201 protein-coding genes and 1 tRNA gene (2 of these 202 running past the window's edge) are annotated in these 225,928 nt (G+C 67.8%); 101 read left to right on the top strand and 101 right to left on the bottom strand.

From position 1 onward, the window contains the following. The 4 genes in view from ACN5KJ_RS04640 to ACN5KJ_RS04655 are tightly spaced (each overlapping or abutting the next) and all read right to left on the bottom strand, a layout consistent with a single transcriptional unit that may run on beyond the window. On the bottom strand, positions 1–365 hold the start of the coding sequence (locus ACN5KJ_RS04640; protein WP_418592275.1) for a glutamine amidotransferase. The gene continues 1,675 nt to the left of window position 1, outside the view; the window shows 365 of its 2,040 coding nt (coding positions 1–365); its start codon is at positions 363–365; its stop codon lies off the left edge, out of view. Then, a complete protein-coding gene (locus ACN5KJ_RS04645; RefSeq protein WP_418592277.1) occupies positions 362–3,172 on the bottom strand; it encodes a DUF4159 domain-containing protein in 2,811 nt (936 codons plus the stop codon). Before ACN5KJ_RS04645 ends, ACN5KJ_RS04640 begins: the two co-directional genes overlap by 4 nt. Then, positions 3,169–4,047 (bottom strand): DUF58 domain-containing protein, encoded by an 879-nt coding sequence (locus ACN5KJ_RS04650; protein WP_418592279.1) that lies wholly within the window; start codon positions 4,045–4,047, stop codon positions 3,169–3,171. The genes ACN5KJ_RS04645 and ACN5KJ_RS04650 overlap by 4 nt, the downstream gene beginning before the upstream one ends. Next, positions 4,044–5,051, bottom strand: a complete 1,008-nt coding sequence (locus tag ACN5KJ_RS04655) for an AAA family ATPase (RefSeq protein ID WP_418592281.1) — start codon at positions 5,049–5,051, stop codon at positions 4,044–4,046. The genes ACN5KJ_RS04650 and ACN5KJ_RS04655 overlap by 4 nt, the downstream gene beginning before the upstream one ends. 72 nt (positions 5,052–5,123) lie before the next feature. On the opposite strand from ACN5KJ_RS04655, the gene ACN5KJ_RS04660 reads away from it, so the two are divergent. Further along, on the top strand, positions 5,124–5,702 hold the full coding sequence (locus ACN5KJ_RS04660) for a DUF1285 domain-containing protein (protein WP_418592283.1): 579 nt from the start codon (positions 5,124–5,126) through the stop codon (positions 5,700–5,702). Positions 5,703–5,832: 130 nt separating this feature from the next. Here the strand turns inward: ACN5KJ_RS04660 and ACN5KJ_RS04665 are convergent, their stop codons facing one another. Continuing rightward, positions 5,833–7,992: an esterase-like activity of phytase family protein gene (locus ACN5KJ_RS04665; protein WP_418592922.1), complete on the bottom strand. Its 2,160-nt coding sequence runs from the start codon at positions 7,990–7,992 to the stop codon at positions 5,833–5,835. A gap of 145 nt (positions 7,993–8,137) precedes the next feature. Here ACN5KJ_RS04665 and ACN5KJ_RS04670 point away from each other — a divergent pair, with 145 nt between their 5' ends. Then, positions 8,138–8,362 carry a DUF2798 domain-containing protein gene (locus tag ACN5KJ_RS04670; protein ID WP_418592285.1) on the top strand — a complete coding sequence of 75 codons (225 nt, stop codon included), beginning with the start codon at positions 8,138–8,140 and terminating at the stop codon, positions 8,360–8,362. A gap of 53 nt (positions 8,363–8,415) precedes the next feature. Here ACN5KJ_RS04670 and ACN5KJ_RS04675 read toward each other — a convergent pair whose 3' ends face one another. Continuing rightward, on the bottom strand, positions 8,416–9,234 hold the full coding sequence (locus ACN5KJ_RS04675; protein ID WP_347167969.1) for a sulfotransferase family protein: 819 nt from the start codon (positions 9,232–9,234) through the stop codon (positions 8,416–8,418). Positions 9,235–9,396: 162 nt separating this feature from the next. Here ACN5KJ_RS04675 and ACN5KJ_RS04680 point away from each other — a divergent pair, with 162 nt between their 5' ends. After that, positions 9,397–10,974, top strand: a complete 1,578-nt coding sequence (locus ACN5KJ_RS04680) for a DUF5928 domain-containing protein (protein WP_418592286.1) — start codon at positions 9,397–9,399, stop codon at positions 10,972–10,974. A gap of 72 nt (positions 10,975–11,046) precedes the next feature. Continuing rightward, a complete protein-coding gene (locus ACN5KJ_RS04685; RefSeq protein WP_418592924.1) occupies positions 11,047–11,418 on the top strand; it encodes a histidine triad nucleotide-binding protein in 372 nt (123 codons plus the stop codon). Between the two features lie 216 nt (positions 11,419–11,634). Here ACN5KJ_RS04685 and ACN5KJ_RS04690 read toward each other — a convergent pair whose 3' ends face one another. After that, on the bottom strand, positions 11,635–12,555 hold the full coding sequence (locus tag ACN5KJ_RS04690) for an ATP-binding cassette domain-containing protein (protein ID WP_418592287.1): 921 nt from the start codon (positions 12,553–12,555) through the stop codon (positions 11,635–11,637). 151 nt (positions 12,556–12,706) lie between these two features. Between ACN5KJ_RS04690 and ACN5KJ_RS04695 the strand changes: the two genes are divergently transcribed. From ACN5KJ_RS04695 to ACN5KJ_RS04715, 5 genes are all read left to right on the top strand, one after another. Then, positions 12,707–12,886: a zinc-finger domain-containing protein gene (locus tag ACN5KJ_RS04695; RefSeq protein ID WP_206563726.1), complete on the top strand. Its 180-nt coding sequence runs from the start codon at positions 12,707–12,709 to the stop codon at positions 12,884–12,886. Between the two features lie 83 nt (positions 12,887–12,969). Beyond that, positions 12,970–13,671 carry a PAQR family membrane homeostasis protein TrhA gene (gene trhA / locus ACN5KJ_RS04700; protein WP_418592289.1) on the top strand — a complete coding sequence of 234 codons (702 nt, stop codon included), beginning with the start codon at positions 12,970–12,972 and terminating at the stop codon, positions 13,669–13,671. 119 nt (positions 13,672–13,790) lie between these two features. After that, positions 13,791–16,598: a DNA polymerase I gene (polA, locus tag ACN5KJ_RS04705; RefSeq protein ID WP_418592291.1), complete on the top strand. Its 2,808-nt coding sequence runs from the start codon at positions 13,791–13,793 to the stop codon at positions 16,596–16,598. Positions 16,599–16,797: 199 nt separating this feature from the next. After that, positions 16,798–17,328 carry an RNA polymerase sigma factor gene (locus tag ACN5KJ_RS04710; RefSeq protein ID WP_418592292.1) on the top strand — a complete coding sequence of 177 codons (531 nt, stop codon included), beginning with the start codon at positions 16,798–16,800 and terminating at the stop codon, positions 17,326–17,328. Beyond that, the gene (locus tag ACN5KJ_RS04715) at positions 17,325–19,280 is read left to right on the top strand and encodes a YfbK domain-containing protein (protein ID WP_418592294.1); all 1,956 of its coding nucleotides are present in this window, start codon (positions 17,325–17,327) and stop codon (positions 19,278–19,280) included. The genes ACN5KJ_RS04710 and ACN5KJ_RS04715 overlap by 4 nt, the downstream gene beginning before the upstream one ends. Before the next feature lie 310 nt (positions 19,281–19,590). Here ACN5KJ_RS04715 and ACN5KJ_RS04720 read toward each other — a convergent pair whose 3' ends face one another. Beyond that, positions 19,591–20,313, bottom strand: coding sequence for a DUF599 domain-containing protein (locus tag ACN5KJ_RS04720; RefSeq protein WP_347167970.1), 723 nt, complete (start codon positions 20,311–20,313; stop codon positions 19,591–19,593). Beyond that, positions 20,313–20,723 carry a CopD family protein gene (locus tag ACN5KJ_RS04725; protein WP_418592926.1) on the bottom strand — a complete coding sequence of 137 codons (411 nt, stop codon included), beginning with the start codon at positions 20,721–20,723 and terminating at the stop codon, positions 20,313–20,315. Before ACN5KJ_RS04725 ends, ACN5KJ_RS04720 begins: the two co-directional genes overlap by 1 nt. Positions 20,724–20,849: 126 nt before the next feature. Here ACN5KJ_RS04725 and ACN5KJ_RS04730 point away from each other — a divergent pair, with 126 nt between their 5' ends. From ACN5KJ_RS04730 to ACN5KJ_RS04755, 6 genes are all read left to right on the top strand, one after another. After that, the gene (locus tag ACN5KJ_RS04730; RefSeq protein ID WP_418592295.1) at positions 20,850–22,286 is read left to right on the top strand and encodes an FAD-linked oxidase C-terminal domain-containing protein; all 1,437 of its coding nucleotides are present in this window, start codon (positions 20,850–20,852) and stop codon (positions 22,284–22,286) included. A 67-nt stretch (positions 22,287–22,353) separates the two neighbouring features. After that, a complete protein-coding gene (locus ACN5KJ_RS04735) occupies positions 22,354–23,547 on the top strand; it encodes an FAD-binding protein (RefSeq protein ID WP_418592297.1) in 1,194 nt (397 codons plus the stop codon). A 7-nt stretch (positions 23,548–23,554) separates the two neighbouring features. Continuing rightward, a complete protein-coding gene (locus tag ACN5KJ_RS04740) occupies positions 23,555–23,887 on the top strand; it encodes a hypothetical protein (RefSeq protein WP_418592299.1) in 333 nt (110 codons plus the stop codon). 1 nt (position 23,888) lies between these two features. Continuing rightward, entirely contained in the window at positions 23,889–25,247 is a 1,359-nt protein-coding gene (gene glcF, locus ACN5KJ_RS04745) for a glycolate oxidase subunit GlcF (RefSeq protein ID WP_418592300.1), read from the top strand. A 156-nt stretch (positions 25,248–25,403) separates the two neighbouring features. Next, positions 25,404–26,198: a trypsin-like serine peptidase gene (locus ACN5KJ_RS04750; protein WP_418592302.1), complete on the top strand. Its 795-nt coding sequence runs from the start codon at positions 25,404–25,406 to the stop codon at positions 26,196–26,198. A gap of 194 nt (positions 26,199–26,392) precedes the next feature. After that, positions 26,393–26,866: an Hsp20 family protein gene (locus ACN5KJ_RS04755; protein ID WP_347166138.1), complete on the top strand. Its 474-nt coding sequence runs from the start codon at positions 26,393–26,395 to the stop codon at positions 26,864–26,866. A 54-nt stretch (positions 26,867–26,920) separates the two neighbouring features. Here ACN5KJ_RS04755 and ACN5KJ_RS04760 read toward each other — a convergent pair whose 3' ends face one another. The 3 genes from ACN5KJ_RS04760 to nth form a co-directional block, all read right to left on the bottom strand. Next, a complete protein-coding gene (locus ACN5KJ_RS04760; RefSeq protein WP_418592304.1) occupies positions 26,921–28,096 on the bottom strand; it encodes a S8 family serine peptidase in 1,176 nt (391 codons plus the stop codon). Positions 28,097–28,243: 147 nt separating this feature from the next. Beyond that, entirely contained in the window at positions 28,244–29,233 is a 990-nt protein-coding gene (locus ACN5KJ_RS04765) for an adenosine kinase (protein WP_347166140.1), read from the bottom strand. Then, a complete protein-coding gene (gene nth, locus ACN5KJ_RS04770; protein ID WP_418592306.1) occupies positions 29,230–29,874 on the bottom strand; it encodes an endonuclease III in 645 nt (214 codons plus the stop codon). Before nth ends, ACN5KJ_RS04765 begins: the two co-directional genes overlap by 4 nt. A 261-nt stretch (positions 29,875–30,135) precedes the next feature. Between nth and ACN5KJ_RS04775 the strand changes: the two genes are divergently transcribed. Continuing rightward, positions 30,136–30,978, top strand: a complete 843-nt coding sequence (locus ACN5KJ_RS04775) for a methylated-DNA--[protein]-cysteine S-methyltransferase (RefSeq protein WP_418592308.1) — start codon at positions 30,136–30,138, stop codon at positions 30,976–30,978. A 155-nt stretch (positions 30,979–31,133) separates the two neighbouring features. Continuing rightward, positions 31,134–31,802: an OmpA family protein gene (locus ACN5KJ_RS04780; RefSeq protein ID WP_418592309.1), complete on the top strand. Its 669-nt coding sequence runs from the start codon at positions 31,134–31,136 to the stop codon at positions 31,800–31,802. 132 nt (positions 31,803–31,934) lie between these two features. Here the strand turns inward: ACN5KJ_RS04780 and ACN5KJ_RS04785 are convergent, their stop codons facing one another. Next, the gene (locus ACN5KJ_RS04785; RefSeq protein WP_418592311.1) at positions 31,935–32,627 is read right to left on the bottom strand and encodes a sugar transferase; all 693 of its coding nucleotides are present in this window, start codon (positions 32,625–32,627) and stop codon (positions 31,935–31,937) included. Positions 32,628–33,517: 890 nt separating this feature from the next. Between ACN5KJ_RS04785 and ACN5KJ_RS04790 the strand changes: the two genes are divergently transcribed. From ACN5KJ_RS04790 to ACN5KJ_RS04815, 6 genes are all read left to right on the top strand, one after another. After that, on the top strand, positions 33,518–34,132 hold the full coding sequence (locus tag ACN5KJ_RS04790) for a ribonuclease D (RefSeq protein WP_347167972.1): 615 nt from the start codon (positions 33,518–33,520) through the stop codon (positions 34,130–34,132). 13 nt (positions 34,133–34,145) lie between these two features. After that, positions 34,146–34,763 carry an LPS export ABC transporter periplasmic protein LptC gene (lptC, locus tag ACN5KJ_RS04795; RefSeq protein ID WP_418592313.1) on the top strand — a complete coding sequence of 206 codons (618 nt, stop codon included), beginning with the start codon at positions 34,146–34,148 and terminating at the stop codon, positions 34,761–34,763. Further along, positions 34,760–35,266 carry a lipopolysaccharide transport periplasmic protein LptA gene (gene lptA / locus ACN5KJ_RS04800; RefSeq protein WP_418592315.1) on the top strand — a complete coding sequence of 169 codons (507 nt, stop codon included), beginning with the start codon at positions 34,760–34,762 and terminating at the stop codon, positions 35,264–35,266. Before lptC ends, lptA begins: the two co-directional genes overlap by 4 nt. Then, entirely contained in the window at positions 35,267–36,025 is a 759-nt protein-coding gene (gene lptB, locus ACN5KJ_RS04805) for an LPS export ABC transporter ATP-binding protein (RefSeq protein WP_023848514.1), read from the top strand. A gap of 258 nt (positions 36,026–36,283) precedes the next feature. Continuing rightward, positions 36,284–36,847, top strand: coding sequence for a ribosome hibernation-promoting factor, HPF/YfiA family (gene hpf / locus ACN5KJ_RS04810; RefSeq protein ID WP_418592316.1), 564 nt, complete (start codon positions 36,284–36,286; stop codon positions 36,845–36,847). 54 nt (positions 36,848–36,901) lie between these two features. Then, positions 36,902–37,366 (top strand): PTS sugar transporter subunit IIA, encoded by a 465-nt coding sequence (locus ACN5KJ_RS04815; RefSeq protein ID WP_023848516.1) that lies wholly within the window; start codon positions 36,902–36,904, stop codon positions 37,364–37,366. 196 nt (positions 37,367–37,562) lie between these two features. Here ACN5KJ_RS04815 and ACN5KJ_RS04820 read toward each other — a convergent pair whose 3' ends face one another. From ACN5KJ_RS04820 to cysQ, 7 genes are all read right to left on the bottom strand, one after another. Further along, the gene (locus ACN5KJ_RS04820) at positions 37,563–38,984 is read right to left on the bottom strand and encodes a sulfotransferase family 2 domain-containing protein (RefSeq protein ID WP_418592318.1); all 1,422 of its coding nucleotides are present in this window, start codon (positions 38,982–38,984) and stop codon (positions 37,563–37,565) included. Between the two features lie 4 nt (positions 38,985–38,988). After that, on the bottom strand, positions 38,989–40,689 hold the full coding sequence (locus ACN5KJ_RS04825) for a beta-1,6-N-acetylglucosaminyltransferase (RefSeq protein WP_418592320.1): 1,701 nt from the start codon (positions 40,687–40,689) through the stop codon (positions 38,989–38,991). Further along, a complete protein-coding gene (locus ACN5KJ_RS04830) occupies positions 40,686–41,696 on the bottom strand; it encodes a glycosyltransferase family 2 protein (protein ID WP_418592322.1) in 1,011 nt (336 codons plus the stop codon). Before ACN5KJ_RS04830 ends, ACN5KJ_RS04825 begins: the two co-directional genes overlap by 4 nt. Positions 41,697–41,747: 51 nt before the next feature. Further along, entirely contained in the window at positions 41,748–42,941 is a 1,194-nt protein-coding gene (locus ACN5KJ_RS04835) for a glycosyltransferase family 4 protein (RefSeq protein WP_418592323.1), read from the bottom strand. 336 nt (positions 42,942–43,277) lie between these two features. Then, positions 43,278–44,168: a UTP--glucose-1-phosphate uridylyltransferase GalU gene (gene galU, locus ACN5KJ_RS04840; RefSeq protein ID WP_347166149.1), complete on the bottom strand. Its 891-nt coding sequence runs from the start codon at positions 44,166–44,168 to the stop codon at positions 43,278–43,280. 159 nt (positions 44,169–44,327) lie between these two features. Beyond that, the gene (locus ACN5KJ_RS04845; protein WP_418592325.1) at positions 44,328–45,554 is read right to left on the bottom strand and encodes a glycosyltransferase family 2 protein; all 1,227 of its coding nucleotides are present in this window, start codon (positions 45,552–45,554) and stop codon (positions 44,328–44,330) included. 4 nt (positions 45,555–45,558) lie between these two features. Then, positions 45,559–46,356 (bottom strand): 3'(2'),5'-bisphosphate nucleotidase CysQ, encoded by a 798-nt coding sequence (gene cysQ, locus ACN5KJ_RS04850; protein WP_347166151.1) that lies wholly within the window; start codon positions 46,354–46,356, stop codon positions 45,559–45,561. Positions 46,357–46,511: 155 nt separating this feature from the next. Between cysQ and ACN5KJ_RS04855 the strand changes: the two genes are divergently transcribed. After that, positions 46,512–47,342 (top strand): ABC transporter permease, encoded by an 831-nt coding sequence (locus ACN5KJ_RS04855; protein ID WP_347166152.1) that lies wholly within the window; start codon positions 46,512–46,514, stop codon positions 47,340–47,342. A 45-nt stretch (positions 47,343–47,387) separates the two neighbouring features. Further along, positions 47,388–47,981 carry a COG3650 family protein gene (locus ACN5KJ_RS04860; protein ID WP_418592327.1) on the top strand — a complete coding sequence of 198 codons (594 nt, stop codon included), beginning with the start codon at positions 47,388–47,390 and terminating at the stop codon, positions 47,979–47,981. A 480-nt stretch (positions 47,982–48,461) separates the two neighbouring features. On the opposite strand, the gene ACN5KJ_RS04865 is transcribed toward ACN5KJ_RS04860, so the two are convergent. Then, positions 48,462–49,076, bottom strand: coding sequence for an alpha-ketoglutarate-dependent dioxygenase AlkB family protein (locus tag ACN5KJ_RS04865; protein ID WP_418592328.1), 615 nt, complete (start codon positions 49,074–49,076; stop codon positions 48,462–48,464). Between the two features lie 208 nt (positions 49,077–49,284). Here ACN5KJ_RS04865 and dnaK point away from each other — a divergent pair, with 208 nt between their 5' ends. From dnaK to radC, 3 genes are all read left to right on the top strand, one after another. Then, positions 49,285–51,210 (top strand): molecular chaperone DnaK, encoded by a 1,926-nt coding sequence (dnaK, locus tag ACN5KJ_RS04870; RefSeq protein ID WP_418592330.1) that lies wholly within the window; start codon positions 49,285–49,287, stop codon positions 51,208–51,210. Between the two features lie 81 nt (positions 51,211–51,291). Next, a complete protein-coding gene (gene dnaJ, locus ACN5KJ_RS04875; RefSeq protein ID WP_418592331.1) occupies positions 51,292–52,437 on the top strand; it encodes a molecular chaperone DnaJ in 1,146 nt (381 codons plus the stop codon). 214 nt (positions 52,438–52,651) lie between these two features. After that, complete coding sequence (gene radC / locus ACN5KJ_RS04880) at positions 52,652–53,422, top strand: RadC family protein (protein WP_418592332.1); 771 nt, start codon at positions 52,652–52,654, stop codon at positions 53,420–53,422. A gap of 57 nt (positions 53,423–53,479) precedes the next feature. Here the strand turns inward: radC and ACN5KJ_RS04885 are convergent, their stop codons facing one another. The 3 genes from ACN5KJ_RS04885 to secA all read right to left on the bottom strand — a co-directional run bounded on the left by ACN5KJ_RS04885 (position 53,480) and on the right by secA (position 58,937). Beyond that, positions 53,480–55,039, bottom strand: coding sequence for a phosphate ABC transporter substrate-binding/OmpA family protein (locus ACN5KJ_RS04885; protein WP_418592334.1), 1,560 nt, complete (start codon positions 55,037–55,039; stop codon positions 53,480–53,482). A 21-nt stretch (positions 55,040–55,060) separates the two neighbouring features. Beyond that, the gene (locus ACN5KJ_RS04890; protein WP_418592336.1) at positions 55,061–56,053 is read right to left on the bottom strand and encodes a translocase; all 993 of its coding nucleotides are present in this window, start codon (positions 56,051–56,053) and stop codon (positions 55,061–55,063) included. Between the two features lie 139 nt (positions 56,054–56,192). Continuing rightward, a complete protein-coding gene (gene secA / locus ACN5KJ_RS04895) occupies positions 56,193–58,937 on the bottom strand; it encodes a preprotein translocase subunit SecA (RefSeq protein WP_418592338.1) in 2,745 nt (914 codons plus the stop codon). Between the two features lie 172 nt (positions 58,938–59,109). On the opposite strand from secA, the gene ACN5KJ_RS04900 reads away from it, so the two are divergent. From ACN5KJ_RS04900 to ACN5KJ_RS04915, 4 genes are all read left to right on the top strand, one after another. Further along, entirely contained in the window at positions 59,110–59,961 is an 852-nt protein-coding gene (locus ACN5KJ_RS04900) for a peptidylprolyl isomerase (protein WP_418592340.1), read from the top strand. Between the two features lie 2 nt (positions 59,962–59,963). Further along, the gene (gene argJ, locus ACN5KJ_RS04905; RefSeq protein WP_418592342.1) at positions 59,964–61,181 is read left to right on the top strand and encodes a bifunctional glutamate N-acetyltransferase/amino-acid acetyltransferase ArgJ; all 1,218 of its coding nucleotides are present in this window, start codon (positions 59,964–59,966) and stop codon (positions 61,179–61,181) included. Between the two features lie 88 nt (positions 61,182–61,269). Continuing rightward, a complete protein-coding gene (mutT, locus tag ACN5KJ_RS04910) occupies positions 61,270–61,668 on the top strand; it encodes an 8-oxo-dGTP diphosphatase MutT (protein WP_347166165.1) in 399 nt (132 codons plus the stop codon). Positions 61,669–61,845: 177 nt separating this feature from the next. After that, a complete protein-coding gene (locus tag ACN5KJ_RS04915) occupies positions 61,846–61,986 on the top strand; it encodes a hypothetical protein (protein ID WP_347166166.1) in 141 nt (46 codons plus the stop codon). Positions 61,987–62,085: 99 nt separating this feature from the next. Here ACN5KJ_RS04915 and infB read toward each other — a convergent pair whose 3' ends face one another. The 14 genes from infB to ACN5KJ_RS04985 form a co-directional block, all read right to left on the bottom strand. After that, a complete protein-coding gene (gene infB / locus ACN5KJ_RS04920) occupies positions 62,086–64,575 on the bottom strand; it encodes a translation initiation factor IF-2 (RefSeq protein WP_347166167.1) in 2,490 nt (829 codons plus the stop codon). Positions 64,576–64,584: 9 nt separating this feature from the next. Further along, entirely contained in the window at positions 64,585–65,220 is a 636-nt protein-coding gene (locus ACN5KJ_RS04925) for an RNA-binding protein (RefSeq protein ID WP_418592345.1), read from the bottom strand. Positions 65,221–65,228: 8 nt separating this feature from the next. Then, positions 65,229–66,860: a transcription termination factor NusA gene (nusA, locus tag ACN5KJ_RS04930; protein ID WP_418592347.1), complete on the bottom strand. Its 1,632-nt coding sequence runs from the start codon at positions 66,858–66,860 to the stop codon at positions 65,229–65,231. Then, complete coding sequence (gene rimP / locus ACN5KJ_RS04935; RefSeq protein ID WP_206563800.1) at positions 66,860–67,450, bottom strand: ribosome maturation factor RimP; 591 nt, start codon at positions 67,448–67,450, stop codon at positions 66,860–66,862. The genes nusA and rimP overlap by 1 nt, the downstream gene beginning before the upstream one ends. A gap of 213 nt (positions 67,451–67,663) precedes the next feature. Continuing rightward, a complete protein-coding gene (locus ACN5KJ_RS04940; RefSeq protein WP_418592348.1) occupies positions 67,664–69,298 on the bottom strand; it encodes an alpha-D-glucose phosphate-specific phosphoglucomutase in 1,635 nt (544 codons plus the stop codon). 64 nt (positions 69,299–69,362) lie between these two features. Next, the gene (malQ, locus tag ACN5KJ_RS04945) at positions 69,363–71,273 is read right to left on the bottom strand and encodes a 4-alpha-glucanotransferase (protein ID WP_418592350.1); all 1,911 of its coding nucleotides are present in this window, start codon (positions 71,271–71,273) and stop codon (positions 69,363–69,365) included. Further along, positions 71,270–73,369, bottom strand: coding sequence for a glycogen debranching protein GlgX (gene glgX / locus ACN5KJ_RS04950; protein WP_418592352.1), 2,100 nt, complete (start codon positions 73,367–73,369; stop codon positions 71,270–71,272). The genes malQ and glgX overlap by 4 nt, the downstream gene beginning before the upstream one ends. 2 nt (positions 73,370–73,371) lie before the next feature. Further along, on the bottom strand, positions 73,372–74,805 hold the full coding sequence (glgA, locus tag ACN5KJ_RS04955; protein WP_418592354.1) for a glycogen synthase GlgA: 1,434 nt from the start codon (positions 74,803–74,805) through the stop codon (positions 73,372–73,374). Positions 74,806–74,811: 6 nt separating this feature from the next. Continuing rightward, a complete protein-coding gene (gene glgC, locus ACN5KJ_RS04960) occupies positions 74,812–76,068 on the bottom strand; it encodes a glucose-1-phosphate adenylyltransferase (protein WP_418592355.1) in 1,257 nt (418 codons plus the stop codon). A gap of 29 nt (positions 76,069–76,097) precedes the next feature. Beyond that, positions 76,098–78,293: a 1,4-alpha-glucan branching protein GlgB gene (gene glgB / locus ACN5KJ_RS04965; protein WP_418592357.1), complete on the bottom strand. Its 2,196-nt coding sequence runs from the start codon at positions 78,291–78,293 to the stop codon at positions 76,098–76,100. Continuing rightward, entirely contained in the window at positions 78,290–80,668 is a 2,379-nt protein-coding gene (locus tag ACN5KJ_RS04970; protein WP_418592358.1) for a glycogen/starch/alpha-glucan phosphorylase, read from the bottom strand. The genes glgB and ACN5KJ_RS04970 overlap by 4 nt, the downstream gene beginning before the upstream one ends. A 213-nt stretch (positions 80,669–80,881) precedes the next feature. Then, complete coding sequence (locus tag ACN5KJ_RS04975; RefSeq protein WP_418592360.1) at positions 80,882–81,682, bottom strand: ATP-binding cassette domain-containing protein; 801 nt, start codon at positions 81,680–81,682, stop codon at positions 80,882–80,884. Positions 81,683–81,770: 88 nt separating this feature from the next. Beyond that, positions 81,771–82,841 carry an ABC transporter permease gene (locus ACN5KJ_RS04980; protein ID WP_347166172.1) on the bottom strand — a complete coding sequence of 357 codons (1,071 nt, stop codon included), beginning with the start codon at positions 82,839–82,841 and terminating at the stop codon, positions 81,771–81,773. A 127-nt stretch (positions 82,842–82,968) separates the two neighbouring features. Beyond that, entirely contained in the window at positions 82,969–83,994 is a 1,026-nt protein-coding gene (locus ACN5KJ_RS04985; RefSeq protein WP_418592362.1) for a sugar ABC transporter substrate-binding protein, read from the bottom strand. A 275-nt stretch (positions 83,995–84,269) separates the two neighbouring features. On the opposite strand from ACN5KJ_RS04985, the gene ACN5KJ_RS04990 reads away from it, so the two are divergent. Then, positions 84,270–85,415, top strand: a complete 1,146-nt coding sequence (locus ACN5KJ_RS04990) for an ROK family transcriptional regulator (protein WP_418592364.1) — start codon at positions 84,270–84,272, stop codon at positions 85,413–85,415. A 203-nt stretch (positions 85,416–85,618) separates the two neighbouring features. On the opposite strand, the gene oiaX is transcribed toward ACN5KJ_RS04990, so the two are convergent. Further along, positions 85,619–86,863 carry a 3-oxo-isoapionate-4-phosphate decarboxylase OiaX gene (oiaX, locus tag ACN5KJ_RS04995; protein ID WP_418592366.1) on the bottom strand — a complete coding sequence of 415 codons (1,245 nt, stop codon included), beginning with the start codon at positions 86,861–86,863 and terminating at the stop codon, positions 85,619–85,621. Positions 86,864–86,971: 108 nt separating this feature from the next. Here oiaX and ACN5KJ_RS05000 point away from each other — a divergent pair, with 108 nt between their 5' ends. Then, positions 86,972–87,991 carry a Gfo/Idh/MocA family protein gene (locus ACN5KJ_RS05000; protein WP_418592368.1) on the top strand — a complete coding sequence of 340 codons (1,020 nt, stop codon included), beginning with the start codon at positions 86,972–86,974 and terminating at the stop codon, positions 87,989–87,991. Between the two features lie 54 nt (positions 87,992–88,045). After that, positions 88,046–88,780, top strand: a complete 735-nt coding sequence (nanR, locus tag ACN5KJ_RS05005; protein ID WP_347166178.1) for a transcriptional regulator NanR — start codon at positions 88,046–88,048, stop codon at positions 88,778–88,780. Between the two features lie 155 nt (positions 88,781–88,935). Here nanR and ACN5KJ_RS05010 read toward each other — a convergent pair whose 3' ends face one another. After that, positions 88,936–90,285 (bottom strand): four-carbon acid sugar kinase family protein, encoded by a 1,350-nt coding sequence (locus ACN5KJ_RS05010; protein ID WP_418592370.1) that lies wholly within the window; start codon positions 90,283–90,285, stop codon positions 88,936–88,938. Between the two features lie 115 nt (positions 90,286–90,400). On the opposite strand from ACN5KJ_RS05010, the gene ACN5KJ_RS05015 reads away from it, so the two are divergent. After that, positions 90,401–91,228 (top strand): phosphogluconate dehydrogenase C-terminal domain-containing protein, encoded by an 828-nt coding sequence (locus ACN5KJ_RS05015; protein ID WP_418592372.1) that lies wholly within the window; start codon positions 90,401–90,403, stop codon positions 91,226–91,228. Positions 91,229–91,606: 378 nt separating this feature from the next. On the opposite strand, the gene ACN5KJ_RS05020 is transcribed toward ACN5KJ_RS05015, so the two are convergent. The 5 genes from ACN5KJ_RS05020 to ACN5KJ_RS05040 form a co-directional block, all read right to left on the bottom strand. Further along, the gene (locus tag ACN5KJ_RS05020) at positions 91,607–93,253 is read right to left on the bottom strand and encodes a glycerol-3-phosphate dehydrogenase/oxidase (RefSeq protein WP_418592373.1); all 1,647 of its coding nucleotides are present in this window, start codon (positions 93,251–93,253) and stop codon (positions 91,607–91,609) included. After that, the gene (locus tag ACN5KJ_RS05025) at positions 93,250–94,767 is read right to left on the bottom strand and encodes an FGGY-family carbohydrate kinase (RefSeq protein ID WP_418592374.1); all 1,518 of its coding nucleotides are present in this window, start codon (positions 94,765–94,767) and stop codon (positions 93,250–93,252) included. Before ACN5KJ_RS05025 ends, ACN5KJ_RS05020 begins: the two co-directional genes overlap by 4 nt. Before the next feature lie 166 nt (positions 94,768–94,933). Beyond that, the gene (locus tag ACN5KJ_RS05030) at positions 94,934–95,389 is read right to left on the bottom strand and encodes an RpiB/LacA/LacB family sugar-phosphate isomerase (protein WP_023848565.1); all 456 of its coding nucleotides are present in this window, start codon (positions 95,387–95,389) and stop codon (positions 94,934–94,936) included. A gap of 4 nt (positions 95,390–95,393) precedes the next feature. Continuing rightward, the gene (locus ACN5KJ_RS05035) at positions 95,394–96,161 is read right to left on the bottom strand and encodes a triose-phosphate isomerase (protein ID WP_347166183.1); all 768 of its coding nucleotides are present in this window, start codon (positions 96,159–96,161) and stop codon (positions 95,394–95,396) included. Beyond that, positions 96,158–96,934, bottom strand: a complete 777-nt coding sequence (locus ACN5KJ_RS05040; RefSeq protein ID WP_418592375.1) for a DeoR/GlpR family DNA-binding transcription regulator — start codon at positions 96,932–96,934, stop codon at positions 96,158–96,160. Before ACN5KJ_RS05040 ends, ACN5KJ_RS05035 begins: the two co-directional genes overlap by 4 nt. 125 nt (positions 96,935–97,059) lie before the next feature. Between ACN5KJ_RS05040 and ACN5KJ_RS05045 the strand changes: the two genes are divergently transcribed. Together ACN5KJ_RS05045 and fba are read left to right on the top strand one after the other, a co-directional pair. Continuing rightward, positions 97,060–98,046: a class 1 fructose-bisphosphatase gene (locus ACN5KJ_RS05045; RefSeq protein WP_347166186.1), complete on the top strand. Its 987-nt coding sequence runs from the start codon at positions 97,060–97,062 to the stop codon at positions 98,044–98,046. Positions 98,047–98,054: 8 nt separating this feature from the next. Then, positions 98,055–99,089, top strand: a complete 1,035-nt coding sequence (gene fba, locus ACN5KJ_RS05050) for a class II fructose-bisphosphate aldolase (protein ID WP_347166187.1) — start codon at positions 98,055–98,057, stop codon at positions 99,087–99,089. Between the two features lie 335 nt (positions 99,090–99,424). Here fba and ACN5KJ_RS05055 read toward each other — a convergent pair whose 3' ends face one another. The 4 genes from ACN5KJ_RS05055 to ACN5KJ_RS05070 form a co-directional block, all read right to left on the bottom strand. Further along, the gene (locus ACN5KJ_RS05055; RefSeq protein WP_418592377.1) at positions 99,425–100,378 is read right to left on the bottom strand and encodes a sugar-binding transcriptional regulator; all 954 of its coding nucleotides are present in this window, start codon (positions 100,376–100,378) and stop codon (positions 99,425–99,427) included. 82 nt (positions 100,379–100,460) lie between these two features. Beyond that, entirely contained in the window at positions 100,461–101,393 is a 933-nt protein-coding gene (locus tag ACN5KJ_RS05060) for a sugar phosphate isomerase/epimerase family protein (RefSeq protein ID WP_418592379.1), read from the bottom strand. After that, complete coding sequence (locus tag ACN5KJ_RS05065) at positions 101,393–102,901, bottom strand: glycerol-3-phosphate dehydrogenase (protein ID WP_418592381.1); 1,509 nt, start codon at positions 102,899–102,901, stop codon at positions 101,393–101,395. The genes ACN5KJ_RS05060 and ACN5KJ_RS05065 overlap by 1 nt, the downstream gene beginning before the upstream one ends. Then, positions 102,898–104,472: an FGGY-family carbohydrate kinase gene (locus ACN5KJ_RS05070; protein ID WP_418592383.1), complete on the bottom strand. Its 1,575-nt coding sequence runs from the start codon at positions 104,470–104,472 to the stop codon at positions 102,898–102,900. Before ACN5KJ_RS05070 ends, ACN5KJ_RS05065 begins: the two co-directional genes overlap by 4 nt. A gap of 399 nt (positions 104,473–104,871) precedes the next feature. On the opposite strand from ACN5KJ_RS05070, the gene ACN5KJ_RS05075 reads away from it, so the two are divergent. The 8 genes from ACN5KJ_RS05075 to ACN5KJ_RS05110 all read left to right on the top strand — a co-directional run bounded on the left by ACN5KJ_RS05075 (position 104,872) and on the right by ACN5KJ_RS05110 (position 112,622). Continuing rightward, positions 104,872–105,525 (top strand): DUF2291 family protein, encoded by a 654-nt coding sequence (locus tag ACN5KJ_RS05075; protein ID WP_418592385.1) that lies wholly within the window; start codon positions 104,872–104,874, stop codon positions 105,523–105,525. Further along, positions 105,522–107,072 carry a sugar ABC transporter ATP-binding protein gene (locus ACN5KJ_RS05080; RefSeq protein WP_347166191.1) on the top strand — a complete coding sequence of 517 codons (1,551 nt, stop codon included), beginning with the start codon at positions 105,522–105,524 and terminating at the stop codon, positions 107,070–107,072. Before ACN5KJ_RS05075 ends, ACN5KJ_RS05080 begins: the two co-directional genes overlap by 4 nt. Positions 107,073–107,088: 16 nt before the next feature. Next, a complete protein-coding gene (locus tag ACN5KJ_RS05085; RefSeq protein ID WP_347166192.1) occupies positions 107,089–108,135 on the top strand; it encodes an ABC transporter permease in 1,047 nt (348 codons plus the stop codon). Positions 108,136–108,235: 100 nt separating this feature from the next. Beyond that, on the top strand, positions 108,236–109,189 hold the full coding sequence (locus tag ACN5KJ_RS05090; protein WP_418592387.1) for a D-ribose ABC transporter substrate-binding protein: 954 nt from the start codon (positions 108,236–108,238) through the stop codon (positions 109,187–109,189). A 235-nt stretch (positions 109,190–109,424) separates the two neighbouring features. Next, on the top strand, positions 109,425–110,135 hold the full coding sequence (locus ACN5KJ_RS05095; RefSeq protein ID WP_206563830.1) for an ABC transporter permease: 711 nt from the start codon (positions 109,425–109,427) through the stop codon (positions 110,133–110,135). Next, positions 110,128–110,868, top strand: coding sequence for an ATP-binding cassette domain-containing protein (locus ACN5KJ_RS05100; RefSeq protein WP_418592390.1), 741 nt, complete (start codon positions 110,128–110,130; stop codon positions 110,866–110,868). The genes ACN5KJ_RS05095 and ACN5KJ_RS05100 overlap by 8 nt, the downstream gene beginning before the upstream one ends. A gap of 35 nt (positions 110,869–110,903) precedes the next feature. Then, positions 110,904–111,725 carry a substrate-binding domain-containing protein gene (locus ACN5KJ_RS05105; RefSeq protein WP_418592392.1) on the top strand — a complete coding sequence of 274 codons (822 nt, stop codon included), beginning with the start codon at positions 110,904–110,906 and terminating at the stop codon, positions 111,723–111,725. Between the two features lie 27 nt (positions 111,726–111,752). Beyond that, on the top strand, positions 111,753–112,622 hold the full coding sequence (locus tag ACN5KJ_RS05110) for a substrate-binding domain-containing protein (RefSeq protein ID WP_418592393.1): 870 nt from the start codon (positions 111,753–111,755) through the stop codon (positions 112,620–112,622). Between the two features lie 117 nt (positions 112,623–112,739). Here ACN5KJ_RS05110 and ACN5KJ_RS05115 read toward each other — a convergent pair whose 3' ends face one another. The 10 genes from ACN5KJ_RS05115 to ACN5KJ_RS05160 form a co-directional block, all read right to left on the bottom strand. After that, positions 112,740–114,071, bottom strand: coding sequence for a sigma-54 dependent transcriptional regulator (locus ACN5KJ_RS05115; protein WP_347166198.1), 1,332 nt, complete (start codon positions 114,069–114,071; stop codon positions 112,740–112,742). Further along, positions 114,071–114,199 carry a hypothetical protein gene (locus ACN5KJ_RS05120; protein WP_285803642.1) on the bottom strand — a complete coding sequence of 43 codons (129 nt, stop codon included), beginning with the start codon at positions 114,197–114,199 and terminating at the stop codon, positions 114,071–114,073. Before ACN5KJ_RS05120 ends, ACN5KJ_RS05115 begins: the two co-directional genes overlap by 1 nt. Then, positions 114,196–115,455, bottom strand: coding sequence for a c-type cytochrome (locus ACN5KJ_RS05125; protein ID WP_418592396.1), 1,260 nt, complete (start codon positions 115,453–115,455; stop codon positions 114,196–114,198). Before ACN5KJ_RS05125 ends, ACN5KJ_RS05120 begins: the two co-directional genes overlap by 4 nt. Then, the gene (locus tag ACN5KJ_RS05130; RefSeq protein ID WP_418592398.1) at positions 115,455–116,696 is read right to left on the bottom strand and encodes a formate dehydrogenase subunit gamma; all 1,242 of its coding nucleotides are present in this window, start codon (positions 116,694–116,696) and stop codon (positions 115,455–115,457) included. Before ACN5KJ_RS05130 ends, ACN5KJ_RS05125 begins: the two co-directional genes overlap by 1 nt. Positions 116,697–116,823: 127 nt before the next feature. Beyond that, positions 116,824–117,417: a formate dehydrogenase FDH3 subunit beta gene (gene fdh3B / locus ACN5KJ_RS05135; protein WP_023848587.1), complete on the bottom strand. Its 594-nt coding sequence runs from the start codon at positions 117,415–117,417 to the stop codon at positions 116,824–116,826. Positions 117,418–117,429: 12 nt separating this feature from the next. Then, entirely contained in the window at positions 117,430–120,417 is a 2,988-nt protein-coding gene (locus ACN5KJ_RS05140) for a formate dehydrogenase subunit alpha (protein ID WP_418592400.1), read from the bottom strand. A gap of 271 nt (positions 120,418–120,688) precedes the next feature. After that, positions 120,689–120,874, bottom strand: coding sequence for a twin-arginine translocation signal domain-containing protein (locus tag ACN5KJ_RS05145; RefSeq protein ID WP_206563838.1), 186 nt, complete (start codon positions 120,872–120,874; stop codon positions 120,689–120,691). Positions 120,875–120,978: 104 nt separating this feature from the next. Beyond that, positions 120,979–121,581, bottom strand: coding sequence for a TorD/DmsD family molecular chaperone (locus tag ACN5KJ_RS05150; protein WP_418592402.1), 603 nt, complete (start codon positions 121,579–121,581; stop codon positions 120,979–120,981). After that, positions 121,578–122,165, bottom strand: a complete 588-nt coding sequence (locus ACN5KJ_RS05155) for a DUF3306 domain-containing protein (protein WP_418592404.1) — start codon at positions 122,163–122,165, stop codon at positions 121,578–121,580. The genes ACN5KJ_RS05150 and ACN5KJ_RS05155 overlap by 4 nt, the downstream gene beginning before the upstream one ends. Continuing rightward, positions 122,162–122,698 carry a DUF3305 domain-containing protein gene (locus ACN5KJ_RS05160; RefSeq protein ID WP_418592927.1) on the bottom strand — a complete coding sequence of 179 codons (537 nt, stop codon included), beginning with the start codon at positions 122,696–122,698 and terminating at the stop codon, positions 122,162–122,164. The genes ACN5KJ_RS05155 and ACN5KJ_RS05160 overlap by 4 nt, the downstream gene beginning before the upstream one ends. A gap of 372 nt (positions 122,699–123,070) precedes the next feature. On the opposite strand from ACN5KJ_RS05160, the gene ACN5KJ_RS05165 reads away from it, so the two are divergent. Then, positions 123,071–125,017 (top strand): 4Fe-4S binding protein, encoded by a 1,947-nt coding sequence (locus ACN5KJ_RS05165; protein ID WP_418592405.1) that lies wholly within the window; start codon positions 123,071–123,073, stop codon positions 125,015–125,017. Here the strand turns inward: ACN5KJ_RS05165 and ACN5KJ_RS05170 are convergent. After that, complete coding sequence (locus ACN5KJ_RS05170; RefSeq protein WP_418592407.1) at positions 125,011–125,736, bottom strand: hypothetical protein; 726 nt, start codon at positions 125,734–125,736, stop codon at positions 125,011–125,013. The two genes, ACN5KJ_RS05165 and ACN5KJ_RS05170, sit on opposite strands and share 7 nt — an antisense overlap. Before the next feature lie 66 nt (positions 125,737–125,802). Between ACN5KJ_RS05170 and ACN5KJ_RS05175 the strand changes: the two genes are divergently transcribed. The 10 genes from ACN5KJ_RS05175 (at position 125,803) to ACN5KJ_RS05220 (ending at position 135,680) form a co-directional block, all read left to right on the top strand. Then, positions 125,803–125,994 (top strand): DUF6494 family protein, encoded by a 192-nt coding sequence (locus ACN5KJ_RS05175; protein ID WP_418592409.1) that lies wholly within the window; start codon positions 125,803–125,805, stop codon positions 125,992–125,994. Continuing rightward, the gene (locus ACN5KJ_RS05180) at positions 125,995–127,056 is read left to right on the top strand and encodes an Mrp/NBP35 family ATP-binding protein (protein ID WP_347166204.1); all 1,062 of its coding nucleotides are present in this window, start codon (positions 125,995–125,997) and stop codon (positions 127,054–127,056) included. After that, positions 127,053–127,757: a DUF4444 domain-containing protein gene (locus ACN5KJ_RS05185; protein ID WP_418592410.1), complete on the top strand. Its 705-nt coding sequence runs from the start codon at positions 127,053–127,055 to the stop codon at positions 127,755–127,757. Before ACN5KJ_RS05180 ends, ACN5KJ_RS05185 begins: the two co-directional genes overlap by 4 nt. Then, on the top strand, positions 127,754–128,335 hold the full coding sequence (locus tag ACN5KJ_RS05190; protein ID WP_347166206.1) for a DUF6505 family protein: 582 nt from the start codon (positions 127,754–127,756) through the stop codon (positions 128,333–128,335). The genes ACN5KJ_RS05185 and ACN5KJ_RS05190 overlap by 4 nt, the downstream gene beginning before the upstream one ends. Positions 128,336–128,429: 94 nt before the next feature. Then, positions 128,430–130,307 carry a sensor histidine kinase gene (locus tag ACN5KJ_RS05195; RefSeq protein ID WP_418592928.1) on the top strand — a complete coding sequence of 626 codons (1,878 nt, stop codon included), beginning with the start codon at positions 128,430–128,432 and terminating at the stop codon, positions 130,305–130,307. Between the two features lie 292 nt (positions 130,308–130,599). Continuing rightward, complete coding sequence (gene modA, locus ACN5KJ_RS05200) at positions 130,600–131,349, top strand: molybdate ABC transporter substrate-binding protein (RefSeq protein WP_418592412.1); 750 nt, start codon at positions 130,600–130,602, stop codon at positions 131,347–131,349. Next, complete coding sequence (modB, locus tag ACN5KJ_RS05205; RefSeq protein WP_418592414.1) at positions 131,349–132,041, top strand: molybdate ABC transporter permease subunit; 693 nt, start codon at positions 131,349–131,351, stop codon at positions 132,039–132,041. Before modA ends, modB begins: the two co-directional genes overlap by 1 nt. Continuing rightward, a complete protein-coding gene (modC, locus tag ACN5KJ_RS05210; RefSeq protein ID WP_418592416.1) occupies positions 132,038–133,111 on the top strand; it encodes a molybdenum ABC transporter ATP-binding protein in 1,074 nt (357 codons plus the stop codon). Before modB ends, modC begins: the two co-directional genes overlap by 4 nt. Before the next feature lie 333 nt (positions 133,112–133,444). After that, the gene (locus tag ACN5KJ_RS05215) at positions 133,445–134,110 is read left to right on the top strand and encodes an SDR family NAD(P)-dependent oxidoreductase (protein ID WP_418592417.1); all 666 of its coding nucleotides are present in this window, start codon (positions 133,445–133,447) and stop codon (positions 134,108–134,110) included. Between the two features lie 43 nt (positions 134,111–134,153). Continuing rightward, positions 134,154–135,680, top strand: coding sequence for a cryptochrome/photolyase family protein (locus ACN5KJ_RS05220; RefSeq protein WP_418592419.1), 1,527 nt, complete (start codon positions 134,154–134,156; stop codon positions 135,678–135,680). 186 nt (positions 135,681–135,866) lie between these two features. On the opposite strand, the gene ACN5KJ_RS05225 is transcribed toward ACN5KJ_RS05220, so the two are convergent. From ACN5KJ_RS05225 to ACN5KJ_RS05235, 3 genes are all read right to left on the bottom strand, one after another. Then, complete coding sequence (locus ACN5KJ_RS05225; protein ID WP_418592421.1) at positions 135,867–136,454, bottom strand: hypothetical protein; 588 nt, start codon at positions 136,452–136,454, stop codon at positions 135,867–135,869. A 192-nt stretch (positions 136,455–136,646) separates the two neighbouring features. Continuing rightward, the gene (locus ACN5KJ_RS05230; RefSeq protein ID WP_418592423.1) at positions 136,647–138,116 is read right to left on the bottom strand and encodes an MORN repeat-containing protein; all 1,470 of its coding nucleotides are present in this window, start codon (positions 138,114–138,116) and stop codon (positions 136,647–136,649) included. A 110-nt stretch (positions 138,117–138,226) separates the two neighbouring features. Further along, positions 138,227–138,901, bottom strand: a complete 675-nt coding sequence (locus ACN5KJ_RS05235) for a hypothetical protein (RefSeq protein ID WP_347166219.1) — start codon at positions 138,899–138,901, stop codon at positions 138,227–138,229. Positions 138,902–139,031: 130 nt separating this feature from the next. Here ACN5KJ_RS05235 and ACN5KJ_RS05240 point away from each other — a divergent pair, with 130 nt between their 5' ends. Then, the gene (locus tag ACN5KJ_RS05240; protein ID WP_418592425.1) at positions 139,032–140,690 is read left to right on the top strand and encodes an NAD+ synthase; all 1,659 of its coding nucleotides are present in this window, start codon (positions 139,032–139,034) and stop codon (positions 140,688–140,690) included. 166 nt (positions 140,691–140,856) lie between these two features. On the opposite strand, the gene ACN5KJ_RS05245 is transcribed toward ACN5KJ_RS05240, so the two are convergent. Then, positions 140,857–141,294 carry a metallopeptidase family protein gene (locus tag ACN5KJ_RS05245; protein ID WP_418592427.1) on the bottom strand — a complete coding sequence of 146 codons (438 nt, stop codon included), beginning with the start codon at positions 141,292–141,294 and terminating at the stop codon, positions 140,857–140,859. A 131-nt stretch (positions 141,295–141,425) separates the two neighbouring features. Here ACN5KJ_RS05245 and wrbA point away from each other — a divergent pair, with 131 nt between their 5' ends. Further along, positions 141,426–142,010, top strand: coding sequence for an NAD(P)H:quinone oxidoreductase (wrbA, locus tag ACN5KJ_RS05250; protein WP_418592428.1), 585 nt, complete (start codon positions 141,426–141,428; stop codon positions 142,008–142,010). Positions 142,011–142,195: 185 nt separating this feature from the next. Here wrbA and ACN5KJ_RS05255 read toward each other — a convergent pair whose 3' ends face one another. The 3 genes from ACN5KJ_RS05255 to ACN5KJ_RS05265 are packed head-to-tail and all read right to left on the bottom strand — an operon-like array spanning position 142,196 to position 143,964. Then, a complete protein-coding gene (locus tag ACN5KJ_RS05255) occupies positions 142,196–142,666 on the bottom strand; it encodes an N-acetyltransferase family protein (RefSeq protein ID WP_418592430.1) in 471 nt (156 codons plus the stop codon). Continuing rightward, the gene (locus ACN5KJ_RS05260; RefSeq protein WP_418592431.1) at positions 142,660–143,253 is read right to left on the bottom strand and encodes a hypothetical protein; all 594 of its coding nucleotides are present in this window, start codon (positions 143,251–143,253) and stop codon (positions 142,660–142,662) included. Before ACN5KJ_RS05260 ends, ACN5KJ_RS05255 begins: the two co-directional genes overlap by 7 nt. A 12-nt stretch (positions 143,254–143,265) precedes the next feature. Next, a complete protein-coding gene (locus ACN5KJ_RS05265; protein ID WP_347166224.1) occupies positions 143,266–143,964 on the bottom strand; it encodes an FkbM family methyltransferase in 699 nt (232 codons plus the stop codon). Between the two features lie 208 nt (positions 143,965–144,172). On the opposite strand from ACN5KJ_RS05265, the gene ahcY reads away from it, so the two are divergent. The 3 genes from ahcY to ACN5KJ_RS05280 all read left to right on the top strand — a co-directional run bounded on the left by ahcY (position 144,173) and on the right by ACN5KJ_RS05280 (position 147,138). Further along, the gene (ahcY, locus tag ACN5KJ_RS05270; protein WP_418592433.1) at positions 144,173–145,561 is read left to right on the top strand and encodes an adenosylhomocysteinase; all 1,389 of its coding nucleotides are present in this window, start codon (positions 144,173–144,175) and stop codon (positions 145,559–145,561) included. Between the two features lie 139 nt (positions 145,562–145,700). Continuing rightward, a complete protein-coding gene (locus ACN5KJ_RS05275; RefSeq protein ID WP_418592435.1) occupies positions 145,701–146,666 on the top strand; it encodes a ketopantoate reductase family protein in 966 nt (321 codons plus the stop codon). Positions 146,667–146,796: 130 nt separating this feature from the next. Beyond that, on the top strand, positions 146,797–147,138 hold the full coding sequence (locus ACN5KJ_RS05280) for a DUF2853 family protein (protein ID WP_347166226.1): 342 nt from the start codon (positions 146,797–146,799) through the stop codon (positions 147,136–147,138). 116 nt (positions 147,139–147,254) lie between these two features. Here the strand turns inward: ACN5KJ_RS05280 and ACN5KJ_RS05285 are convergent, their stop codons facing one another. The 6 genes from ACN5KJ_RS05285 to tsaD form a co-directional block, all read right to left on the bottom strand. Continuing rightward, positions 147,255–147,905, bottom strand: a complete 651-nt coding sequence (locus ACN5KJ_RS05285; protein ID WP_418592437.1) for a glutathione S-transferase family protein — start codon at positions 147,903–147,905, stop codon at positions 147,255–147,257. Between the two features lie 310 nt (positions 147,906–148,215). Continuing rightward, entirely contained in the window at positions 148,216–148,611 is a 396-nt protein-coding gene (locus tag ACN5KJ_RS05290; protein WP_418592930.1) for a DUF1761 domain-containing protein, read from the bottom strand. Between the two features lie 244 nt (positions 148,612–148,855). Next, positions 148,856–149,275 carry an EVE domain-containing protein gene (locus ACN5KJ_RS05295; RefSeq protein WP_418592438.1) on the bottom strand — a complete coding sequence of 140 codons (420 nt, stop codon included), beginning with the start codon at positions 149,273–149,275 and terminating at the stop codon, positions 148,856–148,858. Next, positions 149,272–149,544, bottom strand: coding sequence for a YciI family protein (locus tag ACN5KJ_RS05300; RefSeq protein ID WP_418592439.1), 273 nt, complete (start codon positions 149,542–149,544; stop codon positions 149,272–149,274). Before ACN5KJ_RS05300 ends, ACN5KJ_RS05295 begins: the two co-directional genes overlap by 4 nt. Positions 149,545–149,547: 3 nt before the next feature. Next, complete coding sequence (locus tag ACN5KJ_RS05305; RefSeq protein ID WP_418592440.1) at positions 149,548–150,495, bottom strand: NAD(P)H-dependent glycerol-3-phosphate dehydrogenase; 948 nt, start codon at positions 150,493–150,495, stop codon at positions 149,548–149,550. Continuing rightward, a complete protein-coding gene (tsaD, locus tag ACN5KJ_RS05310) occupies positions 150,492–151,571 on the bottom strand; it encodes a tRNA (adenosine(37)-N6)-threonylcarbamoyltransferase complex transferase subunit TsaD (protein ID WP_418592441.1) in 1,080 nt (359 codons plus the stop codon). The genes ACN5KJ_RS05305 and tsaD overlap by 4 nt, the downstream gene beginning before the upstream one ends. Positions 151,572–151,646: 75 nt before the next feature. Between tsaD and ACN5KJ_RS05315 the strand changes: the two genes are divergently transcribed. The 4 genes from ACN5KJ_RS05315 (at position 151,647) to ACN5KJ_RS05330 (ending at position 155,796) form a co-directional block, all read left to right on the top strand. Continuing rightward, on the top strand, positions 151,647–152,354 hold the full coding sequence (locus ACN5KJ_RS05315) for a uroporphyrinogen-III synthase (protein WP_347166231.1): 708 nt from the start codon (positions 151,647–151,649) through the stop codon (positions 152,352–152,354). 38 nt (positions 152,355–152,392) lie between these two features. Further along, a complete protein-coding gene (locus tag ACN5KJ_RS05320) occupies positions 152,393–154,129 on the top strand; it encodes a COG4223 family protein (RefSeq protein WP_418592443.1) in 1,737 nt (578 codons plus the stop codon). A 1-nt stretch (position 154,130) separates the two neighbouring features. Then, on the top strand, positions 154,131–155,675 hold the full coding sequence (locus ACN5KJ_RS05325) for a heme biosynthesis protein HemY (RefSeq protein WP_418592445.1): 1,545 nt from the start codon (positions 154,131–154,133) through the stop codon (positions 155,673–155,675). 45 nt (positions 155,676–155,720) lie between these two features. Next, positions 155,721–155,796, top strand: a tRNA-Thr gene (locus ACN5KJ_RS05330). A 577-nt stretch (positions 155,797–156,373) separates the two neighbouring features. On the opposite strand, the gene ACN5KJ_RS05335 is transcribed toward ACN5KJ_RS05330, so the two are convergent. The 11 genes from ACN5KJ_RS05335 to pncA form a co-directional block, all read right to left on the bottom strand. After that, on the bottom strand, positions 156,374–156,775 hold the full coding sequence (locus ACN5KJ_RS05335) for a cytochrome c family protein (RefSeq protein ID WP_347166234.1): 402 nt from the start codon (positions 156,773–156,775) through the stop codon (positions 156,374–156,376). 27 nt (positions 156,776–156,802) lie between these two features. Next, positions 156,803–157,627 carry an S-formylglutathione hydrolase gene (fghA, locus tag ACN5KJ_RS05340; protein WP_347166235.1) on the bottom strand — a complete coding sequence of 275 codons (825 nt, stop codon included), beginning with the start codon at positions 157,625–157,627 and terminating at the stop codon, positions 156,803–156,805. A gap of 7 nt (positions 157,628–157,634) precedes the next feature. After that, the gene (locus ACN5KJ_RS05345) at positions 157,635–158,762 is read right to left on the bottom strand and encodes an S-(hydroxymethyl)glutathione dehydrogenase/class III alcohol dehydrogenase (protein WP_418592446.1); all 1,128 of its coding nucleotides are present in this window, start codon (positions 158,760–158,762) and stop codon (positions 157,635–157,637) included. A gap of 460 nt (positions 158,763–159,222) precedes the next feature. Further along, positions 159,223–161,493: a PAS-domain containing protein gene (locus ACN5KJ_RS05350; RefSeq protein WP_418592448.1), complete on the bottom strand. Its 2,271-nt coding sequence runs from the start codon at positions 161,491–161,493 to the stop codon at positions 159,223–159,225. Beyond that, complete coding sequence (locus tag ACN5KJ_RS05355) at positions 161,493–162,659, bottom strand: FIST N-terminal domain-containing protein (protein ID WP_418592450.1); 1,167 nt, start codon at positions 162,657–162,659, stop codon at positions 161,493–161,495. The genes ACN5KJ_RS05350 and ACN5KJ_RS05355 overlap by 1 nt, the downstream gene beginning before the upstream one ends. A gap of 15 nt (positions 162,660–162,674) precedes the next feature. Next, entirely contained in the window at positions 162,675–163,394 is a 720-nt protein-coding gene (locus ACN5KJ_RS05360; protein ID WP_347166239.1) for a response regulator transcription factor, read from the bottom strand. A 260-nt stretch (positions 163,395–163,654) separates the two neighbouring features. Further along, the gene (locus ACN5KJ_RS05365; protein ID WP_347166240.1) at positions 163,655–164,248 is read right to left on the bottom strand and encodes an ABC transporter ATP-binding protein; all 594 of its coding nucleotides are present in this window, start codon (positions 164,246–164,248) and stop codon (positions 163,655–163,657) included. Then, positions 164,245–164,997 carry an ABC transporter permease gene (locus ACN5KJ_RS05370; RefSeq protein WP_418592451.1) on the bottom strand — a complete coding sequence of 251 codons (753 nt, stop codon included), beginning with the start codon at positions 164,995–164,997 and terminating at the stop codon, positions 164,245–164,247. Before ACN5KJ_RS05370 ends, ACN5KJ_RS05365 begins: the two co-directional genes overlap by 4 nt. An 18-nt stretch (positions 164,998–165,015) precedes the next feature. Next, positions 165,016–165,990, bottom strand: a complete 975-nt coding sequence (locus ACN5KJ_RS05375; protein ID WP_418592453.1) for an ABC transporter substrate-binding protein — start codon at positions 165,988–165,990, stop codon at positions 165,016–165,018. Positions 165,991–166,366: 376 nt separating this feature from the next. Next, positions 166,367–167,656 (bottom strand): nicotinate phosphoribosyltransferase, encoded by a 1,290-nt coding sequence (gene pncB / locus ACN5KJ_RS05380; RefSeq protein WP_418592454.1) that lies wholly within the window; start codon positions 167,654–167,656, stop codon positions 166,367–166,369. 261 nt (positions 167,657–167,917) lie between these two features. Next, the gene (pncA, locus tag ACN5KJ_RS05385; protein ID WP_347166244.1) at positions 167,918–168,511 is read right to left on the bottom strand and encodes a bifunctional nicotinamidase/pyrazinamidase; all 594 of its coding nucleotides are present in this window, start codon (positions 168,509–168,511) and stop codon (positions 167,918–167,920) included. 105 nt (positions 168,512–168,616) lie between these two features. On the opposite strand from pncA, the gene ACN5KJ_RS05390 reads away from it, so the two are divergent. Next, the gene (locus ACN5KJ_RS05390; protein WP_418592456.1) at positions 168,617–169,858 is read left to right on the top strand and encodes an Hsp70 family protein; all 1,242 of its coding nucleotides are present in this window, start codon (positions 168,617–168,619) and stop codon (positions 169,856–169,858) included. 15 nt (positions 169,859–169,873) lie between these two features. Then, the gene (locus tag ACN5KJ_RS05395; RefSeq protein WP_418592458.1) at positions 169,874–170,791 is read left to right on the top strand and encodes a rhodanese-related sulfurtransferase; all 918 of its coding nucleotides are present in this window, start codon (positions 169,874–169,876) and stop codon (positions 170,789–170,791) included. A 132-nt stretch (positions 170,792–170,923) separates the two neighbouring features. Here the strand turns inward: ACN5KJ_RS05395 and ACN5KJ_RS05400 are convergent, their stop codons facing one another. After that, on the bottom strand, positions 170,924–172,141 hold the full coding sequence (locus tag ACN5KJ_RS05400; protein ID WP_418592460.1) for an MFS transporter: 1,218 nt from the start codon (positions 172,139–172,141) through the stop codon (positions 170,924–170,926). A 64-nt stretch (positions 172,142–172,205) separates the two neighbouring features. Here ACN5KJ_RS05400 and ACN5KJ_RS05405 point away from each other — a divergent pair, with 64 nt between their 5' ends. Then, positions 172,206–173,159, top strand: a complete 954-nt coding sequence (locus ACN5KJ_RS05405) for an aldose epimerase family protein (protein ID WP_418592462.1) — start codon at positions 172,206–172,208, stop codon at positions 173,157–173,159. A 39-nt stretch (positions 173,160–173,198) separates the two neighbouring features. Here ACN5KJ_RS05405 and fliP read toward each other — a convergent pair whose 3' ends face one another. From fliP to fliF, 4 genes are read right to left on the bottom strand one after another with little or no spacing between them, the layout of a single operon-like run. Continuing rightward, positions 173,199–173,933: a flagellar type III secretion system pore protein FliP gene (fliP, locus tag ACN5KJ_RS05410; RefSeq protein WP_418592463.1), complete on the bottom strand. Its 735-nt coding sequence runs from the start codon at positions 173,931–173,933 to the stop codon at positions 173,199–173,201. 3 nt (positions 173,934–173,936) lie between these two features. Continuing rightward, on the bottom strand, positions 173,937–174,221 hold the full coding sequence (locus ACN5KJ_RS05415; RefSeq protein WP_418592464.1) for a FliM/FliN family flagellar motor switch protein: 285 nt from the start codon (positions 174,219–174,221) through the stop codon (positions 173,937–173,939). After that, complete coding sequence (locus ACN5KJ_RS05420) at positions 174,214–174,825, bottom strand: ABC transporter ATP-binding protein (protein WP_418592466.1); 612 nt, start codon at positions 174,823–174,825, stop codon at positions 174,214–174,216. The genes ACN5KJ_RS05415 and ACN5KJ_RS05420 overlap by 8 nt, the downstream gene beginning before the upstream one ends. Continuing rightward, complete coding sequence (gene fliF / locus ACN5KJ_RS05425) at positions 174,822–176,426, bottom strand: flagellar basal-body MS-ring/collar protein FliF (RefSeq protein ID WP_418592468.1); 1,605 nt, start codon at positions 176,424–176,426, stop codon at positions 174,822–174,824. Before fliF ends, ACN5KJ_RS05420 begins: the two co-directional genes overlap by 4 nt. 116 nt (positions 176,427–176,542) lie before the next feature. Between fliF and ACN5KJ_RS05430 the strand changes: the two genes are divergently transcribed. From ACN5KJ_RS05430 to ACN5KJ_RS05455, 6 genes are all read left to right on the top strand, one after another. Then, entirely contained in the window at positions 176,543–177,046 is a 504-nt protein-coding gene (locus ACN5KJ_RS05430; protein ID WP_418592470.1) for a flagellar basal body-associated FliL family protein, read from the top strand. Between the two features lie 11 nt (positions 177,047–177,057). Beyond that, a complete protein-coding gene (locus tag ACN5KJ_RS05435; RefSeq protein WP_418592472.1) occupies positions 177,058–177,405 on the top strand; it encodes a hypothetical protein in 348 nt (115 codons plus the stop codon). 10 nt (positions 177,406–177,415) lie between these two features. Beyond that, positions 177,416–178,093 carry a MotE family protein gene (locus tag ACN5KJ_RS05440; RefSeq protein WP_418592474.1) on the top strand — a complete coding sequence of 226 codons (678 nt, stop codon included), beginning with the start codon at positions 177,416–177,418 and terminating at the stop codon, positions 178,091–178,093. Positions 178,094–178,360: 267 nt separating this feature from the next. Continuing rightward, positions 178,361–178,909, top strand: a complete 549-nt coding sequence (locus ACN5KJ_RS05445) for a L,D-transpeptidase (protein ID WP_347166254.1) — start codon at positions 178,361–178,363, stop codon at positions 178,907–178,909. Beyond that, positions 178,906–180,075, top strand: coding sequence for a geranylgeranyl reductase family protein (locus tag ACN5KJ_RS05450; RefSeq protein WP_418592476.1), 1,170 nt, complete (start codon positions 178,906–178,908; stop codon positions 180,073–180,075). The genes ACN5KJ_RS05445 and ACN5KJ_RS05450 overlap by 4 nt, the downstream gene beginning before the upstream one ends. Positions 180,076–180,155: 80 nt before the next feature. Beyond that, entirely contained in the window at positions 180,156–180,362 is a 207-nt protein-coding gene (locus tag ACN5KJ_RS05455) for a hypothetical protein (protein WP_347166256.1), read from the top strand. On the opposite strand, the gene ACN5KJ_RS05460 is transcribed toward ACN5KJ_RS05455, so the two are convergent. Then, positions 180,354–181,025: an arylesterase gene (locus ACN5KJ_RS05460; protein ID WP_418592477.1), complete on the bottom strand. Its 672-nt coding sequence runs from the start codon at positions 181,023–181,025 to the stop codon at positions 180,354–180,356. The two genes, ACN5KJ_RS05455 and ACN5KJ_RS05460, sit on opposite strands and share 9 nt — an antisense overlap. 15 nt (positions 181,026–181,040) lie before the next feature. Between ACN5KJ_RS05460 and ACN5KJ_RS05465 the strand changes: the two genes are divergently transcribed. From ACN5KJ_RS05465 to ACN5KJ_RS05475, 3 genes are read left to right on the top strand one after another with little or no spacing between them, the layout of a single operon-like run. Continuing rightward, positions 181,041–181,736, top strand: a complete 696-nt coding sequence (locus ACN5KJ_RS05465) for an ABC transporter ATP-binding protein (RefSeq protein ID WP_347166258.1) — start codon at positions 181,041–181,043, stop codon at positions 181,734–181,736. Beyond that, the gene (locus tag ACN5KJ_RS05470; RefSeq protein ID WP_418592479.1) at positions 181,733–184,249 is read left to right on the top strand and encodes an ABC transporter permease; all 2,517 of its coding nucleotides are present in this window, start codon (positions 181,733–181,735) and stop codon (positions 184,247–184,249) included. Before ACN5KJ_RS05465 ends, ACN5KJ_RS05470 begins: the two co-directional genes overlap by 4 nt. 60 nt (positions 184,250–184,309) lie before the next feature. After that, positions 184,310–185,245 carry an inositol monophosphatase family protein gene (locus ACN5KJ_RS05475; RefSeq protein ID WP_418592480.1) on the top strand — a complete coding sequence of 312 codons (936 nt, stop codon included), beginning with the start codon at positions 184,310–184,312 and terminating at the stop codon, positions 185,243–185,245. Between the two features lie 9 nt (positions 185,246–185,254). Here the strand turns inward: ACN5KJ_RS05475 and ACN5KJ_RS05480 are convergent, their stop codons facing one another. Further along, positions 185,255–186,187: a LysR family transcriptional regulator gene (locus ACN5KJ_RS05480; protein ID WP_347166261.1), complete on the bottom strand. Its 933-nt coding sequence runs from the start codon at positions 186,185–186,187 to the stop codon at positions 185,255–185,257. A gap of 160 nt (positions 186,188–186,347) precedes the next feature. On the opposite strand from ACN5KJ_RS05480, the gene xdhA reads away from it, so the two are divergent. The 7 genes from xdhA to ACN5KJ_RS05515 all read left to right on the top strand — a co-directional run bounded on the left by xdhA (position 186,348) and on the right by ACN5KJ_RS05515 (position 197,503). Beyond that, positions 186,348–187,808 carry a xanthine dehydrogenase small subunit gene (gene xdhA / locus ACN5KJ_RS05485; RefSeq protein WP_418592482.1) on the top strand — a complete coding sequence of 487 codons (1,461 nt, stop codon included), beginning with the start codon at positions 186,348–186,350 and terminating at the stop codon, positions 187,806–187,808. A gap of 13 nt (positions 187,809–187,821) precedes the next feature. Next, positions 187,822–190,143, top strand: coding sequence for a xanthine dehydrogenase molybdopterin binding subunit (gene xdhB, locus ACN5KJ_RS05490; RefSeq protein WP_418592483.1), 2,322 nt, complete (start codon positions 187,822–187,824; stop codon positions 190,141–190,143). After that, positions 190,140–191,000, top strand: a complete 861-nt coding sequence (gene xdhC, locus ACN5KJ_RS05495) for a xanthine dehydrogenase accessory protein XdhC (RefSeq protein WP_418592485.1) — start codon at positions 190,140–190,142, stop codon at positions 190,998–191,000. Before xdhB ends, xdhC begins: the two co-directional genes overlap by 4 nt. A 40-nt stretch (positions 191,001–191,040) precedes the next feature. Continuing rightward, positions 191,041–192,639, top strand: coding sequence for a xanthine/uracil/vitamin C permease (locus ACN5KJ_RS05500; protein ID WP_418592487.1), 1,599 nt, complete (start codon positions 191,041–191,043; stop codon positions 192,637–192,639). 51 nt (positions 192,640–192,690) lie between these two features. Then, entirely contained in the window at positions 192,691–194,025 is a 1,335-nt protein-coding gene (gene guaD / locus ACN5KJ_RS05505; RefSeq protein ID WP_418592488.1) for a guanine deaminase, read from the top strand. A gap of 150 nt (positions 194,026–194,175) precedes the next feature. Continuing rightward, entirely contained in the window at positions 194,176–196,326 is a 2,151-nt protein-coding gene (locus ACN5KJ_RS05510) for a malate synthase G (RefSeq protein WP_418592490.1), read from the top strand. Positions 196,327–196,636: 310 nt separating this feature from the next. Continuing rightward, entirely contained in the window at positions 196,637–197,503 is an 867-nt protein-coding gene (locus tag ACN5KJ_RS05515) for a bifunctional allantoicase/(S)-ureidoglycine aminohydrolase (RefSeq protein ID WP_418592492.1), read from the top strand. Here ACN5KJ_RS05515 and bhcR read toward each other — a convergent pair. After that, positions 197,487–198,329: an HTH-type transcriptional regulator BhcR gene (gene bhcR / locus ACN5KJ_RS05520; protein ID WP_418592493.1), complete on the bottom strand. Its 843-nt coding sequence runs from the start codon at positions 198,327–198,329 to the stop codon at positions 197,487–197,489. The two genes, ACN5KJ_RS05515 and bhcR, sit on opposite strands and share 17 nt — an antisense overlap. Before the next feature lie 169 nt (positions 198,330–198,498). Here bhcR and bhcA point away from each other — a divergent pair, with 169 nt between their 5' ends. From bhcA to ACN5KJ_RS05545, 5 genes are all read left to right on the top strand, one after another. Continuing rightward, the gene (gene bhcA, locus ACN5KJ_RS05525) at positions 198,499–199,686 is read left to right on the top strand and encodes an L-aspartate--glyoxylate aminotransferase BhcA (RefSeq protein ID WP_418592495.1); all 1,188 of its coding nucleotides are present in this window, start codon (positions 198,499–198,501) and stop codon (positions 199,684–199,686) included. Further along, positions 199,683–200,648, top strand: coding sequence for a beta-hydroxyaspartate dehydratase BhcB (gene bhcB, locus ACN5KJ_RS05530; RefSeq protein ID WP_418592497.1), 966 nt, complete (start codon positions 199,683–199,685; stop codon positions 200,646–200,648). The genes bhcA and bhcB overlap by 4 nt, the downstream gene beginning before the upstream one ends. Before the next feature lie 60 nt (positions 200,649–200,708). Then, positions 200,709–201,872, top strand: coding sequence for a 3-hydroxy-D-aspartate aldolase BhcC (gene bhcC / locus ACN5KJ_RS05535; protein WP_418592499.1), 1,164 nt, complete (start codon positions 200,709–200,711; stop codon positions 201,870–201,872). A gap of 484 nt (positions 201,873–202,356) precedes the next feature. After that, positions 202,357–203,322 (top strand): iminosuccinate reductase BhcD, encoded by a 966-nt coding sequence (gene bhcD / locus ACN5KJ_RS05540; protein ID WP_418592501.1) that lies wholly within the window; start codon positions 202,357–202,359, stop codon positions 203,320–203,322. Between the two features lie 116 nt (positions 203,323–203,438). Continuing rightward, positions 203,439–204,443, top strand: coding sequence for a type I glyceraldehyde-3-phosphate dehydrogenase (locus ACN5KJ_RS05545; protein ID WP_418592502.1), 1,005 nt, complete (start codon positions 203,439–203,441; stop codon positions 204,441–204,443). A 247-nt stretch (positions 204,444–204,690) separates the two neighbouring features. Here the strand turns inward: ACN5KJ_RS05545 and ACN5KJ_RS05550 are convergent, their stop codons facing one another. From ACN5KJ_RS05550 to ACN5KJ_RS05565, 4 genes are all read right to left on the bottom strand, one after another. Then, positions 204,691–205,437 (bottom strand): ParA family protein, encoded by a 747-nt coding sequence (locus tag ACN5KJ_RS05550; RefSeq protein WP_418592504.1) that lies wholly within the window; start codon positions 205,435–205,437, stop codon positions 204,691–204,693. After that, the gene (locus ACN5KJ_RS05555; RefSeq protein ID WP_418592506.1) at positions 205,431–206,951 is read right to left on the bottom strand and encodes a CHAD domain-containing protein; all 1,521 of its coding nucleotides are present in this window, start codon (positions 206,949–206,951) and stop codon (positions 205,431–205,433) included. The genes ACN5KJ_RS05550 and ACN5KJ_RS05555 overlap by 7 nt, the downstream gene beginning before the upstream one ends. A 35-nt stretch (positions 206,952–206,986) precedes the next feature. Next, complete coding sequence (locus ACN5KJ_RS05560; RefSeq protein ID WP_023848834.1) at positions 206,987–207,154, bottom strand: ribbon-helix-helix protein, CopG family; 168 nt, start codon at positions 207,152–207,154, stop codon at positions 206,987–206,989. 91 nt (positions 207,155–207,245) lie between these two features. Beyond that, complete coding sequence (locus ACN5KJ_RS05565; protein ID WP_418592508.1) at positions 207,246–208,433, bottom strand: GAK system CofD-like protein; 1,188 nt, start codon at positions 208,431–208,433, stop codon at positions 207,246–207,248. 122 nt (positions 208,434–208,555) lie between these two features. Between ACN5KJ_RS05565 and ACN5KJ_RS05570 the strand changes: the two genes are divergently transcribed. Genes ACN5KJ_RS05570 through ACN5KJ_RS05595 form a run of 6 tightly spaced genes read left to right on the top strand, consistent with a single transcriptional unit; the run spans position 208,556 to position 214,471 of the window. Then, entirely contained in the window at positions 208,556–210,199 is a 1,644-nt protein-coding gene (locus ACN5KJ_RS05570; protein ID WP_418592509.1) for an aminoglycoside phosphotransferase family protein, read from the top strand. After that, positions 210,192–211,073, top strand: a complete 882-nt coding sequence (locus ACN5KJ_RS05575; protein WP_418592510.1) for a GAK system ATP-grasp enzyme — start codon at positions 210,192–210,194, stop codon at positions 211,071–211,073. Before ACN5KJ_RS05570 ends, ACN5KJ_RS05575 begins: the two co-directional genes overlap by 8 nt. Further along, positions 211,070–212,155 carry an HprK-related kinase B gene (locus ACN5KJ_RS05580; protein WP_418592512.1) on the top strand — a complete coding sequence of 362 codons (1,086 nt, stop codon included), beginning with the start codon at positions 211,070–211,072 and terminating at the stop codon, positions 212,153–212,155. Before ACN5KJ_RS05575 ends, ACN5KJ_RS05580 begins: the two co-directional genes overlap by 4 nt. Further along, positions 212,148–212,831: a histidine phosphatase family protein gene (locus tag ACN5KJ_RS05585; protein WP_418592513.1), complete on the top strand. Its 684-nt coding sequence runs from the start codon at positions 212,148–212,150 to the stop codon at positions 212,829–212,831. Before ACN5KJ_RS05580 ends, ACN5KJ_RS05585 begins: the two co-directional genes overlap by 8 nt. A gap of 26 nt (positions 212,832–212,857) precedes the next feature. After that, complete coding sequence (locus ACN5KJ_RS05590; protein ID WP_418592515.1) at positions 212,858–214,162, top strand: metallophosphoesterase family protein; 1,305 nt, start codon at positions 212,858–212,860, stop codon at positions 214,160–214,162. Positions 214,163–214,192: 30 nt separating this feature from the next. Then, a complete protein-coding gene (locus tag ACN5KJ_RS05595) occupies positions 214,193–214,471 on the top strand; it encodes an amphi-Trp domain-containing protein (RefSeq protein WP_347166280.1) in 279 nt (92 codons plus the stop codon). A 301-nt stretch (positions 214,472–214,772) separates the two neighbouring features. On the opposite strand, the gene ACN5KJ_RS05600 is transcribed toward ACN5KJ_RS05595, so the two are convergent. Together ACN5KJ_RS05600 and ACN5KJ_RS05605 are read right to left on the bottom strand one after the other, a co-directional pair. Continuing rightward, positions 214,773–216,125 (bottom strand): ATP-binding protein, encoded by a 1,353-nt coding sequence (locus tag ACN5KJ_RS05600; protein ID WP_418592516.1) that lies wholly within the window; start codon positions 216,123–216,125, stop codon positions 214,773–214,775. Continuing rightward, positions 216,122–216,787 carry a response regulator transcription factor gene (locus ACN5KJ_RS05605; RefSeq protein WP_418592518.1) on the bottom strand — a complete coding sequence of 222 codons (666 nt, stop codon included), beginning with the start codon at positions 216,785–216,787 and terminating at the stop codon, positions 216,122–216,124. The genes ACN5KJ_RS05600 and ACN5KJ_RS05605 overlap by 4 nt, the downstream gene beginning before the upstream one ends. A 79-nt stretch (positions 216,788–216,866) precedes the next feature. Here ACN5KJ_RS05605 and dsbD point away from each other — a divergent pair, with 79 nt between their 5' ends. Genes dsbD through ACN5KJ_RS05630 form a run of 5 tightly spaced genes read left to right on the top strand, consistent with a single transcriptional unit; the run spans position 216,867 to position 221,433 of the window. Further along, entirely contained in the window at positions 216,867–218,690 is a 1,824-nt protein-coding gene (gene dsbD / locus ACN5KJ_RS05610) for a protein-disulfide reductase DsbD (protein WP_418592520.1), read from the top strand. Further along, positions 218,687–219,505, top strand: coding sequence for a prolipoprotein diacylglyceryl transferase family protein (locus ACN5KJ_RS05615; protein ID WP_418592521.1), 819 nt, complete (start codon positions 218,687–218,689; stop codon positions 219,503–219,505). Before dsbD ends, ACN5KJ_RS05615 begins: the two co-directional genes overlap by 4 nt. Then, complete coding sequence (locus ACN5KJ_RS05620; RefSeq protein ID WP_418592523.1) at positions 219,502–220,194, top strand: L,D-transpeptidase; 693 nt, start codon at positions 219,502–219,504, stop codon at positions 220,192–220,194. Before ACN5KJ_RS05615 ends, ACN5KJ_RS05620 begins: the two co-directional genes overlap by 4 nt. Positions 220,195–220,214: 20 nt before the next feature. Next, positions 220,215–220,841: a DsbA family protein gene (locus ACN5KJ_RS05625; RefSeq protein WP_347166284.1), complete on the top strand. Its 627-nt coding sequence runs from the start codon at positions 220,215–220,217 to the stop codon at positions 220,839–220,841. A 46-nt stretch (positions 220,842–220,887) separates the two neighbouring features. Next, positions 220,888–221,433, top strand: a complete 546-nt coding sequence (locus ACN5KJ_RS05630) for a L,D-transpeptidase (protein WP_418592524.1) — start codon at positions 220,888–220,890, stop codon at positions 221,431–221,433. 259 nt (positions 221,434–221,692) lie between these two features. Here ACN5KJ_RS05630 and gyrB read toward each other — a convergent pair whose 3' ends face one another. The 3 genes from gyrB to dnaN all read right to left on the bottom strand — a co-directional run. Continuing rightward, positions 221,693–224,110: a DNA topoisomerase (ATP-hydrolyzing) subunit B gene (gene gyrB, locus ACN5KJ_RS05635; RefSeq protein ID WP_418592525.1), complete on the bottom strand. Its 2,418-nt coding sequence runs from the start codon at positions 224,108–224,110 to the stop codon at positions 221,693–221,695. A 107-nt stretch (positions 224,111–224,217) separates the two neighbouring features. Next, the gene (recF, locus tag ACN5KJ_RS05640; protein ID WP_418592527.1) at positions 224,218–225,312 is read right to left on the bottom strand and encodes a DNA replication/repair protein RecF; all 1,095 of its coding nucleotides are present in this window, start codon (positions 225,310–225,312) and stop codon (positions 224,218–224,220) included. A 64-nt stretch (positions 225,313–225,376) separates the two neighbouring features. Next, a protein-coding gene (gene dnaN / locus ACN5KJ_RS05645) for a DNA polymerase III subunit beta (RefSeq protein WP_347166287.1) crosses the window boundary here: on the bottom strand, positions 225,377–225,928 show its 3' portion. It continues 567 nt past the right edge of the window; 552 of the gene's 1,119 nt are visible here — the last part of the coding sequence; the start codon falls outside the window, past its right edge; the stop codon is at positions 225,377–225,379.

The raw sequence follows: 225,928 nt of genomic DNA on the forward strand, positions 1-225,928 counted from the left end.
TGCGTGCCGGCGTCGCCCTCGCCATCCGGCACGGGGATGCGCCGCACCTCTGTGTTGTCGCGCGCCAGCAACGTCGCCTCCAGCCGGTCGGCGGCCTCGGCGGTCACCCCGGCCCGTTCGGCAAGGTTCTGCGAGGCGGTTTCGTCCACCAGCATCAGCACGATATTGGTCAGCGGCGCGCGGTCCTCGATCTGATACGAAGGCTGCGCCAGCGCGCCCACCAGCACCAGCGCCGCCAGCGCGCGGAAGGCCCAGCCCGACAGCCCGCGCCACAGTGCCAGTGCGGCGCCGCCGAGGGCCAGCGCGCCCAGCACGGCGATCACCGCCCAGGGCAGAAGCGGGTCGAAAACGAAGGATCCGGTCATTGGCCAAGCCTGTCCAGCAATGCAGGCACATGGACCTGATCGCTTTTGTAATTGCCCGTCAGGACGTGCATCACGAGGTTCACGCCAAAGCGGTAGGCAATCTCGCGCTGCCGCTCGCCGGTGAAGCCGGACCCCAAACGCACCATCGGGTTGCCACTGGCGTCCATGGCCCAGGCGGCGGCCCAGTCATTGCCGCCGATCACCACGGGCGTGACGTTGTCGTTGAGGTCGCGGAAGGGCATCCCCTCGATCAGTTCCGCGTCGGGCGGCGCCGCCTCGACCCAGACATCGCGGCCCGTCCAGCGCCCGGGGAAGTCCTGCAACAGGTAGAAGGTCCGCGTCAGCACGTGATCGGCGGGCAGGGGTTCCAGCGGCGGGATGTCCAGCGGGCGGGCGAGCTGTTGCAGCTTGCGGCCCTCAGGGGTGCCGCTGCCGAAGCCCGCCACATCCGCGTCGCGGGTGTCGAACAGGATCATCCCGCCCGAGCGCAGGTAGGTGTTCAGCTTGGCATAGGCCGCCGCCGAGGGCGTCGGCTGGTCCGGCGTGATGGGCCAGTAGAGCAGCGGGTAGAAGGCCAGCTCGTCGCGCTCCAGATCGACGCCCATGGGTTCCGCCGGTTCGACCGAGGTGCGGAAGTACAGCGTGTCCGACAGGCCCTGAAGCCCCGCATGCGCAACCTCGTCGATGCGGTCGTCGCCGGTCAGGACATGCGCCAGCACCACCTCCGAGGTCGCCCGTATGGCGCGCTCGATGTCGGTGTCCGGTTCGGCGGTCTCGGGTTGCGCGGGGTCTTCGACCGGCACCGCGTTCTGCGCCATGCCCTCGCGCGGGACCAGAGCCAGCGCGGCCAGCAGGACAGAGGCCGAAACCGCCCCGCGCAGCCGCCCCGACAGCGCCAGAGAGGCCACGACATCCACCACCAGCAGCGCAATCGCCAGCCCCAGCAGCAGGCCCGCCAGCGGGCGCTCGCGCGGCTGGCTGAGACCCTCGACGGCGATCCGGTCGGGCCAGACCATCGGCTTCAGCGCGGTATCGGCGGTGACGACATTGCGGGCAAGGCTGCGGTCCTCGCCCTGATAGAGACCGGGGCGCAGTTCCGGGCCAAGCGCGGCCTCGACCAGCGCGGGGCCTTCGACCCCGGGCAGGGTCTCGCCGTCGCGGGCATTGCCGAAGGCGTCCAGCACCATGACCGGCTGCCAGACGGTGCCTTCCATGTCCTCGACCTCGGGCTGGGCGGTGGCGGAAGAAACCGCCAGCCGTTCCAGCATCTGCACGAAGAGACCCGACAGCGGCAGGGTCGACCATTCGGCGTTGGCGGTGACGTGGAACAGCACGACCTGCCCCTGCCCGATCTCCTTGCGCGTCACCAGCGGCGTGCCGTCGGTCAGTTGCGCCACCACGCGGTCGGCCAGCGTCGGGTCGGGCTGGGCCATGACCTGGCTGTTGATGGTCACGTCCTCCGGCACCGGCAGGCCGAAGAAGGGGCTGTCCTCGGTGAAGGGCGCCAGCGCCTTGGGTTCGCCCCAGGACATGGCGCCGCCCACGGTGCGGCCCCCGGCGCGCAGGCGCACGGGCATCAGCGGATCCTCGGCGTCGCGGCTGACATCGGACGCGGCAAGGCGCGGCCCGGCGAAGCGCAGCAGCATGCCGCCCTTCTCGACCCACTCCAGCACCGCCTCTTCCTCTGCCGCCGACAGGGTCGCCACGTCCGCCAGCACGATCACGTCGGGGTTGGCGGGCAGCAGGTCGGTCAGCGCACCGTCCAGCAGGTCGGCGGTGGGTTGCAGCGCCTTTTCGAGGTAATGCAGTGGCGAGAGCAGCTCCAGCCCCTCGCGGTCCTCGCGGCCCGCGATCAGCGCGACCTCGCGGCGGCGCAGGCTGTCGTCGGGCAGGGTCACGGCACCCGCGCTGCGGATGCCCTCGATCTCGAAGCGGTCGACCCGGGCGCGCAGTTCGGCAGGCAGCGAAAGCTCCACCTCTGCCGTCAGGGCACCGGCCTCGAAGCTGACGGGCTGGCGCAGCAGCACCGCCTGATTGCCCGCCGGGTCGCGGCCGCGCCCGGCCAGCGTGACCTCTGCCGCGCCCTCGGCGCGCAGGCGGCGCAGGGTGAAGTGCAGGTTGCCATCCTCGACCCGCGCCGGTTCCAAAGCGTACAGCGTGCGCGGCGCCTCGAAGACGGTGACGGTGCCCCGGCCTTCCAGAGAGGCAAGGAAACCCGCGCGGCTGTCGCGGATCAGGGCGTCGGACATCCAGTAGCTGTCGAAGGGGCCGTCGGGCAGCATCTCGGTGGCGCGGCTCAGGCTGTCGTTGCCCGGCTCCCACGGCTCCGGCGACACGCCGGTCAGGCGGCTGCGCACCACGTCGGCGGCAAGAAACTGCACCGGCTCGGGGTTGGTCAGACGCATCAGGGCCACCGGGCGCCCGTCGCGCCCGGCCTCGGCCAGAAGCCCGTCCAGCGCCACCATGCGCGCGCGCCAGTCGGCGGCAGAGGCCCAGCTTGCGTCCATGACAACCAAAAGCGGGCCGTCGCCCTCGGCTCCCTCGCCCCGGTCGGGGTTCAGCACCGGACCGGCCATGCCGATGATGACAGCCGCCACCGCCAGCATGCGCAGCAGCAGCAGCCACCAGGGCGTGCGGTCGGTGACCTGTTCCTGATCCTTCAGGCCCAGCAGAAGCACGACGCCCGGAAACAGGCGGCGGATCGGCGCGGGCGGCACGGCGCGCAGGATCACCCAGAGGATGGGCAGCGCCAGAAGCCCCAGCAGAAGCCAGGGCGTGGTAAAGCCGAGAAGGCCGAAGAGTGTCATCCGTTGCTCCCGTCCAGGGCGCGATAGACCCAGAGCAGCGCGGATTGCGCCGTCTGGTCAGTGTGATGCGTAAAATGTTGCCAGCCGGTCAACCGACATATGGCGTCCAGCCGCGCCTTCCGCTCGGCCAGCCTGTGCAGGTAGGTCCTGCGCAGGTCGCCCGCCTTCAAGGTCTCGTGCCGCAGGCTCTTGTTCACGCTTTCGAAAATGGTGCGCCCGTCGAAGGGGAAGGCCTCTTCACTGGGGTCGAGCACCTGCAACAGCACACCGCGCACGCCGCGGTCGGCGGCCTTGGTCAGCGCCGCCTCGACCGGCGCGGGGTCCGAGAGGAAGTCCGAAACGAAGAGCGCCTTGGCATGGGGCAGCATGCCGCGCGCCTCGGGTTCGGCATAGTCGTCCTCGCCGTCCTCGGACAGCAGTTCCGCCAGCCGCAGGGTCTGCTGGTCGCCACGCCGGGGCGGCAGTTTCCACCCGGTCAGGCCGACGCGCTCGCCGCCCCGCACCAGCAGGATCGAGGCCGCCAGCGCCACCAGCCGCGCCCGGTCGGCCTTGGTCGGCAGCTTCTTCGACGACGAAAACCGCATCGACGCGCCGGGATCGACCCAGACCTGCACCGACTGGGCGATCTGCCATTCGCGCTCGCGCACGAACTGCTCGTCGCCGCGGGCCGAGCGGCGCCAGTCGATCTGCCGGTAGCTGTCGCCCACGGTCAGCGGGCGGTACTGCCAGAAGTCGTCACCCAGACCGGCGCGACGGCGTCCGTGTTCGCCCAGAAGGACGGTCCCGGCCAGTTGCTCGGCCCGCGCCAGAAGGGCGGGAAAGCGCCCGGCCTCTTCCTGCGCGCGGGTGCGCAGATGGGCGACGGTGCCTGTCACGCGGCGGCCTCGGCGGGGGCCATCTGCGCGGCGGTCTCGTCGATCAGGCGGCCAAGGTCCTCACCCCGGGCGCGCGCCGAAAAGGTCAGCGCCATACGGTGCACCAGCACCGGCTTGGCCATGTCCAGAACGTCGGCGGGCGAAGGCGCAAGACGGCCCTCCAGCAGCGCCTTGGCGCGCACGGTCAGCATCAAGGCCTGCGCGGCGCGCGGGCCGGGGCCCCAGGCCACCAGGTCCTTGACCCGCTCGGTCGCCGAGGGATCGTCGGGCCGGAAGGCGCGCACCAGATCGAGGATCATCTCGACCACCGCCTCGCCCACCGGCATCCGCCGCAAGAGGCGCTGCGCGGCGATCAGCTCTTCGCCGGTGAAGACCTGATGCGACTGCGCCTCTTCGGTGCCGGTGGTGGCCATCAGGATATCGCGTTCGGTCTTGCGGTCGGGATAGGCCACGTCGATCTGCACGAGGAACCGGTCAAGCTGCGCCTCGGGCAGCGGGTAGGTGCCTTCCTGCTCGATGGGGTTCTGCGTGGCCAGCACGTGGAAAGGCGCGTCCAGCGCGCGGGTCTCGCCCGCGACGGTGACAACCTTCTCCTGCATCGCCTGAAGCAAAGCCGACTGCGTCCGGGGCGAGGCGCGGTTGATCTCGTCCGCCATCAGCAGCTGACAGAAGATCGGGCCTTCGATGAACTTGAAGGCGCGGGCGCCGTCCACGCCGGTTTCCAGCACCTCGGAGCCGAGGATATCGGCGGGCATCAGGTCGGGCGTGAACTGGATGCGGTTGCCGTTCAGCCCCATGACGGTGGACAGGGTTTCCACCAGGCGGGTCTTGCCCAGACCCGGCAGGCCGATCAGCAGCGCATGGCCGCCGCAGAGCATCGCCGCCAGCGTCAGGTCGACGACACGCTCCTGCCCGATGAAGCGCGCCTGGATCGACTGTCTGGCCAGCGCCAGCTTGTCTTCCAGCGCTTCGATCTCTGCGACCAGATTTTCGGCCTCGGCCATGTTAAATCTCCACTTCCGGGCTAGTATGCTGTTGGTGCGAGTGTATCGCGCGGTTCGGAAATGGCAAAAGCAATGCGTTCACAAAATGGCGTGCCGCCCTCGGCGGAGGGCATCGCAGAGGCAGCCCGCAAGGCCGGTGGCAAAGGTCCGCCGCCGGTCCACAAATGGAACCCGCCCTTCTGCGGAGACCTCGATATGCGCATCGCGCGCGACGGGACCTGGTTCTACCTTGGCACGCCGATCGGGCGCATGGGGCTGGTCAAGCTGTTCTCGTCGATCCTGCGCAAGGACGGCGAGGACTACTTTCTGGTCACGCCTGTCGAAAAAGTGGGCATCACGGTGGAAGACGCCCCCTTCGTGGCGGTCGATTTCGAGGCAGAAGGCGCGGGGCCGGACCAGGTGCTGACCTTCCGCACCCATGTGGACGACCACGCCGTGGCCGGGCCCGATCACCCCATTCGTGTGGAGCGTGACCCCGAGACGGGCGAGCCCGCGCCCTACGTGCTGGTGCGCGCCAACCTCGAGGCGCTGATCGACCGCAAGAGCTTTTACCGGCTGGTGGATCTGGGCACGCACCATGACGGCTGGTTCGGGCTGTGGTCCTCGGGCCGCTTCTTTCCGCTCATCCCCTCGGAGGACCTGCCGGACTGACGGCGCCGGGGGCGCCGTTTTCTTGCAAAGAAAACGGATCGAATTCTTTGCAAGAATTCGCCACCGCATAAATAGACGCCGCTCCCGAGGGAACGGCGCCTGGCCTGCTGAAAAGGGACTTGGGTGAAATTCAGAGCGTGAAGGACCAGAAGAAGGTCTCGCCCGAGCTGTCGTCGACGCCGTCGTTGTCGGTCGAGACCCAGACGGTGCCCTCCTCGAAGATCGCCAGACCCTCGACCTTGTCGACCACGTAGCCGCCCTGCGCCTTGAGGTCGGGGATCAGGTCGCGGACCTCTTCCTTCGACACCACCGGCAGGTCGCCGCCCAGCGGCGCCGGCACCATCTCGGCGGCCGGGATGCGGTAGACCTTCTTCGTCACCGCCGCGGCACCGATCTGGTTGTCGCGCTCGACCACGTAGAACCAGTCGCCATGCGCCACGATCTCGGACAGTCCGACCCAGCCGGTTTCCGGCTCGGCCTTCTTGTAGTGGACCGCGCCCCATTCGCCGCTTTCGAGGTCATAGGAGACCAGCTTCACGCGGCCCTTCGGATCGTCGCCCCACTCGCGCTGCACGGCCATCCAGAGGGTGCCGTCCTTCAGGGTGATGCCTTCGAAGCCAAAGCGCGTCTCGACCGCCATCAGCTCGGCGGGCAGGCCGATTTCCGCGTCGATCACCCCTTCGGCGGTGACGTGGTAGATCGCGTGCGGGATCACCCGGTCGGTGCGGCCTTCGGAAGCGACCCAGAAGCCGCCCTCGCCGTCCAGCGTGATGCCTTCAAGGTCCAGCTTCTGCGCCGCGTCGCCATTGGCGCGGGTGATCCGCAGGGCCTTGGTGATGCGTGCCGGGCTCTGCGTGGTGTCGATGGTGAAGATCGTCGGCTGGTAGCCGTAGAAGCTGTCGTTCACCGCGTAGACAAGGCCATTCTCGCCCGCCACCATGCCGGAAATCGCGCCCCAGCCGATCAGTTCATCCGCGCCTTCCGAGGTCAGCTGCGGATATTGCGCCGCGCCTTCCGCGTAGTCGAACAGCATGACATGCGCACGCACGCCGCCCTCGGGGCCGAGGTCGGTTTCATTGGCCGAGACCAGCAGGTTGCGCGCGGGGATGGCGACATAGCCCTCCGGCCCGATGCCCGAGGGCAGGATCTGCTTCAGCACCGGCGCCGACAGGTCCGTGACGTCGTAGACGCCAACCGCCGACCCGCGCTCGGACCCGACGAAGACATAGGGCGTGCCGTCGAATTCCGCGAACTCGATCGATTCGGGCTCCACCCCCTTGGCGTCGGACCGCTTGTCCGGGTAGTGGCCGATCTGCACCAGCGCATGCTCGAAGGACGCGCCGCTTTCATAGACGACCGAGCCGTCCTTGTTGAAGATTGTCCAGCCGCGAGAGCCGCCGTCCATGTCGCCCTCGTTCGCCGTGGCGAAATGGTCGGCGTCGATCCATTTGACCGCGTCGGGCTCGCGCTTGCGGGCGGGCTGGCTGTCGGTGAAGATCAGCGCGCCGCGCTCGTCCCTGGTGTCGATGCCTTCGAGGTCCACCGCCCCGGCGGAGAAGTGGTTCAGCACCGTACCGTCAGAGGCGATCACCGCGAGGTGGTTGTTCTCCTGAAGCGTCACGACGATCTCGCCCGCCGCGTTGACGTCCACGAACTCGGGCTCGGGGTCCTCGGGGGAAACCTCGGCCAGACCGGTCAGGTCGACCTTGATCAGCCCGTCGCAATCGGGCGTGCCGCCCTCGACGGGGACGATCACCACGTAACCGGCGGGCATCTGACCGGTGCGGCCGTCGCCCAGATCCTCGTCGCGCTCGTTCTCGATGGCGACGGTGACAAAGCTGCCGTCCCTGGCCATGGCCACGCTGTCGGGCTGGCCGCCAAGGTCGCAGGAATAGGCCTCGACGCCCGCCTGCAGGTCGAAGACCGCAAGGCGGCCCGAGGGATCGGTGTAGCTTTCCGAGGTGTTCACACCCACGAAGGCCGCGGTGCCCTTGACGGCGACCGAGGTCGGCTCTCCGTCCAGCGCGAGGTTGCCCAGCGGCTGCGGGTTCGCCGGGTCGGTGATGTCGATGCGGCCCAGCACGCCCAGCGGGCTGTCGGTGTAGACCAGCGTCATGCCGTCTTCGGTCGCGGCGATGATCTCTGCCGAGGTTTCGCGCGCGGTATCCTCGCCCTCCGCCATGTTCATGGGCGTCGCAAAAGAGGCGATGCGATTGAAGGTCATGTCCGCCGAAGCGGCCCCGGCGGCAAGCGCCAGCGCACTGGTCAGACAAAGCGTGCGGATCGGCATGGGAATCCCCTGTTCTTCTGGTTCCATGCCTCTTTCCGGCGCCAGGGTAACGGGGCGATGACGGTTTGGTGACGCTCCGGCGAAGACGCGCGCCCCTTGTGGCGGCAGGGGAAAGCCCTAAGCAGGGTGGGAAAGGAGCCCCGTCATGATCCCGCCCCGCCTTGCCCCCGTCGTCTTCGGCCTGCTGCTGTCGGGCTTCATGTCGCTGATCGTGTCGGGCGTCGCCACGCTGCGGGCCCTGGGTGTGGTCCCGGACGTCTTCGGCCTGTGGATGAGCGCATGGGTCTCGAGCTGGCTGATCGCCTTCCCCTCGGTGCTGGTCATTGCCCCCGTCGTCCGGCGGCTGGTGGCGCGTTACACGCGCCGCTGACCGGCCCGATGACGGTCAACGCCCCGCTTCGCGGCGGGGACGGCCCGGACGGATCAATCGCCCAGCTTGGCGTGAACCTCGGCGAGGTCGATCTCGCCCACCGGCATCTTGTTGGCGGGGTTCTCGAAATCGTAGCGGAACAGCTCGAAGTCGCGTTTGAAGATCTCGTAGACCAGATGCATCGAGAGGTCGTCGAAGTAATCCTCGACCGGGTGAAGGCGCTTGGGCCCGTGGCCTTCGGACTCGTTGAAGCGCGGGATCTGCGTCAGGTCGACCGGGTGGCGGGTCTGGACCTTGTCCAGCACCCCCTGCATCCCGGCGTTGAAATCCTCGGTCCAGAAGATCTGGTCGTAGCGCCCGCCGTTCACGATGAAGGTCGAGACATGGCCCGACATGGCGGACCAGTGAATGTCCGGCTCCATCGGGCGGCGCCAGCGGATGGTGTCGCGCACGAACAGCAGGAAACGCCGGAAGGACCGGATCTGGTCGAATTCCTGCTGGCCGTCGTCGCCGCCGACCTCGATCCCGTATTTCTGGATCAGCAGGGGCACGAGGTTGCCGCGATAGCGTTTGCCGTTGCGCTGGATGCCGCAGATCTTGTCGAAGAAGCTGGACAGGATGCGCGTGTAGGGGTTGCGCACGCAGGTGAAGGCATAGGACGAGCGCGTCTTGACGTTGGCCTTGATGGCGGGCTGGCTGTCCTCGCGCGCCCATTTGTGCAGGCCCTCGGTGGCGTCGTGGATGTCGCCGTCGTAGAACCGCCCGTGGTCGGAATAGAACATGATCTGGCCAATGGTCGAACAGGCGCATTTCGGGACGACCCGATACACCATGCTCTCGCTTTCGGTCATCCATGTGCCGGGAAAGCCCATGCCTGCTGCCTCCGCTGACATCCGTTATGGTCTTCTTGACGCCTGACCTGCTACTTGACGTCTGACCTGCTACAAAAAAACCAAACAAAGCCGGTTTATTCAACGCCCCGCAGGCTTTATCAACAGAAACAATCGGGCAACTCCAGGGCAACCGTTCGCTGCATGGCAAAAATCGCCTTCATCCTTCTGTGTCACAAGGACCCGGATGCGATCATCCGTCAGGCCAACAGCCTGACGGCGGCGGGGGACTACATGGCGATCCATTTCGACGCCCGGTCCCCGGCGGCGCATTACACGCGCCTGCGCGCCGCCCTGAAGGACAACCCGAACGTCACCTTCGCGAAGAAACGGATCAGGTGCGGCTGGGGGGAATGGAGCCTTGTGCGCGCCACGCTGGGCACGGTGGAGGCCGCGGCAGAGGCCTTTCCGCGCGCGACGCATTTCTACATGCTGTCCGGCGATTGCATGGCGATCAAATCGGCGGAATACGCGCATGAATTCCTCGACCGGCGCGACTGCGACTATATCGAAAGCTGCGACTACTTCGAAAGCGACTGGATCAAGACCGGCTGGAAGGAAGAGCGGCTGATCTACCGCCACTGGTTCAACGAACGCACGCAAAAGCGGCGCTTCTACGCGCTGTACCGGATGCAGAAGCGGCTGGGCCTGACGCGGGCGATCCCCGAAGACATCGAGGTGATGATCGGCAGCCAGTGGTGGTGCCTGCGTCGCCGCACCATCGAGGCGATCCTCGCCTTCGCGAGAAAGCGGCGCGACGTGATGCGCTTCTTCGCGACCACGTGGATCCCGGACGAGACCTTCTTTCAGACGCTGGTCCGCCACCTGATCCCCGAGCACGAGATCGAAAGCCGCACACTGACCTTCCTGATGTTCACCGACTACGGCATGCCGGTGACCCTCTACAACGACCACTACGACCTGCTCCTGTCGCAGGACGCGCTCTTCGCGCGGAAGATCTCTCCCGAGGCGACGGAACTGCGGCGGCGCCTTGGCGTGCTCTATGCCTCGGAAGGGGCACGGTTCCAGATTTCCAACGAAGGGCGATCGCTGTTCAGGTTCCTGACCGAGAAGGGCCGGGGCGGTCGCCGCTTCGCGCCGCGGTTCTGGGAAACCGAAAGCTCTCTGGGCCGCGAACGCGAGTTGCTGATCATCGTCTGCAAGAAGTGGCATGTGGCCAAGCGGCTGGTGGAGCGCATCCGCCAGGTGACGAACATTCCCTGCATCGAATACCTCTTCAACGAGGAAAGCTGCGCGCTGCCGGACCTTGGCGGCATCCAGTCGACCATGGGCAAGCGCCACCGCCACCGGCGGGCGCTGATGCGGATGCTCTATGACTACTACGAGACCGAGCGCCTGATCGTCTGCATGGACCCCGCCAACCTCGACCTGATCGAGGACTTCGGACGGGATCGCGCGCTGACGCGCATCCTCGAGGTCGAATGCCAGTTCTCGGACGCCTACCTGATCGGCCATGCCAAGCGGGTGGGCCTGGCTGGCGACCGGACGCCCTTCGAGACCATCGAACGCCTGCTGCCGACGGTGCGCAACGACATGACGCATGAAAGCGACCGCATCCGGGATGCCCAGTTCGAGAACTACCAGCGCCTGCGCGAGATCGATCCGGCCGAGGTCAACGCCCGCACGCTGGAGCGTTTCCTGTCGGTGCCGGGCGCGACAGCGCAGGAGATCGCCGGGGCGGAGCACCTCTTCGCGGATTGAGGCCGGTTGCATGTGGCGGGGATTTCGGCCTTGATGCGGCCCGAACGGCGCCCTGACATTCCCGAGGACCCCATGGCCTACAGCTACGACGACCAGAACATATTCGCGAAGATCCTTCGCGGGGAGATCCCGAACCAGACGGTGAAGGAGACCGACCACAGCCTCGCGTTCCGCGACATCTACCCGCAGGCGCCGCTGCACGTCCTGGTGATCCCGAAGGGCGCCTACGTCAGCTTCGACCATTTCGCGCAGGACGCCTCGGACGCCGAGATCCTCGACTACGTCCGCCTTGTCGGCGAGGTCTGCCGCATGGAAGGCGTCGAGGAAGACGGCTGGCGGCTGATCTCCAACGCGGGCCGCAACGGCGTGCAGGAGGTTCCGCACCTGCATGTCCACATCCTCGGCGGTCGCGTCCTCGGCCGGATGCTCCAGAAACAGGACTGATCCAAAGGGGCGCGCTGCCGCGCGCGCATGCTGTCTCGGCTTCGGCCTGCGGCCTGCGCCTCGGGCCGGCGCCTGTGGAACCCACGCCCGCCACTTGCACGATGCACGCGCGGAACCCTTGCTTTCAGGTATTTGGGCCAAGAAGAAAAACCAGGGCTTCTTCTTGGTCCAAATACCCTCCGCCGGAGGCATCCGACGGAAAAGCCTGGCGAGAGGTCAGCCGGTGGAGCGCGTCAGTTCCAGGAAGACATCTTCGAGATCGGCCTGTTCTGTCCGCACGTCGCGGATGCGGATGCCCGCGCGATGCACGGCGTTCAGCACGTCCTCGGCGCTGGTCCGTTCGGCGTGGTAGCTGAGCGCGAGGCTGCCGTCGTCCCGGCGGCGGGTTTCGACACCGGGCGTTTCGGGCAGGGTTTCGGGCTGCGTTTCCGGCACGATGACCATGGTCCGGCGGTCGATCTGCCCCAGCAGGTTCACGGTCGAATCGCGCGCCACCAGAGCGCCGTGGTTGATGATGGCGATCTCGTCGCACATCTCTTCGGCCTCTTCGAGGTAGTGTGTCGTCAGGATGATCGTCATGCCGCGTTCGCGGTTCAGCCGTCGGACGTTGCGCCAGAGCATCTGCCGCAGCTCGATGTCCACACCCGCCGTGGGCTCGTCCAGCACCAGCACCTGCGGCGAATGGACCAGCGCCTTGGCCAGCAAAAGGCGGCGGCGCATCCCGCCCGACAGCGTGCGTGCATAGGCTTCGGCCTTGTCGGTCAGGCCGACCATCTCGAGGATTTCGTCCGAGCGGCGTTCGGATTTCGGAACCCCGTAGAGACCCGCCTGCACTTCCAGCGCGCCGCGGGGCGTAAAGAAGGGGTCGAGGTTCAGTTCCTGCGGCATCACGCCGATGGCGGCGCGGCTCTGGCGCGGGTTCACGTCCTGATCCCAGCCCCAGATCGTCACCCTGCCGGAGGTCTTGGTCACCAGCCCGGCGAGAATGTTGATCATCGTGGATTTCCCCGCGCCGTTCGGCCCCAGCAGACCAAAGACGGACCCCGCCGGGACCGAGAGGTCCACCCCCCGCAGCGCCTGTTTTCCACCCTCGTAGGTCTTGGCCAGCCCTTCGATCCGGATTGCGTCCTGTGTCAACGCTTGCTCCACCCTGTTGCATCGGTCATACCCGCATCTAGAGCGGCAGGGCCCGGACGGGAACCCGAAACCTTGTAAACCTCCGGGAAAGGGCTTGCCGGTAGACTGGAATCGCGGGGCCTTCGCCGCTTCGCAGGGAAGGGGAAGGCCCATGACAACGCAAGCGCCGGAAACCGTGGTGGTCAAGGCCCATCGCATTGCCTGCGACGGCGGCGGAGCCGCCCTGGGGCATCCGCGGGTCTGGCTGCAGATCCCGCTGGAGACCGGCTTTGTCGAATGTCCCTATTGCGATGCCAGATACGTTCACGCCGATTTCGCGGACAAGGCCTAGGCCGTGATCCCCGCCCCGGCATATCCCCCGCAGACCGGCCCCGCCCCGGCGGTGACGCAGACGGGGGTCCCCGGGGCGCGGCAATGATCCCCCTCCCCTGGCGCGGGCTGCCGCCGGTGGCCTGCGACCGGCGTGTCTACAGCCGGGCCGAACGGGCCAGCGACATGATCGTGCATCTTGCCGCCATCGTGCTGGCCCTGGCCGCCGTGCCGGTGCTGATCACGCTGACGGTGATCTGGCGCGGCGATGCCGCCGGGATCGTCGGCGTGTCCGTCTACGGCGGCACGCTTCTGCTGATGCTGACCGCCTCGCTGCTCTACAACCACCTGCCCGCGCCGCAGTGGACCGGCTTCCTGCGGCGGCTGGACATGTCGGCGATCCATCTCAAGATCGCGGGCACCTACACACCCTTCGCGCTGCTTTCCGGCTCTGGCCTTGGCCTGCTGACCGCAATCTGGAGCGCGGCGGCCGGGGCCACGCTTGTCACCATGATCCGCAGGCATCTGCCCGCCGGTGCCGCCGTTCTGATGTGCCTGTGTTCCGGCTGGGTTGTCGTGGTCGGCGGGCGCGACCTGCTGGGCAGCCTGCCGCTTTCGGCCACGGTTCTGATGCTGCTGGGCGGCCTGCTCTATTCCGTCGGAACGCCCTTCCTGCTGGCCTCGCGCCTGCGGTTTCACAACACCATCTGGCACGTGATGGTGGTCGCGGCCTCGATCGTCTTCTTCGTCGCCGTCTTCCTTGTGGCCGCCGCGCCGCCCGAGCTGATCGACCTCGACCGGGGCTGACAAAAGCAGCCGCCTGACCACCGCCCGCCGGTTGCCGGGGCGGCAGGCAAAAGGACAACTGGCAGGCAGGCCCGGATCGTGGCAAACCCCATGCGGAACAGGACGCGGAGGCGAAGACCATGGCAGGAAATTTCGGCAAGGGGTGCCATCTGCACCTGATCGACGGGTCGGCCTATATTTTCCGGGCCTTCCACGCGCTGCCGCCGCTGACGCGCAAGTCCGACGGGCTGCCCATCGGCGCCGTGTCAGGCTTTTGCAACATGCTGCACCGCTACGTCGAGGGCAACACCGGCCCCGACGCGCCGACTCATGTCGCCGTGGTCTTCGACAAGGGCAGCCACACCTTCCGCAACGATCTCTATGACCAGTACAAGGCCAACCGCGAGGCCATGCCCGAGGATCTGCGCCCGCAGATCCCGCTGACCCGCGAGGCGACCGAAGCCTTCAACATCGCCTGCAAGGAGATCGAGGGGTTCGAGGCCGACGACATCATGGCGACGCTGGCCTGCCGGGCGCGCGAGGCCGGGGGACGGGTGACGATCCTGTCGTCCGACAAGGACCTGATGCAGCTTGTGGGCGAGGGGGTCGAGATGCTCGACCCGATGAAGAACAAGGTCATCGACCGCGACGGCGTGCTGGAGAAGTTCGGCGTCGGGCCGGAACGCGTGGTGGACGTGCAGGCGCTGGCGGGCGACAGCGTCGACAACGTGCCCGGCGCGCCGGGGATCGGGATCAAGACGGCGGCGCTGCTAATCAACGAATTCGGCTCGCTCGAGGATCTGCTGGACCGCGCCGAAGAGATCAAGCAGCCCAAGCGCCGCCAGACCCTGATCGAGAAGCGCGACCAGATCGAGCTGTCGAAACGCCTCGTGCAGCTGGATTGCGACATGGAGCTGCCCTTCACGCTGGACGATCTGGAGGTGAAAGAGCCGGACCCCGAGGTGCTGCTGGGCTTTCTGACCAAGATGGAATTCCGCAGCCTGACCAAGCGGATCGCCGACAATGCCGGGGTCGAGGTGCCTGCGATTCCCGAACCCGCCACCGCCGCCGATGCGCCCGAGGCCGCGCCGGACTGGCCCGCCATCGACGCCGCCTCCTATGAATGCGTGTCGGACATGGAGGCGCTTCACCGCTGGATCGCACGGGCCACCGACCTTGGCACCGTGGCCGTCGACACCGAGACGACCGGCCTGAACGAGATGCTCTGCGACCTCGTCGGCGTCAGCCTTGCGGTCGCACCCGGAGAGGCGTGCTATATCCCCCTCGCCCATCTGGCCGAGGACAGCGGAGAGGGGCTCTTTGCCTCGGACGCCAGGGCCGAGGGGCAGCTTCCGATGGATCAGGCGCTGGCCGCGCTGAAGCCGCTGCTGGAAGACGCGGCGGTGATGAAGATCGGCCAGAACATGAAATACGACGCCAAGGTGCTGTCGCGCTACGGCATCGAGATCGCGCCCATCGACGACACCATGCTGATGTCCTACGCGCTGCACGGCGGCGAGCATCAGCACGGCATGGACACGCTGGCGGAACGCTATCTTTCGCACACGCCGATCCCGATCAAGGAGCTGCTGGGCACCGGCAAGAGCCAGATCACCTTCGACCGGGTGCCACTGGACAAGGCCACCGGCTATGCCGCCGAGGATGCGGACGTCACCCTGCGCCTTGCGCTGACCTTCAAGCCGCAGCTGCACCGGGCGCGTGTGACGCGGGTCTACGAGACGCTCGAACGCCCTCTGGTGCCGGTGCTGAAGACGATGGAGATGGCGGGCATCGCGGTCGACCGGGGCACGCTGTCGCGCATGTCCGGCAAGTTCGCGCAGAAGATGGCCGAACTGGAAGCCGAGATCCACGAGCTGGCGGGCGAGAAGTTCAACGTCGGTTCCCCGGCGCAGCTGGGCGACATCCTGTTCGAGAAGATGAGCCTGCCGGGCGGCAAGCGCGGCAAGACCGGCAAGTATTCCACCCCCGCCGACGTGCTCGAAGACCTCGCGACGGAACACGACTTGCCGGGCCGCGTGCTGGACTGGCGGCAGCTGTCCAAGCTGAAATCGACCTACACGGATGCCCTGCAAGAGCACATCAACCCCGACACCGGGCGGGTGCATACCTCTTATTCCATCGCCGGGGCGAACACCGGGCGGCTGGCCTCCAACGATCCGAACCTGCAGAACATCCCGGTCCGGTCCGAGGAAGGCCGCCGCATCCGCGAGGCCTTTGTCGCGCCCGAGGGCAAGGTGCTGGTCAGCCTCGACTATAGCCAGATCGAGCTGCGCATCCTCGCCCATATGGCCGGGATCGACGCGCTGAAAGAGGCCTTCCGGCAAGGGCAGGACATCCATGCCATGACCGCGTCCGAGATGTTCAACGTGCCGATGGATCAAATGACGCCGGAGGTGCGGCGGCAGGCCAAGGCGATCAACTTCGGCGTGATCTACGGCATCTCGGGCTTCGGCCTTGCCCGCAACCTGCGCATCCCGCGGGCCGAGGCGCAGGGCTTCATCGACCGCTACTTCGAGCGCTTCCCCGGCATCAAGCAGTACATGGACGACACCGTGGCCTTCGCGCAGGAACACAAGCGCGTCGAGACGCTGTTCGGCCGCGTCATCCACACGCCCGAGATCGGCGCCAAGGGGCCGCGCGCCGGGTTCGCCAAGCGCGCCGCGATCAACGCGCCTATTCAGGGCACGGCGGCGGATATCATCCGCCGCGCCATGGTGCGGATGCCCGAGGCGATCGAGGGCCTGCCCGCGAAGATGCTGTTGCAGGTCCACGACGAACTGCTGTTCGAGGTCGAGGCGGGCGCGGTGGACGACCTGATTGGCGCGGCCCGGTCGGTCATGGAGGGCGCGGCGGAACCGTTGGTGAAGCTGGACGTGCCGCTGGTTGTGGATGCCGGACAGGGTGCGAACTGGGCCGAGGCGCATTGAGCTTTGACCATGGCCGGGCTGAAGCCCGGCCTACGGGATGCCTGCGGTGCCAGCCTCACCCGCTCTGAAACCCGCGCGCGGCGGGGGGAGGGCGGCCTGTCGGCCTGCCCCGCCCTTCTGAAATCCGGGCGCCTGTGAAAAAACTTGGTCGGGTATACAAGGATTGCACCCCGGTGCGCGTCCAAGTGACAAGATGCGGATGGATGTCAGTGACGAAACCCTTGCCCGCGCGGCGGCGGACGGCGACCGGCAGGCCTTTGCCCTGCTGGTCGAGCGGCTCTATGACCGTGTCTATGCCTATGCGGTGAAGCTGACCGGCAGCCGGACAGAGGCCGAGGATCTGGCGCAGGACATCTGCGCCGCCCTGCCCGCCAAGCTGCGCGGCTTCCGGGGCGAGGCGACGCTGACCACATGGCTTTACCGGATCACGGTGAACGCGGCGCGGGACCGCTTTCGCCGCCGCGCCAGCCATGCCAGGGCCGCCGAGGGCTGGGGCGACCACGAGCTGGCCCGCCGCGCCGCAGAGGCCGAGACGGCAGAGCGGCTGGACTGGCTGACAGAGGCGATGCGCGGCCTCTCGGTCGAGATGCGCGAGACGCTGGCGCTGGTGCTGGACGGCGTGACCCACGCCGAGGCCGCGCAGGTGCTGGAGGTCTCGGAAGGCACGGTCAGCTGGCGCGTCTCGGAATGCCGCAAGCGGCTGAAGGCGATGAAGGAGGCAGAAGCATGAGCGGTGACGAGTTCGACGACCTGAAGCGTGCCTTCGACGCGGCCCTGCCGCCGCCGGACCCCGAGGCGCGCAAGCGCGCCCTGACGCTGGCGATGAAAAATTTCGACGATGTCCAAGGATCGACCGATCCGGCGCGTCTGACCTCTGAGCCTGCCCGGAGGGGCGGCCTTTCCAGAGGAGTACGCAAGATGATCGCAGGGATTTCAAGCAAGGGTTTTCTGACCGCCACGACCGCGCTGGCCGCCGTGGCCATGGTCGCCGTCATTCCCGTGCTGCGCGAGCAGGCGCCCGGCCTGCCCGGCCGCGAGGCCGCGCCCGGGCCGGTGGTGCTGACCGAAGAGGCCGAGGCGCCGCTGGCCGATCTGGCGCCCGCCGAACAGGTCGAAGCCGCGCCGCCGATGGTCGCCGCCGACATGGCCTCCGAGCCGATGCCCCAGACCTTCGCCGCCCCCGGCGCCGCCGTGCAGAACCGCGCCATGGGCGGCGCCGCCAAGATGGCGCCCGGCGTCGTCAGCCCCGACCCCATGCCCGCGCCGCCCTTCGACGCGCCGGTCGCCGGTCTGCCCGACACCGAGGCCTTCCCCGAAGCCGAGGAGAACAGCGTCAAGGTCACGGCGGAAGAGCCGGTCTCAACCTTCTCGGTCGACGTGGACACGGCCTCTTGGTCGATCGTGCGCAACTCTCTGACGAACGGGATGCTGCCGCCAAAGGACGCGGTGCGGATCGAGGAGATGGTGAACTACTTCCCCTACGATTACCCCGCGCCCGGGGGCGATGCACCCTTCGCCGCCGCCATCGGTGTCTCGGACACGCCATGGCGCGCGGGCACGCAGGTCGTGCATATCGGCCTGCAAGGCGCGCTGCCCGCAGAACGCCCCGCGATGAACCTTGTCTTCCTGATCGACACCTCCGGGTCGATGGACCAGCCCGACAAGCTGCCGCTGCTGAAACAGAGCTTTCGCCTGATGCTGGGCCAGCTTGGCCCCGAGGACAGCGTTTCCATCGTGACCTATGCGGGCAGTGCGGGCCGCGTGCTGGACCCGACCCCGGCGACAGAGCGCGGGACCATCCTCGCCGCGCTCGACCGTCTTCAGGCCGGGGGCGGCACCGCCGGTCAGGCGGGTCTGCAGCAGGCCTATGCCACCGCCGCCGAGATGACCGAGGACGGAGAGGTCAGCCGCGTGATCCTTGCCACCGACGGCGACTTCAACATCGGCATCAGCGATCCCGAGGCCCTGAAAGACTACATCGCCGCCCGGCGCGACAGCGGCACCTACCTGTCGGTGCTGGGCTTCGGGCGCGGCAATCTGGACGATGCGACCATGCAGGCACTGGCGCAGACCGGGAACGGCATGGCGTCCTACATCGACACGCTGGCCGAGGCGCAGAAGGTGTTGGTGGACCAGTTGACCGGCGCGCTGGTGCCCATCGCCGACGACGTGAAGATCCAGGTGGAATGGAACCCCGCCGCCGTGTCCGAATACCGGCTGATCGGCTATGAAACGCGCGCCCTGCGGCGCGAGGATTTCAACAACGACAAGGTCGATGCCGGAGAGATCGGCGCGGGCCATCAGATCACCGCGATCTACGAGATCACGCCCGCCGGATCCGACGCGCGGATGACCGACCCGCTGCGCTACGGCACGGCGCAGCCTGTGGCGGGCGACGCCTCCGAACTGGGCTTCCTGAAGCTGCGCTACAAGGCGCCGGGCGAAGAGGTGAGCCAGTTGATCGAGGTGCCGGTCATGGCCGATGCCGCCCCCCTGCCGGACGCGCAATGGGCCACGGCCATCGCGGGCTTCGGCCAGATCCTGCGCGGCTCGGACATGGTCGGTGACTGGAGCATCGGCGACGCCATGGCGCTGGCCCAAGGCGCCCGGGGCGAAGACCCCTACGGCTACCGGCAGGAGGCGATCACCCTGATGCGGCTGGCCGAGAGCCTGAGCCAGTAAGGCGCCGCCCTGCCCCGTCCCGGGGCTTATGTGTTCGGGACGGGCACGATCAACCACCCTGCGCGGAACCAAGGCGAAGCCGCCGCGCCATCATGCCAGAGGCATGTATCCGACATGACGGGCCGTCCCCTTGGCCCGGCGATTTGGCTGATGAAGGCGCAACCTGACTTTGGCCGTACGGACTTTGCCGGGATAAACTGCCTTCCTGAAAGGTAGGATCGCCGCGCCAAGGCCCGTCGATGGCGCGGCTCATCGCTTGGGGTGACAGTTTTTTTGATCCGAGTACCCCGATGTAGGCCCCGATCGCGGTTCACTTCTTCGGCGGAAACACCGGCATGCCGTCCGTCGTCTCCAGCAGGATCGCGCGCGATTCGGCGGTGAACTCGCGGCGCAGCACCACGCCCAGCGTGAACAGGGTCGCCACGAACAGCGGCACCGCCCCCGCCAGCCAGGCGGCACTCGCGATGCCGAAATAGACCGACCGCAGGCCGCGATTGTAGCCGCGCCCCGCCGTGACGTTGATCTCTCCGGCCTTTTGGGCGCGCGGCAGGGCCACCGGGTCCTCGGGGTCGTTGGGCACCGCCGCCATCAGGATCGAGCAATAGCCGAACAGCCGGTGCGACCAGACGAACTTCAGGAAGGCGTTCACGGCGAAGCCCAGCATGACGAAGATCTTGATCTCCCAGACGATCACCGGGTCCGTCGCCTGCGTCAGATCCTGTGCCACGCCGCGCAACCGCTCGGCATTGCCCAGCAGGGCAAAGCCCCCGCCGATGGCGATCATGCTGCCCGAGGCGAAGAAGGCCGTGCTTTGCCGCAGGCTGTTGACGATCTGGCTGTCGAAGATGCGCGGGTCGCGGTGCAGGAAGGCCACCATCCAGACCCGTCGATACTGCGCCATGATCTTCGAGGTCGAGGGGCGCGCGGCGGGCGGATGCTCGATGATCCAGCTCGACCCGAGCCACGCCAGCAGCAGCAGCGCAAGCGCCGCGTAATCCAGGACGGTGAAGGCGTTGAGATAGCGCGCGTCCATCAGAACGGCTGGGCGACAACGGCCCAGAGCACGGCGATGACGATGAAGACCGAGACCTCGTTGAAGATGCGCAGGAACATGTCGCTTTCGCGGAACTCTCCGGCCTGCGCGCGGCGCACCAGCTTGCCGGTCCAGAGGTAATGTGCCGCCAGCACCAGCACCAGCGTCGCCTTCAGGTGCAGCCACGCGGGCCAGCCCAGCCATGTGCCGTACCAGAGGCCGGTGACGATGGCGATCACCCCCAGCCCGAAGGAAAAGCGGTAAAGCCGGAAAGTCAGGTCGCCCAGCGGGCCGTTCTCGCCCAGCCGCGCGTGTTCGCGCTTCCAGTAGATCAGCGCGCGCGGCACCGCGAAGATGGAGGTCATCCACCCCATGACGCAGAGAATATGTATGATCTTGACCCAGGCCATGGGCGCAGATGACCCACCAAGGCGGCAAAGCGCAAGATGCCGCAGCATTGGCTCTCGTCAAAAGGCTATTTTGGTTATATGAGTTTACCAATTGCCCGGATTTCCGGCAGAGAGGGAGGCCCGACCATGCAGATGCCCGAACCGAATGCCCGCGTCCTGGATGCCAAGGCGCGCATTGCCGAGCGCCTTTCTGCGGTACTGCCCGCCGATGCGCTGATCACCGACGAGGCCGAGACCCGTGCCTATGAATGCGACGCGCTGACCGCCTATCGCTGCCCGCCGCTGGCCGTGGTGCTGCCCGCCACCACCGAAGAGGTCGCGGCGGTGCTGAAGGTCTGCTTCGAGGAGGGCGTGCCGGTGGTGCCGCGCGGCGCCGGGACCTCGCTTGCGGGCGGGTCGCTGCCCACGGCGGACAGCGTCATCCTCGGCGTGGCGCGCATGAACGCGGTGCTGGAAACCGACTACGACAGCCGCTTCATCCGCGTCCAGACCGGGCGCACGAACCTGTCGGTCACCGGCGCGGTGGAAGAGAACGATTTCTTCTACGCCCCCGACCCCTCGTCGCAGCTGGCCTGTGCCATCGCGGGCAATATCGCGATGAACTCGGGCGGGGCGCATTGCCTGAAGTACGGCGTGACCACCAACAACCTGCTGGGCGTGACCATGGTGTTGATGGACGGCACCGTGGTCGAACTGGGCGGCGCGCATCTGGACGCGGGCGGGCTGGACCTGCTGGGTGTCGTCTGCGGCAGCGAGGGCCAGCTGGGCGTGGTGACGGAGGCGACCCTGCGCATCCTGCCCAAGCCCGAGGGCGCGCGGCCCGTGCTGATCGGCTATGCCTCGAACGAGGTGGCCGGCGCCTGCGTGTCGGACATCATCAAGGCCGGCGTGCTGCCGGTGGCGATCGAGTTCATGGACGCCCCCTGCATCCGCGCCACCGAGGATTTCGCCAAGGCGGGCTATCCCGATTGCGAGGCGCTACTGATCGTCGAGGTCGAGGGCTCGGAGGCCGAGATCGCCGAGCAGCTGGAAAAGATCACAGAGATCGCCCGCCGCCACGACCCTGTCGAACTGCGCGAGGCGAAATCGGCGGACGAGTCGGCGCGGATCTGGCTGGGCCGCAAGTCGGCCTTCGGCGCCATGGGCAACATCAACGACTACATGTGCCTCGACGGCACGATCCCGGTCAACGAACTGCCCTACGTGCTGCGCCGCATCGGCGAGATGTCGAAGGACTTCGGCCTCGACGTCGCCAATGTCTTTCACGCGGGCGACGGCAACATGCACCCGCTGATCCTGTTCAACGCCAACCAGCCCGGCCAGCTGGAACTGTGCGAGCAATTCGGCGCCGAGATCCTGAAGCTCTGCGTCGAGGTCGGCGGCTGCCTGACCGGAGAGCATGGCGTGGGCATCGAGAAGCGCGACCTGATGAGCCACCAATACGCGCCCGAGGATCTGGAAGCGCAGATGGCGGTGAAGGACGTCTTCGACCCCGCGTGGCTGCTGAACCCGGCGAAGGTCTTTCCGCTGGAGGCCAGCGCGTCGCGCCGGGCGACGGGATGAGGGGGCCCTGCCCCCGCCCTTCGGGCCCCCCGAGGGTATTTGGACCAAGAAGAAACACGAGGGCAGCATGAGACCGGAAAGCGAGGCGGATCTGGCCGAGGCGGTGGCGGGCGCGCAGGGGCCGCTGGCCATTCGCGGCGGCGGCACGCGCGGCGGCGCGGTGCCGGGCGAGGTACTGGAGACCGGTGGCCTGTCGGGCATCACGCTTTACGAGCCGGGCGCCCTGACGCTGGTGGCGCGGGCGGGCACGCCGCTGGCCGAGATCGAGGCGGCGCTGGAGCGTGAGGGGCAGCGGCTGGCCTTCGAGCCGATGGATCACCGCGTGCTGCTGGGCGGCACCGGCGCGCCGACGGTCGGCGGGGTGGTGGCGGCGAATGTCAGCGGACCGCGCCGGATACAGGCGGGCGCGGCGCGGGATTTCTGCCTTGGAGTGCGCTTCGTCGACGGGCGCGGCACCCTGGTCAAGAACGGCGGGCGGGTGATGAAGAACGTCACCGGCTACGACCTGGTCAAGCTGATGGCCGGATCCCGGGGCACGCTGGGCGTGCTGTCCGAGGTCAGCCTGAAGGTGCTGCCCGCGCCCGAGGCCGCGGCCTCGCTGGCGGTTCCGGTGGCGACACCGGCGGAGGCGGTGGCGGTGATGTCGGCGGCGCTTGGCTCTCCTTTCGACGTGAACGGGGCGGCCTACCGGCCCGAGGCCGGGTGCGTGGTGCTGCGGATCGAGGGATTTGACGGCTCTGTCGGCTACCGCGCCGAGCGGCTGGCGGCGCTTTTCGCCGGGCGCGGCGCAGAGATCGACCGCGCAGATGTGGGTGAGACATGGCGCGCGTTGCGCGACGTGGCGGCGCTGAAGGACCATCCGCTGGTCTGGAAGCTGTCCATGGCGCCCCGCGACATGGTGCCGGCCCTGCTGGAGCCCGCCGCGCGGGAGATGGGCTTCGACTACCAGCTCGACTGGGGCGGCGGGCTGTGCTGGCTGGGCATGACGGTGGCGCAGCTGGATGCTTGCGCCGCGCACTTCGGCACCGGCGATCCCTGGGCGACCGCCGTGGCGGTGCATCGCGGCCTTCAGGAGAGGATGATCGCCCCGGATGCCGCGACCCGCCTGCGCGGGCATGTGACGCTGGTGAAGGCGCCCGAGCCGGTTGCCACGCAGGTCCCCCGCTTCCAGCCGGAGCCCGCGGCCCTTGCCGCCCTGACGGCGGCGCTGCGGCAGCGGTTCGACCCGCGCGGCATCCTCAACCCCGGCCTGATGGCATGAGCCCGGCATGAGCGCGCCGCTTCTGATCTCCTTCCTGGTCAGCTTCGTCGGTGGCCCGCTGCTGTGCTCGGCCCTGCTGGCCCTGCCCCGCAGCCTGTTTGTGCTGCTTGTGCTGGCCGGGGCGGTCGTGGTCTCGATGACGCTGGCGCTGCGGTTCCAGGGCGGGCGCCCGGTGCTGTCGCTGGGCCTGATCTGGCTGGGCTGGGTGCTGGCGGTGGCCATGGTCGCCCTGGCCGTGATGCGCCGCGCGCCGCAGGCCCGCCGCTGGGTGACGGTGATCGCCCTCCTTGCAACGACCCTGCCGTGGTTCGGACTCGCCACGGCGCGACTGATGGTGTGACATGCAGACGACGTTTACTCCCGAGCAGCTGACCGACCCCGGCACCGCGCGCGCCAACCAGATCCTGCGGACCTGCGTGCATTGCGGGTTCTGCACCGCCACCTGCCCGACCTACCAGGTGCTGGGCGACGAGCTGGACAGCCCGCGCGGCCGCATCTACCTGATCAAGGACATGCTGGAAAACGAGCGTGTGCCGGACGAAAAGACGGTCAAGCACATCGACCGCTGCCTGTCCTGCCTTGCCTGCATGACGACCTGCCCCTCGGGCGTGCATTATATGCATCTGGTCGACCACGCCCGCGAGTATATCGAGACGCATTATGACCGGCCATGGAGCGACCGCGCCCTGCGCTGGCTGCTGGCGCGCATCCTGCCCTATCCGGGGCGCTTCCGGCTGGCCCTGCTGGGCGCCAGGATCGGGCGGCCCTTCGCCCGCTTCCTGCCCGACCCGCGCCTGCGCGCCATGCTGGCCATGGCGCCGAAGCGGATCCCGCCTGTGTCGCGCAACGACGACCCGCAGAGCTTTGCCCCCAAGGGCGCGCGCCGGATGCGCGTCGCGCTGATGACCGGCTGCGCGCAGAAGGCGCTGAACACCGACATCAACGACGCCACCATCCGCCTGCTGACCCGGCTGGGCTGCGAGGTGGTCGTGGCCCGGGGCGCGGGCTGCTGCGGGGCGCTGACGCATCACATGGGCAAGACAGCCGAAAGCCACGGCACGGCGGCGCAGAACATCCGCGCCTGGGTGGCTGAGATGGACGGCGCGGGCCTTGATGCCATCGTCATCAACACCTCGGGCTGCGGCACCACCGTGAAGGACTACGGCCATATGTTCCGCAACTCGGACATGGCCGGGGACGCGGCGCGGGTCGCGGGCATCGCGCGGGACGTCAGCGAGGTTCTGGCGCAGCTGATGCCAGAGGCGCCGCTGCGCGCGGCCACCCCTGCCCGGACCGAGATCGCGGGCACCGAGGCGGCGCCGGGCGGGCGCCCCGACGGCGGGCCGATCCGGGTGGCCTATCACGCCGCCTGTTCGCTGCAGCACGGGCAGAAGATCAAGGACCACCCCAAGGCGCTGCTGAAGGCCGCCGGGTTCGAGGTGGTGGAACCGGCGGATTCGCATCTGTGCTGCGGCTCCGCGGGCACCTACAACCTGATGCAGCCGGAGATTTCCGGCCAGCTGAAGGACCGCAAGGTCCGGACGCTGGAGGCCAAGGCGCCCGATGTCATCGCGGCGGGCAATATCGGCTGCATGATGCAGATCGGCTCTGGCACCGGAATCCCCGTCGTTCACAGCGTCGAGTTGCTGGACTGGGCAAGTGGCGGGCCGAAGCCGCGCGCGCTGGGGGGCCCAGGGTGACAGTACGGCGCCGGCCTGCGGTTTCGGGATGAGGGGACGCGTTCTTGGCCCAAGGGGGCCGCGCGCGATCCCGCTGACGTGGCGTCCCCGGGCGGCGTTTGCCGCATTTTCGCCCAAGACTGCGCCTAGAGCCCTTGGCAGATGCGCGGGATGCCAATGAACCGATTACTCCTTTCCGTCCTTTTGCTGCTCTGGGGTGGCATGGCCCCGGCAGAGGGCCTGTTGTCGATGGGCTCGCGGCAGGACGGACGGCAATGGGAAGCCGTCGGACGGCTGGAACTCGCGGGCAAGGCCTTCTGCACCGGCGCCCTGATCGCGCCGGATATCGTCGTGACCGCCGCGCATTGCCTCTTTGACGCCGAAACCGGCGCGCGGGTGCCGGAGGACCAGATCCAGTTCCTGGCGGGATGGCGCAACGGACGGGCCGCCGCCTACCGTCGCGTGCGCCGCGCGGTCGCCCACCCGGACTATGCCTACGACGCCCCCTCGGACGCGCGGCGCGTCAGCCGCGACCTTGCCCTGATCCGCCTGCAACACCCGATCCGCAACACCACCGTCACCCCCTTCGACACCGGCCCCCGGCCCGGCACCGGCGACCGCGTCGGCGTCGTCTCCTACGCCCATGACCGCTCTGAGGCGCCCTCCCTGCAAGAGCTGTGCGACGTGATCTCGCTGCAGGATGCGATCCTGATCCTGTCCTGCACCGTGGACTTCGGCGCCTCCGGCTCTCCGGTGTTCCGCTTCGGAGAGGACGGGCTGGCGCGCATCGTCTCGGTCGTCTCGGCCAAGGCCGAGGCCAACGGCGCGCCGGTCTCGCTGGCGCTGGACCTTGCCGAACCGCTGGCCAGGCTGCGCGCCGAACTGGAGGCGCAGGCGGACAGCGGGGCGGGGCTGGAACCGATGCAGGCGGGCACCCGCCGCGACACGGGCGCCCGCTTCATCCGGCCCTGACGCGCCGAAATCTTGCAAAGATTTCGGACCGTTTTCTTTGCAAGAAAACGCGCGGCCGGCGCACTTGAAACCGCCGGAACACTTCCCAAATCAAGGAGACCGGGATGCCTGCGACAGGGTCCCGCACACCCCAAGACGCCTGTCCCCCATGGGAAGGCGCCGCACTTGAACAGGATCGCTCAACGGAGGATTCCATGCGACATTTCGATTTTGCACCGCTCTACCGCTCGACCGTCGGGTTCGACCAGATCGCCCAGATGATGGACCGCGTTCTGGCCAGCGACACCACGCAGGCGGGCTACCCCCCCTACAACATCGAGAAGACGGCGGATGACGCCTACCGCATCTCGATCGCCGTGGCCGGCTTCGCCGAAAGCGACCTGTCGGTCGAGGTGAAGGAGCAGGCGCTGGTCGTCTCGGCCCGCAAGGCCGAAGAGGACGAAGGCCGCAGCTTCCTGCACCGCGGCATTGCCACCCGCGCCTTCGAGCGCCGCTTCCATCTGGCCGACCATGTCCGCGTCTCGGGCGCCCTGCATGAAAACGGCATGCTGCACATCGACCTGCAACGCGAGATCCCCGAGGCGCTGAAGCCGCGCCGGATCGAGATCGCTCGCCCGCAGTCGGTGGCCGTCCAGAAAGACGTGGTGGACGCCGAAACGGTCAACTGACCCGTCGCGCCGCGCACAGACCGGGCCCCGGCAACCGCCGGGGCCTTATTGCTGTCAGCGCGGCGCCTGCACCCGCCCGTGGCCGATGTCCACACGGGAGGCCGCCGGGCCCAGCCCGCTGCGGGTGGCGCCGCCGATCAGCCGGGCCGCAAGACTGAGGGCGGTCACGGCCTCTTTGCCCTCGTGCAGCCGCTGCACCCAAAGCGCCGCGATCCCCGCCACATGCGCCATCGCCATCGAGGTACCGTTCAGCACCCGCGTTCCGCCCCCCATCGCCGCAGAGACCACCCCCTCTCCGGGGGCGCAGAGCGCCGCCCCGAGGTTCGAGAAGGGCGCCGGGGTCAGGGCGCCCTCGTCCCGTCCCAGCGCCGCAACCGACAGCACCCCGCGCGCCGCCGCCGGGGCCGCCGGGCCGGTCTCGAAGCCCTCCGAGATCACCCGAAGGCTGTCGTTGCCCACGGCGCCAAGGATCAGCGTGCCCGAGCCGCCGCCGAGCATGTCGAGGATCATCTCGAAGACCCGCAGGTTGCCGCGATAGGCATGCACCGCAGAGGCGGTGGCAAGGCTTTGCGGATAGCCCTCCTCGATCAGGGCCATGACATGGGCGACGGTGTCGAAACACAGCGAGAACCCCAGCACATCGGCCTTTTCCTGCAGGGCCCAGAGCACCGCGTTCAGGAAATCGTCGGAGCGCCCCAGACCGTTGTCCGAAAGGGCCTTGCCGACCAGCAGTTCCGTGACCCCCCGGGCCACGCCGATGCGGACCCCGCCAAGGTCGCGACCCAGGATCGTGGCCGCCACATGGGTGCCATGGCCATTGGCATCCTCCAGCCCCGTCCCGGCGAAGTCCCGGCCCGTCACCGTGACCCCGTGAAAGGCCGGGTGCGCGGCATCCAGCCCGGTATCCAGCAGCGCCACCCGCGCACCCTGCCCGCAGAGCGGCGTGCAATCGGCCCCGATGGCGCGCAGGCCCCAGCCGGCCTCGGCGGAATCGTCGCGCAGCCCGTCCAGCGGCGCCGGGCTGATCAACCGGGTCGGCATGGCGGGGCTGGCGGTCAGCACGGCCCCGTCGCGCATGGCCGCGCGCAGATCGCCGGGCGACAGGTCCGCAACCTCGATGAAGGGCTCGGCGGGCCGGGCCGGGTCGCGCGGCTCGATCCGTGGCCCAAGCGACACGGCGGGGCGGCGCCAGTTGCCGCTTCGGTCCCTGAGCAAGATATAGGTCGTCATGAAATCCCCAAACCCGAAACCCGACCGCGCCGGTCAGGGTTTCAGGCTACAGGGCCGCCGGAAATGCAAAAGGGGTGCTACGTGAAAAAGGCGTGAAATCCGCCTGCCGCCCCCGGGGCCCGACCGGCAGAGCCGGCGTGGCTCCGCTCAGATCAGGCCCTTTTGGCGAAAGAGCGCCTGAAGGTTCGCCTCGGGGCGCGGCCCCATGTGGCCGATGACCTCGCCCGCCGCAACCGTGCCCATGGCCCCGGCCCGGCCCATGTCGCAGCCGGTGACCAGCCCGTAGAGGAACCCGGCGGCGAACTGGTCGCCCGCCCCGGTGGCATCCACCGGCACGACCTTCTTCACCGGCACGTCGGTGCGCGTGCCCTCGTGCAGGATCGTCACCCCGTCCCCCGACCGCGTGCAGACCACCAGCGGGCAGATCGCACCCACCGCGGCAAGGTCGGCCTCCAGGTCGTCGTTCTGGTAGAGCGAGCGGATCTCGGCCTCGTTGCCGATCACGAAGTCCATCTCGTCCTCGATGAGCGTCAGGAAGTCGGTGCGATGCCGCTCGACGCAGAAGGGGTCGGAAATCGCGATCCCGGCCTTGCCGCCCGCCGCCCGGCAGGCCCGCGCCGCCTTCAGGAAGGCCTCTTTGCCCTTGGGCTTGTCGAAGAGGTAGCCTTCCAGAAAGACCACCTCTGCCTCGCCCGCCACCGCTTCGGCGACGTCATCGGGGCCAAGCTCGGCCGAGATGCCCAGGTAGGTGTTCATCGACCGCTCGCCGTCCGGCGAGACGAAAATCATCGACCGCGAGGTCGGCAGCTCGCCACCCGGCACCGGCGGGTTCACGAAATCGGTGCCGTCCTTCGCCATGGCCTCGGCGTAGAAACGGCCCAGCGTATCGTCGTGCACGCGCCCGATGAAGGCGGTCCGCAGGCCAAGGTTGCCGATCCCGGCCAGGGTATTCGCGACCGAACCGCCGGGCGCCTGCACGCGGCTCTCCATCGCGCCATACAGCGTCTCGGCGCGCTCGCGCTCCACCAGCTGCATGATGCCCTTGGTGACGCCCATATGTTCGAGAAAGCTGTCGTCGGCGCGGGTCAGAACGTCGACGACGGCGTTGCCGATGCCGACAACCTGGTACTTCTTCATTGGGTCTTCTCCTCGAAGGGGCAGAGGTCGCGAATCAGGCAGGCCCCGCATTTGGGCTTGCGCGCGACACAGATGTAACGGCCGTGCAGGATCATCCAGTGATGGGCATGCTGCTGGAAATCGACCGGGATGTGATCCTCGATGGCGCGCTCGACGGCGACCACGTCCTTGCCGGGGCAGATGCCGGTGCGATTGCCGAGGCGGAAGATATGCGTGTCCACCGCCTGCGCCGGATAGTGCCACCACATGTTCAGCACCACATTGGCGGTCTTGCGCCCGACACCGGGCAGGCTTTCCAGCGCGGCCCGCGAACAGGGCACCACGCCGCCGTACTCCTCGACAAGGATGCGGCTCAGCTTGATGACGTTCTTCGCCTTGTTGCGGAACAGGCCGATGGTCTTGATATGCTCGATGACCCCCTCTTCGCCAAGCGCCAGCATCTTGTCCGGGGTATCGGCGATCTCGAAAAGCCGCGCCGTGGCCCGGTTCACCCCGGCATCCGTGGCCTGCGCCGAAAGCGCCACCGCCACGACCAGCGTATAGGCGTTGACGTGGTTCAATTCACCCTTCGGCTCCGGCTCGGCATCGCGGAAGCGCGTGAAGATCTCTCGCAGAGTGTGATAATCGAGCTGTTTCGCCATGCGGCCCCTCATGCCAATTGCCGCAGCGCGCCGCAAGGCAAAGCCGCGCGCCCATGGCAACCCAGATCGCCGCAGGGCCACACCGCCCGGCGCCTTCCCTGCAAAAATGCGCAAAACGGACCGACAGCCGCCCCGGGGCCGCCCCCCCCTGCTTCTTCTTGGCCCAAATACCTCTGGCCCGGGCGGCCGCTTGCGCAACATCCGGGTCGCGGCAGAGCCTGCGCCGGGCTATCCTGACGCCATCCGCGACGGAGAGAGACGATGCCCAGGGACGACACCGACAGCTATCACTACAAGGTCATGGGCCGCGCCATCGAGGCGGTCGACCGCCTTGGCCCGCAGGCCTCTCTGGATCAGATCGCGGCAGAGATGGGCATGAGCGCGGCGCATTTCCAGCGCCTCTTCAGCGCCTGGGCCGGGGTCTCTCCGAAACGATACCGCCAGTACCTGACCCTGGGCCATGCCAAATGCCTGCTGGCGGATCGCTTCACCACGCTGGACACGGCGCTGGCCACCGGCCTGTCGGGCAGCGGGCGCCTGCACGACCTCTTCCTGCGCTGGGAGGCCATGAGCCCCGGCGACTTCGCCCGCGCCGGCGAGGGGCTGGTGATCTACTGGGGCTGGTTCGAAAGTCCCTTCGGCCCGGCGCTGGTCATGGGCACCGAGAAGGGTCTCTGCGGCATCGCCTTTGCCGCAGAGACCACGGAAGAGGCGGCCATGGAAGACCTCGTCTCGCGCTGGCCCAAGGCCCTTTTCACCGAGGATCCGATGCGCCTGCGCCCCTGGGTCCTAAGGGCCTTCGGCGTCGCGCAGGACGGGCCGGTGCCGCTTTACATGATCGGGGCGCCGTTCCAGATCAAGGTCTGGGAGGCGCTGATGCAGATCCCTTCGGGCCATGTGACCACCTACTCGGAAATTGCGCAGGCGGTGGGCCATCCCAAGGCGGTGCGGGCGGTCGGCACGGCGGTCGGCCGCAACCCGATCAGCTACCTGATCCCCTGTCACCGCGCGCTGCGCAAATCCGGCGGGCTGGGCGGCTACCACTGGGGCCTTCCGGTCAAGCGCGCCATCCTGGCGTGGGAATCCGCCCGGCTGGAGGCCTGAGACCCCTTGTTTTCGGGCGCTATTCCGCCGATTGGCGCCGGTTTTCCGATTTTCCCGGTGACAGCTGTCGCAGCCCCTCTACATAGGGTTTACGTATGAGCAAATGTCCGCCAAGCGGGCATGCTATCCCAACGCGGAAGAGGCACAGTAGACCCATGATCCGAGCTCGCAAACCTATCCTGATCACCGCCGGCCTGGCGCTGGCCCTGGCCGGCTGTACCGATGGCAGCGGCATGTTCCAGAACGACCCGAACCAGAAGGCCAAGCAGGGCGCCCTGCTGGGAGCCGCCGCCGGTGCCCTCGCAGGCCGCGCCGCGGGTGGCAGCGATGTCGGCGAACGCAACCGCGCCACTGTCGCGGGCGCCCTCGTCGGCGCAGCCGCCGGTGCCGCCATCGGCAACCAGCTGGACAAGCAGGCCGCCGAGCTGCGCCAGCAGCTGGGGTCCGAGGTCGACATCCGCAACACCGGCGACCGCCTGATCGTCACCATGCCGCAGGACATCCTCTTTGCCACCGACAGCGCAACCCTGCGCCCGACGCTGGTCTCCGACCTGCGCGACGTCGGCCAGAGCCTGCTGGCCTACCCCAACACCACCGCGCAGGTCATCGGCCACACCGACTCTGACGGCGAGGCATCCTACAACCTGAACCTGTCGCAGCGCCGCGCCCAGTCGGTCGCCAACGTGCTGGTCTCCGAGGGTGTGCCGTCCTCGCGTCTCAGCGTCATCGGCCGTGGCGAGGATCAGCCCATCGCGTCGAACCTGACCTCTGCCGGCAAGGCGCAGAACCGCCGGGTCGAAATCGTGATCCTGCCGAACGCCTGATCCAGGCGTCGCTTCGGACAAACAGAAACGCCGCGGCCCAGGCCGCGGCGTTTTTCTGTGCGAGGATTGGTGCGGGCTGGCCCTGTGTCGGCCCGCGCGTCGCTGCGCGCGCGGCCTCCGGCGGTCGGCCGGTCAGCAGCCAGTGCCGCGCAGCACCACCTGTACGGTGCGAAGCATCACGCCGATATCCGTGCGCAGCGAAAGCTCCCACAGGTAGGCCGTGTCATAGCGGGCGCGCTCGGTGAAAGAGCTCTCGTGCCGCACCGAGATCTGCCAGAAACCGGTCAGACCGGGGCGCAGTGCGTAATAGGCCATGCCGGGGTACATGCCGGTCTGGCAGGGCAGCATGGGGCGCGGACCGACAAGGCTCATGTCGCCGATCAGGACGTTCCACAGCTGCGGCAGCTCGTCCAGCGAGGACTTGCGGATGATCCGGCCAATCCATGTGATCCGGGGATCGTTGCGCAGCTTTTGCGAATGCGCCCATTCGGCCCGGGCCGCCGGGTCGTCCTGCAGGTGCTTGGCCAGCAGGGCATCGGCATCGGGCACCATCGAGCGCAGCTTGAGCATGCGGAAGGTCCGACCGTCCCGGCCGACGCGAAGTTGCGTGTAGAACGGCGATTTCCCGTCCAGCGCCACCAGCAGGGCACAGAACAGCACCACGATCAGGGCGGGCACGGCGGTGAGGAGCACCAGAACGATGTCCAGGACGCGCTTCAGGCCATGGCGGTAAAGCTGGCCGTGCGAGGCAGCGGTCAGGCTGGTGTGGGCACGGGTGTGTCCCTCGGCTGCCGTGGGCATCGGCTGGCGCATGAATAATGACAAATTGACCTCCCTCGAGCCAATCAAAGACGAGAGCAACCAGAGCCGCGTTCAGCGGGTCACGGACAAGGCACGCCGCAACGGCGTATTCTGCGGCCCTGCGGCCACAGCCTGTCCGGACGTCGCCAGCTGACGCTGCGCGCACGGCACACTCCCAATTCACCTATTGCACCAACCCCCTAGCGCAGCAGCCCGGCAAATTGAGACCAAATCCTGTCAAATTCGCCGTACCTTGCTGTTATGAATGGACCTTTGCCTTCCGTCAACCGAGCTTACGTAATACACTTTTGGGTTGAATTGCGGTCTCGGCTATTCGGATTAAAGAGAAGTTTTTCGCTCTTTTGCGCGCCTCAAAACGACCCGCAAAATTGCGATTGAAGCCTCTGATGCCAGCGCATGACGGGACACGCCCGGGCGGGGGCGGAGGAAACAGTTCGGTCGCCGCCGTCCAGCCCTGCCGACGGGTTTGCCCGGAATTCCCGGTTTTTTGACGGTTCGGTCAAAGTTCTTCACAATCCCTGCGGTAGTGCCCGCTATCGTCGCGGATATTTCTCCCTCTGGCGGGAAACAATGCGCTTGCCCTCTTGCCGCGCAGGATTGCCCCCGGGCCTGCAGCCCGGCCCAAGACACCGCCGCGACGGCGGCCCGGCGCAAAACACCCTAGAGGTGAGTAACTTTCCTCACGAAATGTTACAAACCCGGCTTTGGCGTGATCGGGGCGCCCAAACCTTGCCCGGGCATCGCCATAAATCCGCCCGATTCCGATTCGCGGAAGCGCCGCCTTGCCATCGGATCGCCCCATTTTACCCCTGCACCGGGGCGGGGCAGAGTTGAAAGACCCGCGCCCCGGCGATATGTCCAGCATCAAAGCCGAGAACTTCCGAAGGTCAGCCGTGACGAACTTCCTGCACCGGGGCGACCTGCCCGACGACCTCGACCTTGGGCCGGTTGTCGCCATAGACTGCGAGACCATGGGGCTGCACCCCCATCGCGACCGGCTGTGCGTCGTGCAGCTGTCGGCCGGGGACGGGCATGCCCATCTTGTACAGGTCGCGAAGGACCAGACCGACGCCCCGAACCTGTCCCGCCTGCTGGAAGACCCGGAGGTTCTGAAGCTGTTCCACTATGGCCGCTTCGACATCGCCGCCATGTACAACACCTTCGGCGCCCTTGCCGCGCCGGTCTGGTGCACCAAGATCGCCAGCCGTCTGGTGCGGACCTATACCGACCGGCACGGGCTGAAGGCGCTGACGCAGGAACTGCTGGGCGTCGACATCTCGAAGCAGCAGCAGTCCAGCGACTGGGGCGCGGAAACCCTGACCGATGCGCAGATGGCCTATGCCGCCTCGGATGTGCTGTACCTGCATCGCCTGCGCGACGCCCTGACCGCCATGCTGGACCGCGAAGAGCGCCGCGACCTGGCCGAGGCCTGCTTCGACTTCCTTCCGGCGCGCGCGGTGCTGGACCTCGAAGGCTGGCCGGACACGGATATCTTCGCCCATGCCTGAGGCGCGCTGATCCATGGCCCGGGCCCTGGGCCTTTACTCGCGGGTGATCGCCTGGGCGAAGATCGTCCTGCCGCTGGTCGCGCTTGCGCTTTTGTCGACGATCTTCCTGCTGTCGGATCGCCGCGAACCGATGGAGACCGTGCCCTTCGTCGAGGCCCTGCAGGACGGCGAGACCACGCGCGAGGGGGTGTCCGCGCCCTATTACTCCGGCAAGACCCAGCGCGGCGACTTCCTGACCATGACCGCCACCCGTGTCCGCCCGCAGAGCGACGGGCGCGTCGTGGCCGACGATCTTGCCGCCGCCGTGCGCCTGACCGACGGCAGCGAGATCCTTCTCGATGCGCTCAGCGCCACCCTGACCGACAGCACGGAGACGGCCCTTCTGGAAGGCGGCGTGCGGATACGCAGCTCGACCGGCTACACGCTGGACACCGATGCCATGACGACGGTTCTGGACCGCATAGAGGCGGAAACCCTTGGCCCGGTCAGCGGCGCGGGCCCGCTTGGCACGCTAGAGGCGGGACGGATGCGGATAGAGGCCTCTGGCACGGGCGGCGATGTGCAATTGCTGTTCACCGAAGGCGTAAAGCTGGTATATCAGCCGCCAAAAGAAGGAAGTTCTGCCGAATGATGCGCCTTGTCCTTGCTGCCGCCCTTGCCGCGCTTCCGCTGTCTGCCATGGCCCAGCAGGGGGCACAGGTGCAGTTCGGCGGGATGCAGCAGGACACCCGCGCCCCGGTCGAGGTCACCGCGGACCATCTGCAGGTGAACCAGTCCGACGGCACCGCCCTTTATACCGGCAACGTGATCATCGCACAGGGCGATATGCGCCTGTCGGCCCCGCGCGTTCTGGTGGTCTATGCTGAAGCGGCGGGCCGGATCGAGCGGCTGGAGGCCACCGGCGGCGTCGTCATGGTCAGCGGCTCCGAGGCGGCAGAGGCCGAGCGCGCCGATTACAACATCGAGGCCGGGCAGGTCGTCATGTCCGGCAACGTGCTGCTGACGCAGGGGCCGAACGCGCTGACCTCGGAGCGGATGACCGTCGACCTCGAAGACGGCACCGCGCGGATGTCGGGCCGGGTGAAGACGGTGCTTCAGCAGCAGGACGATGCGCAGACCGGCGGAGGGCAGTAGTTGGCCAGACCCGAGTTGACGGTGACCGAGGGCGACAGCGGCCTTCGCGTGTCCCACCTGCGCAAGAGCTACCGCAAGCGCGTCGTGATCCGCGACGTGACCATGCGGCTGGATCGCGGCGAAGTGGTGGCGCTGCTCGGGCCCAACGGCTCGGGCAAGACAACCTCGTTCTACGCCATTGCCGGGCTGGTGAACCCCGACGCCGGGCAGGTCCTGATCGACGGGCGCGACGCGACCTACCTGCCGATGTACCGCCGCGCGCGGCTGGGCATCGGCTATCTGCCGCAGGAAATGTCGATCTTCCGCGGCCTCTCGGTCGAGGACAATATCGGCGCCGTTCTGGACATATCCGTCCGCGACAACCAGCAGAAGCGCGAGCGGCTGGAGGAACTGCTGGGCGAGTTCTCTATCGAGCACCTGCGCCGCGCCCCGGCGCTGGCCCTGTCGGGCGGCGAGCGGCGCCGGGTCGAGATCGCCCGCTGCCTTGCCGCCGACCCCAAGTACCTGCTGCTGGACGAACCCTTCGCCGGGGTCGACCCGATCAGCGTCGGCGACATCCGCCACCTCGTGGCCGATCTCAAGACGCGCGGCATCGGCGTGCTGATCACCGACCACAACGTGCGGGAAACGCTGGAGATCGTCGACCGCGCCTATATCCTGCACGACGGCACCGTGCTGATGTCCGGCACCCCGGAAGAGGTGGTCCAGAACGAAAACGTCCGCCGCGTCTACCTTGGCGACAATTTTCGCTTCGGTTGAGTCAGATCAACGACGGTCCGTCCCCGCTTAGGTGACAGTCGCATGACGGTTTCGATTGACAGCAGGGGGGCTTTCCAACTCAAATGAGGTTATGGTGCATCCAGACGCTGACAGGCTGAACGGCATGACCCTCGATCCCGAGGCCGGATCGCCCCGATCCGCGTCCATGCACCTTCCCTAGAGTCCGATATGAAGCGATCCCACCGGGGCCTCCCCCGGGGCCATTCCGCTATCGGACCATGACGTAAAGGAAACACCATGCGTTACCAGATCACCGGAAAGCAGATCGACGTCGGCGAAGCCCTGCAGACCCACGTCACAAACGAGCTGGGCTCGATGCTGGAGAAGTATTCCCAGCGCCCCACCGATGCGAACGTGATCTTTTCAAAGGCCGCGCACGAATATGTCTGCGAAGTCATCGTGCATCTGTCGAGCGGCCTGAACGCCGCGGCGAAGGGCCATGCCCCCGAAATCTATGCCGCATTCGAGTCCTGCACCGAAAAGATGGACAAGCAGCTGCGCCGCTACAAGCGCCGCCTGAAGGACCATCACAAGGACAGGACCGGTCCTGTTGAACATTTCGGCGCGTCCTCGTATATCCTCGCCGGAGAACTGGATTCGGCCGAAACCGAGCCGGACTCGCTGCAGCCGATGATTGTGGCAGAGATGGAGACGAAGATTCCCTCGCTGTCAGTCGGCGAAGCAGTGATGCAGATGGAACTTGCAGGCGCGCCCGTCCTGGTGTTCCGGAACGAGAAGAAGGAAAGCGTGAACGTCGTGTACCGTCGCGACGATGGCAATATCGGCTGGATCGACCCGTAAAACCGGGGGCGGTCTCACGCTACGGGCAAGTCTTAACAGCATGACAGGCACGGCATGAAGTTTACCAACCTTCTGAAGAGCGACGCCATCAAGGTTGTCCAATCAACCTCGAGCAAGAAACGCCTGCTCCACGATGTCGCCGAACTTGCAGAAAGTGCCTACGGGCTCGACAGCCAGACCACGATAGAGGCCCTGCTCGAGCGTGAATCGCTTGGGCCGACCGGCGTGGGGCACGGCGTTGCCCTGCCCCACGCCCGCCTGCAGGGGCTGGAAAAGGTCGCCGGGGTGTTCATCCTCCTGGATCGCCCCGTCGATTTCACCTCTGTCGACCGGCAGCCGGTCGATTTGGTCTTCGGGCTGTTCGCGCCCGAGGATGCGGGTGTCGAGCACCTGAAGGCGCTGGCGCTGGTCTCGCGCTCGCTGCGCGATCCGGCACTCTGTGCCAAGCTGCGGGCGAACCCGGACCCGGCGACGCTTTACACCATCCTGACAGAAGCCGAGGCCGTGAAGGCCGCCTGAGGCCCGTCCTCCGGCGCCTGCCCCGCGGCATCCGCCAAATCTCACCACAGGACGCGCCGGCCCCCGGGCCGGCGGTTGCGTTTGCTGCACCGGGGCCGGTGGGTGGGCGCCTTTGCGCGCCAGCACAAACAGTGCCGCCCGCCGGGGCCGCTCTCAGGCCAGTCGTCTCAGGCAAGTCTTCTCAGGACCAGTCTTCTCAGGACCAGTCGTCGAAGCCGAACATGTCGTAGTCGCGTTGGTAGGCTTCGCGCGCCAGCGCCTCGATCCGGTCGTCGTAGATCTGCGCCAGCGCAAAGGGCGCGCGGGTGGCAACCGGCTGCGGATCGGGCGGCGCCTCGTGCCCCGCCTGCATCGCCAGCGCGGGCAGGTACATCGCCATCTCGTCCTCGCGCACGACCATGTCCGGCAGCGTGTGGTCGGCCATGCCCTGAATGCATTGCGCCTGCGACGCCCAGTGCCCGTCCACCCGCACCGCCGTCTGCCCGGACAGGTTCGCCTTCACGAAGGTCAGCCAGGCGGTAAAGGCCTCGCGGTGGGCATCGACGTCATAATCCGCCCCCGGCTCGCCCTCGGGGATCGGCAGGGCATGGGCGCGGCGCAGGGTCTTGCGGATGCCCTTGAAGCTGCCCTTTTCGGTGGTCAGGATCTTCGCGCAAAACGCCTCGTGCGCGCGGGCCAGCGGGTGCCGGATCACGGTAAAGCTGCGGTGGCCGGGCCGTTCGCGCTTCCAGGTCCGCAGCGTGCCCTGCGTGAAATCGGACGAAAGATCCTTTTCCGCCACGCCGTCCAGCGCGGCCAGCCAGCCCAGCACCGCCGCCTCCGGCCCGGACCGCACGGGCATGTACAAAAGCGGCGTCTTCGCCCCGGCAAAATAGGTCGGCACCGCCGCGCCGCGCCGCGGCTCGAAATTCGGCGTGCGGCTCAGGTTGAAACGATCGAGCCGCGCCAGGGAGGCCGCCATGGCCTCGAAGTTCTCGACCTTCTCGGCCACCGGCTGTGGGTTCTGCCGCTTCAGCGCGGTGTTCAGGCTGTCCAGCCGCGCCGGGCACCCCAGCCAGGCCGCCAGCCCGTTCATCACCGCCACGTCCTGCAGATCCTCGTAGGCCACGTAGAAGGCCGTCTGCGCCGTCCGTTGCAGCGTGTTCATGATCTGCACCTGAAAGGCCTGCAGCGCGTCCAGATGCGCCTCGAACTCGGGCCCGTCGAAGACCGCCCGCCCGGCCTTGCGTTTCTTGACGTTGGTCAGCTTCCACTGCCCCGTCGCCTGCGCGATCTTCCACGAGATGTAGCTGTCCACCGGGTTGCGCGTCAGCACCACCTTGCCGACCTTCGGATCGGTCAGCAGCGCGTCCAGAACGCGGGGGTCGTGGTCGTGGAAATAGCGAAAGCCCGCCATGTCAGGCGCCGCCCGCACCGCGTCCAGTAGGCGATGCGGTTTGGCATCCCGCTCTTCCTGCGAGATGCCCAGAACGTCCTCGGCATTGGGATAGCCGATGAAATGCGGGTTGAAGACCTCGCCGAGGCAGGAAATCCCGTCGAAGGCATTCAGGTTGGCTTCGAGGAAATTCGAACCGGTGCGCATTTCTGCAAACACCACGAAGCAGTCGAAACGGGTCATGGGGCTACTTCTTGATCAGGTAGGGCTTGCGCCGCGGCGCATCCGGGTTGCGCGCGACGATATCGACCGGGAAATCGCCCATCAGGTAGGGATGCATTCCCTGGTTCTTCAGATTTTGCAGGAATTGCCCGAAGCCGGCGAGCGGCTCCAGCCGTGGCGCCTCGGCCAGACGCCGCAGGCCTTTCTGGCCGATCTCGTCGATGATGACCTGCAGGGGCTCCATCGGGGCCTCGATGAACTCGGCCATGGACCAAATGCGGATGCGCGCCTTGACGTCCGGACTGCGCAGCGTGTCCAGCATGCCGCTTTCGATCTTCTGCAACGCGGCGGCCTTGGCGCGGATATCGGCGAAATTGGCGTTGGACTTGAACAGCGGCACCGCCCAGGCGCCCGAGATCACGCTGATCTGCGCGTTGGGATCGCGCGACAGGCCCCAGAGGATGTCGATATTGTCCTGCGGTCCAAGCTGGAAACACTGCCGCTCGCCGCGCGTGTTCCACAAGAGGTTGGTCAGGAAGGCCTTGCTGTTGTTGTCGCGCAGCCCGGCATTGTCCGACAGCGCGCCATTCACCACCGTCTGCCCGCCCGCGAACTCGGCCCGGCGTTTCGCGAAGAGGTGCCCGTGCACCTGCGCCCCGGTGGCCCGGGCCAGCCATGTCTCGAAATCCTCGAAAAGCTCTGAGAACCCCTGAAAGACCGAATACTTGCCCGCCGTCACGCCGTTTTCCCAGCCGATGTTGGGGTAACGCGATTGCATGTACAGGCCCGACCGCCCGCGCGTCCGCCGCTCCACCGCCTTGGCGAAGATGCGGTCGATCTTGCCCGGATTCGGTTCCTGCCGGGACGTGGCGCGGTTGGGATCGGTCAGGAAGGCGTCGTAGAGCCGCCCCGCATGCGGCCAGATCTTGCGCGCGACAAAGCAGTCCGAGCGGCGCAGCAATTGCAGGTGATCGTCGTAGAAGATGTGCGGTTTGCCCTGGAAGTCGAACTTCGACAGGGTCAGAGAGCGGCTTTCGATATTCGTGGAGTAAAGCCGCGCAAGGCTCTGGAAATAGCTCTCGTCGGGGATCCAGACGCGGCGGAAATAGGCGTCGTACTTGCGGCGTTCGGGGTCTTGCAGGATCGCCGACAGGGTCTGGCGCGTCAGGCACCACCACTGGCTGCCCATATGCGGCACGATCCCGTTCGGCAGGCTGCGGCGATAGCCGACGCGGCGCTGAAGCTCGACGAAGGCATCGAAGAGGTAGCGGTTGCGGCGCCACGAAAAGGGGAAATGCAGGGTGAAACGTTCCTCGTCCAGCCCGCCCACCGTCCATGGCACATCCGCCGTCGTCGCGCTTTCGATGAAGTCGGTGCGCGGGCGGTCGGCGAGGTAGTCGATCAGTTCCTCGACCGGGCGCAGCGGCAGGCAGGACCCCGAGGCAAGGTAGACGTGGCGCACCTCCGCGAAGCGGGTCAGCATCAGTTCGCTGGCGTCCTGACTGGCGGCGACCAGCCCCCAAGTGCCCCATTCGCAGCGGTGGCGTTTCGAGAACAGCACCGTTTCAAGATCGGACAGCGTCTGAACGAAGCGGTCGTAACGGTCCGTCTTCACCGCCTTGTCGACGTGGATCACCACCGGGCACCCGGCGGCGGCCCAGTGCCGGGCCACCTGCTCGGCCCGGTCGAAGGCCGTATGCACCAGCATGACGACGCCGACGGTCATGCCCAGTTGCCCTTGGACATCAGGCCGAGGATCTCGAGCTGGCGCCAGTTGATGTATTTCTCGGACCACTTGCACCAGAGGTCGGGGTTGTCCTTCACCCCCTCGGCATAGGCGATGTATTCGCGGCTGGCGCCGTAATGCTGCCCGCGCTCCAGCTCTTCGGCGGCCTTGTCGGCGAAGGTCGACAGGAACTTGGTGTGCAGCAGGATGCCGCTGGCCTTCTCGCCCCCCCATTCGTCGTAGACGAGGTTCAGCCCACGCGGCAGCAGGTTGTGGGTCGAGGACACGTAGGCATAACGCCGGTTCCATTTCACCAGCGGCACCTTGTTCAGCGCCGGGGCCAGTTCGGGTGTGTCGGCAAAGAACATCCGCGCCCGCGGCCCGCCCTGAATCCAGAGGTTGCCGAAGTTCCAGTTCTTCGAGATCGCGTAATTGCCCGCGTCGAACCAGTTGGCGATCTCCAGGGGATCCTGCCCGGCGCTGTAGGGTTGCAGGTCCATCCGCCCCTTTGGGTACATGTCCAGCAGCATGGCCGAGAAGGACTTGATCGAGGAGGCATCCAGCCAGTCGGTCAGCGCGCGCAGGGGCCGCGTGTCGCAGAACGGGTAGAGGAACAGCTCATCGGGGTCGACGGTCAGGGCCCAGTGGCCATGGCCGTATTTGAACAAGAGCCAGTTCATCCAGTCCACGCCGAAGCGCGAGCGCTTGTAGCTGGCGGTCGTCGTCCAGACCGAACAGTCGGGCTGGCCGGCGAGGTAGTCGAGCGACCCGTCTGTGGAGTCGTTGTCCACGAAGAGGAAGTGGTTCACCCCCATCTCGCGGTAGTAGCGCAGGAACCACGGCAGGCGCACACCTTCGTTGCGCTGGGTCGAGAAGACCAGCAGGTCCGAGGGCCGGATATCGGCGGTGCGATTGGCGACGGGACGCAGTTCGCGGCGCTTGCGGAAGGCGCGGATCAGCCAGCGTTTTCGCTGCACCCGCAGTTTGTATGACCGCCATGCGCCCAAGAGCCGATCTTCCCCAACGGCCGGTGGTCCGACCTGCCAAAGGCGCAGCTATCAGGTCAGGGTTAAGGCCTTGTTGAAATGCGTCTCCCATGTGGGAGGGTCGAAAATCGGGGCTGCCCGCCCCTGGCCGTCTCGGTCTGCCCGATGGTGCGCTGCCATCTCAATTATCTTGTTGCGCCAAAGATAGCGGTCGGAAGCATCGGCGTAAACGGGAATGTTTCCCAAGACTTCCCGGTAAATCGGAAGATCGTTGCACAGGACCGGAACGCCCAGCAGTGCCGCCTCGACCGGGGGCAGGCCATAGCCTTCGGCGAGGCTGGGAAACAGCATGCCCGCGCTGCCGCGCAAAAGGCCCGCGATCTGCGCGTCGCTCAGGCCGCGCAGTTCGTGCACCCGGTCGGGCCGCGCATCGAGGCGGGCAAAGACCGCGTGGTTCTCCCACCCGCGAGAGCCGCAGATCAGCAGGTCGGCCTCGGGGATCTCGGGCCAGAGGTCCAGCAGCAGGGCGTGGTTCTTGCGCGGCTCTATGGTGCCGACCGTCACGAAATAGGGGCGGCGCCACGCCCCCCCGGGCGGCTCTCCGGGCGGGGTCGGGTCGACGCCCAGCGGCGCGACGATGGCCTCTGGCATCCGGTCGCCAAGATGGCGCGCGGTATCGGCCAGGGTCTGCTGCGAGTTGCAGATCACCACATCGGCCACGCGCCCCACGCGGGACAGGAAGGCGGCGAAGCGGTCCACCGTGCCGGGGCGCTGGAACTGCGGATGGTCCAGCGGGATCGTGTCATGCACCAGCACCGCGATCCGGGCGCCCTGCGCCTTCAGCGCCGCCGCGACGGCCTCGGTCAGGTTGGTATGGCCAAGGTTGATGTAATGCGCCCCGCGCGGCAGGTGGCGGCGCAGCATGCGGCCCAGCAGCGGTTTTATGCAGCGGGCGATGCACAGGCGCCGCACGTCGGCCTCGGCCCGGGCGCGCATCGGGTCGATGTCGCGCACGAGGCGCGACAACCGGTCCGCCGGCCCCCATGTACCCTGCGCCACCCGGTCGCGCAGGGCGGCGCAGCCCGCCGCGTCCAGCAGCGCATAGCCCAGCGAGGTGCGCACCAGCCCGTAGAAGGGCCCCATCCCGCAAAGATGCCGGAGCCAGGCGTATTCCACCCGGTCGACACCGGTCAGCGGCCGTCCGGCGCGGCTGACCAGCCGTGTCAGATCCAGCAGGCGAAGGGGGTCAGGCTGCGTATCGGCCATTCTTGTGCCATCGGCAGGTGTCCGCGATCAGGGCAAGCGACCCGCAGAGGCCATTGCGCCCGCAGGGTCCGGGCCCGGCCATGGCCTTTGCGGCCCGGCTGCGGGCAGCAAGGCGCGGGACCGCATCGGGCCGCCACAGCCGCAAGTCCGCGTCCCGCCGGGGACGACCGGTCAGGTCGCCCTGGCCGAAGGGGCCGACGGTCACGGCGCCGTCCAGCCTGTCGGCAGACTGTTAAAGACCACCGGCGCGAAACCCGCGGTCTTCAAGGCCTTGCAGGCGCGGCTGTCGATCTCGCCAGCCCCGCCCGTTGCCAGAACGGGTGCCACCCCGGCTCCTTACTCGGCAGCCTTGCGCGAGGTCATGACCTCTTGCAGGTAGGCCTCCAGATCGCCGCGCAGGTCGTCCCGCGCCAGGCCGAAGGCAACGGTGGCCTGAAGGAAACCCGCCTTGGAGCCGCAATCGAAACGCTGGCCACGGAAGCGGTAACCATAGACGCCGTCGCCGTCGATTTCCTCGGCAATGGCATCGGTCAGCTGGATCTCGCCGCCCGCGCCGGTCTTCATCTTGTTGAGATGCTTGAAGACATTGGGCGACAGCACGTAACGCCCGATAACCGCAAGGTTGGACGGCGCCTCTTCGGCCTTGGGCTTTTCGACCATGCCCTTGACCCTGACCATGGCGCCCATGTCCTCTGCCACGTCGAGCACGCCGTAGGCGCTGGCCTTCTCCTGCGGCACTTCCATCGCCGCGACCATGCTGCCGCCGGTTTCCTCGTAGGCCTCGATCATCTGCTGAAGGCAGGGTTTCTCGGCGGCGATCACGTCGTCGGGCAGCACCACGGCAAAGGGTTCGTTGTGCACCAGACGGCGCGCGCACCAGATCGCGTGCCCCAGACCCAGCGCCTTGGCCTGACGGATATAGGCGATCTCGCCCGAATCCATATTGGTGGTCTTGAGAACCTCCAGAAGCTCTGTCTTGTCCTTCTTGCGCAGCTCCTGCTCCAGATGCGGCGCGTGGTCGAAGTAGTCCTCCAGCGCCGACTTGCCGCGCGCGGTGACGAAGATGAATTCCTTGATGCCCGCAGCGCGGCATTCGTCGATCGCGTATTGCACCAGCGGCCGGTCGACCAGAGTCATGATCTCCTTCGGGACCGACTTGGTCGCCGGAAGGAACCGGGTGCCGAGGCCCGCGACAGGGAAAATTGCCTTGGTGACCTTCTTGCGCATGCGAATGCTCCTTTCATGCCAGAACGGCTGGCCATATCGTTTCGAGGCGTTATACACGGTTCGGATTAATACTGCGCCTGCGAAAGGCGAAATCCTCATTTTTTTACGGAATACCGCCTATGGCGGGCAGATCATACCCCCGGGCTCCGGCTTCGGATGTCAGCCCCGCACCGCCGCGATCCGCGCCAGCTCTACCGCGACACGACGCCGGAACCGCCAGGGCCGCACCAGCGGACCGCTTCGCAGGCTTCGCCCGAACAGGCCGCCGCGATGCTCCCAGACGCCAGTCTCCGTCAGGGAAACGCGGTGGTAAAGCGCCGTTGGCGACAGCAGGAACAGCGTGGCGACCTGCCCCTGGGCAACGGCCTCTGCCGCGCGCCGTCTCAGGGTGCGGGCCTGCCACGGCCTGCCTGAAAAACAGGCCCTCTGCGCGCCCTCCGTCGAAGGATAGGGGAGAAACGGGGCCTGTGCGCAGGGAATTGCCTGCGGGCGGGCGACATCCCGCCGAAGCCCCTCTGCCCCGCCCCGGTCGAGGCTGCGCATCAGGCGCAGCAGGCCCGGCGGGTCCAGCGGACCGCGCTGCATGTAGCCCAGCAAGCGCCTGCGCTGCGCTGCCCGGAACGCCCGCCAGGCTTCGTCCTGCTGCGACGGCGGGCAATGCTTGCGCAGGAACACCCGCTGCGAGGCACCGATCTGGAACAGGTCGCGCGGGGTCCGGTCCGGCGCGCGGCGGCTGCTTTCGGCAAAGCCGTGGTGAACCTGCGCCAGCGGCACAAGGGCGGTCGCCAGCCCCGCACCGGCCAGCCGCATGTTGAGATCCGTTTCGTCGAGGTAGAAGTGGAAAGCCGGGTCGAAGCCCCCCAGCGCCGCCAGCACGGCGCGGCGCAGGGCCATGTTCGTGCCCTCGGTCTTGATCGCCCGGTCGCCGGTCGGCTGAAGCACGCGCGGCGCCTCGCCCGGCAGCTCCATGTCCTGCGCCACGCCCAGCCGGTCGACGCTGCGCGCCCGCCACTGGAAGGAAATGCCGTTGCGCCCCAGCACGTAGCCCCCGGCGGCGGCGATGTCTTCCGCGAAGGGCGCGCAGAGGTGCCGCAGCCAAAGCGGTTCCGGCACCGCGTCGTCGTCGATGAAGGCCACGACCTCGCCCGCCGCCACCCGAAGCCCCGCATTGCGCGCGGCAGAGATATTGGGTGCGTCGAAGGCGACCAGCTTCAGGTGTTCCGCATCGGGCCGCCCGCGGGCCGCCGCGATCCCGGCGGGGCAGCCCACGACGATCACCTCGAAATCCGGGTAGTCCAGCTGTGCGATCCCGGTCAGGCAGCGTTTCAGCGCCGCCGGTCTGTCGCGGCTGACGATGACGACGCTGACGCTGACCGGACCGGTCACCGCATCAGCCCTGCTTCAGCTCGACCCCCGGCGCGTAGGCGATGAAGAAGGGGTTTGCGAAACCCTCCTTGCCATAGGCCAGCGGCGTGTGATCGTCGAAGCGCACCACGCGCCCGCCCGCGCCGTTCAGCACCGCGTGACCGGCGGCGGTGTCCCATTCCATGGTCCGCCCGAGGCGCGGGTAGATATCCGCCTCGCCGGTGGCGACAAGGCAGAACTTCAGCGAGGAACCGGCGCTCTTGGCGTCCGCAACCTCGTAGAGGTTGATGTAGTCGTCGGTCGCCTGATCGCGGTGCGACTTCGAGGCCACCACCAGAAGCGCGGCGTTGTCGGGCTCTGACACCCTGATCCGCTTGGTCTCGCCCGGCGCGGCCTTGTCGAAGGGGCCGATTTCCTCGACCGAGTTGCCGACGCTGTCGGTGTAGAACATCCGCCCGCGCGCCGGGGCATAGACGACGCCGCGCGTCGGCACGCCATCCTCGACCAGCGCGATATTGACGGTGAAATCGCCGCGCCGCTTCACGAACTCCTTGGTGCCGTCCAGCGGATCGACGATCAGGAAGGTCATCGCATCCAGATCGTGGCTGTCGGCCTGCTCTTCGGTGACCAGCGGCATGTCGGGAAAGGCCGCGCGCAGACCGGCCGAAATCAGCGCGTCCGCCGCCTCGTCCGCCTCTGTCACCGGGCTGTCGTCGGACTTCGACTTCACCTCGAAATCGTCTGCCTCGTAGATCGCCATGATCTTGTCGCCCGCCTCCAGCGCCAGCCGGCGCAGCACGATGGTCAGTTCGGAATAATTCACCGCAAAGCTCCCCCCGCGCGACCACGCGGATTCATTGATTTGAAAACCCATTCCGCTTATGGTTCGGATCAATCAGAACGGCAAGCGCCGCACCGCCCGAGGCAGGGACGACGGATCCCGGCGGCATCCACGAGCAGACCGGAGACCCGCGACCCATGTTCGAGACCGCCAAACCCCGCTCGCGGCTGGAATCCGCCGTCTACATCGCCGAACTGATCTACCACAATTCCGTGCGCGCGGTGCGCAAGACGCACAACAACGCCTTCATGGCGATCTTCATGAACATGCTGCAGACGATCATCTTCGTGCTGGCCTTCTACTTCATGTTCCTGATCCTCGGGATGCGCGGATCGGCCCTGCGCGGCGATTTCCTCGTCTACATCATGACGGGCGTCTTCCTTTACATGACGCATACCAAGACGCTGGGCGCGGTCGCCGGGTCGGAAGGGCCGGCCAGCCCGATGATGCAGCACGCGCCGATGAACACGATGATCGCAATCATCTCGGCCATGCTGTCGTCGCTGTATATCCAGGTGCTGTCGCTGATGGCGATCCTGTTCATCTACGATGTCGCCTTCAACCCCTTCGTCCTGCAGGAGATCCACGACCCGATCGGTTGCCTGGCGATGCTGCTGCTGTCGTGGTTCTCCGGCGCGGCGATCGGCATGGTGGTGCTGGCGATCAAGCCCTGGTTCCCGACGCCGGTCAGCATCCTGACGACGATCTACCAGCGCGCCAACATGATCGCCTCGGGCAAGATGTTCGTGGCCAATACGCTGCCCACCTACATGCTGGTGATGTTCGACTGGAACCCGCTGTTCCACACCATCGACCAGTCGCGTGGGTACGCTTTCGTCGATTACAACCCCCGGAATTCCAACTGGGAATATGCCTTTTACCTGTCTATCGTTCTGCTCATGATCGGCCTGATGGGCGAATTCTACACCCGCAAACACGCCTCTGCCTCGTGGAACGCGCGCCGCTAGACGGCGGGCCTGTCCGGGGGCGCGGCGCCTGCGAAAGGACAGGACATGTTTTCACGGATCGCATTCTTCACGCTGCTCGCCGGGGCGGCCGCCGCACAGGACTATCCCCGCCTGCACGACGTGTCCGGTGTTGCCTCTGACGACACGCTGAACCTGCGCGAGGCGCCTTCGGCCAAGGCCCCCGTGGTGGGAGAACTGGCCCACGATGCCCGCGCCATCGAGGTGATGCGCGTCGAGAACGGCTGGGGGCGCGTCAACATCAAAGAGCGCGCTGGCTGGGCGTCCATACGCTACCTCGCCCCGCGCGCCGACGGCGACCTGCCGAACGCGCAGGCGCTGACCTGTTTCGGCACCGAACCGTTCTGGAGCCTGCACATACGCCCCGGCCAGACGGCGCAGTATCGCTCTCCCGAGGTCATGGACGGAGAGACCTACGGCGTCGGCCCGCTGCAACGGCTGTGGTCGCCGACGCTGAAATACACGCTGCGCGGCGAGGGCGGCGAAGGCTCCCTCGATGCGATGATCATGCCCGCCTATTGCGACGACGGCATGTCCGACCGCGAGTACGGCTTTGACGTGACCCTGTTCCTGTCGCGCGAGGACCGGGTGTATTCCGGGTGCTGCACGCTGGACGAGTGAAGGCCGACACGGGTCAGGACGAGTGCCATCACGCCTGCGAAAGAAGGATATGCACCTCTGTCACCAACGCAGGACAAGCCGTGCAGCGTCGGGCCGTGGTCCGGCTATCCTCCGCGTCAGGAAAGCAGTTTATCCCTGCAAAGGCCGTAAGCCCTCAATCAGGTCGCGCTGGCGGCAGCCAAATCGCCGGGCCGTCGCACCAGAGGTGCGCCGCTTGATCGGCCCGCCGTTGGCGGGACGGACGGGCCGTCATGCCAGAGGCATGCCTCTGGCATGACGGGCGGCGGCTTCGCCTTGTTTCCGCGCTGGGTGTTAGACAGCTCGGAACGGCGCGAGGAACGATTCGCAGGAGCGTCGGACTTTCTGGATGTCTGAATGTCGGCACGGCGGCACGGCGGCACAAGACACCGCGCACAAGGCTATCGCAAGGGGCGCCCCGCCCTGAGACGCGAGGCGACAGCACGAGAGAGCCGAAGGCCCTCACGCCGCTGCCGTCACCACCCGCAGGGTCAGGTTGATCCGCCCGCCATCCCTCAGCAATGTCGAAGAGCTGAAGCGGATCCGGTCCACCCCGTGATGCGCCAGCCGCGCCGCGCCGCCCATCACCACCACATCGCCGGACTTCAGCCAGACCGACTCGGTCTTGCCGCCCCGTTCGACGTTCCCCATGCGGAACAGCCCGTCATCGCCCAAAGAGACCGAGACCACCGGGCAGGAAAAGTCGCCCTCGTCCTTGTCCTGATGCAGGCCCATACGGGCGCCCTCGCCGTACCAGTTGATCAGGCAGCACTCGGGCAGGCGCGCGCAGCCGGACACATCCCGCCAGATCGCCAGCACCGCTTCGGGGATCGGCGGCCAGCCCATGCCCTGGGGATGCCGTGGCTCGTAGCGATAGCCTTTGCGGTCGGTCACCCAGCCGTAATCGCCGCAGGCGCCCATGCGCACCGACATCGGCTTGCCCCGGGGCGTGACCGGCTGCACCAGCGGGGCCTGCATCAGCACCGCGCGCAGATGCTCGACCAGCTGCTCCTGCGCGGCGCGGTCCAGCCAGCCGGGGTAGACCCGGAACCCCTTCACATCAAGGAAATCGCCCATGCGCCCCTTGTCGGTCAAATCCGGGCCGAGTCCAAGAATTTCCCGTCAAATGCACCTCTCGGAACGCTTGCAGGCCCCTTTTGCCCTCCTTATATACCGTCCGAACGCGCTGGCTGGGCCATTCCGCCAGCGACATCGAATGCGGGGCGGGATGCCGTAACGGGTCTCGGCCTCGTGACATCGCCTGAAGCAAAAAGGGATCGAACTCATGGGTAAAGTGATCGGTATCGACCTCGGGACAACCAACTCCTGCGTGGCCATCATGGATGGTTCTCAGGCCCGGGTGATCGAAAATGCTGAAGGGGCGCGTACCACGCCCTCTATCGTCGGCTTCACCGACGACGAACGTCTGGTTGGCCAGCCTGCAAAGCGTCAGGCCGTGACCAACCCCGAAAACACCGTCTTTGCCGTCAAGCGCCTGATCGGCCGTCGCACCACCGACCCCGAGGTGACGAAGGATCAGGACATCGTGCCGTACAAGATCGTCGACGGCGGCAACGGCGACGCTTGGGTGGAAATCCGCGGCGAGAAGTACTCGCCCTCGCAGATCTCTGCCTACACGCTGCAGAAGATGAAAGAGACCGCCGAGAGCTACCTTGGCGAGGAAGTCACGCAGGCGGTCATCACCGTGCCCGCGTACTTCAACGACGCCCAGCGTCAGGCCACCAAGGACGCCGGCAAGATCGCGGGCCTCGAAGTCCTGCGCATCATCAACGAGCCGACCGCGGCTGCGCTGGCCTATGGTCTCGACAAGAAGGACAGCAAGACCATCGCCGTCTATGACCTTGGCGGCGGCACCTTCGACGTGACCATCCTGGAAATCGACGACGGTCTCTTCGAGGTCAAATCGACCAACGGCGACACCTTCCTCGGTGGCGAAGACTTCGACATGCGGATCGTCAACTACCTGGCGTCCGAGTTCAAGAAAGAGCACCAGGTCGACCTGACCAAGGACAAGATGGCCCTTCAGCGCCTGAAAGAGGCGGCAGAGAAGGCCAAGATCGAACTGTCCTCGGCGACCCAGACCGAGATCAACCAGCCGTTCATCTCGATGGGCGCCGGCGGCACGCCGCTGCACCTTGTGATGAAGCTGACCCGCGCCAAGCTGGAAAGCCTCGTCGGTGACCTGGTCAAGAACTCGATCAAGCCCTGCCAGGCGGCCCTGAAGGATGCCGGCCTGACCACCTCCGACATCGACGAAATCGTCCTGGTCGGCGGTCAGACGCGGATGCCGAAGGTCATCGAAGAGGTCACCAAGTTCTTCGGGAAAGAGCCCCACAAGGGTGTGAACCCCGACGAGGTCGTCGCCATGGGCGCCGCCATTCAGGCCGGTGTTCTGCAGGGTGACGTCAAGGACGTGGTCCTGCTGGACGTGACCCCGCTGTCGCTGGGCATCGAGACGCTGGGCGGTGTCTTCACCCGCCTGATCGACCGGAACACCACGATCCCGACGAAGAAGTCCCAGGTCTTCTCGACCGCCGAGGACAACCAGTCGGCCGTGACGATCCGCGTCTTCCAGGGTGAGCGCGAGATGGCTGCCGACAACAAGATGCTCGGCCAGTTCAACCTCGAGGACATCCCGCCGGCTCCGCGCGGCATGCCGCAGATCGAAGTGACCTTCGACATCGACGCCAACGGCATCGTGTCGGTTGGCGCCAAGGACAAGGGCACCAACAAGGAACAGAAGATCACGATCCAGGCGTCGGGCGGTCTGTCGGACGACGACATCGAGCGCATGGTCAAGGAGGCCGAGGACAACGCCGAGGCCGACAAGGGCCGCCGCGAGCTGGTCGAGGCCCGCAACCAGGCGGAAAGCCTGATCCACTCGACCGAGAAGTCGGTGGAAGATCACGGCGACAAGGTCGACCCCTCGACCGTCGAAGCGATCGAGCTGGCCGTGGCCGCGCTGAAGGACGATCTGGAAAAGGACGACATCTCGGCGGACAAGCTGAAGTCGGGCATCCAGAACGTGACCGAGGCCGCGATGCGTCTGGGCGAAGCGATCTACAAGGCACAGGCCGAGTCCGGTGACGACGCCGAGCCCGCCGCTGCCGACACCTCTTCTGGCCCCGCCGACGACGACAGCATCGTCGACGCGGACTTCGAGGATCTCGACGACAACAAGCGGGCCTGAGGCTTCGCTGTCGGAACCAATCAGGGGCCGGTCCGGACACCGGGCCGGCCCTTAGACGTTCCCGCATAAGGAGGACGGCTAATGTCCAAGCGCGATTACTACGATGTTCTCGGCGCGACCAAGGGGGCCTCTGCAGACGAGTTGAAGAAGGCCTATCGCAAGAAGGCCAAGGAACTTCACCCCGACCGCAACGCCGACAATCCCGAGGCCGAGTCGCAGTTCAAGGAAGTCAACGAGGCCTACGAGGTTCTGAAGGACGCCGACAAGAAGGCGGCCTACGACCGCTATGGTCATGCGGCCTTCGAGGGTGGCATGGGTGGCGGGCCGCGCCCCGGCGGCGGGATGCACGGCAATGCCGACTTCGCCAGCGCCTTCAGCGATGTCTTCGACGACCTGTTCGGCGATTTCATGGGGGGCCAGCGTGGCGGGCGCCAGCGCGCGGCGCGTGGCGATGACCTGCGCTACAACCTGCGCGTGACGCTGGAAGAGGCCTTTAACGGCATCCAGAAGACGATCAACGTGCCGACCTCGGTGCAATGCGGGTCGTGCAGCGGCTCCGGGGCCGAAGGCGGCGCCGAGCCGGTGCAATGTCCGACCTGTTCGGGCATGGGCAAGGTTCGCGCCACGCAGGGCTTCTTCACCGTCGAACGCACCTGCCCGACCTGTTCCGGCCTTGGCCAGATCATCAAGAACCCCTGTCGCACCTGTTCCGGTTCGGGCCGTGTGCAGCGGGATCGGGCGCTCTCGGTGAACATCCCCGCCGGGGTCGAGACCGGCACCCGCATCCGCCTTGGCGGAGAGGGCGAGGCCGGGATGCGCGGCGGCCCGCCGGGCGACCTCTACATCTTCGTCGAGGTCACGCCGCACAAGATCTTCGAGCGCGAAGGCCGCGAGCTGCATTGCCGCGTGCCCGTGTCCATGACCGTGGCGGCGCTGGGGGGCGACATCGAGGTGCCGACCATCGACGGCGGGCGGTCGCGGGTGAAGATCCCCTCGGGCAGCCAGTCCGGGCGGCAGATGCGCCTGCGCGGCAAGGGAATGCCGGGTCTGCGGCAGCCGGGGCATGGCGACATGTTCATCGAGCTTGCGGTCGAGACCCCGGTGAACCTGACCTCGCGCCAGAAAGAGCTTCTGAAAGAGTTCGAGTCGCTTGCCGAGGACAACAACCCGGAATCCACCAGTTTCTTCAAGTCGGTGAAGAACTTCTGGGATTCCATGAAGGGCTGAGAAGACCCGTCCGGGCGCCGTCGCTGCGACGGCCCCGGACATCCCCACCGGACGCTGCGCCCTGTCGGAAGGGCGCCATATCCCCCCTTGAGCGCGGGCGCGGCCAGCGCCTCTGCCGCGCGGGGGCCTGCCTTGGGCGCGGCTGAGGGCCCGAAGGCCCGCATGGGCGGATGATTTTAACCCCGCGTTCACCTTCTTCGGCCCATGATGGCGCATGGCACGCATCCGGCATTTCTCCGACACCCAGCCCGCGCTTTTCGATGCGGACGAAGCGCCCGCCGCGCCCCCGGGACCAGACGGCAGGACAAAGCAGCCCTCGTATATCCGCGATCACCGCGCCCGGCTGCGGGACCGCTTTCTTGTCGGCGGCGCCGAGGCCCTGCCGGATTACGAACTGCTGGAGCTGCTCCTGTTCCGCGCCATTCCGCGACAGGATGTCAAACCCTTGGCCCGTCTGCTGCTCGACCGCTTCGGCGATTTCAACGGCGTCGTCTCTGCCCCCCTGCCCCGGCTAGAAGAGGTCAGCGGCGTGGGCCGCGCCGTCATCACGGAACTGAAGATCGTCCAGGCCGCCGCGCAGCGCCTCGCACAGGCGCGGGTGCTGAGAAAGCCGGTGGTCAGCTCATGGGACGCGCTGCTGGACTACTGCCAGACCGCCATGGCCCATGACGATATCGAACAGTTCCGCGTGCTCTTCCTGGACCGCAAGAACGTGCTGATCGCCGACGAACCGCAGGCCCGCGGCACCGTGGACCATGTGCCCGTCTACCCGCGCGAGGTGGTGAAGCGCGCGCTTGAACTGAACGCGACGGCGCTGATCCTCGTGCACAACCACCCCTCGGGCGATCCGACCCCGAGCCAGGCGGATATCGAGATGACCGCGCAGATCCAGCGCGCCGCCGACAGCCTCGGCATCATGCTGCACGATCACCTCGTCATCGGCAAATCGCGCGAACTCAGCTTTCGCGCGGAAGGCCTGCTGTAGCGCGCCGGTTTCTTTCAAAGAAACCGGCCCGAATTCCGTGACGGAATTCGGCCGCCCTCAGTCCACCCAGATCTCGACCCGGCGATTGACCTGCCGCCCCCAGGCACTGTCGTCGCAGGCCATGGGCATGGCCTCGCCAAAGGCCATCACCGACAGCGTCACCCGCGACAGATCGGCGGTGTCGGCGGCCAGTTCCACCGCCTCGCGCACCGCCGTCGCCCGGCGCGTGGCGATGGTCAGGTTGCCCTCCGCCGGTCCGGCGCCGTCCGAGAACCCGACGAAATGCAGCGCGCGCCCGTCGAAGCGGCCCGCCTCCAGCGCGCTGGCCAGCTGCATCACGTTCGACCGCGACTGCGCGTCCAGCCGGGCCGATCCCGCCTCGAAGCGGAAGGACAGGCTGAGCCGCTGTTTGCGCAGCAGCGCCCGGGTCATGGCCTGCAGGTTTTCCAGCCCGCCGGCATCCCGCGCCACCAGCACCGCATTGGCGAAGCGGTCGCCCTGCAGGTCCATGGGCACCGCCTCGGGTTCCTGATCGACGAAACCGGCCCGCCGGATCACGATCTGCGCCGGGGTGCTGCGGGTATAGGTCAGGAAGTCGCGCCCCAGCGCCGGCAGCCGCCGCGCCGGAACGTAGAGGAACATCGGCGCGGTCAGCGGGTAATCCTCTGTCTTGATGGTCCGCCGCGCGGCCCGCAGCTGGAAGCCGCAGGGTCCGGTCAGGACCAGCGGCTTGGTCAGCCCGGTATCCGAGAAGCTGCCCAGCCCAAGGCCGAAGGGATCGTTGGCCACCGCCGCGACCAGCGCCCGGTTGCTGTCGTGACGGACCACGCTGGCGCCCAGCTCGGCGCGGGCCGGGCGCAGCAGCCGGTCTTCCATCGCCTGGGACAGGCCCGATTGCGCGCCGCGCAGATGCACCGTGATGGGTGCATCCGGGCCGCCGAAGGCCGACCAGTTGTCGACCCGCCCGGCCAGGACGCGCACCATATCGGTGATCGACAGCGCCACCACCGGATTGCCCGCCTCGACAAGCGGCACCATCGCATCCAGCGCGATCACCCGCGAGCGCCGGGCATCGGCCATGTCGCCCAACCCGGCCTCGCGCGCCTGCCGCACCTCCTCCGGGCGGATCTCGCGCATGGCCATGACGATATCCGCCTCGTCCGCCAGCAGATCGGCAAAGCCCTCGTCGGTGTTCGAGACGTGGAAATGGAACCGCCCCACGGGCGTGTCGCCATCCCGCAGCACGTAGGTGAAGCGGGCCGGGTCATCCTCCTCGGTCAGCCGTTCCGAGGTCAGGTTGTTGCGCAGGGCAAAGCCCTCGATCAGCGCGGGCATCAGCACACGCCCGATGGTCGCGGAGCCGGAAACAGAGATCTCGGCCACGAAGTCGATCAGCGAGGGGCAGCCGAAGCCGGTGCAGTTCACGCCGGACCCGTCGACGGTCAGTTCCCCGAATTCAGTCTCGACGCGGTAGAACTCTCCGTCGAAGCCCAGCAATGTTCCGACGATCTCGATGGCCCCGTCGCGGGACCGCAGCGTCACGTCCTGCGCGGCGGCGCCCAAAGCCCCGACCGCAATGAAAAGTGCGGCGAAGATCGCCGCACGAAGATGCGCCATGGAAGCCCCGTCAGTCGCCTGTCACCGTCCAGCGATATTCAGGTCTTCGACGAGGTTTTTCAACACCAGAAAATCCCCAAGATCCTTGCATCCGGGCATGTCGAGCACGAGGTCCCGCACCCGCAGGCCCGCACCGTCGCGGATTTCCAGCGTCTGGGCCTCGACAGTCTGGCTGCAGTTCTGCGCGGTGACCTCGGCCTCGACCGTCATCGCCACGTCGCCGCCCTGACGCGCCGTGCCGCTGGGGAAGGAATAGACCTCGGCCACCAGTGCCTCTGGCGTGTCCATGCGGCCCAGCCGCACCAGAAAGCCGCCCTCGCCACGGGCCGCCGCCGCCAGTTCGCCGGCACTGTCCGTCCAGATGTGCCCGGGCTGGAAGTAGTCGGCCCCGAATTCGCGGGCGTGCAGTTGCAGGCCCGCCTCGCCCTTCCACTGGACCGCGACCCGGTCGTAGAAGGCCAGCGATGTGACGTCCGCGATGGCGGTGGCGCCCGCGCCCCCGGGGAAGCTGACCATGAAGCTGGCCCGCTGCGCGAAGGCCGGGACGGACAGCTTCAGCCGACCGTCCGACGGCAGGATCTCTGTGAACATTAGGCCCTGATGGTGCAGGGTCGCCCGTTCGCCCGCCTGGCAGGGCGCGTCGAGGGTCAGGGTCACCATGGCCCCGGCCATGGGCTCTGCGGTCATGGCAATCTCGCAGGAAGGCCCGGCGGCGGGCTGGTCGGCGGGAATTTCCACCGCAAGGGGATCGTCCCCGGCGCCCGGCATCGGGCCATCGACGGCGGCGAGGGTCACCGCCGCTTCGGGATCGGCGCGGGCGATGCCCTGTCCGGCGTCCACCGGCAGCAGCGGCATGACCCCGGCGGAAGAGGTCGGCGTGATCGCGGTCACGGTCAGTGGCGCCGCCACGGGTTCCGTTGTCTGGCCGGGCAGGCCGTATTGCATGAGGTATCCGATGCCCAGGGCGCAGGCGAAGGTCGCACCGCCCATGATATAGCTTCTGATCCGCGACATGGCGGCCTCCTGATCCACAAGGTCAGGAAACACTCTGTTCCGCAAACAAGGCGCCGGTTTGTCCAACCGGCGGACTCATTTTGTCGATTGTCCGGCTTTCACGGTAAAAGGGCGCCCGAAGGCGCCCTTATCAACCGTTTCAGCTCAGCTTGCCGTGGCAGTGCTTGAACTTCTGGCCCGATCCGCAGGGGCACAGGTCGTTGCGGCCCGGGTTGCCCCAGGTCGAGGGATCGTTCTCGTCGAAGCCTTCGAGGGCCGCGCCTCCGGCCATTTCCATCGTCGCCGGGTTCGGTGCGACGGCGCCCGGGGCCGGTTCCGGCTGCTGGGCGGTCTGGGCGGCCTGCGCGGCGCGCTGCATCTCGGCCTGCTGCTGCGCCATCTGCTGGACCATCCTGCGCTGCTCTTCCTCGGTCATCGGGCGAACCTGTGACAGCTGCACCGTCACCTGTTCGCGCAGGCTTTCGAGCATGTTCTCGAACAGCTGGAAGGCTTCGTTCTTGTACTCATTCAGCGGATCGCGCTGCGCGTAGCCCCGGAAGCCCACGACAGAGCGCAGGTGTTCCAGCGTCAGAAGGTGCTCGCGCCACTTGGCGTCGATGCTTTGCAGCAGCACCTGCTTTTCGATCTGGCGCATGGTGTCCGGGCCGAAGGCTTCGGCCTTCTCGGCCATCATCTTGTCAGAGGCCTCTTCAAGCCGCTCGCGGATCACGTCCTGGTCGACGCCATCCTCTTCGGCCCAGCCGATCACCGGCACATCAAGGCTCAGCTTCTCGATGCAGGCGGCATAAAGACCCTGCATGTCCCATTGTTCGGCATAGGCCCTGGGCGGGCAGTAGGTGTCGACCAGTTCGTCGATGACCTCGTGGCGCATGTCGGTGACGATCTCGTTGAGATCCTGCGCCTCCATGATCTCGCGCCGCTGGGCAAAGATCACCTTGCGCTGGTCGTTCATCACGTCGTCGAACTTGAGCAGCTGCTTGCGGATGTCGAAGTTGCGCCCCTCGACCTTGGCCTGCGCGCGCTCCAGCGACTTGTTCACCCAGGGGTGGACGATGGCCTCGCCCTCTTTCATGCCCAGAGACGACAGCACCTTGTCCAGACGTTCGCTGCCGAAGATCCGCATCAGGTCGTCTTCGAGCGACAGGAAGAAGGAGGACCGGCCCGGGTCGCCCTGACGGCCCGAACGGCCGCGCAGCTGGTTGTCGATGCGGCGGCTTTCGTGGCGCTCGGTCGCAAGCACGAAGAGGCCCCCGGCCTCTTTCACCGCCTGCTCGGCAGCGCCGTGTTCGGCCTCGATGCGCTCGCGGATCGCCTCGGGGTCGGCATCGGGCTCTGCCGCGATGGCCTCCATGATCTTGAACTCGACGTTGCCGCCCAGCTTGATGTCGGTGCCCCGGCCCGCCATGTTCGTGGCGATGGTGATCGCCCCCAGCTTGCCCGCGTCGGCGACGATCTGCGCCTCCTGCTCGTGCTGGCGCGCGTTCAGCACGTTGTGCTTCAGACCGGCCTCGGTCAGCAGGCGGCTGAGCATCTCGGACTTCTCGATGGAGGTCGTGCCCACCAGAACCGGCTGGCCCTTCTCATGCGCCTTGCGGATTTCCTCGACGATGGCGGCGTATTTCTCGGCGCCGGTGCGATAGACCGCATCGTCCTCGTCGATCCGCGCGATCGGCAGGTTGGTTGGCACCTCGACAACGCCAAGGCCGTAGATCTGCTGGAATTCCTCTGCCTCGGTCGAGGCGGTGCCGGTCATGCCAGACAGCTTTTCGTAGAGGCGGAAGTAGTTCTGGAAGGTGACAGAGGCCAGCGTCACGTTCTCGGGCTGGATGGTGCAGCCTTCCTTCGCCTCGATGGCCTGGTGCAGACCGTCCGACAGGCGGCGGCCCTGCATCATGCGCCCGGTGAATTCGTCGATCAGCATCACCTCGCCGTCGCGGACGATGTAATCCTTGTCCCGCAGGAACAGCTTGTGCGCCCGGATCGCCTGGTTGACGTGGTGCACGACGGTGGTGGACTCGGGATCATAGAGTGTCTGGCCCTCGGCCAGCAGGCCGCGCGCCTGAAGCTGCTCTTCGAGGTACTCGTTGCCCTCGTCGGTGAAGGTCACGTTGCGGGTCTTTTCGTCCAGGTCGTAGTGATCCTCCTGCAACTCGGGGATCAGCTTGTCGATGGCCTGATACAGTTCCGACCGGTCCTGCGCCGGGCCCGAGATGATCAACGGCGTCCGCGCCTCGTCGATCAGGATCGAGTCCACCTCGTCGACGATGGCGAAGTAGTGGTCCTTCTGGTTGATCTGGGCGAGGTCCGACTTCATGTTGTCGCGCAGGTAGTCGAAGCCAAGCTCGTTGTTGGTCGCGTAGGTGATGTCGCAGGCATAGGCCTGCGCCTTCTCGTCCTCGGGCTGGCGCGGATAGATCACGCCGCAGGTCAGGCCGAGCGCGCCGTAGACCTTGGTCATCCACTCCGCGTCGCGCTTGGCGAGATAGTCGTTGACGGTGACCACATGCACGCCGCGCCCGGTCAGCGCATTCAGGTAGGCCGGGAAGGTGGCGACCAGCGTCTTGCCCTCACCGGTCTTCATCTCCGAGATATTGCCCTGGTGCAGGAAGATCCCGCCCATCAGCTGCACGTCGAAGGCGCGCAGACCCAGCGCCCGCTTGGCGCCCTCGCGGCAGTTGGCAAAGGCCTCGGGCAGGAGGTTGTCGAGGCTCTCGCCCTCGGCAATCCGCTTTTTGAATTCCTCGGTCTTGGCGATCAGCCCGGCGTCGTCGAGCGTCTCGAACTCCGGCTCCAGCGCGTTGATCTTCTCGACCAGCGGCCGCGTCGCCTTGACCTTGCGGTCATTGGGCGTGCCAAAGATCTTGCGTGCGACTTTTCCGAACATTCGAACCCGATCCTATCCCGTCTTCGTGTGCGGCATCTGCTTGCCCGCCACGCCCATGAACCATATGACGGTGGAAACGACCGGCCTCGCAGAGCCATTGGGGCATGTAAGGGGCGGGCCGAAAAGTGTCAACGCCGCAGGGGGACGCGGCCAGTCTACAAAGGACGAAACGATGTCAGAAACACGCAAGATCCTCGCAGCCGCCGCCATGGCGCTCTCCGCCGCGCTGCCCGCGCAGGCCCAGGAAGAGCTGGCGGTCGACAGCGTGGTCGCCACGGTGAACGGAACCGACATCACGGTGGGCCACATGCTGATGGTCCGCGCCGGCCTGCCCGAGCAATACCAGCAGCTGCCCGACGCGGCGCTCTGGGACGGCATCCTGAACCAGATCATCCAGCAGGAAGTGCTGTCCCAGTCCGAAGGTCAGGCGGAAACCCTGCGCACCCGCATCGCGCTGGAGAACGAGGAACGCTCGCTGCGCGCCGCCGAGGCGATCACCAAGGTTGCAGAGGCCGCGGTGACCGACGAACTGATCCAGAAGGCCTATGAGGACGAATACGTCAACGGCGAGCTGGGCATGGAATACAACGCCTCGCACATCCTCGTCGAGACAGAGGAAGAGGCCACGGCCATCGCCGCCGAGGTCCGCGACGGCGCCGATTTCGCCGAAACCGCCAAGACCAAGTCGACCGGCCCCTCGGGCCCCAACGGCGGCTCGCTGGGCTGGTTCAGCGAGGGCATGATGGTCGCGCCCTTCCAGGAGGCCGTCGAGACGATGGAGCCGGGCGCGGTCTCCGACCCGGTGCAGACGCAGTTCGGCTGGCATGTGATCAAGCTGAACGAGACCCGCAACATGGAGGCCCCCGCCCTCGACGCGGTGCGCGGCGAGATCGCGCAGAAGCTTCAGGCCGAGGCCGTGCAGGCCCATATCGACGGACTGGTCGAGGGCGCCGAGGTCGACAGCAAGGCTGCCGAGACGCTCGACACTTCGGTTCTTTCCAACTTCCAACTTCTGGATCAGTAACGATGCCGCCGCGCTCTCCCCTCGCTCCTGACAGCTTCCCCGCCCTGCCGGTCATCGGCGGGGTGCGCTTCGCCGCGGCCCAGGCCGGGGTGCGTTACAAGGGCCGTGTCGACGTCATGCTGGCGCTTCTGGACCCCGGCAGTGTCGTGACCGGCGTCTTCACGCGCTCGGCCACACGCTCGGCCAATGTGCTCGACTGTCAGGCCAAGATCGGCCACGACAGCAAGGCGGGCGCGGCGATCATCGTGAACTCCGGCAATTCCAACGCCTTCACCGGCAAGGTCGGTGACGGCTCGGTCCGCGCGATCTGCGAGGCCGCGTCCGGCATCACCGGCCTTCCGGCCGAACGCATCTTCACCTCCTCGACCGGGGTGATCGGCGAACCCCTGCCGCACGACCGCATCATCGCCAAGCTCGAAGAGCTGAACGAGGGGCTGACCGAGGACGCCATCGAGATGGCCGCCAAGGCGATCATGACCACCGACACCTTCCCCAAGGGCGCCACCGCGACCATCGAGGTCGAGGGCAAGCCGGTGAAGATCGCGGGCATCGCCAAGGGCTCGGGCATGATCGCGCCCGACATGGCCACCATGCTGGTCTATATCTTCACCGACGCGCAGATCTCCCGCAGCGCGCTGCAGGAGATCGTCAGAACCGTCAACGCCCGGACCTTCAACAATATCACCGTCGACAGCGACACCTCGACCTCGGACACGCTGCTGATGGCGGCCACCGGCGCCTCCGGCGTCGATGTCACCGGCAATGCCGCCTTTGCCGAAGCGGTCGAGGCGGTCTTTCTCGACCTCGCGCATCAGGTGGTGCGCGACGGCGAGGGCGCGACCAAGTTCGTCACGGTCACCGTGACCGGCGCCGCCTCGGATGCCGATGCCCGGACCCATGCACTGGCCATCGCCAACTCGCCGCTGGTCAAGACCGCCATCGCCGGGGAAGACCCGAACTGGGGCCGCATCGTCATGGCCGTCGGCAAATCCGGCGCCGCGGCGGATCGCGACACCCTCTCGATCCGCTTCGGAGACGTGCTTGTCGCGGACAAGGGCTGGCGCGCCCCCGACTACCGCGAGGAACAGGGCGCGGCGCTGATGAAAGAGCCAGAGATCGACATCACCGTCGATATCGGCCTGGGCCAGGGCAGCGCCACCGTCTGGACCTGCGACCTGACCCACGGCTACATCCAGATCAACGCGGACTATCGCTCCTGAGGCGCAAGCCCTGCGCTTCTTCTGTCCGGAAATATCCCGGGGTGCGGGGCAGCGCCCCGCTCCTCCCCTCGCCGCAGGTGCCAGACCCATGAAGATTGTCCTCGTTTCCGCCGTCGCCCTCATCGACCCCGATGGCCGGGTCCTTTTGGCGCAACGGCCGGAAGGGAAATCCATGGCCGGCCTCTGGGAGTTTCCCGGCGGCAAGGTAGAGCCCGGAGAGACGCCCGAAGCGGCGCTGATCCGCGAGCTGCACGAGGAACTGGGCATCGAGACATGGGAAAGCTGCCTTGCGCCGCTGACCTTCGCCTCGCATTCCTATCCCGATTTCCACCTGCTCATGCCGCTTTTCGCCTGCCGCAAATGGGGCGGGACACCGCAGTCCCGAGAGGGACAGGCGCTGAAATGGGTGCGCGCCAATGCGCTGAAAGACTACCCCATGCCGCCCGCGGACATCCCGCTGATCCCGATTCTGCGGGACTGGCTCTGACCGGGCGCGCCTCGGGTCAAACCGCCTCACCTTCAGGTTTTGTCAATTTTTGTGCGGCAAGGGCCCGGTGAAGGGGCTCTATGCCTGATCTTTCGGCATTTCCCGTCCGGGTTTCGATAGCAATAATCTTGCGCGTCAGGCATTCTATACGCAATGCACAATTGGGGAGGTAACGACATGCTGCGGACCATCACTCTGGGAAGCTGCGTCTCCGTTCAGGGGCTTCTTGAAAAGATCCTGCCGGACGGCCGTGTTTCCGTCCGCGTCGGCAATCGCATCTACACCGGGTTGCCGGTGGTGGGCAAAGCCTCGGCCTGAACGCGGCTCTGTCCCTGACGGAACCGGAACAAATGAAAAGGCCCCCGAATTTCGGGGGCCTTTTGCGTAATCCTATCGGCCTCTCCGGCCGGGCGGGGATCAGTCGAGCGACCGCTCGACCTCTTCCCGCTCGAAGATCTCGATGACGTCCGCCGGGCGGATGTCTTCGTAGTTCTCGAAGGCCATGCCGCATTCCTGACCCGAGATGACCTCTGCCACCTCGTCCTTGAAACGCTTCAGCGTCTTCAGCGTGCCCTCGTGGATCACCACGTTGTCGCGCAGCAGGCGCACACCGGCAGAGCGGCGCGCCACGCCTTCGGTGACCAGACAGCCCGCGACCTTGCCGACGTTGGAGACCTTGAAGACCTCCTTGATCTCGGCGTAGCCGATGAACTTCTCGCGGATCTCGTTGGACAGCAGGCCAGAGGCCGCCGCCTTCACGTCGTCCACGAGGTCGTAGATCACGCTGTAGTAGCGGATCTCGACGCCCTTCTGGTTCGCGGCGTTCCGCGCCGGTGCATTGGCCCGGACGTTGAAGCCCAGGATCGGCGCGCCGGAGGCTTCGGCCAGACCCACGTCGGTCTCGGTGATCGCGCCGACACCATAGTGCAGCACGCGCACGCGGACCTCGTCGTTGCCGACCTTTTCCAGCGCCTGAACGATGGCCTCGGAAGAGCCCTGCACGTCGGCTTTCACCAGAACCGGCAGTTCCGACACGTCCTTGTCGTCCTTGGCCTTCTGCATCAGCTGCTCGAGGGTCGTCGCGGCACCGGCGGCGGCGCGCTTCTCCTTGGCGACGCTGGCGCGATACTCGGCGATCTCGCGGGCCTGCGCCTCGGTCTCGACGACGTTCAGGACGTCGCCGGCCTCGGGTGTGCCGTTGATGCCCAGCACCTCGACCGGAACCGACGGACCGGCTTCGGAGACGCGCTCACCCTTGTCGTTGATCAGCGCGCGGACCTTGCCGAACTGCTCACCCACGACGAAGATGTCGCCCTGCTTCAGCGTGCCGTTCTGCACCAGAACGGTGGCCACGGGGCCGCGACCCACGTCAAGCTGCGCCTCGATCACCGCGCCTTCGGCATTGCGGTTCGGGTTCGCCTTCAGTTCGAGAAGCTCGGCCTGAAGTGCGATGGCTTCCAGCAGCGAATCGAGGCCCTGGCCGGTGGTGGCCGAAACCTCCACGTCCTGCACCTCACCCGACATCTGCTCGACCACGACTTCGTGCTGCAGCAGGTCGGTGCGCACCTTGGTGGCATTGGCCGAGGGTTTGTCGATCTTGTTGATCGCCACGATCATCGGGACCTTGGCGGCCTTGGCGTGATTGATCGCCTCGACCGTCTGCGGCATCACCGCGTCGTCCGCCGCAACCACCAGCACGACGATATCCGTCACCTGGGCGCCGCGCGAACGCATCGAGGTAAAGGCCGCGTGGCCCGGCGTATCGAGGAAGGACAGGATCTGCCCGTCCTTCGTGGTCACCTGGTAGGCGCCGATATGCTGGGTGATGCCACCGGCCTCGCCCGAGGTCACGTTGGCGTTGCGAATCGCATCCAGAAGCGAGGTCTTGCCGTGGTCGACGTGACCCATGATCGTGATCACCGGCGGACGCGGCATCAGGTCTTCGGCCTTGTCGTCCTCGACCTTCAGCACGTCCTCGACGTCGGCATCGGACACGCGCGTCACGCGGTGGCCGAACTCCTCGATGATCAGCTCGGCGGTGTCGGCGTCGATGCTCTGGTTCTGGGTCGCCATGATGCCGTTGTTCATCAGCGCCTTGACCACATCGGCCACGCGCTCGGCCATCCGGTTCGCCAGTTCGGCCACCGCGATCGCCTCGGGCAGCTGAACGTCGCGCACGATCTTCTCGCGCTGCTGGGATCCGCCCATCGCCTTCTGGCGCGCACGCTCCTGCTTGCGCTTCATCGCGGCCATGGATTTCTGGCGACCACCTTCGCCCGAGAGCGCCTGGTTCAGCGTCAGCTTGCCGGCCCGACGGCCACCGCCCTCGTCGCTGCGTCCACGGCGACCGCCACGGTCGTCCTTGGTGTCCTGCGGTTCGGTGCGGCGCGGTGCGGGCTTGCCCTGCGTCTTGGCGCGCGGCGCCTCTTCTGCCGGGGCAGGCTGCGCAGCGGCGGCCTTGGCCGCCTCGGCGGCCTCGCGCGCCTTGCGCTCTTCTTCCTCGACCTTGCGCTTCAGGGCCTCTTCGGCCTCGCGCTGGTCGCGCTCTTTCTGTTCCTTCTCGGCGCGCAGGCGCTCACGCTCTTCGGCGCGGGCCTTTTCGTCGGCGGCGCGCTGCGCGGTTTCTTCCGCTTCGCGGGCCTTGGCGGCCTGCAACGCCTTCAGGCGGCGTTCCATCTCTGCATCGGAAATGCCCGCGGGACGCTTGCCAGAGCCGCCAATCGGCCCTTTGCCACCGCCCGCACCAGCCGCCGCGCCGGAACCCGGTTTGGGCACCACGACGCGCTTGCGCTTGGTCTCCACCACGACGTTCTTGGTCCGGCCATGGCTGAAGCTCTGCTTCACGCTGCCAGAGCGCGAACCGCCGCCACGAACACCCAATGTCTTTTTCCCGTCGTTATCGCTCATCAAGCTTCTTCATCCTTTCAGGCGGCCCCTGCCGCCAAGATCCGCAGTCGCCGCTGCGACGCGCATACCCTTCAGGCGTTGCGCATCCTCTACAATACGCGGCACCAGACCGCCAGAGCCAAGCGCGGCATGTATCACAGTTTGTCGACCGAAGGCCATTCCCAACTCGTCCGCCGTGAGCCAGCCGATATAGCGCCCCCCGTAGGGTGTGCTGAGTTTCGACTTGCCGCGACCCGATCCGTCTTCGGCCTGTATCAGTACCGTGGCCTCTTCCGCCTGAAGCCACGCCTTTACCTTTTCATACCCCGACACCGCCCCACCGGACTTGCGCGCCAGCGAAATCAGATCGATCACGCGCCGGGCGAGCATCTGCTCGACAAGATCGGCCAGCCCCTCCGGCACCTTGACCGGCTGCTTCATGGCCCGCGAGAACAGCCCCTTGGCGGCAGCCTTGTCCAGCGCCGCCCGGTCGGCAGACACATATACCCCCCGTCCGGGCAGTTTTCCAGCCAGATCCGGAACAATCTGCCCGTCGGGGCCAAGCACGAAGCGGACAAGACCGTTTTTCGGCTGCACCTCGCCGGTGGCGATGCACTTCCGCTCCGGTCCGTCCTCGCGCTGTTTTGCCTGGCCGCCTCGGGTCATGGATTGCCTCAGGCCTCCCGCTCTTCTTCGTCGGTGTCTTCGCCGTCTTCCGGCTCTTCACCCTCTTCGCCCTCTTCCAGCTCGGTCGGGTCGACCCAGCCCAGCAGCACGCGGGCGGTCATGACCATTTCCTGCGCATCTTCGAGGCTGACGCCGAATTTCTCCAGCAGACCATCGTCCTTGGTCCGCTGCCCGTCGACGGTCGTCCAGCCGCCGGCCAGCTCCCAGTCGGCGCAGGTGGCGAAGTCTTCCAGCGAGGTCACACCGTCCTCGGCCAGCACCTCGATCATCTGCGGGGTCAGGCCCTCGAAGCCGAACAGGCTGTCGTCGGCGCCCAGTTCGCGGGCGCGGGCCTCGGCCTTGCGGGCCTGTTCCTCGAGGAATTCGCGGGCGCGGGTCTGAAGCTCTTCGGCGGTGCTTTCGTCGACGCCGTCGATCACCAGAAGCTCGTCCATCTCGACATAGGCCACCTCTTCGAGGTTGGTGAAGCCTTCCGAGACCAGAAGCTGGGCGAAGAACTCGTCGAGGTCCAGCGTGTCCATGAACAGCTTGGTGCGCTCTTCGAACTCGGCCTGACGGCGCTTCGATTCTTCCTCTTCGGTCATGATGTCGATGTCGAGACCGGTCAGCTGCGACGCCAGACGCACGTTCTGACCGCGACGACCGATGGCAAGCGACAGCTGCTCGTCCGGGACGACGACTTCGATGCGCTCGGCCTCTTCGTCGAGGACGACCTTGGACACCTCGGCGGGCTGAAGCGCGTTCACCAGGAAGGTCGGCACGTCCTCGTTCCACGGGATGATGTCGATCTTCTCGCCCTGAAGCTCGTTCACGACGGCCTGCACGCGGCTGCCGCGCATACCGACGCAGGCGCCGACCGGGTCGATGCCGCCGTCATAGGAGATCACGGCGATCTTCGCGCGCGAACCCGGGTCGCGGGCCACGGCCTTGATCTCGATGATGCCGTCGTAGATTTCCGGCACTTCCATCTTGAACAGCTCGGCCATGAACTCGGGCGCGGTGCGCGACAGGAAGATCTGCGGGCCGCGCGTCTCGCGGCGCACGTCCTTGATGTAGCAGCGGATGCGGTCGCCGGGGCGGTAGGCCTCGCGGCCGATCTTGTCGTTGCGGCGCAGGATCGCCTCGCCACGGCCCACGTCGACGATGACGTTGCCGTATTCCTCGCGCTTGACCAGGCCGTTGATGATGGTGCCCGCGCGGTCCTTGAACTCGTCGTACTGGCGGTCACGCTCGGCCTCGCGGACCTTCTGCAGGATCACCTGCTTGGCCGACTGCGCCGCGATCCGGCCCAGTTCCACCGGCGGAACCTCTTCGACGAAGGTGTCGCCCACCTGCGGGTCGGCCATGTACTGCTTGGCCTGCTGGACGGTCATCTCTGCCTGGTAGTTCTCCAGCTCCTCATCCTCGACCACGGTGCGCACGCGGGTAAAGGTGGCGCGGCCGGTCTTGCGGTCGATGGACACGCGGATGTCCATTTCGCTGCCGTAGCGCGACTTCGCGGCCCGGGCGAGGCTTTCTTCCATCGCCTCGACCACGAGGCCGGGGTCGATCATCTTCTCGCGTGCGACCGCCTCGGCGGTCTGAAGCAGCTCGAGCTGGTTCGCAGAGGTGATTGCCATTATTCTTCCTCCTCGGGCCCCTCGGCCTCGATTTCGTCAAACCTTGTTTCGTCGATGGCGCCTTCGGACGCGCCGCCCGGCGCGGCCTTGCGGGCGCGCAGCATCTCGCGGATCAGCTCGTCGGTCATCACCAGCTTGGCGTCGGACAGCCAGTCGAACTGCAGGCCCACGGTGCCCTCGTCGAGATTGACCAGCACCTCGCCGTCCTCGACACCCGCCAGCACGCCGCGAAAGCGCTTGCGGCCGTCGATCATCTCGGTGGTTTCCAGCTTGGCCTCGTAGCCCTCGTAGGTCTCGAAATCCTTCAGCCGGGTCAGCGGCCGGTCGATGCCGGGGCTGGAGACTTCCAGCGTGTACTGGTCGGAAATCGGGTCCTCGACGTCCAGCACGGCAGAGACGGCGGTCGAGATCTCGGCGCATTGGTCGACTTCGATGCCGCCCTCGGGCCGCTCTGCCATGATCTGCAACAGGGGCGTGTTGCCGCCCTGCAGGCGGATGCGCACGACTTCGAAGCCCATGTCCTCGATCACCGGAGTGATGATCTCGGCCACGCGCTTGTCCATGCCGGTCTTGGCGATCAGGTCGGTCATTCGGGTCCTCCCAATGGGCGGAAAACAAAAAAGCGGGCCAGCGGCCCGCTCGAAAGTCTCGGTGGGCGCCGGGGGACCGACGCGCCGCTGTTGCAAGGGCATATAGGCCAGCCCCTCCCGCAACGCAAGCGGATTCGCCGATCAGCCGCCCGGGGCGGTGGAAAGGCCCTTCGAAGGGCCTTCCGAAAGCCGCTTCCAAGCGGCTTCCCCCGCTCAGGTCATGACGTCGGGTTCCGCCCGCCCGGTGATCGCGCGCAGCTGCGTCAGTTCCTCGACCGCCAATACGATCTCGGCCAGCGCCTGTTGCGTCTCGATCTCCAGATCGCCCTCGGCGGGCATGTAGCGTTCGAGGTAGACGCGGATCGTCGCGCCCTCCGTCCCGGTGCCCGACAGACGCATCACCGCGCGCGAGCCGCCCCGGAACATCACCCGCAGGCCCTGCTTCTCGCTGACCGACCCGTCCACCGGGTCGAGATAGGCAAACTGGTCGGCCTCCTCGACGGTCAGCCCGGCGACCCCGGTGCCCGGCAACCCGTCCAGCTTGGCCACCAGCCCCTCGACCACGGCATTGGCCTTCTCGGTCTCGACCGCCTCGTAGTCGTGGCGCGAGTAGTAGTTGCGACCGAAGGTCTGCCAGTGGTCGCGCAGGATGTCGGCCACCGACATCTTCCGCACCGCCAGCACGTTCAGCCACAGAAGCACCGCCCAGAGCCCGTCCTTCTCGCGCACGTGGTCGCTGCCCGTCCCGGCGCTTTCCTCGCCGCAGAGCGTCGCCTTGCCCGCGTCCAGCAGGTTGCCGAAGAACTTCCAGCCGGTGGGCGTCTCGTAGCAGCCGATGCCCAGCTTTTCCGCCACCCGGTCGGCGGCGCGCGAGGTCGGCATCGACCGCGCCACGCCCGCCAGCCCGCGCGCGTAGCCCGGCGCCAGATGCGCATTGGCCGCCAGCACCGCAAGACTGTCCGAGGGCGTGACGTAGACGCCTTTGCCAAGGATCATGTTGCGGTCGCCGTCGCCGTCCGAGGCCGCCGCGAAATCCGGGCCATCCTCGGACATCACCAGATCGACCAGCGGCTTTGCCCAGATCGGGTTGGGGTCCGGGTGGCCCTTGCCGAAATCCACCTTGGGTGTGCCGTTCAGGACGGTGCCCTTCGGCGCGCCCAGCCGGTTCTCGAGGATCTCATGCGCATAGGGGCCGGTGACCGCGTGCATGGCGTCGAACTTCACCGCAAAGCCGCCCGCGAGCAGCGCCCGGATGGCGTCGAAGTCAAACAGCGTCTCCATCAGCGCGGCGTAGTCGGTGACCGGGTCCACCACCTCGACCACCATGTCGCCCAGGGCGACCTCTCCCAATGCGGACAGGTCCAGGTCGGGCGTCTCCAGCGTCACGTAGCGCGAGATCGTCTTGGTGTTCTCGAAGATCGCCCCGGTCACGCTTTCGGGGGCCGGACCGCCGTTGGCGGTATTGTACTTCAGGCCGAAATCCTCGTCGATGCCGCCCGGGTTGTGGCTGGCCGACAGGATCAGCCCGCCGTTCGCCTCGCGTTGCCGGATCAGGTTCGACGCGGCGGGGGTGGACAGCAGCCCACCCTGCCCCACGATGCAGCGCGCCGCGCCATTGGCGGCGGCCATGCGCAGGATCGTCTGGATCGCCTCGGCGTTGAAATAGCGCCCGTCGCCGCCGACGACGAAGGTCTTGCCCTCGCAGCCCTCGATGGCATCGAAGATCGACTGCACGAAGGCCTCGACATAGCCCTCCAGCATGAAGACCCTGGTCTTCTTGCGCAGGCCCGAGGTGCCGGGCTTCTGCCCGTCGAAAGGCGTGATCTCGCGGGTCACGGGGGTGGTCATGGTCGTCCTTCCTTGCAGGCGGGGCCTGTCTTCTGTCGTGTCCGGGCGGATGGATGGCCGCCCGTCAGGTCTTGCGTGTCATTCCGGCGGCGCGGTCCAGCGCCGTCACCGCGACGGGCAAACGCCGCCGCCAGTTGGGGTGTTCCGCGATGGTGCCGGGCAGGTTCTGCGCCTCGAGACAGCCGAAGGCATCGTCCAGCTGCACCGCCACCAGCGCCGCGCCCGACTGCGCCAGCTGCCCGTGCAGGTGATCGACGATCCGGGCGGGCGCCGCGTCGGGCGGCAGGTGGCACATGGCCCGCAGAACATGGCGCTGGCGGGCGCGGATGTCGTGGCGGGCCTGCGCCTCGGCCTCCGAGATCCAGCCCATCCGCCGCCACCACGCGATGTCCTGCCCGTACCAGAAGCCGGTGATGGTCGGCGTGTCATGCGTCCCGAAACAGGCCAGCGAAAAATCGCGCAGCCGGTCCACGGGGCGCAGGGTGCCATCGTCAAAGGTCTCGTATTGCCAGACCGCGTAGCTGTAGAGGCCGGCCTCGTTCAGCCTCTCGCGAAAGCCCTCGGGCACCAGTCCCAGATCCTCGCCCACCACGACGCAGCCCGCCCGCCGCGCCTCGATGGCGATCACGGCGAGGAAGGCCTCGAGCGGCTGGCTGACGTAGCCGCCGGGGCTGCCGTCGTCGGGCTGCCAGAAGCTGCGGGTCAGGCCAAGCACGTGGTCGATGCGCAGGATGCCCGCGTGCCGCATCAGCTTGCGCAGCATGGCGCGCAGCGGCGCGTAGCGCGCGGCCTTCAGGCGGGCGGGCGCGTGGGCGGCGAGGTCCCAGCTTTGGCCCTCGGGGTTCAGCATGTCGGGCGGCGCGCCGATGGTCACGCCCTTGGCGATGGTCTCGGCGTTCATCCAGACCTCGGCGCCGCCGGGGCGCGAGCCGACGGCAAGGTCGAGGTAGAGCCCATAGTCCATCCCCGCCGCCTTCGCCGCCCCCTGCGCCGCATCCAGCTGCACCTCGGCCCGCCATTGCAGCCACTGGTGGAAGCTGGTGTCGCCCGCCGCCTGCGTCGCTTCGGCGCCCGGGGTCCGCAACGCCTGAGGCCACTGGCGGAAGTCGTCGCCGTGCTCTGCGCTGATCGCCTCGAACTTGGCGAAATCGACCAGCGCCCTGTCTGCCCCGGCCCGGTAGCGGTCGAACCCCGCGTCACCGTCTGACGCCATGAAGGCCCGGAACTCGTCCTGCAAAGCGGCGCGATGGCGCTTGCGGAAGGCGGCGTAATCGACCAGCGGCGCCTCGGGCGTCGGCCCCAGCCCCGCCGCGACGGCGATGTGATCGGTGCTGAAAAAACCGCGATGCGTGGGCGAATAGGGGCTGGTGATCTCTTCGGTCGCCCAGCCCAGCGCGTGCACGGGGTTCAGGCCGAGGAAATCCGCCCCGGTCCGGGCCAGCGCCGTCACCCCGCGGCCAAGATCGCGATAGCTGCCAAGGCCGCCGTTGTCTTCGGACCGCAGGCCGTAGAGCGCGCCGCAATAGCCCCAGCCGGGGCCATCGGCCACTTCGGTGGTCAACGGCGCATGGGCGGGACGGCAGAGGATGAAACACGCGGCCCCGCCCGCCTGCAGGGTGTAATAGCCCATCTCGAGCCCGGGCAGGTCGATCGTGTCATCGGCGCGGCCCCGCGCCACCTCTGTGCCCGCCTCGTCGGTCAGGCTGAACTCCGACGGTGCGGCCAGCGGCACCGACAGGGGCACGCCCGCGCGGGCGATCACCTCGGCGGGAAGGGCGGCGGCGGCCCGCGCCTGCGTCTCCTTCAGGGCGGCGACCACGGCGGCGTCGGTCCCGGCGTCGACGCCCATCGCGCCCAGCAGCGCGCGCAGCGTCGGCGGGCTGGCATCCTTGCGCTTGCCCTGCAGGTCATAGAACCCGGCGTGAACGCCATATTCCTGCGCAAGGGCGCGCAGCGCCGCGTCGCCGCCGGTCATGGGGTCTCTCCCGCGCAGACGAAGACACAAAGCGAATGGGGCGCCACCTCGACCTGCGTGCCTTCGACCGAAACGCTGGCCTGCGCGTCGCGCGCGGTGTCGAGTTCGTGCCGCCAGAGGCCCTTGCCCTGTTTCGGCAGCGTGAGGACCGCCGCATCGGGCGTGTTGTTGAAGGCAAGGTAGACCTCGTCCGCCAGCGCATTGCCCGTGGCGCTTTCGCCAGAGCCGCGCAGGTGCAGGCAGAGGCAGCCCAACGCCGGGTCCGACCAGTCGGCGGGCCGGTGGGCAAAGTCGCGCCATTCCACGTCGCGCAGCCCGTCCGCCGTGCGCTCCGCCCCGTGCAGGAAGGTCGTCTGCCGCAGCACCGGGTGGGCGCGGCGCAGGGCAGCGCAGGCGGCGGTGAAACCGATCAGGTCTTCGTCCATCGCGGCCCAGTCGATCCATGTGGTCGGGTTGTCCTGACAATAGGCGTTGTTGTTGCCGTCCTGCGTGTTGCCGCCCTCGTCCCCGCTGAGGATCATCGGCACCCCCTGCGAGACGAAGACCGTCGCCAGAAGGTTGCGCACCCGCTGTTGCCGCGCGGCGAGGATGGCGGGATCGTCGGTCCGCCCCTCCACCCCGAAATTCTCGGAGTAATTGGCGTGGTGGCCGTCGCGGTTGCCCTCGCCGTTGGCGTGGTTGTGGCGATCCTCGTAGGCGGCGCAATCGGCCAGCGTGTACCCGTCGTGCGAGGCGGCGTAATTGACCGAGGACCACGCCCGCCGCCCGCGCTTGTCGAACAGTTCCGCCGTGCCCAGCAGCGCCGAGCCCAGATCCTGCGCCGCATGACGGTCACGCCGCCAGAAGCGGCGCACGGTGTCGCGATACTTGTCGTTCCACTCGGCGAACTCGGGCGGGAACTGGCCAAGCTGGTAGCCGCCCGGCCCGATGTCCCAGGGCTCTGCGATCAGCTTCACCCCCGCCAGCACCGGGTCCTGCCTCAGCGCGTCGAGGAACCCGCCATGCCGGTCGAAGCCATGCGCCTCGCGCGCGACGGCGGTGGCAAGGTCGAAGCGGAAGCCGTCCACGCCCATGGCCTGCGCCCAGAACCGCAGGCTGTCCATGACCAGCCGCAGCACCTGCGGGTGCGCGGTGTTCAGCGTGTTCCCCGTCCCGGTGTCGTTGGCGTAATAGCGCGGCTCTCCGGCGGCGAGGCGGTAGTAGCTGGCGTTGTCCAGCCCCCGGAAGGACAGGGTCGGGCCAAGGTGGTCGCCCTCGGCGGAGTGGTTGAAGACCACGTCCAGCAGCACCTCGATCCCCGCCGCGTGGAAGCGGTCCACCATGCGGCGAAAGCCCGCCACGCCCTCGGGGCCGAAATAGCGCGGCTCGGGCGCGAAGAAGCCCACGGTGTTGTAGCCCCAGTAGTTGACAAGGCTGCGCGACAGAAGCGCGTCCTCGGACTTCAGCGCGTGGACGGGCAGCAGTTCCACCGCCGTCACGCCCAGCCGGGTCAGGTGATCCAGCATCGCGTCCGAGGCCATGCCGTCATAGGTGCCGCGCATCGCCTTCGGGATATCGGGGTGGCGCATGGTGGCCCCCTTGACGTGGGCCTCGTAGATCAGCGTCTCGGCCCAGTCGCGGCCCAGCCGGGTGGCGTCCATGGGAAAGGTCTCGGGGTCCGAGATCACCGACTTCGGCAGGTAGGGCGCACTGTCCTGCCCGTCGAAGGACATATCGGCCCCGGCATTGCCGACCTTGTAGCCGTAAAGCGCGCGGTGACGGATGAAGCCGCCCGCCATTTCGCGTGTGTAGGGGTCCAGCAGCAGCTTGTTCGGGTTGAAGCGATGCCCCCGGTCCGGCGTATAGGGCCCGTCGACGCGGTAGCCGTAAAGCGCCCCCGGCGCCAGCCCCGGCAGGTAGCCGTGCCATGTATCGCCGCTGCGTTCGGGCAGGGGGACACGCGCCGTCTCTGTCTCGCCGTCCGGGGTAAACAGGCAGAGGTCCACCCGCGAGGCATGCGCCGAGAAGACGGCGAAATTCGTGCCCTCTCCGTCGAAATGCGCGCCCATGCGGTGGGGCGTGCCGGGCCGGACCTCGGGGTTGACGCGGGTCTGCATGGTCATGCCTGCAGGGCCGCGTAGAGGTCGGCATAGGCGCGTGCCGAAGTCTCCCACCCGACGGGCTGGCGCATGGCGGCGCGCATCATCCCCTGCCAGAGCCTGCGGTCGGCATAGGCCGCGCAGGTGCGGCTGATCCCGGCCTCGATCCCCTGCCGGCTGACGGTGTCCAGCACGAAGCCCGTGGCCACGCCCACCGCCAGAGCCGCCGCGTTGGCGTCGATCACCGTATCGGCAAGGCCCCCGGTGCGCGCCACCACCGGCAGGGTGCCGTAGCGCAGCCCGTACAGCTGGGTCAGGCCGCAGGGTTCGAACCGCGAGGGGATCAGGATGGCGTCCGCCCCGCCCTGCAGAAGGTGCGAAAACGCCTCGTCATAGCCGATCTGCACCCCGACGCGGCCCGGGAACTGCCGGGCGGCACGGGTATAGGCCTCTTCCAGCGCGGGCTCGCCCGAGCCCAGCAGCGCCAGCTGCGCGCCCTCGGCCACCAGATGCGGGATCGCCTCGGCCAGCGTGTCGAGGCCCTTTTGTCCGGTCAGGCGGCTGATGACGCAGAAAAGCGGCCCCTCGCCCGGCTCCAGCCCCAGACGCGCGGCGATCGCGGCGCGGTTCTCGGCCTTACGGACCAGCGTCTTGGCGTCGAAGGTCCGGGCCAGCGCCGCGTCCGTTGCCGGATCCCACACGCCGGTGTCGATGCCGTTGAGGATGCCGGTCAGATCGGCGGCGCGGGCCTGCAACACGCCCTCCAGCCCCATGCCGAATTCGGGCGTCAGGATCTCGCGCGCGTAGGTGGGGCTGACGGTGGTCACCGCATCGGCATAGACCAGCCCGGCCTTCAGGAAGGACAGGTCGCCGTAGTATTCCAGACCCTCGGGATGGAACCAGTCGTCGCGCAGCCCAAGCTCGCCCAGCACCTGCGGGCCAAAGCGGCCCTGAAAGGCGATATTGTGGATCGTCAGCACCGACTTCGGCCCGGCGCGGCCCGCCTGCTTCAGGTACACCGGCACCAGCCCTGCCTGCCAGTCATGGGCGTGCAGCACCTCGGGCTTCCAGCCCGGCAGCCCGTCGAAGCAGATGCGCGCCGCCGCCTGCGCCAGCGCGCCGAAACGCAGGTGGTTGTCGGCCCAGTCGCGCCCGTCGGGGCCGGTGTAGGGATTGCCCGCGCGGTCATAAAGCTGCGGCGCATCCAGCAGCAGCAGCACCAGCCCCTGCGCCTGAACCTGCACCAGCCGCCCCGGCCCGCCGGGAAGGTCGTCGAACCGCGCGACCTCTTCGCCCTGCGGCAGCAGCGGGAACAGCGCCGGATAGGCGGGCAGCATGACCCGCGCGTCCAGGCCCAGGGGCGCCAGCGCCCCGGGCAGGGCGCCCACCACGTCCGCAAGCCCCCCCGTCTTGACGAAAGGCGCGCATTCCGAGGTGACCATCAGGACGTTCATGCCGCGTTATCCCAGCTTGTCGATCATGCTTTGCGTGATCAGGCATATGCCGTTTTCGGTCCGGCGGAAACGCTTTGCATCCAGCGCTGGATCTTCGCCGACGATCAGCCCCGGCGGGATCTTCACGCCCCGGTCGATGATGGCGTTCTTGATGTAGGCGCGCCGCCCGACCTCGGCATGGGGCAGCGCCACGACCCCCTCCATCTGGGAAAAGGAATGCGTGCGCACCCCGGTGAACAGCAGGCAGCGATAGAGCGACGAGCCCGACACGATGCAGCCGCCCGAGACCATCGAGGACACCGCCTGCCCGCGTCGACCTTCCTCGTTGTGGATGAACTTCGCCGGTGCCGTCAGTTCCGAATAGGTCCAGATCGGCCAGTCGGTGGCGTAGATGTCCAGCTTGGGCTCGAAGTCGGTCAGGTCGATGTTGGCCTTCCAGTAGGCGTCGATGGTGCCGACGTCGCGCCAGTAGGGCTCTTTCTCCAGACCGGTCATCACGCAGGAGCGCCCGAAGGGATGCGCATAGGCGCCGCCCTCGGCCACGATGGCGGGAATGATGTTCTTGCCGAAGTCATGCTCGGACTCCGGGTCCTCTGCATCCGCTTCGAGCAGGCCGTAGAGATACTCCGCCTCGAAGACGTAGATCCCCATGCTGGCCAAGGACCGCGTGTCGTCGCCCGGCATGGTCGGCGGATCGGCGGGTTTTTCGACGAATTCCAGGATCTTGTCGGTCGCGTCCACGCCCATCACGCCAAAGCCGGTGGCCTCTTCCTTCGGCACCTCGATGCAACCCACCGTGACCTTGGCCCCGGTCGAGACATGCTGCTCGATCATGAAGGAATAGTCCTGCTTGTAGATGTGATCGCCCGCGAGGATCAGGATGTATTTCGGCCCGTAGCCGCGAATGATCGACAGGTTCTGCGTCACAGCGTCCGCCGTACCCTTGTACCAGTTGGTCTCGTCGATCATCTGGCTGGCGGGCAGGATATCCAGCCCCTCGTTGCGCTCGGCCCGGAAGAAGGACCAGCCGCGTTGCAGGTGGCGGATCAGGCTGTGGGCCTTGTACTGCGTCGCGACGCCGATCCGGCGGATGCCGGAGTTCACCGCGTTCGACAGGGCAAAGTCGATGATCCGCGTCTTTCCGCCGAAATAGACCGCCGGTTTCGCGCGCACATCCGTCATCTCTTTCAGGCGGCTGCCGCGCCCGCCCGCAAGGACATAGGCCATGGTCTGCTGCGCCAGGCTGAATCTGTCGTGTTGCATTCATTCCTCCCCTTATCCCTGTTCCGCCCTCACCCCTGCGACAGCTCGAAAAAGACCGTGGCAAGCGGGGGCACGGTAATCTCCAGCGAGTGGTCGCAGCCATGCGCAGGCACCGGGTCGGATGCCCGCCCGCCGCCGTTGCCCTGATTGCTGCCGCCATATGCTTCGGCATCGGTGTTCAGCCTCTCGACCCAGTAGCCGGGACGCGGCACGCCGATCCTGTAGCCGGTCCGTGTCACCGGCGTGAAATTCGCGATGACCAGCACCGGGGCGCTGCCCGTCGTCCCCTCGCGCAGCCAGACAAAGATCGAATCGCTGGCATTGCCGCCGTCGATCCAGCGGAAGCCCTCGGGCCTGCTGTCCCTTTCATACAGCGCGGGCGTGGCGCGGTAGAGCGCGTTCAGGTCGCGGACGAGGCGTTGCATGCCCCTGTGGCTGCCATACTCCAGCAGGTGCCAGTCGAGGCTGCTTTCGTGGTTCCACTCGCGCGGCTGGGCGAATTCCCCGCCCATGAAGAGCAGCTTCTTGCCCGGGTGCCCCCACATAAAGCCGAAATAGGCGCGCAGGTTGGCAAAGCGCTGCCAGTCGTCGCCCGGCATCCGCCCCAGCAGGCTGCCCTTGCCATGCACCACCTCGTCATGGCTGAGCGGCAGGACGAAGTTCTCGGAAAAGGCGTAGTGCAGCCCGAAGGTCATCTTGTCGTGGTGGTATTTGCGGTTGATCGGGTCCTCGGCCATGTAGCGCAGGGTGTCGTTCATCCACCCCATGTTCCACTTGAAGCCGAAGCCCAGCCCGCCGTGATCCGTGGGCGCAGAGACACCCGGAAAGGCGGTGCTTTCCTCGGCGATGGTCATGATGTCGGGACAGGCCGCATAGACCTGTTCGTTCATCTGCCGCAGGAAACCGATCGCCTCTAAGTTCTCGCGCCCGCCGTGTTCGTTGGGCACCCACTCGCCCTCTTTCCGCGAGTAGTCGCGGTAGAGCATCGAGGCCACGGCATCCACCCGCAACCCGTCGATATGGAACTCCTCGGCCCAGAACTTGGCGTTGGAAATCAGGAAGTTGCGCACTTCGGTCCGGCCGTAGTTGTAGACCAGCGTGTTCCAGTCCGGGTGGTAGCCCTCTTTCGGGTCGGCGTGTTCGTAAAGCGCGGTGCCGTCGAACTGGGCAAGGCCGTGGGCATCGGTCGGGAAATGCCCCGGCACCCAGTCGATGATCACCCCCAGCCCCGCCGCATGGGCCGCGTCCACCATGGCGCGAAAGTCCTCGGGCGTGCCAAAGCGCGAGGTCGGCGCAAACAAGCCCACCGGCTGATAGCCCCACGAGCCGCCGAAGGGATACTCCGAGATCGGCGTCAGCTCGATATGGGTAAAGCCCATCCCGGCGGCGTAGCCCACCAGCTGCTCGGCATGTTCGCGGTAGGTCAGCGGGCGGTTGCCGTCCTCGGGCACCCGCCGCCAGCTTTCGAGATGGACCTCGTAGACAGAGATCGGCTTGTCGATGCGATGCGCGTCGGCGCGCCGCCCCATCCAGTCGCCGTCCTGCCAGTCGTGGCCCGCCAGCCCGCGCACCACCGATGCGGTCGCGGGCGGCAGTTCGGCGCCAAAGCCCACCGGGTCGGCCTTCAGCGGCAGGACCTCGCCCGAGGCACCGAGCAGTTCGTATTTGTAGACCGTGCCTTCGCCCAGATCCGGAAGGAAGGTCTCGTGCACGCCGGTCTGGCCGCGCCGCCGCATGACGTGCCGCCGCCCGTCCCAGCCGTTGAAATCCCCCACGACCGAGACCCGCCGCGCATTCGGCGCCCAGACGGCGAAATGCACGCCGCTGACGCCTTCGTGTGTGCGCATATGGGCACCCAAGGCGTCCCAGAGGCGGCCATGGGTGCCCTCGCCCAGCAGATATTCGTCGACCTCGCCCAGCACGGGGCCATAGCCGTAGGGGTCGCGCTCTTCCCATGTGTCCGCACCCCGGGTGAAGCGCAGCCGGTAGGGGAACGGGGTCTTGCGGCGCGGGATCACTCCGGCGAACAGGCCCTCGGACAGCGGCTCCAGCACCGCCACCTGCTTGCCCTTGGCGTCCAGCACCTCTGCCCCTTCGGCGCCGGGGCGAAAGACGCGGGCGACCAGCCTGCCGTCGGGCAGGCCATGCAACCCCAGAACCGCGAAAGGGTCGCCATGGCGGCCCGACGTGATCTCGTCGGCGGTTCCGGGGTCGATGAGTGTCATCCGGTCTTCTCCAGTGTCGTGGCATCCGCCGGGCCGACATCCCAGATGTCGCGGGCGTAGCCCTGTATCGTGCGGTCGGACGAGAACCAGCCCATGCCCGCGGTGTTGGCCAGCGCCATGGCGGCCCATGCGTCGCGATGGCCAAAGGCCTCATCCGCGCGGCGCTGGGTGTCATAGTAATTGTCGAAGTCCTGCGAGACGCAGAAATAATCGTGATCCCAGAGGTTTCCGACAAAACCGTGGTAGCGCGACGTGTCCCCGGGCGAGAACCGTCCCTCGGCGATCTGCTGCAGCACGCGCTGCATCCGGGGGCTTTGCTCGATGGTGGCGCGGGCGAAACCGGGCCGCTTGCGCGCCTCCATGATCTCTTGCGCGGTCAGGCCGAAGAGAAAGAAGTTCTCGGCCCCCACATGCTCGCGGATCTCGACATTGGCACCGTCCAGCGTGCCAATGGTCAGCGCCCCGTTGAGCGCGAACTTCATGTTGCCGGTGCCCGAGGCCTCTTTGCCCGCCGTGGAGATCTGTTCCGACAGGTCGGCAGCGGGGATCAGCATCTCTGCCATGGTGACGTTGTAGTTGGGCGGATAAACGATCTGCAGCAGGTCCTTGGTCGCCGGATCGCTGTTGATGACGGTGGCGACATCGTTGATCAGGTGGATGATCTCTTTCGCGACGTGATAGCCGGGCGCCGCCTTGCCGCCGAAGATCTTGACGCGCGGCTGCCAGCCCGCGCCGGGGTTGGCCCTCATCTCGTTCCACAGCGCGATGGTTTCGAGGATGTTCATGTGCTGGCGCTTGTATTCGTGGATGCGCTTGATCTGCACGTCGAACATGGCATCGGGGTCGATGCTCTGCCCCAGCGTCTGCCGCACCCAGTTCGACAGCCGTTCCTTGTTGTAGCGCTTGGCGGCCATGAAGTCCGACAGGAAGGCCGCGTCGCCGGTCTTGTCCTTCAGCGCCTTCAACTGCTCCAGATCCGCGACCCAGCCGTCGCCGATGGCGCCCGTGATCAGGCCCGACAGCGCCGGGTTGCAAGTGTGCAGCCAGCGGCGCGGGGTGATGCCGTTCGTCTGGTTGATGATCCGCGTCGGGTGGATGCGGTGCAGGTCGGAAAACAGCGTCTGCTTGACCAGATCGGTGTGCAGCGCCGAGACGCCGTTGACCTTGTGCGCCATGATGAAGGCCAGTTCGCCCATCTGCACGTTGCCGTGGTCAAGGATGCGCGGGCTGCCCGCGAATTCCGCCTGATGGCTCGCCTCGATCTCTCGGATGATCTCCAGATGCCGGGGCAGGACGCGACCGAACAGCCATTCGGGCCAGCGCTCCAGCGCCTCGGGCAGAAGCGTGTGGTTGGTATAGCCAAGGCAGCGGCGGGCGAGGTCGATGGCCTCTCCCATGCCCAGCCCGTGCACGTCGACCAGCAGGCGCACCAGTTCCGGCCCGGCGATGGCGGGGTGGGTGTCGTTCAGCTGGATCGCGGCGGCCTCGTCCAGCCTGCGAATGTCGTCATGGGTGACGAGAAAGCGCCGGATCAGGTCCTGGATCGAGGCGGCGGTGAAGAAATACTCCTGCTTCAGCCGCAGCTCCTTGCCGGTCTCGGTGGTGTCGTCGGGGTAGAGCACGCGGCAGATGGTGCGGGCCAGCGCCTCTGACCGGGAAGCGGACAGGTAGTCGCCCCGGTTGAAGCTGGCGAGGTCGAAGACCTTGACCGGCTGCGCCGACCACAGCCGCAGCGTATTGCCCCAGCGCCCCCGCCAGCCGATCACCGGCGTGTCATGGGCGGTGGCAAAGACTGTCTCATGCGGGTGCCAGTGGGCGCGGCCGTCGTGGTGTTCGACGTGGCCGCCGAAGGTGATGGAATACTGCACCTCGGGGCGCTCGAACTCCCAGGCGTGTTTCTGGCTCAACCATGTTTCGGGCTTCTCGATCTGCTGGCCGTCGACGAAATCCTGCTCGAAGAGCCCGTGCTCGTAGCGGATGCCGTAGCCCATCGCCGGGATGCCCAGCGTCGCGAGGCTGTCCATGAAGCAGGCGGCCAGCCGCCCCAGCCCGCCGTTGCCAAGCGCGGCGTCGGGCTCGTCCCGGACCAGCGTGTCGAAGTCCTGCCCAAGCTCGGCCAGCGCAGCGCGCGCCTCTTCGGTGGCGCCGAGGTTGGCGGCCATGTCCTCGACCAGACGCCCGATCAGGAATTCCATCGACAGGTAGTAGACCCGCTTCGCCCTGCGGGCGTAGGTGGTCTGGGTCGAGGGAATCCAGTGATCGACGGCCCGGTCGCGCAGCGCGTGGGACAGCGCCATGCGCCAGTCGTATACGGAAGAGTGGCTGGCGTCCTTGCCAAGACCATAGCGAAGATGGGCGAGGATGGCATCTTTCATGACAGGCGTCCCGTGGCTTGCGATTCCCCCCACATCAGCACCGGGGCACGGACCGCACAAGCCCGCCCCGCACACCCGGCAACGCCAACATGGCCATGTTGCGCATTTGGCAAGCCTGCACGGGGGCCTGCCCCTGCATCCCCCGAGGATCTGCCCGGAGAAGCAGCAGGATGGAAAAGGCCCGCGCCCCGACAGGGAAGGCGGGCCTGCGGGTCACGCCGCCTTGGGCGTCAGTTGCTGTTCCTCGACCGGGGGCGGTTCCTGCGCGCCGGTCATGATCGCCACGGCATCCGACATGGTGATCTTCTTCGGGTCGACCACCGCGTGGCGCTTGCCCAGCCGGTGGATGTGCACGCGGTCCGCCACCTCGAAGACATGCGGCATGTTGTGGCTGATCAGGATGATCGGGATGCCCTTGGCGCGCACGTCCTGGATCAGCTCCAGCACGCGGCGGCTTTCCTTGACCCCCAGCGCGGCGGTCGGCTCGTCCATGATGATGAACTTCTTGGCAAAGGCCGCGGCACGGGCCACGGCGACGCCCTGCCGCTGCCCGCCCGAAAGCGTCTCGACCGCCTGATTGATCGACTGCACCGTCATCAGACCCAGTTCGGTCAGCTTGTCGCGGGCGAATTTCTCCATCGCCTTCTTGTCGAGCTGGCGGAAGACCGTGCCCATGATGCCGGGTTTGCGCAGCTCTCGGCCCGCGAACATGTTGTCCGCGATGGACAGCGCGGGCGACAGCGCCAGTTGCTGGTAGACGATCTCGATCCCCATCTCGCGGGCCTGCAACGGCGAGGAGAAATGCACCGGCTTGCCCTCGATCCGGATCTCGCCCTCGTCGGGCTGGACGGCGCCGCAGATCGCCTTGACGATCGACGACTTGCCGGCCCCGTTGTCGCCGATCACCGCCAGCACCTCGCCGGGGTAGAGATCGAAGTCCGAGTGGTCGATGGCGGTGACATGGCCGTATCGCTTGACGATGCCACGGCCCTGAACGACGGGTTGAACGCTCATGCCGATGCCTTTCTGATCCAAAGCGGCTGTGCCGCGGTCCACTGGAGGCCGGGCGCGATCCCGACGGGCGGCCGAGATGCGGGCCGGGTCATGCGGAGGCCTTCCGGATCCACTGGTCCACCGCGACGGCGGCGATGATCAGCACCCCGATCAGCAGGTAGGTCCACTGCGCATCCGCCCCCAGAAGGCGCAGGCCCAGCGTGAAGACCCCCACGATCAGCGCCCCGAAGAGCGATCCCAGCACGGCGCCGCGCCCGCCGAACAGAGAAATCCCCCCGATCACCACGGCGGTGATGCTTTCGATATTGGCCAGCTGGCCCGAGGTCGGCGACACCGACCCGATCCGCCCCACAAGGGCCCATCCGGCAAAGGCGCAGATCAGCCCCGAGGCCATGTAGACGGAAATCAGCACTTTGTCGGTCTCGATCCCCGACAGCTCTGCCGCCTCCTTGTCGTCGCCGATGGCGTAGACGTGGCGGCCCCAGGCGGTCTGTTTCAGCACGTAGGCAAGGAAGAGAAACAGCACGACCATGAAGATGGCGCCATAGGTCAGCCGCGCGCCGCCGATGGCGATCACCGTGCCGAAGAACTGGAACAGCGGCGCCTCGGCCTCGATCTCCTGCGCGCGGATCGTCTCGTTCGCGGAATAAAGGAAGTTGGTCGCCAGCACGATCTGCCACATGCCCAGCGTCACGATGAAGGGCGGCAGCTTGACCTTGGCCACGAGGACGCCGTTGATGAAGCCCATCAGCGTCCCGCAGGCCAGCCCGCAGAGCACCGCGACAGAGGGCGGCAGCCCGTAGCGGAAGGTGAACTGCCCCATCACGACAGAGGACAGCACCATGATCGCGCCCACCGACAGGTCGATGCCCGCGGTCAGGATCACCAGCGACTGCGCCGCCGCGACGATGCCGACGATCTGCACCTGTTGCAGGATCAGCGTCAGCGCGAAGGGAGAGAAGAATTTCGACCCCAGCAGCAGGCCGAAGGTGACGATCGACAGGACGAGAACGATCAGCGGCACCAGCGCGGGGTTCGTGTGCAGCGCGTGCTGGACGGAATAGAGCAGCCCCTTGCGCCTTTCGAACTCGGCCACGCCGGAGGTGGCGCCGGACAACGACGATTCGTAGTCCTGCCCCTTCGAGGCAGTCTCTGACATGGGTTCCTCCCCCCTGTGTCTGGGTCCGTCTTGATGCACGATCCCGGTTCAGCCTAACGCAGGGGAACCGGTCGCGTCCACGGCGAAGGGGCGGGCCCGCCGCCCCCTCGCGCCTGTCAGTGCGCGATCAGCCCCAGCAGAGGTCGGTGCCCTCGGCGACAGAGATCGACTCGACGCCCTCGACGGGCTGGTCGGTGACCAGGGCCACGCCGGTGTCGAAGAAGTCCTTGCCCTCGGTCGGTTCCGGCTTGGTGCCGTCCTCGGCCCATTTGGCAATCGCCTCGATGCCCAGCGAGGCCATCTTCAGCGGGTACTGCTGCGAGGTCGCGCCGATCACGCCGTCAGCGACGTTCTGGATGCCGGGGCAGCCGCCGTCGACCGAAACGATCAGAACGTCGTTCTCACGCCCGATGGCCTTCAGCGCCTCGTAGGCACCGGCGGCGGCGGGCTCGTTGATGGTATAGACGACGTTGATCATCGGGTCGGAGGCCAGCAGGCTTTCCATGGCGCGGCGGCCACCCTCTTCGTTGCCCTGCGTGACGTCGTTGCCGACGATGCGCGGGTCTTCCTCGTCGCCCCACTTGTTGGGGTCCATGACGTCGATGCCGAAGCCGGTCAGGAAGCCCTGATCGCGCAGCACGCCCACGGTGGGCTGCGACACCGCAAGGTCCAGCATGCCGATCTTTGCGTCGGCGGCGGCATCGCCCAGCTTGGCGGCGGCCCATTTGCCGATCAGCTCACCGGCAAGGAAGTTGTCGGTGGCAAAGGTCGCATCGGCGGCGTCGATGGGGTTCAGCGGCGTGTCGAGCGCGATCACCACAAGGCCCGCCTCGCGCGCCTGCTGCACGGCAGGCACGATGCTCGAGGTGTCGGAGGCGGCGATCAGGATGCCCTTGGCGCCATCCGCAATGCAGGTCTCGATGGCCTGAACCTGCGTTTCGTGGTCGCCGTCGACCTTGCCCGCGAAGGACTTCAGGTCGATGCCCAGCTCTTCGGCCTTGGCGGTCGCGCCTTCCTTCATCTTGACGAAGAAGGGGTTGGTGTCGGTCTTGGTGATCAGGCAGGCACCGACCGAGTGGCTGGCAGCCTGCGCGCCCGACGCCAGCGCCGCGGCGGTCAGGGCGATTGCCGTACCGGCAAGGAATGTCTTCATCGTATCCTCCCAAAAAACATAAGCTCTGCGGCCTGTGACATGACGCCACGGATTCCTCCCGCTATAATCAGGAAACAGATTCGCCCGCTTTCTGTCAATATTAAATAAATCAATCACATTTATTATTGACACTGCGCCTGTCTTGCTGACAGCCTTCTTTGCGTTTCAATCCTGTGGAAAAGCCCGATACCGCCATGCAAAGCCCTGATAAAAAGACCAAATCAGAGGCACAGACCGCGGCCACCCTTTTTGCCCGCGGGTCGAACCAATCCGGAGTGCGCGCGCACAACGAGCGGCTTGTGCTGACGCTGATCCGGCAGGTCGGGGCCCTGCCCAAGGCAGAGATCGCCCGGATGACCGGACTGTCGGCGCAGACGGTGTCGGTGATCATGCGCGCGCTCGAGGCCGAGGGCCTGCTGAAAAAGGGCGAGCCGCTGCGCGGAAAGGTCGGCCAGCCCTCGGTGCCCATGAGCCTTGTCGCCGAGGGCGCCTATTTCCTTGGCCTCAAGGTCGGGCGGCGCAGCCTTGAACTTGTGCTGACCGATTTTCGCGGCACGGTCGTCGGGCGGCAGGCGCAGGCGCATCGCTTCCCCTCGCCCGATGCGGTGGTGCGCTTCGCGACCGGGGCGATGGAAACGCTGCTGGCGGACCTGCCGCAGGACCGGCGCACGCGGGTCGCGGGTCTGGGGATCGCGATCCCCTTCCGCCTGCACGACTGGCCGGACCTGCTTGCGCTGGAGCCGGGCGCCATGGACGCCTGGCGCGACCGCGACATTGCCGCCGAGATCGCCGCGCAGTGCAGCTTTCCCGTCTTCCTGCGCAACGATGCCTCTGCCGCCTGCGGGGCCGAACTGGTCTTCGGGGATCAGAACAGGCCGCGCGATTTCCTGTATTTCTTCATGGGCTTCTTCGTCGGCGGCGGGCTGGTTCTGGACAATACGCTGTACACAGGGCGGACCGGGAACGCCGCCGCGCTGGGGTCGATCCCCATCGGGATCGAGGGCACGACGGTCCGGCAACTGGTCGATGTGGCCTCGCTGGTTTCTCTGGAAAAGGCGCTGAAGGAGGCCGGCCATCCCTCCGAGGCGATCTGGGCCGGCTGCACCGACTGGGATATCCCCAAGCCGGTCCTTGACGCATGGCTGAGGCAGGCGGCAGAGGGGCTGGCCTATGCCATCTTCTCCTCGGCCTGCCTGATCGACTTCGAAAGCGCGATGATCGACGGCTGGATGCCAGGGCCGGTGCGCGCCCGGCTGGTGGACTACACAGCCGAGCAGCTGTCCCGGATCAGCATCGCCGGGATCGACATACCCGAGGTGCGCGCCGGCACCATCGGCCCGGACGCCCGCGCCCTTGGCGCCGCAAGCCTGCCGCTCTCGGAACGCTTCCTCGTGGATCGCAACGCCTTTCTGAAAGGCTGAGCGCGCCGGGGGCCTTTGGATATCGCCCCGCCTGCTGCCCGGGCGCGGCAAGACACCATCCCGCACCGCCGGACGCAGAGGTCTCAGCCCTGCCCCTGCACCCTCCGACCCTTTCGAACAACCCGCACCGCCAGAAGCAGCCCCCGAACCTCTCGGGCACCCCATTCCGCAGCGCGTCGCCGCCAAGGCCCCGGCGTCCCGCCTCAGCCCCAGGTCGCAAGGGCTGCCGCAAGCTCTGGATGGTCCTGCGCCTGCGCCGCCAAAGAGCGCCCCGCCGCCGCCGCATCCCAGGCCTGCCGGATCGCGCGCACGCCGCCCGCCGCGCCGCCGGGGTGCCCGTGGATGCCGCCGCCGCCAAGGTACATCAGGTCAAGCGTGCCGCCGGTGCGGTTGTAGGTATCCACCGCCTGCCCGCCCCACTGGCCGGAACAGACCACCGGCAGCGCGCAATCCTCGGGCGCGAAGATCGGCGTCGTCACCGCCTCGAAGCTGCGCAGAAAGCTCTCGTCCGGCTCCCAGTACTTGGCCCGGATGCCGTTGATCTGGAACTGGTCGACCCCCAGCAGGCGCCAGATCTTCTGGTAGGCGCGGAACTCCATCCCCATGGCGGGATGCCGCGTCAGCACGTCCCAACCGTTGCGATGCGCGTGCAGGCACAGCCGCGAGCGCCGGCGCAGGTAGGTCATGCCGCCGAAGCCAATGGCGTTGATGTTCACCACCGCCGCGTTGCCGCCGTGCTCCAGCACCAGGTCGTGGTTCGCCATCATCTCTTCGGGATCGGCGGAAGAGATGCCCCAGGCGTACATCACCCGCTTGCCGGTCTTCTGCTCGTGGTCGCGGATCACCGGCATGATCGCCTTCAGCCGGTCCTCCAGCAGCGAGTAGCCGGGGCTCATCAGCTTTTCGTCGTCCTTGATGAAATCGACACCGGCCTCGCAGAGCTCTTTTACCACCGCCGCCGTTTCCCCGGGCAGCAGCCCCAGCGACGGCTTGATGATAGAGGCGATCATGACGCCCTCGTCCACGCCCATCAGGCGGCGCGAGCCCGCGACGCCGAACTGCGGACCGGGGTGGCAGGACCATTCGTCCGGCAGGTCGATGTCCATCACCCGGGCGCCGGTCAGCCCGCGCACCGACCATGCGCCATGCACGCAGATCGTCATCAGCGCCGCCACATCGGTGCCCACGGCCTCCAGCGGGAAGGAAATCTTGACGTCGGCGCGGTGGAACGGGCCGGGCCGGTCGTCCGGCAGGCCCGACCGCTCTGCATCCGCCAGCATGGTCACCTGCTCGACCCGGGCGGCGCAGCGCGCGCGCACCGCATCGGTCTCGCCGGGCAGCGCCGTGAAGGTGCCGGTCGACTGGTCCGAGGCGACCTTGACCGCCAGGGCCTCGATGTCGCCGGGCGTTTCCAGCCGGTAGGTGACGGTGATCCTGCTCTCGGTCATGGCAACCCCTCCGAACGCCGCGTTCACGGATCAGTAATACTCATCATACCTGTTGGCAACCACCGCCGCATGAGGCATGGTCGCGCTGCCATTCAAGGGAGGGTCTCCATGAAAGTCGCGCTGATCGGATGCGGGTTCTTTGCCATCAACCAGCTGCATGGCTGGCAGGATGCCACGGGGGCCGAGGTGGTGGCGGTCTGCGATCGCGACCCCGAGCGGCTGCGCTTGGTGCAGGAGCAGTTCGGCGTGACCCGCACCTATACCGACGCGCGCGCGATGTTCGCCGAGGGCGGCTTTGACACCGTCGACATCGCCACCACGGTCCAGTCGCACCGCCCGCTGGTCGAGCTGGCCGCCCGCCACGGCGTGCACGTGATCTGCCAGAAGCCCTTCGCCCAGACCATGCAGGACGCCCGCGCCATGGTCAGCGCCGTCGAGGCCAGCGGCAAGGTGCTGATGGTGCACGAAAACTTCCGCTGGCAAAGCGCCCTGCGCGCGGCCATCGACGCCCTGCGCGGCGGCGCCATCGGCACGCCCTTCTTTGGCCGCGTGTCCTTCCGGTCGGGCTATGACGTGTTCAGCGGCCAGCCCTACCTGGCAGAGGGCGAACGCTTCATCATCGAGGATCTGGGCATCCATATCCTCGACGTTGCCCGCGCGCTGTTCGGCGACGTGCGCCGCCTGACCGCGACCACAAGGCGCATCAATCCCGGCATCGAAGGCGAGGATGTCGCCACCATGCTGCTGGAACACAAGGACGGCGTGACCTGCGTCGTCGACTGCTCTTATGCCACGAAGCGCGCGCCCGAGACCTTTCCCGAAAGCCTGCTGGAAATCGACGGCACCGGCGGCACCCTGCGGCTCGACGCGGGGTACAGGCTGACGATCCAGACGCCCGGGGGGGCCGAGACGCGCGATGTCAGCCCGCCGGTTCTGCCCTGGGCCGCGCGGCCCTGGCACAACATCCAGGAAAGCGTGGCGCTGATCCAGCAGCACTTCGTCGACAGCCTCGCGGCGGGCAGGCAGCCCGAAACCTCGGGCGCCGACAACGTGTTGACGCTGGCGCTGGTCGAGGCGGCCTATCTGTCCGCGGCCGAACACCGCACCGTCGAACTGTCGGAAATCTGACGGCTTTCGCGCCCCGAAGCCTTGCGCCATCATGCGCGAAACGAAGGAGAGGCCATGACAAGCGAACCCGAGAAGATTACCCGGCGCAAGCTGTCGGACGAGGTGCTCGACCGCCTGCGCAAGATGATCATCGCGGGAGAGTTGCGGCCCGGCGACACCATGCCGTCGGAACGGGCGCTGATGGCGCGCTTCGGTGTCGGGCGTCCCGCCGTGCGCGAGGCCCTGCAGACGCTGCACAACAGCGGGCTGATCACCATCAGCCACGGTGAACGGTCCCGGGTGAACGAGATCGACGCCGAAACGGTCTTCACCCAGTCCGACGACATCATCCGGCTGGTGCTGGCCATGGAACCCGCCAACGTCGACCACCTGCGCGAGGCGCGGCGGATGTTCGAGCTGGGCATGGTCCGGCTGGCCGCCGAGCGGCGCACCGAGGACGACCTCTTCGACCTCGAGGACACCATCGTACGGCAGCGCGCCTACCTGTCGCAGGACATGCAGCACTTCATCGCCGCCGACATGGCCTTCCATTCCAAGATTGCGCAGATCGCGGGCAATCCGATCATCCACGCGGTGTCTCGCGCCATGGTCGGCTGGCTGTTCGCCTTCCATCAGGGGATGCTGCACTGGTCCGGCAACGAAGAGGTCACGCTGGCCGAACACCAGCGCATCCTGGACCGCCTGCGCGCGCGGGATGCCGAGGGCGCCGTGGCCGAGATGGCCACGCATCTCGACCGCTCCAGCGAGGCCTTTTCCCTGCACCGCGAGGGCGAGGGCGGAAAGGCCTGAAGCGGCGCCCCCGTTCCCTTCGGCCATGCCGGGACGGCGGCCGCGATCCAGACGCCACCGGCCCGGCACCCCGGAACCGCCCCCGCACCACCTGCGCCGTCACCCGGTCCGGCGGCAGGCCCCGCAGCGGGCCGCAATCGCCGGGACGGGCGGGATCAGCCGCGCGGGCCGCCGCCGTCGCGGATCCAGCCAAAGAAGTCCTCGCTGCCCATCTGCCCGCCCTTCAGCGCGATCTGCAACCCGTCGTGGATGCCGCCGCCATGGCCGACACAAAGCGGCGCGGCGGGGATCGTCGGCGCCAGCGCCTGAAGCGCCTCGATACCCAGCGCGCGCATCCCGTGCCCCGAGGTATCGCCGCCCGAGATCACCGCGCGGCGCAGCCCGGTTTCCCGCAAGATGCCGTCCAGGATGCGCCCCAGCGCCTTGCCGATCATCTCGTTGGCCTCGGGGCCGCTCATGGTTCCGCTTGTCAGCGCCGCGCGCACGGCGGCAACCGCCGGGTCGTCCGGGCCGGTGGCGGAACAGACCAGCGGGCTGGCCCGCGACGCGGCGCCCGCCTCGATGGCCCTGGCGATCTCGCTGTCCAGTTGCGCCGGGTCGCGGATGACGCTGGCCGCGTCGAAGCGGATCACCTCGAACCCGTTCGCCGCCGCCCAGCCGATCTGCCGCGCGGTCGAGGGCGAGACAGAGCCGGACACGACGGCGATGCGCTCGACCCGCCCCGCGCCGGTCAGGGGCTGTGGCGGCGGGATCAGCCCGGCCTTCTGCCAATGCCGGACCAGCGCGTATTCCACGCCCTGCGATCCCGCGACAAAGCCCATCTCTGCGCGGTTCTCCCACAGCAGGCGCCCGGCGGCCTGCTCTGTCACCGGGTCCATCGAGTCGATGGACACCATGCGCGCCCCCGCCTGCAACGCATGATCCAGCGCCGCCTGCGGATCGGACCAGAGCGCCTCCAGATCCACCAGCGCCGAGGGCAGGTCGGTCTGCGCGGCGAGATGCTTCAGCAGGTCCGATTCATGCATCGGGGTGACCGGGTGGCGCGCCATGACCGGGTGACGGTCCAGCCGGAAGACTCCCTCGAAGGTGCCCGCGAAGAGATGCCCGAAAGCCTGATAGCGCCGGTTCTGCGGCGCGCCGGTCAGCACCGGGGCGGCGCGGCTGCCGGTCACCTCCAGCCCGATCTCGATGGCCTTGCCGATATTCCCCGATGTCGGCGCGGAATCGAAGGTCGAACAGACCTTGTAGTGCAAGAGCGGCGCGCCCAGCCCCTTCAGAAAGGTGAAGGGCCCCGGCAGGTTGGCCGCCATCCACTCTGGCCCCTCGGTCCGCGCGGTCGAGGCGATGCCCACCGCCTGCGCGCCTGCGAAGCGCGCCATCAGGGCGGGCGACGGGATGTCGGAAAACAGCACCGTGTCGATCCCGGCAAAGGCCAGCACCTCCATCACCGAGGTCGACCCGGTAAAGTCGTCCCCGAACCAGCTCAGCAGTCGCGCCACAGTCACCCCCGAATTCCTTGTTGACAGGTTAATCGCCCGCACATTATCTGATCATACCAGTTATTCAAGCCCGGTTAACGAGCCGTTGACCCGTGGGCTGTCCCGGGATGGAGGAAACATCATGACGAAACTTGCCCTGCTCGGCGCCGGCGGCAAGATGGGCGTGCGCCTGTCTCTGAACCTTGCCAAGACGGATTTCGAGGTTTCCCATGTCGAGGTCTCCGAGGCCGGTCGCACGCGGCTGAAGGATGCGGTGGGCGTGGACTGCGTCGACCAGCAAGAGGCGCTGGACGGTGCCGAGGTGGTGGTGCTGGCGGTGCCGGATACGCTGATCGGCAAGGTCGCCTCGGGCATTGTGCCGGTGCTGAAGCCGGGCACCATGGTCGTGATCCTCGACGCCGCCGCGCCCTATGCGGGCCACCTGCCGGAGCGCGCGGACATCACCTATTTCGTGACCCACCCCTGCCACCCGGCGATCTACCACAACGAGCCGACCGAGGCCGCGCGCCTCGACCGCTTCGGCGGCGTGGCCCATCCGCAGGGCGTCGTGAACGCGCTGATGCAGGGCCCCGAGGAGCACTACGCCCTGGGCGACCGGGTGGCCAAGGCGATCTACGCACCCGTCCGCCAGACCTACCGCGTCACGGTCGAGCAACTGGCCTATCTTGAACCCGGCCTGTCGGAAACCGTCTGCGCCTCGCTTCTGGTGGTGATGAAACAGGCCATGGACGAATGCGTGAAGCAGGGCATTTCCGAGGAATGCGCCAAGGACTTCCTGCTGGGCCACATGAACATCCTCGGCGCGGTGATCTTCGGCGTGCAGGAAGGCCAGTTCTCGGACGCCTGCAACAAGGCCATCGAATTCGGCATCCCCGCGCTGATGAAGGACGACTGGAAGCGCGTCTTCGATCAGCAGGAGATCATGGATTCGATCAAGCGGATCACCTGACTGCGTCAGCCCCCTGACGGCAGACTTCCGCGTTCTCAGAGTCCCTCTGGACAGGGCATCGCAAAAGTCCCGCACGCGCTGAAGGCGTGGCGGAGAACGCGCGATGCGATGAGAAGCGGCATCCCTTCAGCCCGGCGCATCCCTGCGTCGGGCTTTTTCCTGTGCGGGGGCCTTTCCAAAACACGCACCGAGGCCCGGACTACCCTCGACTTTTAGCGCCGCCCCGTGGGGGCGGACCGGCGCGGCCCGACGATGCCGTCGGGCGGGCGTCGTGCAGCAAAAGGGAAAGCTCGGGAGACTTCACCCGCGCCAGCGCAGTCGGCCTGCTCTTCCGAGGACAGCCACAGGGATCGCGCCCCCACGGGGCGCCGGGTCCGCTCAGGACGGCGGGGCGTTGTGGCGGCGGGTCAGGGTTTCCGTGCAGGCCGCGACCTCCTCGCCGCGCCGCGCCGCGTCCCAGCCCAGTGCCGCACCGGCGACCTCGGCGACCCGGGCGATCACGGCGCGCGAGGCCTGCCCGGTCACCCCCAGCGTGGTGCGGCGCAGGACGATGTCTTCCAGATGCACGACCTGCTCGACCCGGGCAATGTGGCGGATCTCGCCTTCCGAGGTATCCGTGCCCGCCAGCAGCACCGGGTCGGCGCCCTCTTCGGCGGCCACCGCGCGGGCCGTGGCGCCATAGCGGTCCAGCAGCAGGGCCACACGCCCGGGGCCCGCCCCGGTCGCCGCAGAAACCTCGGCGATCCAGTCCCCGCGCGCTGCCGCGTCCGGCATGCCCTGCCCGCCGCCGATGCGCAGCGTATCCGTGCCCTGTCGGCGCGGATGGCCCAGCCGCTTCAGCACGCTGTCGGCCACCTCGGCAGAGAAGGCGCGGAAGGTCGTCCACTTGCCGCCGATCAGCGCGATCACCGGGAAGGGGCGGTCGCCCTCGGGCTCCGCCACCGGCGCCGAGTGGTCGCGGCTGATCAACCCCGGCGCCACCCCTTCCGAGTTCGGCAGCGGCCGGATGCCCGCGTAGGCATAGACGATCTGACCCTCGTCGAAGCGCAGCCCCGGCAGCAGGTCGCGCAGGGCGCCGATGAAATAGGCCACCTCTTCCGGTGTACAGACGGCCTGGTCGGGATCCTCGGCGGGGATGTCGGTGGACCCCACCAGCGCCCGCCCGTGATAGGGGAAGACCAGCAGGATGCGCCCGTCGTTGCCCTCGAAATAGATCATCCGGCCATCCAGCTGGCGCAGCAATTCGGGGTGATCCAGCAGGATATGCGACCCCTTGGTGCCGCCGATCTGCCTGGGCAGCGGCATGGCCAGCGCGCGGTTGACGCTGTCGATCCATGGCCCGGCGGCGTTGACCACCAGCCGGGCGGTCACATCCCGCACCCCGTCGGGACCGTCCAGATGCAGCACCGCGCCGCTGCGCCCGGTCAGCGCCGTCCAGTTCAGCGCCTCGGAGCCCGGCGACAGCCGCGTCCCGTCCTGCACCAGTTCCAGCACCAGCCGCTCGGGCGCGGTCACGGTGGCATCGTGGTAGCGGCCCACGGCGGCAATGCGCGGCGTCAGGGCGGGCACTTCCTCCAGCGCGCGGGTGCGCGAGAACATCCGGTGGCGCGGCATGACCCGCGCCCGGCGCCCGTAGAAGTCGTACATCGCCAGCCCCACCTTCACCAGCAAAGCCCCCCGGCTGCGCGGCGCGGTGGTCGACCCCAGCAGCGTGCGCAGCGCCGCCCCGATCCCCCTGGTCCAAGAGAAGATCGGCAGCAGAGTCGGCAGCGGCTTCACCAGATGCGGCGCATTGCGCAACAGCAGGTTGCGCTCGTAGGTGGACTCGGCCACCAGCCGAAGCTCGCCGGTTTCGAGGTACTTCAGCCCGCCGTGGATCAGCCGCGACGGCGCGGCGGAGGTGCCCGAGCCAAAGTCGCCCTTGTCCAGGATCAGGCAGCGCAGGCCCTGCGCGCAGAGGTCGCGGTACAGCCCCGCGCCGTTCACACCCGCGCCGATGATGACAACGTCGAAAGCCTCGCTCATGCCCCGCGCTCCATGGTTTCCAGCGCATTGAGCCGGTCGTAGGTGCGCGACAGGTCCGCGGCCACGGCACGGAAGACCTCGTAGCGGGCTTGGTAATGGGCGGCGCGCCCGGGGTCGGGCTGGTGGGTCACCGCATCCGACAGGTCGCGCGGGTCGGCATCGAAGCGCGCGAAGGCGCCCACGGCGGCCCCGGCACAGAGCGCCGCGCCCCAGGCGGCGGCCTCGTCGGTATCCGTGACCGTCACCGGCATGTTCAGCACATTCGCGAAGAGTTTTGCCACCAGCGGGTTGCGCGAGGCGCCGCCGGTCAGGCGGGCCACGTCCCCGCCGAAACCGTCGCGTAGGGCGTCCACGTGCTGGCGGTGGTTGAAGGCGATGCCTTCCAGCAGCGCCGCCAGCATGTCGCCGCGCCCGTGCCAGCCGCGCAGACCGAGGAACCCGGCGCTGGGGGCCGCGCCCATGGGCGAGCCGAAGAGATAGGGGTGGTAGAGGATCGGCGACGGCCGCGCGAGGGCGGCCTCGATTTCCGGCGTCAGGTCGGCATGGATCGCGGCGCCCTTGGCGGCGCGCTCTGACGCGCAGAGCGTATCGAGGAACCAGTCGTAATTGGTGGTCGAGGCGGGCGAGATGGACATGGAATTCCACTGCCCAGGCTGAATCGCGTTGCGGCAGAACCAGCGCGCGTCTGTTTTGGGGGCGTCCGAGACGGCCTCGTTGATCGAATAGGTGCCCGCGACGACGCCGATCACGCCGGGCCTATGGGCACCGATGCCCAGCGTCGAGGCGGTGACGTCATGCAGCCCCGCCGCGACCGGCGTGCCCTGTGCCAGCCCGGTCAGCGCGGCGGCCTCGGGCGTCACCTGGCCCACAACCTCCGCCGAATGCGCGGCCTCTGGCAGGGCATGGCGCAGCGCGCCCAGCCCGTAGAGATCCAGCGCCGCTGCGGACCACTCCTGCGTCCTGACGTCGGTGAAAGAGGTGCTGGCCTCTGTCCGGTCGGTGCCGATGACGCCGCAGAGGCAATAGCGCAGCCAGTCCTTGCAGGCGAGGATATGGCCGATGCGGGCGAAACGCTCCGGCTCTTCCGCCATCATCCACGCCAGCAGCGCCGAGGGCGCCGAGACATGCGGCGCCTGCCCGGTCCGGGCCAGCGCGCGGTCGGGCAGGTCGGTGGCCGCCCAGCCCGCCACCACGGCCTCGGCCCGGCTGTCCAGAGAGAGGATGCCCTTGCCCAGCGGCGCCCCGGCCTTGTCCAGCAGGTAGATGCCGTCGCCATGGGCCGTGGCCGCGACGCAGAGGATGTCCCCGGGGGCGGTGCCGCTGACCTCAAGCGCCTCGCGCACCGCCTCTGCGGTCTGGCGCCAGAAGTCCTGCATGTCGCGTTCCACCCGGCGCGGCGCGGGCATGATCTGCGCAAGGTTCCGGCGCGCCACGCCGCGGGGGCGGCCCGCAAGGTCGAAGACCACCGCCTTGGTGACGGTCAGCCCGCTGTCGATGGCGAGAATGCGGCTCATGGGGATCTCCGGGAGGGGTTTGCCGGGACCCCGGGGAGGAGGGGTCAGGGTCCCGGCGCTACCGGGGCGCGCGCACCCCGATCTGTGTGAATCCGGTCGTTCACGCGGATTGACATATGTTAAATTTCGCCCCGCAAAAGGGGGTGCGGCACGCAGTGCCGTGACGTCATGCCTTGTTGTATTTCGCGTCGACGTCGTTGATCGCCTGCACGTTGCCCGCCGAGCGGCCCTCGGGGTCGAAAGCGGTCGACAGGAAGGCCTCTGCGATGTCCTTCGCCAGCTCTGCCCCGATCACCCGCGCACCCATGGTGATGATCTGCGCATTGTTCGAGGTCGATGCCTTGGCGGCGGAATAGGTGTCGTGGCACTGCGCGGCGCGGATGCCGGGGATCTTGTTGGCCGACATGGCGACCCCGATGCCGGTGCCGCAGACAAGGATGGCACGGTCGTATTCACCGGCCAGAACGGCGCTGGCCACGCGGTCCGAGAGGTTGGCGTAGAAGGCATCGGGGCCCGCATCGGTGCGCGAGATTTCCGACACCTCGTATTTGGCGCCAAGGTGGTCGGCGAGCGTCTTGGCCAGGCCTTCGCCTGCGCTGTCTCCGGCGATTGCGACTTTCATGGTGTTATCCTTTCAGGGTTGCGGCGCATTTGGCGAGGATGTCGAGGTAGCCCTCGACGCTCCAGGCGGAACGCCCGATGAACAGCCCGTCGATATGCGGGCATTGAATCAGCTCCTCGCAGTTGCCCGGGTTGACCGAGCCGCCGTAGAGGCAGGGGATGCGGCGGCCCAGAACCTCCTCGGCCACGGCGATGATCTCGGCCTGCCGCGCATCGGCATAATCCGAGGTGGCGGGGATGCCGTTTTCGCCGATGGCCCAGACGGGCTCATAGGCCAGCAGGATCTCGGCGCCCTTCTGACCGTCCGACAGCTTGCCCAGGGCGCCGCGCACCTGCTGGGCCAGCACCTCTTGCGCGCGACCGGATTCGCGCTCTTGCAGCGTCTCGCCGATGCAGATCAGCGGGATCAGCCCGTGGCGCACGGCGCTTTCGGTCTTCAGGCCCACCGTCTCGTCGGTCTCGCCGAAATGCTCGCGCCGTTCCGAATGGCCAAGCTCGACGATATCCAGCCCGCAATCGACCAGCATCGGGGCCGAGACCTCGCCCGTCCATGCGCCCGCATCAGCCCAGTGCATGTTCTGCGCGCCGACCTTGACCGAGGCGCCCGAAAGCATCGCGGCCACTTCGCGCACGGCGGTGAAGGGCGGGATCACGAAGCGCTGGATGCGCGGGTCGCGGGTGTCATCCGCCGCCGCCAGACCCTGTGCGAAGGCCTGCGCCTCGGCCAGCGTCTTGTTCATCTTCCAGCTTGTGCCGATCCAGAATTGGCTCATGCGGCTTGGTCCTTGTCTGCGAGGGTCAGGGTCAGCCCGGCCCGCGCCAGGGCGTCGAGGATGTCTCGGGCGGGGGCGCGGTCGGTGATGATGTGGTCGAACTCGTCCAGCCCCGCCAGCCGGTGCAGCGCGGCATGGCCAAAGCGCGCGTGGTTCACCAGCAGGACGCGCGTCGCGGCGGCATCGATCATGGCGCGCTTCACCCGCAGCACGTCGTCGTCCATGTGAAAGACCTCAAGGCCGGACACGGCCGGCGAAGAGATAAAGCAGATGTCGGCGCGCAGCCGGGCGATGGCATCCTCGGCCACCTTGCCGAGGTAGGCGTTAAACTTCGCCGAATAGGTGCCCCCCAGCGCGATCAGCGTGATCCCCGCCTCGCCGCGCAGCGCGTCCAGCACGGCGGCGTTGTTGGTGATCACCGTCAGCGGGCGCCGCGCCACGCACATGCGCCCGAGGATCGCGGCCATGGAGCCGTCGTTGATCATCACCGTCATGCCGGGTTCGATCAGCGCCAGCGCGGCCTCGGCCATGGCGGTCTTGGCGGGCTCGCCCTGCCGCTCGCGCAGGCGGAAGTCGCTTTCGAAACGGGTGCCCGAGGCGATGGTCGCCCCGCCCCGGATCTTGCGCAGAAGCCCCCCACCCTCCAGCTCGTCGAGGTCGCGGTGAATGGTCATGCGGGACACGGCGAAGCGGTCGGCGAGGGCGTCAAGCTCCACCTCTCCGTCAGAGACCAGCAGGTCCATGATCGCCTGTTGTCGGTCGTCGCGTTTCACCGGGGATCCTCCTTGAGCGCTAACATTGCAGATCACAAAGGTAACGTCAATTATGTGATCTTGTGATTTTTTGTTGTGATGCACGGAGGCGCGCGTTATCGCTGCCTCAAACACGGAGGACACCCATGGATACGCCACTGGCTTGCGCGGAGGACGCGCCGATCACGGCCCCGGTTCTGGCCCAGCACCTGCAACAGCAGGGGACCGAACGCGAGCTGGCGCGCCTGATCGAGGCGATTGCCGAGGGCAGCGTCGCGGTGGCCCTGCGGCTGGCACAGGGGCGCCTGACCGGCGACCCGACCGCCGTGGTGGGCGTCAACGACTCGGGTGACAAGCAGAAGGCGCTGGACATGGCGGCGCATGACCACTTCCTTGCGCTGTTCCGGGGTCTGTCCGTGCGCAACGTGCTGTCGGAAGAGGCCGACGCGGTCGAGACCCTGAACCCCGAGGGCCAATACGACATCGCCATGGACCCGATCGACGGCTCGGGCAGCATCGGCATCGGGGCGCCCCTTGGCGCGCTGTTCGCGATCTTCCCGGCGGGCGAGACCTTCCTGCGCAGGGGCCGCGAGATGGTGGCCGCCTGCTACGTGTCCTTCGGGCACAGCGTCGATTTCGGGTTCTCGACGGGCCGGGGCGTGGCGATTGCCGCGCTCGACCCGGTCAGCGGCATGTACCACGTCGACGCGCCCGATGTGCGGGTGAAGCCCGAGACCGCGACCGTGGCCTTCAACGCCTCGAACCACCGCCGCTGGCCCGGGCCGCTGCGCGGCTACATCGACGGGCTGATCGCGGGCAAGGACGGGCCGCGCGGCAAGGATTTCAACATGCGCTGGATCGCGGCGGCGGTGGGCGACCTGCACCGCATCCTGCGGCAGGGCGGCGTCTTCATGTACCCCGCCGACACGCGCCCCGCCTATACAGAAGGCTTCCTGCGCCTCGCCTACGAGGCCTTCCCCATCGCCTATCTGATCGAGCAGGCGGGCGGCATCGCCTCGGACGGCGCTGGCCCGATCCTCGACCGCGTGCCCGAGCACCTGCACGACCGCACCCCGCTTTATTTCGGCAGCAGCGGCGAGATGACCGCCCTGCTCGACACCCTCAACCGCTAGGAGGCCCCATGGCCCGCATCACCCTTCGCCAGCTTCTGGATCACGCCGCAGAGAACGGCTATGCCGTGCCCGCTTTCAACATGTCGAACATGGAGCAGGGTCTGGCCATCATGGCCGCCGCCGACCGCACCGGCGCGCCGGTGATCCTGCAGGCCAGCCGCGGCGCGCGCGCCTATGCCAACGACGTGGTGCTGGCCAAGCTGATCGACGCGCTGGTCGAGATCTACCCGCATATCCCCGTCTGCATGCACCTCGACCACGGCAACAACCTTGCGACCTGCGTGACGGCGATCCAGCACGGCTTTACCTCTGTGATGATGGACGGCTCGCTGAAGGAAGACGGCAGCACCCCCGCCGACTACGCCTATAACGTCGCGGTGACCAAGGCGGTTGTGGACATGGCCCATGCGGCTGGCGTCTCGGTCGAGGGGGAGCTGGGCGTTCTGGGCTCGCTCGAGACCGGCATGGGCGACCAGGAGGACGGCCATGGCGCGACGGAAAAGCTGTCGCACGACCAGCTTCTGACCGACCCCGAAGAGGCAGAGCGTTTCGTGGCCGAAACCGGCGTTGACGCGCTGGCGGTGGCCATGGGCACCTCGCACGGGGCGTATAAATTCTCTCGCCAGCCGGATGGCGACGTGCTGGCGATGGAGGTGATCGAGGCGATCCACAAGCGGCTGCCCAACACGCACCTCGTCATGCACGGCTCGTCCTCGGTGCCGGAAGAGCTGCGGCTGCTGATCAACGAATTCGGCGGCGACATCAAACCGACATGGGGTGTGCCGCTGGAGGAAATCCGGCGCGGCATCCAGCACGGCGTGCGCAAGGTGAACATCGACACCGACCTGCGGCTGGCCGCGACCTCGGCGATCCGCAAGACGCTGGTCTCGGCCCCCGCCGAGTTCGACCCGCGCAAGTACCTGAAGCCCGCGATGGACGCGATGGCGGCCCAGTGCATCGAGAAATTCGAGGCCTTCGGCACCGCCGGTCAGGCCGAGAAGATCCGCGTGCGCTCGCTGGCCACCATGGCCGCCGCCTACTGACCCGACAGGCGCGCCGCCGATCGTGGCGGCGCGCCTTCTTGCTTGCCGAAGAGTGCGTCCTCCTTGCCCGACGATGCACCTTCAACGCCGAGGAATGCGCCCACGATGCCGGGGGTGCAGCACCTCCAACGCCACAGAGTGCACCCGCGCTGCCAGAGGGTGCGCGTTCGATGGCGGAGGGGTGCACCTTCGATGCTGCAAGGTGCTTGCGGGATTGCGAAGGCTGCCAACACCGGAGGATGCCCCCTCCATGCGCGCCGGACAGGGCGCACGAAGGCCTTGGCGCCTGCGGCAGGGTCGGCGCTTGACCGGCCCCTGCGCCCCCGCCCCTGCGATCAGTCCAGCAGCGCCCGCGCGGTCTTTTCGTCGGTGATCAGCCCGGAGAGCCTCCGGCTGTTCAGCACCGCGCGCAGCGGCTCGACCTTCTCCGGCCCACCGGCCAGCGCCACGATCCGGTCCTCGCGCCGTTCGCGCAGCGACACCGCCACGGTGCGCGCCGTCAGCGGCGTGGCGATATAGCCGCCATCGCGGTCGAAGAAATGGCCCAGCATCTCGCCCACGCCCCCGGCCGAGGAAATCGCCTCGATCTCTGACGGCTCGATCAGGCCAGAGACCACAAGCTGCGCCTGCTTGTCCGCCGATCCCACGCCCACCAGCTTCAGCGGGGCGCTTTCGGCCAGCTGCATGACCTCGGACACGCCGCGCTGGGACAAGAGCACCTCGCGGTCCTCGCAGGAATTGGCGAAGAAGGGCACCGGCATCACGTAGGCCCGCGCGCCGGTGCGCTCCGCCAGCAGGTGCATCACGTCATGCGGGTTGGCGGCGAAGTTCCGCGTCAGCCCGCCCAGCAGCGAGACGAAGCGCTGATCCGGCAGCGCCATGCGCGGCATCGCCTGCACGACGGCGGAGAGGCTGCGCCCGTGGCTGATGCCGATGGTGGTCTCTTCGCCGCTTTCCAGCCAGCGTTTCAGCCATGTCGCGCCGGTCAGACCCAGCGCGCGCAGCGGCATGCCCTCTTCTTCCAGATCCGGGGCGACTTCGCAGGTGTCCAGCCCGTAGCGCGCGCAAAGCGCCTGCTCCAGCTCGATGCACTCGACGATATCGCCCTCGATGGAAACCTTGACCGCCCCCTCGGCAACCGCGCGCTGGATCAGCCTGTGCGCCTTGACCGAGGGCACGCCCAGCCGCTTGGCGACCTCGGCCTGCCGCAGGCCTCCGACGTAGTGAAGCCATGCGGCACGGATCGCCAGAGACCGCTCGCCATCCACGACGGCTCTGTCCTTTGCCATATGCCTTCCTCCCCTCGGCGGGCGGTCACGCCGCCTTGCCGTCTTTTATTACGCTCTCTGGCTTATCGTCCATTGCCAAGGCTCAGACCTTCAGATCATCCGCGCCGCTGTCGATATGCGGCGCCCAGAAGGCCACGCTTTCAGCGATCTGTTCGATCACCTGCCGGTCATTGGGCTCACGCTCCTTGAAGCTGAGTTCGAGACAGATCTCGTTGTCCACCGCCCCGCCCTCGGCAAAGGCCTTCAGCAGCGGTTCCGGCTGGATCGCGCCCTTGTCGTTGAACTGCTTGGTAAAGGGCCGGTGGCCGGACTTGTCCATCATCGACTGCTTGATGTGGATGATCGGGCTGACCTTGGGCACCGCCCGCGCCCAGGCATAGGGGTCGGTGTCGTCGGGGTTGGGGCTGGTCACGTCGCCGTGGTCGATATCGGCCATCATCCACATCGGTATGGCCATGTCGGAAGCGGTCAGGCGGTCCTGCAGCTTCATGCATTCCGCGATCGTTTCGCCGAACTCTCGGCCCACGCTCATCGGCTCCCAGTAGACGTACTGCAATCCGGCAGCCTTGGCGTGCTCGGCCACCTCGGCCCAGCAGTCGATGGCGATCTGGATCAGCTCTTCGCGGCGAGCCGGGTCGTCGTAGTCGCGGTAGGTGAAGATGGCGAACTGCGTGCCCACCGAGACGCCGCCAAGGTCGGCGGTGATGTCGGCGAAACTCTTGAACCAGTCAACGTAGTAGCGCCGCACGTCCGGGTCCGGGTGGCCGAAGTGGTTGAGCCGCCCGTAGGGCCCCGTCATGCCAGAGGTCACGCGGGCGCCGGTGCGCTGCAGGGCGCGGTCCATCTGGCGGGTCAGGCGGCGGATCACCGGCGCGGGCCACGAGGGGTTGATGAACTCATGCGTCAGCTGGATGTCGCGGATGCGGATGTCGCGGGCGATGGCGTCGATCAGGTCGTCGGGATCGGCGTAGCGGTTCACCAGCGGGTTGGTGTTGAGCGAAAGCGTCAGAGCCATTACGCCGCCTCCGCCCTTGTGTCGAACCAGTCGGTGAAGGCGCGCTGCTGGTCCTCGGTCAGGTGCAGCCGGTGCTTGGTGCGGCGCCAGAGGATATCCTCGGCGGTCTGCGCCCATTCGTAATCCACCAGATAGCGCACCTCGGCCTCGTAAAGCTGCCCGCCGAAGTGGCGGCCCAGCCCGTCCAAGGACCTCGCCTCGCCCGCGATCTGCCGCACGCGGCTGCCGTAGCAACGCCCGTAATGGCGGCGCAATTCGCGCGGCATCCAGGGGTAGTCGCGCTTCATCGTGTTGCGGAACTGCTCGTAATCGGCGTTTTCGAGGTCGCCGCCCGGCAGCGGCGCGTCCTCTGTCCAGTCCTTGCCCATCTGCGGGAAGAAGCGGTCAAGCTTGTGCATGCCCCGCTCTGCCAGCTCGCGGAAGGTGGTGATCTTGCCGCCGAAGATGTTCAGCAGCGGCGCGCCGCCGGTCTCGTCCACGTCGAAGACATAGTCCCGCGTCACCGCAGAGGGGTTGCCCTGCCCGTCGTCGAACAGCGGCCGCACGCCCGAGAAGGTGGTTTCCACGTCCTCGCGGGTCAGCTCTTCCTTGAAGTAGCGGTTCACGGCGTCCAGCAGGTACTGGATTTCGCTCTCGTCCGCCGTCACGTCCTCGGCGCGGCCCTCGTAGGCAATGTCGGTGGTGCCGATCAGCGCCTTATCGCGCTCGTAGGGGTTGATGAAGATCACCCGCTTGTCGTGGTTCTGCACAAGATAGGCGTTCTCGCCCTTCCAGAACTTCGGCACGATGATGTGGCTGCCCTTGACCAGCCGCACATTGCGCGCGCTGTTGGAGCCTGCGACGCGGGTCACCACATCCGTCACCCAGGGACCGGCGGCGTTCACCAGAACCTTGGCCTGGAACTCCTGCGTCTCGCCGGTGACAGAGTTGCACGTGGTGACGTGCCAGACACCACCCTCGCGCCGCGCCGAGATGCAGGGCGAGCGGGTCAGCACCGTGGCGCCGCGCTCTGCCGCATCGACGGCGTTCAGCACCACCAGCCGCGCATCGTCCACCCAGCAGTCGGAATACTCGAAGCCCCGGGTATACTGGTCCTTGATCGCCGCGCCCTCGGGATCGCGCCGCAGGTCCAGCGTGCGGGTGCCGGGCAGCTTCTTGCGCCCGCCGAGGTGGTCGTAGAGGAACAGCCCCAGCCGCACCAGCCAGGCGGGCCGGTCCTGCGGGCTGTGCGGCAGGACGAAGCGCATCGGCCAGATGATGTGCGGGGCGTTCTTCATCAGCACCTCGCGCTCGATCAGCGCCTCGCGGACCAGCCGGAACTCGTAATATTCGAGATAACGCAGCCCGCCGTGCACCAGCTTGCCCGACCGGGACGAGGTGCCCTCGGCCAGGTCGTCCTTTTCGGCCAGCACGACCGAGAGGCCCCGCCCCGCCGCGTCGCGCGCGATGCCCGCGCCGTTGATGCCGCCGCCGATGACGAAGAGATCGACCTTGGGGATATCCGTCATATGTGTGCTCCTTCCGTGCCGCGTGCGGCGGCGAGCCCGTCCCAGACGGGCGCCAGCGCGCTGCGCGATGCTGCGTATGAGGTGAAAAGTCGGTCGTAGAGGGGGACAAGCGCCGGATCCGGCTGTTCCGGCTGGCCCAGAAGCGGCGTGACCCAGTCGGCGATGCAGGCATCCATGTCGTCATAGGCGCCGATGGCCACGGCGGCCATCATGGCACAGCCCGCCGCACCCGCCTCTTCGCGGGCCGAGACGCGGACGGGCGTGTGCAGCGAGGCCGCCAGTACGCGGCGCAGCGCGGCAGACCGGGCGGCGCCGCCGGTCAGGCGCAGTTCGGCGGGCATCTCTCCCATCGCGGCGTAGCAGTCGCGCGCCGCCATCCCCAGCCCCTCGATCACCGCGCGGATCACGTCGGCAAAGCGGTGACCGGCGTTCAGGCCCACAAGGCTGGCGCGGGCATCGGCGTTGACGAAGGGGCCGCGCTCTCCGGCCTCGGAGATATAGGGATGGTAGACCAGCGCGCCGGGCTTGGACTTCAGCATCCATGTGTCGATATGGGCGACGAGGTCGGCGTGCGACGGCTCTGGCCCGAATTCCGCCATCAGGTCGGCGGCGAGCGCCAGGGCCCAGTCGATGTTGAGCGTGGCGGCCATGTTGGTCTGGACCTGCGTCACGAGGTCGGGGACCGGCAGGCAGATGACGTAGCCGGTGCCCTCGGCGTTCAGGTGGACCCCGTCCGAGGTCACGGCCCGCATGTGGACACCGGTGGAGCCCACGGTCGAACAGGCGGCGCCCGCATCGCCGGTGTGCACGCCCGCACCCAGCGCCGTCATGACCATGTCGACGTAACCCAGCGAGACGGGTGTGCCTGCACGCAGCCCGGTCAAAGCCGCGGCCTCGGCGCTGAGCGGATGCGTGACCTGCGTGCCGTCGAGGATCTCGGGCAGCAGGGCGCGGCGCGCGGTCAGGCCCAACGCCTCGATCACCGTGTCGTTGTACTGGCGGGTGCGGAAATCGCCGAAGGTGAAGGAGGCCTCGGAAGGGTCGGTCGCCCGCACCCCGGTCAGCCGCAGGTACAGCCAGTCCTTGCAGTGCAGCGCCACCTCTGCCGCGTCCAGAAGCGCCGGGCAGCTGCGGTGCATATGCGCCATCTGCGCGCCCTGCTGGCAGGTGTTCAGCCCGGTGCCCGTCGCCTCGAACCGGGCGCGGTTCATCGGGCCGGCCGCCAGCGCCTTCACCGTCGGCGCGGCGCGCGCATCCAGCCAGAGCCACGCGTCGGTCACCGGCGCATCCTCGCGCCCCACCAGCCAGGTGCCGTCACCCTGCCCGGTCAGCGCCACGGCGGCGCAGCGGGCGGCAAGCTTCGGAACCTTCTCGCCAAGGCCGCGCAGCGCCTCGGCGCAATCGGCCCATGTGCGGGTCAGGGATTGCGTCGCGGCGCCGTCGCCGCCTGTCGTATAGGTGTTGCGCACGGCAGAGGCGGCGATCTGGCGACCGCCCAGCGTGAAGGCCACCGCCTTGATGACCGAGGTCCCCGCGTCGATGCCCACGATCAGGTCGGACGAATCGCTCATCCCCTGCCCTCTCGTGCAAATCCCACCATGTCCGGCACGGCTTTCCTCCCTCTAGTCATCTGGTCGCCGCCCCGCTGCGGGCGGTCACCGGGTCGGTTTCACCTATGCCCGCAAAGCAGGCATGACCCCCGTTTTCCCGCCCAAGGCTTAGCACGAAATTTTACCAGTGCATGAATTTTTTTGCAGACATAGTAATTTTTTTCAATTACGGTCCTGTCAATCCGCCGCACCCAGGGTGACCCGAACGGGGACCGACACCGGGAATTGAGGAGTTTCGGGGCTGGTGGAGAGGGAGGATTTCATGCGCGCACCCAAGAGGTTGCCGACTTCCCGTCCGACATGAACCAAGCCCCCGGGAACGGGGCGCACCCCGACACAGGGTTGAGGAGGCATCACGTCATGGCCATGACCGGCACCACGGCAGCACGCAGCAAGGTCTCGCGCCGCAGCCTGATCCTTGGCGGGGGCGCGGCCCTCGTTCTCGTCGCCATCGCGCTCGACACCACCGTGGTCCACGTCGGGTCGGAACAGGACCTGCGCCAGCAGGCCTTCGATCCCGACCGTTTCGGCGCGGCAGAATTCCCGCGCATCCGCGAGGCCATCGTGGAGCGCGCCGCAGAGGCGCCCGCGCTGGTGACCAAGCTGGCCGCCGACAAGGCGGGCGCGGTGGCGGATCACGGCATTCAGGCGGGCGCCTTCCCGGTGATGGCCGTGACCTTCACCGGCACCCTGGGCGAGGGCAAGTCCGGCATCTTCGCCGTGACCGTGCCCGACCTGCCGGACGGCCAGACCATCCGCGTGCAGACCGGCCCCGCCATCAACGGCACCGAGTTGCGCGACTTTCCCGGCGACATCGTCTTTGGCGCCTTTACCAACCAGATCGAGTTCCAGGACGCCGGCGCCGGTCTGAACCGGGCCATGTCCGCAGAGGTGCTGTCGGATCTCGACCGCGAGACCCTGACCGGCAAGACCGTCACGGTCACCGGCGCCTTCACCATGATCAACCCGAAAAGCTGGCTGGTGACCCCCGTCCGCCTCGAGGTTGCGGAATGAAGACCCCGATCCACGACGAAACCCCCGAGGCCAGCCCCGACCGGGCCGAGGTCGTTCTGGCCGCCCGCAATGTCGCCAAGACCTTCGGGGCCGTGCAGGCCCTGAAGGGCGTCAACTTCGACGTGCATCGCGGGCAGGTCACCACGCTGTTCGGCGAGAACGGCGCGGGTAAATCGACCCTGATGAAGATCCTCTCGGGCGTGCACCTGCCCTCGTCCGGCGAGCTGATCCTCGACGGCAAGCCGGTCGAGATCAACTCGACCGTCGAGGCGCGCGAGCTGGGCATTTCGATCATCCACCAGGAGCTGTCGCTGGCGCCCAACATGTCGGTGCGCGACAATATCTTCATGGGCCGCGAGATCATGGGGCCGATGGGCGTGGACTACGCCGAAGAGGCCCGCCAGACGCGCGCGCTGATGGCGGAACTGGAAGAGGACATCGACCCGCTGACCCCGGTCGAGAACCTGCGCCTTGGCCAGCAGCAGATCGTGGAAATCGCCCGCGCCCTGTCGGTGAACTCGCGCATCCTGATCATGGACGAACCGACCTCGGCGCTGTCGGCGTCAGAGGTCGAGGTGCTGTTCAAGGTCATCCACGACCTCAAGGCGCGCGGCGTCAGCATCGTCTACATCTCGCACCACCTCGAAGAGGCGCTGACCATCACCGACCACGCGGTCGTGCTGCGCGACGGCGTCATGACCGCCTATGCCCCGCGCGCCGAGATCGATCTGGAATGGATCGTGCGCAACATGGTCGGCGAGAACTTCGACCTTGGCTCGCCCCCGCAATCGACCTTCGGCGCCCCGGCGCTGGAGCTGAAGGGCCTGTCCGTCGCCTCGCATTCCGGTGCGGGCCTTGCGGTCGACGCAATGGACCTGACCGTCCGCAAGGGCGAGATCGTCTGCATCTACGGCCTGATGGGCGCCGGGCGCACCGAGATGATGGAAACCGTCGCGGGCCGCCTGAAGCCGGTCGCGGGCGACGTGCTGCTGAGCGGACAGTCGGTCAGGGGCCTCGGCATCGCGCAGCGGATCGAGGCGGGCCTTGTGCTGGTTCCCGAGGACCGGCAGCGCGACGGGCTGGTGCAGACCATGACCGTGGGCCGCAACCTGTCGCTGTCCTCGATCGGGCGTTTCACCAAGGGGCTGTTCACCAACCTCAGGGCCGAGCGCAAGATCATCGACGGCGCGATCAAGGAGGTCACGGTCAAGACCGACGGCCCCGGCGCGCCCATCGGCTCGCTGTCGGGCGGCAACCAGCAGAAGGTCGTGATCGGCAAGATGCTGGTGACGCATCCCGACGTGATCCTGCTGGACGAACCGTCGCGCGGCATCGACATCGGCGCCAAGGCCGAGGTCTTCCGCATCCTCGCCGAACACGCGGCGCGCGGCATGGCGGTGGTCTACTCGACCTCGGAGGTGGGCGAATGCCTGTCCATCGCGCACCGGATCATCGTGATGCGCCGCGGCAAGATCGCCGCCGAATTCTCATCCGACACGACGAAAGAAGCGATCATGGCCGCCTCTGGCGAGAGCCTGGTCGCCTGACGGGAGGAACCCAAGAATGACGGACACAACGACTTCCGCCGCCGGGCAAAGCCCCGCGAAGAAATCCGGTTTCAACCTGATGCACCTGCTGCTCGAGGGCCGCGCCTTCTTTGCGCTGATCGCGATCATCGTCACCTTCTCGCTGCTGTCACCGAACTACGCGACCGTGTCGAACTTCCTGATCATGGCCAACCACGTGGCGATCTTCGGCCTTCTGGCCATCGGCATGCTGCTGGTGATCCTGAACGGCGGCATCGATCTGTCGGTGGGCTCTGTCCTCGGGCTGACGGGGGTCTTCGCGGGCTTCCTGATGCAGGGGGTCGAGCTGGAGGCCGCAGGTGTGATCCTCTACCCGCCGGTCTGGGCCGTGGTGGTGCTGACGCTGGCGCTGGGGGCCTTTGTGGGCTTCTGCAACGGCATCCTCGTCGCCTTCTTCAAGGTGCCCGCCTTCGTGGCCACCCTTGGCTCGCTCTACGTGGCGCGCGGCGTGGCGCTGCTGATGACCAACGGCCTGACCTTCAACAACCTGTCGGGCGACCCCTCCCTGGGCAATACCGGCTTCGACTGGCTGGGCTTCAACCGCATCGCGGGCGTGCCGGTGGGCGTGATCATCCTTGCGCTGGTCGCCGTGGCCGCCGGGCTTCTGCTGTCGCGAACCGCCTTCGGGCGCTGGCTCTATGCCTCGGGCGGGAACGAGCGCGCGGCGGAACTGTCCGGCGTGCCGGTCAAGCGGGTGCAGATCATCGTCTACATGCTGTCGGGCATGTGCGCCGCCATCGCGGGCCTCGTCCTGTCGTCGCAGCTGACCTCTGCCGGGCCGACCGCGGGCACCACCTACGAGCTGACCGCCATCGCCGCGGTCGTGGTGGGCGGGGCCAGCCTGATGGGCGGGCGCGGCACCGTGCGCGGCACGCTTCTGGGCGCCTTCGTCATCGGCTTCCTGTCCGACGGGCTCGTGATCATCGGCGTCTCGTCCTACTGGCAGACCGTCTTTACCGGCGCGGTCATCGTGCTGGCCGTGATGCTGAACTCGATCCAGTACGGCGGCAAGAAGAAGACCTGACCGCCCCCCCCCCTTTCCAGCGCCGTCAGGGGAGAGGAGCCCCGGCGTGGATAAACCGCCGCAGAATCGGCACCAAGACCAACCAATGGGAGACCACCACATGATGACCTTCACCAAACGCGCCCTTCTGGCCGCTGCCGCATCGCTGCCCCTGATGGCGGGATCGGCCTGGGCGCAGGACCAGGGCCTGATCTCGATCATCGTCACCGAACCGGCGAACCCCTACTGGTTCACCGAGGGCGAAGTCGCCAGGACCACCGCCGAGGAACTGGGCTACGAGACCACCGTCGCCGCACACAAGGGGGACACCAATACCGAGTCGAACCTGATCGACGCCGCCATCACCAACGGCGCCAAGGCCATCATCCTCGACCCGGCCAACGCGGACGGTTCCGTCGGCGTGGTGCGCAAGGCCACCGACGCGGGGATCCCGGTCTTCCTCGTGAATGCCGAGATCAACGAAAGCGGCATCGCCATCGCGCAGCTGGTGTCGAACAACGCGCAGGGCGCGGCCCTCGGTGCCGTCGCATGGCAGGAAATGGTCGGCGACGAGGCCAAATTCGTCGAGCTCTTCGGCAACCCGTCGGACAACAACGCCGCGACCCGCTCGAACGGCTACAACACCGTTCTGTCGCAGTACCCGACGCTGGAAAAGGTCGCGCAGGAAGTGGCCAACTGGGACCGCACCCAGGGCTACAACAAGATGCAGTCGATCATTCAGGCCAACCCCGAAATCGACGCCGTGATCTCGGGCAACGACGAGATGGCGCTTGGGGCCATCGCCGCGCTGAAAGAGGCCGGCAAGCTCGAAGGCACCATCGTCGGCGGTTTCGACGGCTCGCCGGATGCGGTCGACGCCATCAAGGCCGGTGAACTGGCCTATACCGTGCTGCAGCCGGTCGCCGTCTTCGCCGAAGCGGCGGTGCGTCAGGCCGACTACTACATCAAGAACGGCGAGCCGATGGTGGCCGAGGAAAAGCAGCTGTTCGACTGCGTCCTGATCACCGCCGACAACGTTGACAAGTACACCGCCCCCTTCGTTCTGTCCGAGTGACCCGGACAGCGTAACGAGTATCGCAGGCGTCCCTTCGGGGGCGCCTGTTGCGTTTCAGGCGCAGGGCATTCACCCTGCATAATCCTGCAATATGGCGCATTTCTTCCGGCCTTGCGGGACAGCACGCCCCGCACCAGCTGGCACCGGGCACCGTGAACGGTCAAACTTTCGCTTGCGAAGGGCCATTCCGGCCCCGTACCCTAAGGGTCATTGCCGGGAGAGGTGACGGGAAATCATGCAGGATTTCGGAGAGGCATTTTCTCTGGCCCTCGGGCTGGTGGTCTCGCCTTCGGGCGACCTTGCCGAAATCGTCGCCCTGTCGCTGCGCGTCAGCCTGTCCGCCACCCTGATCGCCTGCCTGATCGGCCTGCCGCTGGGCGCGCTGCTGGCCATCGCGCGGTTTCGCGGGCGCGGCGCGGCGCTGGTGCTGCTGAACGCGCTGATGGGCCTGCCGCCGGTGGTCGTGGGCCTGATCGTCTACCTGCAATTGTCGCGCGCGGGGCCACTGGGCTTTCTCGGGCTGCTCTACACGCCGACGGCGATGATCATCGCCCAGACGATCCTGATCACACCCATCGTCGCCGCCCTGTCGCGGCAGATCCTCGAAGACATGAACGCCGAATACGCCGAGCATTTCCGCTCGCTCTGCCTGACGCGGCTGCAACGGGTGCAGGCGCTGCTCTGGGACGCGCGGACGGCGCTGGCGACCGTGGCGCTGGCAGGCTTCGGGCGCGCGGTGGCAGAGGTCGGCGCGGTGATGATCGTCGGCGGCAACATCGACCACCTGACCCGCGTCATGACCACCGCCATCGCGCTGGAGACCTCGAAGGGCGAACTGGCGCTGGCCATGGCGCTGGGGATCATCCTCATGGCGCTGGCCCTTGGCGTGAACGCGCTGGTGCAGGGGCTGCGGATCTCCGCTGAAAGGCAGGAAGCCCATGCGTGATCTCTCGGCACCCGAGGCCCTGCTCGACACGTCGACCGACATGGCGCTGCGCCTCTCGGGCGTCCGGCTGATCCTTGGCGGGCGGGCGGTGCTGGACGGCGTCGACCTTGCCCTGCCCGGGCAGGGCGTGACCGCCGTCATGGGCCCGAACGGCGCCGGCAAAAGCCAGCTGCTGAAGCTGGCCCACGGGCTGACCGTGCCCACGGCGGGCACCGCGACATGGAACGGCCGACCCGCCGCGACGATGACGGCCTCGCAGGCGCTGGTGTTCCAGAAACCCGTGCTGCTGCGCCGGTCCGTCGCCGCCAATCTCGACTTCGTGCTGAAATCCCGCCGCAAGGACCGCACGCTGGCGCCGGGGTTGCTGGCCCATGTCGGCCTTGCCGACAAGGCCCGCCAGCCCGCCCGCGCCCTGTCCGGCGGCGAGGCGCAGCGCCTTGCCATGGCCCGCGCGCTGGCGCTGGACCCGAAGGTGCTGCTGCTGGACGAACCCACCGCCAGCCTCGACCCCGCCTCTGTCCTCGCGATCGAGCACATCACGCTGCAGGCCCGCGACCGGGGCGTGAAGGTGATCCTCGTGACGCATGACATCGGGCAGGCCCGGCGCCTGGCCGACGACGTGGTCTTCCTGAACCGGGGGCGCGTCACCGAACATTCCCCGGCAGAGACCTTCTTTGCCGCGCCCCGCAGCGCCGAGGCCAGGGATTTCCTGAACGGCAGGCTGATCGTCTGACCCCCGACCCACCCCGAAAGACCAATGAGGATACCATGACATTCAAGACCCTGACCGTTGCCGGCCTTCTGGCAGCGCTTCCCCTCTGCGCCGCCGCGCAGGAGGCGATCATCGTGCAGTCGACCACCTCGACCGCCAACTCCGGCCTCTACGACCACCTGCTGCCGATCTTCTCGGACAAGACCGGCATCACCGTGAACGTGGTCGCCGTGGGCACCGGTCAGGCGATCAGCAATGCCGCCAATTGCGACGGCGACGTGCTGCTGGTGCATGCCAAGGCCTCGGAAGAGAAATTCGTCGCCGAGGGCGGCGGCACCCTGCGCACCGACCTGATGTACAACGACTTCGTGCTGGTCGGCCCCGCCGATGATCCCGCCGGCATCGCCGGAACCTCGGACATCGAGGCGGCGCTTTCCGCCATCGCCGAGGCCGAGGCGCTCTTTGCCTCGCGCGGCGACGACAGCGGCACCCACAAGAAGGAGCGCGCGCTGTGGACGGCGGCAGAGGTCGACCCGGCCAGCGGCTCGGGCGAATGGTACCGCGAGACCGGCTCGGGCATGGGGGCGACGCTGAACGCGGGCATCGGCATGGGCGCCTATGTGCTGACCGACCGCGCGACCTGGATCAGCTTTGCCAACAAGCAGGACTACCAGATCGCGGTCGAGGGCGACAACGACCTCTTCAACCAGTACGGCGTGATCCCGGTGAACCCCGAGAAATGCCCCTCGGTCAATGTCGACGCGGCACAGACCTTCACCGACTGGCTTCTGTCGGCAGAGGGACAAGAGGCCATCGGCGCCTACAAGGTCGACGGCCAGCAGCTGTTCTTCCCCAACGCGCCGAAACAGGGTAGCTGACAGGGGTAAGCCACAACACAGGCCCCCATGGCAGAACCCGAATACCTGACGGTCCCGGAACTGGCAGAGCTTCTGCGCATCAAGGAGCGCAAGGTCTACGACCTTGCCTCCAGCGGAGAGGTGCCCTGCACCCGCGCCACCGGCAAATTGCTGTTTCCCGCGCGCGGCGTGCGGGCCTGGCTGCTGAAACACAGCCAGGGCCACGTGCCCAAGGTGCCGCGCCCCGCCGTGGTGCTGGGCAGCCACGATCCGCTGCTGGACTGGGCGATCCGCGAATCGCGCTGCGGGCTGGCCAGCTACTTCGACGGCTCCACCGACGGGCTGGCCCGCTTCAACCGGCGCGAAGGCGTCGCGGCGGGCCTGCACCTTCAGGATCCCGAAGGCCGCGAGTGGAACATCCCCAGCGTCGACCGCTACTCGGCCGACCAGAACGCGGTGCTGGTGCGCTTCGCCACGCGCGCGCGCGGTCTGGTGCTGGGCCAGAGCATCACCGGCATCACCGCGATGCCCGATCTGCGCGGGCGCCGCGTCGTGCCCCGCCAGCCGGATTCCGGCAGCGACGTGCTGTTCCGGCAACTGGCGGATCGCGCGGGCCTCGCCCTCTCGGACATGGTCCTGACCGACATCGCCCGCACCGAAACAGAGGCCGTGCAGGCGGTGGCCCGCGGCGAGGCGGATGCCACCCTTGGCCTGCACTCGGTCGCGCAGGACTTCGGCCTGCCCTTCGTGCCGCTCATCGACGAACGCTTCGACCTCCTGGTGAACCGCCGCGCGTGGTTCGAAACGCCGATGCAGCGCCTGATGACCTTCTGCCAGTCAGAGGCCATGGCCACCCGGGCCGAACGCATGGGCGGCTACGATCTCACCGGCCTCGGCACCGTGCGCTGGAACGCCTGACCCCGCCGCCCCGGCCCCGGCTCCGGCACAGGACCCTGCTTCTTCTGTCCGCAAATATCCCGGGGTGAGGCGCGCAGCGACGAGGGGCAGCGCCCCTCCGCCGCGATCAGCCGCGCATTACCCCTCCCAGGCGGTCACGCGCCGGTCGATGGTCTTGCGACTGACCCCCAGCCGCCGCGCGGCCTCGGCCCGGTTGCCCTCGCAAAGGTCCAGCACGTGCAGGATATGCCGCTGCATCACCTGTTCGAGGTTCTCGATGGCGCGGGCGCCGGTCACCCGCGTGTCACCGGCGAATTCCGCCGGGAAATCGCCAAGGATCACCGACCGCTCGACCAGGTTCTTCAGCTCGCGTACATTGCCGGGCCAGTCGTAGCGCCGCATCTTCAGCAGCGTCTCGCCGGACAGGTCCAGCGCCGGCAGGCCCAGCGTCGCGGAAAACTGCTGCATGAACAGCGCCGCCAGTTCGGTGATGTCCTCGGAACGGTCCTTCAGCGGCGGCATATGGATGCGCACCACGTTCATGCGGTGGTAAAGATCGGCGCGGAAGCGGCCCTGCCCGACCTCTTCTTCCAGCGCGGTATTGGTGGCGAAGAGAAAGCGCAGGTTCAGCGGAAACTCGCGTTCGGCGCCGATGGGCCGCACGCGCTGGTCTTCCAGCACCCGCAGAAGCGCCGCCTGTACCTGATCGGGCATCTGCGCGATCTCGTCCAGAAACAGCGTCCCGCCATCGGCCAGCAGGAACAGCCCCGGCTTCATCTCGTCGCCCGGCCCGTTCACGCCAAAGAGCTCCTGCGCGATATGATCCGGCGAGATCGCCGCGCAGTTCACCGCCACGAAGGGCCGCCCGGCACGGTCCGACAACTGGTGCAGGTGCCGCGCCGCCAGTTCCTTGCCGGTGCCGCTGGCGCCGGTGAACAGGACCGGCGTCGGCAGCGGCGCCAGCTTCTTCAGCATGGTGCGCACCTCGGCCATCGGTTCCGACGTGCCAAGCAGCTTGCTGCCCTGCGCCTCGGCGTTCAGCTCGTGGCGCAGCAGCGTGTTGTCGCGGCGCAGGTACTTGCGGTCCAGCGTGCGCGCCACCGCGCCAAGGATCTGGTTCGCGCGGAAGGGCTTCAGCACGAAATCGCTGACCCCGGCGCGCAGCGCGGCAATCGCCGTTTCCAGATCCGCATAGGCGGTGATCAGGATGGTATCGGCGAGAAAGCCCAGCTTGCGCTGCTCGGTCACCCATTCCAGGCCGGTCTTGCGCGGCATCACGTTGTCGAGGATCACCACGTCGAAATGGCTCTCGTCCAGCTTGGTCGAGGCCTCTTCGGCAGAGCCCGCAAGTTCGATGCGCTTCACCCGGGGCTGAAGCGTCTTGTACAGGAAGTTGCGCATCCCCGGCTCGTCGTCGATCACCAGGATCGAGGCACCGGCCAGGTCGCTGCCGTAGTCCTTGCCGTCCATCAGTCCAGGCGGACGTTCTGGCCCGTGGCACGGTCGGCGGTGGAATAGTCCAGCTCGTTGGTCAGCGCCCAATGCGCGCCGTATCCGATGGCGGCGATTGCCACGAAACCAAGGATCATTGCCTTCATTCTTTTGTCTCCGTGCTGGCCGAACGCAGGAAGGCGATCAGGTCGGCGCGGTCCTGCGCGCCAGAGATCACCTGCATCGGCATCTTGGAACCCGGAATATAGTGATCCGGGCCCTCGTCAAACAATGCGTCGATCGTCTGGTCCGTCCAGACGATATCCGACCCGTCGAGGGTCGGGGAATAGATATAGCCCGGCACCGTCCCGGCGGCGCGGCCAAAGACCCCGTGCAGCGTCGGCCCGGCCTTGCGGCTGGGGCCGGGGGTCAGGGCGTGGCAGATCGAGCACTTGCGCATGAACTGCCGCTCGCCGTTGGACATGGTCTCGGGCGCCTGCAGAAAGCTGCGCTCGCCGGTGATGCCGGGATCGAAGGTGTCGAGGCTGGCGACCGGCCAGCCATAGGCCACGTCGTCGAGCCCCCCGGCCCAGATCGTCGCGCCATCGGGCGAGAAGGCCAGCGCCCAGACCGGCCCCTGCCGGGTGGCGCGGAAGTCGCGGGCGATGGTCCAGTCGGCGGTGTCCACGATCATGATGTAGCCCTGCCCGTCCCCCACGGCCAGACTGTGGGTCGCGGCATCGTAGGCCATGGACAGGATCGGGCGGCGGTCGAGGGTGAAATCCGCGATTTCGGCGCCGTCGTGATCGATGACCCGCGTGCCGCCGTCGACGGCGCCATAGGCGATCCAGTCCGGCGTCACGATGACCTCGTTGATGCCGAAGCCGTGGCTGATCACCGGCAGGGCCTGATCCGTCGCAAGATCGTAGCGCATCAGCTGGCCGGTGGAGGTGGCGGCGTATAGCGCGCCCTCCCCGAAGGCCACGGCGTTGACGCCGCCCGGCGCCTCCAGCCTGCGGCCCGCGCCCTCCAGCGGCCAGAGGCCCACGGTCCCGTCCCACGATCCGCTTGCCACCAGCCCGTCGCGCAGGGCCAGCGAGGTGACCTTGCCCAGATGGCTGCCCAGCACGCGCGGGGCCTCGTCGTTCCACAGGCGCACGGTGTAGTCGTCCCCGCCCGACAGCAGCAGGCCCCCGGCCGCCAGAACCGTGTTCACCGCGGCCTCGTGCCCTTCCAGCCAGTCCGGCGCGCGCCCGGTCCACACCCCGACCGAGTTGTCGAAGCTCGCGGTCGCGACCCGGCCCGCATCGTCCACGGCGATGCCCATGATCGGCCCGCCGTGGCCCTTCAGCGTCGTGAACTCCTGCGCCTGCGCGGTGGCCCCGGCAAGGGCCACCAGCAGCGCGCCCGCAAGCGCACGCATCACTCCGCCGGGCTGTGGTGGGCGACGGGCTTGCCGCCCTCCTTCGCCTTGACCTTGGCGTACCAGATCGAGTGGTGCTGTTCGGCCCAGTTCTCGTCCACCTGACCCGATCCCATGGCGGCAAAGGCGCCCTCCATCCCGACGGAGCCGATGTAGATATGGGCAAGGATGATCGCCATGAAGAGGAAGGCCACGATGCCGTGCCAGGCCTGCGCCAGCTGCATTTCCTCTTGCGGGGCAAGGTTGGTGGGCAGCGGCCCCATGCCGACCCAGCCGGGCAGGCCAAGCTCGTTGATGATGCCGAAGGTCTTGGCGAAGAGCGGCAGTTCGAAGGGGAAGAGCAGCGACAGCCCCGACAGCGAGATCGAGAAGCCGAAGACCACCACGGACCAGAAGATGATCTTCTGACCGGCGTTGAATTTCTTCGCGGGCGGGTGGTTCTTGCCGATGATGCCACCGGCCTGCTTGAACCAGATCAGGTCCAGCTTGTTCGGGATATTGTGCCAGACCCAGAGCACGAACATCAGGATGACGCCCAGCATGAAGGCCCAAGAGACATTGTTGTGGATCAGCTTGGACCAGACCAGCAGCGTCGCGTTCACCTCTTTGCCCAGAAGCGGCGCGATGAACATGCGCCCGAAGAGCGTGGCAAGCCCGGTCAGGCCCAGCAGGATGAAGGAACCCGCCGTCATCCAGTGGGTAAAGCGCTCGAACCCGGCGAAGCGCGTGACCGTGGTGCCGGTCGTGCCGCCCTCGATCCGCACGCGGCCACGCAGCAGGAAGAACAGGCCCAGCAGCCCGATGGTGCCCAGCAGCGCCCAGCCGCCCCAGATGGCCAGCGGGCCCTCGCGGAACTGCCACCAGGCCATGCCGCCGTCCTGCACCAGCACCTTGCCCACGTCGTTGCGGGTGGACGCGCGGACGTCCGGCATGGTGTCGTAGCGCAGCGCGCGCCAGAGGTCGGGGTCCGAGGCCCCGCCCAGCGTGCCAAGCTGCGGCACGCCCGCCTCTTCGCCGAAACCGGTGTTGGAGGACCGGAAGCTGTCGTCGATCTGCTCGCCGCGCTGGCGGGCAAGGATGTCCTCCAGCGTCTGCGCGCCGCCGGTCGCCTCGCGCGCCTGCGCCAGTTCCGCCTCGCGGCTGGTCTCGATCCGTGGCGGTTGCAGGAAGAAGACCCCGGCGATCACCAGCCCGAGGGCCAGAAGCATGAAGAGGCCGAAGCCGCTGGACCGTTTTGACATCACTTACCCCGTCAGGAAATCTGCCCCCGCCGCCGCACGGCCAAGGGGGAAACGGCCCGCACCCTGCGGCGCGGACCGGATTAGGTTCAGGAAGGGCGGGTCACGGACCCACCCTCGGCGGACGGCCTCAGCCGCCTTTCTGGTCGTAGGCGGTGCCCCAGCCCCATGCGCCCGAGCCGAAGCCACGGGCCACGACGCGCTCGCGGTAGATCCCCGAGACCACGTCGCCGTCCCCGGCCAGCAGGGCCTTGGTGGAACACATCTCGGCGCAGATGGGCAGCTTGCCCTCGGCGATCCGGTTGCGCCCGTACTTCGAGAACTCTGCATTCGAGTTGTTCTCTTCGGGGCCACCGGCGCAGAAGGTGCATTTGTCCATCTTGCCGCGCGACCCGAAGTTGCCGGCCTGCGGATACTGCGGCGCGCCGAAGGGGCACGCGTAGAAGCAGTAGCCGCAGCCGATGCAGAGGTCCTTGGAGTGCAGGACCACGCCTTCCTCGTTCTGGTAGAAGCAATCCACCGGGCAGACGGCCATGCAGGGCGCGTCCGAACAGTGCATGCAGGCCACCGAGATCGAGCGTTCGCCCGGCTTGCCGTCCTGGATCGTCACCACGCGGCGGCGGTTGATCCCCCAGGGCACCTCGTGCTCGTTCTTGCAGGCCGTGACACAGGCGTTGCATTCGATGCAGCGCTCGGCGTCACAGAGAAACTTCGCTCTTGCCATATCGTTCTCTCCTTATGCCGGCATGATCTTGCAGAGGGTGGCCTTGGTCTCCTGCATCTGGGTGACCGAGTCGTAGCCGTAGGTCTGCGCCGTGTTGGTGCTTTCGCCCAGGACATAGGGGTCGGCCCCGTCGGGGTATTTCGACCGCTGGTCCTCGCCCTGGAAATGGCCGCCGAAGTGGAAGGGCATGAAGGCCACACCCTCGCCCACCCGTTCGGTCACCAGAGCCATGACCTTGACCTTGCCGCCTTCCGGGCCTTCGACCCAGACATCGGCCCCGTCACGCACACCAAGGTTGTTGGCGTCGCGCGGGTTGATCTCGACGAACATGTCCTGTTGCAGTTCCGCCAGCCAGGGGTTCGACCGGGTCTCGTCCCCGCCGCCCTCGTATTCCACGAGGCGCCCCGAGGTCAGGATGATCGGATAATCCTGGCTGAAGTCGTTCTTCTGGATCGACGCGTACATGGTCGGCACCCGCCAGAAGGACTTGTCCTCGTAGGTCGGGTAGTCGGCCACCAGATCGCGGCGGTTGGTGTACAGCGGCTCGCGGTGCAGCGGGATCGGGTCCGGGAAGGTCCAGACCACCGCACGCGCTTTGGCGTTGCCATAGGGCGCGCAGCCATGGGCGATGGCAACGCGCTGGATGCCGCCGGAAAGGTCGGTCTTCCAGTTTACGCCGCCGACAGCCGCAGCATAGTCGCTGGGGCGGTCACCCTGCTGCGAGGTCTCGCCGACCTCCGCCTGACCCTCGTCGGCCTCTTCTGGGGCCTCGTAGCCCGCGACACGCTCGATCACAGCGCGCTCTTCCGCGGTCAGGTCGCTGTCCCAGCCGAGGTCGATGAGCATCTGCATGGTGAACTCGGGGTAGCCGTCGGGGATTTCCGACCCGACCGGGGCCACGCCCTCGGCCAGCAGGTTGTCGCCCTCGTGCTCGACGCCGAAACGCGCCCGGAAGCCCATGCCGCCCTGCGCCACCGGCAGCGAGACGTCATAGAGGTTGGCCGACCCGGGGTGGTTCATCTCGGCTGTGCCCCATGCGGGCCACGGCATCCCGTAGAAGTCGCCGTCGCAGGGTCCACCCAGCGCCCGCAGCGTCGTGCGGTCAAAGGTGTGCTGGTTGGCCATATGCTTCTTCAGGCGCTCCGGGCTTTGCCCGGTGTAGCCGATCGTCCACATGCCCTTGTTGAACTCGCGGGTCAGATCCTCGACCACCGGCTCTCCGTCGACCACCTCGATGTTGCGGAACATGCGGTCCGCAAAGCCGAACTTGGTGGCGAACTTGTGCATGATCGTGTGATCCGGCAGCGATTCGAACAGCGGAGCGACCACCTGCTCGCGCCATTGCAGCGAGCGGTTGGACGCGGTGACCGAACCCCTGGTCTCGAACTGCGTCGCGGCGGGCAGCAGGTACACGCCGTCGGTGCGGTCGTGCAGCACCGCCGAGACGGTGGGATAGGGGTCCACCACGACCAGCAGGTCGAGCTTCTCCATCGCGCCCTTCATCTCGACCAGACGGGTCTGAGAGTTCGGCGCGTGGCCCCAGAACACCATCGCGCGGGTGTTGTCGGGCTGTTCGAGGTTCTCCTTGGCTTCGAGGACACCGTCGATCCACCGGCTGACAGGGATGCCGGTGATGTTCATCATCGCCTTGTCCTTGCCGTCCGCGCCTTTCATGGTCGCGAAGCGACCGGCGAGGTAGTCGAAATCCTCTTCCCAGACACGCGCCCAGTGCTGCCAGGACCCCTTGGACAGGCCGTAGTAGCCCGGCAGGGTATCGGCCAGAACGCCAAGGTCCGTGGCGCCCTGCACGTTGTCATGGCCGCGGAAGATGTTGGTGCCGCCGCCAGAGGTGCCCATGTTGCCCAGCGCAAGCTGCAGGATGCAGTAGGCGCGGGTGTTGTTGTTGCCGTTCGAGTGCTGGGTGCCGCCCATGCACCAGATCACGGTGCCGGGACGGTTGTTGGCCAGCGTCATGGCCACGCGCTTCAGCTGCGAGCCCGGGGTGCCGGTGACACGCTCGACCTCTTCGGGCGTCCACTTCTTCACCTCTTCGCGGATCTGGTCCATCCCCCAGACACGGGTGCGGATGAATTCCTTGTCCTCCCAGCCGTTGTCGAAAATGTGGTAGAGGATGCCCCAGACCAGCGCGACGTCCGAACCGGGACGGAAGCGGACGTATTCGTCCGCATGCGCGGCGGTGCGGGTGAAGCGCGGATCGCAGACGATCAGCGGGGCGTTGTTCTGCTCCTTGGCGCGCAGGACGTGCAAGAGCGAGACGGGGTGCGCCTCGGCCGGGTTGCCGCCGATGATGAAGATCGCCTTGGAGTTATGGATGTCGTTGTAGCTGTTGGTCATGGCGCCGTAGCCCCATGTGTTCGCAACGCCCGCAACGGTGGTCGAGTGGCAGATCCGCGCCTGGTGATCCACGTTGTTCGTGCCCCAGTAGGCGGCGAACTTGCGGAACAGGTAGGCCTGCTCGTTCGAATGCTTGGCAGAGCCCAGCCAGTAGACAGAGTCCGGTCCGCTTTCCTCGCGGATCGACATCATCTGGTCGCCGATCTCGTTGATCGCCTCGTCCCACGAGATGCGGACCCATTCGCCGGCCACCTTCTTCATGGGGTACTTCAGGCGGCGCTCGCCATGGGCGTGCTCACGCACCGATGCGCCCTTGGCGCAGTGGGACCCCAGGTTGAAGGGGCTGTCCCAGCCGGGTTCCTGACCCGTCCAGACGCCATCCTGCACCTCTGCCATGACGGTACAGCCGACCGAGCAGTGTGTGCAGACGGATTTCTTCAGCTCCACGGCGCCGGTCGCGGCGGCTGTGGCGGCGCTGGCCTGCTGGACGGTTCCGCCCGTCGCGGCAATGGCGGCAAGGCCGCCGATGGCCAGACCGGACCCGCGCAGGAAGGCGCGGCGGTCGACCGAGGCATTTGCGGCCTCGGACAGGATCGAAGTCCGCTGGGGGCGTCTCGCTACCCCGTTGGTCTTTTTCCTAAGCATGTTTCTCTCTCCCTTGCTCGCGCGGACCCATGTCCTTGCTTGCTTGGTTGGGGCTCATGACCTTGGCAGTCGGGCGTCACGCAACCAGTCGCCTTGGCCGGTTCTTGTGCCGGGTCCGCGCGCTGCGGGCCTTGCGGTGTTATCGGGCGCCTCGGCGCCGGTCTTGTTTGGTCGCGCAGCCTATCCGAAAACCGGTGCCCACTTTTCGGGCTGCACTTGATGCCGCGCAGCTTGTCCGAAAACCGGTGCCCACTTTTCGGGCTGCACTCCGTCAGAACTTCGCGCTGGCGAAATACGCGCGGGTGTGCGCGGTGTCCTGCATCCGGTCGGACGACAGGTCGGGCTCGGCGGCCTGCGCCTCTTGCCCGGCGGTCGCCACGGCAACCGCTGCCGCGGGTGCCGCCGTTCCGGCCAGCTTGAGGAAATCACGGCGCGATGCGCCTTCTTCCTTCTTCATCAAGAGCCTCCTCTTCTTGGTGTTGCAGCGCCTTGGCGCCAGAAATGCCGGCAGTCCGACCGGCGGTGACGAATTGCCGGGCCAGGGCCCGGCGGTGAAAATCCCTATCCGCCCATGCGGAAGGCCTCTGCCTCGATCTCGACGAAGCAGCGGCCGATGGTGCCCACGGGCGCGTAGAAGACAGAGTTCTTCGCGCCTTCGAGGTCGGTGAAGAAATGCCCGGCCCAGGGCGCGATATGCTTGTTGAAGAAGTCGCGCTGCTTCCCCAGCGACGCGGGTGTGCCAAAGCGGCCCACGATCAGCGCGCCCATCATCTCCATCAGGCTGGCGATATTGTCCTCGGGTTCGAAGACCGTTTCGGCCCGCGCCAGCCCCTGTGCACGCATGTCCTGCCGCAGCACCGCCAGCGGCTTCTCGTTCAGGAAACCGGTCAGGTAGAAGGACGCGTAGGGCAGAAGCTCGCCGCGCCCCAGCCCGATGAACAGCTTGTTGTACTCGGAGGCGACAGACCGCGGCTTCGTCACCTTCGCCATCTTGGCCAGCGTGGTGATCGCCTGCCCCAGGGGGCCCGCGTCGCCCGACAGGCTGGCGGTCTGGGCCAGCAGCATCTCGTCCGGCGGGCCCGACAGGATCAGGCCCAGAAAATTGTAGAGATCGGCGCGGAGGCGGTCTTCCTCGGCAATCTGGGGCGCGGTTGCGGCGGTCATGACGCTCCTTCCAGCGGGTCGAATGTGAAACGCATCCGGCGCGAGGCGACCGGGATCGGATCGGCCTCCGGCGCCTCCGCGGCGGGGTCCGGCGCGGCGGCCACCTGCACGGCCTCCTGCGGGGCTTCGTCGCCTTCGGGCGCGGCCTCGGGGGCCTCGTCGACCTCCGGCTCGGGCTCGGGCGTGGCAACGGCGGGCTTGAGGTCGGCGAAGGTATCCACCAGCCCGCGCCCGACCTTGTAGAGCGTCTTGACCTCCTGCCCCTCGTAGGCGGCAGCGGTGAAATCGCCGTCGTAATCGTTCAGCCCGTCCACGCAGGCCAGCACCGGGTTCGATTTCCACAGGGCGCGCAGCGCGCGGGTCTTCAGCCGCTGCGGCAGCGCGGCCTTGAGGAAGGCCTGCACCTGCTCGCCGCTGACGATATCCTCGGGCAGCGGCAGCCCGGCCTCGGCCAGCAGCTCCTCGTCCGAGCGCTCGGCCAGCGCCTGCTCGGTGCGGGCCTGAACGGCGGCCTCCTGCTCGGCCTCTTCGGCCCGGGTTTCCTGCTGGACGGCGGCGCGGCGGCGGGACCAGAAATCGCTCATATCAGACGCCCCCGCTTCAGCGCCGGGGACGCGTAGACATCCGCCGCCTTGCCGACGCGCGGATCGCCGATGCCGTCCTGCGTGAGGTCGGTGCGTTTCTTGTCGCGCTTGCGTTTGACGAAGGTCTCTTCGCGGTAATGTTCCTCGACGAATTCCTGCACCCAGGCCACCAGCCCGGCGGGCATCGGCACCTTCTCGACCACCTCTTCGCCGCTGTCGGTGTAATCCTGCGCCTCGTAGGGCGAGGCCGTCACCAGCAGCACCTCGTAGGGGAAGTCCTGCCCATGGACCGCGCGCATGACCACGTAGAGGCTGGGCACCGCGATCGACAGCCCGTGCAGATAGGCCTCTGCCTCGGCGCCATGCAGTTCCAGCACCGGGGTGGCGGCGTGGTATTCCACCGCCTCGCCCTCGCGGCGCATCTCTTTCCAGTCGGCGGGCGCGGCGCCCGGCAGGACGGCGGAACAGGTCCAGTGCCACTTTGCCCAACGCGTGACGCCGGGCGTGCGGCGCAGGACCACACCCACCGGCAGGGTACGATAGGCTTTCGGGTTGTGGTGGATCACGGGCTCCTCCTTGGCTCTACCCTTGCAAAATACGGGCCTTTTGCGAAAGTGGATTTGTACGCCATCGTATTCCATTCGCGCTTTGCGGTCATTTTGACCGGGCCTGAACCGGGCGCCGGGACAGCTTGGCCAATGTGTCCATCATGACTGTTTCGCTCAGGAAACGGGCAGAGTGTGAACGACCGAATCACCGGACCCAAAGCGGGGTGCGGGCAAGGCCGGGGGCGGGCCCAAGAGCGGCCGAAAGCGGTTGTGAGGCCACCCGAATCATGTGTAGCTAGCCGCCTATCCAGGCAGCGGGCACAGCCTTCGACGGCGCCCTCACCAAGAGGAGGATCCATGGTCAAGACGCTGATAACATGCGATTGTCTGGGCACGCAGACCATCGATGCAGAGGCCCTTTCACAGGCCACCGGCTGCGATGTGCGGCCCGCCTGTTCGGCCCTCTGCACCACCCAGATCGACCGCGCGGCAGAGGCCCTGACGCAGGGTGACACGATTTTCTGCTGCACCCAGGAGGCGGCGGTCTTCGAGGCCCTCGCCGAGGAACTGGCGGTCGCCCCGCCCCCCCTGCTGGACCTGCGCGACCGCGCCGGGTGGAGCGACGATCCCGCCCCGAAACTGGCCAAAATGTCCGCGCTGACCGCCGAGGCCCTGCTGCCCGCCGCGCCGGAAAAGACCATGGACGTGATCTCGGACGGGCTGTGCCTGATCCTCGGCGCGCCCGAGGTGGCCCTTCCCGCCGCCGAGGCGCTGAAGGACCACCTTGGCGTCACGGTGCTGCTGCCCGAAGGCTCTGACATCCCCGACACCCGCGCCTATGACGTGCTGACCGGCCAGCTGCGCCGGGCCAGGGGCGCTCTGGGCCAATTCGAGGTGGTCATCGACGCCCTGCGCATGGTGGAACCCGGCGGGCGTGGCCCGCTGACCCTGACCGAGCCGCGCGACGGCGGGGTCTCGGAATGCGATATCCTGCTGGACCTGCGCGGCGCCGCGCCGCTGTTCCCGGCGCATGAAAAGCGCGAAGGCTACCTGCGCGCCGATCCCGGCCACGCGGCGGCGGTGTCGGCGGCGGTGCTGGCGGCCTCGCATCTGACCGGGACCTTCGAGAAGGTGCTGCATGTGCGGATGGAGCCGCTGCTTTGCGCCCATTCCCGTGCCGAACAGACCGGCTGCACGCGCTGCCTGGATCTGTGCCCAACCGGCGCAATCACCCCCGCCGGGGAGCATGTGACCGTCGATCCGATGATCTGCGCGGGCTGCGGCGCCTGTTCCGCCGTCTGCCCCTCGGGCGCGATCACCTACGACGCCCCGCCGGTGGACGAGATCATGCGCCGGGTGCAGACCCTTGCGCAGGCCTACCTCAAGGCGGGCGGCACCGCGCCGCGCCTGCTGGCACATGACGCCCACGGGGCCGAGATGATCCGCCTTGCCGCGCGCCATGGCGCGGGCCTGCCCGCCGATGTGATCCCGCTGGAATTGCCCAAGCTGGGCGCCTTCGGCCATGCCCAGATCGTCGCCGCCCTGGGGTCCGGCTTCGCCTCTGTCAGCCTGCTGCCCGGCCCCGGGTTCGAACGCGATGCCGTCGAGGCGCAGGTCGCGCTGGCCCGCGCCATCGGCGGTGACATGGCGGTGCAGCTGCTGGAACCCGCCGACCCCGACGCGATGACCGACGTCCTCTATGGCGAAGAAGCCCCGGCCCCGGTCGCGCAGCCGGTCCGCCCCATGGGCACGCAGCGCCAGATCACCCGCCTTGCGGCCCGCGCCCTGCACCCTGAGACCGAGGTACTGAACCTGCCCGCTGGCGCGCCCTACGGCGCGGTGCTGGTGGATCAGGAGTCGTGCACGCTCTGCCTGTCCTGCGTCTCGCTCTGCCCCTCGGGCGCGCTTGGCGACAACCCCGACCGGCCCGAGCTGCGCTTTCAGGAGGACGCCTGCCTGCAATGCGGCCTCTGCGCCAACATCTGCCCCGAGGATGCCATCGCGCTGCAGCCGCGCCTCGACCTGACGCAGGCGGCCCTGAGCCAGCGCGTCCTGAAAGAGGAAGAACCCTTCCCCTGCATCGAATGCGGCGCGCTTTTCGGCGTGAAATCCACCATCGAGCGGATCACGGAAAAGCTGTCCTCGCATGCGATGTTCGCGGGCGACAAGCTGCGGATGATCCAGATGTGCGACGATTGCCGGGTGAACGCGCAGTTCCACGCCGAGGACAACCCCTTCGCGGGCAAGGAGCGTCCGCGCCCGCGCACCACCGACGACTACCTCAGCAAGCGGCGCGATCACTGATGCGCAAGCGGCGCCCCGAGGTCTGCGGCCTGCATCGCGGCGACATAGGCCAGCACCGCGTCGACCTCGTCGAGCGTCAGCTCGATGGGCACGATGGGGCTGGGCCGCGCGATGTCGAAGGGCGGCGTGACCTCTTCGATCTGGGTGAAGGCCGGGTGCGGGTTCAGCGCGTAGAAACCGGCAAAGCGCGCCTCCCAGTCGGGCAGGCCGCGCAGGAGGGAAAAGCTGGGCGTCGAGCCGATGCCCATCACGCCGCCGCCCGGCTCGACCCTGTGGCAGCGGGTGCATTTCACCCGCGCAACGGTCAGCCCCAGCGCCGGGTCGCCATCCATCACCGGGGCCCTGTCCTGAACCTCTGCCACCTCGGCGGCGGTGAAGAGCGGCGCGCCCTCGGGCGCGTAGGACAGCACCGTGGTCAGGCCAATCTCGCCGCCCAGCCAGTCGGCGAAGCGGTCGGTCCATTCGGTCTGATCGGTGACCTGCATGGCCCAGACCTGCCCGCCGCCCTGAAACAGCGGCACGCCTGTCGCGCCCAGCACCACCTGCGCGGCCTCGGGCGTATCAACCAGATCCACGCGCACCTGCGTCTTCAGCTTGAAGCGGGGCAGCGCATAGTCCAGCAGGCCGGTGTCCACCAGCGCGGGCGGGGCGTAAAGCGCGACCGCCCGATCCTGTGCCGCGGCCTTGAAGGGCAGCACCGCAAGGACCAGTATCAGCAACCAGACACGCATGGCGCAGCGTAGGCCGCGCCAGAGCGATCCGTCAACGACCATGGGAGAGACGAGATGAGCGACGATTTCAACATGTCGATGCGCAAGTTCCTGAAGCAGGTGGGCGTCACCTCGCAGCAGGCCATCGAGGAAGCCATGCGCGAGCATGAGACCGCCGGCAAGGCCTACAGGGTCAAGGCCGTCGTCACCATCGAGGAACTGGACCTGACCCACGAGGTCACCGGCGAGATCAAGGGACAATCCTGAGTGCCTGACCGCGACGAGGTTCTGACCCTTCTCAAGGGGATCAAGGGGCCGGGGGGCGAGGATATCGTCTCTTCCGGCGTCATGCGTGCATTGAACGTGGCAGAGGACGGAGCCGTGCGCTTCGTCATGGAGGTGCCGCCCAAGCAGGCCGCCCAGTGGCAGCCCGTGCAGGCCCAGGCCGAGACGGCGCTGAAGGCCGCCGGGGCACCCAAGGTGATGATCGCGCTGACCGGGCATACCGAAAAGGCGCCGCCGCCGGACCTGAAACCGCAGCGCCGGGCAGAGCCTGCAGGCCCGCAGAAGATCCCCGGCGTGAACCACCTGATCGCGGTGGCCTCGGGCAAGGGCGGCGTGGGCAAATCCACCGTCTCGGCCAACCTCGCCTGCGCGCTGGCGGCGCAGGGGCGGCGCGTGGGGCTTCTGGACGCCGACGTCTACGGGCCCTCGCAGCCGCGCATGCTGGGCGTGTCCGGGCGGCCCGCCTCGCCCGATGGCAAGACCATCCTGCCGCTGCGCAACCACGGCGTCACGATGATGTCCATTGGCCTGATGACCAACGAGGACCAGGCCGTGGTCTGGCGCGGCCCGATGCTGATGGGCGCGCTGCAACAGATGATGATGCAGGTGCAATGGGGCGCGCTCGACGTGCTGATCGTGGACCTGCCGCCGGGCACCGGCGACGTGCAGATGACGCTGGCGCAGAAGGCGCAGGTCGATGGCGCGGTGATCGTCAGCACCCCGCAGGACGTGGCGCTTCTGGACGCGCGCAAGGGGCTGGACATGTTCAAGCAGCTGAAGGTGCCGATCCTCGGCATGATCGAGAACATGTCGACGCATATCTGTTCGAACTGCGGTCATGAGGAACACGTCTTCGGCCATGGCGGCGTCGCGGCAGAGGCGGCCAAGCTGGGCGTGCCCCTTCTGGCAGAGGTGCCGCTGGACCTGCAGATCCGGCTGGCCTCGGACGGCGGCGCACCCATCGTGGTCAGCCAGCCCGACAGCCCGCAGGCGCAGGCCTTCCACGCCATCGCCAAGGCGCTGGTGGATCAGGGCGTCGCATGACAGAGGCGCTGACCTTCCCCCCGGCCATGCATGGCGAGGCTGTCACCCGCGACCCGGCAGAGGCCGCCGTGCTGCGCGCCATTCAGGGCGTGGACGCGGGGCTTGTGACCTGGCGCGTGGCCGCCGACCGGGTGGGCGCGGCGCTGGTGCTGGCGCCCGAGGTGCCGCTGGCGCAGGCCATGGCCATGCTGCCGCTCTGCGGGGTCGGCTTCCAGAACGCATTGGGCGCGCTGGCCCCGCCAGAGGTCGCGGTGCATCTGGACTGGAACGGCGGCCTGCGCGTCAACGGCGCCGGTTGCGGGCGGATGCGGGTCTTTGCGGCGACGCAGGACCCTGCCCTGCAACCCGACTGGCTGGTGGTTTCCTTCGACCTCGACCTCTTGCCCACGCAGCAAGAGACCGGCCTGACCCCCGACCGCACCGCGCTTTTCGTCGAGGGCTGCGCCGATGTCGATCCGGCGCGGCTGGTCGAAAGCTGGGCGCGGCACACGCTGGCGTGGATTGCCCGCTGGGAAGACGAAGGCCCCCGCCCGCTGCACGCGGAATGGCGCGGGCTGGCGCATGGCATCGGTGACGAGGTCACGCAGGGCGATGCCACCGGCACCTTCCTCGGCGTGGACGAGGACTTTGGCATGCTGCTGCGCGTCGGCAAGGACACGCAGGCCATCCCGCTTACGACGCTTCTGGAGGACACCCCGTGAAACTGGCAAGGGCCATCCATTTCGACGAAAGCGACCAGTTCGTCTTTGCCTCTCCGGCGCGGACCGGCGAGTGGTGCATCTCCGGCGGCTTCGAGTTCTCGGACTGGACCGAGGGCGACCTTGTCGGCAAGGCGCGGCAGGCCTTCGCCAACGGCTGGCTGGGGCTGGAAACCTTCGGCCGCGTGACCTTCGTCGCCGTGACGCAGGCGGAGGCCTCCGAGATCGAGGCGCTGGAAATCGCCCTGGCGCAGCATTTCGTCACCTACTACGGCGCGCCCTCGGTCGAGGCCGCCCGCCCGGTCGCCCGCGAAGAGATCTTCCACATGGGCGACCTCTGCGAGGATCACGACCCGAACACGCTGCTGACCGTGGTGCGCGAACTCTCCGATGCCGGGGTCCGCGAGGCCTTCCGCGTGATCGAGGCGGATCAGGCGGACCTGTCGCAATTCGCCGTGCACGGCGATGCAGAGCCGCTGCACGCTCACGACCACGGGCACGACCACGGGCACGGCCATGGCGACGATCATGGCGACGGCCCGGGTCAGGGCCACGTCCACGGCCCGGGCTGCAAGCATTGAGCGCGGCCCGGTGACCGGCGCGGCGCGGCGCGGGCTGTTGCGGACCATTCGCGTCCGCCTGCTGTTCCTCGCGCTGGCGCCGCTGGTCATCCTGATGCCGCTGCTTCTGCTGCTGGGCATGACGCGCTGGACCTCGGATTACGACAAGGTCCTGATCGCAAACGTCGAATCCGATCTTCGGATCGCGGAACAATACCTGTCTCGGATCATGCGGACGACGGGCGACGAACTGGCAGGCGTGGCCGAGTCGGTCGAGTTCGCCGCCGTGCTGGACGCCCCGCCCGAGACGCAGGCCTCTTTCTTCGCGGGCAAGCGGCAGGCGCTGGGGCTGGACTTCCTCACCTTCGTGCCCGAGGGCACCGAGGCGCACTGGCCGGTGATCCGCAATGCGCTGGACGGTCAGGCCGCCACCGCCATCGACCTCTTCGGACCCGAGGTTCTGGCCAGTTTTCCCGGCGCGCTGGAGCAGCGGGCGAAGATCGACCTGATCCCCACCCGCGCCGCCGTGCCCACCGACCGCGCCGCCGAGGATCGCGGCATGGTCGTGCATTCCGCCGCCCCGGTGCGGCTGAACGGCAAGGCGGGCGCGCTGGTGGGCGGTATCCTTCTGAACCGCAACCTGACCTTCATCGATACGATCAACGCGCTGGTCTACCTGAACGCCATCACCGGAGGCGACCGGCAGGGCACCGCGACGCTGTTCCTCGACGATGTGCGCATTTCCACCAATGTCCGCCTCTTCGAGGACGTGCGCGCCCTTGGCACCCGCGTCAGCGCCGAGGTCCGCCACGCCGTGCTTGATGAAGGCCAGACCTGGCTCGACCGGGCCTTCGTGGTGAACGAGTGGTATATCTCGGGCTACCTGCCCCTGCGCGACAGCTTCGACCGGCCCGTGGGGATGCTCTATGTCGGTTTCCTCGAGGCGCCCTTCGCCGCCGCCAAGCGCAAGGCCTACCTGACCATGCTGGCCGCCTTCGCGGGCGTGCTGCTGCTGTCGGTGCCACTGTTCCTGTGGCTGGCCAAGGGCGTCTTCGCGCCGCTGGAGCAGATGACCCAGACCATGCGCCGGGTGCGCGAGGGCAACCTGTCCGCGCGCAACGGCGTGCGCCGGTCCTCGGACGAGATCGGGCAGGTCGCGGGTCATCTCGACGACCTGCTGGATCAGGTGCAGGACCGCGACGCCCGCCTGCGCGCCTGGGCCGAGGAACTGGAACAACGGGTCGAGGACCGCACCGCCGAGCTGCGCGAGGCCAATGCCAAGCTGGAAGACACATGGCGACAGCTGGTCATGAGCGAGAAACTGGCCTCGATCGGCGAGATCACGGCGGGGGTCGCGCATGAGATCAACAACCCCGTCGCCGTCATTCAGGGCAACCTCGACGTGTTACGCGAGACGCTGGGCGCGGGGTCGGCCCCCGTCGAGACAGAGATCGCGCTGATCGACGCGCAGGTCGGGCGGATCAACTCGATCGTCGGCAAGCTGCTGCAATTCGCGCGGCCCGACGACTATGCCGGAACCGATGAGGCGGTGGCGCTGGCGCCGGTGGTGCGCGACTGCCTCGTGCTGGTGGACCACGTGCTGTCGCGCGCCGATGTCCGGGTCAGGGCCGATCTGCACGAAGAAACCCCGCCCGTGCGCATCGGGCGCGGCGAGATACAGCAGGTGGTCATCAACCTTCTGGTGAACGCTGTGCACGCGATGGAGGTGGAGGGCACGATCTTCCTGACGCTGCGGCCAGAGACCCGGGACCGCGACGGCGCGCTGCTGATCGTCCGCGACACCGGCCCGGGCGTACCGGCAGCGCTGGTGGACACGGTCTTCGACCCCTTCTTCACCACCAAGCAGGCCGAGGGCACAGGGCTGGGCCTGTCGATCTCGCAGACGCTGGTGCAGCGCGCCGGGGGCCGCATCACCTACCGCAACCCGCCCGAGGGCGGCGCCGAGTTCTCTGTCTGGCTGCCCGCTGCCTGACGGCCCCCTGCGGGACCGACTGCGCTGCGGAGCGGGCGCAATCCTGCGCGGCGCAGGTCGCGGAAACGGACGCGCCGTGGGTCCGGCTCTGCCTCTGACAGCGCGCGCCACAGGATAGGGTCGCTGCGGGGCCAGCCCCCGGACTTGCGGCGCACGAGCCGTCACAGCCCGGGGCGCTGCCTATCCGGCTGCCCTGCATCGCCCGCGCCGCCCCAACCGGCTTCATCGCGCAAGCGGGATACTGGACAAAGGCCCACTGGCACGCCCCCGCAAGCCGTGGCATCAATCGGGCATGACACGCACCCTGACCCTGCTTCTCGCCCTGACCCTCGGTTCCGCCGCGACCGCCGAGCAGGTCACCGTCTTTGCCGCCGCAAGCCTGAAGACAGCGCTCGACGAGATCGCCACCGCCTACGAGGCGACCAGCGGCGACACCGTGGTGCTGTCCTACGCCGGATCCTCGGCGCTGGCCCGCCAGATCCAGCAGGGCGCGCCCGCGCAGGTCTTCGTCTCCGCCAACACCGCGTGGATGGACGTCCTGCAAGAGGACGGGCTGATCGCCGAAGACACCCGCGCGGACCTCTTGGCCAACCGGCTGGCGCTGGTGGCGCATGGGCCCGCCGCGCCGGTCGAGATCACGCCCGACCTCGATCTTGCGGGGATGCTGGGCGAGGGCCGCCTTGCCATGGCGCTGGTCGATGCGGTCCCGGCGGGCCTCTACGGCAAGCAGGCCCTGACCACGCTGGGCCTCTGGGACAGCCTCTCGGGCAGCGTGGCCCAGACCGACAACGTGCGCGCCGCGCTGGCGCTGGTCTCGCTGGGAGAGGCGCCCTTCGGCGTGACCTACCGCACCGACGCGCTGGCCGATCCGGGGGTCAGCATCGCGGGCCTCTTCCCCGAAGACAGCCACGACCCGATCACCTACCCCATGGCCGCTCTGGCCGGGCAAGAGGCGCTGGCACAGCCCTTCCTGACCTACCTCTCCAGCCCAGAGGCCGCAGAGACCTTCGAAACGCACGGCTTCGCCGTTCTGGGGGACTGATGGACTGGCTGACGCCGCAGGAATGGCAGGCGGTCGCCCTGTCCCTGCGCGTGTCCTTCTGGGCAATGCTGCTGTCTTTGCCCTTCGGCCTGTTCGTGGCCTACGCGCTGGCGCGCTGGCAGTTTCCCGGCAAGCAAGTCGTGAACGGGCTGGTGCACCTGCCGCTGATCCTGCCGCCCGTGGTCACCGGCTACCTGCTGCTGATCACCTTCGGGACGCGCGGGCCGGTGGGATCGCTGTTGCAGGAGGTCGGGATCACCGTCGCCTTTCGCTGGACCGGCGCGGCGCTGGCCGCCGCGATCATGGCCTTTCCGCTGATGGTGCGCGCCATGCGCCTGTCGATCGAGGCGGTCGACCCGCGGCTTGAACAGGCCGCCGCCACGCTGGGCGCCTCGCGCGCCTGGGTCTTCGCCACCGTCACCCTGCCCTTGATCCTGCCCGGCATCCTGACCGGCGCCATCCTCGCCTTCGCCAAGGCGATGGGAGAGTTCGGGGCCACGATCACCTTTGTGTCCAACATCCCCGGCCAGACGCAGACCCTGCCTTCGGCCATCTACGCGCTGTTGCAGGTACCGGGGGGCGAGGGATCGGCGCTGCGGCTGGTTTTGGTCTCTGTCGTCGTGGCCATGGGCGCGCTGCTGCTGTCGGAGTGGCTGTCGCGGCGCGTGGCCGCCCGGATCGCCGGCGCATGATAGAGGTCGCGCTCCGCCACGCCCTGCCGGGCTTCACGCTGGATGCGGCCTTCGAGGCGCCCGCCGGGGTGACGGTGCTGTTCGGGCGGTCCGGGTCGGGCAAGACAAGCGTCATCAACGCGGTCGCCGGGCTGATGCGGCCCGACGCGGGTCGCGTGATCGTGGACGGGCGCGTGCTGGCCGACAGCACGCGCGGCATCTGGCTGCCGCCGCACCGCAGGCGCCTTGGCTACATCTTTCAGGAGGGGAGGCTGTTCCCGCATCTGACCGTGCGGCAGAACCTGCTTTACGGGCGCTGGTTCAACGGGCCGGGCGCCGAGCTGACCCGCGTGGTCGAGATGCTGGGGCTGGGGGCGCTGCTGTTGCGCCGCCCCGCCGCGCTGTCGGGCGGCGAAAAGCAGCGGGTCGCCATCGGGCGGGCGCTTCTGGCGCGCCCCGGCCTGATCCTTGCGGACGAGCCGCTGGCGGCGCTGGACGAGGCCCGCAAGGCCGAGATCCTGCCCTATTTCGAGCGGCTCAGGGACGAGGCGCAGTGCCCGATCCTCTACGTCAGCCACTCGGCGGCAGAGGTGGCGCGGCTGGCGACCTCGGTCGTGGTGCTTCAGGCCGGGCGGGTGATCCGGCAGGGCAGCGCCGACGCGGTGCTGGCCGACCCCGCCGTGACGCCGACCGGGGTGCGCGCCGTGGGCGCCATCCTGACCGCGCGGGTGACACGGCAACACGCCGACGGGCTGACCGAGCTGGACGCGGGCGGCGTGCCGCTGTTCCTGCCCGCCGTGGCGCAGCCCCCGGGGGCCGTGCTGCGGGTCCGCATCGCCGCGCAAGAGGTCATCCTGGCCCGCCATCGCCCCGAGGGGCTCTCGGCCCTGAACATCCTGCCCGGCACCGTCGACACGGTGCGCGAGGGCGGCGGCCCGGGGGCCATGGTGTCGCTGGACACGCCCGCCGGACGGGTGCTGGCCCGGGTCACCCAGCGCTCGGCGCAGACGCTTGGCCTCGCCCCCGGCGTGACCTGCTACGCCGTCATCAAATCCGTCGCCATCGCGCGCGAGGACGTGGGCGGGGCCTAGGCAGCCCCCTTGGTCGCGGCCCGCATGGCGCCGACTGGTGGCCCGCACACCTCCCTGGCAGCAACGCGCATCGTATCCGACTGTCCCCCAAGGCAGCCCGCGCTCCATCCATCGCCGCCCGCTTCGCGCCTGTTCGGCCCCCAAGAGTGGCGCCCGCGCCCTTCAGCCCAAGCCCGCCGCGCCCCGACTGGACAGCGTGGGTGACACGTGCCCCCGCTGGCGGCTCCCCCAGTGCACTCAACCGGCCCCGCACCGCATCCGGTCGAAGCCCCCGTGCCAGTCCGGGGCCGACAGCCCTTGAAGCGCCTCGACAGGCCGCTAGCTGGCTGGCGCATGGAAACGGCCCTGATCATCGGAGACACGGGCGGCATCGGCGCCGCCATCGCAGAGACCCTGCGCGCCCGGGGCGTCGCGGTCACCGGCCTGTCGCGCAGCCGCGATCGTCTGGACATGACCGACGAGGCCAGCATCGAAAGAGCGCTTGGTGCGCTCGACGGCCCCTTCGACCTGATTTTCGTCGCCACCGGCGCGCTGGTGATCGACGGGGCCGAGCCGGAGAAGGCCCTGTCGGCGCTGTCCTCCAAGGCTCTGGCAGATCAATACGCCCTGAACGCCATCGGCCCGGTTCTGGCGCTGAAGCACGCCCTGCCGCTCTTGCCCCGCGACCGCCCGGCAGTCTTCGCCGCCCTCTCGGCGCGGGTCGGGTCCATCGGCGACAACCGCCTTGGCGGCTGGTACAGCTACCGCGCCGCCAAGGCCGGTCTGAACGCCCTGCTGCACGGCGCGGCCATCGAACTGGCGCGCTCTCACCGGCACCTCGCCTGCGTCTGCCTGTACCCGGGCACCGTGGCCACGGACTTCACCGCGAAATACGCCGGGCGCCATCCGACCGTGCCGCCGGACAAGGCCGCGGCCCGCCTTTTGGCGGTGATCGAGGGCCTGACCCCTGCCGACACGGGTCGCTTCTACGACTACGCCGGCAAGGAGATCCCGTGGTGAGCCCGGGCCCTCGCCACATGTCCCCAACGCCGGAGCGCCGCCGATGACCCGCCTGATCCTGATCCTCGGCGACCAGCTGACCGAAGAGATCGCTGCGCTGAAACGGGCGGACAAGGACAGCGACGTGGTGGTCATGGCCGAGGTCGCCGAGGAAACCGACTACGTCCAGCACCACCCCAAGAAGATCGCCCTGATCTTCGCCGCCATGCGCAAGTTCGCCGCCCGCCTGCGCGAGGCCGGGTGGGATCTGCGCTACACGGAACTGGACGACAGCGGCAATTCCGGCTCCATCGTGGGCGAGCTGCTGCGCCGCGCCGAGGAAACCGGCGCCTCCGAGGTGATCGCTACAGAACCCGGCGAATGGCGGCTGATCGAGGCGCTGAACGAGGCGCCCCTGCATGTCACGCAGCTGGAGGACGACCGTTTCCTTGCCGCGCACAAGACCTTCGAGGAGTGGGCCAAGGGCCGCAAGGCCCTGCGGATGGAGTATTTCTACCGCGAGATGCGGCGCGCCACGGGCTTTCTGATGGACGGCGACCAGCCCGAGGGCGGCGAGTGGAACTACGACGCCGAGAACCGCAAGCCGCCGCCCGATGGCGTGGCCTTTTCTGGCCCGATGCAATTCACCCCCGACGCCGTCACCGAAGAGGTGCTGGCGCTGGTCGAGGCGCGCTTTGGCAAAAGCTTCGGCAGCCTGCGCCCGTTCAGCTTCGCCACCGAACCGGGGCAGGCGCGCCGGGCGCTGACGCATTTCATCACGCATGCCCTGCCCTCGTTCGGCGACTATCAGGACGCCATGCTGGACGGGAACCGCTTCCTGTATCACGCCGGGATCTCCGCCTATATGAACATCGGCCTTCTGAACCCCATGGAGGTCTGCCGCGCCGCCGAAGCGGCCTATCGCGAGGGTCACGCCCCCCTGAACGCGGTCGAGGGCTTCATCCGCCAGATCATCGGCTGGCGCGAATATGTACGCGGGATCTACTTTCACGAAGGCCCCGACTATCCGCGCCGCAACGGGCTGAACCACCAGCGCGGGCTGCCCGCGCTCTACTGGGGGGCGCCGACCGACATGCGCTGCCTGTCAAGGGCGGTGGAGCAGACGCGCGACGAGTCCTATGCCCACCACATCCAGCGGCTGATGGTGACGGGGAACTTCGCGCTGCTGGCGGGGGTGAACCCGGCAGAGGTGCACGACTGGTACCTGCGGGTCTATATCGACGCCTTCGAATGGGTCGAGGCGCCGAACACCCTGGGCATGAGCCAGTTCGCCGACGGCGGGGTGATCGCCTCAAAGCCCTACATCTCGTCCGGCAACTACATCAACAAGATGTCGGACTACTGCAAACACTGCGCCTACGACGTGAAGGCGAAGACGGGCAAGGACGCCTGCCCCTTCAACCTGCTCTACTGGCACTTCCTCAACCGCCACCGCGAACGGTTCGAGGGGAACCCCCGCATGGGCAACATGTACCGCACATGGGACCGCATGGACGCCGACCGCCGCGAGACGGTGCTGACGGAGGCGGAGGGGTTCTTGGGGCGCTTGTCGAAGGGGGAGCGGGTGTGAGGGGGGTGGCGTCAGGTTCGAGCCCAAACCACCGCATCCCAGCCGAGCCTTCTTTGCTAGTGCATTCGTCCGGCCTCGGCCCTCAGCAGCCGTTCGCATTCCCGTCTTTGAAGACTATCGGCCCCGCGCCAAGCAGTCAGTCATTCGGTTTGACGTAAATCAAGACCTGCCGCTCAAGTTGTCCGGTCATGTCATCCGTGCCACATCGGCCTCATACCAAGCCTGCGCCTGTTCTGCCCGAAAGGCCAGCCAATCCTCCAATCGCTCGAACGTCTTCTCCGTTTCAGACGTTTCATCGAAGAAACCGGTGAGGATTGAACCGCAGGGCTCGACGATGTCCCACAGTACCGAGAGCCTGCCATGATTTTGGGGCGCATGGCTTGTTCCGATTACAAAGCCGTTTGTTGGTGACATCTTTGGCAATACGAGGCCACACGTCACATCGAAATCTACAGGTTTGTTGAAAAAGTCCGCTCCCTTGTCGTCCGAGGAGAGGACGTTCACGCCAGGGATCTGGAAACGCGTACCGAACAGCCTTACGCCATTGCAGGATCGGTGAAGGCTTCGCGACGTGGCAGGATCGGCATCGCGGTAGAACTGCGAGACATACCTCTCCTCATCCAGATCAGTCGGATTATTGAAGGCAATCAACCAGGGAGGACCGAGCTCAGGCCTCAGGTTCGGCAGCGAGATCCAGCCACGCCGCGTTCTTACGGGCTTTGAGACATACTCATCCCGCAAGCTGGAGACGATGATACTCGAGAATGCGTTCATATGGAGAACTTCCTGCGTTTGGCAGTCGCGGTGCCGCTTACCCGAGCAGTCTGGTTACGAAGTGCGTATTTGCAACGGCAGCTTCGTCCGCTCTGCGGACCTTCTGCAGCGCCAAGGCAATCGCACTACTATGCAGAAGCACAAGCGTGGCGCGCTCTGTGAGTTGAACAGAGTCGCAAAACCACTACCCCCTCACTGATCCGCCGCACCCTCCGGTTCTTCCCCCTCCGGCGCCTCACCCTCGGCGCCCGGCGCGGGGGTCAGGACCGCGCTGTCAGAGGTCAGCGCGCCGCGCACCCAGTCTCCGCTCGCCTGCTCTCCGGTGGCGTAGCGCATGGTGCCCTCGCCCTGCCGCTTGCCGTTCACGAAGCTGCCCTCGTAGACGTCGCCGTTGGCATAGGTGGCGATGCCCTCGCCGTTGATCTCGCCCTTGTCCCAGTCACCCGTGTAGGTGAAGCCCGAGGCCATGAGGATCGTGCCCTTGCCGTGGCGCTGGCCCTCGCGGAACTGGCCCTGATAGACAGAGCCGTCGGGATAGGTGGCCTTGCCCTCGCCGTGGCGCTGGCCGTCGCGCCATGCGCCCTCGTAGCGGTAGCCGTCGGGGAAGGTCATCACGCCCTGCCCGTGGTTGCGGGCATTCTCGAAGCCGCCCACGTAGACCAGCCCGTTGGGATAGGTCGCCGTGCCGCTGCCCTGGATCACGCCATCGACCCAGTCGCCGTCATAGGTGGCGCCGTCCGGGTAGGTGATCTTGCCCTTGCCATTGGCCAGGTCGCCGCTGAGTTCGCCCTGATAGACAGAGCCGTCGGGATAGGTGACCTTGCCCTGCCCCTCGATCTGGCCGGTGACCCAGGTGCCTTCGTATCTGTAGCCGTCCGCCCCGATGAAGGTGCCCTCGCCGTGGCGCTGGTCGTTGTTGAACTCGCCCTCGTAGACGTCGCCGTTCTCGTAGGTGACCTTGCCCTGCCCCTCGCGGCGGCCGTCCACCAGCGCGCCCTCGTAGGTGTCGCCGTTGGTCTGCACCAGCTTGCCCGAGCCGTCGATCTGCCCGGCGCGCCAGGCGCCCTGATAGACCAGCCCGTCCGCCATGGTCAGCGTGCCGGTGCCGTCGCGCTTGCCGTCCGCGACGCGGCCCTCGTAGGCGGAACCGTCGGGGTAGGCGATCTTCGCCATGCCTTCCTTGACGCCGTTCACCCACTGGCCGTCGTAGACATAGCCGTTGGGCGCGGTCATCACGCCCTTGCCGTGGTGCAGCGCGTTGCGGAAAGAGCCCTCGTAGCGGACGCCGTTGGCATAGACCGCCACGCCCTGCCCGGTGATCTTGCCGTCCAGCCACGACCCTTCGTAGGTGCCGCCGTCGGCGAAGACGATCTTGCCGATGCCCTCGGGCTTGCCCTTGGCGAAGGCGCCCTCGTAGACCGACCCGTTGGGGAAGCGCGCGACACCCTCGCCGCGGATCTCGCCCTCGACCCATTCGCCGGTGTATTCATAGCCGTTGGGCAGCCGGTAGGTGCCGGTGCCATGCTGCAGCCCGTCCTGGAAGGTGCCCTCGTAGACGCCGCCGTCGTCATATTGCTTGGTCTGGACGCCCTCGTCCTGTGCAAGCGCGCCCGCGCTCAGCGAAACCGCCGCGATCAGGGTGAAAAGACTAAGAGTTTTCATACCTTGGCCGCGCGCCTCCCCGGGTTTTCAAGCCTTTGCGAACCGTAAAGGAGGCCATGGCAGGGGGCAATCTCTTTTGCCCCGGCGGGGGCGCGGTGGGCGGTCCGGCGCTACTCGCCCGAGGCGCCGCTCATCGACAGCGAGCCGCTGAACTCGGTCACGTCGGGCGCGATGCGCTCCGCGCCAGAGACCAGTTCGCCACGCTCCCAGCGGCCTTCCATCACGGTGCCGTCCTCCATCAGCAGGCGGCCCTGCCCGTGGCGCAGGTTGGCTTCCATCCGGCCCCGGTACAGGGCGCCCTGCGGATAGTAGGCCCAGCCCTCGCCCTGACGGTCGTTGTTCTCGAAGGCGCCCATGTAGACATAGCCCGAGGGGTCGGTCAGGTAGCCCTGCCCGTGGATCACCCCGGCGCGGAATTCGCCGCGGTAGATCATGCCGTTCGGATAGGCCGCCTGGCCGTAGCCGTCGAAGGTATTGCCCTTGAAGCTGCCCGCGTAACTGGCGCCGTTTGGGTAGACGATGCGGCCCTGGCCCTCCAGGGCGCCGGTGACGAAGGCGCCGGTGTAGATCGTGCCGTCCGCGTAGGTGATCGTGCCCGTGCCCTGGATCTGCCCGTCCGCGAAGCTGCCGGTGTAGACCAGACCGTCGGGCCTGCGCATTGTCCCCTGCCCGTGCGGCGCGCCCGCCCGCACCGCACCGTCGTAGGTCGTGCCGTCCGGATAGGTGATCGTCTCGGCCCGGACGGGCAGGGCCAGAAGCATCAGCAGGAAAACGAGGCGGAACATCGGGTCTTCTCCGGTCGAGGTTCTTCGGCATGGATCGTTGCGCAGACCGGGCAATCCCGCAAGGCGGGTTTCCCCCGCGCCTGCTTCTGCTATGTCGGACGGGATGCGGCAAGCCGGAGACGACAAGGCGATGAGTGACAGGTTCCGCCTGACATTGGCACAGCTGAACCCCACCGTGGGCGACCTGAAGGGCAACGCGGGCCTCGCGCTGGACGCGTGGCGGCAGGGCAAGGAGGCGGGGGCCGACATGGTCGCCCTGCCCGAGATGTTCATCACCGGCTACAACGCGCAGGATCTGGTGATGAAGCCCGCCTTCTACACCGATGCCATCGCTCATATCGAGGCGCTGGCCAAGGACTGCGCCGACGGGCCGACGCTGGCCATCGGCGGCCCGTGGATCGAGGGCACGGAGCTTTTCAACGCCTACCACATCTGCACCGGCGGCAAGGTGGTCAGCCGCGTGCTGAAGCACCACCTGCCCAACGAGACCGTCTTCGACGAGGTGCGGATCTTCGACTCCGGTCCGCTGATGGGCCCCTATTCCGTCGGCAACACGCGCATCGGCTCGCCGGTCTGCGAGGATGCCTGGCACGAGGATGTGGCAGAGACGCTGGCCGAAACCGGCGCCGAGTTCCTGATCGTGCCCAACGGCTCGCCCTACTACCGCAACAAGTTCGAGACGCGGCTGAACCACATGGTGGCCCGCGTGGTCGAAACCGGGCTGCCGCTGGTCTACCTGAACATGGTCGGCGGACAGGACGATCAGGTCTTCGACGGCGGGTCCTTCGTGCTGAACCCCGGCGGCAGGCTGGCGGTACAGCTGCCGGTCTTCGACGCCTGCGTGGCGCATGTGGATTTCGAACGCGGCCCCGAGGGCTGGCGCGCGCTGGAAGGCCCGTTCCAGAAGCACCCGGACGCCTGGGAACAGGATTACCGCGTCATGGTCGAGGCGCTGCGCGACTACTGCCGCAAGACCGGTTTCGGCAAGGTGCTGCTGGGGCTGTCGGGCGGCGTGGACTCGGCGCTGGTGGCGGCCATCGCCGTCGACGCGCTGGGATCAGAAAACGTGCGCTGCGTGATGCTGCCGTCGGAATACACCTCGCAGCACTCGCTGGAGGATGCCGAGGCCTGCGCCAGGGCGCTTGGCTGCCACTACGACTACGTCCCCATCGCCGAGGGCCGCGCCGCCATCACCGCCACGCTGGAACCGCTGTTCAAGGGCCTGAAACCGGACCTGACAGAGGAAAACATCCAGTCCCGCCTGCGCGGGCTGCTGCTGATGGCGCTGTCCAACAAGTTCGGAGAGATGCTGCTGACCACCGGCAACAAGTCCGAGGTCGCGGTGGGCTATGCCACGATCTACGGCGACATGGCGGGCGGCTACAATCCGATCAAGGATCTCTACAAGACCCGCGTCTTCGAAACCTGCCGCTGGCGCAATGCCAACCACCGGGCGTGGATGATGGGACCGGAGGGCGAGGTCATCCCCGATCGCATCATCACCAAGCCCCCCAGCGCCGAGCTGCGCGAGGACCAGAAGGACAGCGACTCTCTGCCCGACTACCCGGTGCTGGACGGCATCCTCGAAATCCTCGTGGACCGCGACGGCTCCATCGAGGACTGCGTGGCGGCGGGCTATGCGCGCGAGGACGCCAAAAAGGTCGAGCACCTCGTTTACATCAGCGAATACAAGCGCTTCCAGTCGGCGCCCGGCGCACGGCTGACCAGGGGCGCCTTCTGGCTCGACCGGCGCTATCCCATCGTCAACCGCTGGCGCGATCCGGGCTGAAGGCTTGCGCCCGCGCCGTCAGGGCAAGGGGCCGGGGCTGGCCGACCGCCGCCAAGCACAGGGGCAAGGGCATAGGGATGGCCTGCGCGGGAACGGCTAAACCGGCCCGCGGACAAGGCCATTCACCCCGGTCAAAGCCTGTTTCACGCGGTCCCGGCGTCAGCCGCTACTCCCACCAGCGGTCGATTGTTGCGATATCGTCATCCGACCAGCCGAAATGATGGGCGAACTCGTGCACCGTCACATGGGCGATCAGGTCGGGCAGCGTGACGTCGCCCCGGTCCTCCCACTCCGCAAGAATCGGCTCGCGGAACAGCCAGACCGTGTCGGGCCATGGCGCGGGATCGGCAAAGCTTTTCTCCGTCATCGGGATGCCGTCGTAGAGGCCGGTCAGGTCATAGCGATCGGTGATCCCCATCTCGCGCAGCATGTCCTCGGGCGGCCAGTCCTCGACCCGCAACAGCACCGAGGCGGCCATCCTGCGGAAGGCCTCGGGGAAGCCTTGCACCGTCGCCTCGGCGATGCGGTGGAAGGCCTCGGCGGATTGGTCGGCATCGGGGTCGGGGGTGTCGGGGCGCGCGCTCATGCCCCCGATATGGCCCATGGCAGGCCCCGCGAAAAGAGCCCTGCGCCGCCGCACAGACCCCCTGCGGAGGTTCGGACTGGAGGAACGCGACGGCGGCGCAAATGTTTACCCTATCGAACGCAACCACGGCCACCCAAGGGAAAGAGACCATGACCAAGATCGCCATCATCTTCTATTCCACCTACGGCACCAACCACGCCATCGCGCTGGAAGCCGCCAAGGCCGCCGAGGCCGCGGGCGCCGAGGTCCGCCTGCGCCGCGTCAGGGAAACCGCCCCCGCCGAGGTCGTCGCCGGGCAGGATGCCTGGAAAGCGCAGGCCGACAAGATGTCCGATATCCCCGAGGTCAGCACCGATGACATGACATGGGCTGACGGCTACTTCTTCAGCGCGCCGACGCGCTACGGCGTGGTCGCCAGCCAGCTGCGCGCCTTCATCGACACGCTCGGCCCGCTGTGGATGGAGGGCAAGCTGGCCAACAAGACCGCCACCGCCACCACCAGCGCGCAGAATCTGCACGGCGGGCAGGAATCCACGCTGCTGAGCCTTTACACCACCTTCATGCACTGGGGCGCGATCCTGGTGGCGCCGGGCTACACCGACCAGTCGATCTTTGACGCGGGCGGCAACCCCTACGGCTATTCGGCGCAGGCCGGTCAGTTCGACGACAAGGGCAAGGCCGCGGTCGCGCATCAGGCCAGGCGCCTGGTCGAGATGACCGCCAAGCTGGTCTGAGCCACGCGGCAACCGGGTGCCAAGCCCCCGGGGGCCCGCCCGCGCGACACAAGTGAAGCGCGTCACGAGCCGTCACACCGGCGGCCCGACAGCGACGCAGCGGAAAGCGTCTGACGATGCGGTCCGCTCTCGGCACATCACCGCCGTGACGGGAAGCCTTTGGCGATCCGGTTCTCCGCCGCCCGCTACAGCGGCAGGCGTTTCACGATCCGGTCCACCGGCGTCCCGTCCTTGCGGATGTGGTCGCCGGCGATCACCTGCCAGTCGGCAAAGCCCATGGCCGCGTAATAGGCCAGCCCGCCGGTGTTATCGGCGGTGATCTTCGCAAGGATCGCCTGCCCGCCCCGGCTTCGGCAGTCCGCCAGCGTCTGTACAAAGAGCGCGCGGCCCGCGCCCTTCACCGGGGCCTGCCGGTCGGTGAAGCTGCCGATGGAATACAGCCCCTCGCCCAGATCGAAACAGACCTGAAAGCCGACCACGCGCCCGCCGCAAAGGGCGACGTTCGCGACGGCTGGCTCCTCCAGCAGATGCGCGGCAAAGGCCGGTTCCGTGAAGGGGTCTTCGTAGGCGGTCGACCCACCCAGCGCGATGGTGTGGTTCAGGATGTCGGTGCAGGCCGGAACGTCGCCCCGGCCCATGGCGCGCACGCTCAGCATTGCGCCAGAAGCGCCGCGTGGCGCGCGGTGAAATCGGCCCGGGTCTCGACCGGCGGGCGCAGGACGATCTGCAGGTCGGCGATCATGCCCTCGTCCGGCGCCCCGAAGAACTTGTTTGCCTCGGTCCGGGTAAAGCCCGCGATCTGCGTGGCCTCCATCCAGGCAGAGATATTGTCGGCCTTCTTGATCTGCCGTTTCAGCCGCGCGGGCGTCACCGCAGGCAGGCCAAAGCGGATGTGGATCACCGCCGACAGCCGCTTGTCCAGCACGCCGTAGTCCGGCCCGACCGCCGCCTTGACCGGAGAGATCATGTCCCCGATCACGTATTCGGGCGCGTCGTGCAGCAGCGCGGTCAGCCGCTGCGCCGGGGTCGCGTTGGGCACCAGCCGCCCGAACAGCGTCTCGACCAGCAGCGAGTGCTCGGCCACGGAAAACGCGAAATCGCCTTTCGTCTGGCCGTTCCAGCGTGCCACGAAGGCAAGGCCGTGGGCGATGTCCTCGATCTCGACATCGACGGGGGTCGGGTCCAGCAGGTCAAGCCTGCGGCCGGACAGCATGCGCTGCCATGCGCGGGGGGGACGGGCCATCGTGTCCTCCTGTCAGGATGTGGGTAGATAGAAGGCGTTGCGCTCCATGCCGCCGGCGAAGGTATAGCCCGCGCCCGGCGCGTGTTCGGCAAGGAACTCGGCATACATCTTGCGCTGCCAGGGGCGCTCTGCCTCCAGCACGATCAGCGGGCGGTTCTCCGACAGGATGCGCGAGGCGCCCAGCAGGGCGGGCTTTTCGTGGCCTTCGACGTCAAGGTGCAGGACAGAGACGATGCGCCCCGGCGCCACCAGACTGTCCAGCGTCACCACCTCGACGGGCGTGGTCTCTCCGGCATCGGGATCCGCGACGATCTTTGCGCGGGCGGCGGAGGGGCTGCCGCCCTCCCGGGACAGTTGCAGGTTCAGCCGGTCGGGGCCTTCGCCCACGGCGACCGGGTGCAGGTCGACATTGGTCAGGCCGTTCAGGGCAATGGTCCGCTCGGCGGCGGCCCGAGACAGCGGGTTCGGCTCGAAGCTGACGACCCGGCAGCCCGGCGCCAGCGCCCGCGACAGGGCCGGGAAGAAATCGCCGATGAAGGCGCCGCCGGTCACGATGTCGCCGCCCCGGGCATGGCGGGCCATCAGCCGCAGGGTGGCGGGTTCGTAGACCGCGCCCTGCGACAGGATCTTCGGGATCTCGCGCTTGGCATAGGCCTCTGGCACGCAATAAAAGCCGTGCTCGTTCACGCTGATCCGGTGCTCGAAGTCCATCGGTGTCTGCCCGCCCTGTTGCCCCCTCTGGATAGGCCATCGCCCTGCGGTGTCAATTGTCGCTCCGAAACGCCACGATTTGCCCGGAGAATATCCGCCGTTGCGCCAAAGCCGCACGTTGTGCCGGACCCGCCCGGATGATAAGCGCCCCCTCGTATGACCGGCGGGAGGGCCCGATCCGGTCGAGACGCCATTCGAGGAAAGACTCATGTCGCAGGATTACGTCGTCAAGGACATCGCGCTGGCCGGTTTCGGCCGCAAGGAACTGGACATCGCCGAGACCGAGATGCCGGGCCTGATGGCCTGCCGCGCCGAATTCGGTGAAAGCAAGCCGCTGGCGGGCGCCCGCATCGTCGGCTCGCTGCACATGACGATCCAGACCGCCGTGCTGATCGAGACTCTGGTGGCCCTTGGCGCCGACGTCCGCTGGGCCTCGTGCAACATCTTCTCGACGCAGGACCACGCGGCGGCGGCCATCGCCGAGGCCGGCATCCCGGTCTTCGCGGTCAAGGGCCAGTCGCTGGAAGAGCACTGGGATTACCTCGACAAGTCGTTCATGTTCGCCGAGGGCGCCAACATGATCCTCGACGACGGCGGCGACGCCACGCTTTACGTGCTGCTCGGCGCCCGCGCCGAGGCCGGTGAGGACATCATCCCGGTGCCGCAGTCCGAAGAGGAAGCGGTGATCAAGAAGCAGATCGCCAAGCGCATGAAGGAAAGCCCGGGCTGGTTCACCAAGACCCGCGACGCGATCCAGGGCGTGTCCGAGGAAACCACGACCGGCGTGCATCGCCTGTACGAGCTGCAAAAGCAGGGCCAGCTGCCCTTCCCGGCGATCAACGTGAACGACTCTGTCACCAAGTCGAAGTTCGACAACAAATACGGCTGCAAGGAATCGCTGGTCGACGGCATCCGCCGCGCCACCGACACCATGATGGCCGGCAAGGTCGCCGTGGTCTGCGGTTACGGCGACGTGGGCAAGGGCTCTGCCGCCTCGCTCGCCGGTGCCGGTGCCCGCGTGAAGGTGACCGAGGCCGACCCGATCTGCGCGCTGCAGGCGGCGATGGACGGCTTCGAGGTGGTGCTGCTGGAAGACGTGGTTGGCTCTGCCGACATCTTCATCACCACCACCGGCAACAAGGACGTGATCCGCATCGAGCACATGCGCGAGATGAAGGACATGGCCATCGTCGGCAACATTGGCCACTTCGACAACGAGATCCAGGTCGCGGCGCTGAAGAACCACAAGTGGACCAACATCAAGGACCAGGTGGACATGATCGAGATGCCCTCGGGCAGCCGCATCATCCTGCTCTCCGAAGGCCGTCTGCTGAACCTCGGCAACGCCACCGGCCACCCCTCCTTCGTGATGTCGGCCAGCTTCACCAACCAGGTGCTGGCGCAGATCGAGCTGTGGAAGAACGGCGACGACTACAAGCCGGGCGTCTACATCCTGCCCAAGCATCTGGACGAGAAGGTCGCGCGCCTGCACCTTGGCCGGATCGGCGTGAAGCTGACGACCCTCTCGGCCGAGCAGGCCGCCTATATCGGCGTCTCGCCCGAGGGCCCGTTCAAGCCGGAACACTACCGCTACTGACCGGCAAAGGCCGGTCACAGACCCATCTTACGGACAGGCCGGGCCGCTGCGCCCGGCCTTTTCGCATTCCGGCCCCGGGGATGACTTGCCCCCGCTGCCCCAGCCCCTAGTCTGCCCGCGCACAGCACAGGAGGCAGACATGCGGTTCATCGTCTACGGCGTGGGCGCCGTCGGGGGCGTCGTCGCGGCGGCGCTGGCACGGTCGGGGCAAGAGGTGCTGGGCATCGCCCGGGGCGCGCAGCTGAAGGCGATCCGCACCCACGGCCTGCGCCTGAAGACACCCGAGATCGACGAGACCCACAGCCTCGACTGTGTCGGCGCGCCCGCCGAGATCGCCTTCGGCCCGGACGACGCCATCCTGATGTGCATGAAGACCCAGCACGCCGAGGCCGCGCTGGATGCGCTGGTGGCGGAGGGCGTCCGCGATCAGCCGGTCTTCTGCCTGCAGAACGGCGTCGAGAACGAACGCCGCGCCCTGCGCCGGTTCGCCAATGTCCACGGCGTCACCGTCCTGCTGCCCTCGACCTTTCTTGAACCGGGCAAGGTGGTCTGCCACGCCCGGCCCCGCTTTGGCATCTTCGACGTGGGCCGCTATCCCGGCGGCACCGATGCGGCGGACGCGGCCTTTTGCGCCGCCATGAACCGCGCCAATTTCGCCGCCTATCCGCAGCCCGAGGTCATGCGGTCCAAGTACGGCAAGCTTCTGATGAACCTCGGCAATATCGTGATGGCCAGCCTTGGCCCGGGGGCCGGGGACGGCGGGTTGCACGAAAGGCTGAAGACCGAGGCGCAGGCCGTGCTCACTGCCGCCGGGATTGCCGTGACGGACGTCGGGCGCGACGACCCCCGCCGCGCCGGGATCCTCGACGTCACCGATGTTCCCGGCGAAGCGCCGCTGGGCGGCTCGACCGCGCAAAGCCTGCAACGCGGCACCGGCTCGGTGGAAACGGATTTCCTCAACGGCGAGATCGTCCTGCTTGGGCGGCTGCACGGTATCCCCACCCCCGCCAACGCCGCCATGCTGGATCTGGCCGCCCGCATGCTGCGCGAGGATCTGCGGCCCGGCGCCCTGACCGCCGCCGACCTGCGGGCCCTGATCGGCTGACAGCGGGGAAAGCGGCGCCAGCATTTTCCTTGCCACGAGGGTCGGAACCGCTAGGCTGCCCGCATCTGCCGCACTGGCAGCCACACAGCAAAAGGGGCGAAGCCCCGTCACGGACCGAGGGAGTCGGACAATGGGAAAACGGGACGAGTTGATCCAGAAATACGCCGAGGATCTGCGCGACAAGTGCGGAATGGAGCCGGACATGGATCTGCTGACGAAGGTCACGATCGGCTGCGGCCCGGCGATCTACAACGCGGATTCCTCGACCGTCGCCGCCAGCCAGCCCGGCGAGATCGAGACCGTGAAGGACAATTTCCTCGTCAAGAAGCTGGGCCTGTCCGACGGTCCCGAGCTGATGGAGGCGATCAACACGGTGATCGAGACCTACGGCCAGTCCGAGCGCAACAAGTACCGCGCCGTCGTCTACTACATGCTGACCAAGCATTTCGGCAAGGAAGCCGTCTACGGCTGACCAGTCCGGCAGCGGACGCAAAAGGCCCCCGCGCGGGGCCTTTTGCTTGTCCGGGGGCAGGTTTTGCCTTTGCGTCCGCCGCAGCCTTGCCGCCTGCCCTGCGCGGCCTGCGACCTTCAGGCCGAGGCTTGGGCCCGGGCCGCATCCGCAGCCGCGAAATGAGCCTTCTGCGCCTCCAATGCCGTCTTGAAGGCATCCCTTTCGGTCACGCGCCTCACGTAGGCCTCCGAGGCCGGGCGATGACCGAAGCCCCGCACCTTCTCGACGCGCAGGACGTCCGCCATCAACAGATCGGCAAGCGTGAAGCGGTCGGCGGCCAGCCACTGGCGCTGTTGCAGGACGTCTTCCAACTGGCCAAGGCGACTGCCAAGCCAGCCGGACAGGGGGTTTTCCCCGACGCCGCTCATTTCCAGAAACCACCATGGCACCGAAACCATTTCGATCGAGTTGAGGGCGGCAAAGATCCATTGCCCTGTGTCCGATGCTTCGACCGGATCGGTCGGCATCAGTGTCTCGCTCTTCTGGCCGATATGCAGCAGACAGGCGCCGCTCTCGAAGACTTCCACGTCCCCGTCCGACAGGAAGGGCACCTGACCGAAGGGCTGGCGATCCAGGTGATTTGTTTCGCGGTCCTCGAACGGCACGCTGCGCACCTCGTAGGGCAGACCGGCCTCTTCCGCGGCCCATCGCAACCGCAGGTCACGAACAAAGCCGCGCGGGCCTTCCGGCACCCAATCCAGCGTCCAGATGGTGAGTGGTGCGGACATCCAACAGCCTCCTGACAAACCTCGATTGGCGTCAGCCTAACACGCAATCAGGGGCCGGTCGCGGCTTGATGCGGCCAAAACCCTCGGGCCCGCAAAGGGCCAGCACGGCGGACCCCTCGAAGCCCGCCGCCGGTTTGAGCGAATTTGTAAGGACTTGGCGTTTGCCACCCGGGGCACGCCCGCGATACAACCGACCCAACGGCCAGAAGGCCCGAACCGATTTTCCGTTTCACGTGTGGTGTATAGGGAGCACGTGGGTGGACAGGGGGGTCCGGGTGCGGCCGGACCTCCCTGTTTTATTGCCGCGCCCCTAGAACAGGGTCAGCACGATCCCCATCAGCGTGCAGGCCAGCGTCGCATAGCCCGCATCGATCAGCGTCAGGCGGAAGGGCCGCATCGCATTGGCGTAGTTCAGCGCGATCCACGGCGCGATGAGGAACAGGCCGATCCCCAGCCCGGCCACCAGCCCCTTGGCGACCGTGTCGATCCCACCCAGCGCGAAGACGTGGCGCATCATTCCGGCTACCACCAGCTGCATGACGAAGGTCAGGACCATGACCTTCGGGTCCATGCCGCCCTGCGGCCTGCCCTCGGCGTCCCTGGGAATGCCCGCCGCCGCCATCCATGGCTCGGCCAACTTCATGTACCAGACGGCACCGGCCCCGAAGGCCACCACCGTCGCGAGTATGACGTTCAGAATGTCCAGCATCGACCTTCTCCCACGCACCGCCTGGCCCAGTAGACGCCGCGCCGGGCCTTCAGGCAAGGGCTCTCTGCACGGCTTTCCGGCGGATGGCGCAGCAGGGGGCGCCGGACCTCCTCTGGTGACGACCCGCCCCCGCGCGTTCCCCTGTAAGGCAGGGCAAGGCAGGTCCGCTATGCAAAGGCCACCGCCCACCCGGGCAGAGGCCTGCCCGATGTCCCGGCTTGGCGCCCCGACCCGACGGGCCCTAGGGGTCCAGCCCCGCCAGTTCGCAGACCACGCGCCATTCCTCGGCGGTGACCGGCTGCACCGAAAGGCGCGAGTTCTTCACCAGCACCATATCCGCCAGCCGGGGGTCGTCCTTGATCTCGTCCAGCGTGACCGGGCGTTTCGCCGCCTGCACCGCCTTGATGTCCACACATTCCCAGCGCGGATCGTCGGTCTTGCTGTCGGGGTGGGCCTCGGCGATGACCTCGACCGTTCCGACCACGGCCCGCTCTTTCTGCGAGTGGTAGAAGAAGCCGCGCTCGCCCACCTTCATCTCGCGCATGAAATTGCGCGCCTGGTAGTTGCGGACGCCGTCCCACTCTTCGCCCGCGTCGCCCCTGGCGACCTGATCCTGCCAGGACCAGGTCGAGGGTTCCGACTTGAAGAGCCAGAAGCTCATCCGATCACCCTCTTCCATTCGGTCAGGGTGACGCTTTCGAACAGGCCCGCCTGCGCGTAGGGATCGTTATCGGCCCAGTTGCGGGCCGCGTCCATGTCCGCGACATCGAGGATCACGAGGCTGCCGCACATTTCCCCCGCCGCGTCCAGCAGCGGCCCGGCCTGCGTCACCACGCCGGTGGCTTCGATGTAGTCCAGATGGGCCTGCCGGTTGTCCTTGCGGGTCTGCAGGGCACCGTCCTTGTCATGGGCGAACAGGGCGACGAGCATGTCTCATTCCTCCTTCAGCGGTCGTGTCAGCAATTGGTCCATGGCCTCGGGCACCGTCAAGCCGCCCTGCGTCAGCTGCGCGACGGCGCCGCAGATGGGCAGCGCAATTCCGTCGCGGCGGCCAAGGCTGTCGGCGGCCTGCGCGGTGGCGGCGCCTTCGACGGTGGTGGCGGGGTCGAAATCCTGACCCCGGCCCAGTGCAAGGCCGAAACGGTAGTTCCGCGACAGGTCCGAGGTGCAGGTCAGCGTCAGGTCGCCAAGCCCGGACAGGCCCGCGAGGGTCTCGGGCTTCGCCCCCAGACGCGCGGCCAGCCGGGTCATCTCGGCGAAGCCGCGGGTCATCAGGGCGGCGCGGGCGCTGTCGCCAAGGCCCGCCCCGATGCAGGCGCCACAGGCGATGGCGATGACGTTCTTCAGCGCGCCGCCCAGTTCCGCCCCGATCACGTCGCGCGAGCGGTAGAGCCGCAGCGCAGGCGTCGACAGCGCCGCCTGCAACGCCTTGCCCCGGTCCTCGTCGGCGCAGGCCAGCGTCAGGGCCGTGGGCAGGCCGCGCGCGATGTCGGCGGCAAAGCTCGGGCCGGTCAGGATGGCGGGCACCGCCTCGGGCGCGCGCTCTGCCAGGATCGCGGCGGGGCCGGTCAGGCGGTGCAGGTCGATGCCCTTGCAGCAGGCCACCAGCGCCTTGCCGTCCAGCGCGCCGGGCAGGGCCTCCAGCACCCCCGCAAGGCTTTGCATCGGCAGCGCGAACAGCAGCGCGTCAGCCGCCAGCGCCTGTGCCACGTCACCGGTCAGGGTCACCGGGTCGGGCAGGGTCACGCCCTCCAGCTTGGGACAGCGGCGCCCCTGCCAGGCGTCCGCGTTACGCGCCCACAGCGTCACCGGCCCGTTGGCCGCAAGCGAGACCGCAAGGGCCGTGCCGAAGGCGCCCCCGCCGAGGATCGCGATCTTCATGCCTTTGCCCCCTTCTTGCCCGATCCCACCAGCGGCGCCGCGGTCCGGTCCAGCGGCCAGCGCGGGCGCGCGGCAAGGTCCATGTCGTGGGTCACGCCCGCCGCGAACAGTTCGCCGCCCGCATAGGCGATCATCGCCGCGTTGTCGGTGCACAGCGCCAGCGGCGGCGCGGTAAAGCGCAGGCCGGTCTCGGCGCAGAGGGCTTCAAGGGCACCGCGCAGGGCACGGTTGGCGGCGACGCCGCCGGCGACGGCAAGGGCGGGGGATGCGGGGGATTCGTCCATGTAAAGAGAGATGGCGCGCCGCGCCTTTTCGGCCAGCACGTCGCGCACCGCCGCCTGAAACCCGGCGCACAGGTCGGCGCGGTCCTGCCGCGTCAGCCCGCCCTGCGCCGCCACGATCTGGTCGCGCTGGCGCAGAAGCGCGGTCTTCAGCCCGGAAAAGGACAGGTCGCAGCCGGGCCGGTCCAGCAGCGGGCGCGGAAAGCGAAAGCGCCTCTCGTCGCCCTTCAGCGCCTCGGCCTCGACCGAGGGGCCGCCGGGCTGCGGCAGGCCCAAGAGGCGCGCGGTCTTGTCGAAGGCCTCGCCCGGCGCGTCGTCGATGGTGCCGCCGAGGCGGCTGAAATCCTGCGGGCCGCGCACGGTCAGGAACTGGCAATGCCCGCCCGAGACCAGCAGCATCAGGTAGGGAAAGGCCAGCCCGTCGGTCAGGCGCGGCGTCAGCGCGTGGCCCGCAAGGTGGTTCACCCCCACCAGCGGCTTGCCCAGCCCCGCCGCCAGCCCCTTGGCCAGCATCACGCCCGACAGCACGCCGCCGATCAGCCCCGGCCCCGCCGTCACCGCGATGGCATCCACCGCGCGCAGCGTCACGCCCGCCTCGGCCAGCGCCTCTTCGACACAGAGATCCAGCCGTTCCGCATGGGCGCGGGCGGCGATTTCTGGGACGACGCCGCCATAGGCCGCGTGCAGGGCGCCCTGCCCCTTCACGACCGAAGCCAGCACGTCGCGCCCGCGCGTGAGCGCGGCGGCGCTGTCATCGCAGCTGCTTTCCAGTCCGAGGATGAGGGGATCGGTCATGCGGCCTTCCATTGCCTTGCCTGCCGTCAGCGAGTACCACCGCCGGTGCTGTCCCACAATCCCGGGAGCCCCCGCTTGACCCTGCCCGTCCTCCTGCTGACCCGCCCCGAGGCGCAGTCCCGTGCCTTTGCCGCCACGCTGGCGGATGCCGGCCCCTTCCGCCTTGTGATCTCGCCGCTGATCGGCATCGCGCCCACCGGCGCGCTGCCCGACATGGACGGCTTCAGGGGGCTGATCTTCACCTCTGTCAACGGCGTCGCCGCCTATCGCGCCCTTGGCGGCCCGCCCCTGCCTGCCTTCGCCGTGGGCGAGGCCACGGCAGAGGCCGCCCGCGCCGCCGGGATGACGGCCCTTGCCGCCGACGGTTTTGCAGAGACGCTGATCGCCATCCTGAAAGAGCGCCGCCCGCCCGGCCCGCTTCTGCATATCCGGGGCCGACACGCGCGCGGCGACGTCGCGCCGCGCCTGACCGCCGCCGGGCTGCCCGTGGCGACGGCCATTCTCTACGAACAGCCCGCCCTGCCACCGACGCCAGAGGCCCGCGCCGCCCTGTCCGGACCCGAGACCATCGTCGCTCCGGTCTTTTCTCCGCGCACGGGCGCATTATTCTCCGAACTGGAGGTTCAGGCGCCGCTTCTTGTCGCGGCGATGAGCGAAGCGGTGGCCAAGGCGCTTGCGCCACTGCATAAACAGGACCTGAAGATCGCATCGCGGCCCGACTCGGCCAGCATGCGGGAACTGGTCGCGGACCTGCTTCGCCGGGCACGCGCGGGGGAGCATTGATCCGGCAGCACAGGCCGGGCGGGAAAGGATAGACGAACGTGGCACGATCGACACGGGGCAAGGGCGGCACCGGCAGCAGCACCCGCCGGAGCACGGCTTCAACACGGCGCACGACGCCGAAGAAGAGCAACGCGGCGGCAGGCGACGACACCGTGACCTCTGTCCCGGATACCGTTGACGGCGCCGACACCCCCGCCGCAGAGACCGCGACCACGGTCGAGGACACCCTTGGCGCCGAGGCGCCCGATACGCTCGGGGCCACCGAAACCGCCGACACCGTCGAAAGCGCTGACGCCACGGATACCGTCACGGCCACCGCAGAGCCCGCCGATACCCTTGGCGGCAACGCGGCCTCTGCCGACACGACCGGGGACACAGCCGCCGCCGCCGTCTCTGACAGCCTCGCGGGGGACGATACGGGCCACGCCGGTGCTGCAGAGGCGGACAGCGCCGCAGCGGAGGCCGGCGATACCGTGACAGGCGCCGACACGCTGGCCGCCGAGGGCACCACCACGGTCGAGGACACCTATGGCGTCGGACGCGACACCGTCGCGGGTTCTGACAGCCTCGGCGGTGCCGACACCGCCCCCGAGGAACCCGTCAGCGGCGCCGAGGACGATACGCTCGACCCGCCCCGCAGCGCGACCGGAGCAGAGGGGGAACCCCCCGTCACCGTCCTGGCCGGGGACGACACCCAGGCTGCCGCGGCGCCGGAACCCCGGATCATCGAGAAGACGGTGGTGGAACGCAGGGGCGGCTTTGTCCCGATGCTGCTGGGTGGCGTGATCGCCGCCGGGATCGGCTTTGCGGCGGGCGGCTTCGTGGGCTTCGGTGCCGACGAGGAAGAAGACCCCTTCGTGGCCGAAACCCGGTCCGCGCTTCAGGCGCAGGGCGACCGGATTGCCACGCTGGACGCCAGCCTGTCCGACCTTTCCAGCCGCCTGAGTGCGACCGAAAGTGCCCTGGGCGATCTCGACACCGCCCCGCTGGCGACCGCGATCACCGGCCTTCAGGACAGTGTCGCCAGCGGCGAAACCGGCCTTGCCGACCTTGGCACGGCGCTGACCGCGCTGGACGAACGCCTGACCGCGCTGGAAAAGGCGCCGGTGGCGGACACGGTCTCGCCCGAGGCGATTGCCGCCTACGAGCGCGAGCTTGAAAACCTGCGCAGCGAGATCGCGCGGCAAAGCGCCGCCATCGCCGCCGAACGCGAAGAGATCGAGGCACTGGCCCAGGAGGCGCTGGAGGCCGAGGCGCAGGCCGACGCAAAGGCGGTGCTGGCCGAAAGCCGCGCCGCGCTGGCGGAACTGACCGCGCGGGCGCAGGACGGCAGGCCCTTCACCGACCCGCTGGCGGTGCTTCAGGAAAACGCCGTCTCGGTGCCCGACGCGCTGGTGGCCAGCGCCGAAACCGGCGTGCCCACCGTGACCGCGCTGGCCGAAAGCTTCCCCGAACCGGCCCGCGCGGCGCTGCGCGCGGCCCGGGCCGCCGACACGGAGGCAGGCGGCGGTATCGGCGGCTTCCTGCAAAGCCAGCTTGGCGCCCGCTCTGTCACCCCGCGCGAGGGCGACGACCCCGACGCGGTGCTGAGCCGGGCAGAGGCGGCGGTCAAGGCGGGCGACATCGCCACGGCCCTGACCGAACTGGAGGCCCTGCCGCCCGAGGCACAGGCCGAACTTGCCGGCTGGACCGAACAGGCCACCCTGCGCCGCGACGCGCTGGATGCCGCTTCGGCGCTCGGCAAGGATTTGGATAACGAACAAGGGTCTGAATAATATGCTTTGGTCACTCACAAAGATCGTCGTGTTCGTCGCCCTCGTGGGCGCGTTGACCCTTGGCGCAGGCTACCTGATGGAAAGCTCTGGCGGGTTGCAGATCACCGTGGCGGGGATGGAATTCACCCTTGGCCCGCTGCAATCCGTGATCGCCGCGATCCTTCTGGTCGTCGCCGTCTGGCTGGTCTTCAAGCTGTTCGGCCTGCTGATCGCCGTGCTGAAGTTCATCAACGGGGACGAAACCTCGCTGTCGCGCTACTTCGATCGCAACCGCGAGAAGAAGGGCTATCAGGCGCTGTCCGAGGGGCTTATGGCGCTGGCCTCGGGCGAGGGGCGGCTGGCCATCGCCAAGGCGCAACGGGCCGAGAAATACCTGCAAAAGCCCGAGCTGACCGATCTGGTGGCGGCGCAGGCCGCCGAGATGGCGGGCGACCATCGCAAGGCCGAAGAGACCTACAAGCGCCTTCTGAAGAACGAGAACACGCGCTTCGTCGGCGTGCGCGGGATCATGAAGCAGAAGCTGGCGGCGGGCGACACCGACACCGCCCTGCAACTGGCGGAACGGGCCTTCGCGCTGAAACCCAAGCACACCGAGGTGCAGGACACGCTGCTACAGCTTCAGGCGCAAAAGCACGACTGGGCCGGGGCCCGCAAGACGTTGACCGCCAAGCTGAAGCACGGCTCGCTGCCGCGTGACGTCTACAAGCGCCGCGATGCCGTTCTGGCGCTGTCGGCGGCGACAGAGATCGACGACGCCGAGGCCAGCGGCAAGGCCGCCGAGCAAGCGATCGAGGCCAATCGCAATTCGCCCGACCTGATCCCCGCCGCCGCCATGGCCGCCAGGGGCTACATCGCGCAGGACCGCAAGCGCAACGCCGTGCGGGTCATCAAGAAGGCCTGGGAAAGCCATCCGCACCCGGATCTGGCCGCCGCCTTCGCCGCCATCGAGCCGAACGAGACACCGGACGAGCGCGTGAAGCGCTTTGCGCATCTCACCCGGATCAACCCCGAGCACCGCGAGACGAAGCTGCTGCGGGCGGAACTGAACCTCGCCGCAGAGCACTTCCCCGAGGCGCGGCGCGCCCTTGGCGATCTGGCCCAGACCGACCCGGACGCCCGCGTTCTGGCGATCATGGCCGCCATCGAGAAGGGCGAGGGCGCGTCCGACGCGGTGGTGCGTGGCTGGCTGGCCAAGGCGCTGACCGCGCCGCGCGGGCCGCAGTGGGTCTGCGACAACTGCAACACGATCCACGCGGAATGGACGCCGATCTGCACAAACTGCCAGGCCTTCGACACGCTGTCGTGGAAGACCCCGCCGCAGGCCGAGGTGGTGCTGCCCGCAGGCGCCAACATGCTGCCGCTGCTGGTCGGCTCCGGCGCCGACGAAACAGCCCCCGTGCCGGTCGAAGAGAACGAGGTGCCCGGCGTGATCGAGGTCGAGACCGCCGATCCCGGCGCGGATACCGTGGCGGCCCCGGCAGCCCCGGTGGCCGAGGATGCCGAGATCGTCGAGGACGAACCGCAGGCGCGGACGGCGGCAAAATAGCCCTTCCCCTTGGTCGGGCGGCCTGCTAAGAGGCCGCCCACCAGTGCCGCTGTAGCTCAGCTGGTAGAGCACGTCATTCGTAATGATGGGGTCGGGGGTTCGAGTCCCTTCAGCGGCACCACTTCCCAAAAGCAATCGCAAACGGCCCTGGCCCGACACGCCAAACGTCCGTCACCCCGGTCATGCGCCCCGCTTCGGGCGCCCTGTCCAGTTGCGCCAGCCAGGCCCCCGGACAACCGCGCGCGGCACAGGGCCCTCGCTGTCCTCCACCATAGGAACTCGCAGCCTCTCCGCAGCGCCGTACCTGCTGGTCATCACGCTGATGCCTCTCCGCAGCACCGGACCGCTTGCCGATCATGCTGACAGCGCCCCGGGGGCGGAGTCTGCGGTTGCCTCTGCGGCAGAAGGTCGGTGAAATCAGCGCCCTGTTGCCCGGGTCGCAGGCGGCTTCGGCGCCGACGCGCCTTGCGCCGGGCAGAGCCTTGCGGGCGGCCCGCGATGGCGGCGATGCCTGCCCGCCACCTATCCCCCAGGAAGGACGGGGCCATTCGGGCCCGGCGAAACGCCTGCCCGAAGGCTCAAGGCGCATGCGGCGTTGCATCTTGCCGCGACAGCTGCGCGTAGCGGCACGGGTCAGGCCGCGCCGCATGCTGTCCTGCCCGCCGGAAGACCCCGGCGGGCAGAACAAAGGGTTCAGGTCACGACCCGCCGTCTGCCTCTTCCGAGAAGGTGGCGAGATAGGCGATCACGTTCGCGCGTTCCTCTTCCTTGCGCAGACCGGCAAAGGCCATCTTGGTGCCCTTGGCATAGTCGCGCGGCTTTTCGAGGAAGGCGGCAAGCTCTTCTTCGGTCCAGGTCTTGCCCTCGGCGCCCATGTCGGCCAGCACGCTGGAGTAGCTGAACCCCTCGACGCTGGCGATGGTGCTGCCGATGATGCCGTTCAGCGCCGGGCCGACCTTGTTCTTGGCGTCCTCGCCCACCGCGTGGCAGGCCTGACACTTGCGGAACACCCGCTCGCCCTTCTCGGCATCCCCTTCCTGCGCGGCCACTGCGAGCGGCAGCAGGGTCACGAGGCTGGCGGCGATTGCTTGCTTGATCATGTTCTGTTTCCTGATTTCCGGTTTTGCTCAGTAGAGCCGCTCAGCGTGCCAGGCAACGTGATCCCCCGCGAAGGAGTTCACGAAGAAGTACGAATGATCATAGCCTTTCTGCATCCGAAACGTCCCGGGCTGGCGGCGGCGGGTCATCATCCCCGCGAGGGCTTCGGGCTTCAACAGATCAAGGAACTGATCCGCCCCACCCTGGTCGACGAGAATATCGCCTTGCCAGCCTTTGTCCTCTAGTAACAACGTCGCATCATGGTCCGCCCAGCTGGCCTCGTCGTCGCCCAGATAGGCGGAAAGCTGCTTGCGACCCCAGTCGGATTGCGTCGGATTGGCAATCGGCGCGAAGGCCGAGAGAGACTGGAACCGGTCCGGGTTGCGCATCGCGATGGTCAGCGCCCCGTGCCCGCCCATGGAATGGCCGGTGATTCCGTGACGGTCCTGCACCGCGAAGTTGCCCGACACGAGGTCGCGCAGTTCGGTCAGCACGTAGTCGTACATGCGGAAATGCGGCTTCCACGGGTCGCGGGTGGCGTTCACGTAGAACCCCGCCCCCTGCCCCAGATCATAGGCCGCATCGTCGGCCACCCCCTCGCCGCGCGGCGAGGTATCGGGATAGACCACGGCCAGCCCGTGCATCGCGGCATGTTCCTGCAGGCCCGCCTTGGTCATCGCATTCTCATGCGTGCAGGTCAGGCCCGACAGGTACCACAGCACCGGCACCGGCGCTTCGGCCGCCTGCGGCGGCAGGTAGACCGCGAAGGTCATATCGCAGCCACAGGCGTCAGAGGCGTGCTTGTATACACCTTGCACGCCGTCAAAGCTCCGGTTCTCGGAAATCGTCTCCATTGCGGCCTCAGAATTCCACGACGGCGCGGATCGACTTGCCTTCGTGCATCAGCTCGAAGCCGTGGTTGATCTCGTCCAGCGTCAGCTTGTGCGTGATCATCGGGTCGATCTCGATCTTGCCGTCCATGTACCAGTCGACGAACTTCGGCACGTCGGTACGGCCCTTGGCGCCACCGAAGGCGGTGCCCTTCCAGACCCGGCCGGTGACCAGCTGGAACGGACGAGTGCTGATCTCGGCGCCCGCCGGGGCGACCCCGATGATCACCGACACACCCCAGCCACGGTGCGAGCATTCCAGCGCGTCGCGCATCACCTTGACGTTGCCGGTCGCATCGAACGAGTAGTCGACGCCGCCGATCTGGTCGTTGCCGCGCTTGGTCAGGTTGACGATCTCCTGCACCGTGTTCTCGACCTTCGAGGGGTTGACGAAATGCGTCATGCCGAACTTCTTCGCCATCTCCGCCTTGTCGTCGTTCAGGTCGACGCCGATGATCATGTCGCAGCCCGCCATGCGCAGGCCCTGGATCACGTTCAGGCCGATGCCGCCCAGACCGAAGACCGCGGCGGTGGAACCGATCTCGACGCCGGCGGTGTTGATCACCGCACCGATGCCGGTGGTCACGCCGCAGCCGATGTAGCAGATCTTGTCGAAGGGCGCGTCCTCACGCACCTTGGCCAGCGCGATTTCCGGCATCACGGTGTGGTTCGCGAAGGTCGAGCAGCCCATGTAGTGATGGATCGGCGTGCCATCCAGCATCTTGAAGCGGGTGGTGCCGTCCGGCATCAGGCCCTTGCCCTGCGTGTTGCGGATCGCGGTGCAGAGGTTGGTCTTGCCGGACAGGCAGGACGCGCACTCGCGGCACTCGGGCGTATACAGCGGGATGACGTGGTCGCCCGGCTTCAGCGTGGTCACGCCCTCGCCCACTTCCAGAACGATACCCGCGCCTTCGTGGCCGAGGATCGCGGGGAAGATGCCTTCGGGGTCGTCACCCGAGCGGGTGAATTCGTCGGTGTGGCACAGCCCGGTTGCCTTGATCTCGACAAGGACCTCTCCGGCCTTGGGGCCTTCCAGCTCGACTTCCATGATTTCAAGGGGTTTGCCGGCCTCGAGGGCCACGGCGGCGCGTGTTCTCATCGTCTGTATCCTCTTATCGTGCCCACGGTTTCAGGGGCAGGCACGTCCTTGATAGCCACTATGGAAGGCCAGGGTATACCGAACAATGCAGACTATAGTTTGCATGACGCGGCCAGGGGCGGGACCGGGGGCCACCGGCATGGTTTCCTGGGAAAGGGGCTGGCCCGGAAGATCCTCTAGAGGCCTGTTTTCACTGAATTTCCGGGTGCTGCGCCGGTCACGACGGGCAATTGCCCCGCCCCTATCGATGGGCCCGCTGCGATTGCATCCATTGCCCGGGACCGCGCCTGCCGCGCAGACCGGCGCGGCCCGCGCCCGCCCCCCGCCGCAGGTCACCCGCATTTTTTCCGACACCACCCAGAGGCATGCGCCGCCATCCCTCCGCCTCCGCTGCGGCGCGTGGACAGCCCCGTCGTCCGCGCAACCGCAGCCACTGGCATTGCCTCGCCGCAAGCCGTCCTCAGCCAAGGCTGGGCGGCTGGCGCCCGCCGTCCCCCCCGGCATTGCCGTCAGCGGCGGCGGCGCGCTGCGCGTGTTCGCGGATCTTCCATTCGATCAGCGGGCGCAGCCGTGACACCTGCACCGGCTTGGTCATCACCGCAAAGCCCATCTCTTCCCCGGCCTGCCGCAGGCTTTCGCGCCGGTCGGCGGTGATCATGATGGCGGGCACCTCGACGCCGGTTTCGGCCCGGATCGCGCGGATCGCGGCGATGCCGGTGTCCTGATCGTCCAGCTGGTAGTCGACCAGAAGGATGTCCGGCGCCATGCCGATATCGCGCACATGCTGCAGGGCCTCGGCGGTGGAACCGGCGGGCAGGACGCTGGCGCCCCATGTCTCCAGCGTCTGGGTGGTGGCAAAGAGCACGTTGGCGTCGTTCTCGACGACCAGCGCGATGCGGTCCATCGGCACGTCGCCGATCACCGCCGGGCCGGGCTGCGGCTCGGGGATCAGGTCGGCGCCGTCGACCGGGTCGAATTCGATGCAGAAGACCGACCCGACCCCGATCTCGGAATGCATCCAGAGCCGGTGCCCCAGATGGCGGCAGGTGCGTTCCACGATGGACAGGCCCAGCCCCACGCCCGACCCCGACGGCACGTTCCCGGCGCGGGCGAATTCCTCGAAGATGCGGCCCTGGTCCTCTTCGCCGATGCCGATGCCGGTATCCCAGACCTGAAGCTCTATCTTGTCGCCGCGCCTGCGACAGCCCATCAGCACGCGCCCGCCGGGTTGCGAGTACTGGATCGCGTTCACCACGAGGTTCTGCACCGAGCGCAGCAGGTAGGTCGGGTCGGAGCGCACATGCACCGGGCAGGACACCATGCGCAGATCGACCCCGCGCTGTTCGGCCAGCGGCATCTGGTCCTCGAAGACGCCCTGCATGATCGACCCGAGGCTCAGCACCGTCGGATGCACCGTGTCCTGATCGCTGCTGTCCAGCCGCGAGATGTCCAGAAGCGCGTGCAGCAGTTGCTCTATCGAGGAAAACGCCCCCTTCAGCCGGTCGATCATCGGCGCGTGGACCGTATCCGCCGCGTTCTGCTTCAGCGTGGCGATCAGCAGCTTGGCCGCGTTGATCGGCTGCAAAAGGTCGTGTGAGGCCGCCGCCAGAAAGCGCGTCTTCGAGCGCACCGCCGCCTCGGCGCGTTCCTTGGCCAGCCGCAGTTCCTCTTCGACACGGGCCTTTTCCTCGTATTGCTGGGTCAGGCGCTCGTTGGTGCGGGTCAGTTCCGCCGTGCGTTCCGTCACGCGGTTTTCCAGCGTCTCGGTGGCGCGGTTTTCCAGCGTCACGTCCTTCAGTTCCACGATGAAGCCGCCGTCGGGCAGAAGGTTGGCCTGCAGGTCGAAGACCTGCCCGGTGCGGCTGCGCACCTGCCGCCGCACCCGGCCCTTCCGCATCAGCCGCTGGCGCCAGACGTCCACCTGCAACAGCGCGCGTTCCGCGATGTAACCCCGGCTGGACAGCAGGTGCAGCAGCCGCGTCAGGGTCATGCCCTTTTGCAGCGCCGTGTAGGGCAGCCCCGACAATTGCCGGAACTGCTGGTTGTGCATGACCACCTCACCCTCTGCCGAGAAGGTGCAGATGCCCGATGTCATGTTCTCGAAGACCGCCTGCAAATAATCGGCCTGCCTGTCGATCAGGTGCTCTTTCTCGCTGCGGTTCTGCCGCACGATAGAGGTGATCTCGGTCAGCAGCAGGATCATGTTCTCGGACGAGGTGCGCTGCACCGAAAGCTGATACCAGCGGTCGCCGGTCCGCTCGATCACCAGCGAACCGGAGGGGGCGGCCATGGCGGTAGACCCGATCTGCCGGTCGGTGGAGACCAGGTGCCGGCTGTCGCCCATCAGCGCGAAATAGCCCTGCAGCGACAGCCCCGGCGTCAGGCGCGGGGATATGTCGGGCAGGATGTTGCGGAACAGGTCGTTGCAGACATCCAGCCGCCCCTCGGTGAAGAGCGCAAAGCCCTCGCCCATGGCAGACAGCGCCTCGTCGAGGTTCTTGCGCGTGCGCTCGCGTTCGACCCGGACGCTTTCCAGTTCGGTCGTCGCGCGTTCCAGGTCGCGGTTCTTGGCGGCGACCTGCGCCTGCAACTCGATGGCCGACTGGAAGGCGCTGTAGGCGGTCTGGCCGATGTCGTTCTGCCGGGTGGCACGGCGCACCAGCGCGTTGATGATCTTGTTCTGCCGCTCCAGCCGGGTTTCCAGCGGTTCATCGGGGTCGATCAGGTTCATCAATGCAGACGGCTCCCCTCCGGATCGAAGAAGGCGATGCCGACGAAGGTCTGGTTCATGTGCAGCCCGCGGTGCTGTTCGCCGTAGGTATTGAAGCCGAAGACGCTGTGCCGCCGGAAGATGTCCGAGACCTGCGCGCCCAGCTGCTTCTGCTCGATCTCCAGCTTTCGCAGCACGCAGTCGAAGGCGAGGATGAAGTCGGGCGGCGCCCCTGCGGGCGTGCGCAGGTCCAGCTCTGCCTCCAGCGTCGGCAGGATCTCCTTGCCGCGCCCCAGCGTCATGATCAGCCCGTCGTCGATGGCGGCAAGAAAGGACATGGCCTGCGCCTCGTGGATGCCCGCGACGGCGCGGATGTAGTGGTTGTTCCTGTGGCAGACCAGCATGGGGTTCTCGGCGAAGACCTGCGGCGACAGGTCCTCGACCGCGCAGCCGATCAGCCGGGCGTATTCCTGCGCGGCGGGGGCACCGTTGATCTCCAGCACCAGCCGTTCCTCGGTCAGCGCCTGCGTGATCACCAGTTCGCGCCCGGCGGGCAGGAAATGGTCGAAGCTGAGGCCCTGGTACTGCAGGTTGGTTTCCACCAGCAGCAGCAGGGCAGCGTTGTCGTGACAGGCGCCGTCATGCAGGATCATCGTGCGGTCGAAGGACAACCCGTCCCCGGCGGAACCGCCGAAGACCGGGATGCCCTCCAGCACCGATTCCAGCACCGAGGCCAGCAGGTCCTCTTGCTTGGACAGCCCGTCGGCAAAGACCAGCGCCAGCCGGTTCCAGCCCGCGGTATGGGTGAACTTGGCATTCCGCTTGCCGACCGTTTCGACGATCGAGGCGATGGACAGCGGCTTCAGCGGCGTGAACAGCGCCGAGGAACAGCGGAAATTCTCGCGCCTGAAGGCGATCAGCAGCAGGGCGTCGTTCTGATAGCCCTCGGCGGTGATCTGGCCCGCCGTGGTGCAGCCGAAGACCGGCACCCCCGGCAGGTGGGCGTTCAGCGCTTCGGCGACGCTGTCGCAGTCCAGCGCCGCGGGCAGGAAGGCCAGCACGAAACAGGTATCGGGCAGGCTGATCCGGCCCGCCGCTTCCGCCACGGCGGTGCGCGGGTCGTCCGAATGGGAATGCGAGACCGTCACGTAGGAAGGCCCCTCGCGGGGGAAATCATCGTCGCGCATGGCAGTCCCGTGGTGTCAGTGGCACAGGAAGTTGCGGGTCTCGGGCTCTTCTTCCGTGGCGATGGCGCTGGCGCGCGCCGCCTCGACCATCAGCGCCGCCTGCGTGCGGTTGCGCACGCCAAGACGCCGCAGCAGGGCGGTGATATGGGCCTTTACCGTCGCCTCGGCCAGCTGCAGCTCGTAGGCGATCTGCTTGTTGGGCTTGCCGGCGCAGATCAGCTTCATGACCTTCTGCTGTTGCGGCGTCAGCGAGGCGAGGTTGCCTTGCAGGCCCTCTGGCAGGGGCTCTTCCCCTTCGCCTTCGTCGCGGTAGTCCTTGGGCACATGCTTGCGGCCCTTGGCGATCTCGCCCAGCACCGACTGAAGCTCTTCGACCGGGGTGTCCTTGGTCAGGAACCCGGCAGAGCCTTCCTGCATCAGCGCCGTGACCACGGCGCGCGAGGTCAGCGACGAGATCACCAGGATCGGCACGTCCGGCACCCTTGCCCGCAGGGTCACGAAGCCGGAAATGCCGTGCACGTCCGGCAGCTTCAGGTCGAACATCACCAGATCGGGGCGGAACCCTTCGTCCAGCGCCTTCAGCGCGGCGCCAAGCGACCCGGCCTTGCGGACGGTCACGCCGCGAAACACGCCTTCCAGTGCGGATGCAAGCGCGTCGATGAACAGCGGATGATCGTCCACGATAAGCACCGTGGAAACCGAAGGCCCCGAGTCGACCATCTTGAAGTGTTGCATGGCCAATCCTCCCCACCGGAAAGCTAGCCGAAATGCCCCGTAATGCAACCATCTCGCGCGGGTTTGCAGAGGCCGGGCGGAACGCCTGTTTTCCGGGCCTGTCGGATGCGGATGCCTGACGGGGCAGCCTGCGGCCCCTATTCCGCCCGCCGCAGAAGACCCGGCAGGGACCGGGCGCGGCCCGGCAGGTCGGGCAGCACGGCGCCGGGGCGAATGCGGTCGGCACCGATCAGCGACAGGGCCGGGACACGCGGCGCGCCTCAGGCCTCCAGCGTGGCGGGCTGGCCCGACAGCACCAGCACGCGGTCGGCAAGGCGGTCGGCCTCGGCCCGCGAATGGGTGACGAACAGGGTCGCGGGCCGGGTTTCGGCGATCAGCGCCTCGGTCAGGCCGATCATCTGAGCGGCCCGTTCCGGGTCAAGCGAGACGAAGGGCTCGTCCATGATCAGGAAGGCCGGGCGCCCGGCAAAGGCCCGCGCCAGCGACAGCCGCCGCTGCTGGCCCAGCGACAACTGGCCGGGAAAGGCATCGCCCCTGCCCGCAAGGCCGACACGCTGCAGCGCGGCCCGGGCGGCGGGCTTGTCCAGCCCCGGCTGGGTCAAGAGCAGGTTGTCCAGCGCCGAGCGCCACGGCAGCAGGGTCGGCTCCTGAAAGACGATGGCCGTGGCGTCGGGGCGCGTCACCCGGCCCTGAAAATCGCTGTCGATCCCCGCCACGATCCGCAGCAGCGTCGACTTGCCGATCCCCGAGGCCCCAAGCAGCGCCACCGTCTCGCCCGGCGCGACGTCGAAGCGCACGCGGCCCAGCACCTGCGTGGCTCCGAAGCGTTTCGAGGTGACGTCGACCGCGATCACGCCTGCCTCCAGCGGCGCACGCGGCGCTCCCAGGGTTGCAGCACCAGCCACTCGACCACCAGCATGACGGCGATGAAGGACAGGGCGTAGACCAGCACCATGGCCACGTCGAAAAGCTGGAAATAGAGGTGGATCTGGAAACCGACGCCCGAGGAGCGGCCAAGGAATTCGACCACCAGCACGATTTTCCAGATCACCGCGATCCCGGCCCGCGCCGCCCCGGTGATGAAGGGCGCCAGCTGCGGCAGGGTCACATGCCGCAGCCGCGACAGCGCCGACATCCGGTAGACCCGCGCCATGGCGTCGAGGTTGGGGTCCAGCGCCCGCGCGCCCTCGCGCACCACGGTCGCGACATTGGGGATCTTGTTCAGCGTCACGGCAAGGATGGCCGCCGTCTCGTTCAGCCCGATCCAGAGATAGCAGAGCACGATCAGCACCAGCGCGGGCAGGTTCAGGAAGACCACCAGCCACGGATCGAGCCAGCGATTCACCCGGTCCGACCGCCCCATGACCAGCCCCAGCGCGATGCCCAGCCCCATGGCCAGCGCGAAGGCCCAGGCCACCCGCCAGAGCGTCGCGCCAAGGTGGTAGGGCAGTTCGCCGGAAGAGGTCTCGCGCAGGAAGGGCTGCACCAGCGCCCAGGGCTGCGGCAGGATCTGCGGGTCGGCGGTCAGCGCCGCCGCCACGATCCAGAGCACCAGCAGCCCGACAAGCGACAGGGCAGAGGTGGCCGCAGGGGGGCCGGTCATCGGGCGATCCTTCTGCCGTTATTCCACGTCGGCGAAGAGGCCGCCGGGGATCTCGGTGGCCGCGCCCACCAGCGCCTCGCCGCCCAACGCGTTCATCAGCGCCAGCATCTTGTTGGCGCCCTCGATGTCAACCGGCCCGCGCGCCGGGATGCCCGCGATCCAGTCGGCCTTCAGCGCCTCGAACTGCGCGTCGGTGTTCGCGTTCATCATCGGGCGGATCGCCTCCCATGCCGCATCGTCCTTGGCGAGCATGTCCTTGGCCGCGCGGCTGGCCTCGTAGAAGGCCTGCGCCAGACCGGGGGTCTCGTTCAGGAAGCCCTGCTTGAAGTAGTAGCCCAGAAGCGGCGTGTCGGTGTTCAGGCCCAGCGCGGTGGCCGCCTCTGCGACGGAGATCACCTCGACCATGCCCAACGCCTTCATCTTGGCGAGGAAGTGCCAGAAGTTGATGGCACCGTTCAGCTCGCCCGACAGGCCGGACTTGAAGATCAGCGGCGGCGCGCCGAAGACCTGCTCGGTCTCGGCGGCGAGGTCCATGCCGTACTCCTGCTGCGCATAGGCGCGCAGGATCAGCCACGACTTGTCCAGCGGGCCGCCCGCGATGCCCACCTTGCCCCCGGCCAGATCCTTCAGCGTCTCGACGCCGCTGCCCGCCGGCGCCAGAAGGCCGCCCACGGCCCTGGAATAGGGGATGAAGGTGTAATCCTTGCCGCCCGCGGTCTGGCGCGCGACCCAGATCCAGTCGGCCACGGCCATGTCGGCCTCGCCGCCCTCGACGGCAACGCGGGTGGCGCCGTTGTCGGCATAGGGCTGCATCTCCAGCGTGAAGCCGTGTTTCTCGTCCAACCCGTTCCGGATGATGGTTTCCAGCTCCCAGTTGACGGTGCCGATCTTCAGCGTCGCGGCGCGGACCACCGGCAGATCCTGCGCGGCGACGGGCAAGGCCAGCGTCACCACCAGCGCGGCGGCCCCGAGGCGCTTGATGAAATCGGGCATCTCTGTCCTTCCCTTCGACAGCCGGACGCCCGCATTCCCCGGCCCCGTATCACTTTGATCGCAGGCCGGGGCATGACGGCCCGGCCTTTTTGGTGCAGCCGGTCCGGTCACCTAGACATCCGGCGTGGCGGCCCGCCTTGCAGCGGGTCTTGTCCGATAGGCCGAATGGCCCGGCATTCCTCCCGACGCCGTCCGGCGCGGCCCCGGTAACCAAAAACGTCGGCATCGCCATGCCGGAATCAAGGGCCTGCGGGCAGCCCCCTATCGCCGCCCTCTGCCCGGACCGGCGCCGCAGGGGCGATGACGGGACGGGCACGGTCAGCCGCAGGCACAAGACCCGGGCCGTCGCGCGCATGAAGCGCCGCCTGCGCCCGGCCTAGACCACGACCTCCATCGCGTCCTGCTGGCCGACGTCGAACACACGCTTGTAACGCTCGATCTCTTCCGCCGGGCCCATCGCCTTGTTCGGGTTGTCGGACAGCTTCACCGTCGGGCGGCCATCGGCGCTGACCGCCTTGCAGACAAGGCTGAAGGGCGCCAGCCGGTCGCCGGGGGTCAGGCCCCGGAAATCATTGGTCAGAAGCGTGCCCCAGCCAAAGGATATCCGCACCCGCCCGGCGAACTGGGCGTAAAGTTCAAGGATCTTCTCCTCGTCCAGCCCGTCCGAGAAGATGATCAGCTTGTCGCGCGGATCCTCGCCGCGCTCCTGCCACCAGCGGATCGCAACCTCAGCCCCGGTCGCGGGATCACCCGAGTCGATGCGGATGCCGGTCCAGCCCGCCAGCCAGTCCGGCGCGCGCTTCAGGAAGCCCTCGGTGCCATAGGTGTCGGGCAGGATCATCCGCAGGTTGCCCTCGTGCTCTTCGTGCCAGTCGGCGAGCACATCGTAGGGCGCGCGGGCCAGCGCCGCGTCGCCATCGGCCAGCGCGGCATAGACCATGGGCAGCTCGTGCGCATTGGTGCCGATCGCCTCCAGATCGCGGTTCTTGGCGATCAGGCAGTTGGAGGTGCCGACGAACCTGGGGCCAAGCCCCTCCAGCATGGCCTGCACACACCAGTCCTGCCAGAGGAACGAGTGCCGCCGCCGGGTGCCGAAATCGGCGATGCGCAATTCGGGAACGGTGCGCAGGCGCTCGACCTTTTCCCACAGCTTGGTCATGGCGCGGGCGTAAAGCACCTGAAGCTCGAAGCGCGCCATGTCGTGCAGGACGGCGCGCCCGCGCAGTTCCATCAGCACCGCAAGCGCCGGGATCTCCCACATCATGACCTCGGGCCAGTTGCCCTCGAAGGTCAGCTCGTACTGGTCGCCCACGCGCTCCAGATGGTAGGCGGGCAGGCGCAGCCCCTCGAACCACTCCATGAAGTCGGGGCGGAACATCTGGCGCTTGCCATAGAAGGTATTGCCGCGCAGCCATGTGCTTTCGCCGCGCGACAGCGACAGGGACCGGATGTGGTCCAGCTGCTCGCGCAGCTCGCCCTCGTCGATCAGCTTGGCCAGCGGCACCGACTGCGTCCGGTTGATCAGCGAAAAGGTCACCTGCGTGTCGCGACGGTTGCGGAAGACCGACTGGCACATCAGCAGCTTGTAGAAATCGGTGTCGATCAGCGACCTGACGATCGGGTCGATCTTCCACTTGTGGTTCCAGACTCGCGTGGCGATGTCCATGGCACGTCCCCCTCATCCTGCCTTGGGGGTGATACGCCATTGCTTCCGGGAGGGAAAAGCGTTTTCTCCCGGTGCTCCGGGCGGACCGGTGCGGCCCGCAGACCCGCCCGGCGCGCAGCGCACCGTCGCGGCATGGTGCCTTGGCGCGGAACCCGGCGCTGACCGCCCGCGCCACAAGGAAACAGACCGGAACCCAACGGCGCACCAGGTCGCATCGGGGCGCGCCGCGCCCCTGCCCGGCCGGCCCGCAGCGCAAAGCCCCTAGGTCAGGGTGACGCCCGCCTCCTGCATCGCGGCCAGCGAGGCGGCGAGCGATCCGTCGAGGTCGATGGCCCGGCACAGCTCGCGCCGCACCGTGACACCAAAGCCCAGCCGCGCCGCGTCGATGGCGCTGAAGCCCACGCAGAAATCCGTCGCCAGCCCGACCATGACAAGGCTCTCGATCCCGCGCGTGCGCAGGTAGCCTTCCAGCCCGGTGGGGGTCTGGCGGTCGTTCTCGAAGAAGGCGGAATAGCTGTCGATAGCGGGGCGAAAGCCCTTGCGGACGATCATGTCGGCGCGGTCCACCTCCAGCGCCATGTGGAACCCGGCGCCGGGGCTGCCCTGCACGCAGTGGTCCGGCCACAGGACCTGCGTACCATAGGGCATCTCGACCGTCTCGAAGGGGGCCTTGCCCGCGTGGTGCGACGCGAAAGAGGAATGCCCCGCCGGGTGCCAGTCCTGCGTCAGCACGACGGCCTCGAAATCCGCCATCAGGGCATTGATCGGCTGGACGATCTCGTCCCCGCCAGCGACCGCCAGCGCGCCGCCGGGGCAAAAGTCGTTCTGCACGTCGATGACGATCAGCGCCTGCATGGCAGTCCTCCGTTTGCTTGCGCCCACCCTAGGGGCGCCGAAAGGGAATTGCCATGGCCGCCGCGCCGGTCTATCCCCCGCCCCTTTCTCTCGGGAGGCATTGTGATGGCACGCATAGGACTGGACTTCGGCACCTCGAACACCGCCGCCGGGGTCATGGCGGGCGGACGCCCCTACGCGATCCCGCTGGAGCCGGGCGCCCAGACGCTGCCCACCGCCGTCTTCATCGACTACGCCGAGCGCCGCTATGTCTACGGCAGCGCCGCCGCCCGGGCCATGCGCGACGGACAAGAGGGCCGCTTCATGCGCGCGCTGAAGTCGATCCTCGGCACCCCGCTGGCCCGCGAACCGCGCCGCCTGCTGAACGAGCGCGTGACGCTGATCGAGGTGATCGCGCGCTTCCTCACCGAGATCCGGCAAAGGGCCGAGGCGCATACCGGCATGCGCTTCGACACGGCGCTCTCGGGCCGCCCGGTGCGCTTCCACTCCGCCTCCGCAGAGCGGCACGCACAGGCGCTGGAGGACCTGCGCGAGGCCTACCTGATGGCGGGGTTCAAGGCCGTCGACTTCCTGCCCGAACCCGAGGCCGCCGCGCTGGCCGTCGACGGCGCGGGCCGCATGCTGATCGTCGACATCGGCGGCGGCACCTCGGACTTCACCCTCTGCGACCGCGCGGGCGACCGGACAGAGGTGCTGGCCAGCACCGGCCTGCGCCTTGGCGGCACCGACTTCGACAAGGCGCTGTCGCTGGCCCATGCCATGCCGCTTCTGGGCTACGAATCCGAGATCGGCGCCGAACTGGGCAGCCGCACCCACACCGCGCCCCGCGCGCTGTTCCAGGACCTCGCCTCGTGGGAGAAGATCCCCTTCGTCTACGATGCCGCGCTCTTGCGCGAGGTGCAGCGCTGGGTCCGGCTGGCGCCCGATCCCGAGCCTTTCGAACGGCTGGCCGAGGTGCTGGAAAGCCACCTTGGCCATGACATCGCCTATGCGGTCGAGGCCGGCAAGATAGAGGCCAACGGCGCGCCGCAGGGCCTGATCCGCCTGACAGAGGTCGAACGCGGCCTGTCCGTCCCGCTGACGCAGGCCGCGCTGGCCGGGGCCACGCAGGGCTTTGCCGAGCAGATCGCGGCGACCGCGCTCGACTGTATCGCCGAGGCGGGCGTGGCGCCGGGCACCGTCACCCAATGCGTCTTCGTCGGCGGCTCCAGCCTGCTGGCGCCGGTCCGCGCCGCCATGGCCGGCGCCCTGCCCGAAGCCCTGCCGGTGGACACCGAGGTCTTCACCGCCGTCGTGAACGGCCTTGCCATTGCGGCAGAAAGACCTGTTGAGACCGCAGGCGCCTAGGCCTATCGAAAACCCATGTTCACCGTCTGCGCCCTCTACCACTTCACCCGATTCGAGGATCCGGAGGCCCTGCGCCAGCCGCTGATCGACCTCTGCACGGCGGAACGCATCACCGGCACGCTGCTTCTGGCGGGCGAAGGCATCAACGGCACCGTCGCCGGGCCGCGCGCGGGCATCGACCGGCTCCTGGCGCAGATCCGCACCCTGCCCGGCTGCGCCGACCTCGAATGGAAGCTCTCGACCGCCACGGACCGCCCCTTCGCCCGCCTCAAGGTGCGGCTGAAGCGCGAGATCGTGACCATGGGCCAGCCCGACGTCGATCCGACGGCGCGCACCGGCCACTACGTCGAACCCGCCGACTGGAACGCGCTGATCCGCAGCCCCGACGTCGCCGTGATCGACACCCGCAACGATTACGAGGTCGCCATCGGCACCTTCGAAGGCGCCGTCGACCCGAAGACCGACAGCTTCCGCGACTTCCCCGCCTGGTGGGAGGCCAACAAGCACCGCTTCCACAACAAGCGCATCGCGATGTTCTGCACCGGCGGCATCCGCTGCGAGAAATCCACCAACTGGCTGATCGGACAGGGCGTCGAAGAGGTCTACCACCTCAGGGGCGGCATCCTGAAATACCTCGAGGAAATCCCCGAGGCCGACAGCACTTGGCAGGGCGACTGCTTCGTCTTCGACGGGCGCGTCTCGGTCGGCCACGGGCTCGTCGAGGGGCCGCACGACCTGTGTCACGCCTGCCGCCGCCCGATCCTGCCCGGGGACCGCGCCCGCCCGGAATACGAAGACGGCGTCTCCTGCCACCTCTGCGCCGGGGAAACCTCCGCCGAGGACAAGGCCCGCTTCCGCGAGCGGCAGAAACAGATCGCCCTCGCCCGCGCACGCGGCGAACGCCACCTGCATGCGGATGTCGAGGACGACTGAGGCCCGGGCCTCCTCCTCGCGCCACGCCTTCGCAACGGTCCGCTCACCGCGGGGGCCGCGTCACAGCCCCCTTCCGGTTTCTTCTTGGCCAAAATACCCTCGGGGGGCCGAAGGCGGGGGCAGCGCCCCCTCTTACGCCGCCACCATGCCCCGCGCCCGGCTGCCGCGCGTCAGGATCACCACCATGATCGCGATGTTCAGCCCGTTCCACACGATCCCGTTGATGAAGGCCCATTGGTAGCTGCCCGTCCAGTCGTAGATCGCGCCGGACATCCAGCCGCCCAGGGCCATGCCCACGATGGTCATCATCATAACGAAACCGACCCGCGCGCCGGCCTCCCGCGCGGGCAGGTACTCGCGCACGATCACCGCATAGCTCGGCACGATGCCGCCCTGGCTCAGGCCGAAGATCAGGCTGACCACATAGAGGCTCACCAGCCCCCCGGCGGGCAGGTAGAGGAACAGCGCAAGGCATTGCAGGGCAGAGCCGATCAGCAGCGTGCGCACCCCTCCAAGCCGATCCGCCAGCACCCCCGAGACCAGCCGCGACACGACACCGCCCAGCAGCATCAGCGACAGCATCTCGGCGCCCACCGCCGCGCCAAAGCCCAGGTCGACGCAAAGCGCCACGATATGCACCTGCGGCATCGACATGGCGACGCAGCAGGCCACCCCGGCCAGCCCCAGCATCCATTGCAACTGGCGCGGGCTGAAGCCGGTGGCGCGGGCGCGGCTGAGCGAGGCCGCCTCGGCCTGTGCCAGCGCCTCTTCCGGCACCCGCCGCCGCAGCAGCTGCGCCAGCGGCAGCACGATCACCACGGTCAGCACCGCCAGGATCAGGTAGATCATGCGCCAGTCCGCATCGGCGGCCAGCCAGCCCAGCAGCACCGGCCAAAGCGCCCCCGACAGGTAGTTGCCCGAGGCCGCGATGCCCACGGCGATGCCGCGCCGCCGCTGGAACCACTGGCTGACATCCGCGATCAGCGGCCCGAAGCTTGCCGCCGTGCCGAAACCCACGACCAGCTGCACCAGCGCCAGCACCGCGATCGAGGGCGACAGCGCCGCCAGCCCGTAGCCCGCCGCGCTGAGCACCGCCGCCCCGCAAAGCGCGGCGGTCACGCCGTAGCGGTCGACCGCCCGGCCGATGACCATATTGCCCAGCGCGAATCCCAGCATGGTGGTGACATAGGGCAGCGAGGCCTCCGCCCGGCCAGAGCCGAACTCTGCCTGTACCTCCGGCATGATGACGATGATGGCCCACATTCCGACATTGCCCATGACCGCGATCAGCACGGTCATGCCAAGACGGAGCCAGCTGTACCGGCTGTCGAAGAGAGAATCGCTTTTCATGGCCGCAAGCTAGGCCCGGACGCGCCGCTCTGGTAGGTCGAATCCGACCGGAGGAGGAAAGACGATGTCCGATGCGATCAGGCGCCATGTCCTGCGCGATGGCCAGACCGAAGTGACGGTCCTGTCGCTGGGCTGCTGCGTGCAGGACTGGCAGGTCGCCGGACGGCGTGTCGTGCTGGGCTATGCCGACCCCGAGGATTACCGTGCGAACCCGAAATCCATGGGCATGACCGTGGGTCGCGTCGCCAACCGCATCTCTGGCGGGCGCTTCACGCTGGACGGCCGGACCTGGGATCTGCCGCGCAACAGCGGGCCGAACACGATCCACGGCGGCCCCGACGGTTTCGGCAAGCGTCTCTGGCGGATGCAGCCCGAGGGTCCGCGCGCCGTCACCCTGCACCTGGCCTCGCCGCATCTGGATCAGGGCTTTCCCGGCGCGCTCGAGGTCTCTGTGCGCCTGACGCTGGACGGCGCCGCCCTCACCTGGGAGATGCTGGCCCGCCCGGATCGCCCGACGCCGGTGAACCTGTGCCAGCACCTCTATTTCAACCTCGCCGGACGGGGCGACATCCGCGACCACCGTTTCCACATCGCCGCAGAGCGCTATACCCCGACCGACGCCGCAACCCTGCCGACCGGAGAGATCCTGCCGGTCGCGGGCACGCGCTACGACTTCCGCGCACCGCAGCGGCTGGCCGAGATCGACCCCGGGCGGGCGGGCTACGACCTGAACTTCGCCCTCGACGGGGGCGCCGGTCCGGCGGCCACGGCGGACAGCCCGGACGGCATGCGGCTGCGGCTGTGGACCGACCGGCCCGGGCTGCAATTCTACACCGGCGCCCATCTGACGCCCCACGGCACGCCCTGGCCCGGTGTGGATCACGCCGCCTTCGGCGGCTTCTGCATGGAGGCGCAGGATTTCCCGGACGCGGTCAACCGGCCCGGTTTTCCCCCGACGCTCTGCACGCCCGACCACCCCTACCGGCAGCGCACCACCATCGAGATCGCGCCGACCTGATCCGGCGGGCAGAGGGCCCGCGCGGCCCGGCGGGCGTGCCTAGAAATAGCCCCGCACGAGGCTTCCGGCCAACAGCGCCCAGCCATCGGCGATCACGAAGAAGGCAAGTTTGAACGGCAGCGAAACGATGGCTGGCGGCACCATCATCATGCCCATCGACATCAGCACGGCGGCCACGACAAGGTCGATGATCAGGAAGGGCAGGAAGATCAGGAAGCCAACCTGAAAGGCCCGCGCGATTTCCGACAGCATGAAGCTGGGAACGAGAATCGACAGCGGCGCCCCGGGTTCCAGCAGCCGTCCGGCTGCATCGGGCCTCAGATCCGCCATGGCCCGGAAGGTATCGGGATCGACCCGGCCCGCCATGAAGACGCGGAACGGCGCCAGCGTGTTCTGCGCCGCCTCTTCGACCGCGATCTCTTCGTTCAGAAGCGGTTCTATGCCGGTCTCCCAGGCCTCGGTGACGACCGGCTCCATGACGAAATAGGTCAGGAACAGCGCAAGGCTGACGATCAGCATGTTGGGCGGCGATTGCTGAAGCCCCACCGCCTGCCGCAGGATCGCCAGAACCGTGACCATGAAGGGAAAGCAGGTCACCATGATCGCGATGCCGGGCGCCAGGCTCAGCAGCGTGATCAGGACGATCAGCTGAACCGAGGTCGCGGCGACAGAGCCGCCCTCGCCAAGGTCGATGGCAATCGACTGGGCCATGGCCGCATCGGGCAGCAGCAGAAGCCCCGCGGCGGCCAGCAGGGCAGCGGGCGGGCGGCGCATGGATCAGGCCGGGGTCTGCAGATCGACGACCTCGGTCAGGCGCACGGCAAGCTGGCCCGCGCCGTCGCCCTCCATCACCTCCAGCACGCCGATCCCGATCAGCTTGTCGCCGACGAAAAGCTCCACCGGGTCGTCGAGCTGCTTGTCGAGCGTCAGGACCGACCCCTCGTTCAGTTGCAGCAACTCGCGCACCAGCGGACGCGCCCGCCCGACAGAGACGGTGATCTCGATCGGGACATTGGTGAAGGGCGTGCTGGCCTCTTGCGGCCGGCCTTGGGCGTTATCCATGGGCGATCCTCCTCTGATTGTCGTGGGTGAAGCCTTCGACCGCCTCGGTGACCGATGCGATCAACTCTCCAAGGTCGATCTGCCGCTCGGTCTCGCCAAAGCGGATATCGGCCTGGTCCTCGTTCAGCGTTGCGTCCGCCGCCAGCGTGATCGGAAAGCCGAAGTCCTGTTGCAGAAGGCCCTGCACCGCCTCGACCCGCGCGGGCGCAACGGCGATGACCACGTCAAGCGCGCCGATTTCCTGCGTCAGGGCATCCAGCTGGTCCGCGATATGCTGCGACAGCGTGGCCCGCGCGATCTGCGGCAGCACGGTTCCCGCCATCTCGTTGAGGATCGGGGCCACGGCGCTCATGACCTGGCTGTAGGCCTCGTGATAGGTGAAGGACAGATCCTGCAAATGCTGGCCGAAGGCGCTGGAAATCCGGGTCCGGTCATCGGACTGCGCCTTCACCGCGTCGTCCCACCCGGCCTTGTAGCCCTTTTCGAAGGCCTCCAGCTTTGCCCCCTCGATCTCGGCCTCGCCGATCCTGGGCGCCTCGGGTTCGACGGCGCCGCCTGACCCCGGGCTTGCGAAGTCCTCCAGCAGGGTGGCAAGCAGGCTCATGCCGCGTTCTCCCGGTCATCCTCGAGCCAGCTGCGCAGGATTTCGACGGTTTCGGATTTGCGTTCCTCGATGAGGCCGCGCAGGCGATCCACCGGGTCCTCCTCTGCCGGGGTGTCGAAATCGACCATGCCCATGCCGCCGAAGTCCGGGCCGTCACCCATCACCGGCAGGTCGCCCAGACCGCCGACCGGGTCGATCTCGCCGTCGAGGGCCGCGCCGGCCTCTTCTTCGGGCGCCGGAAGGGCCCCGGCCACGGCGGCCTCGCCGCGCGACAGGATCGGGCGCAGGACAAAAAGCCCGAGGATCAGCGCGACGATGGCCAGAACGCCCATCTGGATCAACCGCATGGTGTCGATGGCCCCGGCGAACAGGCCGGGCTCTGCCGGGCCGGTGCCCAGCCCCTCGGGCCGGTCGAAGGGCAGCGAGCGCAGGGTGATCCGGTCGCCGCGCGCCTCCTCGAAACCGACCGCCGAGGCGACGAGCTCGCGCAGGGCCGAAAGCTCTTCTTCCGGCAGCGGCACGAAGGTCTGCGTGCCGTCGGCGCCGGTCTCATAGCTGCCGTTCACCAGCACCGCGACGGTCAGGCGCCGGATCGCGCCCGGCTGGCGCTTGATCTCGCGCGTGGTTTCGGACACCTCGTAATTGATCCGCTCGCGCGTTTCGGCCTTCTGCGAGGACGAGCTTTCCGGTCCACCCGCCGCGCCGTCGGGCAGGTTCGAGGCCACGGTGACATCGCCGCCGCCGGTGTTTTCCGCGCGGTCGGTCAGCTCCTCGGTATCGGTGGAAATGACCACGCGGTTTTCCGGGTCGAAGCTGCGCTCGCGAATCAGCTCGCTGTCGGTGACCTGGTCGACGCTGACCTCGACCACCGCGTTGCCGGCGCCGACCCGCGCCTCCATCAGGCGCTGGACACGGTCGCGCAGCTGCGCCGCCTTGTCCTCGGCGGTGATGCCGCCGCCGTTTTCGTCCTCGGCACCGATCAGCCCGCCCTTGCCGTCGATCACGGCCACGGCCTCTGGCGTCATGCCGGGCACGGCGGAGGCCACGAGGAACTTCAGCGCCCGCGCCTGCTGTACCGACAGGACGCCGCCGGTCGTGGTTACCGAGATCGAGGCAGAGGGCGTGATGTCGCGCTGGAAGGGATTCGCAGAGCTGTTGGCAATGTGGACCCGGGCGCTGGCGATCTGCGGGTTCGACACGATGGTGCGCGCCAGCTCGCCCTCTTTCGCGCGCCAGTAGGCGGCGTCGAACATCTGCGAGGTGGTGCCGAAGCCCGACAGCGTGTCGAGCAGTTCGTAGCCCTGCCCGTTGTTGGCGGGCAGCCCCTCGCTGGCGAGGGTCAGGCGCAGGGCATCGCGGTCCGAATCGGGGACGAAAATGGCCCCGCCGCGCACGTCATAGGCGATGCCGCGCGCCTCCAGCGCCTTCACCACCTCGCCCGCCGCCTCGTTTTCCAGCCCCGCGTAAAGCAGCGCGAAATTCGGTGCCGAGGCAAGCCGCGACAACCCCAGCACGGCAAGCACCATGGCAAGCGTGGCACCGACAACGACCATTCTTTGGCGCCCGCCCAGGGCATTCCAGCTTTTCAGGATCTGGCTCAAGATCGACCTCCGCTCCAAACGTTCTGTTCGGTTGGGGGAAGATTGACCGATCCGACTTAACAATCAGTTAGCCCCTTTCGGCCTATAAGCGGACAGCACCGGACAAGAGGTGAAGAATGTCTGACACCACCGTCGACGAAGTGGCGCTGGCAGCGAAGAAGCCCTCCAGGCTGCCGCTGATCATCGGGATTGTGCTGGCTTTGGCCGGCGGCGGCGGCGGGTTCTTTGCCGTGCAGTCCGGGATGATCGGCGGCGGTTCCGGCGCGCATACGGAAGAAAAGCACCTGGCCGGGGACGTCCCCGACACCGCCCCGCTTCCGCAGGTCGCCTTCGTAGAAGTGCCGCAGATCACCGTGTCACTGGGGCCGCATTCGGATGTCGACCACCTGCGGTTCCGCGCAAGCCTTGAAGTGCCCGTCGCACATGAGGCCGAAGTGCAGGGCATTCTGCCGCGCGTGCAGGACGTGCTGAACAGCTACCTCCGCGCGCTGGAACCGGAAGACCTGCGGGCGCAGGGCGCGCTGGTGCGTCTGCGCGGGCAGATGCTGCGGCGGGTCAAGCTCGTCGCCGGAGAGGGTCGGGTGCGCGACCTTCTCGTCCTCGAATTTGTCCTGAACTGAAAGGAACGGGAATGGAAATGATTGCGGATATCCTGCTGGTGGCGGGCGCGCTTGGGGCCGGCTTCTACTGCTTCATCCTTGCGCGGCGGCTGACCCGGTTCACCGACCTGGAAAACGGGGTCGGCGGGGCGGTGGCCGTCCTGTCCGCGCAGGTCGACGATCTGACGAAGACCCTGCACGCGGCGCAGGCCACGGCGGGCGATTCGTCGAAATCTCTGCAGGATCTGACCGGCCGGGCCGAGGATGTGGCGCGGCGGCTGGAGCTGCTGGTTGCCTCGATGCACGACCTGCCGCAGGCCAATGGCGCGGCCCCGGCAGAGGGCGCGGACCCGGTCTTTGTCCGCCACTCCCGCAACTGAGGGCGCCGTCATGACCCGGAAACAGACCGCCCCGCCGCCCGGATCCGCCCCCAAGCCCCGGCGCCGCAAAGGGCGTGCGCGCGGCACGCTGGCCGCCGTCGGCAGCCTGCTTGTGGCCTCGGCCCTGCTGCGCACCGCCATCGGCGCCGGGGAGGCCCTCGCCAGGGAAGACCCGGCGCCGGGGCCCGGGATGCAGGCCGCGACCGCGCAGGACCCCGCGCCCATGGCACGGCAACACGCCGCGGCGGCCCCGCCAGGCGGCGCGCCGATACTGGCAGAGGCCGACCTCATGCCGCTCCTCGACTCGCTGAGGGCGCGAGAGGCGCGCATCCGCAAACGCGAAAGCGAGATCGACATCCGCATGCAGGCCCTTTCCGTCGCCGAGCAGGAAATCGACCGGAAGCTGGCGGCGCTAGAAGAGGCCGAGAAGGCCCTGCGCGCAACGCTCGCCCTCGCCCAGACCGCCGCAGAGGATGACCTGGCCCGCCTGACCGATGTCTATGCCAACATGAAGCCGAAGCAGGCCGCGGCGCTGTTCGAGCAGATGGACCCCGAGTTCGCGGCAGGCTTCCTGGGACGGATGAGGCCCAACGTGGCCGCCGCCATCATGGCGGGGATGAAGCCCGAAACCGCCTATCTCGTCAGCGTTATCGTCGCGGGGCGGAATGCCGAGGTGCCGAAGGAGTAGCTCTGTCCGGGACCGCGGCGCCGTCCCGCTTGCTTTGCGCCGCCTGTCGTGGCGCGGCGGGTGCATCCGCGCAACAGCCAGCCGAGACTCGCCGATGGCGGCGGGTCAATGCGGCCTTCGCACTGGTCAACCGGAAGGTCATGACATAGTCCTTTCCGTATATAAGCCCTGACGCTATCGTGAGATCGGGATTCCCGAACCCGGGATTGTCTTTCGACGTTACTCGTCCATGATACCTCTGCCTTCACTGCCAGAAAGAGTGCTGCCATGATCAATCGCCGTACCCTCCTCGCCGCCGCGGCAGCGACTGCCGCGATGCCCGCCCATGCCTTCGAGGTCGATCCGATCTTCCGGCCCCAGCGTGTGTCCATCAAGGGAGACGTTGCCCCGGGTCAGATCCTGATCCTGCCCGGCGCGCATTTCCTCTATTACATCGACCAGCCCGGGTCCGCGATGCGCTACGGCGTCGGCTTTGGCCGGGCCGGACAGGCGATCTCGGGCACCTATGTCATCGGCAGAAAGAAGGAATGGCCGACATGGCGCCCGACCAATGCCATGATCGAGCGTAATCCTGCGGCCTACGGGCGCTTCAAGGGCAATGACTACGTCCAGCCCGGCGGCCCGTCCAACCCGCTGGGCGCCCGCGCGCTGTACCTGTATCGGGACGGGCGTTACACTTTCGACGCCATCCACGGCACAACCGAGCCCCAGTCGATCGGGCGCTCTGTCTCGAACGGCTGTGTGCGGCTGGTCAACGACCATGTGCTGGACCTGTACCCGCGCGTGCCGGTGGGAACCAAAGTCACCGTTCTGTGACAGACCTGAACGGGCGCCGGGACTTCGATCTGATCGTTCGGGGTGCCGGCCCGGCAGGCGCCGCGGCCGCCATGACCGCGGCGAAACTCGGCCTGCGCGTGGCGCTTGTCGACCGCAAGCGCTTTCCCCGGGACAAACTCTGCGGTGGCGGGCTGACCGGGCGCGCCATGGCCCACCACCGGCGAATCTTTGGCGCCGACCACCCGGATGTCCCGATGGAGGTACGCCGGGATTTCGCCTTTCATGCCTTCGGGCAGGATCTGGGCATGACGCGGGACGCCCCGCCGATCCATCTGGCCATGCGCCGCGAGCTGGATCGCCACCTTGTCGACCGGGCGCTGGCCGCCGGGGCGGTGGATGTCACCGGCCATGCGCTTGACCTCGACCCGGGCGATCCCGCTGGCCCGGCACTGTTCAACGAAACGATGCGGCTGACGGCGCCGCTGCTGATCGCGGCGGACGGCGTCAACAGCCCCACGGCCAATGCCCTGTTCGGGCGGGCCTTCGACCGCGACCGGATCGGCTTTGCGCTGGAGATCGAGCACCCCGGCGCCGATCCCGCGCGTCCGTTGCGAATCGACTTCGGCGCGGCGGAATGGGGCTATGGCTGGCAGTTTCCGAAGACCAACGGAACCACCGTGGGCGTTGGCGGCATCATGGCCCGCAACCCCGACCTGAAACGCGCCATGAGGGCCTATATGGCGCGGCTCGACATCCCCGAAGGCGCCCGTGTGAAGGGCCAGTTCCTGCCCTTCGGCGGGTTCCGCAAACGGCCCGGGCAGGGGCGCGTGCTGCTGGCGGGGGATGCCGCCGGTCTGGTCGACCCGATCACCGGAGAGGGCATCGCCCATGCCCTTCACAGCGGCGAGCTTGCCGCGCAGGCCGCCGCCCAGGCGCTTGGCGCGGCTCACCCCGAGGCGGCGCTGGGGCGCTACACCACCGCCCTTCGCCCGATTCACAACGGCCTGACCCTGGCCCGCCTTCTGCGCACGATCATGTTCCGCCACGCCCTCAGGCCCGCCTTCATCCGAAGCTTTCGCGAATCACGCAGGCTGCGCGAAGAATACCTGCGCCTGCTGGCCGGAGAGACCGATTACGCCCCCTTGATGCGTAAAACAGCCCGGAGAATGCCGGGATTCGCCGCCCGCGCCCTATTTGGTCGTTGACCTTTGGGAACCTTTTCCTCTTAAAGTTGTTTAGATGACATTAGGCTCTCGCAGCTGTAGTGTCATAGCAGGAGGTGGAAATGGCAGCAGTGGCATATGTCTTCGGCAGTGTGGTGGCTTTCATGGCCAGCCTGATCGCTTTTGCCTTCACCGACGCAAGCTTCGGCACCTCGGCCCTGATCTACCTCGGCGGCTCGGTCCTGCTTGGCACCCTGATCGTGGTGCTGGGCAAGCTGCGCGGCCTTTTCGGTGCACGCCACGAGCCCGAGGCCCAGACCTCATTCTGAGGCCTGGGCGATCAAAGCCTCGACCTGCGGCCCCAGGGTTTCCACGATTCGGGCAACGCCGTCCTCGTTCGGGTGAATGCCGTCGGCCTGCATGAAGGCATCGAGATCGGCGGGCGCGGCCCCGTCCTCCATCAGACCGTCAAAGAAATTCCCCGCCAGCAGCGTGCCGTAGGATTCGGCAAGCTCGGGATAGATCGCCTCGAACGCCGCCTTGTAGTCGGGGCCGTAGTTGCCCGGCGCCTGCATGCCGACCAGCAGGACCTCCAGTTCCCTGGCCTGCGCGACCTTCAGGATACCCTCGATATTCCCGCGCGCCACGGCAGGGTCGATCCCGCGCAGCAGGTCGTTGCCGCCCAGCGTCACGATCATCGCGTCGATCTCGGGCGTCAGCGACCATTCGACCCGCGCCAGCCCGCCTGCGGTCGTATCGCCGGACACCCCGCCGTTGACGATGCGGACATCATGCCCGCGCGCGGCCAGCCAGGCCCGCAGCTGCGGCACGAATCCCTCGCTTTCCAGCAGTCCGTAGCCCTGCGTCAGGCTGTCGCCCAGCGCAAGGATATGGACCTGCTCTGCCGTCGCGGGCTGTCCCCACGCAAGCGTGACCGCAAGCGCCGCCTTGCTGGCCAGCGCCCCGGCCCCATATCTGACCCGTAGCCTCATGACCGGACCCTTTCCATGACCAAACCCGTGCTTTCGCTTTCAGATGTGACTTTGCGCCTGAAGGGCAATGCCGGGATGCTCGATATCCTGCACGGCATCGACCTCGATGTCCAAAAGGGCGAGACGATTGGCCTGATCGGCCCGTCCGGGTCCGGCAAGTCCTCGCTTCTGATGGTCATGGGCGGGCTCGAGAGGGCCACCAGCGGGCAGGTTCTGGCGCTGGGTCAGGACCTGACCGCGATGAACGAGGACGCGCTGGCGCGGTTCCGGCGCGATCACATGGGGGTGGTCTTCCAGTCCTTCCACCTGATCCCGACGATGACCGCGCTGGAAAACGTCGCCACCCCGCTGGAGCTTGCCGGCCATCGCGACGCCTTCGACCGGGCGCGTGCCATGCTGGAGGGCGTCGGGCTGGCGGCGCGGGCCGATCACTATCCCTCGCAGATGTCCGGGGGCGAACAGCAGCGCGTGGCGCTGGCCCGCGCGCTGGCGCCGGAACCGGATATCCTGCTGGCAGATGAGCCGACCGGCAATCTGGACGGGGCCAACGGCGCCGCGATCATGGATCTGCTGCTGGGCCTGTCGGACCATCACGGCGCGACGCTGGTTCTGGTGACCCACGCGCCGGAACTGGCCGAGCGCTGCGACCGCGTGGTGCGGCTGCGCGACGGGCGCATCGACGGCGAGGCGGCACGGCAGGCGGCGGAATGAGCGCCCGCGTCGCCGCCCGCTTCGCGGCCCGCGAGCTGCGCGGCGGCCTGCGCGGCTTCCGCATCTTCCTGGCCTGTCTTGCGCTGGGGGTGGCGGCCATCGCCGGTGTCGGCTCTGTCCGCTCTGCCATTCAGGCCGGGCTGGAGGATCAGGGCGCCATCCTGCTGGGCGGCGACGCGCAGGCCGAATTCACCTACCGCTTTGCCACCCCGGACGAACGCGCCTGGCTCGGGACCATCGCCACAGGCGTTTCCGAGGTGACGGATTTCCGCTCCATGGCGGTGGTCGACGGGCCCGGGGGCACGGAACGCGGGCTGACGCAGGTGAAATCCGTCGATGCGGCCTATCCGCTGCTTGGCGAGATGGTGCTGGACCCGCCGATGCCGCTGGCACAGGCGCTGCAGGGTCAGGGCGGCGTCATGGCGCCGGTGCTGGCGGACCGGCTGGGCCTTGTGCCGGGCGACAGCTTTCGCCTTGGCAGTCAGACCTTCACCCTTTCCGCCGTGATCCGGACCGAACCGGACGACGCCGGGGACGGCTTTGGCCTTGGCCCGCGCACCATTGTGCGCACCGAGGCGCTGGAGGGCTCCGGCCTGCTGGAACCGGGATCGCTGTTCGAGACCGAGTACCGCATGACCCTGCCCCCCGGCACCGACCTCGATGCCCTGCGCGCAGAGGCGCTGGCGCGCTACGAGGACACCGGCCTGCGGTGGCGCGACGCCCGCAACGGCGCCCCCGGCATCGCGCGCTTTGTCGAGCGGCTGGGCAGTTTCCTCGTGCTGGTCGGCCTGTCGGGGCTGGCGGTGGGCGGCATCGGCGTGTCCTCTGCCGTGCGCGCCTATCTTGGCCGCAAGACCTCTGTCATCGCCACGCTCAGGACGCTGGGGGCCACGCGGCGGGTGATCTTCCTGACCTATTTCTTCCAGATCGGCGTGCTCAGCCTTCTGGGCATCGCCATCGGCCTTGCGCTTGGCGCGGCGATCCCGATCCTGCTGGGGCCGGTGATGAACGCCGCCCTGCCGGTGCCCGCGATCTTTGCGCTGCATCCCGCGCCGCTGGCAGAGGCCGCGCTCTATGGCGTGCTGACCGCGCTGCTGTTCACGCTCTGGCCGCTGGCCCGCGCCGAAGAGGTGCGCGCCGCGACCCTGTTCCGCGACGCGCTGGACGGCGCGCGCACGCTTCCGGCGGCGCGCTACATCGTCGCCACGCTTGCGCTGGCGGGGCTGCTGGTGGGCACCGCCATGCTGTTTTCGGGCGACCCCACGCTGACGCTCTGGACCGCCGGGGGCATCCTCGGGGCGCTGGCGGTCCTGACGCTGGCCGCATGGGGCATCCGCCTTGCCGCGCGCCGCTCGGTCCGGGCGGCGCGCGGGCGGCCCGTCCTGCGCTGGGCGCTGGGGGCCATCGGCGGGCCGGGCGAAAGCGCCGGGTCTGTGGTGCTGTCCCTGGGGCTTGGCCTCTCGGTGCTGGCCGCCATCGGCCAGATCGACGGCAACCTGCGCGGCGCCATCGCCCGCGACCTGCCCGAGGTCGCGCCGTCCTATTTCTTCGTCGATATCCAGAAGGACCAGATGCCCGGCTTCATGCAGCGTCTGGACAGCGATCCCGCCGTCAGCCGCGTCGACAGCGCGCCCATGCTGCGCGGCATCATCACCCGCATCAACGGGCAACCGGCGACAGAGGTGGCGGGCGAACACTGGGTCCTGCGCGGCGACCGGGGCGTGACCTATGCCGCGCAGCCCGACGCCCGCACCACCGTCACGCGCGGCGCATGGTGGCCCGAGGATTACGACGGCCCGCCGCAGATCAGCTTTGCCGCCGAAGAGGGCGCAGAGATGGGGCTGGATCTGGGCGACGAGATCACCGTCAATATCCTCGGGCGCGACATCACCGCGACGATCACCTCGTTCCGCGCCGTGGATTTCTCGACCGCCGGGATCGGCTTTGTCATGACGATGAACCCCGCCGCCTTGCAGGCCGCGCCGCATACCTTCATCTCGACCGTCTACGCCGCGCCCGAGGCCGAGGCGCAGATCCTGCGCGACCTGGCCAACCAGTACCCCAATATCACCGCGATCCGCGTGCGCGACGCCATCGACCGCGTGTCCGGCCTGCTGGAAGGCATCGCGGGCGCCGTGCGCTGGGGCGCGGCGGCGACCCTGCTGACCGGCTTTCTCGTGCTGATCGGGGCCGCCGCCGCAGGCGAGGGCGCGCGCACCTACGAAAGCGCCGTGCTGAAGACGCTGGGCGCCAGCCGCGCCCGCATCCTGCGCAGCTTTGCCCTGCGCTCCGGCCTTCTGGGCGCCGCCGCCGGTCTGGTGGCCCTGGGCGCGGGCATCGCCGGCGGCTGGGCCATTGCCACCTTCATCATGGAGACCGAGTTCGAAATCATGTGGCCCTCGGCCCTTGCCATCGTGACCGGGGGTGTGCTTGCCACGCTGGCTGCCGGTCTGTTGTTCGCCTGGCGCCCGCTGGCCGCCCGCCCCGCCCGCATCCTGCGCGCGCGGGAGTAGCCTTGAACCCGCGGTCCCGGGCTGGCAAGCCTTGCCCGACCGCAGCAACATGGAAGTCCGATGTCCGATTCCCTGCCGATGCCCATCACCGCCCCCCTGACCCCGTCGCAACGGGCACAGGTCATCAACCTCGTGCGCCGTGCCGCCAGGGCCGAGATCCTGCCGCGCTTCCGCAACCTCGGCAGCCACCAGATCGACGAGAAGAGCGGCCCGCAGGACCTGGTGACAGAGGCGGACAAGGCCGCCGAGGCGATGATCACGCGCGGGCTTCAGATCATGTTCCCGCATGCGCTGATCGTCGGAGAGGAACATGCCTCGGACAATCCCGAGATCATCGACAAGATCGCCGATGCCGAGTTCTGCATCTCGATCGACCCGGTGGACGGCACCTGGAACTACGCGCATGGGCTGGCGGTCTTCGGGGTCATGGTCTCGATCATGCGTTTCGGCCAGCCGGTCTTCGGGATGCTCTACGACCCGATCCTGAACGACTTCGTCATCGCCGATGCGGAACGCGGCGCCGAACTGGTCATGCCGCGCGGCGTGCGCCGCAAGCTGGCGACCTCGAAGGGCGGCCCGGTGGAAGAGCTGAAGGGCTTCATGCCGCTGAACCTCATTCCCGCCGACAAGCAGGCGGCCTTTGCCGCCTCGATGCCGCGCTTTGGCCGTTCGGCCATGCTGCGCTGTGCCTGCCACGAGGCGCGAATGGTCGCGCAGGGCCAGATGGATTTCCTGCTTTACGCCAAGCTGACGCCCTGGGACCAGCCCGCCGGGGTTGTGGCGATCCGTCAGGCGGGCGGGCATGTGGCGATGCTGGACGGCTCTGACTATCGTGGCGACGCCAAGACCGGCTACCTGCTGGCCGCCTGCAATGTCGAGACCTGGGGCCGCATCCGCGACGCCTGGGATTTTCTTGTCGATGCCGCGCCCGAGAACACCGCGCCGCCCGAGAAGAACAGCTTTCCCGGCGAGGCCGCCGTCGACAGCGACGCCTGAGCCGGCTTGCTAGGCCTGAGGGGCCCCCGGGCCCTTCGGGCGGGCGAACAGCGGTTTGCTCTGCCGGGCGACATGTTCCACGAAGAGCCGGATCTTGGGGTCCTGCAACTTCTTGTGCGGGTAGAGACAGCCGAAGATGGTCGCCAGCGGCGGGGTTTCAGGCAGCACCTCGACCAGCCGGCCAGAGGCCAGATGCGCCGCCACGTCGAAGCGCGGCTTGTTGGCAATGCCGCGCCCGGCCAGCGCCCAGTCGGTCAGCACATCGCCATCGTCGGCGTCGTAACGGCCCCGCACCTCCAGCTTCTGCGGCCCCGAGGGGCTGCGCAGCATCCAGAAATACTCGGGCGAGCGCGGGTAGCGCAGCAGCAGGCAGTTGTGATCGGGGGCCAGCAGATCCTCCGGCGCCTGCGGCGTGCCGCAACGCGCCAGATAGTCCGGCGCGGCGCAAAGCACCCGGTCGCAATCGGCGATCTTGCGCAGCTTCATGGTGGAATCGCCCGGCTCTCCGACGAAGAAGGCGATATCCAGCCCGTCCGCCAGCAGGTCCACCTTGCGGTCCGAAAGGCGCATCCGCACCTCGGTTTCCGGGTAGGCATCCGAGAAGGCCGGGACCAGCGGCGCCACGATCCGGCGCCCGACACCCAGCGGCGCCAGCACCCGGATTGCCCCGCGCGGCACCTGTGAAAAGCTGGCCACCCGCGCCTCGGCATGGTCGATCGCGGTCAGGACGGCCTTGGCCTCGTCGTAGAAGACGCTGCCCGCCTCGGTCGGCGTCATCGAGCGCGTGGTTCGGTTGAACAGCCGCACGCCAAGGTGTTTCTCCAGCTCTTTCAGGCGCTTGCTGGCCACCGCCGGGGTCAGGCGCAGGTCGCGCCCGCCCGAGGTGATGCTGCCAAGCTCCAGCACCCGGACAAAGACCCGCAGGCTTTCGATATAGGACATGACGGCCTCCCCCGACGCCGCTCAGACTGCCCGGCAGCCACGCCTTTTTCAACAGTTTGTTGAAAGTCTTTGCCGTTAAGGGTGATTTTTCGACTCAATCGCGGAGCCTATGCTTCCGCCGTCCCCTTGGCCCTTGCCCTTGGGGCAACGGGAGGACGACATGACAGACCGCGACCACATCCGCTTTATTCTCAACGGCCGCGAGATCGCCGTGCCCGAGGTCGGCGCCGACCAGACGCTGCTGGATTTCCTGCGGCTCGACCGGCGCCTGACCGGCACCAAGGAGGGCTGCGCCGAGGGCGACTGCGGCGCCTGCACCGTGCTGGTGGGTCGCCTGACCGCTGCCGGGCTGCGCTACGACCCGGTCAACGCCTGCATCCGCTTCCTTGCCTCTCTGGATGGCTGCCACGTCGTCACGGTCGAACACCTCAGCGGCCCGGACGGGCGCCTGCACCCGGTGCAACAGGCCATGATCGACCACCACGGCAGCCAGTGCGGCTTTTGCACGCCGGGCTTCGTCATGTCGTTGTATGCACTCTGGATGCAAACGCCGGAACCGACCGAGCAGCAGGTCGAGACGGCGCTTCAGGGCAACCTCTGCCGCTGCACCGGCTACGCACCGATCATCCGCGCCGCCGTCGCCGTCAGCCGCTACGGCACCCCCGCCTCGGACCACCTGACAACGGAACGCGAGACCATGACCGCCCGCCTGTCGGCGCTGCGCGACGGGCGCCGCGTGGTCACCGGGCCGGAAGACAACCGCGCGATCCTGCCCGCCGATGTGGACGACCTTGCCGCCTGCCTGCTGGAACACCCCAAGGCGACCATCGTCGCGGGCGCCACGGATGTGGGTCTGTGGGTGACGAAGTTCCTGCGCCCCATCGGCCCCGCCATCTTCACCGGGCATCTGGACGCCCTGAAAACCGTGGCGCACCAAGGCGATGACCTGCATATCGGCGCCGGTGCCAGCTATACCGAGTGCCAGTCCCTGCTGTCGCGCCACCTGCCCCACCTCTCCGGCTATTGGGACCGGATCGCGGGCTGGCAGGTGCGCAACATGGGCACCGTCGGCGGCAATATCGCCAATGGCTCGCCCATCGGGGACACGCCGCCCGTGCTGATCGCCCTTGGCGCCCAGATCACCCTGCGGCGCGGCGACACCCGCCGGACCCTGCCGCTGGAGGCCTTCTTCATCGACTACGGCAAGCAGGACCGCGCCGCCGGAGAGTTCGTGGAAAGCATCCGCATCCCGCTGCCCGGGCCGAACACGCGCAACGCCGCCTACAAGCTGTCGAAGCGCCGCGACGAGGACATCTCTTCGGTCGCGGCCGGGCTCTCCGTCACCGTCGAGGATGGCCGCATCACCGCCGCCCGCCTTGCCTTCGGCGGCATGGCCGCGACGCCGAAACGCGCCGCCGCGGCAGAGGCCGCGCTAGTCGGCCAGCCCTGGGGCCGCGACGCCTTCGAGACGGCGGCAGAGGCGCTGGCGCAGGACTTCACCCCGCTCAGCGACTGGCGCGCCTCTTCGGCCTACCGGACGCTGGCCGCGCAGAACCTGCTGCGCCGCTTTTTCCTTGAACAGGACGGCGCCGCCACGCCCGTCCAGCTGGAAACCGCCTGAGGGAGGCCGAGAGATGAAAGACCTGACAACCATCACCGGCGCCGCGCATACAGATCGCATACATGACAGCGCCGCCAAGCATGTCACCGGGCGCGCCGATTACACCGACGACATCGCCCTGCCCGAGGGCGCGCTGCACGCCTATCTTGGCGTCTCCGACGTGACCCATGCGCGGATAAACAGCCTCGACCTCAGCGCGGTCCGCGCCGCGCCGGGCGTCGTCGGCGTGCTGACCGCCGCCGACATTCCCGGCGTGAACGACATCAGCCCGACCCATCAGAACGACGAGCCGGTCTTTCCGACCGACCTGATCCAGTTCCACGGCCAGCCCCTTTTCGCCGTCGTGGCAGAGAGCCGCGATATCGCCCGCCGCGCCGCCCTGCTGGCGAAGATCGACGCCACGCCGCTGCCCCACGCGCTGGACCCCACCGCCGCGCAAGAGGCGGGCTATCCGCATGTCACCGCGCCGCTGACGCTGCAACGGGGGGATCTCGACGCCGGCATGGCCGCTGCCCGGAACCACCTGAAGGGCCGCATGACGGTCGGCGGGCAGGATCACATGTACCTCGAAGGCCAGATCGCCTGTGCCATCCCCGGAGAAGACGACGACGTGATCGTCTATTCCTCGACCCAGCACCCCAGCGAGGCGCAACATATGGTGGCGCAAGTGCTGGGCGTGCCGTCGAATGCGGTGGTGGTCAACGTGCGGCGCATGGGCGGCGGGTTCGGCGGCAAGGAAAGCCAGATGAACCTCTTTGCCGCCGTCGCCGCGCTGGCCGCGAAGAAATGGGGACGGGCCGTCAAGATCCGCCCCGACCGCGATCAGGACATGACCGCGACCGGCAAGCGCCATGACTTCGTGATCGACTACGAGGTCGGCTTTGACGACGCGGGGAGGATCGAGGCGGTGGGCGGCACCTTCGCCGCGCGCTGCGGCTTTTCGGCGGACCTGTCGGGCCCGGTGACCGACCGCGCGCTGTTCCACGCGGACAACGCTTACTTCTACCCGCATGTGCGCCTGTCCAGCCGCCCGATGAAGACGAACACCGTCTCGAACACCGCCTTCCGGGGCTTTGGCGGGCCGCAGGGCGTCATCGCCGCAGAGCGGATCATCGAGGAAATCGCCTATGCCACCGGGCAGGACCCGCTGGACGTGCGCAAGGCGAACTTCTACGGCGGCGCCGGTCGCGACCTGACGCCCTACCACCAGGAGGTCACGGACAATATCCTCGACCGCCTCGTGACCGAGCTGGAAGAAAACGCCGACTATCGCCAGCGCCGCGCCGATATCCTTGCATACAACCTGCATTCACCGGTTCTGAAGAAGGGTATCGCCCTGACGCCGGTGAAATTCGGCATCTCCTTCACCGCGACCTGGTACAATCAGGCGGGCGCCTTGGTGCATGTCTACAACGACGGCTCGATCCACCTGAACCACGGCGGCACCGAGATGGGGCAGGGCCTGAACACCAAGGTCGCGCAGGTCGTGGCAGAGGCCTTCCAGGTCGATTTCGAGCGCATCAAGATCACCAAGACCACAACCGAGAAGGTGCCCAACACCTCGGCCACCGCCGCCTCTTCGGGGACCGACCTGAACGGCATGGCGGCGCTGAACGCGGTCGAACAGATCAAGGCGCGGCTGGTGGATTTTGCCGCCGGGCATTGGCAGGTCGCGCCCGAGGCGGTGCGCTTCGAGGCCAATCAGGTCCATATCGGCACCGAGGTCCTGAGTTTCGACGCCTTCATCAAGCAGGCCTACCTGGCCCGCGTGCAGCTGTCGGCGGCGGGTTTCTACAAGACGCCCGATATCCACTGGGACCGTGACAAGGGGCAGGGCCGCCCGTTCTACTACTTCGCCTATGGCGCCTCTTGCTCCGAGGTCACCATCGACACGCTGACCGGCGAATACCGGGTCGATCGGACGGATCTTCTGCATGACGTGGGCCGCTCGCTGAACCCGGTGCTGGATCGCGGGCAGGTCGAGGGCGCCTTTATCCAGGGCATGGGCTGGCTGACCACCGAAGAGCTTTGGTGGGACGATGCCGGGCGCCTGCGCACACACGCGCCCTCGACCTACAAGATCCCGCTGGCCTCGGACCGGCCGCGCGTCTTCAACGTGAACCTCGCCGACTGGTCCGAGAACCGCGAGCTGACGATCAAGCGGTCGAAGGCCGTGGGCGAGCCGCCCTTCATGCTGGGCATCTCGGTCTTCGAGGCGCTGTCGATGGCGGTGGCCTCTGTCGCGGATTACCGCGAATGCCCGCGCCTTGACGCGCCCGCCACGCCGGAACGCGTGCTGATGGCGGTGGACCGCCTGCGCCGGGGCGCCGCATGACGCTGGCCCGGTTCCTCGACACCCAGGCGGCGGTGGTCCGCGTGGCCCTGACGCGGGTGCGCGGGTCGTCCCCGCGCGAGGCGGGAACCGAGATGTTCGTGGCCGCCGAGGCCCTGCATGGCACCATCGGCGGCGGGCAGCTGGAACACCGCGCCATCAACGCCGCGCGCAGGATGCTGCGCGACGGCGTGCTGTCAGAGGTGCTGGACCTGCCGCTTGGCCCCGAGATCGGCCAATGCTGCGGCGGTCGGGTGGAAATGCGCCTGCGACGGATGCGCAGCTCTGACAAGCGCGCGGCGCTGGACCGGGCAGAGCAGGAGGCAGCGGCGCTGCCGCATGTATACATCCTGGGTGCAGGGCATGTCGGGCGCGCGCTGGCGGATCTGTTGCAGCATATGCCGGTGCGCTGCATCCTTGTCGACCAGCGCTCCGCCGAGATCGCGCAAAGCACCGCCCGCGTGGAAACCCGCGTCTCGGCCATCCCCGAGATCGACATCGCCCAGGCGCCCGCCGGCAGTGCCTTTGTCGTGCTGACCCATGACCACGGGCTCGACTTCCTTCTGACCTCCGCCGCGCTGGAACGCGGCGACGCGGCCTATGTCGGGATGATCGGCTCTGCCACCAAGCGGGTGAAGCTGCGCAACTGGATGCGCGACCATTGCGCAGAGGTGCCCTTTGACCGGCTGACCTGTCCCATCGGCGCGCAGGGCAGCGCCGACAAGCGCCCCGCCGTCATCGCCGCCTTCGTCGTGGCCGAGGTCATGGGGCAACTGACCACCAGCACCGCGCGGGCGACGGCCACGGCCATCGACACCCGGAACCATCAACCAGACCGGAAGGGAGCCCTGATCCGCTGACGGACAGGAGATCCGGTCACACATAAGGGGGGAGACCGCCATGAGCGGCATAAAATACGAATACACCCTGTTCTCGAAAGGGGACGGCAGCGCCTTCTGGGCGCTCTTTACCGACAACCTCGTGAACCTGCTGATCCTCTCGGGGATCTGCCAGTTCGTCTTTGGCATGCCCGCCGAGATCGTCTTCGGCCGCATCGTGCCGGGCGCCGCCATCGCGATCCTTGCGGGCGTCGCCGTCTATACGCTGATGGCCAAGCGCACCGCAGAGCGGCTGGGCCGCGACGTCACCGCCCTACCATACGGCATCTCGACGCCGGTGATGTTCGTCTACCTCTTCGGCGTGATCGGCCCGATCTACTGGGCCACGCAGGACCCGCTGCTGGCCTGGCAGGTGGGCATCGGCGCGGGCTTCATGGGCGGCATCGTCGCCGCCATGGGCGCCATCGTCGGGCCGTGGCTGAAGCGGATCACCCCGCGCGCGGGCATGCTGGGCACGCTTTGCGGCATCGCGCTGATGTTTATCGGGGCTGTGCCGCTGTCGCAGATCTTCGAGCAGCCGGTGATCGGCTTCACCGCCCTGCTGTTCATCCTCTGGGGGCTGATCGGGCGCTTTCGCCTGCCCGGCAACCTGCCCGCGGGCCTTGTCGCGATCCTTGCGGGCACGGTGATCGCCGTGGTTCTGGGCCAGTCCACCTTCGACACATCGGGCCTGGGATTCTACCCGCCGGTGCCCTACCTGGGCGACCTGATCGTGGGCATCCAGTACCTCTTTGCCAACCCCGAGCTGTTCCTCGTGCTGGTGCCGGTGCAGATCTACAACTTCATCGAGACCATGAACAACGTCGAAAGCGCCGAGGCAGCGGGCGACAGCTACCCGGTGGGCCTGTGCCAGGTCACCGACGGCGCGGGCACCATGCTGGGCGCGGTCTTCGGCTCGCCCTTCCCGACGACGGTCTACATCGGCCACCCGGCCTACAAGCGGCTGGACGCGCGGGCGGGCTATGTCATCGGCGTGGCGCTGGTGATCGGCGCGGCGGCCTTCCTTGGCTTCCTGTCCTTCCTCGCCGGGCTGATCCCCGTCGCGGCGGCGGCGCCGGTGCTGGTCTTCGTCTCTGTCAGCCTGATCACCAACACGGCCTGGGCGGTGAAACCCGCGCATATGGCCGCCGTCAGCTTTGCCATCCTGCCGCATGTCTCGTCGCTGCTGGTGACGAAATGGGGCTCTCTGTTGAACGCGCTGCGCGCCGAGGGGGTCGAAGGCCTGCCCGCGCTGGGTGACGAAGGGCTGACCGCCGCGCTGCTGATTGAGGGGGCGCATTACGACGGCCACCTCGCGCTCAGCCAGGGCGCGATCCTGACCGGCCTGATCTGGGGCGCCATCGTCGCCGACGTGATCGACGGGCGCTTCCGCGCGGCGGGCGGCTTTGCGCTGGCGGCGGCCTTCATGTCCTCGGTCGGCATCATCCATGCCGCCGCGCTTCAGGCACCGCAGTTCGACGGGATCACCGTGGGCTACCTGATCATCGGCGGCTTCCTCTGGCTGTATCCGCTGGTCGCCCCGAAGGAGGATCTGGAACAGCGGATCATCGTGCCGGACGAACCCGACATGCTGGACGAGACCCCGCCGCAGCGGGCCTGAGACCCCTGGGGCGGCCAGCGCGCCGCCCCTTCCCCGACAAGGACACAAGACATGACCCAGACGCTGCTGCGCGGCCGCCTGCTGAGCTTTCACCGCGACCCGCAAGGCCCCGATGACACCGAGGCCTATACCTATATCGAGGACGCGGGCCTGCTGATGCGGGACGGGCTGATCGCCGCCCGAGGCACCTTTGCCGAGGTCCGGGCGCAGGCGCCCCAAGCCCCGGTGACGGACCACCGCCCGCACCTGATGATGGCGGGCTTCATCGACACGCATATCCATTTTCCGCAGGTGCAGGTCATCGCATCGTGGGGCGCACAGCTGCTGGACTGGCTGAACGGCTACACCTTTCCCGAGGAAACGCGCTTTGCCGATCCCGCCCATGCCGCGCGCATGGCGCGGGCGTATCTCGACCTGCTGACGGCCCATGGCACGACCACCGCCGTCAGCTTCTGCTCTGTCCATGCCGCCAGCGCCGAGGCGCTCTTTGCCGAGGCCACGCACCGCGACATGCGGATGCTGGCGGGCAAGGTGATGATGGACCGCAACGCCCCCGACGGGCTGCGCGATACGGCCCAAGGCGGCTATGACGACAGCAAGGCGCTGATCGACCGCTGGCACGGCAAGGGGCGCAACGGCTATGTGATCACGCCGCGCTTCGCCATCACCTCGACGCCGGAACAGCTGGCCATGGCGGGTGCGCTGGCCGCCGAGCACCCGGAGTGTCACGTCCAGACGCATCTGTCCGAGAACCGTGCCGAGATCGCCTATACTGCGGAACTGTACCCCGAGGCGCGCGATTACCTCGACGTCTACGAGGGCTTTGGCCTGCTGGGGCCGAAGACGCTGCTGGGTCATGCCATCCACCTGACCCCGCGCGAGATCGACGCGCTGGCAGAGACCGGAGCGCATCCGGTGTTTTGCCCGACCTCGAACCTGTTCCTTGGCAGCGGGCTGTTCGATGCGCCGGGCCTTGGCGCGCGCGGCATCACCAGCGGCATCGCCACCGATGTGGGCGCGGGCACCAGCTATTGCATGCTTCAGACCCTGAACGAGGGCTACAAGGTGCTGCAATTGCAGGGCCACGCGCTGCACCCGCTGAACGCCTTCCATTGGGCGACGCGCGGCAATGCCTGCGTGCTGGGGCTTCAGGATCGCATCGGCACGCTGGACGCGGGCACCGAGGCGGATGTCGTGGTGCTGGACAGCCGCGCGACCCCGGCCATGGCACTGCGGTGCGAACGCGCCGGAACGCTGGCCGAGGAACTCTTTGTCCTGCAGGTGATGGGCGACGACCGGGCCACCGTCGAAACCTACGTGGCCGGGACGCCGCGCAAAGCAACGACGCGCCCACCGCTGCAGCAAAGGGCCGCCGAACCGGCCTAGCACGCGGGCGATTGTCTTCCTTTCCTTGAAACGCCTTTCGGAATTTGGGCATGACCGGGGGGCGGCCTGTCTGGTATGACCGCATCCAAAGCCATTGTGCACCGCGGCATACCATTCGCGCCGCCGCACAGACCCGCCAAGGAGATGCCCGTGCCCCAGACCCAAGACCGCGTGACCCGAGAAGGCCTGTCCGTCGCTTCCGAGCTTGCGGCGTTCCTTGAAACAGAGGTGCTGCCCGGCACCGGCGTCACGGCGGATGCCTTCTGGTCCGGGCTGTCGGGGCTGGCGCATGACTTTGGCCCGAAGAACCGCGCCCTGCTGGACAAGCGCGAGGCGCTTCAGGCGCAGATCGACGCCTGGCACCGCGAGCGCGCGGGCAAGGCGCATGACGGCGACGCCTACAAGGCCTTCCTCGAAGAGATCGGCTATATCGTCCCCGAGGGCGACGACTTCACCATCCAGACCGCCAATGTCGACCCCGAGATCGCCACGGTGCCCGGCCCGCAGCTTGTGGTGCCGGTGACCAATGCACGCTTTGTCCTGAACGCCGCGAACGCGCGCTGGGGCAGCCTCTACGATGGCTTCTACGGCACCGATGCCATGGGCGGCCTGCCGCCCAAGGGCGGCTTCGACGACGGGCGCGGCGCGCGGGTCGTGGCGCGGGCGGCGGTCTTCCTCGACCAGATCTTCCCGCTGACAGACACTTCGCACGTCCGCGCGCAGGCCTACAGCGTCAAGGACGGCGCTCTGACGGTGGACGGCTCGGCGCTGAAGACGCCCGGCGCCTTCGTGGGCTACCGGGGCGAGGCCTCGGCGCCCTCGTCCGTGCTGCTGAAGAACAACGGGCTGCACGTCGAACTGGTCTTCGACCGCAGCCACCCGATCGGCGCGCAGACGCCCTCGGGGCTGGCGGATGTGCTGCTGGAATCAGCCGTCTCGGCCATCGTCGACTGCGAGGATTCGGTGGCCTGCGTGGATGCCGCCGACAAGGTGCAAGCCTATCGCAACTGGCTGGGCCTGATGAAGGGCGACCTGTCCGAGACCTTCGAGAAGGGCGGCAAACCGGTGACCCGCAAGCTGAATGCCGACCGGACCTACACAGGCGCGGAGGGTGAGGTCAGCCTGAAGGGCCGCGCGCTGCTGCTGGTGCGCAACGTCGGCCACCTGATGACCAACCCCGCGATCCTCGACCGCGACGGCAACGAGATCTTCGAGGGCCTGATGGACGCGATGGTCACCACGCTGATCGCCAAACACGACCTTGCCAAGACCGAGGGGCCGCGCAACTCGGTCACCGGCTCGGTCTACGTGGTGAAGCCCAAGATGCACGGCCCGGAAGAGGTGGCCTTTTCCGACGCGATCTTCACCCATGTGGAAGAGGCGCTTGGCCTGCCGCGCTACACGGTGAAGCTGGGCATCATGGACGAGGAACGCCGCACCTCGGTGAACCTCAAGGAATGCATCCGCGCCGCGCAGAACCGCGTGTGCTTCATCAACACCGGCTTCCTCGACCGGACCGGGGACGAGATCCACACCTCGATGGAGGCCGGGCCCTTCAGCCGCAAGGACTTCATCAAGCGCAAGGGCTGGATCACCGCCTACGAGAACCAGAACGTCGATATCGGTCTGGAATGCGGGCTGTCCGGCAAGGCGCAGATCGGCAAGGGCATGTGGGCGCAACCCGACAGCATGGCCGCGATGCTCGAAACCAAGATCGAGCACCCCCGCGCGGGCGCCAACTGCGCCTGGGTGCCCTCGCCCACAGCGGCGGTGCTGCATGCCACGCATTACCACAAGGTCGACGTGCTGGCGGTGCAGGCGCAGCTGGCCAAGGGCGGGCGCCGCGCCTACGTCGACGCGCTGCTGGATATCCCGCTGGCGGCCTACCGCAAGTGGACCCCCGCGCAGATCCGCCGCGAGGTCGAGAACAACGCGCAGGGCATCCTGGGCTACGTGGTGCGCTGGATCGATCAGGGCGTCGGCTGCTCCAAGGTGCCCGACATCAATGACGTGGGTCTGATGGAAGACCGCGCCACCTGCCGCATCTCGGCCCAGCACATCGCCAACTGGCTGCACCACGGTGTCGTGTCGCGGCAGGAGGTCTCTGAGATCATGCAGCAGATGGCCGAGGTGGTGGACCGCCAGAACGCGGGCGATCCGCTGTACCGTCCGATGGCACCGGATTTCGACGGGATCGCCTATCAGGCCGCCTGCGATCTGGTCTTCGAGGGCCGCGAGCAACCCTCCGGCTACACCGAACCGGTCCTGCACCGGCGCCGCCTGCAGCTGAAGGCAGGCTGACGGATCGGGCGGGCCAAAGGGTCCGCCCTTTTTCTTTGTGTTTCGCCTGCCCTTCGTGCAGGCGACCGGCCGGGGGCTTTGCCCCCGAACCCCCAAGGTACTTTTGGACCAAAGAAGTGGAGCGGCGCGCCTCATCTTCTCTGGTCCTCGAAATACCTCGGGGGTCCGGGGGCAGCGCCCCTCGGTCCCGAACGCGCCACTCGTGGTGACTTTCAAATTTTCCGGAAAAGACCTGTCCGATCATTGCGGCTTTCATGGGCAATGAGCGCGGCGCATACTCGGTCGAACACGGCTTTGACGGAGACCCGAGATGTCGCCCAAGTATTACGCCCCGACCGGTGGCCTGCCCGGGCAGGACCAGCTTCTGACCGACCGCGCCATCTTTACAGAGGCCTATGCGGTGATCCCCAAGGGCACGATGCGCGACATCGTCACCAGCTTCCTGCCCGGCTGGACCGACACGCGGCTTTGGGTGATCGCCCGCCCGATGTCGGGCTTCGCCGAGACCTTCAGCCAGTACATCATGGAGGTCCAGCCCGGCGGCGGGTCCGACATGCCAGAGACCGAAGAAGGCGCGCAGGGCGTGCTCTTCGTGGTCGAGGGCGAGGCCAGGCTGGAGGTCAATGGCGAGACCCATGTGCTGACGCCCGGGGGCTATGCCTACCTGCCGCCCAGCGCCGACTGGCGGCTGCACAACCGCGGCTCGGACGTGCTGCGGTTCCACTGGGTGCGCAAGATCTGGGAACCGGCCCCGGGCCTTTCGGAGCCGGACGTGCTGATCCTGAACGAGGCCGACATCGCGCCGACGCCGATGCCCGACACCAAGGGCGCATGGGCCACGACGCGTTTCGCCGATCCCGCCGACCTGCGGCACGACATGCATGTGACCATCGTCACCCTGCAACCCGGCGGCGTGATCCCCTTTCTGGAGACCCATGTCATGGAGCACGGGCTTTACGTGCTGGAAGGCAAGGCGGTCTACAAGCTGAACAACGACTGGGTCGAGGTCGAGGCCGGCGATTTCATGTGGCTGCGCGCCTTCTGCCCGCAGGCCTGCTACGCCGGGGGACCGGGGCCGTTCCGCTATCTGCTGTACAAGGACGTGAACCGGCACATGGCGCTGCGCCCCGGCGCCTTGGCGCAGCCGCGCAGCCAGAGGCTCAAGGCTGCGGAGTAACCTGCCCTCCGATGGCCTCTGTCAGGGTCCGGGCCGCCTCGATCACGGGGCGGCTCAACCTGTTCAGTTCGTCTTGCGTGACCCGGCTTGTCGGGCCCGACACCGAGATGCCCGCCAGCGCCTCGCCCGCCGCGTCGAAGACCGGGGCCGCGATGCAGCGCATCCCCAGGTTGCGTTCCTCGTCGTCGATGGAGTAACCGCGCGCCCGGATGCGGGCGAGATCCTCCAGCAGTGCCGCGCGGTCGGTCACGGTATGGGGGGTAAAGGCCTCCAGCCCGCCGTCGAGCCGCCGCATCAGCCTGCCCTCGTCCATCTGCGCCAGAAGCGCCTTGCCGATCCCCGAGGCATGCATCGCCGAAAGCGTGCCGGGCGGAAAGAAGGCGCGGATATTGGCATGGGTCTCGACCTGGCTGAGGAACAGCACCTGCCCCTCCTTCTCGACGCCAAGGTTGGCGGTCTCGCCGGTCGCCTCCATCAGCCTGCGCATCACCGGGCGGGCGCGGTCGACAAGGCTGGTGCGCCGCAGGAAGCGCGCGCCGATGGTGAAGGCCCGCGCACCGATGTGCCAAAGCTGTTCCTCGGCGTCGAATTCCACCAGCCCGCGCCCCTCCAGCGTGACCAGCACGCGGTAGACCGTCGAGGGCGACTGGTCCATCTCGTCCGAGATCGTGCTGAGCGCCATGCCCTGCCGCTCGCTGAGGAATTCGAAGACCTCCATGGCGCGGTCCAGCGACTTGATGGTGTTCTGCGCGGTCTTGTCCGCCCAGTCGCGCGGGCGGCCTCGGGCCTTGCGGCTGCCGCGCGGGCCATTGTCTTGCGAATCCATGAGATGCCTTTCGTTTTTCATGAAATGCGTATTCACGATATGAAAAATGTAAAGCTCTGTAAATAATCAACTTTCCCTGCACCCTTTCAAAATGAAAAACGCATTCAAAAAAGTATCCCGGCGCGGGGGCCGCGCCTATGGTGCCCATCATGACGAAGGGAGACACGCCATGAGCTTTCAGAACCCGGTTTTCATTCCCGGCCCGACCAATATCCCCGAGCGGCTGCGCAAGGCCTGCGACATGCCGACGATCGACCACCGCTCGCCGCTGTTCGGTCAGATCCTGCACCCGGCGCGCGAGGGCGTGCGCAAGGTTCTGAAAAGCGAAAGCGCCGAGGTCTTCATCTTCCCGTCCACCGGCACCGGCGGCTGGGAAACCGCGCTGTCGAACTGCCTGTCGGCGGGCGACACCGTGCTGGCCGCGCGCAACGGCATGTTCAGCCATCGCTGGATCGACATGTGCCAACGCCACGGGCTGGACGTCGAGATCGTCGAAACCCCCTGGGGCCAGGGCCTGCCCGCCGACCGCTACGAGGAAATCCTGACCGCCGACACCGGCCACCGGATCAAGGCGGTTCTGGCCACGCATAACGAGACCGCGACCGGCGTGAAGTCCGACATCGCCGCCGTCCGCCGCGCGCTGGACGCCGCCGGTCACCCGGCGCTGCTGTTCGTGGATGGCGTCAGCTCCATCGCCTCGATGGACTTCCGCTTCGACGAATGGGGCGTGGACGTTGCCGTCACCGGCTCGCAGAAGGGCTTCATGCTGCCGCCGGGTCTGGCGATCACCGGCTTTTCGCCCAAGGCGATGGCGGCGACCAGGACCGCGACCCTGCCGCGCACCTTCTTCGACGTGGCGGACATGGCCAAGGGCTATGCCAACAACGCCTATCCCTACACCCCCGCCGTCGGCCTGCTGAACGGGCTGAACGAGGCCTGCGGGATGCTGCTGGCCGAGGGGCTGGAGAATGTCTTTGCCCGTCACCACCGCATCGCCGAGGGCGTGCGCGCCGCCGTCAAGGCCTGGGGGCTGGAGCTTTGCGCCGCCTCGCCGGAGGTCTACTCGGACACCGTCAGCGCGATCCGCACGCCCGAGGGTTTTGACGCGACCCGGATTGTCGAGCATGCGGCAAGCGCCTATGGCGTCGCCTTCGGCACCGGGCTGGGCGAGGTCGCGGGCAAGGTCTTCCGCATCGGGCACCTTGGGTCGCTGACCGACGTGATGGCCCTGTCCGGCATCGCCACGGCAGAGATGGTCATGGCCGATCTGGGCCTGAACATCACGCTGGGGTCGGGCGTCGCGGCGGCGCAGGACTACTACCGTGCCAACCGCACCGCTTTGCAGGCCGCGGCATGAAGGATCACGCCATGATCATCCCCACCTACGAGGACATGCTGGCCGCGCATGAGCGCATCAAGCCGCATATCCGCCGGACAGAGGTGCGCACCTCGGCCTATCTGAACGAGCGGGCCGGCGCCGAGCTGTTCTTCAAGTGCGAGAACTTTCAGGAGCCGGGGGCCTTCAAGGTCCGCGGCGCCTGCAACGCGGTCTTCGGTCTGGACGATGCACAGGCGGCCAAGGGCGTGGCGACCCACAGCTCGGGCAACCATGCCTCTTGCCTCAGCTATGCGGCGATGCGGCGGGGCATCCCCTGCAACGTCGTCATGCCGCGCACCGCGCCGCAGGCCAAGAAGGACACGGTCCGCCGTTACGGCGGGCAGATCACCGAATGCGAGCCCTCGACCAGCAGTCGCGAGGCCACATTTGCCGAGGTTCAGGCCAAGACCGGCGGCGACTTCGTCCACCCCTACAACGACCCGCGCGTGATCGCCGGGCAGGGCACCTGTTCGAAGGAGTTCATGGAGCAGACCGACGGTCTCGACATGGTCGTGGCCCCCATCGGCGGCGGCGGCATGATCTCGGGCACCTGCCTGACGCTGGCGACGCTGGCGCCGGAATGCCAGGTGATCGCGGCAGAGCCGGAACAGGCGGATGACGCCTACCGCAGCTTCAAGGCCGGTCACATCATCGCCGACGACGCGCCCAAGACCATCGCGGACGGGCTGCTGGTGCCGCTGAAGGACCTCACCTGGCATTTTGTGTCGAACCACGTGACCGAGATCTACACCGCCTCGGAGACAGAGATCGTCGACGCGATGAAGCTGGTCTGGAAGCACCTGCGCGTGGTGATGGAGCCGTCTTCGGCGGTGCCCATGGCCTGCGTCCTGAAGAACCCCGAGGCCTTCCGCGGCAAGCGCGTGGGCATCGTCCTGACCGGCGGCAACGTCGACCTCGACCGCCTCCCCTGGATGGTCTGAGCCACACCGAAACGCCGCAGGCCGGGCCTCTGCCCGGCTGACCCTGAAAAGGAACACGAGATGAAAGACATGACCAACCTCGACGCTTACGAAGTCGGTTTCGACATCCCCGCCAAGCCCGGCATGGACGCCGCCGACATCCAGACCCCCGCGCTGGTCCTCGACCTAGACGCGCTGGAGCGCAACGTGAAGAAGATGGGCGATTACGCCAAGGCGCACGGCATGCGCCACCGCGCCCACGGCAAGATGCACAAATCCGTGGACGTGCTGAAGCTGCAGATGGAACTGGGCGGCGCAGCAGGCGTCTGCTGCCAGAAGGTGTCCGAGGCCGAGGTCTTCGTGCGCGGCGGCATCAAGGATGTTCTGGTCTCGAACCAGGTCCGCGACCCGGCCAAGATCGACCGGCTGGCCCGGCTGCCCAAGCACGGCGCGCAGATCACCGTCTGCGTCGATGACGTGGCCAACATCGCCGAACTCTCCGAGGCGGCGCAGAAGCACGGCACCGAACTGGGCATCTTCGTCGAGATCGACTGCGGCGCGGGCCGCTGCGGCGTCACCACCACAGAGGCGGTGGTCGAGATCGTCAAGGCCGTCGAGGCCGCGCCCAACCTGACCTACAAGGGCATTCAGGCCTATCAGGGCGCCATGCAGCACATGGATAGCTATGCCGACCGCAAGGCCAAGATCGACGCCGCCGTGGCGCAGGTCGGGGACGCGGTCGCGGCGCTGAAGGCGCTGGGGATCGAGACCGGCCTCGTGTCCGGCGGCGGCACCGGCTCTTACTACTTCGAGTCGAACTCGGGCCTGTACAACGAGCTTCAGTGCGGCAGCTACGCCTTCATGGACGCGGACTACGGCCGCATCCTCGACGAAGACGGCAAGCGCATCGACGCGGGCGAGTGGGAGAACGCCTTCTTCATCCTCACCTCCGTCATGTCCCACGCCAAGGCCGACAAGGCGATCTGCGACGCGGGCCTGAAGGCGCAGTCGGTGGACAGCGGGTTGCCCTTCATATTCGGGCGCGACGACGTGGAATACATCAAGTGCTCGGACGAGCACGGCGTGATCAGCGACCCCAAGGGCGCGCTGAAGGTCGGCGACAAGCTGCGCCTTGTTCCCGGCCACTGCGACCCGACCGCCAACGTGCATGACTGGTACGTCGGCGTGCGGAACGGCAAGGTCGAAACCGTCTGGCCGGTCTCGGCCCGCGGCAAGGCCTACTGACCTTTCGTGACGGGCGGCTCCCGGTCCGCGATGGGCCGGGAATCCGCCTGTTCCCCATGCCCTCAGGGCGGTGGCGGACAGCTGCGCGAAAGGACCGTCGGAAAACCGGAACGGGCCCCTGTCTGAAAGGGAAAAGGGCAATGACCGATATCCCGCAGGGCCCCGGTTCTGGCGCCGGTCCGGGGGCCCGTAGGGCGCCGGACAAGACAGGGGTCAGGCCCGGCAACCGCGCCGGGCTGCCTGTCGCTTCGGTTCGCCGTCCGGCGCTGGCCACCCCGGTCCCTGCGCCGGTGATCGGCGGGCCGCGAACACGGCTCATCGCCACCGTCCGGGGCCTGCCTGAACGGCGGCGCATCAGCGGGCGGCCCGGTGCTGGGCGGCCTGCCTTGCAACCGCGCCACCGACGGCCGCGCGCCGTCGCAGCAAACGACACCGGGGCCGCGCCAAGCGGCGGCCCCGACCCCCAACGCAAAGGATACCCCCCATGCTGATCGTGCCCGAACGCGAGATTGCCGACCTGATGACCCGCGAGGCGGCCTTTGCCGCCGTCGAGAGCGTCTTTGCCGCCATGGCCTCTGGCGACGCCTACAACTTCCCCGTGGTGCGCGAGGCGATCGGGCATGAGGATGCGCTTTACGGCTTCAAGGGCGGCTTTGACCGCGCGGGGCTGACGCTGGGCCTTAAGGCGGGCGGCTACTGGCCGCACAACCTGGAAAAGCGCAAGGAAATCAATCACCAGTCCACGGTCTTCCTGTTCGACCCGGATACCGGAAAGGCCCGCGCCATGGTCGGCGGCAACCTTCTGACCGCGCTCAGGACCGCCGCCGCCTCGTCGGTCTCGATCCGGCATCTGGCGCGCGAGGACTCCAAGGTCCTCGGCATGATCGGCGCGGGCCATCAGGCGACCTTCCAGCTGCGCGCCGCGCTGGAGCAGCGCCCCTTCGAGAAGGTCGTGGCCTGGAACCTGCACCCCGAGATGCTGCCCAACCTCGAAAAGGTCGCGCAGGAGGCGGACGTGCCCTTCGAGGCGGTCGAGCTGCCCGGCATGGCGCAGGCGGATGTGATCATCACCATCACCTCGGCCTTTGCCCCCTCTCTGCTGGCCGAGCACGTCAGCCCCGGCACGCATATCGCCTGCATGGGCACCGACACCAAGGGCAAGCAAGAGGTCGAGGCCGCGCTGCTGACCCGCGCCACCGTCTTCACCGACGAGGTCGCGCAGTCCGTCAGCATCGGCGAGGCGCAGCACGCGGTGGCGGAGGGCAAGCTGAAGCCCGGGGACATCGCCCAGCTTGGCGCGGTGATCAACGGCACCCATCCGGGGCGGCAATCGGCGGAAGAGATCACGCTGTTCGACGGCACCGGGGTCGGGCTTCAGGATCTTGCCGTCGCCGCCTCTGTCGTCGACCTTGCGGTCGAAAAGGGCGTTGCCATCGAGGTGGACTTCTAACCGCCACACAAGCCTGTCATGACTGCACGGGGCCGCGGCGCATGAGTCGCGGCCCCTGTTCCGAGTGCCCTGATGTCGACCCTGCCCGCATGTTGCCCAAACCGGAAAGGCCCGCCATGACCCGCCCCGTCCGCGTCTTCCTCAACGGATTCGGCCGCATTGGCCGCACCCTGTTCCGCCAGATCGCCCGGGGCGGCACTGGCCTTGAGGTGGTCGGCATCAACGATATCGCCGCGCTGGACACCTGCGCCTACCTCTTGCGCTACGACAGCGTCTATGGCCCCTTCCCGGCCCCCGTCACCCATGGCCCGGGCTGGCTGGAAACGCAGGGCATCCGCATCCCCTTCACGCAGGAGCGCGACCTGCGGGCGCTGGATCTGACCGGCGTCGACGTGGTGCTGGAATGCACCGGGCGCGCGCAAAGCCGCGAGATCGCGGAGGCCGGGTTGCACGCGGGCGCCGGGGCGGTGCTGATCTCCGGCCCCTCGCCCGCCGCCGATGTGACCGTGGTGCTGGGCGCGAACGAGCAGGACCTGCGCGATGCGCGCATCGTGTCCAATGCATCCTGCACCACCAATGCCATCGCGCCGCTGCTGCGGGCGCTGGACCTTGGGCTGGGCATCGAGCGCGCGCATGTGACGACGATCCACTGCTACACCGGCAGCCAGCCGACGGTGGATGCACCCGGGCCGTCGCCCGAACGGTCACGCGCCGCAGCCGTGTCGATGATCCCCACCACCACCAGCGCCGCCGGGCAGGTGATCGGCGTGCTGCCCGACCTTCAGGGCCGCCTCAGCATCGCCGCCGTGCGGGTGCCCAGCATCTCGGTCTCGGCCATCGACGCGGTGATCCACACCTGCGAGGACATCGACGAACCGGCGACGGACTTCCTGCGCGAGGCCTTCGCGGGGTCGCCGCTGGTCGGGCTCTGCGACGACCCCTGCGTGTCCACCGACTTTCGCGCCCGGCCCGAATCGCTGGTGCTGGCCTTGCCGGAAACCATGGCGACCGGCGCCCGCCAGCTGCGCGTGCTGGGCTGGTACGACAACGAATGGGGTTTCTCGGCCCGCATGGTCGAGATGGCCCGGCGCATGGCCGCCCGGGACAACCACCCGGCGTGACGGCCCCCGCCTGAACACCGGGACGGGCCGACCGGAAGGGGCCAACCCCCGGCATCGGGCGATGCCGATCCGGTGTCTGACCTTCGGCGGTTCGACCCGCCGCCCCCCGCGCATCTGTCCAATGCATGCGCTGCCCTGCCGGACCGGCGCGGCCCCTTGCCCGAAGACCACCCGGTCCGGCGCAGAGACCCTTGGCCCCAAGGCAAAGGCGCCTGGCGGTGCAGCCCACCAGGGCAGGCGGTCGCCCTCACCCGAGCCGGGCCACCAGTTCCCTGTGCAGGGCGCTGTAGGCCTGGGCGGCGGCGCTGCGCGGGGCCGTTGCGGTCACCGGCGCGCGGTGCACCCCCATGCGCTCGATATCCGAGGAAAACGGAATCTGCGTCTTCAGGATGCGCTTCTTGTGGGCCTTGGACATCTCCGTGATCGTGTCGCCATGCAGGGATTTCACGCCCTGCACCATCGAGAAGAAGCCGTGCAGCTTCGACAGCGGCAGGTCGTGGTCGCGAAAGAAGGCCTCCAGCTGCTCGAAGGTGCGCTGTGACAGGGTGGTCGGGATCACCGGCACCACGATGGCGTCCGAGGCGCGGAACACGTTCTCGGACAGGGTCGAGATATTGGGAGGGCAGTCCAGCAGGACCACGTCGTAATCGCCCTTCACCGCCTTCAGCGCCTTTTTCAGCCGCGAGCGCGTGTTGCGCATCCGGGCGAGGAAGACGTCGAAGTCGCGGAAGGTCATATTGGCGGGCAGGATGTCGAGGTTCTCGTAGTCGCTGCCCCGGATCGCCTTGGTAAAGCGCTGCACGTCCTCGAAGAAGCGGGCCTCGGTCAGCTTCTTCGAGGGTTTCACCCGGAAATAGAAGCCCGAGGCGCCCTGCGGGTCGAGATCGCACAGCAGGGTGCGCTGCCCGGCCAGCGCCAGCGCATGGGCCAGATTGACGGCGGTCGCGGTCTTCCCGACGCCGCCCTTGTTGGAATAACACGACAGGATCAGCATCTTTTGTCTCCCTTCCGGGCGGCGTGGAACAGGGTTTCGAACTGCACCTGCACCGCCGGGCTGTTGAACCGGGCAAAGCGGTCGGAGACGCGGGCGCGTTCCTCCAGTTGCTGGCGGTGCAGCACGGTGACCAGCGCGCCGACCGATTGCGCGACCCCCATGGCCTCGGGGGTCTCGGGGTCCAGCGACGCGACGAAGGCCCGAAGGCTGTCCTGCTGGACCGAAGAGTCGTTGAAGGCGCCCAGCGTCGCCTGCAGCTTCTTCAGCGCCTTGATCAGCGGCTTCAACTGCTCTGCGCCGTAAAGCGGGGTGAAGAACTCCATGAGGTAGCGCAGTTTCTTGCACTGGATGCGCAGCGCGTGGACATCGTCGTCGGGCGTCAGGTCGGTGATCCCGGCGGCGATGGTGCAGATCCTGCGGTAGCGTTTCCAGATCAGCCGCGCGGCGTAGTCCCCCACGGGCGTGCCCGCCTTCGGCCCCTTCTGCAGAGGCTTGCGCTTGCGGAACAGCTTTTCCAGGCGGGCGATTTCTGTCGCGTAGGCACGGCTGCGCAGGTGCCGGCGCAGCCGCGCCAGCTCGCGCCTGCGCTCCGCGGCAAAGAGCTGGAACATCCGGTCCAGCCCGCCATGCAGGTCCACGGGCACCTTGTCGTAGAAGGACTGCCGGTCCTGCAGGTAGACATCCAGATCCCTCAGGCGGCCCGTCGCGGCCATCAGCGTCGCGAAGCGCGCCTTCAGGTGGGCGGTCTGGCCTTCATCGTAGACCCCCTTGAACAGGCTCAGGACAGAGCGGATCTTGCGCAGGGCGATGCGGTAGTGCTTCAGGAACTCGGTGTCGATGTCCTCCAGCGCGCCCTGTTCGTTCCGGCGCGCCAGCGGCAGGTGCGCGGCGATGATATCGGTCGCGGTGTCGAAGGCGCGGTCGGTGGGCGCGATCGTCACCTCGGGGCGCGAGACATATGCCACGGCCTCCGGCGCCAGCACCGGGTAAAGCGCCCCCGGCGTCGTGCCGCCAAGCGCCGCGATGCGGGCGCGCAGCCGGTCCAGCGCCTTGTCGTAGCCGCGCAACCCCGAAAGCGTCAGCAGGGTCAGCGCACCGTCCCCGGTTTCCAGCGTCAGCAGGCGCAGGCGGACATGGGTCTTGCCCTCGTCGTCGACAAAAGCCGCCGTGCCGCGCCATGCGGTGCCCCCGCACAGCGGTTGCAGGCTGCGGCGGATCGCCATGGCCTGAAGCGCGGCCCGCACCGGACCGTCCTGCAGGTCGGTGACAAAGCTGCCGCGCCGCGCCGGGGATTGCGTCAGCCACTGGCCGTCCGCGCAGAACAGGTGAAGCGCCTCGGCGGTCTCGACCAGCGCGAGGTGGCGACGGGCCACCGCATGGTCGAAGGTGTCCAGCAGCGTGAACCCCTGCGGGTCATCGTCCTGCCGAAGCGGGCGCAGCTTGCCCAGCGGCTCTGACAGAAGCACGGCAACCGCCGCAGGCGGCAGGGTGTAAAGGGAGGAACCGGGGGGCATAGGGTCTCTTCTGCGGGAATCGCCTTGGCGTCGGCTTACTTGCGCGGCCTGTCGAGGTAGTCCTCGACCAGTTGCTCGATGATCTTCTGGACGCTGGTGTCCTGCTCGATGGCGCGGATCTTCAGGGCCTTGAGCGTCTTGGCCCGCAGCCGCAGCGAGGTGTTCTTGCGATCCCCGCCGTCATCCTTCTTGTTCTTCGCCATGCACTTATCCGACGTCGCTTCGATCTTGAAATAATGACGTCATTACATCACGCATCGAACCGGCCCGCAACCCGGCCCATGGCGCGCCCGGTCAGTTCAGCGAAACAAGCACGCGCGAGACCGTCTCGACGTCATAGATATCGCGGCCGGGGTCTTTCATCGGCAGGCGCAGGCAGGGGATGCCGTGGCGCCGGGTCACCGCGTCGCACTCAGCCTGCGGCACGGACAGGTCGCACAGGACATGGGTCAGCAGCCTGCCTGTCTCGACATCCGGTCCGGCGTCGCGCTGCAAGGGGGCAAGGATCGCCTGCACCTGATCCGCCAGCGTCAGGTCGCGGGCTTCGGGATCGGGGCCGAGGCTGGGCAGGTAGACCTTGGGCACCGGCTGCCGCGCCACGGCCCGCCCGACACCTGCGGGCAGCAGGTTGGCGATGACCGAGGAATAGAGGCTGCCGGGCGGGTAGCAGATCACCTCTGCCTGCTCGATCAGGCGGCGGTTGCGTTTCGGCAGTGCGACCTCGACCGGGGCGCCCGTCTTCGGATCCGCGAAGAGAAAGACACTGGCGATGGCCGCGTCCAGCGGCGCGACCTCCTTGCCGGTCAGGGCGCGCTGGCCCAGCACGCGCCGCCCGTCCACCAGCGTCACGCCAAGGTGCAGGTTCTCGTCGACGATGGCGCGGACCGTGCCGCGCACGTCGACCATCTTGGACATCATGAACAGCACCGGCTCCAGCGCGCGCCCGTGGCCCAGATAGCCCCCGGCGAGGATCAGGTTGCCGATGCTGGCCCTGCAATAGTCGAACCCCTCCGGCACCGCCTCTGCGAAACAGTCAAGCTGGGTGCGGATCAGCTGGCGCATCGGGCGGGCAATGGCGGACATCAGCGGATGCTTGCCGCGCCGCAGCTCGTCGACCGTGTCGCGCAGGGCGCGGGGCGGCGCATCGCCCGGCAGCCGGTGGCTGAACAGCGCGTAGACGTCGGGCTGGCCAAGCACGCTTTCATCCGCCAGCGCCATCAGCCGCGACCGCAGGTCGCCCACCGCAGGCATGTCGAAAGCCAGCCGCAGCTGCTGCGAACTGCCGCCGCTGTCGAAGGGCGTGATCAGGTGCATCGTGTTGTAGCTGTAGCGTTTCAGCCGCCGCGCGATGCCGTTCAGCGCGCTGCCGCCGCTGAAGAACAGGATGCGCGGCCCGAGATGCGGCGCGCTTTCGGCCCGCGCCACGCGCAGGTCGTCGGGCAGCAATCCCTGCCGCGTCAGGGTGATGGGGGTCGGTTTCATCGGTTTGCCTGACACTGGCCTCTTTGCATTCGCCGCCTGTTGGGCCATACGGCCCGGGAACACGCCGGGTTTCCTTACGACAGGAGCCCGGTCCTGTCACCCGCGCCTCAGGAGCCATGCCCGTGCCCCGATCCGCTGCCCTTCCCGATCCCATCACCGAGAACATGTCCCTTCTGCTGGCCGAGCTGGACGGGCAACTGTCGCGGCTGATCACCTATTTCGGCGCGCCGCAGGGGGCCGTGGCCGCGCAGCTCATGCAGCGCGCGGGCTATTCCAGCAATCTGGCCGGGCGGGTGCGCAAGGCCTGCCTTGCGGCGATGCTGCGCAAGAAGACGGACGAGGCACGGCGCCTGCGCCTTCAGGGCATCGAGACCGTGGCGCGCAACCTCGACCTGCTGTCGCGCCTCGGGCGGCGCGCGGTGGATCAGGCCGAACGCGCCCAGCGGGTGAAGCTGCTGCGCGCCAGGACCTTCGTGCCGCCGCTGACGCTGGTGCGCAAGACGGTGGCCCGCATACAGGACGCGCTGGACGGGCAGGACAGCAGGCTGGCGGTCAAGATCGGTCAGGCGCGGGGCGAGATCGCGCAGTTCCACGACCAGCTATTTCGCACCTACACCCGCGACATGGCCGAGACGAAGCACACCGAAGACCTTGCCTATGCGCTTCTGGCGCTGAACGAGGTCACCCGCATGGGCGAGGCGCTGGAAGCGATCTCGGAGGCGATCCTGTCGATCAATATCGGCCAGACCGTGCAGTTCGAGCGCTACTTTACCCTGCGCAGCGTGCTGGCCGGCGTGTCCCGTGACGAGGACATCAGCCTGAAGCCGCTGGCAGAGACCCGATCCGGCTCGGCCATTTCCGGGGTCGAGATGCGCGACCGCAAGGGGCGCTCTGTGGCGGCGGTCTTCAAGGACGGCGACAAGCGCAAGGTCAAGGAAGAGCGCGTCGGCGTGAAAAGCTGGAACTCGGTCTATCCCGGCCTCGCGCCCGAGATCCTGTCCTACGAGAAGAACGGCCAGTCCGCCGCGCTGCTGATCGAGCACCTTGAGGGCGAGACCTTCGAGGATATCGTGCTGGGCGGCAGCGATGCGGCCTTGGAGCGGGCACAGAAGGCGCTGCACAGGACCGTGCGCGACATCTGGCGCACCACCCTGACCCCGGAACCGGCGCATATGGGCGCGATGGACCAGCTGGCCAAGCGCATGAAGGACGTGACGCGGCTGCACCCCCGGCTGGTGCCCGGGCCGCAGTCGATCAACGGCGCCATGGTGCCGGGCCTTGCCACGCTGATCGAACGGGCAGCGGCGCGCGAGGCCGGGTTGCCCGCGCCGTTTTCCGTCTACATCCACGGGGATTTCAACCTCGACAACGTGATCTACGATCCGGTCGCCGGGAAGATCCGCTTCATCGACCTGCACCGCTCTCGCTACATGGATTACGTGCAGGACGTGTCGGTCTTCATGGTGTCGAACTACCGCCTTCAGGTGCTGGATGCCGCCACCCGGGCGCGGATCGCCGGTGTTGCCACCGCCATGCACGAGATGGCCGCCAAGTTCGCGCGGCGGCAGAAGGACAGCACCTATTCCTATCGGCTGGCGCTGGGGCTGGCGCGCAGCTTTGCCAGTTCGACCCGTTTCGTCGTCGACGAGGACCACGCGCGGCGGATGCTGCTGCGCGCCCGCTACATTCTGGACATCGCGCTGGCCGTGCCCGAGGGGCGCGAAGCGCGGTTCAAGCTTCCCGTGAAGGACCTGTTTCATGACTAAACGCATCGGGGTCATCGGCACCCCCGGAAAATGGTCGACCGAGACCCTGGCCGATGCCTTTGCCGCCCGCACCGGCCACCGGCAGGTGATCGACATGGGCGCCGCCGTGCTGGACCTTGATGCCGGGCGGCTGACCTGTGACGGGGTGGACCTGTGCCAGCTGGACGGGCTGGTGCTGAAGAAGGTGGCCGAGACCTACAGCCCCGACGCGCTGGACCGGCTGGAGATGCTGCGCCTGGCCGAGGCCGCCGGGGTGCGGGTCTTTTCGCCCGCCGAAAACGTCATCCGGCTGATGGATCGCCTCTCCTGCACCGTGACCCTGCGCAACGCGGGCATCCCGATGCCGAAGACCATCGTCACCGAGGACGAAGGCGCAGCGCGTGACGCGCTGGAGCGGTTCGGCTCGGCGGTGTTCAAGCCACTGTTTTCCACCAAGGCGCGCGGCATGGTGCTGCTGGAGGCCGAGGCCCCCGATGCCGGGGCGCAGATCGCCGCCTTCAAGGCAGCCAACCCGATGATGTATGTCCAGCAAAAGGCCGACCTGTCCGGCGAGGATCTGGGCATGGTCTTCCTGAATGGCGACTATGTCTGCACCTACGCGCGGGTCAGCCAGACCGGCGCGTGGAACACCACGATCCACTCGGGCGGCAAATACGCGCCCTTCGAGCCCTCGCCCGAGCTGATCGAGCTGGGCCGCCGCGCGCAGGCGCCCTTTGGCCTGACCTTCACCACCGTCGACATCGCGCTGACGTCCGAGGGCCCGATCGTCTTCGAGGTCTCGGCCTTCGGCGGCTATTCCGGCGCGCAGAAGGGCTGCGACATCGATGCGGCGGCGCTGGTGGCCGATCACGTGCTGGCGGAGGTCTCGAAATGACCCTCTCCGATATCCTTGCGGCGCTTGACCTGAACGCCGCCGGCGCGGCGCCCTTCGGCCTGCGCGCCGGTCCCGTCTCGCTTGCGGTGCATGCGCCCGAGCCGCTGCGCAGCCGTCTGATCGCCTATTTCGGGGAAACCGTCTGCGATGCCGCGCCCGGCGCCGATCCCGTCCACCTGCTGAACGGCCAGAGCCTGCCAGCCGAGCCCGACTGGACGGACTGGCAGCGCGAAGGCGGCAAGAGCGGGCGCAAGGATGCGGTCTGCGACCTTGGCGGCGCCCCTCGGGGCGCGCGGCTGATCCGCAAGGTCCGCAGCGGCGTGACCTTCGTGCAGGCGCCGGGCCTGGCCATCGCGCTGGGACCGCTGGAGGATCACGAAAGCACCGTCATCAACTTCATCAACACCCAGATCCTGAACCGCTGCCTGCGCGAGGGCTGGCAGCTGGCCCATGCGGCGGCGGTGACGGATGGCACGCGCACACTGGCGATCTCGGGCCTGTCGGGGGGCGGCAAATCCACCTCGATCCTGCGGATGATGGACCTGCCCGGCACGCGGTTCCTGTCCAACGACCGGGTTCTGATCAGCGGCGGCGACCCGGCCCGCGCCCTTGGCATTCCCAAGCACCCGCGCATCAATCCCGGCACGATCCTCGGCAACCCGCGCCTGTCGGGACTGCTGTCCGAGACCCGCAAGGCCGCGCTTCGGGCCTTGCCGCCCGCCGATCTCTGGACGCTTGAAGAGAAATACGACCTCATCGTCCCCGAGGTCTACGGCCCGGGGCGGATGCGGCTTGACGGGCCGCTGACAGATTTCTGGGTGCTGAACTGGTCGCATGACAGCGACCTGCCGACGCGCGTCACTCCGGTCACGCTTGGCCAGCGCCCCGACCTGCTGGGCGCGATCATGAAAAGCCCCGGCCCCTTCTACCAGCACGCCGATGGCCGGTTCGAACCGAACGGCAACAGCCCCGACCCCGCGCCCTATGTCGCGGCGCTGTCGGGGGTGACGGTCTGCGAGGTCTCCGGGCGGATCGACTTCGACGCCATCGCGGCGGCTGGCAAGGCCCTGTTCGATGGCTAGAACCTACCACGCCTTCTTTCGCCACGGCGCCTATCACCAATGGGCGGGCGTGCCCTCGGCGCGCCAGCCCTGGGCGCTGACCGAGGATGGCGCGGCGCAGGCGCGCGAGGGCGCCGCGCTGCTGGCCCGGATGCTGGCCGAGCACGGCCTCAGCCTCGCCCCCGTGGCCTTTTGCTCGCGGCAATTGCGGGCCTGGCAGACGGCGGACCTGCTGATCGGCGCCCTGCGCGCGCAGGGTCACGACATTGCGGACCTGCGCGAAACCTCGGCGCTGGCCGAACGCGGCCTTGGGTCCGCGGCGAACCTGACGGTGGCCCGGATCGAAGAGGCGCTGGCCGCCGATCCGCGCCACGCCGCGCCCCCGCGGGGCTGGAAGTCGGACAGCGATTACTGCCTGCCGCTGGAAGGCGCCGAAAGCCTGATGATGGCCGGTGCCCGCGTGGCCACGCACCTTGAAACCTCTGGCCAGCCCGGGCGCGTGACGATCCACGTCGGCCACGGCGCCTCTTTCCGCCACGCCTGCCACCACCTCGGGCTGCTGTCGCGGGACGATATCGCGCGGTTTTCCATGTTTCACGCCCGCCCGTCACTGATCTGTCACGAAGCGGATGGTACATGGCGGCACCTTGCAGGGGCATGGAAAATCAGGGAACCGAAGTCCGAACCGAAGGATTGACCCTGTAGGCAAGACGGGGGGCCGGCATGGACGATCTTCGAGATTTCTGCGCGACGGACTCCCTGCTTCCCCCGATCCTCGACAGCGATGTCTGCACCGCCGACCTGCCGCGCCTGCTGGAACCCTGGGAAGAGGCCGCCGCCCGCCCGGTGGCCGACTGCCTGTCGCGCGCCCGGCGTCATGGCGGCTGGCACTGGCCCGAGCGCCCGGTGGTCTTTGTCTCCGACCCCCATGCCGATGCCGAGGGTTTCCTGCGCTCGCTGATTGCCGCCGGGGTGATCCATCGCACCCGGGGCCGGATCGGGCTGACCGCCTTTGGCCGCGCCGCGCAGATCGTGCTGGGAGGCGACGCGCTGGACAAGGGGCCCAGCAACCTTGCCCTGCTGGATGCCATCGCCGCGGTGCTGGACACCGGCGCCCGGCTGACGATCCTTGCGGGCAACCACGATCTGCGCATGCGCCTTGCCATCACGGCGGTGCGCGGCCCCCGCAGCGCGCTGACCGAGCATCTCTTCGTGCGCATGGGCCGCAAGATCCTGCCCGCGCTGCGCGAGGTTCTGGACCGCTTCGTCACGCCCGAAGATCTGGCCGCGCTGCCCTCCGAGGCGGCCTGCAAGGCCCGCCTGATGCCCGGGCCGGACTGGTCCGACCGCTTTGCCAGCGCCGCGCGCAAGGAACTGCCCCGCAGGGTCATCGCCAAGGAAATCCGCAAGCTGGAGGAAAAGCGCGCCAAGTTCGACGGCGACCGCGCGCGCATCGGGCTGACCCATCGCGAACTGCTGGCGGCGCTGCTGAAATGCCACGAGATCTTTCTGGAGCCCGGCGGCCACTACGCCTGGTTCTTCGACCGGATGCAGGTGGTCGCGCGGTCCGGCTCGCTGCTTTTCGTGCATGCCGGGCTGTGTGACGAGATGGCCGATGCGCTTGTCCGCGAGGGGGTCGACAGGGTCAATGCCGCCTATGCCCGCGCCGCCGAGGGTGCGACGCTTGGCTTTTACTTCGGGCCGCTGGCGAACCTCGTGCGGACCAAGTACCGCGCCTCGGATTGCGCCCTGACAGAAACCGGGGTCGAGACCCTGAACCGCGCCGGGCTGCACATGGTGGTGCAGGGCCATGTGAACAACCATGCGGGGCAACGGCTTCTGGCCAAGCAGGGCCTGCTGCACCTCGAAGGCGACATCACGCTGGACCGCGCCTCGCGCGCGCTGGAAGGGCTGGAGGGCATCGGCGCCGGCGCGACCTTGATCTTTCCGTCCGGGGATGTGATCGGTCTGAGCCGTGACCACCCGCGCGCCAAGCACTTCGCCCCCGAGCGTATGACCGCCCATTGACCCCTGCCCAAGGCCTGCAAGGACACCCTCATGAGCTCTGACAAGCGCTTTTCCCATGAATCGCTGCAGGATGCGAAGACCATCAAGACGCTGCTCAGCGCCCTGTCCAAGGGCTTCGGCAAGGGCGAGATGACGCTGAGCGACGACGACGATACCCTTGTGCTGCACACCGGTGAGCTGATGACGGTCCGGATCAAGGGAGAGCGGGCCGAAGGGCGGTGCTCTGTCGGGCTGCGGATCAGCTGGGCCGACCCCGAGGCGCCGGACCGGGGCGCCAGTGGGCGACCGAAGATCGAAAACGGATCGTGATCCCGCGCCACCGGCGGCCCCTGCGCCGGACGCGGTTCGGGGGCGACGTGGCGCCGGGCCATGCCCGCACCGGGGCCGCCGACCGGGCGGGCCCCTTGCATAGCTGACGGTCGAGGCGGATCTGTCCGAGACGCAGCGCCACCGGCAGGCCTGCCGGTCGTCTTGCGGGACGCGGAACGCGCCAACGCCTACCCGGGCCCTGAGCTCAAGGTGCCCTGCCGGTTGTCTTCGCGCGCTTCGGAAGCGCGCCTTCTCTGCGCGAGGCGCCTTGCCGGATGCCTGCGTTTGACGTCGTCGGCCTTCAGGCGACCGCCTTCCTGAACGTCAGGGTCACCTGCTCGCCGCCGGTGTCTCTTCGCCGGAAGTCCATCGCGCCGCCGAGTTGCTGCATGGCCGCCGTTGCAATGGCCAACCCCAGCCCGCTGCCCCCCTCCGGGGCATTGGCGCCCCGGAAAAAGCGTTCGGTGATGCGTGAGCGATCCTTTTCGGCGATGCCCGGACCCCGATCGAGAACCGCAACGCGGAGGAAATCCGCGGCCTCGGAGACGCGGATTTCCACCGTATCACCGTCCGAACTTGCCCCGATGGCATTCTCGACCACGTTGCGCACCGCCAGCGTGCCCATCACCGGGTCGCCGGGAACCATCGGCAGGGCCTTGGGGAGGGTGCAGCGCAAATGCACCTGTTTCGCCTCGGCCGTCCGTTCGAGAGAGGACAGGACTCCGGCCAGGACATCGCCGATATCGATGTCCCCGGCGCCACTGTGCGCCGCGCCGTCCACGGCGGCCAGCTCCAGCAGTTGACGCACCATGCGGTCGGTGCGGGCAACTCCTCTTTCGATCTGCGCGAGGGCGTGACGCCGGGTGTCCTCGTCCGGCGCCATGGCGGCCACCTGTGCCTGCGTCTTGATGGCGGAGAGGGGTGTCTTCAGCTCATGCGCGGCATAGGCCGAGAAGTTGCGCTCGCGGTCGCGGGCGGCGGCGACCCTCGCGAAAAGCGCGTCCAGAGCGGCCCCCATGGGGCGCAGCTCTGGCGGGAGCGGGCCGGCACGGACCGGTTCGAGGTTGTCCGCCGAACGCGCGGCCAGCGCATTCGCCATCCGGTAGAGCGGGGCAAGGCCCTGCCCCACGCTGAGCCAGATCAGCCCGGCCAGAACAGGCAGGATCGCCAGCGCTGGGATCAGCAGGCCGCGCGTCACGTCGGACACCAGCCTTTCGCGGACGGTAAGCCTATCCCCAACCATCACGCGAACGCCCAGATCCTCGTTCACCTCGGTGTAGACACGCCACCGTTCGCCATCGACGACATTCTCCGAATAGCCGGTCTCGGCCTCTGTCAGCCGCCCCTCGGGCGCGCTTCCCGAGGCGCCGACCATGGCGCCCTCCAGCGACCAGATCTGGCAGGACAATTGCCGCGAATACCCGGAACCGGTGCGACCGGGGGCGATGGCCAGCGTCCTGGCCGCGCCAGCCACTTCGACCCTGCCATCTGACAGCAGCGACGATACCATCTGCGCCGCTTCCGCCAGCCGGGCATCCAGCACGACCTCGACCTCTGTTCGGGTCGAATGCTGGATCCACAGGACGGCAGAGAACCAGATCGCCCCGGTCGCGACAAGCAGGATGAAAAACAGCCGCCCGCGAATAGAGCTCATGATCCGCCCCCCGACAGCCGGTAGCCGACACCGCGCACCGTTTCGATGTAGCGGGCCCCCAGCTTGGCGCGCAGCTTGTGCACATGGACCTCGACCGTGTTGCTTTCGACGCCGTCCTGCCAGCCGTAAAGCCGTTCTTCCAGCCGGTCCTTGGTGACGACGGCGCCGGGCCGTTCCAGAAGGGCCTGCATCAGCGCGAACTCCCGGCGCGAAAAATGCACGTCCTCATCCCGGATGCGTCCGGCCATGCGCGCCGGATCGAACTCCAGCCCGTTCCAGCTGATCGTCGGGCTGGCCTGACCCTGCGCGCGCCGGGTGATGGCCCGCAGCCGCGCCCCCAGTTCCCCAAGATCGAAGGGTTTCGCAAGATAGTCGTCGGCGCCCGCGTCCAGCCCGGCGATCCGGTCGCCGACCTGATCCAGCGCCGTCAGCAGAAGGACCGGCAGGCGATCCCCCCGGGCACGCATCGCGGCCAGCAGATCGGCGCCGGAACCGTCGGGCAGCATCACGTCCAGCACGACCGCAGAGAAGCCCCCCTGCGCCCAGGCCTCGGCCGCATCCGCACAGGTGCCCACCAGCTCGGGCAGGAAACCGTGCAGCCGCAGCCCGGCGCAAAGCCCGTCGGCCAGCGAAGCATCGTCTTCCACCACCAGTATCCGCATAGAAAGCTCCTTCCGTCCGCAGGCTCAATCGGCGGCGAACATTAAGGCAGTGTTAAGGTTGGCAACCGACTCGGCCCGCATGACAGCCACCATACTCACATCCCTTCACCCGATCCGTCCCCTGCTTGCCCTGCTGCAGGCACTTGCGCTGATGGCCGGATTGGCCGGAGCCGCCGCTGCTCAGGGCAGCCCCTTCGGATCGGACCAGCCCCTTGACCCGAGAGAGGCCTTTACCCTGTCCGTCGAGACCCTGCCGGACGGCGGTCGGGTGCTGCGCTGGGAGATCGCAGAAGGCTATTACCTATACCGGGATTACCTTTCGGTCGAGACGTCCCAAGGCGCGGCGGTCGCCTTCGACAGCGCGCCCGCCATCCAGAAGCAGGACCCCACCTTCGGGGCCGTCGGCGTCTACTACGACCGGACGGCGGTGCGGCTTCCGCCGGTGGCGGGCGCGCTGAGTGTCACCTACCAGGGCTGTCAGGAAGACGGGATCTGCTATCCGCCCGTCACCGACACCCTGCCCGCCGTCCCGGTCGCGACGGCACCGGTCGAAACGGCGCCCGCAAGCGCGGCCCCGGTCACATCCGCCCCGGCCTCCGGCCTGACGCTCGCCGAGGACGAGGGGCTGGTCGCCGACCTGATGAACCGGGGCGGAACGGCGCTGGTGCTGCTGGGCTTCTTCAGTTTCGGATTGCTGCTGGCCTTCACCCCCTGCGTCCTGCCGATGATCCCGGTTCTGGGCGGCTTGCTGGCCGGTCAGGGCAAGGCCCTGACGATGCGGCGGGGGCTGGCCCTCAGCACCACCTACGTGCTTGCCATGTCCTCCGCCTTCGGCCTGCTGGGGATCGCCGCCGCATGGTCGGGCCGAAACCTGCAGATCGTGCTGCAATCGCCCTGGGCGGTCGGCGGCGTCGCCATCGTCTTCGCGGCGCTGGCGCTGGCAATGTTCGGCCTCTTCGAGCTGCGCCTCCCGCGGGCCTGGAACGACAGGGTCGCGGCGGCGGGCGCCGGGCGGCGCGGCACCTTCGGCGGCGCGGCGGCGCTTGGGTTCACCTCGGCGCTGATCATGGGGCCCTGTGTCACCGCGCCGCTGGCCGGTGCGCTGCTGTACATCGCGCAGACCGGCGACACCGCACTGGGCGCCGCCGCCCTCTTTTCGCTTGGCCTTGGCCAGGGCGTGCCGCTGCTGCTGCTCGGGGCCTTCGGATCGAAGGCGCTGCCGCGAGCAGGCCACTGGATGCAGGCGGTGAACCGGGTCTTCGGCTTCGTCTTCCTCGGCATGGCGGCCTGGCTTGCGGCGCGGGTCATCCCGCCTGCCGCGGGGCTGGCGGTATGGGCGGGCGTGCTGGTTCTGGCGGGCGTCTTTCTCGGCGGTCTGGACCGGATGGAAACCGGCGCCACACCCGCTGCGCGTCTGCGCAAGGCGACCGGCGCGATGGCGCTGCTTGCCGCGGCTCTCCTTGGGCTTGGCGCGGCCAGTGGCGGCAGCGATCCGTTGCGCCCGCTCGCCGGGCTGCGGGCATCCGCCGACGCGCCGACCTCGGCCCGGGCCATCAGCTTCACCACCGTGCGCTCGGTGCCCGAGCTGGAGGCCGCCCTCGCCGAGGCGCAGCAGCCTTCGATGATCTATTTCACCGCCGAGTGGTGCGTCAGCTGCCGCGCCATCGAGCGCCGCGTCTGGCCGGACGCCGGGGTTCAGGCGGCCCTGGCCGACATGCGGGTCATCGCCGCCGACCTCAGCGAATTCGACGCCGACAGACAGGCGCTGCTGGAGCATCTGCGCTCTGTCGGGCCGCCAACGATGATCTTTCTTGATGCCATGGGTCGCGAGGCGCCCGGCACGCGGCTTGTCGGTGAGCCGGGGCCCGAGGATGTGATCACTGCGGCGCGGGCGGTCCAATGAACGCGGTTTCCCTTGGACCTCTGGTCTTTTCGCACGAGCGCCTGCACGTGGTGATCGCCATCGCGGCCTTTCTGGGGGCGGTCGAGCTGGCGGCCTGGTTCCGGGCGACACGCTCGCCCGACGTCCACCGGTGGTCCCTGATCGTCGTGGCCTGCTGGATCGTGGCCGCGCGGGCGGGTTTCGTGCTTGCCAACCTCGACAGCTTTGCCGCCGAGCCGCTCAGTGCCCTGGCGATCTGGCAGGGCGGTTTCGCGGCCTCCGGCGGCGCGGTCGGCCTGGCCCTTGCCGCCCTGGCCATGATGCTGCGGCGCCCCGGGGTGCTGCGCCCGTTGGCCTTCGCGGTGCTCGCCGGCGGTCTTGCATATACCGCCGCGGGCCAGGTCTTTCCGGTCGAGGCGCGCGGGCAGTTGCCGCAGATCGCCCTTCCGACGCTCGACGGCGCGCCGGTGCCGCTTGCCGATACCGGCGGACGCCCGGTGGTCGTGAACCTCTGGGCCACCTGGTGCCCGCCGTGCCGTCGCGAGATGCCGATGATGATGGATCTGGCCAGCAACCGCGACGACGTGGTGGTGCGCTTCGCCAATCAGGGCGAGCCGCGCGCAACCGTCCTGCGCTACCTCGACAGCCAGGACCTGGGCGGCGAGCGGGTGCTTCTGGATCCCGACCAGCGCCTGATGGAGACCTTCGGCCTTCTCGGGCTGCCCAGCACCCTGTTCTTCGACGCCGACGGTCGCCTCGTCGCCGTGCACACCGGAGAGATTTCCCGCGCCGCACTGGCCAATCGCATGAACGACCTGTCCCCGGAGGCCCCATGACATCCAGTCTGACCACCCTGACCGCCGTCGCCGGCCTTGTGCTTCTGGCGGCCTGCGCCTCCACCACGTCCACGCCCGAGCCCGGTCCCCCGCCGCCAGACCCGATCTACGGCCCGGTCGAGGATGCCGGGCGGATCATTCCCGCCGTCCCCGAGGCGGCGCTGAGCCCGCGCAACCGGCGCCAGGAAGTGGCCTACCGGACCGACGAGGCACCGGGCACCATTGTCGTCGATCCCCATGCACGGTTTCTGTACCTCGTGCTCGAGGATCAGCGGGCCCTGCGCTACGGTGTCGCCGTCGGCGAACAGGGCCGGGCCTTCTCGGGCGAGGCGGTGATCCCGTTCAAGCGCGAGTGGCCCCGCTGGACCCCGACGCAGAACATGCTGCGCCGCGACCCCGAGCTTTACGGACCCGTGCGCAACGGCATGGAGGGCGGTCTCGACAACCCGCTCGGGGCGCGGGCGCTGTACCTCTTCAAGGGCGGGCGCGACACGCTCTACCGCATTCACGGCACAACCAACCCCTTCTCGATCGGCAAGGCCGTCTCTTCCGGCTGCATCCGCCTGTTCAACCAGGACATTCTGGACCTGCACGACCGTGTGCAGGCGGGCGCCCGGGTGGTGGTGCTGACCGAAGAGGAAAGCGGCAAGGGCGCCACGCCGCCGGGCCGCAATCCCGAAACCAATTGAAACGCCACAAGGAGACCCCCATGCCCAAATCCACGCGAAGGACTTTTGTAACCGGCGGCCTGATCGTCGCAGCGACCGGGGCCGGCCTGATGTCGATGCTGCGGTCGCCCGCCTCAGCCAAGGCGCTGACCGTCGAGGACGTGCTTTTCGATCCGGTGAACCCGGTGCTCGGCAACCCAGAGGGCGACGTCACCATCGTCGAATTCTTCGACTACCAGTGTCCCTACTGCAAGACCAACCATCCTCCGCTGACCGAGGTCGTGAAGGCCGACGGCAATATCCGCCTGGTGATGAAAGACTGGCCGATCTTCGGCGCGCCTTCGGTCCGCGCAAGTCAGCTGGTGCTGGGGGCCGCTTCGCTGGGCCGCTACGAGGACGCGAACACCGCGCTGATGGAAACCGAGGGACGGCTGGACAACCGGTCGATCGACCGGGCGCTTGGACGGGCCGGTTTCGATGTCGCGGCGCTGGACAAGGCCTATCGCGGCGACCGCGAAAAATGGGACGCGCTGCTGAGCCGCAACAGCGAGCAGGCCAGCCTGATCGGCCTGCGCGGAACGCCCGCCTTCATCGTCGGAGAGGCGCTTTATGCCGGTGCGATGGGCGCCAGCGAACTGCGGGACGCCGTGGCCACGGCCCGTGGCTGACCGCGTCCCCCCCAAGACAGCCCGGAAAAACGGAAGGAGAAAGCAGATGACAAACCCCCTGACGCGCCGCGCCGCGATCCTGTCCGGCCTCGCCGGTCTTGCGGCCCCCACGGTGATCCAGGCCTCAGAGCCGGTGCGCCGCAACCTGTCCAGCTTTGTGGTGCAACGCTGGCAGGACCATTTCGATGACCTGGGTGTTGCCACCATCGTGGCCGATACCGCATCGCGGGCGCTGCACTACTGGAACGCCGACGGAACGGACTACCGGGTCTATCCCACCTCGGTGCCGATCTCGGAAGATCTGACCAAGCGCGGCTATACCCGGATCGTGCGCAAGAAGGTCGGCCCCGACTGGACGCCGACGCCCAGCCAGGTGGAACGCTTCGGCTGGAAATACATGCCGCCGGGGCCCGACAACCCGCTTGGCACCCATGCGCTGTACCTGTCCTGGCCCGCCTACCTTCTCCACGGCACCCACGACACCCGCAAGATCGGTCGCCGGTCCTCTGACGGCTGCATCGGGCTTTACAAAGACAAGATCGCCGAGCTTTTCGAGATCACCCCCGTCGGAACACAGGTTCGGATCATCTGACAGGGCGCGGACACGGGGTCTGGCCGGTGATCTGCCGGCCAGACCCGAAGCGAAGCCCCAAGGACATCGCGGGATGACTTTCTGACGCCCGGCGCCGCCCGGGCGGCCCCATCACTGGCGGATTGTCGCGCTCTGCACGCCGCTGCCCACGGGCGGACCAGCCGGGGAACCCGCGGTCACCACATGACAGCGACGGAGGACGCGGGCAAAGCCGGATATCGGCACGCGCATCAAGCCGTCGCGCGCGCCGACAAGCCCCTCAGAAGTCGAGGTTTTCCACCGTCAGCGCGTTCTGCTGGATGAACTCGCGGCGCGGTTCGACCACATCGCCCATCAGCTTGGTGAACAGGTCGTCCGCCTCGGCCATATCGTCGATCGTCACCTGCAAAAGCGTCCGCGCGTCCGGGTCCAGCGTCGTTTCCCAAAGCTGTCCGGGGTTCATCTCTCCCAGACCCTTGTAGCGTTGCAGCGTCAGACCCTTTTCGCCCTCGTCGAGGATTGCCTTCAGCAGGCCCAGCGGGCCGTAGACGATCTGGCGGCGGTCCTTGCGTTCCAGCATGGCGGCGCGGTCGTAGATGGTCTGCAGGCTTTGCGTGAAGGAGCCCGTCTTGCGCGCCTCGCCAGAGCGCAGCATCGGGCCATCCAGCGTGCGCACCTCTTCGACGCCGCGCAGAACCCGCGCCAGCCGGATACCCTTGTCCTGGGTGATGCGCCCGGCCCAGCCCTTTTCGTATTCCAGCGCGATCAGGTCCAGCCGCGCCGCGACCTTGTCGGCCACGCCCTGCAGGTCCGAATCCACCGCGCCGGGCACAAAGGCCCCGGCAATCGCCGACTGTTCAAGGATGTGGCGCGGGTAATGCGTCGGGAAGGCATCCAGCACCCGCTTGAGCTGCCGCGCCTCCTCGATCACCCGGACAAGATCCTGCCCGGCGATGACCTCTCCGTTGTCCAGCGTCAGCTGCGCGCCTTCGACGCCCTGCTGGATCAGGTAGTCTTCCAGCGCGGTCTGATCCTTGACGTAGACCTCGGACTTGCCGCGCGCGACCTTGTACAGCGGCGGCTGGGCGATATAGAGATAGCCGCCTTCGATCAGTTCCGGCATCTGACGGTAGAAGAAGGTCAGCAGCAGCGTCCGGATGTGCGCCCCGTCGACGTCGGCGTCCGTCATGATGACGATCTTGTGGTAGCGCAGCTTCTCGATGTTGAACTCGTCGCGCCCGATCCCGGTGCCCAGAGCCATCACAAGGTTGCCGATCTCCTGGCTGCCGAGCATCCGGTCAAAGCGCGCCCGCTCGACGTTCAGGATCTTGCCGCGCAGCGGCAGGATCGCCTGCGTGCGCCGGTCGCGGCCGGTCTGGGCAGAGCCGCCGGCGCTGTCACCCTCGACGAGGAAGACCTCTGTCTGGCTCGGATCCTTCGAGGAACAATCCTTCAGCTTGCCCGCGAGGAAGTTCACATCCATCGGGTTCTTGCGCCGCGTCAGCTCGCGCGCCTTGCGCGCCGCCTCGCGGGCCATGGCGGCCTCGATGATCTTGCCGACGATCTGCTTGGCCTCGTTGGGGTTCTCTTCGAACCACTCGCCCAGCTTCTCGTTCATCAGGCTTTCGACCGCCGGACGGACCTCGGACGAGACCAGCTTGTCCTTGGTCTGGCTGGAGAATTTCGGGTCCGGCACCTTGACCGACAGAACCGCCGTCAGCCCCTCGCGCGCGTCGTCGCCGGTAAAGGTCACCTTCTCGCGCTTGGCGATGCCGCTTTCGGTCGCGTATTTCTGCAACTGCCGCGTCAGCGCGCCGCGGAAGCCCGCCAAATGCGTGCCGCCGTCGCGCTGCGGGATGTTGTTGGTGAAGGGCAGCACGTTCTCGTGGTAGCTGTCGTTCCACCACATGGCGATCTCGACGCCGATGCCGTCGCGCTCGCCTTCCATGTAGACCGGGGCCGGCATGACCGGCTGCTTCGAGCGGTCCAGGTATTTGACGAACTCGCGCACGCCGCCCTCGTAGTGCAGCTCGATATGCAGCGGCTCTGCGGGGCGGTCGTCTTCGAGGATGATGCGCACGCCGGAGTTCAGGAAGGCCAGCTCGCGCAGGCGCTTTTCCAGCGTGTGGAAATCGTAGTCGAGATTGCTGAAGGTATCGGTCGAGGCAAGGAAGCGCACCTCGGTGCCCTTCTCGCCATTGGCATCGCCGACGACGCGCAGATGCTCTGTCGTCTCGCCATGCTCGAACTTGGCGTAATGTTCCTTGCCGTTGCGCCAGATGCGCAGTTCCAGCCAGACCGACAGGGCGTTCACCACGGAAACGCCGACCCCGTGCAGACCGCCCGAAACCTTGTAGCTGTTCTGGTCGAACTTCCCGCCCGCATGCAGCTGGGTCATGATGACCTCGGCCGCGGAAACGCCCTCTTCGGCATGGATATCGGTGGGAATCCCGCGGCCGTTGTCGCGTACCGACACGCTGGAATCCGCGTGAATCTTGACGTGGACGTAGTCGGCATGCCTGGCCAGCGCCTCGTCGATGCCGTTGTCCACGACCTCGTAGACCATGTGATGCAGGCCGGACCCGTCGTCGGTGTCACCGATGTACATGCCGGGGCGTTTGCGCACCGCCTCCAAGCCCTTGAGAACCTTGATTGAATCAGCGCCGTATTCCTGGGGCGCCGGTGCGGGTTCGGACATTGCCTGATCCTTTGTTCTTGTGCCGCAACTTATAGCGTCCGCGCCGGGGGTTGTCACGCAAAGGACACAAGATTTGGTGAGTATCCGCCGGGCCTTACCCCTCCGGATTACAGCGGGACGACAGCCGAGACACCCGCCTCGTCACGCACCTCGATCCGCTGCGCCCGCGCCCCCAGTTCCGCGAAAAGCTCCGGCCCGGTTCCGGTCATCCAGGCCTGCGCGCCAAGGGCAGAGATCTCGTCGTAAAGCGCCGCCCGGCGGCCCGCGTCCAGATGCGCCGCGACCTCGTCCAGCAGCACCAGCGGCGGCGCGCCCTCGTCCTCGGCCAGCGCCCGGGCATTGGCAAGGATCAGCGAGATCAGCAACGCCTTCTGCTCGCCGGTCGAACAGTCAGAGGCCGGCACCCCCTTGGCGGCGAAGACCCCCAGCATGTCCGCGCGGTGCGGCCCGACAAGGCTGCGCCCCGCCTGCAGGTCGCGACCCCGGCTCTCGGCCAGCGCACCGACCAGCGCGGCCTCGTCGGCGGGCATCTCGCCCTCGCCCTGCGTCAGGGTCAGCTCGGCCACGGGAAAGGCCGTCTGCGCGCCCTCCTGCGCCCGCGCCAGCCGCGCCAGCGTCCGCAGGCGGTTGGCGTGCAACACCGCGCCGCTGCGCCCCATCTGCGCCTCCAGCGCAAGATACCAATGCCCGTCGCGAACCTGATCCTTCAGCAGCCGGTTGCGCTCTCGCATGGATTTCTCGTAATCCAGCGCCGCCTGCGCGTGATCGGGAAAGAAGGACAGGGCCAGCCGGTCAAGGAAGCGACGCCGCCCCTCGGCGCCCTCGATCCAGAGCCGGTCCATGGCCGGCACCAGCCAGACCGCCCGCGCGATCTTCCCCAGGGCCACCTGGCTGGCAGGCTTGTCGTCGATGCGCACCACCCGGGCGGCGCCGCCCTCGGACAGGAAATCCACCTCATGCGCGCCATCCGGCCCGTCCAACACGCCCGAGACCTTCCAGCCCAGGGCCTCGGGCCGCCGCGCCATGTCAGAGGCCGCAGCCCGCCGCAGCCCGCGACCGGGGGAAAACAGCGACACCGCCTCGATCAGGTTGGTCTTGCCCGCCCCGTTCGGCCCGAACAGGGCGACGGGCCGCGCGTCCACCTCCAGCGACACCTGCTTGTGCGACCGGAAATGCGACAGGCTCAGGCGCGACAGGTGCATCGGATCACCGCGCTTGCGCTTCTTCTTGGTACAAATACTCTCCGCCGGAGGCTTCTGCCGCCGATCACACGCGCATCGGCATGACGACGTAGACCGCGCTGGTGTCGGTCCCCTCGCGCATCAGCGTCGGGTCGCCGGAGGAATTGAACAGGAACACCGCATTCTCGCGATCCACCTGGCTTGCGATTTCCAGCAGGTACTTGGCGTTGAACCCGATTTCCAGCCGCTCGTCGCCATAGGCCACGGCCAGCTCTTCCTCGGCGGCGCCCTGGTCCGGCGCGTTCACCGACAGGATCAGCCGGTCTTCGTCCAGCTGCAGCTTCACCGCGCGCGAGCGTTCCGAGGACACCGTCGCCACGCGGTCCACCGCCTTGGCAAATTCGCTGGCGTCGACCTCCAGCTTGCGGGTGTTGCCCTGCGGGATGACGCGCGTGTAATCGGGGAAGGTGCCGTCGATGACCTTCGAGGTCAGCGTGATGTCCGGCGTGGCAAAGCGCACCTTGGTCTCGGAGACCGACACCGCGATTTCCATGTCGTCCTCGTCCAGCAGCTTGCGCAGCTCGCCCACGGTCTTGCGCGGCACGATGACGCCCGGCATCTCTGCCGCGCCCTCGGG

The sequence above is a fragment of the Ponticoccus sp. (in: a-proteobacteria) genome (assembly GCF_048381735.1).

Coding starts and splice junctions, on each gene's coding strand:
- ACN5KJ_RS04645 (WP_418592277.1), bottom strand. CDS start 3,172: ATGACACTCTTCGGCCTTCTCGGCTTTACCACGCCCTGGCTTCTGCTG.
- ACN5KJ_RS04655 (WP_418592281.1), bottom strand. CDS start 5,051: ATGGCCGAGGCCGAAAATCTGGTCGCAGAGATCGAAGCGCTGGAAGAC.
- ACN5KJ_RS04660 (WP_418592283.1), top strand. CDS start 5,124: ATGCGTTCACAAAATGGCGTGCCGCCCTCGGCGGAGGGCATCGCAGAG.
- ACN5KJ_RS04665 (WP_418592922.1), bottom strand. CDS start 7,992: ATGCCGATCCGCACGCTTTGTCTGACCAGTGCGCTGGCGCTTGCCGCC.
- ACN5KJ_RS04670 (WP_418592285.1), top strand. CDS start 8,138: ATGATCCCGCCCCGCCTTGCCCCCGTCGTCTTCGGCCTGCTGCTGTCG.
- ACN5KJ_RS04675 (WP_347167969.1), bottom strand. CDS start 9,234: ATGGGCTTTCCCGGCACATGGATGACCGAAAGCGAGAGCATGGTGTAT.
- ACN5KJ_RS04680 (WP_418592286.1), top strand. CDS start 9,397: ATGGCAAAAATCGCCTTCATCCTTCTGTGTCACAAGGACCCGGATGCG.
- ACN5KJ_RS04685 (WP_418592924.1), top strand. CDS start 11,047: ATGGCCTACAGCTACGACGACCAGAACATATTCGCGAAGATCCTTCGC.
- ACN5KJ_RS04695 (WP_206563726.1), top strand. CDS start 12,707: ATGACAACGCAAGCGCCGGAAACCGTGGTGGTCAAGGCCCATCGCATT.
- trhA (WP_418592289.1), top strand. CDS start 12,970: ATGATCCCCCTCCCCTGGCGCGGGCTGCCGCCGGTGGCCTGCGACCGG.
- polA (WP_418592291.1), top strand. CDS start 13,791: ATGGCAGGAAATTTCGGCAAGGGGTGCCATCTGCACCTGATCGACGGG.
- ACN5KJ_RS04710 (WP_418592292.1), top strand. CDS start 16,798: ATGGATGTCAGTGACGAAACCCTTGCCCGCGCGGCGGCGGACGGCGAC.
- ACN5KJ_RS04715 (WP_418592294.1), top strand. CDS start 17,325: ATGAGCGGTGACGAGTTCGACGACCTGAAGCGTGCCTTCGACGCGGCC.
- ACN5KJ_RS04720 (WP_347167970.1), bottom strand. CDS start 20,313: ATGGACGCGCGCTATCTCAACGCCTTCACCGTCCTGGATTACGCGGCG.
- ACN5KJ_RS04725 (WP_418592926.1), bottom strand. CDS start 20,723: ATGGCCTGGGTCAAGATCATACATATTCTCTGCGTCATGGGGTGGATG.
- ACN5KJ_RS04730 (WP_418592295.1), top strand. CDS start 20,850: ATGCAGATGCCCGAACCGAATGCCCGCGTCCTGGATGCCAAGGCGCGC.
- ACN5KJ_RS04735 (WP_418592297.1), top strand. CDS start 22,354: ATGAGACCGGAAAGCGAGGCGGATCTGGCCGAGGCGGTGGCGGGCGCG.
- ACN5KJ_RS04740 (WP_418592299.1), top strand. CDS start 23,555: ATGAGCGCGCCGCTTCTGATCTCCTTCCTGGTCAGCTTCGTCGGTGGC.
- glcF (WP_418592300.1), top strand. CDS start 23,889: ATGCAGACGACGTTTACTCCCGAGCAGCTGACCGACCCCGGCACCGCG.
- ACN5KJ_RS04750 (WP_418592302.1), top strand. CDS start 25,404: ATGAACCGATTACTCCTTTCCGTCCTTTTGCTGCTCTGGGGTGGCATG.
- ACN5KJ_RS04755 (WP_347166138.1), top strand. CDS start 26,393: ATGCGACATTTCGATTTTGCACCGCTCTACCGCTCGACCGTCGGGTTC.
- ACN5KJ_RS04760 (WP_418592304.1), bottom strand. CDS start 28,096: ATGACGACCTATATCTTGCTCAGGGACCGAAGCGGCAACTGGCGCCGC.
- ACN5KJ_RS04765 (WP_347166140.1), bottom strand. CDS start 29,233: ATGAAGAAGTACCAGGTTGTCGGCATCGGCAACGCCGTCGTCGACGTT.
- nth (WP_418592306.1), bottom strand. CDS start 29,874: ATGGCGAAACAGCTCGATTATCACACTCTGCGAGAGATCTTCACGCGC.
- ACN5KJ_RS04775 (WP_418592308.1), top strand. CDS start 30,136: ATGCCCAGGGACGACACCGACAGCTATCACTACAAGGTCATGGGCCGC.
- ACN5KJ_RS04780 (WP_418592309.1), top strand. CDS start 31,134: ATGATCCGAGCTCGCAAACCTATCCTGATCACCGCCGGCCTGGCGCTG.
- lptC (WP_418592313.1), top strand. CDS start 34,146: ATGGCCCGGGCCCTGGGCCTTTACTCGCGGGTGATCGCCTGGGCGAAG.
- lptA (WP_418592315.1), top strand. CDS start 34,760: ATGATGCGCCTTGTCCTTGCTGCCGCCCTTGCCGCGCTTCCGCTGTCT.
- hpf (WP_418592316.1), top strand. CDS start 36,284: ATGCGTTACCAGATCACCGGAAAGCAGATCGACGTCGGCGAAGCCCTG.
- ACN5KJ_RS04815 (WP_023848516.1), top strand. CDS start 36,902: ATGAAGTTTACCAACCTTCTGAAGAGCGACGCCATCAAGGTTGTCCAA.
- ACN5KJ_RS04820 (WP_418592318.1), bottom strand. CDS start 38,984: ATGACCCGTTTCGACTGCTTCGTGGTGTTTGCAGAAATGCGCACCGGT.
- ACN5KJ_RS04825 (WP_418592320.1), bottom strand. CDS start 40,689: ATGACCGTCGGCGTCGTCATGCTGGTGCATACGGCCTTCGACCGGGCC.
- ACN5KJ_RS04835 (WP_418592323.1), bottom strand. CDS start 42,941: ATGGCCGATACGCAGCCTGACCCCCTTCGCCTGCTGGATCTGACACGG.
- galU (WP_347166149.1), bottom strand. CDS start 44,168: ATGCGCAAGAAGGTCACCAAGGCAATTTTCCCTGTCGCGGGCCTCGGC.
- ACN5KJ_RS04855 (WP_347166152.1), top strand. CDS start 46,512: ATGTTCGAGACCGCCAAACCCCGCTCGCGGCTGGAATCCGCCGTCTAC.
- ACN5KJ_RS04860 (WP_418592327.1), top strand. CDS start 47,388: ATGTTTTCACGGATCGCATTCTTCACGCTGCTCGCCGGGGCGGCCGCC.
- ACN5KJ_RS04865 (WP_418592328.1), bottom strand. CDS start 49,076: ATGGGCGATTTCCTTGATGTGAAGGGGTTCCGGGTCTACCCCGGCTGG.
- dnaK (WP_418592330.1), top strand. CDS start 49,285: ATGGGTAAAGTGATCGGTATCGACCTCGGGACAACCAACTCCTGCGTG.
- dnaJ (WP_418592331.1), top strand. CDS start 51,292: ATGTCCAAGCGCGATTACTACGATGTTCTCGGCGCGACCAAGGGGGCC.
- radC (WP_418592332.1), top strand. CDS start 52,652: ATGGCACGCATCCGGCATTTCTCCGACACCCAGCCCGCGCTTTTCGAT.
- ACN5KJ_RS04885 (WP_418592334.1), bottom strand. CDS start 55,039: ATGGCGCATCTTCGTGCGGCGATCTTCGCCGCACTTTTCATTGCGGTC.
- ACN5KJ_RS04890 (WP_418592336.1), bottom strand. CDS start 56,053: ATGTCGCGGATCAGAAGCTATATCATGGGCGGTGCGACCTTCGCCTGC.
- secA (WP_418592338.1), bottom strand. CDS start 58,937: ATGTTCGGAAAAGTCGCACGCAAGATCTTTGGCACGCCCAATGACCGC.
- ACN5KJ_RS04900 (WP_418592340.1), top strand. CDS start 59,110: ATGTCAGAAACACGCAAGATCCTCGCAGCCGCCGCCATGGCGCTCTCC.
- argJ (WP_418592342.1), top strand. CDS start 59,964: ATGCCGCCGCGCTCTCCCCTCGCTCCTGACAGCTTCCCCGCCCTGCCG.
- mutT (WP_347166165.1), top strand. CDS start 61,270: ATGAAGATTGTCCTCGTTTCCGCCGTCGCCCTCATCGACCCCGATGGC.
- ACN5KJ_RS04915 (WP_347166166.1), top strand. CDS start 61,846: ATGCTGCGGACCATCACTCTGGGAAGCTGCGTCTCCGTTCAGGGGCTT.
- infB (WP_347166167.1), bottom strand. CDS start 64,575: ATGAGCGATAACGACGGGAAAAAGACATTGGGTGTTCGTGGCGGCGGT.
- ACN5KJ_RS04925 (WP_418592345.1), bottom strand. CDS start 65,220: ATGACCCGAGGCGGCCAGGCAAAACAGCGCGAGGACGGACCGGAGCGG.
- nusA (WP_418592347.1), bottom strand. CDS start 66,860: ATGGCAATCACCTCTGCGAACCAGCTCGAGCTGCTTCAGACCGCCGAG.
- rimP (WP_206563800.1), bottom strand. CDS start 67,450: ATGACCGACCTGATCGCCAAGACCGGCATGGACAAGCGCGTGGCCGAG.
- ACN5KJ_RS04940 (WP_418592348.1), bottom strand. CDS start 69,298: ATGACCACCCCCGTGACCCGCGAGATCACGCCTTTCGACGGGCAGAAG.
- malQ (WP_418592350.1), bottom strand. CDS start 71,273: ATGACCGGCGGCGACGCGGCGCTGCGCGCCCTTGCGCAGGAATATGGC.
- glgX (WP_418592352.1), bottom strand. CDS start 73,369: ATGCAGACCCGCGTCAACCCCGAGGTCCGGCCCGGCACGCCCCACCGC.
- glgA (WP_418592354.1), bottom strand. CDS start 74,805: ATGAACGTCCTGATGGTCACCTCGGAATGCGCGCCTTTCGTCAAGACG.
- glgC (WP_418592355.1), bottom strand. CDS start 76,068: ATGCAACACGACAGATTCAGCCTGGCGCAGCAGACCATGGCCTATGTC.
- glgB (WP_418592357.1), bottom strand. CDS start 78,293: ATGACACTCATCGACCCCGGAACCGCCGACGAGATCACGTCGGGCCGC.
- ACN5KJ_RS04970 (WP_418592358.1), bottom strand. CDS start 80,668: ATGAAAGATGCCATCCTCGCCCATCTTCGCTATGGTCTTGGCAAGGAC.
- ACN5KJ_RS04975 (WP_418592360.1), bottom strand. CDS start 81,682: ATGAGCGTTCAACCCGTCGTTCAGGGCCGTGGCATCGTCAAGCGATAC.
- ACN5KJ_RS04980 (WP_347166172.1), bottom strand. CDS start 82,841: ATGTCAGAGACTGCCTCGAAGGGGCAGGACTACGAATCGTCGTTGTCC.
- ACN5KJ_RS04985 (WP_418592362.1), bottom strand. CDS start 83,994: ATGAAGACATTCCTTGCCGGTACGGCAATCGCCCTGACCGCCGCGGCG.
- oiaX (WP_418592366.1), bottom strand. CDS start 86,863: ATGACCGAGAGCAGGATCACCGTCACCTACCGGCTGGAAACGCCCGGC.
- ACN5KJ_RS05000 (WP_418592368.1), top strand. CDS start 86,972: ATGAAAGTCGCGCTGATCGGATGCGGGTTCTTTGCCATCAACCAGCTG.
- nanR (WP_347166178.1), top strand. CDS start 88,046: ATGACAAGCGAACCCGAGAAGATTACCCGGCGCAAGCTGTCGGACGAG.
- ACN5KJ_RS05015 (WP_418592372.1), top strand. CDS start 90,401: ATGACGAAACTTGCCCTGCTCGGCGCCGGCGGCAAGATGGGCGTGCGC.
- ACN5KJ_RS05020 (WP_418592373.1), bottom strand. CDS start 93,253: ATGAGCGAGGCTTTCGACGTTGTCATCATCGGCGCGGGTGTGAACGGC.
- ACN5KJ_RS05025 (WP_418592374.1), bottom strand. CDS start 94,767: ATGAGCCGCATTCTCGCCATCGACAGCGGGCTGACCGTCACCAAGGCG.
- ACN5KJ_RS05030 (WP_023848565.1), bottom strand. CDS start 95,389: ATGAAAGTCGCAATCGCCGGAGACAGCGCAGGCGAAGGCCTGGCCAAG.
- ACN5KJ_RS05035 (WP_347166183.1), bottom strand. CDS start 96,161: ATGAGCCAATTCTGGATCGGCACAAGCTGGAAGATGAACAAGACGCTG.
- ACN5KJ_RS05045 (WP_347166186.1), top strand. CDS start 97,060: ATGGATACGCCACTGGCTTGCGCGGAGGACGCGCCGATCACGGCCCCG.
- fba (WP_347166187.1), top strand. CDS start 98,055: ATGGCCCGCATCACCCTTCGCCAGCTTCTGGATCACGCCGCAGAGAAC.
- ACN5KJ_RS05055 (WP_418592377.1), bottom strand. CDS start 100,378: ATGGCAAAGGACAGAGCCGTCGTGGATGGCGAGCGGTCTCTGGCGATC.
- ACN5KJ_RS05060 (WP_418592379.1), bottom strand. CDS start 101,393: ATGGCTCTGACGCTTTCGCTCAACACCAACCCGCTGGTGAACCGCTAC.
- ACN5KJ_RS05065 (WP_418592381.1), bottom strand. CDS start 102,901: ATGACGGATATCCCCAAGGTCGATCTCTTCGTCATCGGCGGCGGCATC.
- ACN5KJ_RS05070 (WP_418592383.1), bottom strand. CDS start 104,472: ATGAGCGATTCGTCCGACCTGATCGTGGGCATCGACGCGGGGACCTCG.
- ACN5KJ_RS05075 (WP_418592385.1), top strand. CDS start 104,872: ATGGCCATGACCGGCACCACGGCAGCACGCAGCAAGGTCTCGCGCCGC.
- ACN5KJ_RS05080 (WP_347166191.1), top strand. CDS start 105,522: ATGAAGACCCCGATCCACGACGAAACCCCCGAGGCCAGCCCCGACCGG.
- ACN5KJ_RS05085 (WP_347166192.1), top strand. CDS start 107,089: ATGACGGACACAACGACTTCCGCCGCCGGGCAAAGCCCCGCGAAGAAA.
- ACN5KJ_RS05090 (WP_418592387.1), top strand. CDS start 108,236: ATGATGACCTTCACCAAACGCGCCCTTCTGGCCGCTGCCGCATCGCTG.
- ACN5KJ_RS05095 (WP_206563830.1), top strand. CDS start 109,425: ATGCAGGATTTCGGAGAGGCATTTTCTCTGGCCCTCGGGCTGGTGGTC.
- ACN5KJ_RS05100 (WP_418592390.1), top strand. CDS start 110,128: ATGCGTGATCTCTCGGCACCCGAGGCCCTGCTCGACACGTCGACCGAC.
- ACN5KJ_RS05105 (WP_418592392.1), top strand. CDS start 110,904: ATGACATTCAAGACCCTGACCGTTGCCGGCCTTCTGGCAGCGCTTCCC.
- ACN5KJ_RS05110 (WP_418592393.1), top strand. CDS start 111,753: ATGGCAGAACCCGAATACCTGACGGTCCCGGAACTGGCAGAGCTTCTG.
- ACN5KJ_RS05115 (WP_347166198.1), bottom strand. CDS start 114,071: ATGGACGGCAAGGACTACGGCAGCGACCTGGCCGGTGCCTCGATCCTG.
- ACN5KJ_RS05120 (WP_285803642.1), bottom strand. CDS start 114,199: ATGAAGGCAATGATCCTTGGTTTCGTGGCAATCGCCGCCATCGGATAC.
- ACN5KJ_RS05125 (WP_418592396.1), bottom strand. CDS start 115,455: ATGCGTGCGCTTGCGGGCGCGCTGCTGGTGGCCCTTGCCGGGGCCACC.
- ACN5KJ_RS05130 (WP_418592398.1), bottom strand. CDS start 116,696: ATGTCAAAACGGTCCAGCGGCTTCGGCCTCTTCATGCTTCTGGCCCTC.
- fdh3B (WP_023848587.1), bottom strand. CDS start 117,417: ATGGCAAGAGCGAAGTTTCTCTGTGACGCCGAGCGCTGCATCGAATGC.
- ACN5KJ_RS05140 (WP_418592400.1), bottom strand. CDS start 120,417: ATGCTTAGGAAAAAGACCAACGGGGTAGCGAGACGCCCCCAGCGGACT.
- ACN5KJ_RS05145 (WP_206563838.1), bottom strand. CDS start 120,874: ATGAAGAAGGAAGAAGGCGCATCGCGCCGTGATTTCCTCAAGCTGGCC.
- ACN5KJ_RS05150 (WP_418592402.1), bottom strand. CDS start 121,581: ATGACCGCCGCAACCGCGCCCCAGATTGCCGAGGAAGACCGCCTCCGC.
- ACN5KJ_RS05155 (WP_418592404.1), bottom strand. CDS start 122,165: ATGAGCGATTTCTGGTCCCGCCGCCGCGCCGCCGTCCAGCAGGAAACC.
- ACN5KJ_RS05165 (WP_418592405.1), top strand. CDS start 123,071: ATGGTCAAGACGCTGATAACATGCGATTGTCTGGGCACGCAGACCATC.
- ACN5KJ_RS05175 (WP_418592409.1), top strand. CDS start 125,803: ATGAGCGACGATTTCAACATGTCGATGCGCAAGTTCCTGAAGCAGGTG.
- ACN5KJ_RS05185 (WP_418592410.1), top strand. CDS start 127,053: ATGACAGAGGCGCTGACCTTCCCCCCGGCCATGCATGGCGAGGCTGTC.
- ACN5KJ_RS05195 (WP_418592928.1), top strand. CDS start 128,430: ATGCCGCTGCTTCTGCTGCTGGGCATGACGCGCTGGACCTCGGATTAC.
- modA (WP_418592412.1), top strand. CDS start 130,600: ATGACACGCACCCTGACCCTGCTTCTCGCCCTGACCCTCGGTTCCGCC.
- modB (WP_418592414.1), top strand. CDS start 131,349: ATGGACTGGCTGACGCCGCAGGAATGGCAGGCGGTCGCCCTGTCCCTG.
- modC (WP_418592416.1), top strand. CDS start 132,038: ATGATAGAGGTCGCGCTCCGCCACGCCCTGCCGGGCTTCACGCTGGAT.
- ACN5KJ_RS05215 (WP_418592417.1), top strand. CDS start 133,445: ATGGAAACGGCCCTGATCATCGGAGACACGGGCGGCATCGGCGCCGCC.
- ACN5KJ_RS05220 (WP_418592419.1), top strand. CDS start 134,154: ATGACCCGCCTGATCCTGATCCTCGGCGACCAGCTGACCGAAGAGATC.
- ACN5KJ_RS05225 (WP_418592421.1), bottom strand. CDS start 136,454: ATGAACGCATTCTCGAGTATCATCGTCTCCAGCTTGCGGGATGAGTAT.
- ACN5KJ_RS05230 (WP_418592423.1), bottom strand. CDS start 138,116: ATGAAAACTCTTAGTCTTTTCACCCTGATCGCGGCGGTTTCGCTGAGC.
- ACN5KJ_RS05235 (WP_347166219.1), bottom strand. CDS start 138,901: ATGTTCCGCCTCGTTTTCCTGCTGATGCTTCTGGCCCTGCCCGTCCGG.
- ACN5KJ_RS05240 (WP_418592425.1), top strand. CDS start 139,032: ATGAGTGACAGGTTCCGCCTGACATTGGCACAGCTGAACCCCACCGTG.
- ACN5KJ_RS05245 (WP_418592427.1), bottom strand. CDS start 141,294: ATGGGCCATATCGGGGGCATGAGCGCGCGCCCCGACACCCCCGACCCC.
- wrbA (WP_418592428.1), top strand. CDS start 141,426: ATGACCAAGATCGCCATCATCTTCTATTCCACCTACGGCACCAACCAC.
- ACN5KJ_RS05255 (WP_418592430.1), bottom strand. CDS start 142,666: ATGCTGAGCGTGCGCGCCATGGGCCGGGGCGACGTTCCGGCCTGCACC.
- ACN5KJ_RS05260 (WP_418592431.1), bottom strand. CDS start 143,253: ATGGCCCGTCCCCCCCGCGCATGGCAGCGCATGCTGTCCGGCCGCAGG.
- ACN5KJ_RS05265 (WP_347166224.1), bottom strand. CDS start 143,964: ATGGACTTCGAGCACCGGATCAGCGTGAACGAGCACGGCTTTTATTGC.
- ahcY (WP_418592433.1), top strand. CDS start 144,173: ATGTCGCAGGATTACGTCGTCAAGGACATCGCGCTGGCCGGTTTCGGC.
- ACN5KJ_RS05275 (WP_418592435.1), top strand. CDS start 145,701: ATGCGGTTCATCGTCTACGGCGTGGGCGCCGTCGGGGGCGTCGTCGCG.
- ACN5KJ_RS05280 (WP_347166226.1), top strand. CDS start 146,797: ATGGGAAAACGGGACGAGTTGATCCAGAAATACGCCGAGGATCTGCGC.
- ACN5KJ_RS05285 (WP_418592437.1), bottom strand. CDS start 147,905: ATGTCCGCACCACTCACCATCTGGACGCTGGATTGGGTGCCGGAAGGC.
- ACN5KJ_RS05295 (WP_418592438.1), bottom strand. CDS start 149,275: ATGAGCTTCTGGCTCTTCAAGTCGGAACCCTCGACCTGGTCCTGGCAG.
- ACN5KJ_RS05300 (WP_418592439.1), bottom strand. CDS start 149,544: ATGCTCGTCGCCCTGTTCGCCCATGACAAGGACGGTGCCCTGCAGACC.
- ACN5KJ_RS05305 (WP_418592440.1), bottom strand. CDS start 150,495: ATGAAGATCGCGATCCTCGGCGGGGGCGCCTTCGGCACGGCCCTTGCG.
- tsaD (WP_418592441.1), bottom strand. CDS start 151,571: ATGACCGATCCCCTCATCCTCGGACTGGAAAGCAGCTGCGATGACAGC.
- ACN5KJ_RS05325 (WP_418592445.1), top strand. CDS start 154,131: ATGCTTTGGTCACTCACAAAGATCGTCGTGTTCGTCGCCCTCGTGGGC.
- ACN5KJ_RS05335 (WP_347166234.1), bottom strand. CDS start 156,775: ATGATCAAGCAAGCAATCGCCGCCAGCCTCGTGACCCTGCTGCCGCTC.
- fghA (WP_347166235.1), bottom strand. CDS start 157,627: ATGGAGACGATTTCCGAGAACCGGAGCTTTGACGGCGTGCAAGGTGTA.
- ACN5KJ_RS05345 (WP_418592446.1), bottom strand. CDS start 158,762: ATGAGAACACGCGCCGCCGTGGCCCTCGAGGCCGGCAAACCCCTTGAA.
- ACN5KJ_RS05350 (WP_418592448.1), bottom strand. CDS start 161,493: ATGAACCTGATCGACCCCGATGAACCGCTGGAAACCCGGCTGGAGCGG.
- ACN5KJ_RS05355 (WP_418592450.1), bottom strand. CDS start 162,659: ATGCGCGACGATGATTTCCCCCGCGAGGGGCCTTCCTACGTGACGGTC.
- ACN5KJ_RS05360 (WP_347166239.1), bottom strand. CDS start 163,394: ATGCAACACTTCAAGATGGTCGACTCGGGGCCTTCGGTTTCCACGGTG.
- ACN5KJ_RS05370 (WP_418592451.1), bottom strand. CDS start 164,997: ATGACCGGCCCCCCTGCGGCCACCTCTGCCCTGTCGCTTGTCGGGCTG.
- ACN5KJ_RS05375 (WP_418592453.1), bottom strand. CDS start 165,990: ATGCCCGATTTCATCAAGCGCCTCGGGGCCGCCGCGCTGGTGGTGACG.
- pncB (WP_418592454.1), bottom strand. CDS start 167,656: ATGGACATCGCCACGCGAGTCTGGAACCACAAGTGGAAGATCGACCCG.
- pncA (WP_347166244.1), bottom strand. CDS start 168,511: ATGCAGGCGCTGATCGTCATCGACGTGCAGAACGACTTTTGCCCCGGC.
- ACN5KJ_RS05390 (WP_418592456.1), top strand. CDS start 168,617: ATGGCACGCATAGGACTGGACTTCGGCACCTCGAACACCGCCGCCGGG.
- ACN5KJ_RS05395 (WP_418592458.1), top strand. CDS start 169,874: ATGTTCACCGTCTGCGCCCTCTACCACTTCACCCGATTCGAGGATCCG.
- ACN5KJ_RS05400 (WP_418592460.1), bottom strand. CDS start 172,141: ATGAAAAGCGATTCTCTCTTCGACAGCCGGTACAGCTGGCTCCGTCTT.
- ACN5KJ_RS05405 (WP_418592462.1), top strand. CDS start 172,206: ATGTCCGATGCGATCAGGCGCCATGTCCTGCGCGATGGCCAGACCGAA.
- fliP (WP_418592463.1), bottom strand. CDS start 173,933: ATGCGCCGCCCGCCCGCTGCCCTGCTGGCCGCCGCGGGGCTTCTGCTG.
- ACN5KJ_RS05415 (WP_418592464.1), bottom strand. CDS start 174,221: ATGGATAACGCCCAAGGCCGGCCGCAAGAGGCCAGCACGCCCTTCACC.
- ACN5KJ_RS05420 (WP_418592466.1), bottom strand. CDS start 174,825: ATGAGCCTGCTTGCCACCCTGCTGGAGGACTTCGCAAGCCCGGGGTCA.
- ACN5KJ_RS05430 (WP_418592470.1), top strand. CDS start 176,543: ATGTCTGACACCACCGTCGACGAAGTGGCGCTGGCAGCGAAGAAGCCC.
- ACN5KJ_RS05435 (WP_418592472.1), top strand. CDS start 177,058: ATGGAAATGATTGCGGATATCCTGCTGGTGGCGGGCGCGCTTGGGGCC.
- ACN5KJ_RS05440 (WP_418592474.1), top strand. CDS start 177,416: ATGACCCGGAAACAGACCGCCCCGCCGCCCGGATCCGCCCCCAAGCCC.
- ACN5KJ_RS05445 (WP_347166254.1), top strand. CDS start 178,361: ATGATCAATCGCCGTACCCTCCTCGCCGCCGCGGCAGCGACTGCCGCG.
- ACN5KJ_RS05455 (WP_347166256.1), top strand. CDS start 180,156: ATGGCAGCAGTGGCATATGTCTTCGGCAGTGTGGTGGCTTTCATGGCC.
- ACN5KJ_RS05460 (WP_418592477.1), bottom strand. CDS start 181,025: ATGAGGCTACGGGTCAGATATGGGGCCGGGGCGCTGGCCAGCAAGGCG.
- ACN5KJ_RS05465 (WP_347166258.1), top strand. CDS start 181,041: ATGACCAAACCCGTGCTTTCGCTTTCAGATGTGACTTTGCGCCTGAAG.
- ACN5KJ_RS05470 (WP_418592479.1), top strand. CDS start 181,733: ATGAGCGCCCGCGTCGCCGCCCGCTTCGCGGCCCGCGAGCTGCGCGGC.
- ACN5KJ_RS05475 (WP_418592480.1), top strand. CDS start 184,310: ATGTCCGATTCCCTGCCGATGCCCATCACCGCCCCCCTGACCCCGTCG.
- ACN5KJ_RS05480 (WP_347166261.1), bottom strand. CDS start 186,187: ATGTCCTATATCGAAAGCCTGCGGGTCTTTGTCCGGGTGCTGGAGCTT.
- xdhA (WP_418592482.1), top strand. CDS start 186,348: ATGACAGACCGCGACCACATCCGCTTTATTCTCAACGGCCGCGAGATC.
- xdhB (WP_418592483.1), top strand. CDS start 187,822: ATGAAAGACCTGACAACCATCACCGGCGCCGCGCATACAGATCGCATA.
- xdhC (WP_418592485.1), top strand. CDS start 190,140: ATGACGCTGGCCCGGTTCCTCGACACCCAGGCGGCGGTGGTCCGCGTG.
- ACN5KJ_RS05500 (WP_418592487.1), top strand. CDS start 191,041: ATGAGCGGCATAAAATACGAATACACCCTGTTCTCGAAAGGGGACGGC.
- guaD (WP_418592488.1), top strand. CDS start 192,691: ATGACCCAGACGCTGCTGCGCGGCCGCCTGCTGAGCTTTCACCGCGAC.
- ACN5KJ_RS05515 (WP_418592492.1), top strand. CDS start 196,637: ATGTCGCCCAAGTATTACGCCCCGACCGGTGGCCTGCCCGGGCAGGAC.
- bhcR (WP_418592493.1), bottom strand. CDS start 198,329: ATGGATTCGCAAGACAATGGCCCGCGCGGCAGCCGCAAGGCCCGAGGC.
- bhcA (WP_418592495.1), top strand. CDS start 198,499: ATGAGCTTTCAGAACCCGGTTTTCATTCCCGGCCCGACCAATATCCCC.
- bhcB (WP_418592497.1), top strand. CDS start 199,683: ATGAAGGATCACGCCATGATCATCCCCACCTACGAGGACATGCTGGCC.
- bhcC (WP_418592499.1), top strand. CDS start 200,709: ATGAAAGACATGACCAACCTCGACGCTTACGAAGTCGGTTTCGACATC.
- bhcD (WP_418592501.1), top strand. CDS start 202,357: ATGCTGATCGTGCCCGAACGCGAGATTGCCGACCTGATGACCCGCGAG.
- ACN5KJ_RS05545 (WP_418592502.1), top strand. CDS start 203,439: ATGACCCGCCCCGTCCGCGTCTTCCTCAACGGATTCGGCCGCATTGGC.
- ACN5KJ_RS05550 (WP_418592504.1), bottom strand. CDS start 205,437: ATGCTGATCCTGTCGTGTTATTCCAACAAGGGCGGCGTCGGGAAGACC.
- ACN5KJ_RS05555 (WP_418592506.1), bottom strand. CDS start 206,951: ATGCCCCCCGGTTCCTCCCTTTACACCCTGCCGCCTGCGGCGGTTGCC.
- ACN5KJ_RS05560 (WP_023848834.1), bottom strand. CDS start 207,154: ATGGCGAAGAACAAGAAGGATGACGGCGGGGATCGCAAGAACACCTCG.
- ACN5KJ_RS05565 (WP_418592508.1), bottom strand. CDS start 208,433: ATGAAACCGACCCCCATCACCCTGACGCGGCAGGGATTGCTGCCCGAC.
- ACN5KJ_RS05575 (WP_418592510.1), top strand. CDS start 210,192: ATGACTAAACGCATCGGGGTCATCGGCACCCCCGGAAAATGGTCGACC.
- ACN5KJ_RS05580 (WP_418592512.1), top strand. CDS start 211,070: ATGACCCTCTCCGATATCCTTGCGGCGCTTGACCTGAACGCCGCCGGC.
- ACN5KJ_RS05585 (WP_418592513.1), top strand. CDS start 212,148: ATGGCTAGAACCTACCACGCCTTCTTTCGCCACGGCGCCTATCACCAA.
- ACN5KJ_RS05590 (WP_418592515.1), top strand. CDS start 212,858: ATGGACGATCTTCGAGATTTCTGCGCGACGGACTCCCTGCTTCCCCCG.
- ACN5KJ_RS05595 (WP_347166280.1), top strand. CDS start 214,193: ATGAGCTCTGACAAGCGCTTTTCCCATGAATCGCTGCAGGATGCGAAG.
- ACN5KJ_RS05600 (WP_418592516.1), bottom strand. CDS start 216,125: ATGAGCTCTATTCGCGGGCGGCTGTTTTTCATCCTGCTTGTCGCGACC.
- ACN5KJ_RS05605 (WP_418592518.1), bottom strand. CDS start 216,787: ATGCGGATACTGGTGGTGGAAGACGATGCTTCGCTGGCCGACGGGCTT.
- dsbD (WP_418592520.1), top strand. CDS start 216,867: ATGACAGCCACCATACTCACATCCCTTCACCCGATCCGTCCCCTGCTT.
- ACN5KJ_RS05615 (WP_418592521.1), top strand. CDS start 218,687: ATGAACGCGGTTTCCCTTGGACCTCTGGTCTTTTCGCACGAGCGCCTG.
- ACN5KJ_RS05620 (WP_418592523.1), top strand. CDS start 219,502: ATGACATCCAGTCTGACCACCCTGACCGCCGTCGCCGGCCTTGTGCTT.
- ACN5KJ_RS05625 (WP_347166284.1), top strand. CDS start 220,215: ATGCCCAAATCCACGCGAAGGACTTTTGTAACCGGCGGCCTGATCGTC.
- ACN5KJ_RS05630 (WP_418592524.1), top strand. CDS start 220,888: ATGACAAACCCCCTGACGCGCCGCGCCGCGATCCTGTCCGGCCTCGCC.
- gyrB (WP_418592525.1), bottom strand. CDS start 224,110: ATGTCCGAACCCGCACCGGCGCCCCAGGAATACGGCGCTGATTCAATC.
- recF (WP_418592527.1), bottom strand. CDS start 225,312: ATGCACCTGTCGCGCCTGAGCCTGTCGCATTTCCGGTCGCACAAGCAG.